Raw genomic sequence first — 217329 nt, forward strand, 5'->3', positions numbered from 1 at the left:
GCCCTTGATGGTCTCCAGCGCAATGGCGGTGGTCATCACCCGGGTCTCGCCTTTGATGTTGCCGCCCACCATCATGGTCATGCCGGTCTCGCCCAGCACCCGGGAGAAACCGGTGATGAAGGCCGCGGCCAGGGCAAAGCGGACCTCCCGCATTATTCCCAGGATCAGGTGCCACCGGCCGGCCCCCAGGGTGATCATGGTCTCCTTCACCCGGTGCCCCAAAGACTGCAGGGCCGAGATGCTCAGGCCAGTCATCAGCGGGATGATCAGCAGGGTCTGGGCGATGATGATGGCCGAGGGCGTATACAGCAGGCGCCAGAAACCCAGCGGCCCCGAGCGGGACAGAAGCAGATAGCAGACCAGCCCTATCACCACCGCGGGGATGGCGATGAAACTGTTGACCGTTCCGATGACGATCCTCTTGCCCCTGAATTCGTTCTGGGTGACGGCCAGGGATAGCGGGACGGCCAAAACTACGGCGATCAGCGAAGAGGCCAGAGAGACCTGCAGGGACAAAAGCACTATCTGCCAGATCTCGGGGTCGAATTTCAGCAGCAGGCCTAGGGCCTGCTGCATGCTTTGGATCAAATTGAACATGATACGATGATACCAAAATTGAATTTAAAAGACAATGAAAATGATAGGAGCGCAGGCCTGCGCTCCTATTGCATCTTCGTTTTAAGGTGTCAGTTAGAATTTGACCTGCAATTGGGCCATCAAAACATTATTCTTCACCGGACGAAGCGCCATATCTTCCAGTTTGACATCATAGTTCAAGGTAACCTTGGTATTGGGATTCAGGAAATAATCGGCGCCCAGATTGCAAATGACGACCCGGCTTTCCTGCTTGCCCCACCAGGCGGTGATCCCGTCGGTAACCAGGTCCCAGGAACAGTTTTCGCGGTACATATCGCCGCGGACATTGACCTTCAGTTTGGACAGGGGCACATAGCCCACCGTCAGATAACCTCCGCGCATCAGGTTCCGGTCCAATCCCGCCTGCTTTACCTTGACCGCGCCGACCATGACGGAATCGGTGGCCAGGACCTTGTCATCCTGCCCTATCATGAGCTCGCCCCGGGCGAACAGCTTACCCATTTCATAATTGGCCTCCAGCCCGGCGTGGCGGTTGTAAAGGCTCTTCCCCACCAGGTTCTGGGTGCCGTATTCCACCGAGCCGCCCACGGTCATGCCCGCCAGCGGCGCATAGACAATGCGAGAAACGACCGTCTTTGACGAATTGGCGTCCTTTTCGTTGTAGGGGGAACCATTGCCCACCGAAAGCGAGTAATTCAGGTCATTCCAGACGCCGAAGCCCATCACGCCAACCTCCCGGTTGCTGGCGTTGAACTTCCCGGTGAGCTGGGCGGCGTTGACGAAATCCATGCTGGTGGCCGCCAGCATCTGTTCATATCCGAAAGGCCGCTTGTACTGGCCCACCCGGAAGGAATAAAGCTTGGAGGGTTTCCAGTCGGCGTAGGCGTCAAACAGCCAGGTGGCATAGACCGTGCTGGTGCTTACCTTGGTGGCCTTGTTTGACTGCAGACAGATCCGGTAGGCTAGGTTGCTCCATGCGTCGCCGCTGACCACGATGGCCGCGTCCTTGGCCTCGAAACCCGAGGGAGGGTTGACCAGGGTGTCGTGATACAGGGTGTCCATGTAGGTAATTTTGAGCCAGCCCGAAACCTTGAAGGTGGGATAGGCCTGTTTGGCGTCGGTCTTGACGTCAAAGGCAAAGGCTGATCCGGCTAAGGCAAAGACCATGGCCAGTAATAATATTCTCTTCATTATCTCTCTCTTTTAGATATTTGGTTGTTTGTTTTTGCATCGGGAATGTACAGGGGCTCGCCGAATTTGTCCATGCCCGAGACCCGGATCATTTCCTGCACTTCGGGCGAGAGCATGAATTTCACAAACTTTACCGCCAGGTCGTAGTTGATATGGGGATACTTGGCCGGCGACCCGGTGATGATCCGGATGTAATTGAGCATCAGCTGGTCGCGCTGGCAGACGATCTTGAGGTTCGGGTAATCCTTGCTGTAGGTCAGCCAGGTGGCCCGGTCGGCCAGGGTGTAGGCTCCGTCCTTGTTGGCCTTGGTTAATACCTTGACCGTGCCCAGCCCGGTCTCGGAATACCATTCGCTGTCGATGGGATCTATCCCGGCGGACTGCCACAGGGCCATCTCCTTCTGGTGGGTGCCGGACATGTCGGACCGGAAATAAAATTTGGACTTGACATCCCGCACTTTGGCCAAAGCGGTCTTGACGTCGGGCAGCGAACTGTCGATACCGGCCGGGTTGTCCAGCGGCCCCGCCAGCACGAAGTCGTTGTACATCAGGTCCCAGGCTTGGGTGCCGAAACCGGCCAGCAGCACCGCGTCCTCGGCCTTGCGGTCGTGAACTATGGCCACGTCAGCCGCCCCGGACTGCAGCAGCCCAAGGGCCTTGCCGGTGGGCAGGGAATACAGCAGTATCCTGCAGTCATTCTGCAGTTCGAATTTGGGCAGCAGGTCGGTGTACAGCCCGGTATCGTAGGGGCTCATGGTGGAGGCCACGATCAGGGTCTGCCCGGCCAGGGCCCAGGAGCTTAATGAAAGGATTATTATACCAATTAATGCGGTCTTTTTCATCTATTTCTTCTCCGCCGCCGGGTAGAACAGGGGCTGGCCGTACTTGTCCACGCCGTACTCGGCGATCAGCTTCTGGCCGCGCTCCGAGGTCAGGAAGTCCGAGAACTTTTTGGCCAGCGAATAATTGACGAACGGGTACTTGGCCGGGGCCACCAGCATGATGTGATAGGGGTTGAACAGTTCCTGGTCGCCCTCGGTCAGGATCGGAAGTTCAAACTCCTTCTGGTGGGCCAGATAGGTGCCGCGGTCGGTCAGGCAGTAAGCCCTTTTCTCGTTGGCTATGCGGAGCACCGCTTCCATCCCGGCTCCGGCCTGGAGATACCATGATCCCTTGGGGCTCAGCCCGGCCACCGCCCACATCCTCTCCTCTTTCTTGTGGGTGCCCGACTGGTCGGCCCGGGAGACGAAGGTTGCCTGCGAAGCCTCTATCTTCTTCAGCGCTTCGGCGGCGGAGGCCAGGCCCTTGATGCCGGCCGGATCCTCGGCCGGGCCCACTATCACGAAATCATTGTACATTAGGTATTTCCGTTCCACGAAAAAGCCTTCCTTGACCACCACTTCTTCGGCCACCGGGTCGTGGACCATCACGATGTCGGCGTTTCCGTCCTTGCCGTAGCGGATGGCGGCCCCGGTGCCCACCGCTATGATCTGCACCTTGCAGCCGTTCTCCTTTTCGAAGATGGGGACCAGGAAATCCAGCAATCCCGAATCCATGGTGCTGGTGGTGGTGGCCAGGACCAGCTTGGGCTTGTCCTTGGCCTGGGCCACGGGGACCAGCAGGGAAAGGACCAGAAGCAGTGACAGGGACAGTGTTGCAAACCTCTTCATTTTTCCTCCAGAACAGTTAATGATTATATGGGTGATATAAAATAATGAAAAGCCCATCCTGTAAGGAACAGGATGGGCTGCAGATTGCTACGGACAAACCCGAAGCAAAGTTAATCGCAACCTCTCCTTTCCAAACACGGGAGGCAAGACCGTTTCCAGTCCTACCCTTGTCCGCCCTTTTCGGGGGAACCGTCCCGTCATCCATGGCATTTAAGCTTTAGAAAAACGGGATCGGAGATTCAATTTGTGATTATATCAGAAATGCAGATTTCTGTCAAATTTTACTGTTTCCGGTTCACCATGGCCGCGGCGGCCTGGTCAGTGGCAGTGATGATCATCTGCTCTATGTTGACATGCGGCGGCCGGGAGCAGGCCCACACCACCGCTTGGGCGATATCCCCGGCCGTCAGCGGTCTCACCCCCTGGTACACTTTTGCGGCCCGCTGGGAGTCCCCATGAAAGCGCACCAGGGAGAATTCCGTCTCCGCCATGCCGGGATCGATGCTGGTTACCCGGATATCGCTGCCAAAGAGGTCCATCCTCATGGCCTTGTTGAGGGCCCTGACCGCATATTTGGTGGCGTTGTAGACGTTCCCTCCGGGGTAGACCTCGTGTCCGGCGATGGAGCCGATGTTGACGATATGCCCGGAGTTCCGCTGGACCATGCCCGGAAGCACCGCCCGGGTAACATAGAGCAGGCCCTTGATATTGGTGTCTATCATCTCCTCCCAGTTCTGGATGACCCCTTCCTGGATCTTCTCCAGCCCCCGGGACAGCCCGGCGTTGTTCAGCAGGATATCGACATTAGCCCATTCCGCCGGCAGGCCTTCTATGGCCTTCTGGACCGCCTTCTGATCCCTGACATCCAGCGATATGGTGAGCACCTCTGCCTTGTGTTCCTTGGACAGTTTGGCGGCCAAAGCATCCAGCCGTTCTTTGCGCCGGGCTGCCAGGATCAGCCTGGCGCCATGCTTGGCGAACTCAACCGCGCAGGCCTGGCCGATGCCGCTGGAGGCCCCGGTGATAAAGATTACTTTGCTTTCTAACAGCGTCATAACACACTTTCTTAAAGATATGTTTTTCTCCGCTTTCTCTTTGAAGAGAAAGCTACAAAGAGAACTATCGCTACACCGCTGCCCGGAAGCTATGTTATCCAGCTGCCTAAATGTCTTGACCACGAAACAGGGCACCCGCAGACAAAACATTCTTAACGGCAGCTTTTTGCCGGACAGCAGCGCTGATGCGATCCAGGGGGGTGATACCGGGGCCCCGCCTTTCAGTGGAGCGGCGCATGCTTCAGCCCCGATAAAGCAGTCATTGCGTTATTTGCATCCTGCTTGTTCTGGTTCAATGAATGCCGGGACGTAGGTCTTACTAACCGCGGAGCTGGGCGGGAAAGACTCCCTTAGTTTGCCGAGCAAGCAGACTACCTCAGGACAAGCCTTTGCTTACTTCCGGCGCCTGCCCTGAAAATAGCAACCCGCCTTGGGTTTGAAAGGTCATAACAAAGTAACATATTGTTTCATATTATTTCTTTGATCAATATGACTTCTTCCGGCTTCGTATTTGAAATATTGATGCATCTTTGAAGCCGATGGGCCGCTTCCCGCCCCTTCTGCTCATCATTGCAAAGCACTTTGACCATGGTGTCCCCTGCTTTGACCTGGTCGCCGATCCTGCGTTCAAAGATGAATCCGGCCGAGGGATCGATCACATCATCCATCTTCAGCCGGCCGCAGCCCAAAAAGACCCCTGTCATGCCCACCTCGCGGTTATCCATGGAGGAGATGTATCCGGATCGCTCCGCTTTTGCCTCGATGACATGCTTGGCCTGGGGCAGCACTTTCTTATAGTCATCGGCCACTTTGGCATCCCCGCCGTGGGCCGCTACCATCTCCCTGAACTTCTCCAGCCCCTGACCGGAAGAGACTATCTGCTCAAGGACCCGTTTGCCCGATTCTGCATCCTGGGCCCGTTCGCCCATCACCAGCATCTCGGCTCCCAGGGCATAGGTCAACTCCATCAGGTCGGCAGGGCCCTTGCCTTTAAGACAGTCCACGCATTCCTCTATCTCCAGAGCATTGCCCACCGCCCGGCCCAACGGCTGGTTCATATCGGTGATCAGGGCCTTCATCTTTTTGCCCATTCCCTGCCCAATGGCCGTCATGGTTTTGGTCAGCGCCAGGGCGTCCTGCTGCTTCTGCATGAAGGCCCCGCTGCCGGTCTTGACGTCCAGCACCAGCCCGTCGGCCCCCTCGGCCAGCTTCTTGGACATGATGGACGCGGCTATCAGCGGAATGCAGTCCACCGTGGCGGTGACGTCGCGCAGGGCGTAGAGTTTCTTGTCGGCCGGAGCCAGGTCCGGGGTCTGCCCCATCATGGCCAGCCCGATCCGGGCCAAAGTATGCCGGAACTCATCGTATGAAAAGTTGGTGCGGAAACCCTGTATGGATTCCAGCTTGTCCAGCGTTCCGCCGGTGTGGCCCAGCCCCCGGCCTGAGACCATCGGCACCGGCACTCCGGCCGCGGCCACCATCGGGGCCAGGATGATGGATACCTTGTCCCCCACCCCGCCGGTGGAATGCTTGTCAATTTTTATGCCGGGAATATCCGACAGGTCGAACACCTTTCCGGAGTTCATCATGGCCATGGCCAGTTCGGTGGTCTCCTGTGCCGTCATGCCTTTCAGGAAGATGGCCATCAGCAGGGCCGAGGTCTGGTAATCGGGAATGGCGCCTGAGGTATAATTGGCGATGAACCATTTGATCTCGTCCGGCGTAAGCTCGCCGCCATTGCGCTTTTTATAGATGATCTCGTAAGGGGTCATAAAGCCTCCGATCTATAATATGGAAAGCCAAATATTCCGGGGATCAAAACTTTAAAATAAATGTCACCAGGAACGGCACCAATATGGTCAGCACCACCCCGCTGAAAACGGATATGATGGCATACTCCTTGCCGGTGAATCTGGTGATCACGGGAAGCGTGGTATCCATGGAGGTTGCCCCTCCGGAAGCTATCGGGGCCAGCTTTCCGAAATACCGGACCAGCAGCGGTGTCCCCAGCAGGGTGATGATCTCCCGGAAGATGTTTGAGATCAGAGCCACCACCCCCAGGGCCTGGCCGCTGATCTGTCCTATGAAGATGCTGGAAAGGCTGTAATACCCGAAGCCCGCGCCGACCGCCAATGATTCCCGCAGGCTGATGTCTTTGAGGAATACTGATGCAAAAGCTGCGCCGGCCAGGGTGCCGGTGATAACGGTCAGCGGGACCAGGATTATCTTCAGCCTGGCGCTTTTAAGCACCGCCCAGGCTTTCTGGTCGGCTCCGATCGAGGCGCCGACCAGGAACATCAGCAGGTACAGGGCGTATGAGCTGAGATCGTTATTCAGCCAGGCTTCGGGAAGCAGGGGATATATTCCGGCCAGGGTCCCCAGCACGAAAAAGCCGACAATAATGAGAGAGTTCTTCATTCTTTTGCGACAAAGAATATCTGGTAGGTAAAATAGGAAAGGCCTACGCTCCCCGCCACCGCCCCTGCGGTCAGCGCTATGGCCGTCAGTCCCAGGGTTCCCAGATTCCTTATTATCGTCTCATTGGCTCCCACTGATATGCCCAGCAAAAAAAGCAACAAATATATGGCTAGATTGATGGCGCTACCGATATATCTTATAATTCTAGTCTTACGGCGGATCAAATATCCCAGGATGATCCCGGCGGTCATTATGATCAGAACTGTGAACATATGGTTTTTCAATATCTTTTATTTACGGTTATAATTTATCCCATCTTCCGCCAAAATACAAGCAAAAAAAAAGCTCCGGGGTGCCCGGAGCTTTCTGTGGCTTATTCGTGCACCGCTTTAAAGGTGCCCTGGTTCCATCCCAGCAAAGTCGTCCAGGTGTTGGCATCCTCCTGTCCATCTATGGTACATTTCTGGATAAAGCCTTCAAAGACCTCGATCCGGCCCGCCCGGCCGTCAATTGACTTCAGATCGACAAAACCTGACCACACCCCGATGGAGAACATATCTATCAGGCTGAAGATGGAGATGATGGACAGATCCCCCTCGAATTTCTTGGCCTTCTTGGCGAACAGCTTGATGGCCTCGTTGGAATATTTCAGTCTGATGTTGACGGCCTTGAGCAGCTCCTCCTTGTTTACCGGCTTGGTAAGATATTTTTGGGCGCCTATGGAGTACCCATAGATCCGGTTATCATGGCCCGTCTTGGCCGTCAAAAAAATGAACGGGATCGCCCGAAGGTTGGGATCTTCCTGCAAATGACGGCAAAACTCATAGCCATCCATATTGGGCATCATTATGTCCGAAACGACCAGGTCTGGCTTCTCGTTTTTAGCCCTTTCCAGCCCCTCCCGGCCATCGTTGGCTATAATGACATCATAGCCCTCTTTTTTCAATTCATAAGCCAATATTCTGGTTATGTTTGGCTCATCATCTACAATTAATAACTTATATGCTCTCATGGAGATAAATATAATATAAAAAAGCTTAAATGTCAATAATTTTTAATGACTTATGTTTTGATCATAAAGATTTGTTTTCTTTCCGATAAAATAAAGAATATGTAACCTTTTTATAAAATTAACGTATTTTAATTGAAAATCGATATTATTATAAACAAAATAAAGATTATTTATAATATTATTAATTATATTAATATTTATATTGACATTTTTAATATTTTATGTTATAATACAAATAATCAAACAGGAACTTATTAAACAACCCTCATACAAAGGAGAAATAAAATGAACCGCATCAACGCAATCATGGTCTATGCCGTGATCATAATCTGGACCGGAATTGTCTTGCTGCACGGCATTCCGAACAACGGCTTGAACGCCGGACCAAGAGGAAAAGGATCTGAAAGCAGGATCGTGAGAACCAAACATGTCTCCCCTGCCCCCGTCCTTGATCATCGGCTCGATTCATTGACCCCCCTCTACTATTGATCGAAAACTCAAATAAGGATGAATATAAAATGATCAAACAGATGCCCAAAGCCTGCCCGTCCTGCGGTGGAAACCTTTATGTATCGGAATTCAAATGCCCTGACTGCGATACCGCCGTCAGGGGTGAGTTCCACCTTTCCCCCCTGGGGAATCTGAGCGAGGATCATTTTGATTTCATACGGACCTTCGTGCTGTCGCGGGGCAACATCAAGGAGGTGGAAAGCCGTATGGGCATCTCCTACCCCACGGTCAGGAACAAGCTGGACGAAGTGATCCGGGCCCTCTCGGAACAGCAGGCCAATAAAATGGCCCCCGCCGAGGTACTGGATGCGCTGGAGGCCGGAAAAATAACCGCCTCCCAGGCGGCTGAAATGCTGAAAAACAACCAACAAGGAGAATAAGATGTCACAGGAAACCGTCAAAATACTTAAGATGCTGGAGGATGGCAAGATCAGTTCAAAAGAGGCTGAATCCCTGCTTTCGGCCATGGGCGGAAGCCGGCATCGCCACGCCTTCAGTGACCTCGGCATCGACCACAGCCAGTTAAAAGAGGAAATGGACGCCCTGCGCGACAATATCCACCACATAAATCCCGGCAGGATCGTGGCCGAGGCCATGGCCGGGGTCAAGGAGGGTTTGAAGGGATTGAAGGATATTCATATCGAAATGGATGACCTGCGCGGCTCCGAGAAGGCCCAGGAGAAAAAGGTGATCACCGTCCCGGCCCAGGGAGTCACCGTCCTGTCGGTCTCCCAGCCCCGCAGCGATTTCGAGATCACCGGGACCGACGGGGACCAGATCAGCATCAGGGCCGACATCCAGGTCTGGGCCGAGGAGCAGGATGAGGCCCAGGAAAAACTGAAGTCCCTGGGCATCACCACCGAGAATGATTCCGGCACTCTTCGCATAAAGGTGGACGGCCCCCCCTGGACCAAAAAACGCCGAACCAAGGTCGACTTCACCATAGAGATGCCCCGCCATATAAAAGCCGAGATCTCCTCGGCCAGCGGACAGATAACCGTCAGCCAGCTTCACAAAGGGACCAGTTTGAACACCGCCTCCGGTGATATTGAGATATCGGGCTGCCAGGGGGAGAACATTCTTTCCTCGGCCTCCGGGGATATCGCGGTCGCCAACTGCAGCCAGGCCTCCTTGAAAATAAACACCGCCAGCGGGGACATCGATGTCAGCGACTGCTCCGGAGACCTGGCCTTTCAGACGGTCGGCGGGGATGTCAGCGCATCGCTTTCGGGCAATGTCCAGGGGCAGACGGTCAGCGGGGATATCGATATAAAAGCCCAGAAGCCGGGCGAGATCAAGATCAACAGTACCAGCGGGGACATACAATTTAACGGCCTTATAAGCGAAGACAACCGGTCGGCCATAGCCACGGTCTCCGGCGATGTGTCCATCGGACTGGCCAGGGTTTCATCGGCAATGATAGAGGCCGGCACCGTCAGCGGGGACATAGACTGCGGCCTGGAGCTGACGGAGTCCCGCAAGAGCGGCCGCACATTATCGGGAAAGATCGGCGACGGCAAGGGGAACCTGACCGTCAAGACGGTCAGCGGCGATATCGGGATAAACTAAAACTGAACAATGAAGGATTGAACAATGAGAAAGACCGCAAAAAAGATCTTCTGGGGACTTTTCTGGGTGGCGGCCGGAGTGGCCGTTCTTCTCTCCAACTACGGCAGCATAAATTGGCATTTCTCCCTGGCTAGGGACTGGCCGGCAGTGTTCATATTGATCGGCCTCTCCGACCTGATAGAATCGTTAACCTAAACCAATATAAACAAGGAGAAAGAAATGTTCTGTTTTTACGAGAACCGGCCCCGCAAACTGTTATGGGGATTGTTCTGGCTGGCCCTGGGAGCCTTCCTGCTGCTCTCCAACTACGGGGTGATCGGCTACCAGTTCTCTTTCAGCCGGGACTGGCCCATACTGCTGATCGCCTGGGGCATCATGAAGATCATCGACACCCTGGCCTGGCGCAAAGGGAAAAAGGACCATATCACCGTTCTGCAAAGCGAAGGCGACAGCCAGTCCCGGGCCCAGATATTAAAGGCGGTGGAGGACGGCCAGATGAGCGCCGAAGAAGCCGCCCGGAGGCTCAAAAACCTGTAAACAATGTCAGGGCAATTCATGAATTGCCCCAACAAGGAGGATGGAACATGTCAGAAGAAAGATTACGGATCCTCAAGATGGTCGAAGATAAGAAGATCACCGCCGAGGAGGCCGCCAAACTGCTGTCAGCCATGGACTCCCCTGCCTCCCAGGGCAAGGCCCACTGGCTCAAGGTCCGGGTGTTCGACAAGGATTCCGAAAAGCCCAAGGTCCGGGTGACCGTGCCGCTGAGCATTTTGAAGATAGCCGGCAAGCTGGGCGGAAAATTTTCGGTGATGATGCCGGAGGAGGCCAAGGCCCAGATGGAGGCCAAGGGCATCAAACTGGACGCCGAAAGTCTGGAGAACATCGAGCAGTTGTTCGATGAGCTGGCGGTGAACGGCCGCTACCAATTGGTCAACGTAGAGGACGACCAGGACGGTCAAAGGGTCGAGGTGTACATAGATTGACCGGCCGGAAAAACAAAGCCCCGCCAAACGGCGGGGCTTTGAGCATACCGTACCCAGGGAATGATCTGCGGGGATCAGTCTTGATCATGAATATCCGCGTTCCATTAACCTCACAGCAGGTCGCTGGCCAGCTCGGCCAGGTGGCTCCGCTCCCCCTTGAGCAGGTTGACGTGGGCAAAGACCTGCTGTCCCTTCATCCGGTCCACCAGGTAGGTCAGCCCGTTGGACTGGCTGTCCAGGTAGGGCGAATCGATCTGATAGATGTCCCCGGTGAAGATTATCTTGGCCCCCTCCCCCGCCCGGGTGATGATGGTCTTGACCTCCAGCGGCGTCAGGTTCTGGGCCTCGTCCACGATGAAGAAGATGTTGGACAGGCTGCGGCCCCGGATGAAGGCCAGGGCCGAGATCACCAGCTTCTCGTTCTGGATCATGTCGTTGATCTTGTTGTGTTCCTTGCTCTCCGGCGAGAAACGGTGCTTGATAACCGCCAGGTTGTCCCACAGCGGCTCCATGTAGGGATCGATCTTGGACTTGATGTCCCCCGGCAGGAAGCCGATGTCCCGGTTGGCCAGGGGCACCACCGGCCGGGCCAGGTAGATCTGGTGGAACTGCCGCCGCTGCTCCAGGGCCGCCGCCAGGGCCAGCAGGGTCTTGCCGGTGCCGGCCTTCCCGGTGATGGCCACCAGCTGGATCTCCGGCTGCATCAGGGCGTCCAGGGTGATGGTCTGCTCGGCATTGCGGGGCTCTATGCCGTAGGCCTGGCGCTTGACCACCCGTTCCATGGCCTTTTTCTCGGCATTGAAGCGGCATAGCACGCTGGAGCTGTTATTCTTGAAGATGAAATACTGGTTGGGGGACGGCGGGGACATTTTGGGCAGGATGTCCAGGGCCACGCTGTAGGGCTCCTCGTAGAATTTGTTGATGATGGACTTCTCCAGGTCCTCCATCACCTGGGCCCCGGCATACAGCTTGTCCACATGCTGGATCTTGCCGGTCTCGTAATCCTCGGCCGGGATGCCCAGGGATTTGGCCTTCATCCGCAGATTGATATCCTTGCTGACGATGATCACCGGGCGGCCCTTTAAGGTCTTGCAGAACTGATCGGCCAGAGCCAGGATCCGATGGTCGGCCTTGTTGGCGGCAAAAGCGTGATATATCAGCTCCGAGTGGGGATCCTCCACCTCCACGTAAAGCCTCCCTTTCCCTTTTCCCAGAGAAACGCCCTTGGTGAATAACTGGTCCCCGGCCAGTTTGTCCAGTTCCCGGATGAACTCCCGGGCCTCGAAATTTATCAGGTCGCTGCCCTTCTTGAACTTGTCCAGCTCCTCCAGCACCACGATGGGGATGACGATGTCATGTTCCTCAAAATGATTGATACAGGTGTGATCGTACAGGATCACGTTGGTGTCCAGCACGAACAGCTTCTTCTTGACTGCTTTCATGATCGTCCTGTTTTGGCGTTAATGGTTTTAGTTTTGAGGACCAATATAAAAGCCGAGATCTTTATGATCTCGGCTTTTTGTTTTTATCTGACCAATGCCATCCTTCTGGTTTCGGTCCGGTTGGGAGCCTGCAGCTGGTAGAAATACAGCCCGGCCGAGACCTGGCGCCCGGCCTGGTCCCTTCCGTCCCAGGCCACGCTGTAGCGCCCGGTCATCTGGTGCTCATCCAAAAGGGTCCTGACCAGCTGCCCGGCCACGTTGTAGACCGACATTTTCACCCTCCCTTCGGCCGCCAGCTGGTAGCTGATAGAGGTCCGGCCGGAGAAGGGATTGGGCAGGTTCTGGCCCAGCACCGTGGCGGTGGGCACCGAGAAGGTCTTGCCCAGCACCTGTTTGGCGTATTCACCGCTGCCGACGATGATCCGGAACTCCCTGGTCTGCTCGCTGGATTCCGGTATAAAACTGTAGACCTTTTCGCCGGCGATGTTCACCGAGACCTGCCGGGTCAGGTCGGCCAGAAAACATTCCATTCCCGCCGGGAACTCGGCCGGCAGGTTTACGGCCAATTTGGTCTGCCCGTTGCACTCCACCGCGAAGTTCCAGACCTGCCCCTCGCCTATCTCGGGTCGGATGTCGGTGCAGAACTGGTCGTCGGCCAGCCGGAAGTAGCCGGAGGTCCCGGTCAGCCCGGAGGGCGGCTCGGGGTAATCATATTGATCGCGTTCAATTGAAGCATCCGCGCTGAGGCCGAAATAATTATGATCCGATCCACCCTGGTTCTCCACCACCACCAAAGCCTGCCAGCCATCGGGAGACTTTACCACCGCCGTCTTGCCGTCCTTCTTTTTGGCCGAGGTGGGATATATCTCCAGATAAGTAGGAGATCCGAGGTCATTCTTGAAACTGAACCCCTGGAAGCTGGCAAAACTCATATTGGCGGTGACCTCGGTCGGCAGCAGCCAGCGAATCCCATCATAATAATAAGGCCCAGCTATACTGCCAGAATACGTGGGAAGAGAGAAACCCTCAAGATATACGTTGTCCCAGTTAATATCGAACATGAACGGCGTCCCCAGGTCGTTCCAGCCGGTATACAGGTCCAAGCTGCAGGGTTTGGACTGGTTGAAATCACCGTAGCTGGAAATTGCCCCCGGGAAGGTGATGTTACTGGGTCCGACCCTGCGATTAAGCCAGTAGGCCCTGCCCAATTCGCTGATCGTGGTGGCGGTGGTTATCTCATGATAGCCGGAGCCGCTCCAGTTGAACAAACGCCATTTGGTGTTGTCATACGGCCCCAGAAGGTTGGATATTTGTCCGAATATGTTCGAGCCGATGGCATAGGCCGGAATGGAGATCATCTGCCACTTGTCATAGGTGAACGGGGTGGCGGGAACCTGGCCGTTCATGTAAACCGAATGGATGTAATAATCGCCCATGTTCGGGTAATAGCTGACGTTGCCGGCTGAATCCATCGCTTCCACCTGGTATTGCACCCCCTCCATGCCTATCTCGTTGCCGTTGATGCTGGTCTGGTACTCCCCTGGGCTGGTCTCGTTCAAGGCCCGGGAGAAGTTATAGCCGTTGTAGCCGGCCGTTCCCCAGTATACCGTGACCGATCCCATTTTTTTGTCATCGTTGGCGAAGACGGTGAACGGAGAATATGGAGATCCGGCGTAAAGCGGATCGGTGCTGCATTTGACGGAAGTTATGGACGGTGGCGTATAATCGTAGTCCTCGGTGCTAAAATTCCAGGCATAGCTGGATACCTGGTTGTTGCCGGCCAGATCCTTGGCATCGGTCACAGTAAAACTGACGGACTGTCCGGCGGCAAAATCGTTGTGGGTCAGTGTAACGGTGTCTCCGGTTATGTTCCACGACTCGAACCAGCCCATGGGATCCGGCGAGCAGGTAAAGGCGAAATTACCAGCTGTGGAGTAGTTTATCGGTTCGGAGAATCCGATCACGATCACGCGGCCGACTGCCACCGATATCTCTCCGTCATAGGGCTCGTTGTAGTTCACCCAGGGGGAAGTCTGGTCGATGGTGAAGGTGGGAATGCTGTAATAACCCGACCAGTTGCCGGCCGCGTCCCTGGCCCGGACCCGCCAATAATAGAAATAATCGCCATAGGCCGACAGGTCTATGTTTACTCCGGCGGTTGAAATGGTGGAATCGTTGATTATCGGGCTGGTAAAGGATCCGTCAATATTGTCTACCTGGAGATTATAAGCCACGGCGCCGTCCACGGCAAACCAGGAGAAATTAACGCTGGTGGTGTTCAGGATGGAAGCATCCGCCGGGGTTGACGGTATGGGAGCATCGGGCGGGGTCATATCCAGGGTCAGCCTTCGCACCGGCGACCAGTTGGAGCTGTCGGATGGTACGTAAACCTTTACCCGCCAGTAGAATTTTCCTTCCGGAGTAAGATAGGGGCTTAACCCCATTGTGGATGTATCGGCCGCATAACTGTTGACCACCGATATGGTGCTGAAAGTGGAATCATCCGTGACCTGTATCATGTAGCCGATGCCAGCCACCGGGTGCCAGTAAAAATCCTGAATCTGATTGTTGACTAAAGCGTCCTGGGGCGGGTTGGCCAGCGGCGGCGGATTGGGGGCAAACGGGTGATAAGCCCAGACGCTGTCGCTTTGCTGGCTGGTATTGGCGTTGAATCCGCCCATTATATATATTACGTTGCCATACCCGGCCGCCCCGGCCCGGCACAACGGCTCGGGCAGTGAATCGCCCAAAGTCCAGACATTGGCTTGGGGGTCATAGATATCCACCCGGCGGGTGACGGTGCCCGACAGGTCCACGATCCCGCCCATCACGAATATCTTGTTGTTGACCACCGCCCCGGCCGCCTGCCAGCGGGCCGGCCCGGGCATGCTGGTCTTAACTGTCCAGGTGCCGGGATAACCGCTGCTATCGTATTCGATCACCGAGTTCAGCAAAGCCCCGGTATGGCTCAGGCCTCCGATCACGTAGATATGGGAATTTCCGTCGCCCCCCGTTGCCCCGGCCACCACCGCGTTCCTGCGGCCCTGGGGCATGGCTTTGACGTAGATCGGCGGACCACCGTAGATGTCGAGACGCTCCACGGTAGAATCGGCCGATGCCCCCAGGCTGCCGCCCACCGCATAGAGGTACTGCCCGTACATCCGCACCAGGCCATGGTTCATCCTGGGGGTCAGGGAATAGCCGGCTAAAGTATCCCAGTCGTAGATATACCGGGCGAACTTCATAAGCCGGTTGCTGATCCGCATCCCGTCGCTATCCCAGCCGCCGTGGCAATATACGGTATCCCCCACGCTGGTCGCCGCGGCGCCGATCAGGCTGAAGGGAAGCAATGACAACCCGGTCCAACTATTGTCCAGGGTATAATGGGAGGCCATATTGGTGGCCCCGCCCGGCATGGTCCCTCCGATCACCGCGATGCCGTCCTTGCTGACCGAGGCATCGCGATAAAAGCTGACGGCGGCGTCATCCACCCCGCCAATGTTTGGCAGATGGTCCACCATCTGGTAATAGCCGGCCATTGCCGGCAGCGCCATGACCGATAAGATCAGTATATATATTATTTTTTTCATCTTCTTCACTCCTTAAGGCCTGGTTGGCGGGGCTGGAATGGTTGTGTCCGTGGTGGGCGGTGGTTCCTCGCCGGTGTCGGAGGAGCCTCCCGCCAGGGCCGCGGCGGTGCCGGCCGCCACTGCGCCGATGCCGCCCCAGAACCACCACTTGGCGTAGATGGGCTTTTTGCCGGAGCCGGAATCGGACTTGAGGGCCTGTTCATTGACCTTCTTGTCCTGTTTCTTGGGGGCGGCGTCGCTCTGGACCGAGGCCGCCAGGGTGTAGGCCACGTTCTTCATCACCGTGGTCAGCAGCCTGTCTATCTCCCCGGTGTAGTCCTCGGTGACGCTGCGCTCGATCCGCCCGGTGCGGACGTCAATCATCCGGATGTTGACGGTATAGGTCTTTCCCACCTTGCCCAGGCTGCCGGAGACCATCTTCTCCACCCCGATCAGCTGGCCCACCTCCATGGCGCAGGCATCGGTGTTGCAGGCCCCGGACTGCTGAAAGCCCTGCTCTTTGAGGATGTCCTGCATCTTTCCCCGCTCCATGGCATCGAAGACCCCGGTGCGGAAAAGCTCGGTGCGCAGGCGGTCGGACAGGGCCGAAACCTCGGTCTCGGGAACCCCCTTGGGCTCCAGGTCCAGAATAGCCACCGTGGTCTTGCGGGCGGTCTGGGCCCGGCACAGCTCGGCGGCCATCGGAGATAAAAGCAACAACAATGTCAGCAAAGTTGACATGATTTTCATCATAGATCCCCCATACGATTAAGGCATTAACTTGTGTATGACCAGTATGATACCCGAATAAATATTGATAGTCAAGCTGAAATTTAACAAAAAAGACAGGATAGTCGATAAAACTACCCTGCCTGAACTTTTCCGGCCCCCAGCACGACAGCGGAAGCATTTTTCGCCTGACCTTCCAGTTGCCCCAAAAGCCTCCCCAGCCATCCCCGGTGAGGTATCCGTAAAATAAAAAAATCCGGGGTTTTATTACCGGGATATTAATGGACCAAACCTATTATGCCGCCGGCTCCGGCGTCAACCGGAGGCCGGAATGGTATCGTCGCCAAAATGTTTTTTAATTGCCAGGATCTCATCCTGGACGGCAAAGAAAGCATCAGCTACATCCGGATCAAAATAGCCACCGCTGCCTTCCCTGATAATTGCCAATGATATCTCCACCGATAGCGGCTCTTTATAGGGTCTTTTGGAGGTAAGGGCGTCAAATACATCCGCCACCGCCACTATCCGGCTGGAGATGGGGATCTCGGTGCCCCTTAGGCTGTTTGGATAACCGCTGCCATCCCACTTTTCATGATGGTGCAGCGCGATGGTCTCTCCCATCTTTATGAATTCGGCATCCGATCCCTTAAGGATGTTGGCTCCTATGACCGTATGCTGCTTCATTATGCCCCATTCTTCCTGGTTGAGCTTGGAGGGTTTTGTCAGTATCCGGTCGGATATGCCTATTTTCCCGACATCATGCATGGGCGCTGCGTAAAGGATGGTTTCAATTTCGCTTTCACTCAGTTTCAAACTTCGGGCGATGGCCGTGGAATAAAGGCTGATGCGCTTGATATGCGCTCCCGTTTCCTGGTCCTTGTACTCCGCCGCTATGGACAGCCGGTAGATCGTCTCCAGCGAGGCATCTTTTATCTTTTTCAGGGCCTGCTTTAGTTCCTCGGTCCTGCCGGCCACCTCGGACTCCAGTTCTTCCCGATAATTGCCCATCAAATCGTTATAGGCCTTGACCTTTAGCAGGGACCGGACCCGGGCTAAAAGCTCCATCTTGTCAAAAGGCTTCGAAACAAAATCGTCACAACCAGCTTCGATCCCCTTTACCCGGTCTTCCGTTTCCCGCAATGCTGTAACCAGAATTATCGGAAGCAGCCTGGTTTTGTCATTCTGCCTGACCCTGCGGGTTACTTCAAAACCATCCATGCCGGGCATCATCACGTCCAGCAGGATCAGATCGATTTGATTGCCGGAAAGTTTTTCCAGCGCCTCTTCCCCGCTGGCCGCCATGATAATTTCATAACCCTGCGGAACAAGATGCGCCTCAATCAGCTCAATGTTTTGGGGTTGGTCATCAACCACCAGGATCACCGGTTTGTTTTTCATCCCCATCTCTTTCGTATTTGCCGGTACAGGCCCCCAGCCGTGGTCAGCCGCAGCGGTTTTTGCCATTATGCCATTTCATTTTAGCCGGAGCATCCCATAGGTTATTTTTACGGTTCTCATTTTTCAACGCCGGCAAGCGGGAGCGTGAAACGGAAAACACTGCCCCCTCCGTTCCGGTCTTCCACCCATATTTTCCCGCCATGAAGCTCCACCGCAAGTTTGCAGAAGGTCAGACCAAGTCCGGTTGAACCCCGAATGCGTTTTTCCTTCGTTTCGACCGTCGCAAATTTATCGAATACCTTCTGTTTGTGTTCGTCGGGAATGCCGCTGCCGCTGTCCGAAACGGAAACCACCGCATATGGTGATTTTTCGTCCCTTCTGCTTTCAACCATAATGATGCCCAGTTTGGGCGTATAACGGATCGCGTTTGACAGCAGGTTCTGGACGATGCGCTCAACCAGGTCCTTTTGAATCTTGACCATGATGCGTTTTTTGGGGTTTTCATGGAACAATTGAATGTCCTTTCCGTTGAGCATCGGGGTCATTACTTTTATGGCCGAGGAAAGCACTTCATTCATTTCGTGATCTTCAGCGTTGATCACCATTTCATTGTTTTCCATCTTTGCCATGTCCAGCAGGTTTGCTATCATGCCGGTCAGCATTATGACGCTTTGGGTTGCCTTTTCCACATATATTGAATCCTGCTTTTCAAGTTTGTTTGACATTGCCAATAAGCCCAAATAACCCATAATACCGGCCAGGGGGCTTCGCAGATCATGGACGATGAACGAGGTCAGGCTGTCCTTCATCTCATCCAGCACTTTGATCTCCCGGTAGTTGTTTTCAACCTTATCGTAAAGGGTTTTGATTTTTATTAAATTACTGACCTTCAGCTTCAATTCGGTTGAATCGAACGGTTTTGACAAAAAGTCGTCGGCTCCGCTCTCTATCCCTTTGAGGCGTGAATCTCTGCTGCCCAGGGCGGTAATCATGATCACCGGTAGATATTCCGCCCTTTTTTTCAATATCCTGCAGACCTCAAATCCGTTCATGCTGGGCATCATCACATCCAGCAGGATCAGATCGATTCGGCTGTTGGAAATTATCTCTAACGCTTCCTGGCCGCTGGCCGCCTTGACGATCTCATAACCATGGGGGACAAGATATGCTTCCAGCAACTCAATGTTAAGGGGCTGGTCATCAACCACCAGGATCACCGGTTTAGCTTTCATTTCATTCTCTTTTATTGGTTGGGCCTTTCGATATGCCGGATGACTCACATGATAAATTGCCGGACCTCCTGGGCAAAGGTGCGGGTGTTGATCGGTATGCTGATAAAACCGCTTTTGGTTATGCTTCTTATCTCTTCCATGCCGTCCTCTATTAAAGAGGCCGCCATGAAAACAATGGGAATGGCGTAGGTCTCTATGTCTTGCCGCAATAGCAGGGCAACTTCGGAGCCGTACATGTCCGGGGGCCGCATAGCCATGATTATGATGTCCGGCTTTTCTTTTTTAGCCAGGATGATCCCGTTTGAAGCATCATCGGCCGCAAACACCTCGAAACCGGCGAACTCCAAAAGGTCTTTTTCCAACGCCACATTGCTTCTATTATCATCTATCAACAAGGCTTTCTTTCGCAGATGCAGACGGACCTCCTTGACAAAGGTGCGGGTGTTTATGGGTTTGCTGATAAACCCGCTGTTGGGTATGTTTCTTATCTCATCCATATCGTCTGCCAGTACAGAAGCGGTGACAAAAACAATGGGAACATTACAGATCTCTTTGTTTCGGCGCAATGCCTTGGCAGCTTCCGTGCCGCGCATATCCGGAAGCCTCACATCCATAATAATGATATCCGGCTTTATCCCCTCGGCTATGGCAACCCCGCTGGAAGCATTCTCGGCTACAAACACTTCAAAACCGGCGCTGGCCAAAAGGTCACTTTCCAGCAGGAGATTATTTTGATTGTCATCAACCACCAATGCTTTTATCCTCATCTCACACCTCCATCCTGGATAAAATAGGCAGGGTGAACCGAACCGAAGTGCCTTGGCCCAATCCCGCCGATGTTACAAAAAACTTCCCCTTATGCAACTCAACCAGTTTTTTAGAAAGCGGCAAGCCCAGCCCGGTTCCCTCGGTAACCCGGGAATACGGGGTATCGACCCGGAAAAACCCTTCAAATATTTTTTCCATATTTTCCTCAGCGATGCCGATTCCCGTATCCCATACTTCTATTTCTATATCGGGGCCGGCTTTCTTTGCCCGCAAGCCCAGTTTGCCGCCCTCGGGGGTGAACTTGATCGCGTTTGAAAACAGATTGTAAATTATCTCTTTTACCTTGAGTTCATCCCCCTCAATATTCGGCAGATCTTCGGCTATTTCCAGCAGCATTTGAAGTTTATTTTTATTGACCAAATCCGTCACCAGCAGCGAGATCTCATGCAACAGGCTTTTCATCGGCAAGTTGGATAACGCCAGCTTCATTTTCCCGGATTCTACTTTTGACATGTCGAGTATCTGATTTATCAGCTGGAGCAGGTGCTTTCCGCTGGTTAAAACATTATTAACATACGTTTTCTGCTTATCATTAAGCGATCCGAAAGTCTCGTCATATAATACCTCGGAGAAGCCGATAATGGAGTTAAGCGGAGTTCTGAGCTCATGCGACATGTTGGCTAAAAATTCAGTTTTTATCCGGGCGACCCGTTTTAGCTCGGTGGCAAATTCATATAGCTCTTCATGGGCTTTTTCCAGGCCGGCTTCTATCTCCTTACGCTGGGTAATGTCCTCAATGGCCAGCAGGATGATCTTTTCCTTGCCCAGGCCTCTTCGGATTTGCCGGGCATTCAAAAGCATTACCCGCCGGCCGATGGTGGAAAAAACGTGCTCCACCTCATAGTTGTCAAAAGCGGCCTTTTGGGGCAGGATGGTTTCCAGCAATTCCCGCAGCTTGGGGATGTCCCACTGCTTGTTGCCCAGGTCATAGATCAGCTGGCCCACGGTCTCTTCGGGCATTACCTTGAAGAAGTCATAGAAGGAGCGGCTGACGGTGACCACCCTGAGGTCTTGATCCAAAGAGATCAGGGGCTCCCGCACCGTGTTGATGACGCTCTCGGCGAATTCGCTGGCTTCGTCGGCGGTTTTTTTGATGACCGCCAGTTCTTTCCGGGTCTTCTCCAGGCCGGCTTCTACCTCCTTACGTTTGGTGATGTCCTCGATGGCCAGCAGGATGATCCGTTCCTTGCCCAACACTCGATCAATCTGCCGGGCGTTCAAGAGCATGGTGCGCCGGCCGATGGTGGCAAAATCGTGTTCCACTTCATAGTTGTCAAAGGCGGTCTTTTGGGGCAGGACATCTTCCAGCAGTTCCCGCAGCTTGGGGATATCCCACTGCTTGTTGCCCAGGTCATAGATAAGCTGGCCTATGGTCTCCTCCGGCTTTACCTTGAAGAAGTCATAGAAGGAGCGGCTGACGGTGACCACCCTTAGATCCTGGTCTAAAACGATCAACGGCTCCCGGACGGTGTTGATGATGCTCTCGGCGTACTCACTGACCAGCAGCATCTGCTTTATCTTCTTATGTTCGGTTATGTCATGCATAATGGCCGACACGCCACAAATTTTTCCCGCCTTGTCCTTGATGGGAGAAAGGGTCAAAGAGACATCTATCACCACCCCGTCTTTCCGGACCCGTTTTGTCTCGTGATTTTCGATAGGTTCTCCGGCCCGCAGCTTTTTAAATTGGTCCAGCATTTCATTTTTGTAGCCGGAAGGGGCTAACAGGGAGATATTCTGACCCTGCATCTCCTTTTGGGCATAACCGTATATTTTTTCCGCCCCGTCATTCCAGCTGACGACATCCCCCTGCAAAGTTTCTCCAATGATGCCGTCAACCGATGTGTTGACAATGGCCGCTAAACTAAGATATGATTCTTCCAGACTCCTGCGCTTGGTGATATCTTCGATGGCCAGGAGAATTACTTTGAGCTTTTCCGGAGGATTGGGGATCCTCCGGGCGTTTAAAAGCATCACCCGCCGGCCAATACCAAGGAAATCGTGTTCCACCTCATAGTCATCAAAGGTTGCTTTTTGGGGAAGGATGGTCTCCAGCAATTCCCGCAGCCTGGGAATATCCCATTGCTTGTTGCCCAGGTCATAGATAAGCTGGCCCACGGTCTCTTCGTGATTAACCTTAAAGACGTCATAAAAGGACCGGCTGGCGGTGATCACCCTTAGATCCTGATCCAGGGTGATCAGGGGTTCCCGCACAGTATTGACGATGCTCTCGGCGTATTCCTGGGATTTTGTGGCAGATTTTTTTTCGAACATTTTCTGTCTCCTTGTATTGGCAATGCCTTGGCCGAGGCATGCGCAACGGCAACTGCATTATTATTTACTTGGCTTGCTGGCTTATGAACATTGTGGTCGAATATACTTTGTGATTCAGGCCCTATGCCGTGCGTTGCGGATCAGGCCCAACTATTCGCCGTCGCTGGCCTTCGTCTGGCAAGAAGGAATATCGTCGTCTGGTTGATCTTTCGCCGCGAGAATCCATCGCAAAGCAGTCTCATAGTCCGTAAACGCATTCACGGCATATCCCCGGTTGTGAGCACAGGTCTCAAAAAAACTGGCCTGGTCAAAGTTGACCCCCGGCATAACCAAAAGCGCCACTTTCCGGTGAAAGGCATCTCCGTGCTGGTAAAGCTCCGCCGCCAGTTGATACACATCCATTACCGATAAATTGTTTTGAGTGTCACGAAAATCAACCAGCAGCTCATAATCCGCCGGTGATTGCTCCGCCTTGGCTATAGCTATCAGAAGTTGCCTGCTGGTATCGATGTTGATTATGCCATCGGGGGTTACCTCCAGAAAATCCCTGGCAGCTATGACCTTGATTTTTGTGGCCATGGAATGCCTCCTTTCATGTTGGCCGCCTGGGCGGCGTCAGAACCTGCCGAACCAATAGGGATCCACCAACCTGACCAGTATCCCCCAGACCGAACCCAGCACCGCGCCGCCGAGGACATCGCGCGGATAGTGGGCTCCTACATACATCCGGGTGAACCCGACCAGCCCGGCGGCGGCGTACAGGGCTGCTGTTCCCCAAATTCCCGGGTGGAACCAGTGGCTGATCAACATCGCCAGAAAAAATGTCTGGGCGGTATGTCCGCTGGGAAAGGACCGGCCCCGTTCCCGCCAGCCGATGACCCTGGCCTTCTCATGGTCCATGAACGGGCGGGCCCGGTCCGTCAGCGCCTTGATGACCTCCACCAGCAGCCACAGGGTAAGCGTGCCCAGAATGATCTCCACCGTCAGGCGGCGGTATTTAATTATGAAGAATATGACCGCCAGGATAACTGCTGTTATCATATTGCCTGCCTGGGTCGCCAGCCACATGGCCCGATCCAGCCACTTTGGATGGCTGCCCCTGAGGTTAAAAAGCAGGAATATTCTAGTATCCAGACTACGCCCGGCCGACCACAACAGGGATACGGTGATCAGCGAGAAAACAACCAGCATGGTGACCATCGTCCGGTTGGCCCGCAGCGCCGTGAACATTGCCGCCCGGGCCCCATTCGGCAGCCAGAGGAAGAACAGGATCAGGCCGGCCGCCAGGCCTGTCAGCAGTATCACCCTCCGCCGGGCGGACCAAAGACGGGCAACGTTCGACTCTGGCGGCAATAGTACCTCTTTGCGGTCACTGGCCATGGGACATCCCCTGGCGATCATCGGCTGCTTTTTCACGTTGCTCCCTGGCCAATCGCTGCCGGGACCGGCGGCGGCGCCACAATGCCTTGGGCCCCGCCATCACCACCAGACGCTGGGGATGCAGCATTATGGTCACAGAGCCGTCGCCGAGTGAGACCCCGTCTGCCATGACCGGCATGGCCGGTTTGGTCCTGATCGTGATCTTTTTTGTCCGAAAGCGCTGGATCCGGTTGTCGGGTGCGGCGTTCGACGGCTGCATCATTTGGCCGATCAGGTCGCGTTTGCTCAGATCGGAATAGACGAACACATCCAGATAGTGGTCGTCGAATATCACGTCCGGAGCAACCTGATAATTCGCCCCCATATACGGCATGTTGGCGACGATCACTACGTGTGCCTGGGCAACAACATATTTTCGACTGCTGCCAACCTGCAATCGGATCTCCGAGGGTTGCGCCTTAACCAGGGTCGAGATGAACCCGGCGATCTTGCCTAGTTCGCCGTGCTGAATGTCGTCGGAAGCCGGATATAGGGCCGAGGGCAGGCCGATGGCGGCCGCTTCCAAAAATGGACGGTTTTTTTTGCGCTGGCGCACCTGGCCCACGTCGATCTTGATCTGACGCCCTTTCCGCAGCAGCGCGGCGGCGGCGGCAAGGTTATCGACCGGGATGCCGAGGCTGCGGGCCAGATTGTTGCGGGTGCCGGTCGGTATGATACCCAGGGTGGTCCGGCTGCCGACCAGTCCCAGCGCTATATTTTCAATCGTGCCGTCGCCGCCGGAAACGATCACCATTTTTACCCCGGCCCGGACAGTACTGCGGGCCAATAACCGTAAATCCTGTTTCGGCTGTACCACAACCACTTCCGCCTGGATCTGCTGTTTCTGCAAAAGACACAGCAAGTCCACCAGTTGCGCTGCGGATTCCTTTGGATTGCCGGAAGCTGGATTGAAAATCAGTTTGGCTTTCACCCTTTCCCCCTATAGCTATGGCAGCCAGCGGCCGTCTTTATTGCGGAATGTTTTATTGGCAGAATGCCCCCGGGTTTTCATCGGGTGATGCTGACGATCAAACAACTTGTGCGCCAGCAGAATTGCGGCCGGGGCAGGCTACGGAGATTGCCTCGGCAGACTCCAACATCCCCATCCGGAATGGCTCTGTTTGTTTTTCAAACGACCAAAGCGCGGCGGGCGGTAGAATATATCCACCCCCTCGCTCATTCCGGGTCTGGCATAGGCGGGATCTTCGGCGCAGTCCAAGTGTTCAACTGATCCCGGTTTCTTTCCACTCAAGGCGGTCAAAGTTTGTTCATAGGCGCTTCCGACAGAGTTCAGGTATCCCCGGACACTGTCCACATCGTATACCGCAACAGTGACCGCTGTCTGGATATCTTCTGTCAGCTTGTCAAATGCTTGCCGGGCGAAGTTTTTGGCCAAAGCAGCCATATCTCCGTCTTGCAATTCCCGGTCCAAATTTTCAAGCCGCTGCAGGTCAAAATAGGAGCGGTGCAGATTTCCGGGAGAAGCGATGATGTAACGGGCATATGGCGCCAGCGCAGCAACGGTGTACGGAGTGCCGTTGTAGCAAGTGGACAGGACGATCAGATCTAATTTAACTGAATCACTCTTGATCTGCTTCAATCCCCCGGCAAAATCGTCTATGGTGAACACCCGGCCCGGGGAGGAGGCATCATATCCGGCCCCCCCGAATTCCGGTATCTGGTGGCCGAAGTATAGCAACAACTTTGCTTCCGGAGGAGATGCCCCCTGATGGTACCGGCTATATAGCTCTACTTCCGGCTGGAAGCGGGTCTTTCCCCGGTTTCGCCAATACGATTCCTTGGCCAGAAGCCGTCCCTCCCGGTAGTGGTAGCAGGTGCCGTCATGGCGGGGGAAAAAGAGCCAGGCATGCCGCCTGGGTTTTTGATGAAAGATAAACACCTCCGCCCGCCTGTTCTGTTCCGCCACCTCTATTGCCCCAGCCAGGGCCGCCTTATCGGCCAGGTGGGCCTGGCCGCCGGCATCGTGATACAGGTAGTCCCCGTCGCCGTGGATAATGAAGATCATCGAGTATCTTATTGGCTGGGGGGTCTCATCTGACATGGTTATTTCCCGCCGGGCGGAAGGGATAGAACTGCAGGAGATAAGGAACAATCCGAACACCACGCAGCCGGCGCACTTGAGCAGCATCTGGAATGGCCGCGTGGCGCTCGTAAAGGTCAGGTTGTATGAATTTTGCATGACTATCCTTGTGAATATCAGCTCGATGCCGGGCCCACTAAAAGAGAAGGACCAAAATGAGAACGATCAAGAGCAGCGTGACCACGCTGATGGTTATCGTTTCGGGGGCTTGCTCCATATCCTGAACCACATAATCGGAGAAGTCGTCCAGTTGGGCATCCGCCACCCGATCATAGCCATTGGTGCCCACTAGCTCGTTTTGTTTCTCCTGCAGGGTTGTTTTGAGCTGATTGATGCCGGCCCGGTCATCTTTTGAGACCAGGGGCAAGCTTTGGACCCGGTCCAATACCATGGTCATGTTTTGCAGTGAATTGTTCAGTATTTCGCGCTTTTGCACCGGGTCGCCGGTTGCTTTCACGTTGCAGGCGGTGTTGTTAAAATACTTGAGAATGCCGTCATTTGCCGCTGCATAACCTGTTTGCCCCAGGACCAACAGGGCGGCGATTGTTCCGAGGATGGTTCTTGTCTTCATGGCAGTTTCTCCTTGATTATTTAATGGTTTTAGCTCGGGGAGGAGCTAGTTAAGGGTTCCGTTCTCGGCGGCGTTCTTTAATTTGTCATTGGCAAATATGGCGACTTCCACCCGCCGGTTTTGTTGACGGCCATATTCCGTATCATTCGACGCGATGGGATTAGACTCACCCATTCCTACCGTAGATATCCTGGAGCCGGGAACAGCCTGACCCATAAGATGGTTGGCAACCGCCTGAGCCCGGCGTTCGGACAATTTCAGGTTATAGTCTTCACTTCCGGTGTTGTCGGTGTCTCCTTCAATGAGAATGTTGGTGTCCGAATATTTATTAAGGATCTTCGCCAAACTCTCGATGTTCGTTTTCGCCTGGGAGCGCAAATACGATTCATCCACATCGAAAAGAAGGCCCGAATCAAAGGTGATCTTGATCCCTTCCCCGACCCGCTCAATCGTTGCTCCCTGCATGTCCCGCTTCATCTCCTCGGCCCTTTTGTCCATCTCATTGCCGATCAAAGCACCGGCCGTGCCTCCGACCGCCGCTCCGATGATGGCCCCCAGGGCCGTATTTCCGTATTGGTTTCCGATAATCCCGCCGGCGACTCCTCCGACCCCGGCTCCTATACCCCCGCCTTTCAGCGCGTTACTGAGTCCGCACCCCGACATCACTGCGAGGGAGACACTGAGAGCCAGAACCATGACAATGTTCGTTTTTATTTTCATACTACCTCTTTTAACTGTTGTTTATGGTTGGGTTTAAGTTATGCGCCTGTTTGTAGGGCTTGCCCCCTTTTGGGTCGTCTCTGCTGAGCCTGGGTGGGACAAATGGTTCCGGGGAAAAGCTGCCCGGTTCCCCTAATGACCGCCGTGATCATGGTTTAAGGATTGGTTTTCACATAGCGTACCCCCCGATATTGTTAATTTGGAATTTATCATGTCCTTCGCTTTATTTTCCGTCGCCGCTGGCCGCTGCCGCCGAACAGCGCAGACGGCTGTATTGGAAAGTGAATTCTGCCCCCAGGATCATTATAAAGGCCGAGCAGTATATCCAGACCAGCAGTATAATAATTGAGGCAATGGAGCCGTAGATCAGCTGGAAATTGGCATATTTCTCCAGATAGAGCACAAACAAAGTTTTGGCAATTTCAAAAAGGACAGTGGCCAAAAGCGCCCCGGGCCAAACATAACGCCAGTATGTCTTGACATTTGGAATGAACTTATAGAGCAGCAAAAATACTGCCAACAACAGCAGGAATGCCGTCAGTCGGCTTCCCGCCTCCACTATTACCAATAACGCTGGCGGCAGGTCAAATACTTCACGCGCTAGTGAGATGAGGGCGCTGGCTCCCAGTGAGAAAAGAAAAAGGACGCTGGTGCCCAATGCCATGCCCATTGCATGTGCTTTCCCGACATAGAAACGACGGCCGCGGCGGTTATCCCAGGCCCGATTGATAGCCTGGTTTATCGCGCCGAACATCCCGCTAGCACCCCAAAACAGAAGAAAGATGCTTACCACCCCCACCGGACCCCGTAGTTTTACCACACTTACAATATTTTGCTTCAAAAAATCGGTGGCACCGGGCAGATTTTTGCCCACAAAATGCAGCAGTTCCTCTTGCAGGTTTAGTGAAGGCAGGAAAAAACCAAATACAGCAATCAGTCCCAGCAGCAGCGGAAAGGTGGATAAAATTGCATAATAGGCCACGCCGGCGGCTCTTTGGGTGGCATCATGGGCGTCTAATCCCTTGGCGGTCAGCAAGATCAAATGCAGGACAGGTATTTTCAGCAGGCGGTCTTTTGTCTTCAGCAGCCTGACGGATAATCTTTTTATTTGATTTACCATTCCCTTGTTCCATTTTCCTTCCGCTCATCACCTTAATCAGTGCCCGTGAAGGCCCCTCGATATATTTGCTGACCATACCGGGGTTTATCGATCCTAACTGATGCTCCCTTCAAGCGTGCTGTCCCTCAAGTATTGGTATATCTTTATGACCGACATGGTAAGCGGCAGGATCATGATGATCCCCAGGATTCCGCCGAAATGTGCTCCTAGAACACAAAGCACCAATACCAACGCCGGATGGATCTCCATTTGCCGGCCCTGGATCCTGGGCACCAGCAGGTTGTTCTCGAACAATTGGATCGCCAAATATCCCAAAGCCACCCAGAACACCTTTTCCGGAGCCGTGGCCAGCGTCACCAGAACGCCCAGGCCGCCGCCCATCCATGGACCAAGCTGGGGCACCATTTCGGTAAGCCCCGCAAAGACGGCCAACGGCAGGGCATAATCTATTCTCAAAATACTCAGCAACGCATAGGCACAAAGGCCCACCGCCAGCCCCAGCAACAACTGCCCGATGATATAGCGTCCCACCACCTTGTTGAGAATGACGATTATGTTTTTGGTATGGATCCGCGCCCACCCCGGCAGCCCCGCATAAAATTTGTCGCGCAGTCTGCTCCAGTCTTTAAGGATGAAGAACAAAAATATTGGCAGGCTGGCAAACCCCATGATCATCCCCAGTGAGGTCTGGAACATTTTCAACCCCCGGGTCAGAAAGTCCTTCAGCAGCTCCGGCAGCGCGTCTCCGGCTTTGGCCATATAAACATCGATGGCCTCCTGGATCAGCGGATCTGACAGCATGGGGATGGATCTAAGCCATTGTTTTATCGTATTCAATCCGTTGGGGATGGTCTGGGAAGCATCATGGGTCAGGGCTCCCAGGGCTTTCCCTCCGATGGTGATGATATAGAATAGTACCAGACCGATGAAAGCCAGGGATAGGATATATGCCACCGTTATAAGAGAAATTCTTTTAAATTGCTGCAACTTCGGTTTCCGGCCAGCGCCGGGGAGACGTTTCTCCACCCACCGGATGACCGGCAAGATCAGGTAGGCCAGAAGGCCGCCTACCATAAATGGCAACAGGACGCTTCGTAAACCCCAGATCAACAGGATAACGAAGATCAGTCCCAGTACGAACACTGTCAGCTGCCAGTGTTTTCTTATCAGCGCGTTAACCGAGTCCAATTTCAATTTCCTCCTGTTATTGTCCTATAATCCATCGCCGTCTTCATATCTGTTCTATCCCGGTGCCGGAACCCAGCATGACGGCCAATCCCCGGGTTTCTTCGTGGCTTTCCAGAAAGATCTTGACCAAGCTGGTCATGGGCACCGAGAGCAGCATGCCCACCGGTCCCAGGATCCATCCCCAGAATACCATCGAAAGGAAGACCACCAGAGTTGATAGGCTCAGGCCTTTACCCAACAGTTTGGGTTGCAGGAAGTTGCCCAGAAGCATGTAGACCACCATAAAGCCCAGGGCTGTCAGCAGGGCAGAACCTAAACCCAACTGGACCAGCGCCAGAAGGATGACCGGTATGGCCGCGAAGATGGAGCCGATATTGGGCACAAAGTTCAGGATAAATGCCAGCGTTCCCCAGAGCAGCGGATACGGGACACCGAGGACCAAAAGCCAAAGACAGATCAGCAGGCCTCCGGCGGCGCTGATCAGGGTTTGAATTACCAGATAGCGCTTGGCACTCTTGATGAATTTTGCAATGACTGACAAAGACGTCTCGGGATTCTTGTAAACCGCCCTCATTTTTTGGGGCAATTCCGATACTTCCAGCAGAATGAACACCACCGTCAGTAGGATCAATATCGCATTGGCGATAATGCGGCTCAGGGTTGAAAACACCTCCCCGGCCAGGCTCATTACCCATCCCGGATTTAAAGCGCCGGCTGCTCCATCCTGGGGTATGTTGACGCCTTTGTCCTGCAGCCAGCTTGAAAATGCGGCACTGTTAGCGGACAATCGTTCCAGGTAGCCTGGAAGGTTGCTCATAAATTGATTAAGCGAGGGACCTATCAGCAATACAAAGAATGCTCCGCCGATCAGTATCACCGCCAGAATGATGGCCAGGGCCAAAACCTTCGGCACGCCCTTGCTGCGGATCCAGTACAACGGCGGCGTGCAAATGACGGCGATGAACAGCGCCAGGAAAAGGGGCACCAACAACGAACTGGCCGCCTTCATTCCCGCCACCACGATCGTAAAACTGGCCAACATCAAAAGCGCTGGAGCCTTGGCCGTGCGTTTCATAAGACTATTCATTTATTAACCAATAACTCTTTAGGGTTTTCCCAGCATTACTATTCAGCACTTATTTTATGAAGCCAACTACATCGTCAGGCAGAAGGCTCATGGTGTTTGCAGTTTTATCGCTTTATGGCCCGGACAGCTGCACGCCCCTTACGGCTGGCTTCGGAGGTTGCCTCCTTGACCGTGTCCACCACACTGCCGGCAGTTTCCTTGACGGTGTCCGCCACCTCATCGACCGCTTCCTTGAGCAGCTGTCTGGTCACTTTGCCCGATTTCGGGGCATAGAGCAAGGCCATTACTCCGCCAATGACCGCCCCGGTCAGCAGGCCGAGGCCAAAACCGGAAACATGATCCCTGTTCATAATTGTTCTCTCCTTTATTAAAGTTACCTTATGCGCTTCGCCGTTTGTGGCCCGCGATCAGGCTGGCCAGGATCACGACTATGAAAATTACCAGCAAAACATGAACTGCCCCTCCCAGTAAATTGCCGATCAGCCAGGCAAAAAGCCACAAAACCAGCAGGATGGTAAAAATGATCCAGATCATGTTCGGCTCCTTTCTCCGCAGGCAGAACGGCAACCACCCTTAAAATATTTCCGTTACACCTTCATCAGCAACTGGCGTATTTCTTCCTTGGTAATTCCCAGCTTCTTCTGGAGTCTCCCCAACAGCTCTTCCTCCTTGCCCTCTATAAAGAGCACGTCATCGTCCGTCAGGTTGGCATATTGCTGTTTGAGCTTGCCCGCCACCTCATTCCAGTTACCCTTGATTTTTAGCTTGTTCATTTGGCATCTCCCTGAAATTAATTGAATCCGTTTGGTTTTGTTCGATAACCCTATTCTGTTTTTGACGATCCGTCATTCATAACCATCCTGTTGTCAAGTGGTTTTAAAGCCTTTTACGCCCTTTATATCATTGGCCGGCTTTCCCGCCAGATCCTTTTCGGCTGCCAACCAATCGTCCAGGTCACGGCCGGGCTGCCGGCCCCTCTGTTCAAACATTTGATGGGCCTTTATCCTGGTCAGGTTTTCCATATCTGCGGGCGCCCCGGCGGAGACGGGAGCGGTTATGGCCGGCTGGACTTTTTGGGCTTTTGTCGTATTCATTTTCAGATTCCTTAAATTGTTATTTATCCGTTTGTTTAATTACGGTTTAAGCTGCGACCATCCTTCGCCACAGACGTTGATATGCCAACTGTATCATGTTTGCCGTGCTGAGTTTTGGGCTTTTCCCCGGGGCAGGACTTAAACGGCAGCCTGGCCGGTGCCTGTTATTTGACCGTTTGCGTTTCATGGTTTTGGCTCCTTTGTCGTTTTCTATTTTTTGAATATTTTGCCGATATTCTTGACCCCCCCCAGCAGGCCCTGGATCAATGCCAATACCGGAAGCAGGGGCCGAAGGCCCTCCTGCACCATGGCCACGGTGTCGCTGACGCTCTCGGATGCCTCCTTGACCGACTGCAGCGCTGACTTGGTTTCGCAACGCAGCTGGTAAAACATTACCGAAGCAAAAATGAGCACCGCCGTGGACACAAATCCCAGGACGGTTAGGCTCAAATCACGGTACCATTCAATACCCATTTGTCGTTACCTCCTTGTTATGTTACAAGGGCCGAGCCTTTAATGACCCGGCCGCTCGTTGTTACCCTTTTTGGGATACCTCCCCGTATTTCAGAGATACAGGGAGGTCATTTGCCAGTTACCCTATGGAGCGGTAACGGTCGCGGCATCCAGGGTCACCGCTGACTGCACCAGCGCCCGTCCGGTAAATATTGAACCGGTTTCCATGCTCATCAGGGTCTGGCACAGCATGATCCCCTTGAGGTTGGCGGTCGTTCCCAGGGTCACTTGGCCGGCCACCTGCCAGAAGATGTTCTTGGCCTGGGCGCCTCCGCTCAGCGTAATGATGGCGCCGCTGCCGATGGTGAGATCCTGGGCTATCTGGAAGATCCAGACATCATTCACCCCGCCGCTGAGCGTGACCCCGGGGGCATTTACCAAAAGGCCGGTGCCCCACTTGTAAAGGCCCGGAACCAGGGTCAGCGAAGTGATATTCCCGGCTCCCAGTTCGGTGGCAGTGGGGTTGGTCCGTCCGGCGGCGTCGGTGTAAGCGGTTTCCAGATCGCTGATGGCTGTGGTCAGGTTGGCGGGAGTGGGCGGGTAGTAGTCGGAAGCGTAGACTTTCCCTCCAGTCACCAGAGTTGAGGTTGAAAATGTGTTCGAAACATCCATGATCAACCCGAACCCGGTGATATAGCTGGCGGCGGCCGGGCTCACGCCCATGTTGCCCACTACCGAGGCGGACCCGGTGGTCGAAATCCCCGTTTTTGACAGTAGCACGAAATTGCCGGCGGTGCCCAGGTCAACCGGCGGCGGTCCGGCCGTCCCCGCAGCGATGGTGGTGAAGCTCCACACTTTGGCAACAGCCATTGCATTGCCGGCCAGATCCTTGACCCCGGTGGTGACTGTGACCGTATAGGTGGTATTGTTGGCCAGGTCGCTGCCGGGATTAAGGGCGGCGGTGGTGGTGCTGGGAGAGGTCACCGCGCCGGATATAAGCGTGGTACCCTGTTTTAAGGTAATGGTGGAAGCGGTGATGGTCAACGGATTCATTGCTTCGCTGAAGGTGACGTAAATGTTGGCGTTGACCGCAACACCGGTGGCGGCATTGGCCGGGATGGTGGAGACCACTGTGGGCCTGGTGGTGTCCGCCGTTGTTCCGGTGGTAAATGTCCAGACATAGGTGCTGGCCATTGCATTGCCGGCCAGATCGGTGACCCCGGTGGTGATGGTGGCGGTATAGACGGTGCTGGCCGCCAGATTGGCTGCCGGGTTGAAGGTGGCGGTCGCGCCCAGGGAGGTCACCGCGCCGGAAATGACCGTGGTCCCCTGTTTTAAGGTAAAGGTGGCGGCGGTGATGGTGGCCGGGTTCATCGCTTCGCTGAAGGTGACGGCGATGTTGCCTCCCAGCGCCACGCCGGTGGCCAGATTCGCCGGAACGGTGGAACTGACGGTGGGCCTGGTGGTGTCCTCCGTTGTGCCGGTGGTAAATGTCCAGACATAGTTACTGGCCAGCGTATTGCCGTCCGGATCCTTGACCCCGGTGGTCAGCGTGGCCGTATAAACGGTGCTGGCGGTCAGGTTGCTGGTAGGATCAAAGGTGGCCGTGGCGCCTGCGGCAGCATAGGATACCGCTCCCGAAATGGCGGTTGCTCCCTGTTTTAAAGTAAAGGTGGCGGCGGTAATGGTAGCCGGGTCCAGGGCCTCGCTAAAGGCGGCTGTGATCTGCCGGTTGAGCAACACACCGGTGGCAAGGTTGGCCGGGTTGGTGGAATTCACCGCCGGCCTTGTGGTGTCGGCCGTTACGGCAACGGGGCTGGTGATCCTCTGCCCGCAGCCGTTGGTCGCCACACCCACGGCCATCGCAATAAGACTAAGCATTATTACGGTAATGACCTGCCGGGTGCCTGTTTTTTTCGACATGGTTTTATCTCCTATTTGGGGCGCAGTTTTAGCCCGGTGGGCTGACGGCTGTGCCTGGTTTCGCTCTTTATGAGCAGTTGGCGGGCCTTTTTTATATTTGATCATTCCCCGAGGTCTAAATCATTGAGGATTTTTATACCACTGGAGATTGTTCCTCTTGGGCAGCCTTTACTTTGGGGGGTTTGATGTGTCTGGCCGGCATTTCCAAATTGCGGGCCTTATATTCCTTTTCGGCCGCTTTCCTGATGATATACGCGTTGTCGTAGATAATGCCATAAAGCAAGTAAAACCCGTTATCGTCAGTATCGTTCACCATGCCTTGATCGGCCACTTGGACCATGTGCTCGACCATGTCAAGCACCACATCCAAATGCTCATTGATTTTAATTTTACCCATATTTAATCCTATCTAAGCCGGTTGTCAGCTTATAACCGGACCTCCCGAATTTCTGTCACAGGAGAGATCCATGATTGTCGTCTCTGGTACATAATGGCACATCACCATTAACAGGACGTACCGTCATTCCTGGTCGTGTCTATTTAATAAGCTACCTCAGCAGCACCAGCCGCCGGGTAAGGCTGTTTTCTTCATAATTCAACTGGTAAAAATAAACTCCGGCTGACAGCTTTCTTCCCTGGCTGTCGCTGCCTCTCCAGATAATGTTATAAGCCCCGCTTTGCTTTTGACCCTGCACCAGGGTGTTTACCTTCCGGCCGCAGATATCGTAAACATTAAGAGAGACATTGCCGGCCCGGGGGAGAACGTAACTGATGATCGCCGACCCCGAAACCGGGTTGGGCCGGCAGGGCATTAATTGCAGTTTATTGAGGGTCAATTCGCCGCTTACCGCCATCACCGGACCGTGCCAGGTTATCTGGCCGCTTAGATCCTTATCCCCCAGACGATAGTAGTAGGTGGAATTGGGAAGCACCAAAGTATCGGTGTAGCTGTATTGGCAGCCGAAGGGGGATCCTTCGGCCGATACAGATGTCAGCTTAAGAAAATCTTCGGCCTGGCCAAATGAACGCTCTATCAGCCATTCGTTATTGTTGATCTCACTGGCGGTCCGCCAGGTTAAAGTTATTCCCTTGCTTCCGCTCTGGCAGGCAAATTCCGACAGCTCTATTGCCAAGGGCACGGTAACTGCGTCCAATGTTACCGCGGTCTGGGCCAGGGCCCTGCCGCTTAAAGTTGCTCCGGTCATTATCACGATGGCCGTGGCATCAAGTATCGTTCCCTTGAATTGAGAGTAAGTTCCCAGGGTGGTCTGGCCGGCCACCTGCCAGAAAACATTGTGTGGTTGGGCGCTGCCTCTTAAATTAACGATGGCATAGCTGCCGACGTTGAGAGTTGTGCCTATCTGGAATATCCAGACATCTTCTGCGCCGCCCTCAAGAATCAGACTGTCGTTTATGATAACCCCGGTGGCCCATTTATAAATACCGGGGACCAGGGTCATTCCGCTGATATTCCCGGCGCCTAGTTCAGTAATATCCGGCGGTGTCCGCCCGGCAGCATTGGTGTATGCGGCTTCCATGGCGCTGACGGCCGCGGTCAGGTTGGCCGGAGTGGGGGCCTTATAATTGGCGGCATAGACATTCCCGGTCACCAAGGATGATGTCGAATAGGTGCTGTCGGCACTCATGGTAAGGGAGAATCCGGTTATGGCGCTGGCTGCTATCGGGCTCACTCCGATGGAACCATTAATAATGGTGGTTCCGGTGGTCGATATTCCGGATTTTGCCAGGATGGCAAAATTGCCGGCCGTTCCCAGGTCTACCGGCTGACTGTAGCCGTTGGTAATGCCCATTGCCAGGGCCGCCAGCCCCATGGTTATTGCGGCTATGATCGGCCGTCTTCCGGTTTTTGTTAACATGGTTTTACACTTCTTTCTTTTTGGGACGCAGTATGCGCTCGGCGGGCGGAGTGCTGTGCCTTGCCCCGCCGCTTATTAAAGCGGCGGGACGTTGTTTGATTATTTCCTTTGGCATATAAGAGATCCACCGGTAGGACGGGTTATTTCGGACACGGCCATGGCTGCCGTAATTCTCACGCCAGCTGAGGTTCTTATCTCAACAGCACCAGCCGCCGGGTAAGACTGGTCCCTTCATAATTCAACTGGTAAAAATAAATTCCGGCTGACAGCTTTCTTCCCTGGCTGTCGCTGCCTCTCCAGATAATGTTATACGCCCCGCTCTGCTTTTGACCCTGCACCAGGGTGCTTACCTTCCGGCCGCAGATATCGTAAACATTAAGCGAGACATTGCCGGCCCGGGGGAGAACGTAGCTGATGATCGCCGACCCCGAAACCGGGTTGGGCCGGCAGGGCATCAGTTGCAGTTTATTGAGGGTCAATTCGCCTCCGGTCGGCTGTTCTACCCCTGTGGTAATGGCCACGGCGTCCAATGTCACCGCGGTCTGGGCCAGGGCGCTGCCGTTCACTGTTGCGCCGGTCTGGATCACGATCGCCGTCATATCCAATATGGTTCCCTTGAAATCGGAGGACGTTCCCAGGGTGGTCTGGCCGGCCACCTGCCAGAAAATGTTTTTGGCCTGAGCGGCGCCGCCTAGGGTAACAATGGCGCTGTTGCCCACTCCCAGAGTTTGTGCTATCTGAAAGATCCAGACGTCATCCGCGCCGCCCGACAAGGTGACGCCGCCGTTTATCAGGACCGCGGAGCTCCAGTAATATGTGCCGGGGTAAATGGTCTGCCCGCTGAGGTCACCGGCGTGCAGTTCGGTGGAATCCGGAGTCAATCCGGCGGTGGTGGTATAGGCGGTTTGCATATCAAGGACAGCCGAGTCCAGGTATGCCGGCGTAGGAACCGTATAATCGGCCGCATATACTTTCCCAGTTACCAGGGGCGAGGTCGCAAAGGTACCCGAACTATCCAAGGTCAGGTCAAATGGTCCGGTTATGGAGCCAGCGGTGTTCGGGCTCACTCCGATATTTCCCATAATTTGGGTGCCGGCGGTGGTCGATATTCCGGTCTTGGCCAGGATCACAAAATTACCGGCCTTTCCCAGATCCACCGGCGTGGCGCCGTATCCATTGGTAATGCCCAGTACCATCGCAATAACCGCCATCGTTATTACGGTCATGGCCTGCCGTCTGACTGGTTTTGTTGACATAACTCTGCCTCTTTCTTTGGGGCACAGCGTTTGGCCGGTGTGGCCTGTGGGCGGTGCCTTGTCCCGCCCCCTTTTTGGGGGCGGGACCTTGTTAAAAGTTTCTTTTGACTGTTGATCCGTGGCTATTTTATTACCGTGACTTCCATCCTGCGGTTAAGGGCCCGGCCGGCCTTGGTGCTATTGGTGGCAACCGGGTAGTCCTCGCCGTAGCCAATATGCGTCAACCGGTCTGCGCTGATGCCATAGTCGGCTATCAGGGCATTGCGAACCACGTTGGCCCGGGCTTCGGATAGCTTCTGGTTATAGGCTTTGGTGCCAGGGCTGGAGGTATGCCCGCCGATCTCCACCCTTACTTCCGGGTTTTCTTTCAGGATCTTGGCAATGGATTCCAGAAGCTGCGCGGAATTGGGGCCGAGCTTGGCATTTCCAATGGTGAAATTAACGTCGGTAAAGACGAACTTGTCGCCGATCTTGACCAGGTATATGGTCTGCTTCGCAAGCGGCGCGCCGCCCATGGGGTGCAGGGTGAGGCTCTTGGGGTAATACCCGTCGGCTCCGGCCTGGACGTAGTACTCGCCCTGGTTCAACATGATGTTGAAGGCGCCCTTGAAGTCGGTCTTGGCGGACTGGAACTTGCCGGTGGAATCCTTGAAGGATATGGTGGCAACCACCGGACTGCCGGTTTTGTAGTCCATTACGTTGCCGGAGATTTCGCTGGGAGGAATGGGTTTGAGGGTCAGGGCGAAGTCCTGGATGGCCGGCACTTTCCTGTTCTTTTTTGTCAACTGGACCGCGGCGCTCCCCGGCAGGTACAGCTTGGCCTCGGCCCTGATCTCCACCGGAGCTTTTCCGATGACGACCCCTTCCAGCCGGTATTCGCCGGTCGGGTTGCTATTGGCGGCGATCCCTCCGGCCGATACGATGGCCAGGATCCCTTTGCCGGTCGACTTGTCAGTCACCTTGCCGGTGATGATCCCGGTGGCCGGAACCTTCGGGCCTATCTCCGCCTTGGGCGCATAGTGCAGGCCCAGGATGGCATGCCAGTGCTCGCCGCCGCGGAAGAATGGCAAAGCCTCACGGACGTCGGTCCGCAGGTTGTACTCGCCGCCCCCCGTGATGTTGAAGCCTGCGACATAGTACCTCAGGCCGAAGACCGCCCAGGTGGGGTTGTTCAATTCGTCGTATTCGATCAGCTCGCCGGTGGTGCTGCCGGGCTTGGGATACTTGGTGGTGTCCATCATGTATTCGGCGCTGAACCCGACATAGGGGGTCAGGTATCCCATGTCGTAGCTTAAACCGATGCCGAACGGCAGCGACATGTTCGGATAGATATTCACCTCCGTGCTGTCGGTGGCCGAGGCATGCATCTTGTCCAGCTTATAATACATGCCGGCGTTGAAGGTGATGCAGCCGCGGCCGTCTTGGCCGAAATGCCGGTCGGCCAGCATCCGGGCGTCGATGCCGCCATTGTAAACGTGGCCCGACGGCGCGATCTTGAAGGTGTCGGCCACGGTGGCGATGTCATAGCCGAAATAGGCGGCCAGCCACATCTTGTCTCCGGCCGGTATCGACATTTTCAAGCCCACCCGGGTGTTGCCCAGACCGCTGGGGTTATAGGTGTACTTGGTCCCGCCTATTTCAACGTAGCTGGAAGGCATCAGGTAGTTCGTGCCCGCTGACAGCTCGAACATGTCGTTGATGCTGAAGTAGCCGGAGGGCCTGATGGCCATGTCCATGGCCCCGTTTTTAAGGCTGGTGGCTGTGGAGTCGTCGTCCCATTTCCAGGCGTACAGATAGGCTCCGATCCCGAAGTTCATCGGGCCGGCGTTCTGGGCGCTGATGGTCCGGAACATCCCGCTGCTGCCCCAGATGGTTGGCGAGGCCGAGGCCATCCCGGCCGCCAGCGCCATCAGCGCTACTAATGCGATTAGACGTTTCATTTGGCTCTTTCCTTTTTTAGGTTGTTGTTTTTAGCCTGCGGGGGTTCTTTGCCCCCGCAGGCGCTGTTGCATTTATTGTTTTGGTGCCGGTTGCCGTTGTTTACCTTACCAGCACTAACCGCCTGGTGAGGCTGGTCCCTTCATAGTTAAGCCGGTAAATGTATACCCCGGACGAAACCTTTCTTCCCTGGCGGTCGTTGCCCCTCCAGGTAATGTTATAAGACCCGGCCGATTTTTGTCCCTGGGCCAGGGTGCTTACCAGCCGGCCGCGGATGTCGTAAATATTAAGCGAGATATTGCCGGACCGGGGAAGGGCATAGCTGATGGTTACCAGGCCCGAGCTTGGGTTGGGCCGGCAGGGCATCAATTGCAGCTTGCCGTAGGTCAGGAGGCCTTCTATCGGCTGTTCTACGCCGGTGGGTATGGTAAGGGTATTGCCTATCAATGTTACCTCGGTCTGGGCCAGCGCCCGGCCGTCCAAAGTTCCTCCGTCCTGCATCACGATCGCTGTATAGTCCAATATGTTACCCTTGAATTGAGTGGTTGATCCCAGGGTGGTCTGGTCGGCCACCTGCCAGAAGATGTTCTTGGCCAGAGCGCCGCCGCTTAAGTAAACAATGGCTCCGCTGCCCACGATAAGGGTTCCATCTATCTGGAATATCCAGACATCATTGGAGTCGCCGGTTAAAGTGACGCCCGGGGCGTTTATCAGGACCCCGGTGCTCCACTTATACAGGCCGCGGACCAGGGTCTTTCCGGTAAGGTTCCCGGCATGCAGTTCGGTAAAGTCCGGCAATGTCCGTCCGGCGGCGTCGGTGAACGCGGTTTCCATGTTGCTGACGGCCGTGCCCACGTAAGTCGGAGTAGGCGCCTTGTAGTCGGCGGCATATATCTTGCCGTCCACCAAGGTTGATGTCGAATATGCGCTATCGGCGGCCATAATTAAGCCAAACCCGGTTATAGCCGTCGCGGCGATTGGACTCACCCCCATATCTCCCACTATTTGGGTGGTTCCGGTGGTTGAAATTCCGGCTTTTGACAGGATCACGAAATTGCCGGCCAATCCCAGATCTACCGGAGTGCGATTGGTCGTCATGCCGGTGGTAAAGCTCCAGACATAGGCGCTATCCAGCGCGTTGCCGCCCAGATCGGTGGCCCCGGTCGTGATCGTGGCCGTGTAAACGGCGTTGGTATCAAGATTGTCGTAGGGCGCGAAAGTTGCCGTTTTAACACTATCAACATATGTCACCACACCCCTGATCGGTGTCAGCCCCTGTTTCACGGTGAATGTCAGGGTGTCAATTGTTAGGGAGTCCATGGACTCGCTGAAGGTGGCGGTGATCTTGGTGTAGATCGACACGTCAATGGTGGAATTCGGCGGATCGGTGGAGATCACCGTGGGCGGGATGCTGTCGTTGATGGTGAATACGCCATCGCTGGTATCCGCCGAGCTGTTGCCGGCGCTGTCGCGGGCGGTCACCTTGACCAGGGCAAAAGTGCTGGGGGTGTTGGGCACCATCCAGTTATAGCTGGTGTCGAGCCCGGTCCAGATCGGGTCCCAGTTGGCCCCGTTGTCGATGGAGTAGCTCACCTCACTCTCCGTCACGCCGACGTTGTCGCTTTGGCTCCAGACGATCAGGCGGCTGGAACCGATGTTCCAGGCCTCGCCGCCGTTGGGCGCAATCACGGTCACGGTCGGCGGTATGGTGTCCTGGGCGGTGGTGTCTACTGTGACTGGGGCGGTAAAGGCCACGGCGTCCAGGGTCACCGCGGTCTGGGCCAAAGCCCGGCCGTTAAAGGCCGCGCCGGTCATGATCACGATGGCAGTGGCGTCCAGTATGATGCCCTTGAAATCGGAGTATGTTCCCAGGGTGGTTTGGCCGGTCACCTGCCAGAAGATATTCTTGGGCTGGGCGCCCCCGGTAAGTTTGATCATGGCGCCGCTGCCCAGGGTTAGGGTTTGCGCTATCTGGAATACCCAGACGGCGTTGGAGTCTCCGTCCAGGGTCAGGGTATCGTTTATCAGTACTGTGGAGCTCCAAAAATAGGTGCCGGGGTAGAGTGTCTGCCCGCTGAGAATTCCAGAGTGCAGTTCGGTGGAATCCGGGGTGCGTCCGGCAGCTACTCCGTACGCGGTTACCATGTTGCCGATCGCCACTCCCAGCTCGGTCGGGGTTGGCTCCTTGTAATTGGCGGCATAGACCTTCTCGGTCACCAAAGATGACGTCGAATATGTGCTGTCGAGGCTCATCACCAGCCCGAATGGTCCGGTGATCGTACCTGCGGCGGCCGGACTTACTCCGATGTTTCCCGCAATTAAGCTGCCGGCAGTGGTTGAAATTCCAGACTCTGCCAGGATGGCGAAATTGCCGGCCGTTCCCAGATCTACCGGTGTGGCGCCGTAACCGTTGGTAACACACATTACCAGAGCCATAAGCGCAATGGACATTGCGGTTATGCCCTTCCTTCTGACTGTTTTGGTAAACATGACTCTGACTCCTCTTTGTATTAGTTTCTTTTTCTGTTGCTTGTTGCTCTGGGGCCTAAACATTTTTTCAAGTTAAATATCGCCTTGGTGATTTTTGTTGATCAGGCATAATATGCTTCCTTTCCTTTCTTCTATTTATAAAATTTATTGCTTAGCAGTCCTTTCGGAGCTTCATCGGCCGGTGATCCCGGCCATTGAATTGCAGCCCCCGTTAATTGCCGTTCTACTCCGGCAGCAGGGTTATTTCTATCCGCCGGTTCTTGCTGCGGCCGGAGGCCGTTTTATTGCTGGCCACCGGCTGGTATTCCGACAGGCCGATGACCTGCATCCGCTCCGGAGCGATGCCGACCTTCTCCTGAAGAAAACGGACCACATTTGCCGCCCGGGCCGTCGAAAGCTCCCAATTAGTGGGATATTGCTTCTGGAGACGGGTGTGTATCGGCACGTTATCGGTATGGCCCTCAACCCGGATGGTCTTGTTGCTGGTGTTTTTCAGGACATTGCCGACCCTTTCCAGCACTTTTATGCCCTCCGGCGTTAATTCGGCTTCACCCGATGGGAACAATATCTTGTCGACCATGCTTACCGACAAACGGTCGGCCAGCTGGGTGATCTTGATCTGGCCCTGCCCGATCTCATTCTTCATGTCCGCGGTCAGCTTTTCGTAAGTGCCTTTCAGCCGGGCGATCTCCTCCTCCTTTTTCAGGGAAATGACGGCTATCTTGGCCTCAAGTTCCCGCTCCAATTCCATCCTTTGCGCTTCCAGGGCATTGATCTGGAAGGTGAGGTCCGTGACTGTGTTGCGCGCAGCCTCAAGCTCGTTTCGGCCGTTAAAGTAAAAATAATACGAACTGCCGGCCAGCAGCATGACCAGAACTATCACCACGGCCAATATTGCTTTCATTTTGATACCTCGTTGATCGATCTTGGCGGTCTACAATGACCAGGATCGCATTTCTCCAATACCGGATATAAAAAGCCGGCGAAAGTTTCCATCGTCCTTATTTCCTCTTGGGGCTGAAGAACAGGCCGAAAAGCCCGGCCAGGGAAGCGACCGATCCGCCTATCAGCATCCAGACCGTTTTGTCGGTGGGCGAGCCGGTGAAAAATCTTGAGACATCAGAGCTGAAGGAATCCCCGGCCCTGACCCCCCAAACGATCAGCAAAATCCCTATGGCCAGCAGGGCAACCGAAAGACCTTTGTACATTTGTAATGCTCCTTAAAATATTACGGCGATCAAAGCGGCTTCGGGCCGCTTTAGGATAGGCAAAAGGCTATGGGTCGAACCGTTCGAAGGGGTATAATTAAACTGGGCCGTTATACTTCCGCCCGGTTTAAAAGAAATACCTGACCCCGATGCCGGCATCTATGCCAAAGCCCGTTGACGGCACCAGTTGGAGCGCGGGAACCAGTTCCAGAAACACGTCTATCGGCGTCCGGCGAGGCAGCCACAGAATGCCCAGCACCCCGCGGACGGCAGCCGAGTTCTTGTACCCGGCCCCGGTATTGATCCGTCCTCCGACCCCGTAATACAGGGGGAATCGTTCGCTTGAGCGAATGGCGTCGAATGAATGCCAGAGATGATCCATGTGGAAGTGGATCCGGCTCTCGCCGGTATAATAGCCGTCATACTTGGAGATCCGGTCCCCGCCCAACGACCATCCCAGGCCGAAATCCAGGGCAGTGCGGTTCGATGTCCACAGTTTGGCACTGAGTCCGGTCGGCTCGCCAATGATTATTCCCAGACCGAAGCGGCGTTCCTGGCTGCTGGCTCCGGTGGCGGTCAGAAACAGGACCAAGGTGATGGCGGCATAAAGAAACGATCTCATGGGGGGTTGCTCCCTTCGATGATGTTGTAGGTTACAGTATTTTGTTGCCGCGGATGATCCTTATCAGGACGGCAATGACGGCTATGACCAGAAGAATGTGGACCAAACCTCCCATGGTATGGGAAGTAACCAGCCCCAGCAACCACAAAACTACCATTATAGTGGCGATGATGAACAGCATGTTAGTTTCCTTTCATATTTTCGGTTTACAAAGTAATCTGAATTTTTGCCGCAATTTGACGGTCACCCAAATGCCCTGATTAACTGCGGTAGAATTGTCCAACATTGTTATATAGCAGCTTATTCCGTGCCACATCATCGGCGGGACAAAAGATACTCGGCTGGTGATATCCTATGCCGTTGAACGGGAGCAAGATAACTGCCTGTAAATTAATAAAATGGATGCCGGAACAGTTCCGGAAAGTGTATCATCTCCCCTAATGTTAATGAGACACTGTTCCCTATCCTTGCCAAATAAAAAAGGGCCCGTCCTGCCTATTTCGGCAAAACAGACCCTTTCCAAGGGGTATCTTTGGTTATTAGGACCCAGTATTGGTCATCGCTTCATATTATCTGTATCATTAACGCTTAATGACACACTTGAGTTAAATGAGACATTCGCCTTCACTTTTGAGTCAGGAACCGGTGGATGGTGGCCCGGCTTACCCCCAGGAGTTTGGCGGCTTTTAATTTATTTCCCTGGGTTTCTTCCAGGGCCGCATCCACTGTTTTGGAGTCAAGTTTTCCTTGGCGGTTCCTGCGTTTCTGGGGACGTTTATCGGTCGGGAAAATATTTATCGGCAGATATTGCGGGGAGATGGCCTTGCCCCGGCATTTGATCAGGGCAAATTGCAGGACGTTCTGCAGCTCCCTGACATTGCCGGGCCAATTATATTCCATCAGGATATCCAACACCTCGGGCGACAGGGAGACCTTTTCCTTATGGGATTCCTTGGATGACCATTCAAGATAGCTCTCGGCCAAAAGGGGGATGTCGTTAAGTCTTTCCCTCAACGGCGGCATGGTGATCGGCACCACGCACAGCCGGTAGAAAAGGTCTTCCCGGAACCTGCCGGCTTTGATCTCTTCGCGCAGGTCCTTGTTGGTGGCGCTGATCACCCGGACATCCACCTTCATCGTCTTTTCGGAGCCCACCGGCTCGAACTGGCCATTCTGCAGCACCCGCAGCAGCTTGACCTGCATGGCCTGGCTCAGATCGCCCACCTCGTCCAGGAAGATGGTGCCCCCGTCGGCCAGTTCAAACCGGCCCTTCTTGTCGCGAATGGCTCCGGTAAAAGATCCTTTGCAATGTCCGAATAATTCGCTTTCCAGCAGGCCGTCCGGCAGAGATCCGCAATTGACCGGAACGAAACGCTTATGGCGCCGCGGGCCTTCGTTATGCAGGGCCGAGGCCACCAGCTCCTTGCCAGTTCCGCTTTCCCCCTGGATCAGCACCTGGGCGCTGGATTCGGCCAGTTCCCGGATGGTGGCGTACAATTCCATCATTTTTTCGTCCTTGCCCACTATGCCGGCAAAGGAATGTTCTATCCGGAGCCGCTGGCGTAAATATGACAATTCGGTGATATCCTCCACCGTCAGCACCGCCATTCTCTTCCGTTCATATTCTATGGGCGCTGCGCTTAGGGAAAACAGCCGTTTATGGATATGGCCGTCTATAAAGAATTCAAAATTAGCCATGACCCGCTGTGTTTCCGCACCCGCTAAAGCCGCCAATACCGTGGTTCTGACCTGACAGTTGCTGCAGACATCAAGGGATCCGCATCCCTCCGGCGTTTCCTCGGCGTGGGTGCACCGCAGCATATCGCCCCAGCGGTGATTGACGATGGCGGTTTCCGGCAGGCCAAAAGTATGCTGGGCTGCCCCGTTGGCGGATCTTACAGTCAACTGGTCGTCCATTATCAGTATGGTGCAGGGAACGGCCTCAAAGATGGTGCGGAGCTTTTTCTCTGAGCTTTTTATCTCCATTTCCGCCTGCTTGCGTTCTATGGCATAGCGGATGCTTTTATCCAGAGGCACTACTTGCAGGCGACCCTTGGCAAAGTAATCCTGCGCTCCCTTAGTAAGCGCATCTATGCCCACTTGCTCATCATCCAGTCCGGTCAGCACAATGACAGCTACATTTGGGGCGGCCTGGGAGATCTTATCTATTATGGTCAATCCCTGGCTGTCAGGCAAGCCCAGATCGGCCAATACGGCGTCGGTTTTATTCTCAGACAACGCTCTGAGCGCATCGGAGAGGGTTTGGCTGCGCCTAATTTCAAATGATGCCAGACGGGATTCCCTAAGGTATTCCTGCACCAGGCGGAAATCCGCGTCGGTATCTTCAATTACCAGCAGTTTGATCGGGTCTGACATATCTTTCCTTTGTTATGGACGAGAGGGCCTCTGTACGAAGGGTGAAGGCCCCCTGCCCTTCGCTGGTCTTTTAGTGACTAGCCCTTGTTTGATGGCAGTTTGACGATGGTCAGCCAGAAATTTTCTATGGATTTCACCACCGTGGAAAACTGATTCAGATCCAGCGGTTTGGTGATATAGCAATTAGCATGCAGGTCGTATACTTTTATTATGTCCGCTTCCGATTTGGAAGTGGTGAGAACCACCACCGGAATGCTTCTCAGATTATCATCGCCTTTTATCTCCTTAAGCACTTCCCGGCCGTCTTTTTTCGGCAGATTTAGGTCCAGCAAAATCAGGTCCGGCCGCACTGCCTTGGAATACTTCCCTTCCTGGCGCAGATATTCCATCGCCTCCACTCCGTCATTCACCACCTGAAGGGTGATGTGAAGCTTTTCCTCTTTTAACGCCTCCTTGGTCAGGCGTACGTCCGCCGGACTGTCCTCGACCAGAAGCACCTCGATCGGGTTTACTATGTGATCGTCATTTTCCATGGGATTTTTCCTTCTTTCGTAAAATATTAAATGGCCCCGGTAAATAACACCGGTACTGTAAAGTAAAACGTTGCTCCCTGGCCGGCCTGGGATTCCACCCAGATCCGCCCCCCGCGATTCTCCACTATCTTCTTGCATATCGCCAGGCCGATGCCGGTACCGGGATATTCGTGCAGGGAATGGAGGCGCTGGAATATCTGGAGTATTCTGTCCTGGTATTGCGGTTCAATGCCGATGCCGTTGTCATGCACTCCGAATTTCCACTCTATATCCTGTTTCTCGGCACTGATGGTGATCCGGGGCGGTTCCTGGCCGTGGAATTTTACGGCGTTGCCGATCAGGTTCTGGAATAACTGCATGAAACTGTTTGCGGGGACATTTACCACCGGCAGGTTCCCATGGGTCACGGTAGCGCCGGCAGATTTTATGGACCCGGACAGGTTTTTAATTGCTTTGTCAACCAGTTCGTTGGAATCAACTTCGGTCAGGGGATTTTCTTTGCGGCCGATACGGGAATATTCCAAAAGGTCGGAGATCAATTTCTGCATGCGGCTGGCCGCGTTCACGATAAAGCCGATAAAATCATCCGCATCCGCATCCAACTTTCCCTTATAGCGCTTTTCCAGCAGCTGGGAATAGTTGGACATCACCCTCAGCGGTTCCTGGAGGTCATGGGACGCCACATAGGCAAACTGCTCCAGACTCTGGTTGGACCTTTCCAACTCATCATCAACCTGCTTACGCTCCGTGATATCGTGGACCATCGCGGTCGTGCGGATTAGCCTGCCGGTTTCATCCCTGATATGTTCGCATTTTTCATGGACATTGCGGACCTCTCCGGTGGATTTTCTTATGATGCGGTGATCTATTTCATAGACGTCTTTTCCCTCGCGCTTTGATCCGGAATGCGCGGCATCCACCTCAGCCCGGTCATCCGGGTGCACTTGGTCCAAAAAGGCCTCATAGGTTGCTGCAAAAGCCTGGGACTTCAGCCCGAAGATCCGATATAACTCATCCGACCAGAACAGACGGTCATTCACCAGATCAAATTCCCAGCTTCCCAGATGCGCTATTTCCTGTGCCCGGTTCAAGCGTTTTTCGCTTTCGCGGACTGACGCTTCCGCCTGCTTGCGCTCGGTGATATCCTCGATGGCCAGCAGGATGATCCGTTCTTTGCCCGAGGACCTTTTGATCTGCCGGGCGTTCAAAAGCATTATCCGGCGGCCGATGGTGGCAAAATTGTGTTCCACCTCATAGTTTTCAAAACTGGCCTTTTGGGGAAGGATGGTTTCCAGCAGTTCCCGCAGCTTGGGAATATCCCACTGCTTGTTGCCCAAGTCATAGATAAGCTGGCCCACGGTCTCGTCGGGCTTCACTTTGAAGACTTCATAGAATGATCGGCTGACGGTGACCACCCTCAGGTTCTGATCCAAAGAGATCAACGATTCCCGCACGGTGTTGATGACGCTCTCGGCGAACTCACTGACTTCATCTGCGGTCTTTTTAATGACCGCCAGTTCTTTCCGGGTCTTTTCCAGGCCGGCTTCTATCTCCTTGCGCTCGGTGATGTCGCGGATATTGCACTGCAGCACGTTCTTACCGCCGACAGAATAGGCATTGCTGACAAACTCAACCTCCTTCCGGCGGCCGTCCTTGGTCTCCAGGGGCAGGTCCTCGTAACGCACATATCCCTTCTTCTGCAGCTCAATGAAGCTGTCCCTGCTGGCCGCGATATCCTTGAACAGGCCGATCTCCCACAGCACCTTGCCCAGCAGCTCCTCGCGGGGATATCCCAGCAGGTCCTTGATGAACGGGTTGGCGTTCTCGATGACCCCGGTATCGGCGTTCAGGATCAGTATCCCGTCCTGGGCTGTTTCAAACAGCCGCCGGTAGCGGGTTTCCGAATCCTTCAACAGCGTTAAAGCCTGTTTGTCCGCCGAATCAACGGCCATCTGTTTTTCCGTTTTACCTTTCATGGAACGTCCCCCTGTTGGGTAATTTACCTCGCGCTGTCAATATCTTGAATTTTGCCTAGAATTACAAGTATTCGCTGTTGGTTGCCAGATCCCGGCCCTATTATGGATTCCACCCCGTGGATCGGTCATATCCTGAATTATTACAGCCGAACCCTTTTTCCCGAATAAATGATACACCCAATGTTTGGTAAAAGTCAACTAAAAAAAGCTTCTTCCGGTATTTTGGAATGAAGCTTTTTCTGTGAATGCTCTTTAAAACGGGGAATTCTGATGCCCCTGCCGCCGCGATACTTTGCTTGCTGGCCGGGCCCACGCATTACTGATGGATGACATCCAGAACTCCGCTTTTCAGGGCATACCACACCACCTGCAGAAAGGTGTCGCTTGGTTTTCTCCGGTAGTTCACCCTGCCCACCTTCATCGGAGCCGATGCCTCGGGAGAGTTGGTGCCCCGGATCTTGAACTGGTTGGCCAGGAACGAGGCAATGCGGTTGTCCAATCCCTTTTCGGAACCGGTTGATTTGTCAAGGACCGCTATCGTCAGGTCACTGAAGTTCGCCTGGACCCTGCCGCGGGCGCGGCCGGAGGCCACGGTGATCCAGAATTCCGCCCCTATGGCCCTGCCGGAGCTGATGTCGTAGTGTTCCACAATACTAAGGAACGGACCCAGCCGGGTCAGGTCCATCGCGCCCAGCGAACCGGAACACTTGAACGAAAGGTCCGGTGAAGCGGCCGGGACCGCCAGCCTCATTTTAAGAAGTCCGGCGTCCATCATTTTTCCCTGGGCCCGGAGGACTATGGAATCAGCCGTTTGGCCCCGGTTGGTGATGCCCTCGGCCCCCAGATTTACCTCCGTGAAGGTCAGCACGCCGGGGGCGGCTCCGGGCGCCACCCGGTCGCGGTAGGCCACCCTGCCGTCGGTAATGCGGAGGCTGTCGACCCGCACCGGCAGCCGGATGGCGGCCAGCGCCTCGTTCACCATCAGCGGGCTCTTGACAAAAGGCCCCGGTGGCTTTTCATGATAGGCAAAAGCATCAAAGGCGGGGCGGATAAAATGAACCGCCCGGGCCTGGCAAGACGCTCCCTTTAGCATTTCGCCAAAATTAAGCCCCGACACCCGGCATTCCGGCACAGATACGCTGTACCTGGTGGTTTGAAAAGGATTCTTGGTGCAGATTTCCTCGTCTCCCGCCAACGGCGAAAGCTCAATCCCTTCGGCGGTCAACTCTGAGCTAGGCGCCATAGCCTGCAGCCTTTTACAGCGTATCCCATAACGAGACCGGGAAAATTCCATATCAAGTTTCGAAGCATCCAGGCCGGCGTTGGCCATGGCATCAACCAAAGCAGACTTTCCCAAAAGAAACTGCAACCAGCGGACGCCAGTCAGCGAGATCCGCCCGGCCTTATAGGTTGAATTGGCCGTGCTCAGGGTAACGGATCGGGCCACCAGGCGGTTGGGACCGACGACGTAATACAGTCTGCCTATCCGCAGTGTGGACCCGGGATGGGCTGCGGCATAGGTATGCTCTAACTTCCTTTTGCCGTAGCCGTTCAATAGCGCCCCGTTGAAGATCAGGATGAGCACCACCCCTGCCAAGACGGCACCGCCAAGACCATAGCCAGCATAGGTCGTCAGCCTGCGCAGCTTATGACCCCGGCTGTTGTCCGCCTCTGGCCGGCGGGGCCGGTCGTCCGGGTGGCCTCTATAACTCACCGGTAATTCCTCCTTTTTTTTTATTGGAAAGGCACCATTTCCGGTTTGCTTAAGATGAAATCGCTGAGACCAAAATCGGTCGTCCGGAAAACATTGAACTTGAAGATATTGTAACCGCTTCCGGGGATCGAGGGATAATACGCAATGGAGAATTGAAAGTTGTTCAAGACCAGATATTCGTTTTTGATCAAAGCCCCTATTCCCAGTTGTGAGGACACCCGGCTGTATTTGAATCCGGACGCAGCATTGCCCAGCATGCCAAGCGACCCGGTCAGATACGGTCCGAACCGGAATCCCACCAGGTTCCAGGGGGCGTAGGATTGGGTCTGGAGAGTCAAGACGATCTTTTGGGTGCCCCGCGAAGAACCGCTGAACCCCCGGATGCCGTTCTCATCGTTGATGGTCAGGCTGTCAGAGGGGAACCGGTGCAATCCCCAGGTCACCTGAGGCTTGACGAACTGCCGGATCCGCCAGTTCCCGAACTCGGCCAAATTGCTGAAATAGGTTGCCCCGGTTGTAAAAACTCCCTGCTCCAAGGCCCGTCCGTGAAGGAATGTCCCGTATTGGAAGTTGGTGCTTAGGTATCCCCAGTCATTGTAATTGCCGTAGGAGATGCGCGAGCCCAGGTATAAGCGGCCGGTATTTCCCTGCATCTGGTAACCGCCGGTCATTCCGTAGACTGTACCGACCGGCACATATTCGACCCCCCCGTAATTATAAATATAATTGTCCCGGAAGTATTTACGTATCGAGATCCCCAGCCCCGCCAGATAAAGGTCCTGGTTGGCATAGTGATGGAACGAATCGGGCATTTCATAGGGTTTCTCAAGATACCGGATCCGTAAATAACGCCCGGCCACGATGGCATTCGTCGTCCTGTCATTTTCGGTCTTCCCCTTGAATATCCTGTTGGCATTCCCGGCCCAGTAATCCTGGATGTTGTATTTTATATCCTGACTTTGGTGTTCCGGCAGGGCATCGGCCAGGGCATCTTTTTGAAATTGCTGGGACAGGTTCAATCCCGCCGCCCACCGGGCAAAGGGAGAATAAAACGGACGTTCCACCGCCAAACTCCTGCCCGAATTCCCGTTTTCGTCGCTGTCATAATGGAGCACTGTGCTGACGTGCGAATTTCGGATATTGGGAATATAATAGTTCGCGGTCAAGGCATTCTTTTTAGTGGAACGGTTCCAGACATGCCTGTTTTGCAATTCATGCCCCAAACCAATAAAGTCCTTTTCCGTGAAGCCGGCGGCGGCGTGCGAGGTGGTAAGCGAGCCGTTCAGATAAATGCTCCATTTGTCCAAGACCCGGATATTGACATCCACCGAATCGGCCGTTTCACCCGCGGGGGCAAAAGAGAAGACGACTTCGCGGACATAGGACTGGCTGAGGATCAACCGCTCGGATTCCTTTGCCAGCAGGGAGTCCAGCGGTTCGTTCCCGCGGATAAGCAGTATGTTTTTGATGGTGCTTTCCTGGGTCTTGACATGCAGCGCATTCCCGGTCCTGAATAAAATGTTCTGCGGCATGACGGACGTGTCCTTGGCCGAAAAGCCAAACGGATCCAGGGTGGTGATGTTTATATTCCTGATGATCTTGCCTTCATAACCGGCGTACGAAAATTGTATGAGTACGGCCGGTTTCTTATGGGCCGGAAGAGAAGCCACCGGCTTGAACACCAGGCCATAGATAAACCTGGTGAATTTGGATTTTTTTGAAAATGTTTCAATATCCCCGTAAACGGTGGATGTATCCGCTTTAAAGGAGGAGGGCTGGGCTACGGCCTGAAGGTCCAGGCCGATCACTAAACATGCCATTAAAAGTATTTCAAATCTCAGACGCCATTTTCTTGTGATTACGGAACAGTTGGTAACCATTGTTTTTTCAGGCCGAGCCAGCTTCAGGCTGTCCTTATGAATATATGCCGATGGGGGGCTGGTGAGGCCTGTCCCGCCCGGCCAGGGCCTGGCCGGCATAGGCATACATTTTCCAGGAACAACTCCAATTGTTCTTTCCATTTGGTTGGTAAAGATTATTATAAAGTAACGGTCAATTAATAATACCTGGACCTTGTTTTGAAGTACCCTCGTTAATTGTGCCATTGAAAATAATACTGATAGGCCTCTCGAGTGAAAGGAAACTATTTTATTGTACAGTTTAATATAATCAAAATCAAGCAAAATCTGATCTGATCCCCTAACGGGTCTAAGTCTTATGTAATGAAGACAATTTTATGTGACCCTTGGCCACCCGCTTCATCTCTATCCTCGTTTCATACCATAAAATCGCGCTTTGGGACACCAACCCGGGGAGCCAGATTGAAATACCAGGTCCCACAGTTATAATGCCTATGGGCCTTTTGTTTTGCATGATCTGTGGTAACAGGGATACAACTTCCCCTTGGTTGCCGATCAAATCCTTCTATTCTCCGGCCTTCCCGTATAAACCACCCGGATCGAGCAAAAGACATTCATCCGAACCTTCGTAAAGAAGATCACGGTTAACGAACCGCAAATCACAATTGATTACACCATCACACCTTATAAAAGCAAAACGGAACCACTAAACATAGCGGTTCCGCGTATTATACGATCTGGCTCCAGCGGTAGGGCTCGAACCTACAACAACCCGGTTAACAGCCGGGAGCTCTACCATTGAGCTACGCTGGAATATCTTCAAGAGAGCTAATTATATTTTATTTTCACGGTTATGTCAAGATTTTTATGTCCGGGAAGACTACCTTAAAACCATGATCTTTTTGGACGACTGGTTCCAGCCGGTGGTCATCAGGGCGATGTACAGGCCGCTGGCAACCGGCTGCCCCCGGTCGTCCTTCAGGTCCCAAAAGGCCGGCTGCTGCGAACCGATACGGTTCTTGATGATGTTTATCTGGCTGGGATACGACCCGGCCAGCCTCTCCCCCAGGTTCAGGCTTCGGATCATCCGGCCGTCCAGGGTATACAATCTTATGATGACGCTGTACGAGTCGCGAATTAGAAAGAACGGGAGGTAAACCCCGCCGTTATTTCCGTTGGCCGGATTGGGATAGGGGTCCAGCAGGCGGTCCTCGTCAGGCAATACATTCTCCGGGGCGGTGTAACCCAGGGCCTTGATCCCGTCCGGTACCCCCCATCCTATGCGATAGACATCATAGAGATCGTAAACAACCCCTCCGCTGGTGTAATATTTGTGGCCGGTGGCGATGTCCGCAAAGCCCGGATTATAGATGGGATAGCTCCCCAGGGTTATATCCAAAGATTCGGGTACTGTAAAAAAAGCTTCCACTGTGCTGCGGTTGCTGCCGCTGTATTTTAAGGCGTTAATGACATCCTGCGGTCCCCAGGATGGATGGGCCTCCAGCAGCAGGGCGCACAGCCCGGCGGTCAGGGCAGTGGCCCCTGAGGTGCCGACGGAACTGGCATAGCGATTGAAATCCCCGTTCCCATCCGGCTCGTTATAGGCATAATAATTCTGCCAGCATGAAGCAATATCGGGCTTTATTCTTCGAATTGCTGCCGAATCGGACCTGCCGGCAGGCAATATCCTCACGCTGTCGGCTGGCGGCCCGGTAACCGCACCGGTGGACCAGCCCCCAGTGCTGGCCCAAGCGCCACCCACAGCGATAATGCTGACGGCATCGGCCGGAGCCACCAAACTGGTATCAGGCCGGGAATTGTTCCTGATGTTCCCCAAAGCATTTAAGATCAGCACCCCCCGGCTTGCTGCACTGTCGGCGGCCCTGGTGCAGCGGGCCTGATCTCCGTCCATCTGGTCATAACCGTAGTTATACTGGGAAGAGTCGGACCAGTATCGGTAGCCCAGCGAACTGGACACGATATCAGTGCCGATGCTGTCGGTAGCCCACTGCAAAGCAGCTATCCACCAGTCTTCCTCCTGTATGAAATCTTCAGTGGGGTATAACATCTCGGTTTTAGCCAGTATAAAATCAGCATTATAGGCGCTACCAATAAGGCTGCCTGGCTTATAGCCTCCGGCGATGGAGAGCATCCCGGTTCCGTGCCCGGTTTGAGCTAAATATAAATCCTGGTAATCCTTTTCAAACGATGTTATACTGTCTATCCCATTATATCCCCATATTGTATCGAGGGACAAAGGAGATATCGTTATTGTGTCAATTTCTATAATCCTCGGTTGAAAATCCCTCTCGGCGATAACCCGGGTCCTAAGCAGCGATTCGTGCCAGCGGTCGAACCCGGTGTCGATGATGGTCAGCCTGACCCCACTCCCGGAATAACCCCTTTGATGCAGGGAGTCGATCTTCATCATCTTTATCTGGTCCAGCGAGGGTCCATACTCCAATAAGGGTGCCTCCTTGCTTTGCCCAGTAGGAAGTTCCACGGTTTTTGAGGGCCGTTGGTAAACCGCCACCTCCTCCAGGCTTTTTACCCCTTTGCTGTCCGCTATGCGCGATAGCTGCCCGGCGGTGGCCCTTACGCTGACCGCATTAAGCCAGGGGCTGATCACCCGGATCTCTGACCCGGTCCCCCGGACTGTTTCAAGGTATTCGCTGCTGACCGGCAGATCGCCGTATGAAAGCTCCCGGCCGATCTTGGCCCGCCGTCTCATTGCGTTTGCATCAAGACCGGGGATATTTTCCGCCCGGCCCTTGTCCCCGAAGAACACCCAGCACAGCAAGGTATCAGATGACTTCCCCCCGGCAATCCTTTTTTTCAGGGATGGCGTCAATTTGCTTTGCCCGGCAGCAGCAAAGGCGGCTGACAGCGTTATCAGGGCGGTGCCTATAACAATTATTTTTTTCATGCTTGCTTCGATAAGATTATTGCAAAACACCGAAGAATTTATCTTCGGTGCTATTTTTTCTTGCCGAAAAGCCCCCCCAGCATGCCTTTTTTCTCTGGCTCCGGGGGCTTGGGCGGTTCCGGCTTGGGCTGGGGTTTGGCGGCCACCGGCGGGGAAGGTTTCACCGGCGGGGGCGGCTCGACCGGCTTGGGTTTGGCCACCTGCTTGAGCAGGCCGGAGGAAACCAGGCCGTAAAGAACCTTGCAGGTCTCAAAGTCCCCCATGTGGCTCTCCCTGATCATCTGCTCGATGTTGCGCGAACCGTCCACCAGCGCCAGCACCCGCCATTCGGCCGGCTCCAGCTTGATGTCCTCGGTCCCGGCCGCCGGGTTCTCCTCGATGGCCAGAACCAGATCCAGGCTGGGAAGCAGCTTCTGGATATCCTGCCACTCGTCTATCTGGCGGGCAGCTTCCAGCACCAGATGCTGGAGCGGGGCCTTGATGCTGTGCTGGTCGGTGGTCACATCGGGCTTGAAGGCAAAAGAGCCATGCCGCCAGCGCAGGATGCGATTGACAGCCTCGTCACCCCGGATATCGGTTGCCAGGGCATGGACTGCGGCGCCCTCATTGAAGAAAATGCTTCCGGCATCTTTGCCCGCTTCAACCTCCAGGGCCCCGGTCTTTTTGCCCATCTGGATCAGTTGCAGAATATCGGATAGATCGAAATCCTGTAGATTGCCTTCCAAACCCATTGTCAAAACCCGCTGCTTTATATTAATCAATTAATTGTAAACAATACAATCCCTGCGGCCGCACCCAGAATATCGGCGGCCAGATCCTTGAAGCTGAAACGATTTCCCTTTTGGGCTCCGTCCTGTAATTCCTTGACTATCCCCAGGGACAGGGAAAAGACCACCGCAGTGTTTCTGGCCCGAACCGGGGGCTCGGCACTTTCAGCCTCCAGCCAATGATTGGCAAGCCCCACGGCCGCTAGGCTTACGGCAAAATGAGACAGCTTGTCACGTCCCAGCCATCTGTCGGAAAGCCCGGTCTTTTCTGATGTTTGGCAATTCAGAACAGCCGCAGAACCACAAAGAACTAAGACCGCAGGCAGGAATAATTTTATCTTCGGTCTCAAAATCCCAGGCCCAGAGAAAACCGATGGGAGGTGCCCAGGTCATAAAGGCTGGGAACAAAGGCATAGTCAAATTCGTAGCTACGCCACCGGCAGCCCATGCCCAGGCTGTAGGTCTCGGTATCGTGGCCGGTCCTATATCCCATCCGGAGGGCCAGCTGGTCCCGCCATAGATACTCGCCGCCCCATCGGGACTGCCATTTTCCGTCGATCGGTTTGGCAACGTCGGCCGCCGCAGTGAACCTGCCGTTATAAGCAAACCAGGGCAGTTTATAGGCTGTTCCCAATTTGAAAGTGGTGGGCTGCTTAAAGAGGTTGCCGGCCATCTGCATCCTGGGTCCGATATTGTCGGCCGTGCCGGCCAGAGAAAGATCCCCCTTAAGGAGGTTGAAATTAAGCCCGGCCTGAAGGCTGTGACCGTACGCCGAGTTCAGGTAGACTTTCTCATACAGCCGCCGGTAGGACACCCCTACGGACAACAGCGATGACGGGACAAAGGCATAAGACAGGCTGCCGAAGAAATCATAGGCCTGGTAGAAATCCAAGGGATCCAGGCTGGGGATGTCCTCCCGGAGGGGAATATCGCCGGACGACAACAGCCGTCCGCCCAGCCCCAGGCGGTGTTTGCCGAATCCGGTGGCGTAATAGATCTCGTCCACCGAGGTCTCAGCTATCCAGACGTTATGCTGGAAATGGAACGAATTTTTCAGGGGCATCTGGGCCAGGCGGGCCGGATTCCAGTAGCAGGCCGTGGCATCGTTCACCAGGGCGATCCCGGCTTCGGCCATTCCGGCGGTCCTGGCCCCGGCACCGATCTTGAGGAACGACATGGCCGTGCTTCCGGCCAGGGGGTACACTTCCGCCAAGGCACTATCGGCAGTTGCAAAAACAAACAGGGCGAAAAACAGACGGCTTAGATATCGTATCATGACAGCCTCGTAAAAGCTTTCCGGTTAAATGGTGATTGCCTACCTTGAATTTCCCGCTACAACACTCCTTTAAAAAATAACCCCAAAGCTTGTTTTCTAAAACCGCCGGTTCAAGGGGTAGGCATTATACGAATAGGGGTCCACCTGGTTATACTGGAACTCTATCAGGAAACTCTTGCTGGGCTGGTATTTCATGCCGAACGACGGCAGGAACATTCCCTGATCATGTTTTCCGCCCTGAAAAGATGACAGGCTGTTGAACTGGTTCGGAGTAAAACGATAGGCCAGATCCAGGTTCAGTTCCAGCTTGTCGGTCAGCCGGTAGCTCATGGAATTGCGGTAGAGATTGCTCACCAGGCTGCCATTATTGGTGCCCAGATAACTCATGGAAAAGCTTTGCTGCATGGAAAGACGGCTCATGTCAATAAGGTTATTGTTGAACAGACTATTATATGACGGAACCGCGATCCCGCTATAGGACTGGGCCGGAACCAGGCTGGCAGCCAGGCAGAGAAGCATTACGATGGAAACGAGCCTTTTCATTTTTTCCCTCCCTCGCTGGTGGTGCTTTTGTTTTCGACTTTTGCCGGGGTGCCGCCGGCTTCGGATTTGGCCTGCCGCCGGTACTCGCTGCTGCGGTTATCAGTGATGTAAAATCCTGATCCCTTGAACAGCAGACCAACCCCCCCGCCCAGTAGGCGCTCCACCTTGCCTCCGCACTTGGGACATTTCTTCAAGGGCTTGTCCTTTATGGATTGGAACTGCTCAAAGCGGTGATTGCACAAATTGCATTCATATTCGTAAGTGGGCATAAAACCCCCGATGTTATCCTCTAAGTATACTAACTAAAATGCCTTGTGTCAATACATAATCATCATCTGATCATCACCATGCGGCGGACCAGCGACCTTCCGGATATCGAAAGGCGGACAAAATATATGCCTCCGGAGAGTCCCCTGCCGTAAAAATCCTTCCCATCCCAGACGGCATTATAACTCCCCGGCTGGAGCAGGCCCGAGGTCAGAATTTTAACCTTCCGGCCCAGCACATTGTAGACCGCCAATTCGACCGGCGATCTCTGTTTCAATTGAAAGGTTATCTCGGTTGACCCGGCAAAGGGGTTGGGCCGGTTCGGCAGCAATCTGTCGGCGAAAAGAAGCACCGGCTGCCCTCCCGTCACCCCGGCCGGAGCCGGACCCGCCAAGACATCGTCGATGAACCACCCCTGCGACCTGATGCCAGGTCCGGCGCTGTCCACATAGGCAATGAACCTCAATTGCAGGGCCTGGCCCGGCTGGTACCGGGACAGATCGTATATTCTCTTTTCCCACTGCCCGGATGATCCGGTCAGGACCCCCAACAGCCTGGTCCCGAACGACCCGGACAATTCTATGAAGCCATAGCCCCACTCGGGAATGAAGTCGTACCACTGCCAGAAACTTAGCTGGTGGCTTTCGCCCACCAGAAATGGTCGGCTAAGCAGGGTATCCACCGCCCGGTAAGGAGCCAGGTTCGCCGACTCGATCCCGAAATACCAGCTGTTGGCCGGAGAATGGTATCTATAAGGGCTGATATGCCAATAACTGGAATCCGACACCAGCCAGCTGCCGCCGCCCGACTCTGTTTGATCGTCAAGCCCTGCCGCCCCCACCGTCAAGATCAACGAATCGGAAAAATATCCCCCGGCAAATAAGCCCTGGATCAGGAGCCTGGGGAAATAATTGGTATCCGGCGCCAGCGAATCTATTTTAAGAATAAATTCAATGGCAGCGCCAGAATCCGGCTCCAGCCAAATCAGGCTGTCAGAAGGCTGCAATATATCCATCAAGCCGTCGGCGGTGCTCAGGCTGAAAGCGCCCTGGCTTAGAGCCGCCTGGCCGGTGTTTTTCAAAGACACCGACAGGGTGACGGTCTCGCCCGGTTCGATTATTTTATTTCCGTTGCCCAACAGGCTGTCATCAGTTATATGATACAAATATTTCAGTGACGGGGCCGAGATATCCTGGCCGATCTGGTAATGCCAGTTGTTCCCGGCGGAATCGATGAGTTCAATTTCGAACCGGGTGATATCCCCCTCCCGGCAGGTCGAGTCGATGGCAATTTTCGGAGAACCGCTGGTCCAGAGGCTGTCGCCCGGCAGCAGCCCTGAGATGTCTGCCAGACTGTCGGTCACTGCCGCATTGCTGTCAGTTGACCTCAATACAGCCCTGGCATTCAATCCGGAGAATAATGTTCCGTTATTTCTGATCAAAATTTCCAGGGTGCCTGATTCGCCGGGTCCGGCCAGTCCGTCGCCGTTGCCCGAGATCTCGGTCCATCTTTGCCCGGCATATGATAGGCTGGGGCCCGGTGTGACTATCTTCACATCCTTCTGCAGCGGGATGCAGTTCGCCGCCCAGGCAGAGAGGCCCGCCTCCTGCGGCAGGGCTGTAAATCCCGACAACAGCGCCTGTCCGGACCGATCGGTGACCGATCTTATGTATGTAGAATCGACGCACAAGGTGAGGACGACATCGCCGGCCGGCTGGTTGTTCCTCGATACACTCACCGAGAGCCCTATGGGCCCGGTATTGATGCTGTCGGAGCAGATCATCTGCAGGCTCTCCGGAGCGGATGTCCATACCGCCAGGGTGGGATCCCCCAGCAGATTCAGATTGTAATTGACCCAGCGGAAATAGCCGTCGGCCTGCGACAAGGGGATCATGTCGGCCTTGGAGAAGCCCACCGCCTGCCCCAGGCTGGGGGCCTGCCGAATCAGCAGCTGATCGAAGAAAGTATTGTCGTAAAGATCGGACGGGCTGTAACCGGGGAATCCGGGGAAGTACCACCCATAGCGCGAATTTCCAATGAAGGCCAGCCCCCCGCCCTGCGGGTTATTCACGAAATGCTCGGCGATGCAGTTGGAATCGAAGCCGGCCGCCTGGCAGCCCTGGGAGTACAGGATACCCCACCGGCCGGAATTGTTGAGGGTGTCCATCAGGGTGGTATCCAGCCAGCCGTTCCCTCCCTGCATCACCTTGAAACCGGAATGGCCATTGTGGTTCATCAGATGGAGTCCATTATTGACCGACTGGATTATGGTGGCCGGACTTTCGTTGCCCGATGACTGGTAAAGCTTCTCCACCGGACGGAAATGATCGGTCATATAATCACGATCCACCATGTCCTTGCCCAATGCGGCGTCGGTGCCGGCGTCCAGATAGGACGCCCAGAAAGATGCCCTGGAAAGATAGCCGTCCGGAGGATTCTTTTCATAGGTCAATACCTTGTCAACGAAGGTCCCAGCTTGTTCTATGCTGCCGGCCGTTGCCCGGCCCACCGAGATCTCGGGATACATATCCACACTGTCAGCCGGCTCCCCGAAGATGCCGTTATTATTGAGGTCCCAGCCGCCGTCCAAATCGCTGTAGTAAAGATCGCAGATCAAGCTATCAACGCCCACTCTGGTGCTGTCCTCGTACCCGCTGTGCATGGCAAAGGCGGTCCGGGCCGGGACCAGGCCGTAATCTCCGCCCAGCAGCAGATGGCTGATCCCGTGATTTGCATATTGCTCGATGACGAAGTTGCGCAGTTTCTCCGGCTGATCACGGCCGGGATATTTCGGATAGATGGTGTCCACCACAGCTATTTTTGTGCTGATGCCCTTTTGGTTCTTCCATTGGGCCAGCCTCTGAAAAACTGTGTCAAACTGGGTTACGGTAACTATCAGAAGGTCGTACTGGGGGCCTTTCGGGGTTGCCTCCCCGGGATAATTGAGAACAGCAGGCTCAAAGTTCGCAGCAGATCTTGAAACCCATGGGGCTCCATGTTGGGACATTCTTGCCTTCTTGGAGTGATCCAGGTCATATTCAACTATGACCTCCATATCCTGAAGCACCCTCAGCTTTCCTTCCAGGGGCTGGAAGCTGAAGGGGCAGACCACCAGGTTTAACAGGTTATAACCGCCGAAATTTCCCTGGTGCCGGCTGAGCACCGGCCCGGCGGGGTAGTAGCCGCCGGAATTGTAGATCAGGCTGTCCTTGATGAAACCCGGCTGGGCATTCTCGGAGGTCGGCTGGTATCTCTGGGCCGGAATGATGTTGTAGCTGCCGGGAAGTTCCCGGTAGGCATCATTGGTCTTTATCGACCGGACCACGGCCTGCGGCGGCAGTAACAGGGTCAGGGTTTTGGCCGGCAGCCAGGGGGCCCCGGGCTTACCGTAATTGACCAGCCCGGAACATTTAATTGCCTGATACTCCCCGGCTTTTTGGAAATCCGGGGAAAGGTCCCGAAATGATATTTTTTGACTGAGGGTGCCCCCGCCGGCTATTGAAGCAAGCGATACCAACGAGATTATGGTCAATTTGATCTTCATATATCTTTAATGCAGTTGTAAGAATATAACATCAATTAACCCGGCAGTCAATAGTTTGCCGTTTTTAGTGAAAAGGGAATATAAAAGGCCGAGCTCATCGCTCGGCCTTTTATATTACAACGCCTGTTTTCTTGACAGGCTGACCTTGCCGGTATCGGAATCTATCTTGATCAGCTTGACCACTATCTGCTGGCCCTCCTGGACCACGTCCTCCACCTTCTCCACCCGTTTTTTATCCAGCTCGGAGATGTGGACCAGACCTTCCTGGCCGGGCATGAACTCCACAAAAGCCCCGAAATTCATGATCTTGACCACCTTGGCCTGGTAGATCTTGCCTATCTCCGGCTCGGCGGTCATCCACTTGATCTTCTCGTAGCAGGCCTCGGCCCCCGCCACCCCGGCCGCTCCCACCGAGGCCACGCAGACCCGCCCGGAATTGTCGTCGTCGATGTCTATCTTGACCCCGAACTCCTCCTGCAGGGCCCGGATGCTCTTGCCGCCGGGGCCGATGACCATGCCGATCTTGTCGGGCGGGATCATCAGGCTGAGGATCCGCGGGGCATAAGGGGAAAGCTCGGTCCGGGGTTGGTCCATGGTCTGGGTCATGATGTCCAGGATGTGCATCCGCCCCTGGTGCGCCTGGGTCAGGGCCTTCTGCAGGATATCCTTGGTGAGGCCCTGGACCTTGATATCCAATTGCAGGGCGGTGATCCCCTCCCTGGTGCCGGCCACTTTAAAGTCCATGTCCCCCAGATGATCCTCCAGGCCCATGATGTCTGAAAGAATGGCCACCTGGTCCTTTTCCATGACCAGCCCCATAGCGATGCCGGCCACCGGAGATTTGATGGGCACTCCGGCGTCCATCAGCGACAGCGAAGCGCCGCACACCGAGGCCATCGAGGAGGAGCCGTTGGATTCCAGGATTTCCGATACCACCCTGACGGTGTAGGGAAACCGGTCCTCGGCCGGGATCATGGGAGCCACCGCCCTCTCGGCCAGCGCTCCGTGACCTATCTCCCGGCGGCCCGGACCGCGGATGGGTTTGACCTCTCCCACCGAGAACGGCGGAAAGTTATAATGCAGCATGTAGCTTTTGGTGTATTCGCCCTCCAGATCCTCTATCCTTTGCCCGTCGGAGGCGGTTCCCAGGGTGGTCACCGCCAGGCTCTGGGTCTCGCCCCGGGTGAACAGGGCCGAGCCGTGGGTCCGGGGCAGCACCCCCACCTCGCAGGTTATGGGACGGATGTCGGTCAGGCCCCGGCCGTCGGCCCGTTTGCCCTCCTTAAGGATCCTCTCCCTCAGGTCCTGGCTCTGTATCTCCTCGATCAGCGCCTTGATGGTCTTGTCGGATTCCGGATAGGATTCTTTCAATGATTCGATGGCCTCGGCGGCCAGCTGCTTGACGGCATCCTGACGGACCTCCTTTTGCGGCAGGATGTTGGCCGCCCGGACCTTGTTCAGGGTCAGCTCCCTGACCTTTTCTATCAGGGCCTGGTCCTTCTCCGCCGGGGTGACGACCCGCTTGGGTTTGCCGCATTTTTTGACCAATTCATCCTGCATCTCCACGATCTGCTTGATATACTGATGGCCGAACTCTATGGCGGCCACGATCTCGTCCTCCGAGACCTCCCGGGCCCCGGCCTCCACCATGGTGATGGAATCGCGGCTGCCGGCTATGACGATATCCAGCCGGCTTTCCTGCAGCTGCTGGAAAGTGGGATTGATCACATACTGGCCGTTTATCATCCCCACCCTGACCGACCCGATGGGTCCCAGGAATGGGACATCGGAGATGGACAGGGCCGCCGAGGCCCCGATCATTCCCAGTATATCGGAATCGTTCTCCTGGTCGGCTGAAAGTATCAGGGCAAAGACCTGCACTTCGTTCCTGAATTCCTGCGGGAACAGCGGACGGATCGGCCGGTCGATCAGCCGGGCCGAAAGGATCTCCTTTTCCCGGGGCCGGCCCTCCCTCTTGAAGAAGCCGCCCGGTATCCTGCCGACGGCATAGGCCTGCTCCCGGTATTCCACGCTCAGGGGGAAGAAGTCTATTCCCTCCCGGGGCTTATCGGCCCCCACCGCCGTCACCAGCACCACGGTGTCGCCGTAGCGCACCGTCACCGAACCGCCGGCCTGTTTGGCCATCCGGCCGGTCTCGATTATCAGTTTGCGTCCCCCCAGTTCCAGTTCCTGTACTTGTACCATTTTTTCCTTCCTGCCCCGCAGCTCTGCGGGACCTTCCCCGCTTTTCGGGGGAAATTGATTGTTGATTGGAGCGTATCACCGCAGGCCTTGCCGTACTTTGTCGGACCGGAATGGTCCGAGTTGTTTCGCGTGTTTCGCGGGCAAGAAAGCCTGCTGATACCTGCTCCGGGGTATTGCTTGCCGTCCGGTTTACGCCCACCGGGGCGATTACGATCGCCCCGGTGGCTTATCAAGCCCGGACAATTACTTTCTGAGTTCCAGCTTTTCCACTATGGCCCGGTAGCGGTCCATATGGCGCTTGGATAGGTAGTTCAGCAGCCGGCGCCGCTGGCCCACCATCTTTAAAAGCCCCCGCCGGCAGGCGTGGTCTTTTTTGTGGATCTTGAGGTGCTCGGTCAAATCGTTGATCCGCTGGGTAAGCAGGGCCACCTGCACCTCGGGGCTGCCGGTATCCCCTTCATGTTTCTGGTGTTTGCCGATCAAATCCTGCTTCTTTTCAATGGTCAGTGGCATGGTGTGATTTCCTCCTGATTTTTCTGATGCCTTCTCCCGCGAAGCGGTGCAGGAGAGGCCGTTAATGATAGGTAATTATAAGCTATAAGTGGCACGAATGTCAACACCATAAGCAAGCAGATATAAGGATACAAAAAAGGCCGGGTTATCTACCGGCCTTTTTTGTTTGGGTAAAAAGTTCGATTGGTTATTTTAATATCACCATTTTCTTGGTTGCTTTAAAACTGCCTGACTCCAGTCGGTAAAAATAAACACCGTTTGCCGCGGCTTTGCCGGTATTATCCCGGCCATCCCAGGTTACATTATACAAACCCGCAGGCTGTTCCTGGGAAACCAAAGTTTTTACCACCTGCCCCAGGGTGTTGTAGATCTTCAGGCTGACTTTGCCCGCCTGGGCCAATTGGTATTTAATGGCTGTTTTCCCGGTGTTGGGATTGGGGTAGTTTTGCATCAATTCGTAGCTATAGGCTGCGGTTGATTTGCTATTGCTTCCGGAAATGTCTTCCGTAGATTTCCCGTCGCAATCCCGGTCGTATTCATAAAGGGCTATTACAGAACAAACCGCATATTCGCCAATAGTTTTGGTTATCGTTACCTCTATCTGCCCGTCTTTTAGGCAACTATTGGGTATCCAATGCTCTTCGGTAACAACCGTTTTGGGTTTAATGGTGGTCTTGGCATTGAAGGTTTTATCCACCGTCAGGGTTTGTTTTATATTAGCATCCGTTTCCTGGTAATAAACCACTTTGATCCGGTATTTTTTGGCCGGGTCAAGATTTTGAATGCTGTATTTCAATTCTGCCTGATGGTAGTCAATGGTATATTCCGGCTGCGGGCCGTAATAATATGTGCCCTTTTTCTGGAGGTTATAACTGTTATACTCCTCTGTTCCCACATCGATGTAATTGCACGGCACCGGGTCAACCGTCATTTTATAGTTTTTAATTAGGGAGATGATGGCTTTGGTACCGCCTTTTACTGTTGGCATTTCCTCGGTCCAAAGCACATACAGCTTGGATTTGGGCCATTCCTGCTTGAAGGCGATGGAAGGATAACGGGAAATGCCGCCCTGGGCGCCGGAAAGGTTCTGGGTGCCCATCAGCCAGCCATTGTCGTATTCGCAATTGTAAATAAGATCATAGTCGCCGTCTTTCACGTTCTTGCTGTAAACGTACTGACCGGCGGCTGCTACCACCGGGAAATCGGCATTTTGCCCATCCGGGCAGGATATAATTTGCTTATCCGACCAGCCGTTAATCCCTTTGGTCTTCTTGACGATTTGATAGATATCCGGCGCTATCTCTTCCTGCCAGACCACGGTGGTTTTATCGCCATAGGTGTCAACAATGGGGTGTATGCCGTTTTCGCCCATCTCGAAAAATTCGCTGTTGTCCTTATAATAAACCTTGCCGGAATGGCTCCAGGCGATCTTCAAGTTTCCGGCTTTATCCAAGGCCAGCGACGGCGATTTGAAAGCATCGGCGCCGCCTTGATCAATGGGGGTTGGAGCCAGATTTGCAGAAGTTGAGGGATTATAGGTAGAGATCAACACCGAAGATCCCGAAGCCCCCTCATCCACCCAGCCCAGGAATGAATTGTTGGTGTTTTGATCCAGAACATAGGCAAGGTAGGATATTTCAGTGCCTTCGGGGCCGGTGTAAATGAGTTGCGGTTCTTCAAATGTGCCGCTTGCCATTTTTGTGCTGTAGAGGCGATTGCCGTTATTCCAGCAAATGGTTGGCAAGTTAACGGACGTTAACTCTATGGCCGGGCGTTTGCCCAAGCCTACGGTTACAGGAGATGTCCAAGTTTCGCCATCGTCTAGCGAGCTTGTATAATAAACATTCTCGCCGGAAGCAAAGACCGCGTGAATTTTGCCATCGCTCCCTACAATGATCTTTTTGCCATTGGAATAGGCGGTGCCTTCGGGGGTATTGCTTTCAGCAACGATGGGATCATCTTCATTTGGTGAATCTATATAGACAATGTTAGACCAAGGCGTAACATACCCGTCGTTATGGATTGCCCTCATCCTTAGATATAATCTAGAAGGAACGCTGCCAAAATCATAAATAGTCCAACCGAGGGCATTGGGGCTGATATCATCCCTTAATGTGTACCAGATTGAAGATGCATCCGTATGCATTTGAACTTCATATCTTTCCAACGTTGGACAACCCCAAGCATAATACCAGCCAAACCAAAGGTCATAATTAGTTCCCGGCACTGCTTTAGAAGCAGTAGCTTCTCTTAATGAGGGGCTGACCATTTGCGGCGGTTGGGGCACACCAAGTGCCGTATAAGCAAATTCAGCAAGTAGTGGGTTAGTAGGCACATATGATCCCGACATGTTTTTGTAAGTGTAGGTTTTTAAATAACACTCCCACACATTGTCACTATTTTTTGTTAAAGTACCATCAACTATTTGACAATCTTTTTTGCTCCCGCTATATGTTGGGTCGTTTGTCCAACCCTTCGATTGAGCCCCTCTGGTCCATATTTGAGGTGCCGTTGTATAATATCTGGGAAGTTGTATTTTTTTTATCGCTTCATAACGTGGGGAAGCCATTAAATAATCTGACGAACCCGGCACAAAACCAGAAAGCACACCAGCATGGCTATAATAATCGCATCCCACATACTTGCCTTTAACCAATTGCCATGGAGCGTTAAGCATGTCCATAGCCTTACGGGCGTTAATTAAGCCATAGCCATACTCATCATTAATTCTCGTACCGTTGCCCGAAGAAGTCAGTTCAATAATTTTTCTAAGATCATCATTATTCAATACTATCCCCTTGCTTTTGGCATACCCTTTAAGCAAAGAGGCAACTCCGGTAACATAAGGTGTTGCAAACGAAGTTCCGCCCCACCATTTGTATGTCGGTGTGTAATGCCAGTCATAGAGCAAATATTTGCTTTCTTTAGGGTCCCCGCCAACGTCAGTCGTATCAATCCTAACATCGCAGGCGGTTGAATAGATATTTATATCCTTATAATCCTTAAAATAATCTGTCGAATAACCACCAGGTGCAACAACACTTATATGACTACCATATTCGGAAAAATCACTTAATCTACCTGTTTTTTGCACTGCACCAACAGCCATAACACCAGGCATAGCTGCCGGGTAATATGGATTGCCCGTCGGCGTGATATTGTTGAACATGCAAGCGACCAATAAAATATCACTGTTATAAGCATTAGCGCAAGCGCCTGCCAAGGCTATGTTCCACCCATTAGGATCGCGCCAACTCATATTAATAATCTCTGCGCCTAGACCTCTGGCCTCATCAATTCCGGCGTAGCTACCGCCTCCCACCTGATTAATTCTGACATCAGCATCAACCCCGGCAATGCCTATGCCATTGTTGGTTTGGGCCCCCAATATGCCTGCTACAAATGTGCCGTGTCCCCCATAAACAGTGTTGCCAACAATAAAAAAATCACGCCAATTGGCTATGTGGGAAGTTTTATTATTTATATCAGGATGACCGCTGGCTGTTTCCCATAAAGGGTCTGGCGTAGGATTAGCCAAAACGCCGTTTTCAGTGATATAAACATTAACGGTCGTGCTGCCCTTAAATAATTCTCAGGCTGATTTGGCGTTAATATCCATACCGGGGTAATCCGTATTGTTCAATCCCCATTGATAACCCTTTTCAAAATCAGAATCGTTGGGATAAGTTTGTGCAAACGCAATGGAGCTCAAAATCAAGACCAAACCGATAAACGATAATTGTCCCTTTCTCATGCTTACCTCCTTTTAAAATGTTAATTGATATTTGCCTGAACCATCGGCGTTCATTATCCAAAGCTTGCCGTTATTACTGCAGCAATTGCTGTAAACTATCTTAGTCCCATCCGGGGACCATCGTGGGTATTCCCCGATATTCTCACAAATGCTGGCGTCGCCCATTAGATTCTTATGGTTCCCGCCGGTTGCATTAATGGTGTATATCTGTGATAAACGCAAATATTTTTGGCATTGAACAGCTATTGTGTTTCCATCGGGGGAATATTGCATATTATAAAGTTTTCCGTAAATAGTATCGACAAAAGCAGAATCATAAGTATCAATATTTATTGTTTTTAAATAAGATATGAAATATTTATAACTACTATCATAATATTCTCTTCTTGCCAATATATTTTTATTATCTGGTGACCAAGTTGGATAATCATAATTAGAACTAATCCTTCTCAGTGCATTTCCATCTTTATCCATAACCCAAATGCCAGCTGAATCTATAGTTTTGGCAAATGCAATATTATTACCATCCATACTCCAAACTGGAAATGACGACCAACCCATATTTGTTAGCCTTGTTAAGCTATCTCCGTTGGCTTTTATTTTATATATATCCAGATTCAACGATGCCACGATCCATTGGCCATCAGGGGACCAATCAGTGCCATAAAATAAAGAAAAGGCGGGATGGTTTGATTTAATAAAAAATGGCTGCATTTCACTGCCGTCAGGTTTTACTGACCAAATACCTAACATGGAGTCAGGCAATTGACTATCAAGATTCCAAAATAATATTTTTGTCCCATCCGGTGACCAATTGGGATAAAAATGGGTGACCCCATGTGGCGGGTTCACTACTGTTGTATCGGGCTTAGGTTGAATCGGTTCTTCCTTGCTGCAGCCCATGCTGGTTGCCAACAAGGCCATGCATAACAATTTTAAATAACTTCCATTATAGTATCCCCTCTTTTTAAGGATTTGTTGGCTATTGTAACAGTGTTGGGCATATTTGTCAAGTAAATTTTCATCGTGGGGGGGGGGGATTATTTAGGGTGTGTAATTATGTAACTGACATTTATTTCCTAAGTGAATTACTACGGCCTTATGGCCGTAGCATCAAGTTCTAAGCCCAGACTTCGTCTGTCCAGCTACGCTGGATGCTCTTCATCTATGCCCTAACGGACATAGTATTTCGGCGGAAGAATAAAAATCCCCGTCGGCTTTTTACAAAGCGAACAGGGCAACATTACGTATTTAATGCCTATTTTTGTCTTCTTAGCTCAGTAAAATATCTTTCTATTTTTCTCTTGTCCCTCTCTATGGCCCTTATCAGCGCCTCAACGGTGCCGTATTTCTTCCCCGGCCTGATATATTTATGGAAAAATATCTCGGCCTTCTTCCCGGAGAGGTCATATTTCCCGCCGAAGGCGTTGAACTCGATGGTCCTGGCGCTCCGGCCGACGGTAAGCCGGCTGCCGATATAGAGCATTCCCTGGTATTCCCTGCGCCCGATCCTGGCCCCGGCGGCATAGACCCCGTCCCGCGGCAGAAGCTTCTGGGGATCCGACAATCTGATGTTGGCGGTGGGAAAGCCCAGTTTACGGCCCAGCCCCAGTCCCTTTACCACCATGCCCCTGACGAAATAGACCCGGCCCAGCATCTTGTTGGCCTGCTCTATTTTTCCGGAAGATATCAGGCTCCGGATGCAAGAACTGCTGACCTTGCTTCCGTTGGTCTTAAGCGATGAAAGCACCGATACCTTGAAGCCCATCTTGGCGCCCAGTTCCCGCAGGGTGTTGATGTTGCCCTTCCGTCCGGCCCCGAAGCCGCAGTCATTCCCGCAGATGACCTCCGATACCGCCAGCTTTTTTACCATCACCGAGCGGATGAATTCCTCCGGAGACAGCGTCGCCACCCGTGGCGAAAATTTTATGACCGCCATCACGCCGACGCCCAGCGATTCCAGGATCTCCTGTTTCTCGGACAGGGCCGTCAAAAGGCAGGGGGTCCTATCCTGGGACAAGACCTGCCGGGGATGGGGATCGAAGGTGATCACCACGCTGTCGTGGCCAATCTTTTTTGCCCTGGCCACCAGCTTTTTGATGATGGCCCGGTGCCCCAGGTGCAGGCCGTCGAAGGAACCCAGGGCGGCCACGGCCCCGGGATGACTGACGCCAAAATTATTGAGTCTTGTTATTACCAGCATTATAATGAATACTGACTTTATAAATTTACTGCCAAATGCTGTTTTCCGTTGTCAACCTTGACTTTACGATCATGGAGGTTCTTCAAGGCTGACTACTTGCAGCCAAAGAACTAAGCCCGGTTCGGAACCCCGCCTTCAGCGGTGCTGTTTGGCTCAGAGGGACGCCCGGAATTTACTGTGTGCTTTGCTTACCGGATCGGCATGTTCAGTAAATTCAGTCCCTCGGTTAGCATTGCATCCGGTCAGCGCTGGGCGGACGGTTCTCTTTGCCACTTTCTCTTCAAAGAGAAAGTGGATGGCAGAATAGTTATACAGTTCCCCATGAACGATCATTTTTGGCATTTATGCCGGCCGGATTCCATATTACATCACGATCTCGGGGTGCAATTGATGGTCGTCTTTGAACTGCCCCAACGCCACCAACTGCCCGTCATATTTGATCCGATAGTGGATGTCCCTTTCCCCTTTTTCATCGACCATGATAGTATTCCCATGTTTGATCCTTTGATAGCTGTCGGGATCTATGATCACCTCGGGCATGAAGTCCAGGGCCCGGTCCATGCTTACGCCGTCCTGCTCCGTGATGCCCTCCAACTCCAGGGACTGCTCCAGGCGGAATTCGCCCACCGCGGTGCGGGTCAGGGCCGCCAGGGTCCCGTAGCTGCCTATGCGTTGACCGATATCTCTGGCCAGCGAACGGACATAGGTGCCTTTGGAACAGCGGACCTTGATGGTTATCTCATCGCCAGCAAAGCCGATAAGATCGATCGCATCCACCCTCACCTGCCGTTCCGGGATCTCCACCGCCACCCCTTTCCGGGCTTTTTTATAGGCCGGCTGGCCGTCGATCTTGATGGCCGAGAAGGCTGGCGGGATCTGCTTTATATCGCCTACAAACTTCGAGAGGACCGATGCGACGGATTCACGATCCAACCCAGGAACTTCGCATTGTCTGATAATCTGCCCCTCCAGGTCGCAGGTATCGGTCTCGATGCCCAGCTTGATAGCTGCCAGGTATTCCTTGGGCCGGCCCATCAGGAACTGGGAGAGCCGGGTGGCCCTGCCGGTAACCACCAGCAGCACCCCGACGGCCATGGGGTCCAGGGTCCCGGCATGCCCGGCCTTCTTGATATTCAAAAGCCGCCGGACCCTTGATACTACGGCAAAGGAGGTCATTCCCGGCGGTTTGTTTATATTGAGGATGGCATCCATATATCGGAGGTCAGCGGACAAAGAATTCACGGGCGGCCTGGATCACTCCGTCCCGGTCCAGCCGGTAGATCTCCAGAAGCTTGTTTCTGGGGCCGGCCTCGATGAACTCATCCGGCAGGCTCAGGATTTTTATCTGGCAGGAAACGCCCCTGGCCTCGGCCAATTCCATCACCGCCGAACCGAAACCGCCGTCCCGCACGTTCTCTTCCAAGGTGAGGATCCTTTTATGGCGCTTTAGAAGCTCGATTATAGTTTCCTGATCCAGCGGTTTGACGAACCTGGCGTTGACCACCTCCAGCTCCAGCCCCTCCTTGGCAAGTTCATCGGCCGCCTGCCGGGCGACAGTGGACATGATGCCGATCCCCAGCAGAGCCCCGTCTTTGCCCGGCCGGGTGATCTTGGCCTTGCCCAAAGCGATCAAATCGGGATTTTTAAGGCTTACCCCGAAACCAGGGCCTCGGGGATAGCGTATGGCCGCCGGCCCTCCGATCTGCAGGGCGGTTCTCAGCATGGAGGCCAGCTCCCATTCGTCCTGGGGGGCCATCACCGTCAGGTTGGGAATGCAGCGCAGGAACGACAGATCGAACGGCCCGTGATGGGTGGGGCCGTCCTCGCCCACCAGGCCGGCCCGGTCTATGGCCATGATCACCGGAAGCTTCTGCAGAGCTATGTCGTGGATGATCTGGTCGTAGCCCCTCTGCAGGAAAGTGGAATAGATGGCCACCACCGGTTTGAATCCCTGGGACGCCAGCCCGGCAGCAAAGGTCAGGGCGTGCTGTTCGGCGATGCCGACATCAAAGAAGCGGTCGGGGAAAACCCTCCGAAAATAGTCCAGCCCGGTCCCCTCCGGCATGGCCGCGGTAATACCCACTATCCGGGGGTCGGTCTTGGCCAGCTCCACCAGAGATTTGCCGAATACCTCGGTATAGGAGCAGATGTTCTTACAGGACAACGGGTCGCCGGTCTCCGGATCGAAAGCGCCCACTCCATGAAATTTTTCGGCATTTTCCTCGGCCGGCTCGTAACCCTTGCCCTTGACCGTCAGCACATGCAGAAAGGTCGGACCCGGCTGGTCCTTGATCCTCCGCAGAACATCCACCAAGGCCGCGATATCGTGCCCGTCTATCGGGCCCTCGTAATGGTATCCCAGTTCTTCAAAGGTCAGCCCCGGCACGATCAGGTTCTTGAAACCCTGGCGCAGACGCCGGAAGGCCACCCTCGACGGGCCCCCGATGTTGGCAGGCAGCCGCCCCAAAAAATCCCACAGGTTCTTTTCAAAATTGGTATAGGCCGGAGTGGTGGTGATCTTGGTCAGATACTGCCCCAGGGCCCCCACCCGCTTGGAGATGGCCATCCGGTTGTCGTTGAGAATGACCAGCATGTTCTTCTTGAGCTGCCCGGCATGGTTCAGCCCCTCGAAGGCCAAGCCTCCGGTCAGAGAACCATCCCCGATGACGGCCACCGTCCGGAAATTTTCACCGTTCAGGTCCCGGGCGCAGGCCATCCCCAGTGCCGCGGAGATGGAGGTCGAGGCGTGGCCGGTGTCGAAATTATCGTAGGGGCTCTCGGCCCTTTTGGGGAAACCGCTCAAACCCTTATAGGTCCGAACGGTATCGAATTGTTCCCGGCGTCCGGTCAGTATCTTGTGGGCGTAAGCCTGGTGGCCCACGTCCCACACCAATTTATCCTGGGGAGTATCCAGCACGTAATGCAAAGCGATGGTCAATTCCACCGTGCCCAGGCTGGGAGCCAGATGTCCCCCGTTGCGGGATACCACCCTGATGATCCTCTCCCTAACCTCCCGGGCCAGGATGTCCAGCTGGTCCAGTTTCAGCTCTTTAAGATCGGCCGGAGTATTTATTTTTTCTAAGTACATAATGTCCAATTAAAATACATAATGAAACAGCAGGCCCCAGATAAGGCCCAGGAAGCCGCCGGCAATAACCTCCACCGGAGTATGTCCCAGCAGCTCCCGAAGCTTCTCGCCCCCGGCCCTCTTTCTAAGGGTCCGGCTCTCCAGCAGGCGGTTGAGCAGGATGGCCTGCTTCCCCACCGCCCGGCGGACCCCGGCGGCATCGTACATCACCACGAAGCTGATGTAAGCGGTCAGGGCGAACAGCAGGCTGTCGAACCCGGCGGCCAGGCCGATCATGGTGGCCATGGTCATCGATGAGGCGGCATGGGAGCTAGGCATGCCCCCGGGCTCCAGGGTGCGCCGCCAGTTGAGGTGCCCCTCCCAGATGATGGAAGCGAAGGCTTTTAGCACCTGGGTGGAGATCCCGCTGGCCACCACCGCCCACAGGATCTGGTTCTTAAAAACGTCCCAAAACAGCATATTAACAAGTAATTGGTATAAAGGTTTATTCGAAAGAAAATCTGTAGTTTTTCTAATCTTACTTTCTTGTGACCGAGAAAGTAAGCAAAGAAGTCTTTACCGCCCAGCTCCGCGGATAGTAAGGCCTGCGCCCCGGCACTCATTGAACCAGAACAAGCAGAATGTAAATAACGCAATGACTGCTTCATCGGGGCTGAAGGTTATCCGCTACACTGAAGGCTGACCCCACCCACACTCCCTCCCCGCAGCGGGGAGGGAAGCCGCCAGGCAGGGAGAGGTTGGGTCGCTTCAGCACTGCTGCCTGGTAAAAGCTGACGTTAAGAATGTTTTGCCTGCTGGTACATTACTCCGTGGTCAAGACATTCAGGCAGCTGATTATTATAACTTCAGAGCAGCGCTGAGCGAAAGTTCTTCCGCCACCGCAGGCAAATCCATATAGGCTGATCTGCCTGTGGCACGAGCGGATCCGCCTTTGGCGTGACTTTGGAGCTTTCTCTTCCCTGCCCGCCGCGATATGCTGTCCGTGTTGGCAGGCGGGAAAGAGAAAGCGGAATAAGAAATATATTAAGACCAGAAAACGGGCTTTTTATTTACTTACAAATACTTACTCATGGTTCAAGGTTTTAAAACTCCCGGTTGATCATGTAATCCGCCCACAGCATCAACAGTTTCTTATATTCGCTGTCGGGCAGGGCCTCCAGGGCGGCCACCGCCTTGCGGACGTATTTCTGGGCCATCTCTGCGGTGTAGGCGATGCTGCCCAGCTCCTGGAACAGCTTGGTCACCTGTTTGACCTGAGTGAGAGCGGCCTTGGGATTGTTTAAGGTCTTCAGGATCAGGCTTCTTTCCTTGCGATTGGCCTCGCCCAGAGCATGATAGACGATCACCGTCCGCTTGCCTTCCCTGATGTCCGAACCCACCGGCTTGCCCAGTTTTTTCTCGTCGGCCAGGATGCCCAGAATGTCGTCCTGCAGCTGGAAGGCGATCCCGCAATTGGAGGTGAACAGCGACAGGGCCTCCACATAGGGATGGCGGCTGTTGGGCTGGTCTATCCCGATCATGGCCCCCGCCTTGCCGGCGAACTGGTAAAGGGCCCCGGTCTTCTTCCACAGCATGGACAGGATCTTTTCCTCGCTTAAAGCTTCTATCGGCATCTTGGAATACTGCAGGTCCAGGGCCTCGCCCTCGATCAGGTTGCACTGGACGTCCACCTCCAGGTCCAGGATCAGCTGCAGCACCAGGATGGGGCTGATGCCCTTTTCCCTGGCCAGCTCGGTCAGCAGGGAGATGGTCCAGCCCTGCTGCAGATCCCCGGCCAGGATGGCCATGGCCTGGCCGTAGTGCGCCGCCTCCTCGCCCTTCAGGCCCAGCTTCTTGATGGCCCGGTCCTTCAGTTCCTCGTGGACGGTGGCCACCCCGCGCCGGGTGCCGTCGCGGTCGATGATATCGTCATGCACCAGGGTCCAGGTATGGTAGACCTCCACCGCCGCCGCCGCCGGGACGGCCTTGTCCTCGTCGCCGCCTACCGCCCCGCAGGCCAGCAGCAGCACCGCCGGCCGGAGCGACTTGCCGCCGGCCTTGAGGTATTTATGCACCCCGCAGTAGATGTCTTCGGGCTGGAATTTTTCCGGCCGGTCCTTCAACTGGAGGTACTGATAGACCTTTTCCTTGCGGCACTTGACCTCCTCCATCAACCGGGCCAGGCCGCTTAAGGGTTTGAGCTTGGCCGGCATTTCTTTTTTGACCGGGGCCTGTTTCCTGACCGCAGTGGTTTTCTTGGCGGTTTTTTTCTTGGCCGCTGTAATTTTCTTGACGGGCTTTTTCTTGATTGCAGCTGTTTTCTTGACGGTCTTTTTCTGAGCCATTTAATTCTCCTCCATATGGTGCTCTTCAACCTTCAGCCTGCCCTGGATGTCCCTGGTTATTTTTTTTATTTTATTTTGGGTTTCTTCCAAAGTGGCCTGGCATCTGGCCATCAGTTCCATGCCCTCCTGGTAGAGCGTCAGGGCCTGGTCCAGCTCGATCTCCCCGGATTCCATCTGGTCAACTATCTGCTCGATACGGGCCAGGGCCTTTTCGAATTTGAAATCGGCATCTGTTTTTGCTTTTTTCATGGTATGGTTTCCTCGACTGTCATTTGAGCTTTGCCGGCATGGAACTCGGCGGTTATCAATTTGCCCTTATCCAGGGTTTTTGAAGATACTACCACCCGCCCGTTCTGATCGCGGCAGATGCTGTATCCCCTCTTGAGGGTATTTTTGGGGTCCAGGGCTTTTAACGCCAGGGCCTGGCCCTGCAGTCTGTTGTCATATGAACTGACCCGGTCGGTGATCTTGTTATTGAGGGCTGTCCCGGCCCAGTCCAGCTGCTGGGATTTCTGGGACAGCATGTCCTGCAGTCGGTTCAGGCCGTAGCTGCGCTGGATCGATGTCAGCCGGGATCCGGCCTCATCCAGCAGGTCGTTCATGGAGGAAGATATCCGGCGGGCCGAATCGACCAGATCGGACCTTACCTCACGGATATCGGGCAACGCCAGCTCGGCCGCCGCCGACGGGGTGGGCGCCCGGAGGTCGGCCACCAGGTCGGAGATGGTGAAGTCCACCTCGTGACCCACCGCCGAGATCACCGGGATACGGGAATTGAAGATGGCCCGGGCCAATATCTCCTCGTTGAAGGCCCACAGGTCCTCGGCTGAGCCGCCTCCCCGGCCCACTATCAAAAGATCGATCTTGCCGTATTGGTTGAGGTCTTCCACCGCCCGGGCGATCTTTTCGGCCGCCCCTACTCCCTGCACCGGCACCGGACACAGGATCAGCTCTATTCCCGGCCACCGGCGACGGGCCACCTTGACCATGTCCCGGAGGGCCGCCCCGGTGGGCGAGGTGACGATCCCGATGGTTCTGGGATAGGCCGGCAGTTCCTGCTTGAATTCCGCATCGAACAGCCCCTCCTCGGCCAGCTTTTTTTTCAGACGCTCGAAGGCCTGGGCCAGCTCGCCGTATCCCGCCACCTGCAGCTGCTGGACACTGAGCTGATACTGCCCGGCTCGGTCGAAGACCGTGACGTCCCCCTGGACCACCACCTGCATGCCGTCCTGGGGCATCAGCATCAGGTCTTTGGCGTAGCTGCGGAACATCACGCAACGCACCTGGCTGCCGGCGTCCTTCAGCGAGAAGTACAGATGCCCGGAACTGTGGACCGTCAGGTTGGATATCTCGCCCTGCACCCACAGCCGGGGGAAGCTGTTCTCCAGCACCCGCTTGATCTCGCCGGTCAGTTGTGTAACGGAAAGTATTATTCTTTTATCGTCAGGCATGGAGTTTAATTGAACACGGATTAGACGGATTTATACGGATTCACGCAGATCATTTCTTGGAGGGTAACAACACTATTTCCTGATCTGTCATCCTGAGGACACACCCAAACGTGGCTGGGCGTTGGATGACAGCTTCACCCATTCAACTTGCAAAGCATGCTGCCAATCTCAGGGTGACAGACTGCCTCGTCATTCTGATTTATGCTAACAATTTAGTTTCACAAAGAATCTATCAAAACATTCGAAAACTGCCAAATCCTTCGATACTCAGGCAAACCGTTATTCTCATGATGACGAAAGTGACGGCAAAGGCTTGCCCCCACGATGCGATGCAAACCTTGTCATCCTGAGGACACACCCAAACGCGGCTGGGCGTGGGATGACGGCTTCACCCATTCAACCTGCGAGGCAAGGTGCATTTCTCAGGGTGACAGTTCCTACCCGGTGAGGTCAGTTCTGCAATCTCGCCGCTATCACGCAGTTCTTCAACAGCATGGCCACGGTCATCAGGCCCACCCCGCCGGGGACCGGCGAGATGTAGGCCGCCACCTGGGAGGCCGATTCAAAATCCACGTCGCCCACCAGGCCGTAGCCCGATCTCTTGGAGGCGTCCGGGATGCGGTTGGTGCCCACATCTATCACCGTACAGTTGCTGTTTAGCATATCGCCGGTGATCAGGCCCGGCACTCCGGCCGCGGCGATGACGATATCGGCCTGCTTGGTGTAATAGGACAGCCCCTTGGTGCCGGTATGGCAGACGGTGACCGTGGCGTTGCCGCGTTCCGATTTTTGGGCCAGCATGTTGGCCAGCGGCCGGCCCACGATGTTGGAGCGTCCCACTATCACCACGTACTGCCCGGATATCTTGATATTGTAGCGCACCAGCAGTTCTATCACCCCGGCCGGGGTGGCCGGCAAAAAGCGCGGCCGGCCCAGCATCAGCAATCCGACGTTCTCCGGATGGAAACAGTCCACGTCCTTTAGCGGATGGATGGACTCGAAGGCCCTCTCCTCGGACAGCCCCTTGGGCACCGGGGATTGCACCAAAATACCGTGGACGTTCTTGTCGTTGTTGAGTTTCTCCACCTGGGCCAGCAGTTGCTCCTGGGTGGTATTCTCCGGCATTTCTATGACGGTGGACTTGATACCGGCCTCTTCGCAGGCCTTGTGCTTGTTGCGGACATACACCTGCGACCCGGGATCGGAACCGACGATGATCACCGCCAAACGCGGCACTGTCCCCTGTCCCCTGAGAACTGTTACCTCGTCAGCTACTTCCTGCCGTATCTCGGCAGATATTATTTTACCGTCTATGATTTGGACCATATTTATTACATCCCCGTTTCATGGTCATTTATGACCATTGATGATATCCAGCGATAGGTTTCAACCTATCGCAAACTATCGCAAACATACCACCAATGTATCATATTCACCCTAATCACAGCGATACCATAAATGATATCGCTGGTTATCATCAAGGTTCTTCCGAACCTTCACAATCTTCGAATTCCTTTAGTAACTCGCCCTTTTTATGGTGCTCTTTCTGCCCGCTGATATAAATTTTGATCCTTGGCACAGCATGTTTGCTCACGGATAAAACGCCATAACCGTTTTGCCAATATAATTGTTTTTTGCCTTGGAAATGTTTATTTACATCGTACGATGAACTGCCTTTTAACGCATGGGCTACATCGGATATCAATTGTGCCGGACGCAAGGATAACAATATATGGACATGATCCTCCGTGCCGTTTATCGCCAATAAATGATAACCTTCTTGTTTGCATTTTTGCCCGATGCATGCGAATAAATAACGCTCTATCTCTTCGTCAATATACGGTTTGTCATCCTTGGTGTGCCAAACAAAATGATAAAACAATTCGTAATGAACCTTCGGCATATTATAATACCGCCACAATCTTTTAACACAAACCCGTTTTCAGGCCGCCCCAGCGGCCTTGTTGACTTGCCAGCGATAGGTTTCAACCTATCGCAAAATAAATGACAATATAAGAAATGAATTTTATCCCCCATTACAGCGATACCATGAATGATATCGCTGGTTTTCACCAAGGCTTGCCCAGGCAAGCCTGCCCGTTTTCAGGCCGCCCCAGCGGCCTTGTTGATTTTCCAGCGATAGGTTTCAACCTATCGCAAAATAAATGACAATATAAGAAATGAATTTTATCCCCCATCACAGCGATACCATAAATGATATCGCTGGTTAGCATCAAGGTTCTTCCGAACCTCCATTTCAGGCCGCACCAGCGGCCTTGTTGACTTTCCAGCGGTAGGTTTCAACCTATCGCTTTATCCATCGCTGCCTACACCCCTGCCGGATCTCGGCAGATATTATTTTACCGTCGATGATTTGTGACATCGTTTTATTACAGGTTTCTTGTATTTTTTTCGTTTTTCAAGTACTACAGTTTGTGATGTTGCTTGGCTATGGTTTTTGTAAGTAGACCAACTTGGATAGTATTTTTCTGTTTGATTGCCAAAAACATCCCAGCCCTCACGTTTACCCCGGGCAAACAATTCCAGATATGGACCAGAGCTGCATTTTTCAATTATTTTATACAATTCATCAGGTTTTCTAGAATGCTCTTGTTTTTGTGTTCTAATTATATTTACTTGAGATCTGCCGGGGCCTAGTGTTCTAACTTTACCTCTTATACCAAACAAAACTACCTCGGTTGTATTTCTGAAATAAAAGCCAACCCCTCTTCCGTCTGGGCCGCCATCTTTTCTTACTTTATGCCATATCATATTTGTTTTATATTCAAAACCCCAAGCCTTCATAACCTCTAAACCTTCAGGCAAAAGAGCATTGGGTACCCATAAATATAAATGGCTTTTTTCAGCCGCTACAATAGGAATGGGCATTTCTTTAATCTGATCTAACGATAAGGTATCATATCTGTTTAATCTTTTATGCTCTGGGGCAACCTTACCTGATCTATTATTAAAGCGCCATGGCGGATCGGCAAGAATAGTGCCGTATTTTTTACTTTTAAAATTATTAACAAATATTTCAGCAATAGTCGGTTCCATTTTCAACAACTCTCTTTATATAATTTTTCAGTTATACCTAAAACTAAAATGGGACACCCGGCCCCACCGCCGCCTTGTATTCTAGGTATCAACTTCGACATATGAGTCGTTGAAGCACCATAGGAACTGCCACGACCCAACTTGTCAAATATTTCTTGAAGTTGATCACATCTTGTAATTATTACCCCAACACTAATTGCTCTCAAATCAAACAATAAACGAAAATTGTTTAAGTCTCTATCAAAAAATGGATCTTTGTTATTCCATTCAATTTCTAAAGCAACACGATTTTTATAACAATCTACTTTATGGGTTGGCGAGTCTGATGTGCGTTCATCTACTTTAACTGATGTTTTGAATTCTTTTTCTACCCAACCCTTTTCGGACAAATATCCATCAATTGCGCTGGCTACTTTCGATTTTCCGCCACCACCTACTGTAATCCAACTTTTACAAAGCTTAAATTGTTTTAGAAGTTCAACAATATCTGTCCATTCATTTGGAAAATCATTTTTTAAAATTGCACAAGCATGCTTCCATTCGTGCACTTCATAGTTGTCTCTTATTTCTTTCGGAAGTAACGTTATTCCCATAATGCCTCTTAAGAATTTTATTGTTTTTAAGATTCTTGAATTCTGGAAATGCTTTGTGCACGTCCTATTTTCTCATCTACCTCTACCACCACCCCGTTGAACCTCACATCCCCCTCGGCCACCTCGAACTTGGTGGGCAGTTGGGTCAAAAACTTCTCGATGATCGGCTCCTTCTCCATGCCTATCACGCTGTCGAACCCGCCGGTCATCCCGGCGTCGGTGATATAGGCCGTGCCCTGGGGCAGCACCCGCTGGTCGGCGGTCATCACGTGGGTGTGGGTACCTATCACGGCGGAAACCCGGCCATCTAAGTACCAGCCCAAAGCGATCTTCTCGGAGGTGGCCTCGGCGTGCATGTCCACGATGATGATGTCGGTCTCTTTCTTCAGCCCGGCGATCACCTGGTCGGCAATTCTGAACGGGCAATCCACCGCCGGCATGAACACCCGGCCCAGCAGGTTGAAGACCCCGACCTTGCGGCCCTGCTTGTCCTCATAGACCCCGAAGCTGGTGCCCGGCACCTCCGGCGGATAATTGGCCGGCCTCAGTAGGCGCGGCTCTTTCTTCAGCCGGGGCAGAATGTCCTTCTTGTCCCATAGATGATTGCCGGAAGTGACCACGTCTATGCCCAGGGCAAAAAGGTTGTCCAGCACCGCCGGGGTCAGGCCGAAGCCGGCCGCGGCGTTCTCCCCGTTGGCTATCACAAAATCTATTTGATGTTCTTCGACCAGCCCAGGCAGAAGCTTCTCCACCGCCATGCGGCCCGGCCGCCCGATGATATCCCCGATAAAAAGAATTTTCATTTTCCCACTAATATTCCATCAAAATGTCACCCTGAGAAATCTTCCTTGCCTGTCAAGTTGAACGGGTGACCTATACTCATCCTTCAACCTGTGTTGCCCGGAAGTACCCATTCAAAGGTTAAAAGAATGCCTGTTTCAGGACAAGCTCTCAGGATGATGCTAAAAAGCGGTCCCCGAATAACTAATAACTATTAACTGATAACTAATTTACTTGGCGTATCCTATCCCCCGCGTTTCGCGGATGACCGTCACCTTGATCTGCCCGGGATACTGCAGCGAGGACTCCACCTTGTGGGCGATCTCGTTGGCCATCTCGGTGGTCCGGCTGTCGCTGACCTCCTCCGGGGTGACGATGATCCGGACCTCGCGCCCGGCCTGGATGGCGTAAGCCTTGCTGACCCCGCTGAACGAATAGGCCACCTCCTCCAGCTTCTCCAAACGCTTGACGTAGGCCTCCAGCGATTCCCGGCGGGCGCCCGGCCTGGCCCCGGAGATGGCGTCGGCCGCCGCGATCAGCACCGAGATGGGCGAGATGAACTCGATATCCTCATGGTGGGCGCCGACGGCGTTGATCACTATGGCCGACTCTCCGTAGCGCTTGGCGATGTCCATGCCGATCTGGCTGTGGGTGCCCTCGATGTTGTGGTCCACCGCCTTGCCGATGTCATGCAGCAGCCCGGCTCGCTTGGCCAGGGCCGAATCCAGCTCCAGCTCACCGGCCATCATGCTGGCCAGAAAAGCCACTTCCTTGGAGTGCTGCAGGACGTTCTGGCCGTAGCTGGTGCGGTATTTGAGCCGTCCCAGCAGCAGCAGCAGTTCGGGATGCAGTCCCGGCACCCCCACCTCCAGGGCCAGTGATTCCCCGGCCTCCTTGATGCTGCGGTCCACATCCTTCTGGGCCTTTTCGATGACCTCCTCGATGCGGGCCGGCTGGATCCGCCCGTCGGACACCAGCTTCTCCATGGCCATCCGGGCCACCTCCCGGCGCACCGGGTCGAAGGCCGAGATCACGATGGCCTCCGGGGTGTCGTCGATCAGCACCTCCACCCCGGTGGCGGCCTCGAAAGCCCGGATATTGCGGCCCTCCCGGCCGATGATCCGGCCCTTCATCTCGTCGCTGGCCAGCGGCACCACCGACACGGTGGTCTCGGCGGTGTGCTCCCCGGCGTAGCGCTGGACCGCCATGGAGATGATCTGGCGGGCCTCCTTCTCGGCGTTCTCCTTGGCCTCGTCGCGGATGACCTTCATCATCTGGGCGGACTCGTGGCGCACCTGGGTCTCCAGGTTCTGCATCAGTATCTTTTTGGCCTCCTCCTGGGTCAGGCCGGCGATCTGCTCCAGTTTGGTGTTCTGTTCGTCGATCAGGGTGGTCAGGCGCTCGTCCTTGGCCCGGATCACCCGCTCCTTGGCCACCAGCTCCCGCTCCCGGACCTCGACGTCCTTCTCCTTGCGGTTGATGATGTCCACCTTGTGGTCGATCTGCTTTTCCTTCTCGGTTATCCGGTGCTCGTAATCCTTGAGCTCCTGGCGCCGGCTCTGGGTCTCCTTTTCAAAATTGGTCTTCAGCCGGTACGATTCCTCCTTGGCCTGCACCGCCGCCGCCTTCTTGTAGGTGGCCGCCTCGCGCTGGGCCTCGGCGATCACCTTCTCGGCCAGCTTCTCGGCCCCGGCCAGTTTGGCCTCGGAGATCTTCTGATGTATCAAATATCCCAAAAAGGACCCCAGTCCGGTGCCGGCCACGGCAATAATTATCCAGATCACTGTCATCATCTGTCTTTCCCTTCCTGTTTATATGTAAAAAGTGTCGCGTTAAAAATGTTTTTCGTTAACCGTACCTGTCACACTGAGAAATTTTCCCGCCCGGCAGGTTGAAGTGCGACAGATAAAATAGTCATCCTTCAATCAGGGTTGCCTCGAAGTGCCCCTTCAAAGGTTAAAAAAATGCCTGTTTCAGGGCAAGCTCTCAGAATGACCTCAGCCGAGTTGACTTTATAAACCAATAAAAATTCCCCGCCTGTGTCGGGCAAACGGCATCTTTGAACCCATTCAAAAGGTGGTACCTCCTCAACCGTTTCAGGCTTCCCCTTGCGGGGCATGCACACCGCGATCGAAGGTTAGGTCCATTAAGAATAGGCGTTGGCTCAAAAAATATCCGCTGGCTTCGAGCACTGCAGGGAAAATGAATGAACTCCGTATAGGCCAAATATACTACCGTTGGACCGGATTTGCAAGCCCTTTTTGAAAAATATTTTCCGGCCCCAAACTTTTTATTCGCCGATCTGCTCCAGCCGGTGGCTGAGCTTCTCCATGGCCTTCTCGCGCTCCTGTCTTTCCCGGAACAGCTCGTCGGCGATGTTGATGGCGGTAAGAATGGCGATCTTGGAAACGGCCCCGGTCACCGATAGCTGGGACAGCTGGCGCATCTTCTCGTCCACGTAGGCGGCCACCCGCTTTACGTATTCGGCGTCCGCCTGCCCTTTGATCCGGTATTCGTTCCCGAAGATCTCAACTTTTATGCCCGGTTTGGATTCGGCCATAGCACTCTATGATTATGGTTTAAAATTTCCCTGCAGTTCGATATACTATTGCTGGAGCTTCTCCAGCTTGCCTATTATGTTTTCCAGCTTGCTCTTAAGCTCTTCCTGCGATCCCTTAAGCTGCCGGTTCTCATCCTGCAGGGACGCCAGGTCCCCGCCCTTATCCTCCATAGACTTGATCTTTTTATTCAGGGTCTCCAGCTGTCCCTTTAGCCGGGCGTTCTCGCCCTCCAGTTGATCCCTGTCCTTCTTTAACTGGGTGATGGTCCCCACCGCCTTGTCGATCCTTTCCTCCAGTGCGTCTAAGCTCATAGATGACCCTCCGAGTTTATATATATAAAATGGCAGGAGCCAGATCAGGACTGTTACCTGATATGGGCCTGCAGTTCCCCCTTCAACCCCTCCACCACCTTTTGATGGATGCCGGAGACCTCGGCGTCGGTCAGGGTCCGGTCGGCCGCCCGGTAGACCAGGGAGAAGGCCATGCTCTTGCGGCCCGGCTCGATCTGCTTTCCCTGGTACAGGTCGAATAATGACACCGACTCCAGTTCGCCGCCGGCCAGCTGTCCGATCAGTTCGATCACCCGCCGGCATTCCGTTTCCACCGGCAGCTCCAGGGCCAGGTCACGCTTTATTGACGGGTATTTCGGCAACTCCCGGTATCTGTTCTGTTTCGCTCCGGACAGCTCCATCAGAAGTGCCAGATCGATCTCCAGATAATATATCCGTTCCTTAAGCCCCATCTTGGCCGAGGTCGCCGGATCCAGCTCGCCGCAGCAGCCCAGTATCTTCTTATCGACCCTGACCACGGCCGAACGGCCGGGATGCAGGGCCGGGATCTTTTCTGCGGCAAATTCGGCCTCGGCCAGGCCCAGGGAATCCAGCAGGAACTGCAAAGCGCCCTTGATGTCGAAGAAATCGGCCGCCTCGGGTTTGGCGTCCCATGCTTGGCCGGATGCCTGGCCGCACAACAGGGCTCCCAGATGAAGGCCTTCGTCCGGAGACGGCTTTTGGGGCCGGAATATTTTACCCATCTCGAAAAGCCTGACGCCGGCGCGGCCGTTGTTCAGGTTCTGTCCGGCGGCCTCCAAAAGCCCCGGCAGCAAAATCGTCCTGAGGGCTGATTGGTCCGAGGAGATGGGATTGACCAGCTCCACCGCCGGTTGGGACGGGAAGGCCGGCGACAGGTCCAAAGTCTCCAGTTTGCCCGGGTCTGTCAGGGTCAGGCCGTAATGCTCGGAGAACCCTTGGCCGGTCATGGCTTTTGAGACCCCGGCCAGGAAGATGTCCTTGGGGCGCTTGACGGCCGGCACCGCCCAGGGTTCGATCCGCTCCCCGGGCAGGTTGTCGTAGCCGTAGATCCGGCCCACCTCTTCTATCAGGTCCACCTCCCGCTCGATATCGCTGCGGAAACTGGGCACTTGAACTTCTATGATGTCTCCAGCCTTTTGAGCTTTTATTTCCAGGGCATTGAGTATTTCGATCATCCGGTCGGCCGGGATATCCACTCCCAAAAGACTGCTGGCCTTCTCGGGACGCAACGACAGCTGGCGGTATTCGGGAAATTCCGCTTTGGCCACATCCAGCACCCCGGTCGCTACCTGGCCTCCGGCCAGTTCGGCTATCAGTTTGGCGGCCCTATCGGCCGCTTTTTTAAGGATCAGCGGATCGGCCCCCCGCTCGAAGCGGTATGAGGCCTCGGTCTGGAGGCCCAACAGCCGGCTGCCCCGGCGTATCAGGTTGGGATCGAAATAGGCGCTCTCCAAAAGGACGTTTTTGGTGTGGTCCGATATCTCCGATTCCAGCCCGCCCATGATGCCGGCCAGGGCCACCGGCCGCTTGGCATCGGCGATCACCAGGTTTTCAGCCGATAATTTGCGCTCCACTCCGTCCAGGGTGGTGAAATTCTCATTGGGCCTGGCCCGCCTTACTATGATGGTGTGGTCGGCCAGTTTATCATGATCAAACGCATGAAGCGGATGGCCCAATTCATACATCACCAGATTGGTCGCATCCGCCACGTTATTGATAGGGCGCAGCCCTATGCTCTCGATCTTGGCTTTAAGCCAGCCGGGGGATTCGGCTACTTTGACCCCGGTGATCACCCGGGCCAGATACCGGGGGCAGCCCGCCCCGTCCTCGATGGTCAATTTGGCCAGCTGGTCGACCGGCTGGCCTTTCTCGGCCACCGTGCAGTCGGGCGGGGTGATATTCCCGCCGGCCAGGGCCCTGATGTCCCGGGCAATGCCCAGCAGGGACAGGCAGTCCGGCCGGTTGGGGGTGATCTCCAGATCCAGCAGGTGGTCGCCGCCGGACAAAGGCTCGACCGCCTCCACCTCGATGCCGGAGAAGGTCAGCTTGTCGGACAGCTCCTTGACCGTCCAGTCGAAATCTATGAATTCCTTGAGCCAGTTATAGGTTATCTTCATTATTAGAACGCTGATTAACGCAGATTTTTCTGATCATTAAAATTCCATACCTATCCGTTTTGATCCGTGTGAATCCGTGTCCACTTTTTAATCATTGCCGCATTAAAATTGCTCCAGAAACCTCAGGTCCCCCTGGTAGAACAGCCGGATGTCGTTGATGCCGTACCGCAGCATGGCCACCCGCTCCAGCCCCAGCCCCCAGGCGAATCCCTGGTAAACCTCCGGATCGTAACCCACATTCTTGAAGACGTTGGGGTCCACCATCCCGGCCCCGGAGATCTCCAGCCAGCCGGACTGTTTGCAGACCCGGCATCCCTGGCCTCCGCAGAACAGGCAGGAGAAATCGTACTCCACGCTGGGCTCGGTGAAGGGGAAGAAATGGGGCCGGAACCTTATCTTGACCTTCTCCCCCAGCAACTGCCGGGCAAAATAATTGAGGATGCCCTTCAGGTCGGCCAGGCTGGCCTTCCTGTCCACGTACAGCCCCTCGCATTGGTGGAACACCGGCATATGCGAAGCATCGATGGCATCCCGCCGGTAGCACCGGCCTGGGGCGATGATCCTGACCGGCGGCGGCTGGGACCTCATGGTCCTTATCTGCACCGGGGAGGTATGGGTCCTCATCAGCAGGCTCTGGTCATCATTGAGGTAGAAGGTATCCTGCATGTCCCGCGAGGGGTGGTTCTGCGGCGTGTTCAGGGCGTCGAAATTATTCCGGGACGATTCCGCGTCCGGGCCCTCGGCCACCGAGAAGCCCATCCCGTGGAAGATGTCCGAGATCTCCTCCAGCAGCTGGGACAGGGGGTGCCGGTGCCCGGCAAAAGGCCGCCGCCCCGGCAGGGTGACGTCCACCGCCTCCTGGCTGTGCCGGAACTCAAGTTCGGTGGTGGACAGCCCGGCCTTCCTGGCATCCAGCAATTCACCGATCCGCACCTTGAGCTGGTTGGTGACGGCCCCGAATGAAGGCCTCTCCTCCGGCGGCAGGGAGGAAACCGACTTTAAAAGCTCGGTCAGCTCCCCCTTGCGCCCCAGATACAGGACCCTCAGGGCCTCCAGCTCGGCCAGGGACCGGCAGCCGGAGATCCTCTCCTCGGCTTCGGCTCCTATTGTTGCCAGTTTATCTTTCATGGGAGTAAATGATTCGGCTCATTACCCTCAGGCGGGGCCGATCTCCGGCGTTCCTTTTGCAACCGGGACTGCCTTGGCGGCAGATTCCTTCCTGGCCGCTTCCACGATCCTGGTAAAGGCCAATGGGTCGTGCACCGCCAGCTCGGCCAGCATCTTGCGATCGATGGCAATGTTGTTCTTCTTGAGCCCGTTGATGAAGGCATTGTAGGAAATGCCGTTCATCCGGCAGGCGGCGTTCACCCGGACGATCCACAGGCTGCGGAACTCACGTTTCTTGTTGTGGCGGTCGCGATAGGCGAACTGCCCGGCCCGCATCACCGCTTCCTTGGCGATGCGGTACAAATTCTTTCGGCCACCCCAAAAGCCTTTGGCTTTTTTGAAGATCTTTTTCTTTCTCTGCCGGGTGGCGACTGCGGTAGTAACTCTGGACATACTGCCTAAATATCCTTTCTATAAGATCAGGTCGTCAGACCATGATGGGTTTACAGGTTGGGTAACAGCCTCTTGATGCGTTTAAGATTGGCCGAGTCCACCAGGGTGTCCTGGCGCAGCACACGTTTTCTCTTGCGGCTCTTGACGGTCAGCTTGTGGCTCTTGCAGGCCCGGGAGCGCTTGATCTTCCCGGTGCCGGTGCCTTTCAGGCGCTTGGCGGCCGCCTTGTTGGTCTTGATCTTGGGCATAACACCTCCTGAGGTTTTATGATGTTTGTTTTATATTGTTTCCGTAAAACACCCTGCGGCCGGGACATGAACAGCCCCGGCAGTATCCGTTGGATGCTCCCGCGATGTTTCAGCCGTAGTTCTAAACTTGTTTGGGGGACACCACCAGATTGATGGTCCGGCCCTCCATCTTGGGCGCATGTTCCACATTGGCCAGCGGGGCGATGTCCTCTATGAAGCGGTCGATCAGCTTCTGGCCCAGGTCCACGTGGGCCATCTCCCGCCCCCGGAAGCGCATTGAGACCTTGACCTTGTCCCTTTTGGTCAGGAATTCCTTGGCTTGGTTCAGCTTCACCTGGTAATCGTGAGCGCCCATCTGCGGTCCCAGGCGGATCTCCTTGACCTTGGTCTGGTGCTGTTTCTTGCGCGATTCCTTAAGTTTCTTCTCCTCGGCGTAGATGAACTTTCCGTAGTCCATTATCTTGCACACCGGGGGTTTGGCATCGGGGGCTATCTCCACCAGGTCCAGCCCCTGCTCTTCGGCCATTCTTAAGGCTTCGCGGGATTCCAGTATCCCCAACTGGTTGCCCTCCGCTCCGATCACCCTGATCTCGGGGATTCTGATCCTTTCGTTGATTCGGTGTTCTTTCAGAATAAGGTTACCCTCCAAAGTGTTTAGGTTGCTGATATTACTCTCACAAAGATACTATGATTTTGTCACCCTGAGAGGATGATAATGCTTGCCAAGTCGAATGGGTGACTCATGCCATCCTACAATCAGTGCAACCTCGAAGTGTACTCAGGATGACAAATTTACGGCAACAAAAAAGGCCGGCGGCAAATAATACATGCCACCCGCCATAACAGTCAGAGACTCCGACTGACTGACCTCGGCTGGCCGCTAATAATCTTGGCCGCCGGGTGAGAAGCTGCTGCCGGAGACCGGCGCGGATGGCTTCTGCTTTTCATTTATGATTTTGGTGCTGAAAAATATGATATTTTTACAACTGGGATATTATAACAAAAAATGCCTTGAAATGCAAGAGGTTAAATAACTATTATCTTTGGCCATATTTTGTCATTTTAAAGTCTAATTGACACACAAATAAAAAGCTGTTATACTTGTCGATTGCCAATACTTTTAACAGGTTGTCATTCCGGGCTTGACCCGGAATCCAGCGTTTTATTGGATTCCCGATTCCTCGGAAATGACAAGATAGCCAAAATGAGTTTGTGAGGTAATCTGACTGGCTGTATTAGATTAAGTCTTTGTATTTATCAATGATTTTGATATTAGAAATTTGATAAGCTTATGCGCGACAAACTGATAATAAAAGGCGCCCGCGAGCACAACTTAAAGGACATCAGCCTGGAGATACCCCGCGACAAGCTGGTGGTGATCACCGGCCTGTCCGGCTCCGGCAAATCCTCCCTGGCCTTCGACACCATCTACGCCGAGGGCCAGCGCCGCTATGTGGAATCCCTCTCGGCCTATGCCCGCCAGTTCCTGGGGCTGATGGAGAAACCCGACGTGGACTTTATAGACGGCCTTTCACCGGCCATCGCCATCGAACAACGCGCGGCCAGCAAAAACCCCCGTTCCACCGTGGGCACGGTCACCGAGATCCACGATTATCTGAGATTATTGTTCGCCCGGATCGGCCAGCCCCACTGCCCCCACTGCGGCCGCCCCATCACCTCCCAGACCGTCCAGCAGATCACCGATGATATACTGACCCGACCCGAAGGGACCAGGGTCCAATTGCTGGCCCCTATGGTACGGGGGCGCAAGGGGGAATACAAGGATATCTTCGACAAGATGCGCCGCGAGGGATTCGTTCGGGTCCGGGTGGACGGCAAACTGCATGAGATCGAAGCGGTCCCGGCCCTGGATAAGAATAAAAAGCACCAGATCGAAGCGGTGGTGGACCGGCTGACAATAGGGCCCAAGTCACAGAAGCGGCTGGCCGATTCCCTGGAGATCGCCCTGAAACTGGCCGACGGCCTGGTCACGGTTATTTTTGACGATTCCCAAGAGCAGATATACAGCGAAAAACTGTCCTGCCCCGACTGCAAATTCTCCTTCGCCGAGATGACCCCCCGAATGTTCTCCTTCAACAGCCCCTTCGGAGCCTGCCCGGCCTGCTCCGGGCTGGGCACCAAGATGGAGATCGACCCCGAAGCCCTGGTGCCCAATCCCGACCTGACCATCAACGAGGGGGCGGTGATGGCTTGGGGCGATCCCATGGGGCATTGGATAGGCACTCAGCTGGAGGCCCTATCCAAGACCTATAAATTCTCCCTGGACCTGCCGTGGAAGGAACTGCCGCCAAAGGCCCGCCAGACGGTGCTGTACGGGACCGAGAAGGAGATCCAGGTGCGCTACGAGTCGGAGAACAACCAGAACATCTACCAGTTCTCCAAGAGATTCGAGGGGGCCATCCCCAACCTGATGCGCCGTTACAAGGAGACCGAATCCGACTACATCCGCTACGAGATCGAGAAATACATGTCCATCCTGCCCTGTCCCGCCTGCAACGGCGCCCGGCTGAAGCCGGAGACCCTGGCGGTAAAGGTGCTGGAACTTAACATCAACGATATCTCCCGGATGTCGGTAAAGCAGGCCAAAAAATTCTTCGGCAACGGGCTGGATCTGTCGGACAAGGACCGGACCATCAGCCGCCAGATACTGAAGGAGCTGAATGCCCGCCTGGGCTTTCTGGTGGACGTGGGCCTGGACTACCTGACCCTGGACCGTTCCTCGGAATCGCTGGCCGGGGGCGAGGCCCAGCGGATACATTTGGCCACCCAGATCGGGGCCTCGCTGACCGGGGTGCTCTACGTGCTGGACGAGCCCTCCATCGGACTGCACCAGCGGGACAACATCCGCCTTTTAAATACCCTGACCAAACTGCGGGACCTGGGCAACACCGTCCTGGTGGTGGAGCACGACAAGGAGACCATGCTGGCGGCCGATCACATCGTGGACCTGGGTCCCGGGGCCGGGACCGCCGGGGGCGAGATCGTCGCCCAGGGCACACCGGCCAGGATCATGCAGACCAAATCATCGCTGACCGGGCAGTACCTGGCCGGAAAGCGGCATATCCCCACCCCGGCCAGACGGCGCAAGGGAAATGGCTTGAGCCTGACCGTGCGCCATGCCTCGGAGAATAATTTAAAGGATATTGACGTGGAGTTCCCCCTGGCCAGGCTGATCTGCGTCACCGGGGTCTCCGGCTCCGGAAAAAGCACCCTGGTCAATGATATCCTCTACCGGGCCCTGGCCCAAAAATTCACCCGCTCCCGCACCCAGCCGGGGAGACACCGCAAGATCGAGGGCCTGCATAACCTGGACAAGGTCATCAACATCGACCAGTCGCCCATCGGACGCACCCCCCGCTCCAACCCGGCCACCTACACCGGGCTGTTCACCTACCTGCGGGAGCTGTTCGCCCTGACCCAGGAATCCAAACTGCGGGGCTACAAGGTGGGCCGCTTCTCCTTCAACGTCAAGGGCGGACGCTGCGAGGCCTGCGAGGGCGACGGGATCGTCAAGATCGAGATGCACTTCCTGCCGGATGTCTACGTGCCCTGTGAGGTCTGCAAGGGCAAGCGCTACAACCGGGAGACCTTGGAGGTGGCCTACAAGGGCAAGAATATCTCGGAGGTGCTGGAGATGACGGTGGACCAGGCCCTGGAGTTCTTCGAGGCCATCCCCAAGATCCACCGCAAGCTGAGGACCCTGGCCGATGTCGGATTGGGTTACATCCATCTGGGACAATCGGCCACCACCCTGTCGGGTGGCGAGGCCCAACGGGTCAAGCTGGCCGGGGAGCTCTCCAAGATAGCCACCGGCAAGACCCTGTACATCCTGGACGAGCCGACCACGGGATTGCATTTCGAAGACGTCAAGATGCTGCTGACCGTGCTGCAGAGGCTGGTGGACAAGGGCAACACCGTGATCGTCATCGAGCACAATCTGGACGTCATCAAATCGGCCGACTGGATCGTCGACCTGGGGCCGGAGGGCGGCGACCAGGGCGGCTCCATCGTGGTCCAGGGCACCCCGGAGAAGGTGGCCGCCCATGCCAGGTCCTATACCGGACAGTACCTGAAGAAAGAAATGTGATCTTTTTCCAAATGACCCGAACCAGCAAAATATTCAAGCATCGGACGATGCTGCCGGTATTTGTTTTTATCCTTCTGGCCGTCCCTTCCCTTGGCCGGGCCCAGGATACCGCCTATTATTTCTACCGTGGCCTGCCCTACGGCAGCCAGGCCAACTATGACCCCCTGAATGTGATCATCAACGGCGGATACGGCGTCCTGCAGATACCCAATTACACTGATCGGCAGGTTTTCGAATATCCTTACCGGTCGTGGTGGAAAAACCTTTGGGAACATATCGGGCACCCGGTCAATACCATCGACCGGTTCGGCTGGAAGCGTTTCCTTTCCACCGAGATCTTCCCCACCAGCCTGAACATCGAAAAACAGCAATTCTTCCCCAATTATTTTTTGCACACTCTGGGTGCCGGCATGCATTACCGGGCCACCATGGAGTGGTACCGGCATCGCCGCTTCCCGCACCCGGCCATAAGTTCGGCCTTGACCATGACCGCCTATCACCTGCTTTCGGAGATGGTGGAGAACCGCAGCAATACAGAGACCACGGTCGATGCCATCGCCGACCTGTATGTGTTCGATCCCCTGGGTATTGCCCTATTTTCAAATGAAAGCGTCTGCCGGTTTTTTTCCCAAAAACTGGAGCTGGCCGAATGGTCCAATCCGCCGGCCTATGATTTTCACAGCCGCAACCTGGAGAACATGGGACAGTTCTACGTGATGAAATACCCTCTGACCAGAGACAAACGCTGGAAGGCTTTTTCCCATTTCGGCCTCAATGCGGTGGCCGGCCTGTCCCGTAAGATCGACCGGGAAAGATCTCTCTCCCTGGGCCTGGGTTTCACGGTCAGGGAACTGACCCCGGCCCAGGAGGACCAGGCAGGAAGTGCGCTGACCGCCAGGCTGGCATTACGGGCCGGAGCATTTTATGACCTCAACAACTCGCTGATGTGCTCGGTGATACTTACCGGGATCCCGGAGAGCCGCTTCCGGATGAATGTCTACCCCGGCCTCCTTAAATATAAGGGGATCACTCCGGGCTTGTTCCTTTCGCAGGAAGCCAGCCGGGGCTGGGTGGCCGGGGTCAAATTGCAGTATCTGCCGCTGGGAGCCGCCTTCTGAGGCATTGAAGATAAAAGCCCCCCGGCAGAAATGCCGGGGGGCTTTGGTTTGCCACTCCATTATTTTTTATTTATGGCTGCCCTGGGCTGCTTCCAGAAATCCCGGCCATCCATCCACCAGATGACGGCTGAATTGTATTCCAGCCTGATCCAGCGGGCGGCGGGAGCCATCTCCTTGAGACAGGCCACCCAGTCGTTCCAACTGTCCTTCTGCATGCCCTCCACAGCCTGGTCCTGCATCTGCTGGGCCTGCTCGCCGGCTCCGGTCTGGGCATATCCCTCCTGCATCTCCTGGGCCAGGGCCATCATGGCGGCCATATCGCCGGATTTCTTCAATTCCTTCATTTTTTTCTTCTTGGCCTCCAGGTCCGCCTTCCGGGCGGAGTCGCCGGCCTTCTCCTTGGGGGGGGCGCCGGGGCCGGCGCCGAACACCTGGTCGTGGTATTTTTTGATGATCAACGAACCATCGGTTCCCGGAGCCCAGTATTGAATGAAGCGCAGCCACTGATATTGGTTGAAAAGCTGATCGTAGTCGGTCTGGGTATGCCCGTAGCGGCCGATCAGCCCTTTCAGCTGGGCCAAAGGCTGGGGTATCATATATTCATAGCCCATGGTCCGCTTTTTAAAGCCGATGGAATCGGTCATGACCACCATCAAACGGGTCAGCTCCGTCAGTTCGTTCTGGGGCTTGCTCTTGTAATGGGCCCGGTAGACCACCGAAAAACCCTTCCGGAAATTCGGCTCATCGGTAAAAGGCTCGATGATATCATAGGGACCCATGGTCTTTTTATAAAAGGCCATTATTTTTTCGGGGTTTTCGTTGGTCACCCGGTTCAAAGGGTTCTCGGATATGGCATCGCTATTGGGATAAATCAGTGAACTCATGGTGGTCTTTTCGTCGGGCGTATCCACCTCACCGCCGTCGGCCAGGCAGAGATTGTGCCCGGCGAGAAGCACTAGCATAATTACCGCAAGATTTTTGCCATTATTTTTCAGGTTCATACCACTCCTTGTATTGAAAATTTCATTTGATGGCATGAATATTAGCATTCAAATCCAAAGAAGTCAATAAGAAACCCCCGGCATTCCGGCCGGGGGCTTTATGATAATATCCTTTTTTATCCCTTGCTTCCCGCCGCTTCCTTGATCAGGAAATCAAGGCGATATCTTATTTTTACTAAGGGTCAATTCTCACGTAATGATTATAGATACTAAATATTATATTTTCTTTAAACTCATTAAATCAAATACTTCTCCACATAAATTTTTATCCTTAAGTTCTTTTTGGTAACTATACACCGAGGAATCATGGGTAATCCCAACTATTTTAGAGCAATACGTAAAAGCAAGAAATATTTGATCAGTTATGTCTGGGATAGGATGCTTTTTTTTGCTAAAAGATAAACGATCTAACAAAGATTTGCTACTTTTCATTTCATACCGAAAATAATTATCAATACTCCTTAATATGTCGGGTGGTGGTTTAAAATCATCATTTATCTCAAACCAGGGGTATCTTTTTAGTTTATCAAATTTTTTAAAAAAGCTATTTTGAATTTGATTTTGTATTAAATATGGCATACCCTCACGTTGCATATCAAGTTTTTTCAATATTGTTGGATTATTTGCAAAATCTTTAACTATACTCTGCGCAACTGTCTCTTCCTCAATTTCTTTTGCACAATACCTTAAAAAAACAATGCCCCCCCTTGAACAGAACCACGTAGTTAATTCTTGTGCCTTTTTTGTTTTATCACCATAGTTTATTTCAACGAAGTTGCCGTTTTTTGATTTTAGTGATGTATTAAGGCAATAAAAAATGACACAATTAGTGTCATATGTTATTTTCTTGCACCCAAGTAATCTATGCATTATAATAAATTATTCTTATTTAAAAAATCAGCAGTAATATCTTCAGAAGTTGGTAAAATATTATTACTTGCACAATAATCTTCAATTAAACTAAAATTATCTTTTAGCGTTTGCAGGTTTAGCTTTTTTAATAATTGGGCGGGGATGCGCCTATATATATTATTAGCACTACTTATATAATCTTTAATTGAATTATTCAAATATTCATTGTTATTTTTGTTTAATTTTAAGGCATATCTACAATAATCAAGTGTACCCAGTAAAAATATCTTATTGCTCGACACAGGGAAACATTCTATACAATCAATATTATCATCAACCATATCTAACAAAAATATATTTGTTACTTTAATAGGATATAAGAATACAGGGTTTGTCTGATACAACGGACTTACATCTTTATCAAAAAAAGGCGCAGTTAAGCTAAAAATTGTTGCTTGTGCTCTTATATCAAACTTATTTGTTCGGGTTAAATCAATTGTGCCCGAAATTGTATTAACATAAGCAGTTAACATGTTATCAACTTTTTAAAAACATTTTCTAAATGTAAAATCTCATTCGCCTGAATTTGTTTAAGACGAACATTGATTTCTTCTATTTTTAATTTAATATCTTCGTGAAAATGTTGTTGTACCAGCAATCCACTCCCATTAAGTTGAAGAGGACTAAATCTCAAATCGTGATGTTGTTCTGGGGTTCCATAAAATATACGCGTAGAATTACCAATGACCTTTTCTGTCAACAACTCCTCCAATTTAGGCTTATCTTTTAGAAAATTATCTGCGATCCACTCTGCAGCATTTTGATTTTGCATATTGCATTGTGCAAATAAATTTAACCCTACTGCTTTTATTGAAAACGTGGAACAACTATCACTTAACGCTTGTATTACATCGGTGGCAAAAGAAACTATATTCCTATCACTAAAAGGCAAGTTTTGAGAATTTGTAATTTCAATTCTATTTGTTTGTATATTTATTTCTGTATTGTTTTTTGAATCCACCAATATAACGCCGGGGGGTATCTTAGCTGCAATATCAAATTGCCTGGCTTTTTGTAAATTATCGATGGAAATATCTTGTATATTTAATGGGTCACAAATAAAAACCACCACGAGCTCTTTTGATGTATATTCCTTTGAACTCATGGTAGCCTCTTAATTTTATAACAAACTGCCATGACGGAATTATAGTGTAATTCAGTTTTCATGTCAAGGATTATTTTACTAATTATTATAGGGGCAACCATTGTAAATTATACCTGCAACAATTGATGACTATTCCCTGCTTCCCGCCGCTTCCTTGATCAGGTTGCTGGCGATGACCCCCCGCTGGATCTGGTTGGTGCCCTCGTAGATCTGGGTGATCTTGGCGTCGCGCATCATCTTCTCCACCGGGTATTCCTTCATGTAGCCGTAGCCACCCAGCACCTGGACCGCATTGGTGGTCACCTCCATGGCCACGTCGGAGGCGAAACACTTGCACATGGCGCTCTCCTTGGCGAACTTCTTCTCCCCGGAATCGATGGTCCGGGCGGTGGCGTAGACCAGGGCCCGGGCGGCCTCCAGCTTCATGGCCATGTCGGCCAGCATGAACTGCACCCCCTGGAAGGCCGAGATCGGCTTGCCGAACTGCACCCGCTCCCGGGAATACTTCACCGCCTCGTCCAGGGCCCCCTGGGCAATCCCCAGGGCCTGGGCGGCCACCCCGGGCCGGGTCCGGTCCAAAGTCCCCATGGCCACCAGAAATCCCATGCCCTCCTTGCCCAGGATCTGGTCCTTGTGCACCCGGCAGTTGTCGAACACCAGCTCGCTGGTGATCGAGGCCCGGATGCCCATCTTGTTCTCCTTCTTGCCGAAGGAGAAGCCGGGGGTGCCCTTCTCCAGGATGAAGGCGGTGGCCCCGCGGCTGCCCTTGGTGCGGTCGGTCATGGCCACCACCGAATATATCTCGGCCTCGCCGCCGTTGGTGATCCACTGCTTGGTGCCGTTCAGCACGAAGTGGTCGCCGTCCTTGGTCGCGGTGGTCTGGATGCCTCCGGCATCCGATCCGGCGTTGGCCTCGGTCAGCCCGAAGGCCGCCAGCTTCTTGCCCTTGGCAATGTCCGGCAGGTATTTCTTCTTCTGCTCCTCGGTACCGAACAGGATGATGGGGAAGGTGCCCAGTCCGGTGGCGGCAAAGGCCAGGGAGATGCCGCCACAGTAGCGCGACAGCTCCTCGGTGGCCACCACCATCTCCATCACTCCACCGCCCAGGCCACCGTAGGCCTCGGGAATGTAGACCCCGCAGATATCGGCGTCGGCCAGCACTTTGACTATATCCCAGGGGAACTCTCCGCTGACGTCATGGTGTTCCCGCACCGGCTTTATCTTCTCCACCCCGATCTTGTGGCAGAGGTCTTTTATCATCTGTTGTTCATCAGTGAAGAAATAATTCATGGCAACTCCTAATATTTTGTCGTTATTTACAGATCTGGTTGCACGTTCATAACGGCCAGACTGGTTATCGCCCGCCGTTCTCGGTCTTAAGTTTCTCGATGGTCTGCTGGGCCGCCGACTGCTCGGCCTCTTTCTTGCTGGCTCCCCAGGCTATTCCATAGCGCTTGCGGCCGATCTTGAGCTCCACCTCGAACATCCGGTTGTGCTTGGGGCCGGATTCGGCCTTAAGGTTGTAGCGCACCGCCTGGGTTATGTTATGCGACTGCAGATATTCCTGGAGCAGCCCCTTGTAATTGCGGTAGGAATCGCTGGATATCAGGTGTTCTATCCGCCAGAAATACCCTTTCTCCAGGAATTTACGCACCGCCCCCAATCCGGAGTCCAGGTAATAGGCGGCGATCAGCGATTCAAATGCATCGCAAAGGATGGAGTCCTTGGACCGCCCGCCGGAGGCCAGCTCCTCGCGGGAGAGCTCCAGCATCTCGCCCACCCCCAGTTCCCGGGCCACCTGGGAGAGGATCCGCTTGCTGACCACCAGCGATTTTATCTCGGTCAGCTTGCCCTCGTCGTCCCGGGGCCGGGTGTGGTAGAGATATTCGCAGACCAGCAGCCCCAGCACCGCATCCCCCAGCAGCTCCATCCGCTCGTTGGATTCCAGATGGGTGGAGGACGCCGACCGGTGCCGCAGCGACTGGAGGAAGAGCTCCTGGTCCCTGATCTTCCAACCCAGCCGGGCCTCTATCCTATTAAGCGCCTCCTTGCGGTGGCCGGGAAGCAGCTTTCTCTTGAGATGGGGGAATATCTTTTTAAACAAATCTTACTGCTCGAATTTTGTTACCGCCAGGCATACATTGTGCCCGCCGAAACCGAAAGAGTTGGACAGGGCCGCCTTGATCTCGGCCGGCCGGGACTTATTGGGCACATAATCCAGGTCGCATTCCGGATCCGGGGTGGTATAATTGATGGTGGGATGAATGGTTTGGTGCATTAGGCACAATGCCGTGGCGATCAGCTCCGCGCCGCCGGCCGCTCCCAGCAGGTGGCCGGTCATCGATTTGGTGGATGAGACCGCCAGCTTTTTGGCATGCTCTCCGAACACCGTCTTGATGGCCGCGGTTTCATATTTATCATTCATGTCAGTAGAAGTGCCATGCGCGTTGATATAGCCGACCTCTTCCGGTTTCAAATCCGCTGTCTTCAGAGCCATTTTCATGGCTCTAACTGCACCTTCGCCGCCTGGAGCCGGAGCGGTGATATGATGGGCGTCGCCGGTGGCACCATAGCCGCAAACCTCGGCATAGATCTTGGCGCCGCGGGCCTGGGCATGTTCTAACTCTTCCAGGATGACTATTCCGGCGCCCTCGCCCATGATGAATCCGTCGCGGTCCTTGTCAAAGGGACGGGAGGCATGTTCCGGGTCATCATTGCGGAGGGACAGGGCCCTTAAGGCGCAGAATCCGGCCAATGCCAGCGGGGTTATCGGGGCCTCGGCCCCCCCGCAGATCATGGCGTCGCTGTCGCCGGTCTGAATGCTTTTCAGTGCCTCGCCGATGGCATGGCCGCCCGAAGCGCAGGCCGAGACCGTGGCATAGTTGGGCCCCTTGGCTCCATGGGCGATGGACACATAACCGGCCGCGATGTCGGAGATCATCATCGGCACGAAGAACGGGGAGACCTTGTCCGGGCCTGATTCCAGCAGTTTCTGGTGCTGGGCCTCCCAGGTCTCGGTGCCGCCGATGCCGGAGGCGATGATCACCCCCACCCGCTCGGCGAACTCGCCCTCGATCTTCAGGCCGGAGTCCTCCACCGCCATCTTGGCGGCCGCCATGGCGTAATGGGTGTAGCGGTCCATCCGGCGGAGCTCCTTGCGGTCCATGTATGCCGCCGGATCGAAATTCTTGACCTCCCCGGCTATCTGGGCGGTATGCCGGGAGGCGTCGAAACGGGTTATTTTGCTTACCCCGCTTTTGCCCTCCTTCAGCCCGGCCCAGAATTCATCGACTGTGTTTCCTATGGGAGAAACCACCCCCATTCCGGTTATTACTACCCTTCTTTTCATATACCTTAAATCTTTCTCAAGATGATTGTTTCTCGGGAACGGAGGCGCCTTTTTTCAGACGCCCCCGTTTTTATTCAGTATGACGGCTTTGCTCTATTTCTCGGCCATCTTCTTTTCGATATACCCGACCGCGCCGCCTACTGTGGTCAGCTTCTCGGCCTCGTCATCCGGGATCTCCATCCCGAACTTCTCCTCCAGGGCCATCACCAGCTCCACTGTGTCCAGTGAATCGGCACCCAGATCCTCGATGAAAGAAGCCTCCATGGTCACCTGCGAAGCCTCAACTCCCAAACGATCGATAACGATCTTTTTGACATCGTCGATTACTGCCATTGTTGTTTCACCTCCTTTTGATTATTAATGTAATAATTGGTTATTGGGTTTTTCTTGAATAATTCTGATTGTCATACTGAGAACGACATCCCGCCAGACAGGTTGAAGTATGACCGCACATCGTCACCCTACGGCCAGCCACGTTCGAAAGTATTCTCAGAGCCTGCACTGAGACAACCACATACTTAATCTTTCGAAGTGGTGACAGATTCCCCTGGGTCTCACATCACCAAACCACCGTCCACGTGCAGCACCTGGCCTGTTATATAAGAGGCCTGCTCCGAGACCAAAAACATCACCGCGTTAGCCACGTCGTCCACGCTGCCCATCCGGCCCAGAGGAATGCCCTTCTTGTAGTTCTCCTTGACCTCCTCTGTCAGTTTGGCGGTCATGGCGGTTTCGATAAAGCCCGGGGCGATGGCGTTGCAGGTGATGTTGCGCGAGGCGAACTCCTTGGCGGTGGATTTGGTGAAGGCGATCAGTCCGCCCTTGCTGGCCGCGTAGTTGGACTGCCCGGCATTGCCCATCACGCCGATGACCGACGACATGTTGACTATCCGGCCCTGGCGCTGTTTCATCATGATCCGGGAGACGGCCTTGGTCAGCAGAAAGGCACCTTTGAGGTTGACATCCAGCACCAGGTCCCAGTCCTTTTCCTCCATCCGCATCATCAGGTTATCCCTGGTAACGCCCGCATTATTGACCAAAATGTCAATAGTGTCAAATGTCTCTTGCGTTTTCTTAACAAGTTCACTGACCTCATTGGCATCGGCCACATTGCACTTGACAGCTAGTGCCTTTCTGCCTAAAGCCTCAATTTCTTTGGCGGTCTTCTCGGCCTCTTCGATGTTGACATCGCTGACCACAATGTTGGCCCCGGCCTTGGCCAGCGCCAGGGCGATGGATTTCCCTATCCCCTGGGCCGATCCGGTTACGATGGCGTTTTTATCTTTTAACTGCATGTTATACATTTGGTATGTTATTAAGTTTATTTGTAATTTTTATCTCTAATATATTTTGATAAAGAAAATGCCAGATCTATATATTCACGAACTTCATTAATTGGAAATTTAATATCGGGGGAATGAACCGCCATGTTTCTTAAATTACGGAGTTTACCAAATATCGCAGCTTTCTTATCATCTAAAATTTCTGACCTTACGAGAAATCCCGACAATTGTAAAGGCGATATATATGTATGTTCATAAAATACTTTATTCACACCTACCAATGACTCTGCTGCTGCACTCTCTACCTCCAGCCATGCTTCTAGTATTGCACTTCGCGGGGATAAATCAATAAGAGCAAGTACCTGATTCTTTTTTTCGTCTTCCCCTTGAGAAGGTATAGGTAATTTTGCATTTGCTGTTTCATTAACCAATTCTTTCATTGATTGTTGAAACTCCAACTCAAAATCCTTATATTTTAATTTTTGAAGATACTGTAATAGATTAGCAATTTTCTCTTTAAAAGTGAAAAATAACAATACAATGGTCACCGGCCAAATGATAGCCTTGATTATTTCAACTATAAAAGTTAAAACGTCCATACCTATCTACTTCTTCAACGCTTCCATCGTCTCCGCCAAAGTCTTGCTATCCTCCACGTTTAGCACGTTGACCTCAGGAGCAATACGTTTGATAAGCCCCTTCAACACCCGGCCGGGGCCGCACTCGATCATGGTGGTCACGCCCAGCTCGGCCATCTTTTTAACTGATTCCTCCCAGCGCACCGGCTTCTTCACCTGCTCGATCAAAAGCTCTTTGATGGTGGCCGGGCTGTGCACCGGCTCGGCCGAGACGTTGGCGATCACCGGGCAGGCCGGCTCTTTTATCGTGATCTGATTGAGCGCCCGTCTCATGCCGTACTGGGCGATGTCCATCAACTCCGAATGAAAGGCCCCGGAGACCTCCAATTGTACCGCCCGCTTGGCCCCCTTGGCCTTGGCCAGCTCCATGGCCTTCTCTATGGCCCTGACCTCGCCGGAGATCACCGTCTGCTCGGCCGAGTTGAAATTGGCGGCCTCCACGATGCCGGCCTCCCGGGCCTGGTGGCAGATATTTTCCACCTCCCTGGGCTCCAGCCCGATGATGGCCGCCATGGTGCCGGGCTGGATGTCGCCAGAGATGGCCATCAGCGAACCGCGGATGCGTACTAATCTGACTGCGTCCTCAAAGGCTACGGCCCCGGCGGCCACCAGGGCGGAATACTCGCCCAGGCTGTGCCCGGCGGTATAATCGAATTTGATGCCCTCCTTCTCCATCAGCCGGAAGGCGGCAATGGAGTGGATCAGGATGGCCGGCTGTGCGTTGTGGGTCATCCGCAATTCGGCCGGGGTGCTCTCGAAGCAGATCTTGGTGATGTCGAACTTTAAGGCCTCGTTGGCCTTCTCGTAGGTCTCCTTGGCCATGGGATGGTTGTCGTAAAGGTCCTTGCCCATGCCCACGTACTGGGCGCCCTGTCCGGGGAATATAAAAGCTAATTTGGACATATTTCCTCTCAAGTTAATGGGACGCAGATTTTCGCAGATTTTTCTTAAGGATAACGCACCGGGACCATTACCCACACTTCAACCGGCCTTTTATCAACAGCTATAGCCGGAGTAAATAGATAGCCATAAAAACAATTCAATGCCGCACTATCCAAGCTGATAGAACCTGACGATTTTGCAATTACCACCTCATCAACCAAACCATTAAAAGTTACTTTACCTTGTAAATACACACAGCCTGTATCTGGGCCGGAATAATCCAATGGCGCTATACGTATAAGTTCCGGAGATATCTCGATTGCTCTAGCTGTATCCGTTGTGCCTATGGCCAAACTGCATGACATAAAAGTGTTCATTAGTTTTGCAGCAGTATCAAGAGAAGCTATAAAATTGCCGTTTGAAACAGGGATTGCTGTACAAAACTTATCTTTCCAATCAAAACCCGTTCTTTCTCTTAACCAAATAACCAAGGTCGAAGTATCGGATACCACACAAGTCGTCAAAACAGCTACATAATCAACCTTATGATTTATAGACCACTCTAAAAATTGTTTATTAGTAGCACAAGGTATGTCATCTATTTTATTTACTAAGCAAGGCAATAATAGTTTCCGGAAATTATAAAATATCTCATCACTTGCCGTGCTGTCTTTTGCCGCAACGTATACGCCTACTTTATATAAATTTGTACTACCATAAATTACAGGATTATCCTTGCTGCAACCGATTGTAAAAATAAACACAGAAGAAAGAAGAAGGCAAAAATTAATAAAATTGCGCATCGTTTATCTCCTACATCAGCATATTTGGATTGCTTCGTCAGTCCCGCACCGATGTCTCCTCGCAATGACCGGCCTTCTGGATTCCAAACTCACTCATTCGACTTGTCGAGCAGGTCGGTCTTCTCAGAGTGACACTTAACTGTCTACCGGATACCGAATACTGTCTACTGTATACCCTATTGAAGCTCCATGCGTAGATTACCACCGTATCAGCACCGCTCCCCAGGTGAATCCGGCCCCGAAGGCCACCAGCATCACCAGGTCGCCCTTTTTGATCCGGCCCTCCCGCACCGCCTCGTCCAATGCGATGGGAATGGAGGCCGCCGAAGTGTTGCCGTATTTCTGAATGTTGACATAGACCGTATCCGCTCCGGCCCCCAGCCGCTCGGCGATGGCCTCGATGATGCGGATATTGGCCTGGTGCGGTATCAGCAGATTCAGCTGATCCTTGGTGATCCCGGCGCTCTCCATGGCTTTCATCGAAGCTTCCAGCATGTTGCGGACGGCATGGGGAAACACCTTGTTGCCGGCCATCTTTACCACGTGCATTTTCTCATCCACCGTTTGGTGGCTGGCCGGATTCAGCGAGCCGCCGCCGGGCATGTAGAGCAAATCTCCCAGGTTGCCGTCGGCCCCCAGGTAGGTTCCCAGGATCCCCCGGTCCTCATCCACCGCACCCAGCACCGCCGCTCCGGCCCCGTCCCCGAACAGTACGCAGGTGCCGCGGTCGGTCCAATCGGTGATCTTGGTCAGTTCCTCGGCCCCGATCACCAGTATCTTTCTTCTGGGGTCGGCCGTTATCAGGGAGCGGGCCAGCTCCAGCCCGTAGATGAACCCGGTGCAGCCGGCCGACAGATCGAAGGCCGCGGCATTCTTGGCGCCCAGGGCGGCCTGGACGATGCAGGCGGTGGAGGGAAACATCATGTCGGGGGTGATGGTCCCGATGATGATAAAATCCAGCTCCTCGGGTTTTATTCCGGCCGCTTCCAGCGCCCGCCGGGCCGCCTCGATGCATAATTTTGAGGTGGGCGTTTTCTCATCCGAGATATGCCGTTCCTTGATGCCGCTGCGCTGGGTTATCCATTCATCGGTGGTTTCGACGATCTTCTCCAGATCGGCGTTGGTCAATATCTTCTCGGGGACGAAATGCCCGGTCCCCAGAATGGCCGCATATTTCATTTTTTAACTTCCTTTGCATAATTGGAAAGTTGGTGCTTGATATGGTCGTTCACCCGGTGGGAGACGCAGCGGTGGGCCACCAGAACGGCGTTCTTGATGGCCTTGGCGGTGGAACGGCCGTGGCAGATGATGCACACCCCGTTGACCCCCAGCAGCGGGGCCCCTCCGTATTCCTCATAATCCAGGTCCTTGGCAAATTTCCTCAGGGCGGGCTTCAACAGCAGGGCCCCGATCTTGCCGAAGATATTGGTATAGACGTACCGTTTGATGGAACCGTAGAACATCCGGACCACGCTCTCGGCAAATTTAAGGATGACGTTGCCCACGAACCCGTCGCAGACCACCACGTCGGCGGTGCCCTTTAGGATGTCCTTGCCCTCGATGTTGCCGATGAAATTCAAACCGCTCTCTGCCAACAGCTGGTGGGATTTGACCGTCAGCTCGTCACCCTTGGTGGACTCCTCGCCCACCGAAAGCAGCCCCACCTTGGGGTCGGGCTTCTCGAAGACGTAATGAGCGAACGAAGAACCCATCATGCCGAACTGCAGCAGATAGTGGGGTTTGCAGTCGGGGTTGGCTCCGGCATCCACCACGATGCAGCCGCCCAGCTCGGTGGGCATGAAGGTGGCGATGGCCGGGCGGGAGACCCCCTCGATCCGCCCCAGTTCAAAAAGCGAGGCACCCATCACCGCTCCGGTGTTCCCGGCCGAGATGAAACCCTCGGCCTCCCCCTTCTTCTGCAGGCGCAGGCCGACCGAGATGGAGGAATCGCGCTTGCTGCGGAGGGCCTCGGTGGGGGTTTCGTGCATACCTATGCTCTGGGAGGCATGCACCAGCTTCACCCCGTATTTCTCCAGATCCTCCTCCTGGTACTCCTGTTCTCCGATGCCAGCGGCCAGCTCGGTCTTGATGGCCACCGTATCGCCTACCAGTATCACCTGAAATTTGCCCCGGCCTATCTTGGCGGCCTCGATGGCCCCCAGGATGTTGGGCACCACCCCGTTGTCGCCGCCCATGGCATCCACCACGATCCTTACCGGACCGGCAGAACCTCCCTCCGGCAGGTTCTCCAGCCCCAGCTTGCCGCCGGTGGTTATCTCCTTGGCCTTTTTGCCGCGGTTCCGTTTGTCAGGGGAATACCCGGGATCCGCCGGCCTGGCCCCGGTATTTTTAGCCTTGGGTACCATTTTATTTTAATAAAAAATTAAACTTCTTTGATGCTGACGATCTCCCGGCCGCCGTAGTATCCGCAGTAGGGGCAGGCCCGGTGCGGCATCCGCGACTGGTGGCAGTGGGAGCACTTCACCAGGTTGGGGGCGGTCAGCTTCCAGTTGGCCCGGCGTTTCCCGGTGCGCGAATTGGAATGTTTTCTCTTGGGGACTGGCATGTTGGTTTCCTCCTAATGTCTTTATGTGATGGTTATTTTTACGGTATGGGATTTCTGCAAAAGTATTTTTAACCGCGGAAACACTGAATTTTCGGAATGATACTAATGGATAAGATGGGGTTTAAGGTTTTTGAATATTTTCGATAGTTCCGTGTTTCAGTGGTATGTTTCGCAAAGGATTTGGTGCCTGTAATTTAGATTTTTGCGCTGTTTAAGATGGTCAGCACCACCTCATCATAGCTGATCCCGGCCACTTTGGCCTCGGCCGGAAGGTCGGACAGGTCGGTCATCCCCGGCAGGGTGTTAACCTCCAAAATGTACGGGGTCCCAGCCCGGTCCACTATGGCATCCACCCGGGACCAGCCGTGACAGCCCAACGTATGATGGGCGGCCAAAGCCGTCTCCTGGGCCCGGCGGTACAGGCTGCCCGGCAGGCGGGCCGGTATGATGAACTCGGTCATCCCCTTGGTGTATTTGGCCTGGAAATCGTAGAATTCGTTTTTGGGAACCAGCTCCAGGATCGGCAGGGCTTTGGCTTTTTGGCCGTTGCCCAGAATGCCGGTGGTGATATTCATGCCGGATATGAACCGCTCGGCTATCAGCCCGCCGTACTTGCGGTGCAGCTTCTTGAAACCCGACACGGCCTCCCGGTGGTTCTTGACGATGGAAACCCCGATAGAAGAGCCCTCCTCCAGCGGCTTTATTATCAGCGGCAGTCCCAGTTCCTCCTGGGCCTGTTGGGCGGACCGGGCCGGGTCATCGCCCCGGTCGATCCATAAAAATTCCGGGGTGGGGATCCCCTGCTCCTTGAATATTTTTTTGCTGTAGCCCTTGTGCATGGCCAGGGCCGAAGCCAGCACCCCCGACCCGGTGTAGGGAATGTCCATCATCTCCAGAAGCCCCTGAATGGTGCCATCCTCGCCGTACCGGCCGTGCAGGATGATGAAGGCCAGCTCTATCTTTTGGGCCGCCAGCTTTTTGGCCACATCGGTTCCCACATCGATGCCCACCGCTTTGAATCCCTGCCGTTTCAGGGCGGCCAGAACATTCCTGCCGGAGCGCAGGGACACCTCCCTCTCCCCGGAACGGCCGCCCATCAGGACCCCGATCTTTTTATCGGCGATTCTTTTCTTGATGCTGCCAGCAGGCATGGCTACCTTTCCAAAAGCGCTTTCATGTCGCGAACCGCCCTATCCAGCCCCACCAGCACCGCTTGGGCGATGATGGCATGCCCGATGTTCAGTTCGGTTATCTGAGGGATTCCAACCACGGGAAGCAGATTAAAATAATTAAGCCCGTGCCCGGCGTGCACTTTCAGACCCAGTTTTTGGGCCAGCTTGGCGGCCTGGGCCACCCGGGCGGTCTCCTTTTGTATCCGATCCCCCCGGGCCTGGGAAAAAGCGTTGGTGTTGATCTCTATTGAATCGGCCCCCAGTTTTCGGGCCAGTTTGACCTGTTTGTCATCCGGCTCGATGAAGCAGGTCACCGATACCCCGGCCGCCTTCAGCTGTCTGGCGGCCCTAGCCACCCGGTCACCGGCCTTTTGCAGGTCCAGCCCGCCCTCGGTGGTTATCTCGTCGGGATTCTCCGGCACCAGGCACACCGCATCGGGCTTGATATTGACCATCATGCCGACCATTTCGTCATCGGCCGCCAATTCCACGTTGAGATGGGTGTTGACCGTCTGGCGAAGCAGCTGGACGTCCCGGTCCTGGATATGGCGGCGGTCGGAGCGCAGATGCACCGTTATGCCGTCGGCCCCGGCCAGGGTGGCCACGGCCGCGGCCCAGACCGGGTCCGGCTGAAGGGACCTTCTGGCCTGCCTCAGGGTGGCCACATGATCGATATTTACGCCCAGTCTTATTCTTTCCATACCCAACAATAAACCACGGTAGGAGCCTTTGCAGATTTTTACTGCATCCGCTAGACCGTGGTCCTAAATTTTATTATATAGAATTATTTCTTTATGATCGCGATCGGGATCACCACGCAGTATCCCAGCACCAGCAGCACCGGGGCCGCGTTCATGGTAAGCCATCCGTTGACCCCGCCCTTAAAGGGATGAACGAACGGGAAACCGCCGCCAAATGTGGGACTGGAAAGGAACAGGAAGCCCAACAGGATCAGCCCGGCAGCGGCGGCGAACAAAACATAATTTACCCTGGTAAAGCCGATGGGGGTCTCCGGGGCGGATCCCTTGCTGATCGCCTCCTGTTTGGCGGCCGGCCTTCTATAAATTTTCTTTGCCATAATGTCCTTTAATTAGATTGGTAAGTATACAAATTTTAAGGCCTTTTGTCAAGAGATAAGGCTTCGGTTTATAGAAGCCGAACCAGGAAGCAAGAAGGCTGTTTACTTGTTGAGGTATCTTTCCGGTGAGTTTAAAATAATATGTAACTTTTAGCCCGGCAATCCGTAATTTAAGGTGAATATCAATAAAAAGGAGACCATCATGAAGGACCTGTCAACGGGCTTGAAAAACATCCTGGGCGTCGGTTTAAAGCCCGGTTCGTATCTTAATATTCTGTACCTTTTGCTGGCCTTTCCCCTGGGGATCTTCTATTTTGCATATCTGATCACCGGATTCTCCATCGGCCTGGGCCTGCTTTACATATTTATCGGCCTGCCTTTCCTGCTGCTGACCATGTTCTCCTGGAGGATCTTCGCCCGGTTTGAGGGGTTTCAGGCCAGATGGCTTTTAAAAGAGGCCGTCCAGGCCGACCGGCCGCTTAGGTGGACCGAAGCCAACGGCTTCTGGAATTGGATCACCTCCCGGCTCTCCAGCAAATATACCTGGAAGGGGTTGGTTTATCTGTTATTGAAGGCGCCGTTAGGCATTGTCTCCTTTATCGTTACCGCCACCCTGGCCAGCGTTTCCGGAGTTCTGATAATCGCTCCATTCATATACAGATTCGTGGATTATGAACTGCCCTGGGGAGCCATCAGCACCATGTCTCAGGCCCTCAGTTTGACAGCCATCGGACTGGGGTTGGGCTTGTTTTCGCTGCATATCTTTAACGGCCTGGCCGCCGTATTCAGATGGCTTTCCAAAAGTCTGTTAAATTCCGGACAAAGACTGGCTGTTGCGGAGTAATGTTCCGCCATATTATCAAAGCCCCGATGATGAACTCGTCGGGGCTTTTCTGTTGTCCGGTTTACAATGTATTAAAAATGAACCGTAAAGCCGCAGCCGAACTGCAGGCCCGAAACTTTCAGATCGATCTCCTGTTGGGATTCGGGAAGGGAGAAATCCTCAAAACTATCTTTGGAGTACATCCAATAGACCCTCAGGGCCTCCCGGTCCGGCTTCAGCCAGAACAAAAAGCCGCCGCCGACCTGAAGGGTCCGGTATACTACCTTATCGTCGATTGTTCTGGTAATAGTGCTGTCGATGGTATAGGCGCTGTCCACCGACGGCCGGGACATATACTGGATCTCATATTCTCCGTCGGCCTTGGCCGAGAAGCTGATGGTCCCATACCTGATCTCGCCGTAGGGTTCCAACCGTCCCCAGGGTACCGCCACCGCCAGATTGATCAGCGGGGTGTGGGAGGTGAAATTTATTTCCAGGTCCTCGGACTGCATCGTGGTCGAATACCAGTCGGACGAGAAGTTCTTTCTTATCGCATTCGGATAGATCCGGAACTGGTACATCAGTCCCAGGGTGACATTGCGGTTGAGGGCAAAGCCCACTCCCGCCCCGCCTCCCAATCCGCTGCCCACGAAATCATCTTCAGTGACAGACATGGTCTGGGTAGTGGCGCTATAAGAGTCGAATGTGGCAACATCCTCGGTACTGGAGACGAGGTTCTTCACAAAATCGAACGAACAAAAGTTAATCTTCCATCGCCGGAGTGGCATTCTGGCTTCTATCTTGGTCTCCCGGCCGGGAGTGGGGGTCAATTTTGCATTATATGTTTTATACCCCCACTTGGTGGCTTTTATTTTATACAGCGAATCCGTCAGGTCATCTATGGTTATGCCTTGTTCAGTAACGATCCCCTGGTATTTCTTGTTCAGGAATAGCTTGGCCCCGGCCGGATCGGTCTTGATCTTAAGTTTGCCGGCCAGGCTCATCAGCGGGGCGTTGATGGTATCCACTTTCCCGATGCTTACCAGCCGGCTGGTGGAGAACAGGCTGTAGCCCTCCTTTATCAGTGAGATCTGGTGCAATCCCTCGGACAGCGGGTATATCAGGTTTGGGGTCAGCCTGGTTTGTTCCTGTCCGTCCACCAGTATCTTGGCCCCATCGGGCTCGGTGACCACAAAAAGCCCGCCCGGTTTGGATGATTGGCCGGCCCCCGGTTTCCAGGAGGAGAATATCTCGGCCGCTTCCTTCATGGCGGTCAGCAGGTCGGCGATCTTTCCGTAATTGCGGGAAAACGACAGGTCTATGCCCCCGGTCTGGATGTCTATCATTCGCAATTCGACCACATAGATAGTGCCCAGTTTGCCGATGGTGCCGCCGATCATCTTCTGGGCCCCCAGCAGTTGTCCGACCTCCACCAGGCAGGAGGCTTCGCTGCAGGCCCCGGTCATCTGGAAGCCCTGTTCTTTTAGTATTTCATCTCTTTTAGATCTTTCCACCACGTCGTAAACCCGGTATTCCACCAGGCTGTTCAGCAGCTTGTCGGTCAGCAGGGACAGCTCCTTCTGCGAAAGTCCCGAAGAGGTATTGAGGTCCATCACCGAAATGGTGGTCTTTTGTGTCCCGCCCATGGCCAAGCCGGTCAATAAAAGACATAGTCCAACGACCAGCAACGCCTTTTTCATTTTACTCCTTTATAGTTAGAGTTCCGCTTTGATCTCGAATCTGCTGGCTTCCGGTTTGGCAACGGAGGTTTCGGCATCCCGGGCCCCGGCCGTCTGCATCAGATCGTTCCAGATCAGTTTTATGACCTTTATATCCCCCTCGTCCCCTGATATTGTTAGACTCTTCAGCGGCGTTTTGACGCTGACCTTGGCCTCGCTCTTGGCCTTGCGGACCACGCTTAAGACCTCCATGGCCGCGCCGAAGGGATCTCCCTCCGCTGACGGAGCAATGTCCTTGAACTCGGTTTCGGACGGCCAGGCCGAAGCGTGGATCGAACTCTGTTTTCCGGATTCCGTCGCGAACATCCAGCTCCAGGCCTCCTCGGTGAAGAAGGGAATGAACGGAGCGAACAGCCTCAGCAATACAGACAGGGTGACTTTCAGGGTGGCCAGGGCCGAGATCTTTCCCGGGGTCATCTCCTCCTGATAGGCCCGGACCTTGACCAGCTCCAGATAATTATCACAGAACTTCTCCCAGAAGAACGATTCGGTGTACTGCAGGGCATCGGCATATTCGAAATTATCGAAATGTCTTCCTGCTTTGCTGACAACCTGCAGCAAGTGATCAAGAAAACTGCGGTCCAGTTCCTCGGTGATCTTATCGGAAGTAAGCAAGGCAAGGTTCTGGTTCAATAAATGTCCGGTTACGAATTTGGAAGCGTTGTACAGCTTGGTGACCAGCCGTTTGCCGTTGGCAAACAAAGCCTCGTCATAAGCGGTATCGACCCCCAGACGGGCCTTGGCCGACCAGTACCGGACGCCATCTGAAGAATATTGTTGAAGCAGGTGCTCCGGCGTGATCACATTGCCTACGCTCTTGGACATTTTCTTTCGATCGGGGTCCAATATCCAGCCGTTTACCAGCACGTTATGCCAGGGTATCTGGTTCTCATGAAGATAGGCCTTGACAATGGTATAGAAGGCCCAGGTCCGGATGATCTCCGGCCCCTGCGGCCGGATGTCCATGGGAAAGACCTTTTGGTGCCTTCCGTCACCAAGCGCCCAGTGGCTGGCGATCTGGGGGGTCATGGAACTGGTGGCCCAAGTGTCCATCACATCGGGGTCGCCGGTGAAGCCGTTGGGCTTGCCCCTCCGGCTTTCATCGAATCCCGGGGCGGGATGCGACTGAGGATCGGTGGGCAGCATTTTTTCATCGGCCAGAATGGGATTCTCGTAATCGGGATTGCCTTCTGGATCCAGCTGGTACCAGACCGGAAACGGCACCCCGAAATACCTCTGGCGGCTGACGCACCAATCCTGATTCAAGCCCTGCACCCAGTTCTGGTAGCGGACCTTCATGAAATCGGGATGCCATTGGATCTTGTTGCCCTGATCTATCAGGGCCTCCTTCTTGTCCATGATCCGGATGTACCACTGGCGGGTGGGAATTATCTCCAGAGGGCGTTCGCCCCTCTCGTACATCTTTACCGGATGCTCGATTGGTTTTGGCTCCTCGGTCAATGGTGCCCCCAGTCCCGGCAAGGCTTCAGCTTCGGAGGTTCTCAACATCTGAACTACTGCTGCCTGCGCCTGTTTGATGTTCTTGCCGGAGATCTGTCCGTAGAATTCATTGGCTTGGTCCGCAGTCAGGCTCTCCCAACCCTGGGTGCCGAACTGAACCGGCATCATCCGGCCGTTGCGGCCTATGGTCTGTCTCAGTGGGAGTTTGTACTGGCGCCACCACTCGACATCCATGACATCGCCGAAGGTACAGACCATCAGGATCCCGGTGCCCTTCTCGGGATCGGCCTTGTCGTTGGCAATGATCGGCACCGGGACACGGAACAGCGGGGTGACCGCTTTTTTGCCGAACAACGCCTTGTACCGTTCATCATCGGGATGGGCGATCACCGCCACGCAGGAGGCCAGCAGTTCCGGCCTGGTGGTGGCGATGACAAATGATGCCGCTTGTGATGAGCCTGCCGGATCACCCTCCACCCCGAACCTAATATTGTGAAAGAAGCCCGGCATGTTCCGATCCTCCACCTCGGCCTGGGATACCGCGGTCTGGAAATCCACATCCCACAGATGCGGTGCGAACATGGAGTAGACATGCCCATCCTTGAAAAGTTTGGCGAAGGATAATTGCGATGTTTTCCGGCAGAGATCGTCGATGGTGGCGTATTCCAGCTGCCAGTCGATGGACAGGCCCAAATGTTGCCACAGCTGTTTGAAGACCTTTTCGTCCTCTTCGGTGACATTGTGGCACAGCTCGATGAAATTATCCCGGTTGATCTCCTCGGGACGCGATTTCTTATCATTTTTTGGTTTGAAGCCGGACTGGTAAGGCAGATGGGTGTTGCATCGGACATTGTAGAAGTTCTGCACCCGGCGCTCGGTGGGAAGGCCGTTGTCATCCCAGCCCATGGGATAGAAAATGTTAAGTCCCTTCATCCTTCTCTGGCGGACGATCACATCCTGCTGAATATATCCGAAGGCCGACCCCACATGCAGAGAACCGCTTACCGTGGGCGGCGGAGTATCCACCACAAAGGTCTCCTGCCTTCCGCGGTTTTCGTCCCAGTGGTATATCTTCTCATCCAGCCAGCGCTGCATCAGCTTTTTTTCTATTTGGTCGAATTGGTATTTTTCAGGTATCTTTCCCATACGATCCCATCTCTGTTTTGATATGTGAACCCCGGTAATGTTACAATACCAGGTTTTTCGGCAAGGCTGAATTTCAGGCCACCCGTCATTTTACCTTAAATAAAATCTTCAAGTCAAGTTAAAAAGGCCGCCTCCGGTCAGGCAATATCTGCTTGATATTATTGTGGGATTATGATACCCTTTGGGGAATACAGTGGATTGGGAGATCATGAGAAAGGCAATTCTGGGGCTGGACCTGGGCGGGACCAACATCAAATCTGTCCTGTTCGACCCTGCCCTCAATAAGATCATCACCCGCAAGCAGATACCGACCCAGGCCGGATCGGGCGTCTCCCGGGTGGTCGACAACATCGTTTCTTCGATCAAAGACGATCTGGATGCCGCCAAAGGATCCCGGCACAAAATAACCGCCCTGGGAATCGGATCGGCCGGGCTGGTGGAGAATGGCGTGGTTCGCAATTCCCCCAATCTTCCCGGCTGGCAGGGATCGGTTCCCCTGCTCAAATTGATCAGAGACCAGATGCCGGGATGCGGCCTGCCGATCCTGATAGAGAATGACGTCAACTGCCTGGTGGCCGCCGAATACGCTATTGGGGCGGCCAAAGGTCATTCGGAGGTGGTGGGGCTGGCCATCGGCACCGGAGTGGGCGGGGGAATAATGATCAACGGCCGGCTGGTGACCGGAGCCCATGGCGGGGCGGGGGAATTGGGGCACATGACTATCAAGATGGACGGTCCTTTATGCAAATGCGGCAATCACGGCTGCCTGGAGGCGATGATCGGCACCGATGCAATATTAGCAAGATATCATAGAATCGACAAAACCACCAAAACCAAAAGCCTCACCGTTGCGCAGATAGCCCTGATGGCTAGAAAAAACCAACCGGCCGCAGTCAAGACCTTGGCCGAAACCGGGAAGATACTGGGTGTCGCCCTGGCCAGTATTGCCAACATCTTCAATCCCCAGGTGATAGTGCTGGGCGGCGGAGTGATCCAGGCTGGAAATCTTTTGATCGACCCGGCCAGGCAGGAGATGAATAAAAGGGCGATGCCTTATAATGCCAAGGGCTTGAAAATAAGAACGGCCAAGCTCGGTCCCGTAGCCGGTGCTGTCGGGGCGGCGATCTTGGCCTATAGATATTTTGCCAAATGACCGTTAACCTACATCTCCCCCGCCCGTTTGACGGCTTTCCTGCCGTATCTCCCCCTTATCTTATCCACCGCCTTGTCCAGTTCCTCATTCTTGATCTTATTTTTGGGATCGTCGAACAAGCCCAGTTGGTCCTCCCCCTGATTCAGATTGGAGGCCGATACGCCTATCAGCCTGATCTTTCGGAAAGTCTGCCAGTTCTTGTCGAAAAGCATTCGGGCTATGGCATTGATCTCGATGGCGTTGTCAACTGAAGCTTCTAGAGTCCGTCCGTAGGTATGGGTCTCGAAGTCTTGATATCTGAGTTTGAGGGTGATGGTCCTTCCTTTTACCCCTTCGGCCCTCAGGGAAGCGGCCACCTGCTCGGAAAGGGACAACAGCGTTCTATGGATATCTTCTTTGCTACCGGTATCCTCGTCGTAAGTGTGCTCCCGCCCCATGGACTTGACCTGATCTCCCTGGCTGACGGGATCGCCGTCAATGCCGTTGGCCCGTTCATGGAGGTAGTCACCCATTCTGCCGAACACAGCCTCCAGCCGCTTGGGATCAAATCCGGCCAGCTGGCCGATGGTTATGACGCCCATCTGTTTCAATCGTTCCGTCGTCTTTGGTCCGACGCCCCATAGTTTCCCCGCCGGCATCGGGGACAAAAAATCCCTCTCTCCGCCTTCGGGCACAATCACCAGCCCGTCCGGTTTCTCAAGGTCGGAGGCGATCTTGGCCACCAATTTATTGGACCCCATGCCGACCGAGGCGGTAAGGGATAATTGACCCTTGATGGCCCCCTTTATCTTCCGGGCGATCTCCAAGGGCCCCCCGAAAAGCCTCTGGCAACCGGTCAGATCCAAAAAGGCTTCATCCACCGAGATCTGCTCGATCTGCGGAGTGAAGCCTTTCAGTATTCCCATGATTTTATCGGATATTTCGGAGTATCGTCCCATCCGTCCCGGCAGAAAGATCCCTTTGGGGCACAGCGCAAAGGCCCGGGAGACCGGCATGGCCGAATGCACCCCGAATTTCCTGGCCTCATATGACGCCGCCGACACCACGCCGCGCCCCTTGCCCCCCTGAGGATCGGCCCCCACTATCACCGGCTGGCCCCTTAAAGCCGGATCATCCAGCACTTCGACCGCCGCATAAAAGCAGTCCATATCCACATGGGCAATCAGCCTTGACATATTCCTCGCTTAGTCTGCCACCGCCGCGCTGTCAAGTTTCTGGGGTTCCAGTTCCCGGTCGTCCCTGCCGTCGCCGTTGACATCCCAGGATATCACAAAATCGTCCATCAAGGCCGATACCGCCAGCTGCCCGCTCCGGCCGACGCCCTGGGGGACATCATAGACGGCGCTCTTCATCGTCTTGTCGTTCCATATTTTCAGGGATATTTTGATGGGGCCGCCGTCGCCGGGCCTTATGCGCAAGGTGATCTCGCCCGCCCCCTTGAATTCCGCCGTCAAGTTGCCGTCGCGGTTCATCTGGTAATAGAGATTCGGTATCATCCGGGTGGTGGCGAACTCGGCGGCGCTTCCGGTGCGGGTTATCTTGGCTTTGATATTCTCCAGCCCGGCCCTCTCCTGTTGGTGCAGGCTGGGTTGCTTCAGAAGAGTCTCCACGGTGGGCAGGTATTCCTCGGGGGTGGCCGGCCCGGTATGCCGGTCATCCTCATCATAGAAATGGAACTCGCCCTGGCCGGTAAATTTTATCTGAAAGCCGTATTTAAGCGAATCGGGTTTCTCCGCCGGTTTGACGGAATCCTTGGCCATTGATGGCATGGAGCTGTCCGCCAGGATGTTTATCACTACCGGTTTCTGGGCCTGAAAATCGGCCCTCTTGGGCTGGGCATTGCAACCCAGGATCAGAATCGAGGCCAACAGGCCCATCAGGCCGACGTTAATGAACACTTTCATGGGGTTTCTCCTTCCAGTTACAGGCCTTGTTCAAACAGCAATCGAGACATTCCGGTTTCCGGGGATGGCAGATCCTTCTGCCATGCTCGATCAGATTGAGATGCAGGGGGTAGACCATCTTGTCCGGGACCAGTTTGCGGAACCGCTCCTGGAAACTTTCCCGGTCCTCTTTCCTTTTCACCCAGCCCAGCCGGCTGGAAACCCGGTAGATATGGGTATCCACCGGATAGACCGGGATCCCGGCCCCGAACAGCAGGGTGCAGGCGGCGGTTTTGGGACCCACCCCCTTGATCGCCAGCAGGTACCGATAGGCCGCCTCCCGCGGCATCTTCTTCAGGAATTCCAGCCCAGCCTTACCCCGTTTCCCAAGGATGAAAGATACCAGATCCTTGATCCTTCGCGATTTGATATTTTCCAGCCCTCCGGACCTGATGGTCCGGGCTATGCTGCCGGTCTGGGCGCCGGCCAGGGCCTCCCATCCGGGGTATTTTTTCTTCAAGGCCAGGAAGGCCCGGTGGCTGTTGCTGTCGCTGGTATTTTGGGACAATATGGTCTCCACCAAGACATCCATCAGCGGGCGGGAAGCGGTCCAAGGTGGGTGTCCGTAACGCCGGCCAAGCATCCCCTCGATTTTGCCGATGGACGGCCTAATTTTTTCCGGCATGGTCCAACAATCTTTCCGCTTCTTTTATGACCCTGTCGGGAGGGATCCCGGCCATACATTTGGGGTCCCGGCAGTCCATCCGGTTGCACCCCAGGCATCCCAGCCGCTTGTCCTGAAGCACCACATGCCCCTGTCCCCATGGCCCCTGGCTCCTGGGAACGGTCGGCCCGTAAAAAGAGATCACCGGGATCTTGAAGGCGGTGGCTATATGCAGAGGGCCGGAATCATTGCCGATTATCAGGTCACAGCCGGCCAGCAATGCCGCCATCTGCCGCAGGCTGGTCTTGGGGATCAGCTTTGATAAGGGGCTGGCCGATAAAATCATTTTGGCATCGGTCTTTTCCGAGGGGGTCCCCCAAAATACCAGAATTTTATTTCTTGGATTGGATGACAGCGTTTTGGCCACAGCGATATAATTATCGATCGGCCAACGTTTGCAGGCCCAACCACCGGTTGGGATCAAGCCGATAACCCGGCCTCCGTCCAAAGCCAAAGACCGGTAAATATCCTGCCGGTAATTCTCCTCCTCCTCCTCCGTCAGGTTGAAAACCAGATCGTTCCGTGATGCCGGGATTCCCAGATATTCCAATACTGCAAGGTTGAACTCCACTTCATGGCCGTAGTTTGCGGCCCTGGCATTTAACAGGTGGTTGTAAAAGTGCCTCCGGTATCCGAAATCGAAGCCGATCCTGTTCCCGGCCCCGGAGATTACTGATTGAATGGCCGTCCTGGGTGTCCCCACCAGGTCGATGGTCAGATCGAACCCGGCCGATCGCAGGTTTCTCAAAAATGAGAACTGCTTAAATAATTTGTCTTTTTTAAATACGATGATCTCGTCAACATCACGATTATTATACAGCACCGGGGCACAGAACTCCCTGACAACATATGAGATATGGGCTGATGGATAGCCAATTCTAAGGTTGGCCAAAAATGGGGTGGTCCACAAAACATCCCCCACGCCGCTCATCCTGAGAACCAAGATATTATCAGCCTTAAGATTCATTGTTCGCCCAGTGCTATTTTATAGGCCCGTTCAAAACCCTGCAACATTTGAGAGTCCGAAAAGTCATTGATCACTTTCTCCCGACCGGCCCGGCCCAGCCGGATCCTCATGGCCTGGTCATCGAACAAAAGGCTTACCTGGCCAGTCAGATCATTGATATTCCTTACTTCTGCCAGCAGGCCGTCTTTCCTGTCGTCTATTATGTCCAGGACGCCGTCCTTGCCGTAGGCCACGCAGGGCAGCCCGCAGGCCATGGCCTCGGTCAGGGTCAGGCCGAAGGATTCGGCATATGATGGAAAGACGAACACATCCAGGGCCTGCAGGTATCTTTCCCGGTCATCTTTGAATCCGGTCATATGGGCCCTGGGGCCCAGTTTATCCCTGATCTCCGTTTCTATTTTATCCCCGTATCGGTCCTCGTTCCGGCTATGACCGCCGATAAACAGGAACTCAACATTCCTACCGGACAGGGCCTGGGCCATTTGGATGAAATCCTCATATCCCTTGCCATAGGATATCCGGCCCATCATGCCGATAAGAATTGCATCGCTGGATATCTCCAGTTCGTCTCGAACCGCCTTTCTCCGAATCAGATCCGGGATGAATCTGGACGTATCAGTGCCCAAATAGACGATATCAACTTTTCCCTCGGGAAGCGGAGTGGTTGCGACAAGGTTGTCCTTGATCAGCCGGGAGATGGCCGTAGCCCGGTCAACCCCCCGGTATATGAACCTATGCCAGGGATCCTTTTTGTTGATATAGGATCCCAAATGCTTGGTAAAAACCATCTTCCCCCCGGTCAACTGTTTGACCGGCACCGCCAGGTTGAGGTCCTTTGAGTAGTGTACATGAATTACATCGGGCTCGGTCTTTTTTACAAACTTTAAAAAACGATACCAGCCGCTCAAGCCAAAAGAGCTATCGGCCAGGATCGGTTGGTTATCAATGCCCAGATCCCTGCACCTTGTGGACAGTGGAGTATCTTTACCAGTAACCACCATTACTGTGTGTCCGTCGTTTTTTTGCAGATATGCTAATCGGCCGACAACCATCTCCATTCCGCCCCAGGAAGCCGAGCTACAGACATGTACGATGTTAATTTTCACTCTTGACCTCCCCCAGGTCCAGTTCCCAAAGTTTGAGGTATTTGACCAGCACGTAATAGGATGAAAGGACGCATAGCATGAATCCCTCCCATCCGTCCCGGAACCCAGCCTTGAATATATACATTTTTAAAAAAGTGGCCAGGGGCGACAGCATTATATGGCGCAGCTTGAATATTTTTCCCCGGCTCTTCAGTTCTTTGGCGGCAATGGTGGTGTAGCTGTTCAGTCTGGATATGTATATCTCTAATGATGGATAGGTGTAATGCAGCATGGGGTGCCTGAAATATTCCGTAGCTCCCTTCAAAACAACTATATCGTGCGGGTTCATCCCGCCAAACCGCCCTTTGCTCTTCAGGAACAATCGTAGATGGTGATCGGGGGACCATCCACAGTGGGTTATCCACCGGCCGATAAAATTGGATCGGCGGGGGAGATAATAACCGTCTATGGCCTGATCACGATCTTTCTTGACAGCCAGGATCTCCTGTCTCAGCTCCGGGGTGATCACCTCATCGGCATCTATGGAAAGGATCCATTCGCCCTGCGCCAGCTCTATGGCATGATTTTTCTGCTGGATATGGCCCGGCCAGGGGTTGCTATAGACCCGCTCCGTATATTTCCTGGCCAGCTCCACTGTTCGATCGGTACTTTCGGCATCCACCACCACTATCTCATCGGCGAAATCCAGCGCCGAGAGGCACCGTTCAATATTGCCTTCCTCATTTTTAGTGATCACCGTCGCCGATATTCTCATTATCTACCCCCCCGGCCCGTCTTCCGTTGATACTCTTCCCAGGTATCGGGCCGGTTCTTCTCCAGCCACCGGCGGTGCCAGGCCTTGGAAAGCCGGAAGAACCAGTAGACCATCATGGAGGTGGCATTCATATATCCGTGAGCCCCGTCCCTGTATCCCTGGTGGACAATGTAGCATTTCCACCACATTCCCAAGGGGGAAAATATTACCCGGGCCAGGCTGGGGTGGTATCCTTTGGGCAGGCGCTCCTCCACGTCCAGTTCGGAATAGCGGTTTATCTTGTTGAAATAATCAAAAGGCGTGTTATAGGCATCGTGCCATAGGGGCTCTTTGATCCTAATTATTCGTTTCTCCCCGCCCTCCACCTCCATCCAAGTGTGGGCAAACCCGGTCCAGCGGCACTGACCATGGCGGGCCAGGCGGGGCTGAGAGCTGGGATTGTAGTTGCCGTATCTTATCTGCCGGCCCCAGAAATGCTCGATACGTCTTATCCACCCGGCATTATATCCCCGATAGATCTCGGGGTTGCGGCAGATGTGCAATAATTTATCCCTCAACTGCTCTGTTATATACTCGTCCTGGTCCAGTATCAATATCCATTCCCCGGAGCAGCGTTGCATGCCGAATTCCCGCTGGGCCAAATAGCCGGGCCAATTATTATAAAAATACTTGTCAGTATGCTTTTTGATAAGCTCGACCGAACCATCGGTGCTGCCGGAATCTATCACCACTATCTCATCGGCCCATTGGGCCGATTCCAAACATTTGGCCAGCTTCTGCCCGCCATTGTAGGTGTTGAGCATAACCGAAATTTTATCCACTTCCGGCCTCCCTGATCTTGGCCATCACCACAAAACGGCCCAAGGCCGACAGGCCGGCTATGGCCAATCCCCGGACCCCCTCGCGCCAACCCTGCAGAACAACATACAGTTTCCAAAACTCCGCCAGGGGCTCCCACAACAATCTAAGGGCTGAAAACCGGCGGCCCTCCCGGTTCTTCTGTTTGGCCTCCAGGGAGGTGTATTCATTGATTTTCTCCAAATACCGGAATAGATTCTGAACCGTATGGTGTTTTATGCAGCCTGCGACCAGCCTCCCCGTCGGACCGTTTATTAACACTCCTTCATGGATATCGACCTCCGGGATGCTGGCCGAGTCTTTTTGGAACAGCCTGAGTTGCCAATCATTGCCCCACCGGGAATGTCTGATCATTTTGCCGAGAAAATAGTTGTTTCTTTTGAGGAAATATCCCCTGACCGGGCCGGCCAGGTCCAGGTTTAACATCTCCCGATTCAGTGGGTCATCCAGCGCCTCATCGGCGTCCAGGAAAAGCACCCAGGAGTTTTTCGCCTTTTGCAAAGACCGCTGCCGTTGCCTGGCATAGCCCGGCCAGTCGGTCTGATATACTGCGGCCCCCATAGAACGCGCCATCTCCACTGTCCGGTCGGTGCTGCCGGAGTCCATGACTATGACCTCCGAGAAGCCGTTAAGGCTGCCGATGGACCGGGCAATGTTCTGTTCTTCGTTCCTGGCGATTATTATGGCGGTGATTTTATTCATCTGTCATCCGTCGTTCGTTATCCATAGGGCCGCCCCCAACAGATCGTCCGCTACGCAGTCGATCCTGTATTTTTGCAGCCAGGGTTCGTTTCCCCTGGACTGGCCGGTAAGCACCAGTATGGTCTTGGCCCCGATATTGTTCCCGAATTCGATATCGGCCCGGCTGTCGCCGATCATGTATGATCCCTGGAGGCTGATCTTCAGCTCTTTTTCCGCCTGCCGGGCCATCCCGATATCAGGCTTGCGGCAGGGGGCCTTTTCGTCAGGATGGTAAGGACAATAATAGATGGCATCCAAGACCGCCCCCTCCCTCTTGAGCAGCTGCCGTAATTTCCGGTGAATGGCGCCCAGTGTTTTAAGGGTCAGGTATCCCCGGGCCACCCCCGACTGGTTGCTGACCACCACAACTTTATATTTTTTCTGATTGAGCAGCTTAACGGCCCGGCCGGAGTTTGGAAGCAAACTTAACTGTTGGGGGGAATTGACATAATTGGTGTCAACATTGATGGTCCCGTCCCGGTCCATGAACACAGTTTTTACGGACATGCGCCCCCTCTGCAATTGCATTTAACAGTATGATAACCTATATTTTAACATCAGGCAAGAAATATTTTCAAAGCAAAGCGAGGTGGAATAATTATCCGCCTCGCTTGCGCAAAATGATAGCAGATCATAGCCGCAGTTACCTCACCTTATAACTTCCTCCCATCCGGTGGGTGTTGCCCAGATCATGGCTGTTATAGGCGTAATCAACATCGAACCGCCAGATCGATACTCCGGCCCCGAAGGTAGTCTGGGATTGCTCCCGTCCGGCCCGAAAAGCCAGTATATTCCTGTATCTAAGTTCTGTTCCCAGTCTTCCCTTTTGATAATCTTCGGTTGATCCCTCCCAGGAGATCGTTACCGCACTTCTTAAGATGTTCACCGGCTGTCGATAGGCCAGGCCCATTTTATATATTGCCGGACGAACGTCGTTGTGCTGCTTGACCGTATTCCAGGCTATGCTGGTGCCTCCGACATCCTGGGCCACGGCGCTCAGGGATAACAATCCCAGATTTGAATTCTCAACCGCTACCGGCAGCATGCCCATCAAAGGCCGGGATTCGGCCCGGCGGATGAACCATTCCGCCAGATTGATGTCTATTAAGACGCCGGCATCCACCCCCAGCCCGGTTGCCTGCCTGTCATCCAATTTGTTATAGATGAACTTGATGCTGCCGCCGGGATAAATTTTCCAAGGCTTGCCAAAGGTGATCTTGTCGAATGAAGCGCCGGCCGAGGAATAGAAGGCGTTTTCGTTATCGCCGAAAGATCCGGTCGAAGGGGTCCCCACGGTGTATGAAAACCTGGGGATATCGTCCACGCCCAGCCTGATCCAGCCGGCTCCGACTGTTATTTTACTGTTCATTGGCCAGACCAGGGCCAGATAGTCATGGCTGGCCAAGTTGGCAAACAACACCGTGTGCGCCAGCATTATCTCGGGAGACTTCAGCCTGCCCAGTCCGGCCGGATTCCAGTATAAGGCGCTGGCGTCATCGGCCACCGGCCCGAAGGCCCCCCCCATGCCCATGGCTTTTGCCCCCACCGGCAGATTGAGGAATTCCCCCCCATAGTTTTCGGCCCGGGAATCCATGCTGCCGGCACCCCATATAAACAGGGCAATTAAAACGATCCTTTTCATTTCAACACCAATTAAAGATTTTTTCATTGGATGCCTACCGGAGAACCGCCATCTTTCCGGTCCTCTCCTTAACCTTTCCCCCCTGGGAAACGGTGACTTTATAAAAATAGACCCCATTGGCGACACCCCTTCCGCTCTCATCACGCAAATCCCATCCAAAAGTACGCACCCCGGAGGTCAATCCCCCCTTGAAGGTTTTTATCAGCCTTCCCGCGACAGTGTATATCTTAAGTTCATATTTGTCGGCCACATCACCCACATAAAAATAAAAGGTCGTGATATCCCCGTTGACCGGATTGGGATAATTTGCGATTTCCTTAAGGGAAAACTCTATCTTCACATCATTGAATATTTTAAGGGAGGATTTGTTGCCCAAATTGTCAGCCGCGCCGGCCTCCAGGCTGTGCCTTCCATTTTTCAGTTTGGCGGAATATACCAGCTGAACACTGTGGCTTTTATCAGGATCGATCGCCAGGCTGTAATCCGACCGGTTCACTATCTGGTTATCCAATTTAAGCCATATTGAATCGGCATTTATTCCATCCCGGTCCTCGATCATGACTGAATATTGGGGATCGGGAACACTGATAATCTGCCCCCAGCCTACCGCCTGCTGGTCCACCTTGGCGGTTATCTGCGGACCGGTGGTGTCCGTGGAGTACATGGCGGCAAATGTCCCGGGCTGGGGAGAAAATCCCGAGATATAGCTGCCGTCAATCTGCGAGGGAATCAGCTGCCATAGTCCGGTAATATCGTCATTTCTGAGAAGTTTAAGGTTGTTCAAGTCCGTGGTGCTGTCTATATTGTCCAGCTTGAGGGACACCCAAAGCGCCCGGTTGTTTTCAAAAGCCCGGGAGGAATCCGTCAGCCCGACAAAATAGGCCTGCCCCAAGCTGTCAAAGGGGATCAAGCCGGACTGGGCGATGCCGTTTATATCGAACAGCTTCCGGCCGATAATGGCTACCGCGCTGTCGTGCAGGCAGGAATCAGGGAAAAAAGCTTTGATCTTGGAATAATAATCAAGGGTATCCTGATTGTTGCCTCTGGCATCCAGTTGATAATAATAGAAATCCTGTGACGGCACCCAATAGGCCGCCGAATTGTCGTTGGTGGTATCCTCCTGGGGATACGGCAACACCAGGGTCAGGAGTGGATCTATCCGGTAATAAAGCTGGGTGAACTCCCCCTCGATCGTCCATGGCAGGCTTAACGTCTTTTCCTTTCCGGCGGTTATGGCGTCAATAAGGCCCAGACCCAACAGGGAATCATCGCCGGAACGATGGAAAGATACTGGGATCGAATCGGCATCGATATCCCCCTGGTTCTTGATTGGGGCGTTGATGGTCAACACCCTCTTGCCGCCCAGGTAAACCGACCCCTGAGCCTGGCTGGAGGGGGTCAGATCGGCCCGGCGCAGTATCTTGTGGTTTTCCCAGCGCCCGGTCGTGATATTGCCCAAAGTATCCTGGGCCGAAACACGGAACACCAGGTAGATCTCGGACTGCGAAGGATAGTTGCCCTCCAACCCGGCCAGGTACAGTTTGCTGTTCAGCCTGGCGGAATCTCCGGACAGGGTCATCAATGACTGATTAAAGACGTTTCCGGTGTCGGTGGTATCGTTGTAGCTTCCCCAGTGCCAGCGGCACCAGACCGAATCGATGCCGTAAAGGCTCTGGACGATCCCGGTGATCTGTATGCTGTCGATATCGGTGGGGGCGGAAGGGATTATCTTGATCCCCGATACGGCCGGCCGGCTTATGCCCAAATACTCCACTGCCACCCAATCGGAATTGTCATCCTTCAGATAAATCTTCAAGTAAGCCTGCCCGGAAAGCGCCGAGTCGGGTATGGTTAGGTACGTTTGGGCCTGCCCCGCCGAGCTGGAGAAGGCATTCTGCAAAATAATTCTCCGGCCTGAGTCATATAATGAAATTACCGCCAGGCCGGGGCCAAAAGGCCCGGTTATTTTTACCTGGGTGGAGTCGCCGGGGAAAACCGCCGTCTGTGATATTTCAACCCTCAATCCGGTATCCGGAAGGGCCAGCCGGACGGCCGGATCGCCCAACAGGTTATAACTGGCCAGCATGTCCAGGGTCTGGCCGGATGGCGGCAGCCCCCCGGCCAAATTATATTTGGAAGACAAGGCAATGTCTCCAAAATACCTGAATCCCCTCCTATCCCAGGCATCCATAAAGGTGTTTTCCATGACGCAACCGGTGATGCTGTCCCCGTAGGAAGCTCCGCTGCTGGTGTAAATCCCGATAGCCCCTCCGCTGTTGAAAATGAAAGATTCGCTGATGGAGGTATATAACGGGCTCTCAAAAGCGCCCGAGGAGCAAGTGAAAGATCCGATCAGGGGCCATCTCCCCCAGTTATCCAGCCGGGGGACATCATAATACCAGAAGAAGCTCCCGTGGGACCACAACTGGGCCCCGCCGTGCCCGAAAAACACCGCTACCGCCACCCCCTGATTAAGCCGGTTTATCAGGTCCTCCTTGTTCTGATAGGCAGAACCGTGATATACCTTGGCTATATCATATGCCGGAGAAACCATGGCCGCCAGTTTATCGCTGGGGCTGTAAAAATTATCCTCGATATTGAGGGGCCATCCGGCGACAAAAAGAATGTCCTTGTGCCACCGGTCCAGGAACAACCTCTGATCATACAACTGCCTTTTGTTTTCCCAAATGGTGAATTCCTGGTTGGAATTCACCGGCAGCCGACCTATCGATATATCCGGCAGAAAATCATCTCCCTTGACCCTTACAAAGTAATCATCATCGGCGATCCCGCCGTAATAATCCGTCCTGGTGAGATGAACCGGTATCTGGTCGCGCTTGCTGTTCCCCATGACATTCCGGGGATCGTAGCTGCCGTCGCCCATCAATAGGACATATTCCGGCTGGATCGACCAGTTGTCAAAAGCGTACTTAAGATAATCCCGGATGGCCCGGTCGGATGGTATTCCATCGTTGAACTCGTCGTAGATGTCCGTTGTCAGCGCATAGATCGCATTGGGGTAGTTTGCCCCCCGGATCTGGACCATCTTCCCTGCCGAGGCGGTCAGTTCATCCGACGTTATGACGACGTATTCGGTGCCGATGAATGCCGGATCCCTTAAATTTGACGCTTTGTTCGGCGCCAGATCACCCGGGGAAAGCTTCCTTTTATTGTCGCTCCGGATAACCAGATATCTTTCATCGCCGTATATCCTGTCCTGAAAGGACAGATCGTAATCCAGGCCGCTGGCCCCCAGGGTCATCGCCGAACCGACGATCTTGCTTATACCCAGCTTGTAAACCTCGGTTGTGTAGGCCGGCAATCCGGTCAAGGTATACTGCACCAGGGAATCGGAAATGTTGGTATCGGTTGCGAATGTCAGGTCCCCGCCGGGGGCAGCGAAACCCCTTTTATAATCGATTTCAAACCAGTTGATCAGTATCTTGTTGCTGGTATTGGAAGTAGTATCATGTTTGACCGTCAGACTGTTGGCCCCGTTAATGACTGCTGCTGCCGGGAATTTGACGCTGAATTCTTTCTCGGTCTGCTCATACCAAGCAAGATCGGCTATCAAATACCCGTTCAGCAGCAACTGGACATGATGCCAGTCTGTGGTGATCCCGTGCAGGCTGCCCTTGAGGATAAAGCTGTCGCCCGAAGAAATATGCGGGGAGGGAATATCTAGTCCGATGACCGCGCTGGCCGGATAATCCAGCCTTTTCCAGAACCACCGGTCATGCTGATCGCTGTTCAAGCTGCTCAGCCGGTAGAACAGGCTGTCCTTTTCAAAATGGAGGGTCTCCGAAAAGTGGCTGGCCGGTGTCATTCCCGATAGAACCGGGGTTCCCTCCTCCTCCGCCATCCGGGCGCCTAAGGATCCGGTCAATGACAGGTAATACACATTGGCGTTGGAAAACTGATGATAATAAGTGGAGTCGCCCCGGCTGGCCTGCCCATAAAACTCAAAATAATCATCGGCATCGAAAACCCCATCCGCCTGTCCTTTAAAATACAGCGCGACCTCCCGGCCCTTATGGGTTATTTTCAAACACCGGGGGTCGGTCAGGTCGGGATTTATTCCCGCGGCCAGAAGTTCGTTATAGCCTACTTTATAGATGCCGTCGCTTTTGATAAACATCTTATATGGCATGGTGTCGCAGGATAATTGGCCGGCCTTGGATAAAGCGCGGTAACCCCATTTTTCAGCCTGTTTGGGATTGGCTACGGCTCCAAGTAAAACCTTGTTCAGCCGGCTTTGGGTCGGCTGAACACCCTGGGGATAGGCCCCGGTTATTTTATATTCTATGGTGACCCTGATCCTCCGGCTGAAGATCACCCGGGAGTTGGCCGGGTCGAAAACAACCGGGAAAACCGTTGCCGTCGATACCTTGGTGTTTCCGGCCCAGCCCGGGTTGCTTAAGATAGCCCCCTGAGCGGGGTACTGGGCCCTTCCGGAATATATTGTCTGGTCGATCACAAAACCGTTGTCCATTTCGGCCGGGGCCGGACTGGGAAGAGGGACTACGGGGATATATTCCTTGTCCAGCATCTCAATCCGGGTGATGATCGCCAAAGCATTGTAAGGGACCGCCAGCATTATACTGTACTGCGGCAAAGACGGTTTCCCGCAGTCAATGGTATTAGCGCAACCGTCCACCGATATCTGGTGGTATATTCTATTGCCGACAAGCCTCGGGGAGGTTTTTATAGTGTCCGCCCCGAATTCAAGGATCATTCCTGACTCATCGGATTTGATAATATCTATACCGGCCAGGGCCGCTGCAGAAAAATAAAGAAGGCCGGCAATGACCGCTGCGTATTTTTTCATTCCTTTACCTCACTACCATTATTTTTGCCACCGAAGTAGCCGTCCCTGCCGTCAATTTGGCAAAATAAATGCCACTGGGCACTTTCTGGCCGGCCCGGTCCCGGCCATTCCATTCTAGGGAGTGTTCCCCTTCGGCTAAATCACCGGTGAACAGCGTAGTGACCAGCTGGCCGGCAACATTATAAACTTCCATCCTGCTATTGTAAGATATCGGGGCTTGGCGCGTCAGGCTGCCGGCAGGGGATGCTATGATATATTTTAGCACCGAACGGTCCGATGTAGGGTTGGGAAAAGTTGTGATGCTGCACCAGGATTTGGCACCACTGTCTGACAGGCCGTCATCCTTCGGGGGCCAGGGATCTATAAATAAACTTTTTATGAATATATCCGGGCTTTTATTGACTGCCGGCTGATCACCGGTCCAGACCAGGTGCATATTTCCCCGGAGATCAGCAGCCACCGAAGGCAATACCGCCGAGGCCCTTTGATCGGTCACCGGCTCCTCCTGCCCCCAGCTGTCGTTGGCGCTCTGCCGGTGATATATCTCGTAGTAGCCGCTGCGGTCATCCGCCCAGAAGATGTCCACCAGGCTATCCCGGCAGACTATGACCGGGCCCTCGGTCCGGGAAGCAGTGGCGCTGAGAACCGTTTCCGGACCCCAATTCCGTGACAGGAGGGAATACTTGCGGTAGCATATCTTGGAGCTGTTAAGCGACCAGTCCTCCCAGACCACATGGATGTTGCCGAAATTATCGGCGGCTATGGCCGGGCTGAATGCCCCCAGCGAGCTATGGCTGATAAGGCTGTCGCCCTCCCAACCGCTGGTGGACATTTTACGGAACCTTACCTGAAAGGTTCCGGAGCTGAAATCCTCCCAGACCACAGCCGGCAGTCCCTGGCACATGGCGACGCTAGGCATCCCGCAATAATCAGCATTCTCTCCCAGGATGCCCTCCGACCCCCAGCTGGATCCGGCATATATCTTATGGTAAACCCGATAAAGGCCGCCCCTTTTATCCTGCCAGAAGGCGAACAGGCGGCCGTCCCCGGCAACTGCGATCGCGGGATTGGTGGACGGACCGGAACTGGCGGTAAGCCTGGTAATTCCCGTCCAGTGATTGTTGCTGTACCTTCGGTAGGCGATCTCGAAGTTCTCGATATCGGTGGTGAACTCGTTGGTTTCCCAGACCAAGTGGAAATTTCCCCCAGCATCCGTAGCGCATGAAGGATACCAGTTGTTGAGCCTGCTGTTGCCGATCAAACCGACCGTGGTGTCGCCGGACCAGACACTCCCATCGTATCGCTTGAACCTGATCTGGCAGCCCATGTTGTTTGGGCTTGAATAGAAATCGTACCAGGCCAGATAGATCCAATTTTCGAAAACCGCCAGGCTGTGGCTGTTATTGCTCGTGGTGTATGATCCGCCGTCGGAGCTGGTCAGGTTGCTGTCGGCCGTCCAACCCTGGGCATAGGACAGAAAGGGGGAAAATCCAGCGACCGCTACGATCATAAAAATAATTTTAAGATGTCTCATGAACCACCGTTATCATTTGCGGTTGATATAATTAATGAAGCCGGTATCATCCGGATACCGGCTTCAAAACGACGATAAATTAAAGCATAGCCAGTATCCATAGCTCACCATTTGAAACAAAGATGACTGTGATACTGACATTTTTCCGGCTATAGGGCACCTCTTATCGTTCAATTTTTATTATGTTATCTTAAAGTACGAAATTTGTCAAGCAAAAAAGCGCCGTATAAAAATATTTTTATACGGCGCATAAATCCTTACCTAAGCAACACCAGCTTCTTGGTGGCCGTTTTGCTTTCCGTTCCGGAATTCATCTGCAGTCTATAGAGATATACGCCATTGGCCACCTTTTGTCCCCGGCTGTCGTCCCCCGCCCATTTCACCGAATGGCTGCCCGCAGAAATTCTGCCCGAAACCAATGTCTTTACCTTTTGTCCCAGGACATTATATACAGCCAGTTCCACTCTTGAATTGGACGGTATTTGATAATTTATATTGCAGGAACCCCTGGCCGGATTGGGATAAGCAGGCTGCAGCGCAAAGGAGGAGACCACTGCGCCAGGTTTGCCGCCGGACACCCCGGTAACGGGACCGATGTCTGTAATCCTGCCCCAGCGCACCACCACATCAGAAATAACGGTATCCATCACCCCGGCCTTATAGATGTGGACATTGTACCGGCCCGGCTCCAGCCCGGCCAAAGTGTAGTAGCCGCTATTATCGGTAGCTTCGGTGTTTTTAACCTTCGAATCGGAGATGGCGCTGACCAAGGCACCGATCACCGGGCCGTCGGTGGTGGTATTGCAAAGACCGGTTATGCCTCCGGCTTTATACCCAAAATAGATATCATCCGAAATGTAGGTGTCGGCTGTTTTACCGCCTAAAATCCAGATGCCAGCCGAATCAACGGCGGCCGAGGAATGGAAGGCCACCGCCTGGGGGAAATCGTCCAGGGTCGTCCAGTTGTTGGCAAAAGTATTGTAGACCCCCAATTTGCTCAAATAGCCGTCGGTGATGTTCTTGCCGCCGATAAAGTACAATGAATCATTCACCGAAACAGCCGAGCTGAAGGCCGCCAGCCAGGGTAGCGAGGTCCGGGTGGTCCAGGCGTTGGTTATGGGGTTGTATTTGACATTGGTCTGCAGAATAGAACCATCCACCTTTTGTCCCCCGATGGAGTAGACCCGCTTGGTCCCCAGGCTGTCCAGGGTGGCAAAGCCGATCCCGGCCCGCCCGAATCCCGGCCCGCCTAGCAGGGCCTTTTTGGTCACCCAGCTGTCCGAACCCGGCAGATACAACTCTACGGTATCCAAACCAGGTATGGCGCTGTTGAAGCCCCCTACCGCATACACGGTATCGGCTATGCTGGCCACTCCTAGAAACGCCCTGGGTGTGGGCATCAGGGCCAGCCCGGAAACCCAGGAATCGGTGTTGGGAACATAGGCTTCTATCACCGATAGAGCGATGCTGTCGCTATCATAACCTCCAACCACATAAATAATGCTGTCACCCACCGCGGCAGCGCCCAACCCGTATCTGGAGGAAGACATCGGAGTTAGAGATGCCCAAGCATCCCCACCGCTGGTATCAGCCGCCGGATCGTAACGGTAGACCGTATTGGTGGCACCCAGATAATCCCTCCCACCGAATACATAGACCTTGCCCTGCACCTGGCAGGTTCCGGCCCCGTACCTCCAGCCCGGCATGGCTGACTTCTTCTTCCAGATCAGGTCGCTGACATTGTTCTCCTGTTTGAGGATCTGGTTGACGATGGTGGTGGAGTCGACCACCACCTCCACTCCGGAGACCGAATCGCCGGCGAACCAAGGGGCCGCAAAACTTACGGCATAACTGCCGGCCGGCAGGCCGCTCAGGCTGTAGCTTCCGTCGCTGCCGGAAACGGCGTTTGAGGTGTCAACCCCGCTGACCGCCTGGATGACGGCCCCGGCAATCGGAGTGATGCCGTCCAGCTTGGTTATCAGGCCGTCTATCCAGCCGGTCAGGGAATGCATGGTATGGTTGAAGACCGCCGCGGAATCCTCGGCCAAAACGATGCCGGGCACAGTGTCGGTCAGGCAGTAAGGAGCAGTGAAGATCAGGGTATCCCCGACGGTGATTTTCAAGTCGGAAAACCGATAATACCCGGAAACATCGGAAAAAGAGGAATCGATATTAGCCCCCCGGATATCGACCCGAGCCATTTTTACCGGAGTGGTCCCATCGGCCCGGACGATGTCGCCCGACAGGTCGGCCCGTGAAGATGCCAGGGTCAGGTTGTTTCCCCCATTATCCTGCTCATTGGTGACGGTTACATTGCTCAAGCTGGCAGGCAGATAATTTACCGCCCAGGCCACCAGCGAATCGTAAAGTCCGCCGGATATATTGCTGATGAAATACCGTCCATTGTCATCCGCATAGGCCGAGTCAATGGGCGCCACACCCTGATAGGCCACCACCTTGGCCCCGGAGACCGGCCCCCTTCCGGCGGTCCTTTCCACCATGCCGGAGATCGATCCGGCCAGGGCCGAAATAGTGACTGATGGATTGTTCCAGATATAAAGGGCAGAATCCGAGGCGGCCTGAAGTTCGGATAATGTATTTCCCGCCACCACGGCAAAGACCGCTCTGGCCGTATCGCCCGGATCCATGGTCCAGGGGCCGACCGAGGTCAGAACATTCTTGACCGAAAGCTCCGGCTTGTAATTTTTTACCCAGACGCTGGGAAGTCCCAGATAGCGGTAGGTTACATAAACATTATGATAACCGTCAGAGGAAAAGGGAATGCCCAGGGTGATGGTGCCACTGGCAGGATCGTAGCTTCCGCCCGTGTACCTATTGGTATCGCCGTCGTCGAAAACCCCTAATATCTCGACTATTTTGGACAGGTCCAGCTCGGATATGTCCAGGGTATCATCCTGCGGAAGCCAGGATGCATCGTGCATGAATGTCGGATACCTTTCAAAAACCAAAGTATCCGGATCTATCGGCGCCGCCAGGCTGATCATCCCGGAGGACTTGTCAAACGACCCTCCGGTATAATAATTGGTGCCGGTGCCGGAGCTGTCCTTGGACCAATAGACCCCTTCCACATTCTGAACCGCATAGGGATCTATCTGCAGAGTGTAGCTGTCCCAGGGCGTGGTGATGACCTTGTTGTAATAATAATTATAGGTTACCGCCACATTGTTTATCCGGTAATAATAATCCACATACAGCTGGGCGCCGCCGTAATAGGGGGTGCCCAGGGTGATCAGGCCGCTGGCCGGATCGAAACTGCCTCCGGGGTAATAGTTGACGCCGGTATCCAGTGGATTGTCGTAAACTCCGGCCACCGAGGCCACCGGGGTCACCGAGACCGTCAGGGTCAGGGTGTCGCTGGGCCAGATCTCCTCACTGTTGATCAGAGCGGTCCGGTCGGCCTTGGGCGTCCCCAGATAGATCATCCCCTTTTCGGCGTCGAACGATCCTCCGGTGTAATAATTCAGGCCCAGATGGTTGGTGTCGTTGACGTCCCACACCCCCTCCACATCGGTGATAACCTGGCCGAAGAAATCAAGGCTGAGGGTATCGAAAGTGGTAACCGGAGCATTGACCTTTTGGATATCGGCCACATCCGATCTGTTCCGGCTCAGGTAAAAATACTTGCTGTAGGGGTTCAGGGGGTCGTCGTCGCTGTATGGTTCCATCCTGAGGCCGAACCAGCTGGAAGCCCCGCTCAGCCCGGACGGGCTGCCAGAGGGATCCATTGCCTGCAACAATCTGATGCCCAGAAACTGGGGGTTGACCCCGTAGCTGTTGGAGCAGGAGACAGAATCGGCCGTGATCCACAGCAGGTTCCGCCCCCCCCCGTTTACCGGATCGGGAGAGCTGTCAAAACCGCAGAAATCGAGGCTGGATGAATTATTGGCCGCATCCCGGAAAACAGTGGGCAGATGGTAAAGCCCGGCATACAGGCTGTCCACCTTTTCGCCCCCGGCATTCTCCAGTTTATAGTTCAGGATGTAAAATTTGTCTATCGGCGAATAACTCCACTGATGCACCGTCAGATCCGCCTTGATGCCCAGCTTAATACCCTGGTTGGCGGCATTGCTGGTGTCCGACCAACCGGCTGAAAGTTCCAGTGGCGAAACAGCCCCCGGAATAGCGGTCGATATCAGGCTGCCGTCGTTGCTCCATTCGCTGCTGATAATGCCGTTTCCATCGATATATCCGGCGCTGACCCCGAAATGTTTTTTATTGTCGATGGACCCTCCCAGCCACAGGCTGCCCAGTTTCAGCAGCGACTTAGCGTCATGATAGGGAAATAACCCGGCCGGAAGGTACTGGGCGGCGGTGGTGTCCCCCATCAGGTTGTTTGACAACAGGTCGGTCCTCAACGCCCCGGCATTGATGGTGGCCCGGTCGGACTGGGCCAGTCCCCAGCCGGCCGCCAGCGATAAAACAAATACCATGGACAAAATTTTTCTCATGGGTCCCTCCGAATTATTGATGGATGTTTTCATAACAGCTTTAAGTATAAGACATAACGCCATTGGATGTCAACAGTTTCCTTGCCTTTCGGGTTCAAACGACCTGCTGATTAAAAGCACGCCTCAATAGATATGATTATCCCCTTGGTTCAGGAAAGGACGGGGGATCATAACGGGACGCTGATAAACGCAGATTATTTTTTCAAATATCAGCGTGAATCGGCAGCCATCAGCGCATATCTGCGTTCCGGTTGGTCTTTGGTCTCGGCTTCCTGAATGAATGGGATGGTCGTTTTAATAGATTACAGCCAAGACGGTGAACAGACTAAGGCCAGGGCATAGCATATGACCTTAACCCAGCCCTTCCTCCTTCGCTATAGCTTTGGCCGGCACTATCATGTCAGCCCTCTTTTAAATGACTAATTTGCCAAAATTTTCAAACTCTCTTTGGCCTGCTTTCTTTTCGTTTTGTGTGTCATACCTGCACTTCATTACATTCAGCATAAACTCCAGCAGGCCTCCAGGTTTTTCTGGATTTCCTCCTACGTTCGCCATCGGCGAACTGCGGCGGACAGGCCCGCCGACGTTTACCCCTGGATTTCCGCTTGGGCGGGAATGACAATTTGAGGACTGGGATAACAGATAATAGACGAAAGTGAAATTTGCCGACAGTTTGGCAATAGCCTAAAACGAATTGACGCCCCTGCCTTCAGGGGCGTCAATTTCAGGTCAAGAATGGCTATTTTATAAGCGTGATCTTCTTGGTGGATTTGTAGCTGCCGGCCTCCAGCGAGTAGAAATAAACACCGTTGGACATGGTCTGGCCCTTATCGTTCTTGCCATTCCATATGGTCGAGTAATAACCCGCCGGTCTGACCTCGTTGACCAGGGTATTGACCAGCTGTCCGGTGATGTTGTAGATCTTCAGGCTGACATTCGATGCCACCGGCAGTTGGAATCTGATCTCGGCCTGGCCGGAGAACGGATTGGGTATGGGAGCGCCCAGGGCAAATGACGCCGGCCCCAGGGTCCTGACCTCTATCGGCCCGTAAACTGTCCGGTTCCCGCTCCGGGATACCTCCACCAGCTGGTAATAGTAAATCTTCTGGGGAGCGACCGAGGCATCAAAGTAGTCGTACTCGGTCGGCTGGTTGGTGGTTCCCTGGGCCTCTTTTTCGGCAATTTTGACATAGGGTCCGGCGGCCGATGCGCTTCTCTCAATTTCCCAAAGCTCTGAATCCAGCTCTGATTGGGTGGCCCATTTGAGGGTCACCCCCTGGGTGGAGACCAGATGGTTGAAGGAGGAGAGCGAGACCGCGCCCGGGGTGCTGATGCCGCTTAGAACGGTCAGGGTTGTAGTGGACCAGGCCCCCCAGTTGTTGACCGATTTGGCCGTCGAATTGTCCTGGGCCCTTAAATATACGGTGTAGATGCCCGGCGTCCACCCATCGGTTGAAATACCGCCGTGAGCCTTCTCGTAGATGCTGCCCCATGATCCATCGGTGGGAGAAAGATTGCCTATATGGGAGCTGGCGCCCACCCGGACCGAGCATCTGACTGCGCCTATGCCGGAAAGCCCGGTGCTGGAATCGGAGGCGTCGCAGGAAACGATGAAGCCGTTGCCGGCCTGGTTGCCCACCGGGTTGCGGGCGAATTTAATGGTCCCGGGAACTATCACCGGCCCGGTGAAGTCGTTGCCCACCCGCTGGATGGTGAAGTTGCCCACCGTATCGAAGCCGCTCATGGCCGGATAAAGTCCCTTGTCCTGGACCCTGACCCTGACCTGATACTTGGTGCCGTTCTCCCGGGTGGTGATGTCCCAGGTGTATGGCGAAGCGACCAGAGAGGTGGTCTTAAGCAGGGTGTTCCAGCTGGCCCCTTCGTTGTTGGAGTATTCCACCCAGGTGGTGTCGATGATGGTCCCGCCCTTGGCATAGGCCCGCCAGGCGATGGGAATGCTGTTGCCGGTATATACCTGTCCGGCCACCGGGGTCTGAATGGTGTCATAGGGATGGTCGTGGCCGATCAGCCAGATGAACATCTTATTGAGGATATCGGTACGGATGGCGCTGTTGGGAATTGCCGCTTCCAACTGGGTGATCTCGAAAGCGTTGAAAACCGTCCTGGTGGGATAGCCGCCCCACACCCCGTTGCCCAGGGATCCAAAATTGTTGGTGGATTGCCACTTTGTTCCGCAGCTATCAGCGGCCAGCGGGAAATCCCAGACGGAACTGCCGGTTCCGGCCGCTCCGGAATAGCCTGGCGTCCATTGAGAGTTGGTAATGCCGTCGCCGCAGGCGCCCTCTCTCCAACTGGTGTGGCTGACCCCTCCGGTGTAGGCCCCTGAGATGGGATCCCCGGTTATACCGTAAACGGTGAGAGCGTCGTTTTCGATTATAATATCGCTCTTGTAGACGAAATGCAGATAGTTGCGGCAGAATATGGTGTCGGACTGCAGGTCGGGCCCTATTGCCTGATTCTCCCAGGTGTCCCAGCCGATGTCGTTGCCGGTGACCGCGAAGCGGGCTCCGGCATTATGATAGGCGATCAGAGTATCGCGCTGGGCCGGAGTAAAGGCCGGATAGGTCCCGCCCGACGAACCGTCCTGGGCCACCTGAACGAACACCGCCTTGTATTTTTTGAGCTGGGCGGTGGTAACCGCGCCCTGCAGTTGGCTGGACCACCAGTCGTAGCCCCAGCCGCCCTTGGTCAGGGCCGAGGTCAGATAATCGGCGTGAATGAACGAGTTGGCAAAGCCGTTATCGTCCCACATCCAGATCAGAACGTCGTTCTGGCCGCTGCCGCCGCCGGTGCTGAACATATAATGGCGGCCGGCATTGTCGTCCCGCAGGGTATTGCCGCCGGCATCCTTGGACTCCACGTCGTAATAGTATATCTGGTTGGCGGCCAGCCCGGTCAGGGTTACTACGTTATTGGTCATCAGGGGGGTATCAACCGAGGCGATGCTGCCCAGAGCGGTGGTGGTGCCATAATAGACCCGGCTGGTGGTGTTCTGCGAAGTGTTCCACATGATCAGCTTCATGCTCCCCGCCGGGGGCTGGGTGTCGCCGGCCCGGACATTGGTGATGGTAAAGGTCCCGCCGTTGATGCTGGCATAGGCGGTATCGGTTGCGCCGGCCGGTATATTATCAACATACACCACCCTGACGGAATCGAGGTAATCCACGCTCAGACGTCCGTCGCCGTTCACCGGATTTCCGTTATACAGGGCGATCTTGCCCCGGAACAGCCCGTCGCCCACCTTGACGCAGGAGACGTTCTCCGGAGTGGTCTCCACCAGTTTGGCGTAAACCGCCACGTTGTTGGAGGCCAGGATATTGTTGGGATCGAGAATCTCTATGCGCAGGGTGTCGCCCACTCCGCCGCCGATGGGGGTGTCGTAGGAATTTTTATCCAGATAAACCTTGCCCATGGCCGGCAGGGCGGTCCGGTAGGTGATCACCAGGGCAAAGGGCTGCGGTCCCATGGCCACGTTCTTGCCGGTGACCCTCACCCTCCAGATCCCAGTCGGCGGAGCAACCACCTTGATGCCCTCCAGGATGTCAATGTCATCGTTGCTGGTGGCGGTGGTGACCGATTGCCGGGGCAGTACGGTGCCGTAGCGGTTGCCGCGGTAGCGGGCAGCCGCGGGATTGTAGGCATCCAGATCCAGGTCGTTCACCAATGCTTTAGCGGCGGTGGTGCTGCCGGGATAGTCGGTCCAGGTCAGTGATATCTTAAGCCCGCTGGCCCCGACCGGGATGTTCACCAGGTATTCCACGGCCTCGCCGGTATTGACCCCGGTCCGGTTGTCGTTGACCAGCAGCTTTACCTGGTTGCCCGACAGGTACAGGGCGGTGTCCAGGTTGACCCTCCCCCAGCCGAACAGGGAGTCCGGCACGAAAGAACCGGCCCAACTGGTGGTGCTGTCGCCGCTGATGGCCAGGGTGGCCTTCATTAAGGCGGCCGAGGGGGTAAAGCCGTTGGCGGCTATCTTGGTTCCGGTGGGATACCAGCCATCGGTAAAATATTGACGAAGCAGGGCGGTGCCCCCGGCCACGATCGGACAGGCCATGGAGGTGCCGCTCATGGTGCGGGTGCCGGCCCCGTCGCCGTCGGCCGATATGATATTAACCCCCGGGGCGCTGACGGTGGGGCTAAGCCTTCCGTCCAACAACCGGCCCCAGCTGGAGAAGGTGGCCTTGGTATTGGCCCCGCCCAGGCCGCCGGCCCCGGCGGTCGCAACGGCGCCCACCGCCACCCCGTTCTTGCAGGTGGCCGGCGAGCCGGCCTTGGACAGCGGCACTGCCTCGGTGCCGGTGTTGCCGTTGGCGAACACCCACAGGTAGTCCTTGTGGCTCCACATGAACTGGTCGGACTCCATGGAGCTGCTGCTGTAGGTTCCGCCGTCATCACTGCCCCAGGAGTTGGACGAAATGCAGGCCCTCTGGTTGATGTATTTGTAGGTGCTGTCCCAGCCCCAGGAGCCCACCAGGTTTATGTCCCAGGTGCCGTAAACCGAGCCGGAATCTCCGCCACCGTCTATGAACACCAGCTTGGCGTGCTTGGCCATTCCTTCATAGGTGCCGGCAAGTATCGAACTGTCGTTGCCGCAGTTGCTGCCGGTGGTATGGGTGCCGTGGTAGGCATTGGCCGATTCGTCACCGAACTTGGACATGGTGCCCGCGGCCCAGCCCAGCTCGATCTCGTCGGCCCGGGCGCCCGGCTGCTGGCCCACCACCTTGCGGTGGGTGTTGTCCCAGTACCAGGTGGACTTGCGGTTGGCGTTATCCCGGAAGTACTCATTGGCCTCGGAGCAGCCGGTGTCTAAGTTCTGGATCAGCTGGCCCTCGCCGCTGATGCCCAAAGCCCAGAAAGGCCGGGCGTTGGCGGTCAGCACGCCGTTCTGCACCGTCACCTCTGTGTTGGCGTTATAGATCTTGAACTCGGGCATGGGCTCCATCCAGGATACCCCCTTGAGGTTGGCCAGGGCGCTCGTCTTGTCCAGGCTGATGTCAACGAAGATCTTCTTGTTGAACTTGCCGGGTTCCCACTCAAAGGTTGATTTGTAGAATATCTTGTGGCCCACGATGGCCTCGATCTGCTTTATCGCTCCGCTGACATCCTCCGGGCTGAACAGGTTGATGGAGGCCCGGATCTTTCCATCCTTGGCTTTGGAGGCCAGCCGGGGGGATATTTTATAGGCCGGCTGATAAAGCCCGGTCCATTTGACCTCGCTTTTTGAGGCCCGGATATTTTTATCGATGGTCTGGTTCATCCGGACCACAAAGGCGTAGTTGGGCAGGTAGAACATCACCTCGGCCCCGGCCTTCTCCAGGCCCTTGCGCCAGGCTTCCTGCACCGGGCCGTTGAATTGAACGATGTAATAGGTGAACTCGTCGCCCTTGGGGGCGTCGTATTTCAGGTCGGTCGGCAGCTTGGGCTCGCCCTCGCTGGTGTTGATCTTGTAGCCGTTGGAGAACTCAATGACGCCGGCATTGGCGTAGGGCTGAACCCCTACCGCAATTTTATTCTCGCCGATGAATTGGGGATTCTCGCTAAGGGCAACAGCCTGGCCGTTGCTGACGGTTTTGGCCGCCGGAACGACAGTGGCCTTGGTCGCCTGCGGTGCGCTCTGAGTAGCATCCAACTTATAGGCTGAAACATCTTTCAGACCCACCAGGGAGATAGTTACCAGAGCTGTCACCAGCACCAAGCCGGTTAACCATACGCTAGTTTTTCTAGCCATGTTTTTCTCCTTTTATTGATTAATTTTTACGATATTACGATATTAAATCTATTATATATGCAATTTATATGCCGTCATTAATTTTATTCTCTATTTTAACTTATTGCTATTTAATGTGTTAAAAATATTTTTCTAAATTAATTCTGACACTTTCAAATATTATATTAAATTTACGCAAAATTTACATAATTTTTATTTTATCAGCGTAAAGCATTTATTATTATAATGTTATGCTAATGCATTAACTGCGTTTAATAATGGCGATATGAAAAAATGGCAGGGCTTGAAGCCCTGCCATTTTGTTGGGTGATCAGGTTATTTGATCTTCACCATTTTCTTGGTCAGGCTTTGGTTGCCTGCGGTCAGGCGGTAGAGATAGACACCGTTGGACACTTTTCTGCCACTGCGGTCCAGGCCGTTCCAGGAAACCTCGTGCATACCGGCAGCCTGCTCCTCGTCGCACAGGGTGGCGATCTCCTGCCCCACAATGTTGTAGACCTTCAAAGCCACCCGGGAGGCAGTGGGCAAGGCATAGGAGATGGAGGTATTGCTGGTGAACGGATTGGGCCTGGCCTGGTTAAGAATGACTGTTTTGCCGTAGACCAACGCCTCGGGCTCGCCATCCACCTTGTAGAAGGCCGTAATGCCGAACCATCTGAGCACCCTGGCGATGAACTCGGTCCGGGACAGCTTACCCGGGGAGTTGGAGGCCACCGCCTCCAAAGGAGTGGAAGAGAATACGGCCTTATAGACTCCGGTGGAACAGCGGATGACGCTGGAGCCGCCGATGGTCTTGAACTGGAACACCGATTCCGCTCCGGGCAGCGGATGCATCTTGTCTATGGATTTGTAGTTCCCGGCCGTCCCGCCGGTCATGATGGCCAGGGTATCCGGGGTGCCGTGGCTTATCGGCAGGGCCACCTGCCCGATGGAGTTGATGTAGGCCGCGGACACGTTGAAAGTGTCCGTGTAGTCCGCTTTAAGATAGCTGTTGTAAAATACCGCCGTGTCGCCGACGTTCTGGCCCAGGTTTTTGGAGGACAATAACAGATTTCCTCCCCGATCCAGGAATGCCGACAGGCTGTCCCGCTCCGTCTGGGTCAGGGTGGTCAGACTGTCATCGCCGGTGAACCATACCAGCACATCGAAGTTGCCCAGCGCCGACAGTACATCGGCCTTGCGGTTGTCCCAGTAGCCGTAGAGCACCCCGGTGGTATCCATGCAGGTGGTGTAATAGTCCCCGTAATCATTGGCCGGCAGGGCGTCGTTGACCAAGAGCATCTTATACTTGTGCTCGCCTACAAAGAAATGCCAGGGGGTCAGCGATCCGCCGGCCGGATAATAGCCGGCATTCCAGATGGGCTGCCCGGCCTGGTCCAGGGCACCGTCACGGCCGCTGACATAATACTGGACCATGGTGCCGGGGTACTGCGGGGGAATGGAGCCCGTATACTCGTTGGGGCTGCCGGTGGGAGACATCGGCAGGTAGTTCCAGCTGGTGTCGCCGGCGGTGAACGGTTTCACCCGGTAATAAAGCCGGACCTGGGATATGCCGGAAGTATCCGTCACTTGGGTGTACACCGGGAACGGTCCGGTATAAGAGGTGTCCATCCAGGTGGTGGTATTGGTTACCTGGGGCGGGACCCAATCGAATATCTTAAAGTTATTGTTGACCCCCGGAGCGGTGACCGGCTGATAGGAGTAATTGCCGGTGGTGCCGTCGGTAGCCTTGATATGCCAGGCCACCGTGATCGGATTGACCACCGGAAGTTCCTGGGCCGGGATCGTATAATAATATATCTGCCCAACTACGCTGTCTCTGGGGAAGGGCGCCCAGGCCGAGGCATCAAAGTCGAATAACCATAGGGAATCATTGGAGATGGGTCCTTCGCTCTTGAAGCTGGTCCATACCGGGAAGGGCCCCAGTTGGTCGGTATCGGCTATCAGCTGGGTGTTGTATGACCAGGGATCGATGATCCGGAAATGATTCATGGTATCCCGTTTGGTGGGATACTGTGCCCAGTTGCCCATGGTGTCGTAGGCCGTCATGAACCAGCTGACCTCCACCGGGGTCAGGGTATTGCCCGCCTGCCGGGGGATGCTGTAGTAGTAGAATCCGTCGGTCCCGACGCTGTCCCGGGGATAACTGGCCCCGCCGGCGATGTCGCTGTAGATCTCGTCGTTGTTCACCGTGTCGCCGTAGGCGGTGGTTAAATTTGTTTTAACTATGAAAGGCCCGGTATAAAAGGTATCCTTCAATGCACTGACGTTGGAGTACTCCGGCGAATAGATGGTGTTGATAAAACTGTAATAATTATTAGAGCCCGGATCCTCAACATAATCACCGGTGGAAGCATTTTCAGCATACAGGGAATAGCATACTTCGACCGGGGTTTCCAACCCTACGGGAATCATTGGGATGTCAAAGTAGAAAGTATCGCCCACCTGGGTGAATTCTTCTATCCAATAATCATTGGGATCGCCCCAGGAATAAGGCCAGGACCACGGCCCAAACCCAGCTGGTGGATTATAATAAAACCCAAGCATGGGGTAGTTAACTCCATCAGGACATTTTATAACCGCCCTGACGGTGTAAGGCCCGGCGTAGGAAGTATCAGGCCAGATGGTGGTCAGAGTAACTGACGGAGGGGCTGCGTTGACGGCAACAACAGCCAAAGCCAGAATGGCAGTTAAAAATATGAATTTACGCATCTTATGCCTCTCCTTATTTAACCAGGTTTAATCGTTTGGTCTGGGCAAACTTCTGCCCGTTGGCTCCGGTAGCCTCCATCCGGTAGAAATAGATGCCGTTGGCCACCGCCCGGCCGCTCTGGTCCGATCCGTTCCAGGTAATATTATGGTAGCCGGGATTCAGGTTGTCATCAACCAATGTTCTTATCTGCTGGCCGGTGATGTTGTAAACGACCAGCCTGACCCGGCTCTGGGCCGGCAGGGCAAATTGAATGTTGGTGGACCGGCTGAAGGGGTTGGGATTGTTCTGCCCCAGGCTGAAGTATCTGGGAGACGATGCCACCGGCTCCCCCTCCACCCCCTTCCATGAAGTTACCTGCAGATAGAACCAGGAGGAGAGGACGCTCTCGTTGGCCGGCAGTTTGTCATCAAAGGCGGTGACCGCGTAGTGATATATAGCGCCGTCGGCAATAGCTTTGTCCACAAAGTTATTCGTGGCGGCGGTGCCGATCTTGACCCATACCGGCAGGCCCACCTGCAGGGAGCGGTATACATTGTAGCCGGCCAGGTCTGGTTCGCTGTTGGCATCCCAGGCGCAGATCACGCTGTCATACTGCTGGGTGGCCGACAATCCGGTGGGAACCGCCGGAGGCATGTATTCCAGAGCGCCGGGCATCAGCCACTGGATGATCCGGGAGGCCAGGGTGTCGCGCTTCTCCGGCAAAGAGACCGCCTCGAACGGGAATGAGGTGTAGACCATCTGGTAGTTGCCGGAGGTGCCGTCCCAGTACCTGATCCCTATGAAGTTTCCGCCGTCGTCGGTAATGAAGCCGGCAGCGTCGCTAAAAGCCGGATCGGGGGTCAGGCCGTAGCCATAACCGGGGGTTGACCAGATCGAGCCGCCGCCATTGATGGGATCGTACAACAAGCTGTCGTATAATCCGTCTCCGATGGGATCGCCGGCCACCCCGGTACCGGTGTAGCAGGTGGAGCTGAACCAGCCGTTGTCCGGAGCCAGATGCAGGTAGTCGCTCCACAGGTTGGAATGAACCGTGGTATCCAGGGCCGGTGCGCTGAAGCCCAGATAGTTCTGCCCGGACATCCACAACTTTCCGCCGTTGTTCAGATATGATTTGATATTTTCCTGATCATAGGGGGTCAGGGCAAAATAGGATGCCCCCGCCCGGCCGTCGTAGTTGGCGCCCAGGTTCCAGATCACCAGCGGGAACTGCTCCAGGTAGCCGGCCGGCATACTCTTGTTATAACCAATAGTGGCTAAGCTATAGCGATATCCCAGATTGGCTAACGAAGCCTCCATATATTTGGTCCAAGACTCGTTCCTAATATCTACCGCGCTACCATCGTTATCAACTAGCAATACTGTATTGGGGCCGGGCAACGGTTCCTGTGTTTTCCCTGTAATTATAAAATTGTCCACATAAACACCCTCACCGCCATCATCTTTTTCATCAGTACACATGGCAATTCTTATTTGAACTGTTTTACCGATATAAGAATTAAGAGATATTGAACCGGTATACTTCAAAGCTTGTTCTAATGCAATCCAAACCTGTTGGGGTGTGGCTACATTATATTGGTCAGCCCAAACCCAAGTTTTTCCGCTATCGGAGGAAATCTCAATATCAAAATAATCCCAATCCCTAGTATATTCACTATAGGGTCCGGGGAAATCTACCCAAAGCGAAAAGCTGGCTATACAGGGCTGAGTTCCCTGCACCTTGCTCAAATCAATATAAGGTGAAATCAACGCATCCGAATAACCCCAAGAATGAAGAAACGTGCCTTCTTCGCCGCTATACCATGATTGGGTGGCACTTGTTGAACGATTTGTTGTTTTATGCCAACTTATCCTTGGTACTTTTACGCCTACTGTCCAACCATTTGTTCCACTTTCAGCATCGTCATAGAAAAAAGCACTTCCTGTGCTACCAGCATTTAAGGTGTCAATCTGTATATTATCAATATACCAGGCGCCGTTATATGGGCCGCCATCCTCATCGCATTCAGCCCAATCACTAACGGTAGAAAATCTGAGCTGCAGATTCTGCCCTTTATATGCAGTCAAATCAAAAACGACCTGTTGCCAGCCGCTATTTGAGCCGCCCCAACCTGCTACATTGTTAGTGCCCGAAGTCAGGCCCATATAATCCCACGCTCGCGAATCTGATAGGTTATATAGCTTATCAGAGGTATTCCTCAGTACATCGGGTGACAAAATAAACCAATTGGCACCACCGTCAATTGTGCCCCACAGGTTAACACAATCCCAATCATCTCCACCGCTGGGGCCCTCGACGCTGTAGTAGTGGTAAAATTTCAATAAAACCGTATCGGAAATTACTGTGGTTAAGTCAAAACTTGGCGAATATAGATATTGCACCCAAGCAATGCCATAACCCGGGGTGGCCAAATAAGCAGGATCGTATTTACCGCACCACCAGAGGTTGCCTGAATAAGCGCCTACAGGGCAATATGAATCAATATGCCAATAGGCTGAATCTTGTACTAAAATGTCTACCACCGACCAGCCCATGGTATCGGTTTCAAAGTTATCGAAAAAAACCGTATCATAGGTTGCTTTAGCAAGTGCATAATCAGTCTTGTTAAATTCCGTTTGTGTTGCCAACGGTTTAGCCCAAACACTTGAATAAATGCTCAATAAAAGCAAGAGGCTAATTGTTAAACATATTTTTTTCATTTCCTTCACTTTCATTAAATTTGTTTTACTTTGCACTTTATATTTATAATTCTCTTTCGAGAAATAACTTCTTATTAATAACCCATGGCACCATATTTCCCGCCCTTATAGTGCCATGGGCCGGTATTATTGGCAAACATACCTCGGATCTGAACAACTTACATTATCGGGGCAACAAGAACTACATGGCAACGCAAACATTGTATCACCTTTTTGACCATAATGCTGGGAACTTGTAAATGCATTTACACCCTTATTAAGCAATTCCATATAAATCACCTCCTCTCAAATTTAGTTAAGGGTATTTATCAATTCGTTAAATTTTATATTTAACCACTGTTCCCAATACCCACAAATTTCATTATTTGGTATACCAAGTCTTTTCCTGCTACTCGGGCAACCACCCATACACATAGGCACGTATTTACAACTCATACATTTTTCATTATTATTAAAAATATTATAGTTGAACCATTGCCAAAAAACCTCATTGGGCTGAAAGTCACCATCAACTATAAAACCAACAGAATCACTGTATCCAAGGGCTTCTGCACATTTGTATATTTTAAGTTTGGGCCCAATTATAAAACATTTATGGCTTTCTGCGCCACAATTAGTGTGTTTTATTTGAATCGGCATTTTATTAACAGTTTTAACTCTTTTATAATAATTATCTATATAACCTTGGATGTTTTGTAATTCAAAGCCATTGAGACAATCATTATCATTTTCTTTGCTAACAATGCCTCCTAAATAATTTTTTAACCTACCAACACTTATAACAATATTATTTTTATTGAAGATATCGCTTTTATTTTTCAATAACCTAACTATACCCTCGTGGTTGCTTTTATTTGTGTTAAACCTTACTGTAACTAACTCGAAATAACGTTGTGCAATAATGATAGAGTTTAATATTTTATCGAATGTGCCTTCACCGTTTTTTAATATTCGTTGTTTATTATGCGCATCCCTGTCACCATCTAATGTAATTTGTATTTTTTTTATACCACAATTAAATAATCTTTTAGCACAATCTTCGTCTAATAAATAACCGTTCGTTACTATAGAGTCACAAGCTCTTTTTATATTGTTGTTTTTACATATAATATCAATTTTATTAGAAATATTTTCTATAGTATCTACTTCAAGCAAGGGTTCGCCACCATACCATGAAATACCGAAATCATTGGGTTGACATATAAAAAGTTGTTTATCAATAAACTTATAAATTTCCTCGTATTCTTTTAAAGTTATATTTTCGTCCCTTTTATCCCTTTCAAAACAATAAGGGCAATTAAGGTTACAATTCAGCGTTGGTACAATTGTAACACGGAAATCTCTACTGTTAAAAACCCCTCTATAATATCTAAATTTAACTTGATCTATTTCATTAATTTTATTATTAATAATGAAACCGTTATTAATTAACAAATTATACTCGTCCGTTTCTAATTCATTTAGATCATTCAATTTTAATGTTATTTTTATTTTCTCAGCTTTTTCTTTTGTTAGTTTAATCAATGCTGTAGTAAAGGTATTATACAGCAGCGTCACACCTGCTTTATCTTCAAAAAATATGTTGTATTGCGAAGATTTATAAACATCCTTTTCCATACATTTCATTTTAGGATATTTGGCCCAAAATGTCAAGGATATATTTCATTAGGGCTTATAAAAATCGCGCCGGGACAAGGGCTAAAACTGTCACCAATCATGAATTCCCCGACAATTTTTCAATATAGCCCCTGTAGGGAGCCGGTGGCTATATAAAAGACTATGAATCAGAGGGCGGCGTCTATTATCAAGCGCCGCCCTCCGTTGCAAAATACAGGGACCTTATCTTAAGATCATCACCTTGCCGGTGGCCGAGAAATCCCCGGAGGTCATCTTATACAGGTAAACCCCATTGGCCGCTTTTTGGCCCTGGGAATCCTTACCGTCCCACGGCAGACTGTAATGCCCGGCCGGCTGGATGCCGTCCGCCAGGGTCCGCACCTCCTGCCCGGCGATGTTGTAAATTTTTAGGCTGACCTGTCCTGATTTTACAATTTGATATTTTATATTTGTCATTTGGCCAAACGGGTTGGGATAGGCCTTCTCCAAACGGTAGCTCAAGGGCAGGTCCCGGCCCCCGTACTCCACCAGCATCGGCCCGTAGTAGGTTTTGGTCCCGCTCAGATCCACCTCGGCCAACCGGTAATAATAAATCCCTGTTTCCAGTTTCCAGTTGTCTGTGTAGCTGTATTCATGCGGCTCGTTGGTGGTCAGATTACCAATAACTTTTCCCACCTCGGCAAAATTCCCGTCTTCGGTGGTTGACCGCTCTATCAGCCAATGATCGCAGTCCTTCTCGCTCTCGGTCCGCCAGCGAACCTCCACTTTATCTTTGACCTGCAGTGCCGTAAATGAGCTTAACTCGACAGCCGAAGGATAGACTAAAACTTTTTTCAGTTGGCTCCAATCCCCCCAGCTTCTTTTGCCATTATATCCGCGCACCCGATAGTAATAAGTCTCCCCTACTGTCCGTTGGCCGACAACATAACTGGGTATGGTTATGGAATTTGAAAGCGAAACAGCCGTCGAGTAAGCCGCTACCGGTTTTACATCATCGATATATATCCCGTCGGTGGCGGTCAGACCGTCGCCCACCAGACGGATGCGGAAGAACACCGACCGGTCGAGATATTTTGCGGGATCGATGGCGAAGGCCCTTCTGGTCCAGCTGAGGACATTGCCGTATAACTTTCCTAAAAGGTCCCACTGCCGGCCGTCGGTGGAGATCTCCACCCAGATGCGGTCGAAGGTGGTCATGGCCTGATAGCTGTAAAAGCTGAACGAATCGCTGGCCGAGCTGACCGGGTATGGGCTGGTGGTGGTGATGCTAGCAATGTTGTACTGGTTGCTGACCGCGCTGTAATAACTGCGGCTGCCGGAATACATCCTGACGGTGGAGGAGACAAAACCATTCAATGAAATATTGGGATTGGCCGAAGCCCCCACCGTGTCGGTGGCGGCATTAAAACCGGTCATTTCCTGCAATTCGTAAACCGAAGGATTCGACGCCGGATTCAGGAGGTTCCAGCTGAGGGCAACGGTATTGGTGGCTTTGCCTTTCAGCGGGAACGAAGGCGGATTGAAGGTCGGCGGCAGGACCGGCGGCGGCGAGGTGGTGCTGACCAGGCTGTCGGTGCGCAGGGCCAGGTACATGAATCCTTTGAGGGTCTGGGGACAGACCGAATCTATATGGCTGGGCGGGGTGTAGAAGGCGGTGTCCGCCTCCACGCAGTAGGGAAAGATCACCCGGCCCAATTGGGTCAGGCCGTAGCCGTAGATCCAGCCGTCGGAATCCCCGGTGGTGGGATACAGGGCCGAGCTCTGCATGGGCGAATAACTCTGGACGCTGCGGTACTTTTTGATCCGGGCCGCCGACTGCTGGCCGAAATAGCGCAATTCCAGGCTGTCCGGAGCCCGCTTGACGGTGGAATCCACATAGCCCAGGGGCCACAGCACCAGCTCGCTGTAAGTATGATAGGAGATGGACAGCACGATGTTATGTTCTTTGACCAGCTTCATCACGGCCTGCTGTTCCGGCTCGCCGCTGGGAGAGAATCCGTAGAAGACATCGTTGGAGGAATCGGGGCTGGTGTAGGGATTTACCGATCCACCCCAGGCCCCCCGGATGTCGCCGTCCACCGAGCCGTCGTAGCCCCGGTTGAGGTCAACCCCGTAGACCGTGGGGCTGTTCTGGCGGCGGTTCTTGCGCCACATCACCCCCGTCCCGTAATTGCCGCCGTTGTCGTAGATAAAACCGTCCGGGTTGACCAGCGGGGCAATGTATATCTCCCGGGTCTTGATCAGGGTGGAGATGGAATCGGTCCCGGCCGGGTTGTAATTGTTGGTCAGGTAATTGGCGAGGTACAGGCAGATCTCCGGCGTCATCCATTCCCGGGCGTGATGATTCCCCATTATCAGGATGCCGTGGCGCGAATTATCACTGACCGCGGGATTGTCCGAGATCTTAAGGCACCATACCTTGCCCCCCTGGGCCGCCACGGTCAGGGTATCCAGCCTGGTGATGGCCGGATGGTCGGCCGCGATCTGCTTCAGCTCGGCCCGGATGCCGTCATAGGTATGATAGGCTGCCTTGCCGCTGTAGGGGGTTACATCCCGGGGAGAGCTCATCAATACCTTGTAAACCAGCCCGGCCCCAGCTATCCGCCACAGTTGGTCGGGCAAAATGACGATGTCGGCGTACTCCCCGGGCCGGTAGGCGGCCACATCCAGGCCATATCCGATATGGGCCAGCCGTTCGGCTGCTGCCGGATCGGAGATGTCCACCCGGATCAGCATCTTGTCGGCGCTGTCCTGACCATAGGCTGTTGCAGACGATATAACCAGAGCAGCCATAAAGATCAAAACGATTTTCATATCTTTGCTTTTAAGCATCCTTTTCCTTAATTTCAATTGACCGGATTATACCATGCACTGGCATAAAATGACAGCCCGACTTGAAAAATCGGACTGTCATTTATAAGTTTTATATTACCTTAAGATCATCACCTTCTGGGTGGCCGAGAAATCCCCGGAGGTCATCTGGTACAGATAAACCCCGTTGGCCGCTTTTTGGCCCCGGGAATCCTTGCCGTCCCAGGGCAGGCTGTAATGACCGGCCGGCTGGATGCCGTCCAGCAGGGTCCGCACTTCCTGCCCCAGCACGTTGTAGACCTTGATCGAGGTCCGGCCGGTATTCTTCAGGGCGTACCTGATGGTCACGCTCGAGGCCGCCGGATTGGGATAGGCCTTCCCCAGCTGATAGCTCAGCGGCAGGTTTTTCCCTCCGAACTCCACCAGCATCGGACCGTAGTAGGTTTTGACCCCGCTCAGATCCACCTCCGCCAACCGGTAGTAATATATCCCCGTCTCCAGATCGGAAGCATCGGTATAGACGTACTGATGAGGCTCGTTGGTAGTCAGGTGCCCGGTTACCTCGCCAAGCTTGGCAAAGTTTCCAGACTCTTCCGTTGACCGCTCTATCAGCCAATGATCGCAGTCCTTCTCGCTCTCGGTCCGCCAGCGGACCTCGACCGTGTTGTTGACGGCCATGGCGCTGAAGGAGGTCATCTCCACGGCATTGGGCGATATGGTAAACCCTGTGGAAGCTGCAATATCGCCGGCCACAGTAAGCACATAGGGCTGCGGGCCGTTGTTGATGGCCCGGGCGTTCACGGTTACCGTATAGGTGACATTGGCCTTGGTGGCCGAAGCCGGCAGCCAGACCACCTCCTCGCAGTTCACAGTATCCTTGGCTCCGCCGGTGATGGAAAAGCCGTTGCTGGCCGGCTGGCCGAAGACGTTGCCATAATAGGTATTCCCGCCGCCGGTGACGGTAAGATCCAGGTCGTTGACGGTGATGTCGGTGGCCCCGGGGGTGCCGGGATAATCGAAATATGACAGGACGAACTTGAGGGTCTGGGTGCCGGAGGTGCCGGTGGTCACGGTAAAGGTCTTGCTCTGTCCGGAAGAGCTGAAACCGACCGTGGCATCCTCCAGGGCCGACTTTCTGGCATCGCCGGCAAAGAACAGGGCATCATCCAGCACCACTCCTCCCCAGCCCTGGCCCTGGGAGGGAAGGTTCTGGGTCCCGGTCTGGCCGACGGCATCGATGCTGTAGGCCCCGTTGAAATTCCTGGTGGCCAGCATCATCATGGCCTTGATCAGCGATCCGGAGGGATTGGCGATGGCGTTGGCCGGCACCTTGGTCCCGGTGGGATACCAGCCCTCGGTCAGGTACTGCCGGACCAGGGCCCCCATCCCGGCCATGGTGGGGGTGGACATGGAGGTTCCGCCCATGGTCATGATGCCGGTATTGTTGGTGGTCAGGCTGCCGTCGGAATCCACCGACCAGATATACCATCCGCCGGCCCCCAGCAGGGTGGGACGACGCAGGCCCTCGTCGGTCGGACCGTGCGAGGAGAATTCGGCCACATCTAAAAGTTCGTTGCGGTCGGCAGTGCCGTTGACCGCCCAGGTGGTAGCCGTTGAACCAAAGCCGGATTCGCTGGCCCCCACGCAGATGATGTTCTTTCCGGTGGCCGGGCTGTTCACCCGGTCGCCCGAAGTGTTGGAGTTTCCGGCCGAGCGGAACATGGCGTAGTTCTTGTGGGTCCAGGCCACCTGGTCCAGCTGCTGACAGTTCAGGGTGTAGGCCGAGGAGCCGCCGGCGCTCTGCCCCCAGGATGAGGAGTGGATCCGGGCCCCGGCGTTGTAGGCCCACAGGTATATTACGGAATAATCGGTGGGCAGCACCAGGGCGTCGCTGGCCCCGCCGATGTCGGTAAAGGCTATCCGGCACTTGGGGGCCATGCCCATGGCCCGGGGCAGCGAAGCCTGGGTGGTCAGCCAGCCCAGGCTGTCGGCTCCGATGGAGCCGCTGGTGTGGCTGCCGTGGCCCGAGGAGGTCAGGTCAAAGGTGTCGGCATGGACGTTGTAGGCCACGATCTTGCGGTGGGCGTTGGTGCTCTCACAGATGGTGTCCTTGTCCTTGTCGTAGACCGGTTTCAACGAGGCATCCCGGAAATAGATGTTGTCCCAATCCATGCCGGTATCATCGTCGCCCACGATCTGCCCCTGGCCGTACAGCCCCCGTTTGTAGATCGGCATTTTCAGGGAATCGTCGGCCGTGTTGATGGTCAGCTTCGATTTCCAGGAATCGGCCGCCGCCCTCATGCCGGTGGAATCCAAAGACTGGTTGATCCAGCGGCTCCAGGCGTTGTGCAGCACCGGCTGGTAATAGCGCTCCACCCAGAACACCTCGGGATAATTGGCGAACTCCTTGGACAGCTCGACCGCCCGGTCCGAGGGAAGGGATATCTGGACGATGTTGCCGCCCTCCTGCAGCCAGCGGACATCCATCATTCCCTTTGCTTTTTGGCCGACCGAAGGCAGATCCTCCTTATCGAACAGTGCGATGTTCAGCATGATCCGGCCGGGCTCGTCCTGGGCATAAAAATTAGGCGCCGACAGCAGATCCGGGCTGATCCGGAAGGCCGGCTGGTAATAGCCCACAAATTGGACGAAGGGCAGCTTTTCGATCTTTGATCTCACCTCGCCGTTCATTTTGACTATCTGACCATAATTGGGGATGTAATCGCTGTGGATCTTCCCCCCGACCCTACTGACCTCGCTTCTCCAGGCATCCTCCACCGGCCCGGTGAACTGGACTATATACCAGTCGGCCTCGGTGGATTTTGGCGCCCGCTCCAACCCCAGTTTGGCGTAGGAGGGCATGCCATTGGCGGTGGAAAAATGCCCGATCTTGAATTTAAGAACGCTGGGATCGGAGGCCAGGGTCAGGGATGCCGCCACCAGCAGCACCGACAAGACCAGAAAAGTTTTCTTATGCATTTATAGCCCCTTAATTAATTTTTAATTTTGGTATATCTTTCTTTTATTTATATACAAGCAATAAATATGCCATAACCGACATATCTTAACTCATTACATCACAAAGAGTTTTTCCTAAAATTAAAATTATGTGAATTTAATGCGATGCATTAATTGCAGAATTAGCAATATTTGCAATTTACTTATAAAATATTATAATATTTATTACTTACCTATTTAAGTTCTTTTTTTGAATTATCGCTAAATATATATCATCAACGCCAGCCATTAAATAAGACCGCCCGCCCCCTTTTATATCAAACATCATCGGCAGGAAGGACAGCAATTTGTCATTCCCTCCCCTGTCATTCCAGCGCAGGCTGGAATCCAGGGCCTGGATGCCCGATTTCCCGGGCATGACAACAAGGACGTTCAAAAAACGAGTATGGATTATTCCCTATTCAATTGCCAAGTTAATAAAAGGGCGGTGTTCATAAAGAACGCCGCCCTTTTAAGATGTTGTTAAATGCTTACCTCAGCAGCATCAACTTTCTGGTGGCGCTGAAATTCCCCGAGATCAATTTATAGAAATAGACCCCCTTGGCCGCTTCCCGGCCGCTGTTATCCCTGCCATTCCAGCTTACGGTATAATTATCGGCAGCCTGCCTGGAATTTACCAGGGTCTTCACTTCGGCGCCCATAATGTTGTATATCGTCAGACTGGTATGTCCCGGATCTTTTAAAGAGTATCTGATGGCCACTTTGCCGGTGGTGGGATTGGGATAGCTCTGCTCCAGCTTATAGTCAATTGCCCGAACCGGCCCGGAATAGCTTACCTGGATCGGCCCGAAGGTGGTTTCCTTGCCGGAGACATCGATCTCCACCAGCTTGAAGTAATATTCCCCTACCGCGGGAATGGAGGCATCGGTGAACTGGTAGTTGCTGGTCTCATAAACGGTGCCATTGCCGTTTACCGTGCCGACCTCGGCGAAGGATCCCTCCGCCTGGGTCGAGCGTTCGATCCTCCAGGACTGGCAGTTGATCTCGCTGGCGGTCTGCCATGACAGCAATATCCCTCCGGAAGATGGCGCGGCGGTAAAGCTGGCCAGGCTGACCGCGCCGGGCAGGCTGACGGTGGAGGCGAAATTGCCCCGGACGAAATTGGACTTGGTGGCCGTCACCGTCAGCTGGCCGGCATTGGCGGGGTTGATGGTGAAGGAAGCGTTGCCGCTGGCATCGCTCAGTTTGGAGGTGCAGATGTCGGTGGCCTTGGTCGATCCGTCCTTGGCCGGAACATTCATGTACAGCCCCACCAGGGCGCCCTGGACGTTGGTGTTGTTCTGCTTCTTGACGTTGACATTGAAGGTCTGGGAACCGGTATTGATGTTGGCATTATAGGTCACGTATTTGAAGGTGTCCGGCACCTGCGAGCAGAAGGTCATGAAGGGATCGCCGAACACGTGGAACAGGTGGCAGGTGAATTCCTTGTAGTCGGCCGGGATGGCCGGGTCGGTATAGGTCTGGGTCATCAAATGCCACTTGCCGGAGACCAGGGCGAAGGCCGGCCGCAAATCCTCGGTGTAGCGGTCGTAGGTCTGGCCGGCCCCGGCGTTGGGCACATCCCAGTTGTTGGTGCTGTTGAAGTTGGGCCACATCCCGTCCATGATCCCCATGATCAGGGCATCGTTGACGAAGGAGTAGGAGACCTCGGTGGCGCACATCACCCCCAGGGCCCCGTAACGGCTGCGGTGGAACAGCTCGGAAAAGGAGGTGGGGGCGGTGGTGACCTGGAAGGCCCCGGTCTGGCAGTTCATGGAGAAGACGAACGGCAGGTTGGTGTTGGTCAGGCTGGGAATGTTGGTGCTGGTGAAGGCCGGCTCGCCCCAGCCGGTGTACATGCCGTGGTCCCGGTGCATGATCATGAAGGTGCCGTTGTTGATGGCCGATACCACCCCGGCCCCGGTGCCGGTGTTCCAGACCATGCCGGAGGGCACGGTATTGGCGATGTAGCCCTCTCCGGCCGTGCCGTAGGCCGCCACCAGGGCGCTGGGGTTGGTGGTGGACCAGGGGTCTCCGCCCACCGGACCCGAAGCGTCCACCAGGGCATACTGCTGCTGGGTGGTCTTGCCTAATTTATTCTTTAGGAAGCCACGGACGATCTCGGAGCACATCCCGAACCAGCGCTCGTCCTGCCAGCCGGCCGCCGACAGCGGCAGGTTGTAGAAGGTGGCGCTGGAGGGCGGGGCGGTCTCATACCGGATGATCTTCCGCACCATGGTGGAGCAGTGGGTGACGGTCTGGGCCGGCATCCGGGCGAACACCATCTCCGGAGCCCCGCCGTTGTCCCAGGTGGAGGCGGTGTTGGTGATATTGATATCGGCGAAGACATTGTCCGAGACATACTGGGGGTACCCGCCGGGGTGCAGCATAAGTTTGGACGAGGTCAGGCCGTAGGCCTTGCCGGAACTGGCTATGTCTGACATCATCAGCACCGCCAGCGGCTTGGTGGTCCAGGTGTTATAGGCATTGTCGATGAAGGCTTCCACCGAATCCGGGGTGGTGCCGGTCTCGGCGGTGGTGAATATGCCGGTCTTGATCCCCTGCTTCTTGCGGAACAGCTTTAAAGTATCGGCCCAGGCGATGAAGATGGGATCGTTCGGCACTATGATGATATATTCAAACTGGCCAGCCTCCTTGGAGGGATCATCGGCGGCCAGCTTCTCGTGGATCTCGGAATATTTGGTGGGTTCCAGCGAGCTGTAGTTGATGATGTTCTGCTGCAGGATCCGCTCGAACATCGGATGTCGGTAAAGGTCGTCGCCGAACCCGCCCTTGCCCCCCTCGAAGGTGACCTCGACCTCCATATCGCGGCGGACGATCAGCTCTTTGGTGACCGGGTTATATCTGAAAGGCGCCAGCGACAGAATGAATACGTCAACTCCCCGCATCTTTTGGACCGGGGACTTGATCACGAAATCGCTGGGGAAGAATTCGTTCTTGGAATAGACCACGGAATTTTTAGACAGTGGCTTGAACACCTTGTCCTGCTCGGTGGGGATCTCCATGCCCGGCGCGATGTCGATATTCTGAAATCTCTCCTCGCGGTAGGACAGGATCTTCACCCTGGGCGTCGCCCCGTTGGGGACCGCCACATAATTGCTGATCACCGGCAGGTCGGGATAGCCGGCGCCGATGGGCAGGATCGAGCCTTCGGTTACCACCGCCTGGGCCTTGGCTCCCTCAACATCCTTTTCCTCGAAATTGAAGCTGTTGACGGAATAGACCAAATTCAAGCTGCCCTTGGTCTGATTCTTAACGCTGATGCCGCGTTTTGACCAAGAGTCCTTATAGGTAATGGTCTGGGTATTGGCAGCCCAGGAAATTCCGCAGATCGAAACCAGCAAACCAGCTATCAACAACTTATATTTCCCCATCGTCCCTCTCCTTGAATAATTTATATTTACAATGATTTTATGTTGCAATTATTATACCATTACTTAATATTTATTTAGTCTATAACTCATTGGTTATCAATAATATAGGAATCAATATTTTTATCATTGCCCCCGCTAATATTAAAATATGCAATATTACATGCTAATCTGCTAATTAACAGCGAGTTATGCGTAGTGCAATAATTGCTTTTCAACTCTTTCTTGACTTTTCTAAACTTTGGATCAAGTACGCATCCGGTCCATATTATCATATATTTTGGGGCTTAATTATTAACGCGGCAATTGAATAGGTTAATAATACCAATTGTCATGCCATTCCCGCATCAAGTGCAGGATAAAATCCGAATGGCATCCCGACCTGGATTCCCTCTGGAAGCCTGCCCTGAGTAAGGCAAGCAAGCCCTGCTGGCTCAGGGTTTATGCTGAATGCAATGAAGTGCTGGAATGACAGGGGCGGGAATGACAAGTTGCCGGGTTTAATCGCCGGTGTAATAATATCCTGGCAAACGTAATAGAATCTTGCATAGGCGGGGTCGGCCTACAGGGCCAGAGTATATGCCGAAAATGATCTGCCGCAGTCCCCTTTCGTCCCCCAGATCAGGCCGCGGTAAAATATGCGGCAAACGGATCAGTTTATTTTATATAAAGTCTTTAGCTTTCTCAAATTTTCGGCGGCCTCCGAATTTGGATCTATGGCAGCCCCTTTTGACAGATACCTGACGGCCTCCCGGGGCCTCCCCCGGGTGATCAGCATCATGCCCATCCGGTTATAGGCCCAAGTGTTCAGCGGGTCTATGGACTTCAAAATCTTGGCGTAATATTTTTCGGCCGCTTCGTAATTTCCTTCCCTTTCGCGGATATATCCGATATTGCAGTAGGCCTCGGTGATGTTCTTGTCCAGGGCGATGGCCTTTGAATATTCCTCCACCGCCTGGCTGTTTTGCCCCTTGGTCAGGTGGATATTCCCCAGATTGTTGTGCAGGCTGGCATCCTGGCCGTCAATGGCCAACCCCTGCCGGACGTAACTCTCCGCCAGGACCAGATCCCTCTGGTAATAATAATTGAAGGCCGCCAGATAGGGGGTTACCATGCGGGGATTTTGTTCCATGGCCCGGGATAATTCCTGCTGAAATTTATCCGCCGGCGCCGCTGGATCGGTGAAGATCGGGTTGATATATTTATATTGGTATTTCAGGATAGGGTCGCCATGCTTGCCGATCCTTTTGGCGAACACCAGGCAGATATCATCCCAATATACCAGGGCCCACCGGCTGCTGCCGGATAGATATTCATGCAGTCGGCTGCTGAGGGATTTCCCGCTGCGGGGATAGCGCAGCAGAGCCAGGTCCACGCCATATCCATTCATCAGGGCGGTGTCCCCCTTGATGATGGATACATAATCCTCCAAAACATGCCTGAAGGGCGACATCCGGCCGTCGATGAAGACCGGGACATGGTTCCAGATCAGATAACCGCCGTCCATAAGGTCGTTAAGGATCTTGGGATCGGGAAAATTCTCCTTTACGAATCTCGTCCCCTCCACCGGAAAGGCCCGGCCATCCAGTCCCAAGGGATGCGTCCCGGCAGGCTTTTCGGTGAATCCCGGGCCTAACAGGACCCCGGCCAGTGCGACGCCCAGGCAGGCCGCCCAGAAAAGCGGTTTGGCCGATAGGTTGGAATATTTCCGGAATAATTTAACGGAAAAACCGGTGAGTATCTGGCTCCAGTTTGCCGCCGTGAACCCCAGGGTGGCAAAGACGAAAAGCGGGACGAACCTGACGGCATAAAAGGCCAGGTAGAAAAATGCCAGCCATAACAGCAGGCTGGACAACCGGAAATTCCGCCAGTTTAAGATGATCCCCAGGGCGGAGAAGGCCATCCAGCCCAGGCCCCATCTTACCGCGGCATCGCCCATGATGGAAGGAGAAAAGATGGAGGTATATTCATGGATGGTGCCGTAGATCAGCCGGTCAAACTCGATCAGCCGGGGGTCGAAATAGAATTTAAAGAAGGGCTTGACCAGGGAGATCCCGTAGGGGTTGATCAAGGTAGCCAGACAGGCGATCAAAAACCCCAGGATCAGTATCCGGAAGGGTGACCAGCGGCCCTGGCGAAAACCGGTCAGCAGGGAATCCAGTAGGTATATGAATAGAACCACCAGGCCGGACATCAGGCCCAGATGGGAATTGGCCCACAGCATGAAACCGGCGGCGGCGATGATAAGGAAGGCTCTGGCCGATATACCGTCCCGCTCCAGCAGATCCAGCAGAAAGATCTCGGCCGTCAGGGCCAGAAAGGTTACCAGCTGAACCCGCTCGCTGAAGCCTATCCGGCCGGCCATCACCGCCAAAGCCATGACCAATAGGGTTATCAGCGGGTTCAATCCCCGTCTCCGGGACGCGATTATTCCTATAAAAAAGATCAGGTTAAGCAATAGGATCTTTAATATCACTATCCCCGGGAAGCCGGCGAACTTGTGCAGGCCGTGAAGGATGACCGACGGCAGCCATTCGTGCATCACCCAGGGCTGGCCGTTAGCGGTATGGCTCCAGAGATCGGTATGAGGTATCTGGCCGCTTTCGGCGATATGGCGGCCGGTGGTCAGCATGATCCACAGATCGGGATCGGACACCGGGGTCAATGAGAGCCCGGTGATCAGCACCAGCAAGGAGCCGCCGGCCAGCAGCCATTTCCAGTTATTTCTCATCAACAGTCAGAACGATACGGTTTGGAATCAAATAAAAAGGCTTTCTCCATTACGGAGAAGGCCTTAAAACAGATGGCGCCCTTTTGGCGGCCATCAATCGTGGCCCTGGACAGATAAGGCCCTTTTTACTTCCTCTTCCTGTATATAGCCCAGTTCCACCAGGCACTCTCCGATCCGTTTCCCGGCGCCCTGCATCTGGTGCCGACGGGCTTCATTAATGTGCTCTATGGAAACGTAGCCCAGGGAGACCATGATCTCCCCGATCATCTTATGCGATCCCATCATTGTAAATATTCCATCCAATTAGATTTATTTTCAAGCCCTGGTTAAACTAACCGCCGCCGATAGACCAGCTTGACGGGGAAACTGGTGTAAACCACTGAAACACGGAACTACTGAAAATAAAACCCCTCCCCGCTAAAAACGCGAATACTCGCGAAAATTATTAAACTCGATCTTTCGCACTGGTTATTATTCCAATAATTCAGTGTTTCCATACCTGCCTGACGTTGGCCGAATGGCCGGTGGTTTCGATACGCTTTTTATGCTACTCAATCACCGGCTGTATCGAGACCAGGAAGGCCGGCATACACAAGCGTGGTTAAACTTGTCCTGTCTGTGTGCCGAACTTTGGTTCGCCTGATTTAAAGAAGGGCGGCGTCCATGTCGGAACGCCGCCCCGGGGTGGGATGGTTTATCTCAAGACCATCATCTTCTTGGTGGCATTGAACTCTCCGGAGTTCAGCTTGTAGAAGTACACTCCGTTGGAGACCGTCTGCCCCTGGTTGTCCCTGCCGTCCCAGTGGATCGTGTAGAAGTTGGCATCCTGTTTGGCGTTCACCAGGGTCTTGACCTCTTCGCCCAGCAGGTTGTAGATCTTCAGGCTGGTCTGGCCGGGATTCTTAAGCGAGTACTTGATGGTGGTCGGCCGGTTCCCGATGGGGTTGGGATAATTCTGGGCCAGGGCGTATACCGAGCCCACCACCACCGAGATCGGTCCGTGATAGGTCTTCTCTCCGGTCTTGGAGACGTCGACCAGGCGGTAGTAGTACACGCCAACCGACGGAACTTTGTCGGTGTAGGAGTACTTGTCACCGTAGGGATTGGTCCCGTCCACGTCGATGGACCAGACATTGGTGAAGCTCTCGTTGTCGACCGAGCGCTCCAGCTCCCACTTGTAGTTGTCCATCTCGGAGGCGGTCTGCCAGTTGATGGTCACCGCATTGCCGCCGGACAGGACGCAGGCGAACTCTGTCAGCTCCACCGCGGTGGGGATCAGGGGAGCGCTTACCGAGGCGCCCCAGGTTCCCTCGCCGTAGTAGTTGAGGGTCTTGATGGTGTAGACATAGGCGATCTTGGCTCCGGCGCCCACGTCGGTCCAGGTATGAGTGGCCGGTCCGCCGTAAACATTCTGGACCCTGATCCGCTCATCGGCCGAGCTGGGCGGGGTGGTGGTTCCCGGGGCCTGGCGGTAGATGATATACTGGGCCACCTTCTGGGCGTCGTCATTGGACTTCCACCAGTCCAACCGGTTGTCGGCGCCGGTGTCGGTCACCTTGACGCTGTCCGGAGGAGTGGGCAGCACGAAGTCGGTCATGTCAACCTTGTAGATCTTGCCCTCGTCCATGGAGGCGCAATACAGGTAGAACCTGGTGCCGGCGGCGCCGGGGACGAAGGCGGCCGATCCCACCGGGGCGTAGGGCACGCCGGCGGCGTTGGTGGCCTCGATGGCCGAGCCGTAGGTGCCGTAGGAGCCGTAGCTGGACGGTCCGGGCATGATATCTTGAGTGGTGGCGTTGACGGCACTGCGGCGGAACAGATAGTTCATCCATACCGAGGAGGTCCAGATGCTGGAGCCGTCGTATTCCAGGGCCCGGCCGTTCCACCATTCTCCCTTGCCGTTGATGGTGTTCGCCGAAGCTCCGTCATCGTCCCAGCTGTAGCCGTAGCGTTTGACCGCGGTGCCGGAGGCCGGTTTGCTGTAGACCATCAGGGATTCGGAATACATCTCGTAATTTTGCCAGTAGGCCCACAATGAATCGCCGGCGATCAGGTTCGGACCAAAGGTGTCTATAACCGCAGGACCCATGGCTATGCCGCGGATGCGCTTCATCGGGGTGCCGCCCCAGGAACAGTTGGGGGCCAGGAAGCCCGATACATGGGTGGTGGCGCGGTTGGTCTGGATGATGGAATCCTGCAGGGATATCCACAGGTTCTTGGCATTGTCGATATCGATGCCGCCGCCATAATGCGCGGCCGAATGCCACGGACCATGGTTGTTGGCCGAGCGGATGGTGTCGCCGCCCACGCCGCCCACCAACGGGCTATTGGTGGTATTCTTCTTGACCGCATAGATCCTGGTCTGGAAGGTGGCGTTGTCCAGGTTGGCGTTGCATAAGAACAGGGTATCGGCCAGTATGGCCACCGAGGAGGGCTGGATCCGGTATCCCCAGGTGGTTCCGCCCACCCGGATATCGGTGAAGTCGTAGCTCTTGACCACCTGCAGGCCGCTGACCCTCAGGCCGAAGTTGCTGGTGGTGCTGTAGGCCGGGGTGGTGCTGCGGAAGATGACCCCGAACACTATGTCGGTGAACTTGGGGACGTCCTTTTTGATCTTGACCACGAACGGGCCGCTCTGGGCCTCGGCATTGGTGGCCAGGGCCCCGCTGCCCACCGTTACCGTGGTAAGGGGGCTGATGCTCTCCACATAGGCTCCGCCGCTGACCACATACAGCGAACAACGGGCCCCGGCGGTGATGGCGGTGCCGGTGTTGCGGAAGGTCACCTTAAGGGTGTCGGTCTCCCAGGGATCCAGCATGGCATTATTGTTGTTGGCGGTGTTCACCACGATGGGATCCTTGACCACTACCGATACGTATCCCACCGAGGGGGCGGTAACCAAGCCGGTGCGGGCCACCCGGAAGGTCATGGTGGGGCCCTCGGCCGAAACGTCGTAGATCCAGGGGCCGTTGCCGTTGCCGTTGCCGGCGCCACGGTTGGTCTTGCAGTTGGGGCTGGACAGCGAATCTATGGCGTTCTCGGTGTAGCCGCCGGCCGAGAAGTCGTTGGCCGAATAGCAGGCGTTGCTGGGATTGCGGGGGAAGTTGGAATCGCCGGCCGCATAGTTGATGTTGGGATTGAAGCCGGGCTGTTCCACCCAGGAGTAATAATACTTTTCGCAGGGCGGGCCGTCGTTGAAGCGGGTCTGGAGCCCCATCCGGGTGTCGATATGGGTGATGATCAGGCCGCTCTCGGAGGTGCCTATCTCATAGGGTGGGGTCCGGCTGCGCAGCTCCACGAAGAACACCTGGCCGGAATCCCGGAAGGCCATGTTGCGGACCCGCCACAGGCGGATGCCGCTGGTGGGATTGCCCCGGCGGGCCTCTCCGGAGGAATCCAGGGCGGCGATGGTGTACTGACCGTCGCCGCGGTAGGCGCTGGAGATGGAGTCGGTGTTGCCCACCGCGCCGCTGGTCAGCCAGCCGTCAATCGAGCCGATGGCGCCGTCAACGTCATAGACCAGGTGGCCGCCGGGGAACGAAGGCTGGTCGCCGCCCTCGATGCCGTTCCAGGAGCCGTTGTCCATCAAGGACCATTCGCCCCAGGGGGTGCCGGAGTAGCCGTAGTCGTACAGGTCGGGTCCGCCGATCTGGTGGAACATCTCGTGAGCGAAGACTCCCAGCTGGCCGTTCTGGGGGCAGACGATAAGCTTGCTTATGGTGACGCCGTCCCTGGTGCCAAAAGAGCCGGTCATGGACATCGACCAGATATCCCTGGTGTCGCCGGATTCCTCCTGGCCGGGGCCGGGGTGGACCAGGATCAGGCCGTCGGCCACACCGTTATTGTCCTGGTCGTAATCCACCGAGGCATCGGCTCCATTCAGCGCCGGAGTGTAGTAGGTGGATGATGGAGCGCCGCCGGAGGCCACTGCGTTCGCTCTGGTAATGCCGGTGGCCACGATAGCGGAAACGCTGCCATACCACCAGCACTTTTTATAGGTGAAATCGTAGTAGTAGTTGCTCATCCCGCCCACCCCGGTGGAATCCGGGACATAGGGGGAGATGGAGTCGCCGAAGGCCAGGAACCAGAAGAACTTGGTGTTGGCCAGGGCGTGGTTGTTGGTCGCGGTGGCATCGTAGGGGAAGCGGCCGTAGGGATTCTGGCCGGCCTTCTCGGTGCCGGAATACCAGGCAAAGGTGCTGTCGGAGAAGTCGCCCAGCACCATGTTCATGTAATTACGTCCGGAGGCCGCCTTGGTGGGATTCTCCTTGGTGCCGCCCACCCCGTAAAGCATATCGGTTGACCACTTGTGGCGGGTATCCAAGGGAACATTGATGATCCGGTTGGCATTATAGGGAATGGCCGCCACGGCCGCGGCGCTGGGCCGCAAATGCCTGGTATAAGGACAAGCGGTTTTGTTGGCCCTGAGATTGGTGGCCACCAGCAGACCGTTCTCCTGCTTGGCATAGGTCCACCAGCCGTCCTTGTCCTGGATGATGGAATAGCCATCGGCATCCTCGGCAAAGTGGAAGTGTTCATCGCCCTTGAGGACGCCCACAAAGGACGATCCGTCGGGCTGATTCAGCCTTACCGGCCGGGGTTTAGCCGGAATGGCAAAGCTGGTGCCGGCTATGGCCACGATCATGATGATCGCTAAAACCATAGTCAGAAATCTGAACCTTGACTGCATCTTTTGCTCCTTTAAAATTAATTTTTGTTTAAAAATTCTTAGATAATTGCTATTAAATATATGCATTAATTATGCCATACATATAATTAATATTAATTAATGTCTAATCTTTTGAAAATCAATATGTTGCTTTATTTATTACCCGTCTCATATTTTCGATCAACTGGATGATTTTGTGCAAATATTACCTTTATATATGTATATATTATTATCTCTTTGTTATTCAATTAATTAGAATATGCGCATAAATTGCATTATGTCATTTTTTGTACTGAAGGATATCTCTAAGATTTTTAGCTGACTCGGAGTTCGGGTCAATTTTTGCGCCTTTTTGCCAATATTTCATGGCTCCCGCCCTGTTGCCGGACTTCATCTCGATCATCCCCAGGCGGTTATAAGGCCAGGCATCTCCCGGGGTAACCTTGGTGGCAATGGTATAAAGCCTGATCGCTTCCTTGGTATCCCCCTTGGCCTCCATCAAATACCCCCAATTGGTGTAGGCCAGCCCCAGGTTCACGTCAATTTTGACCGCCTTTTTATAAGATTCGACGGCCTCGCCCACCCTTCCTTGTCTTAAATAAGCATTGCCCAGATTATTATACATCATCGCATTATATGGATCGATCTTTATGACCTTTTGGAACTCCCGCTCGGCCATCTTGGCATCGTTGTGATAGAAGAAATAATTTCCCGCCAGGGTGTGCGGCATCAACAGGGTTGTATCTTCGGCAATTCTCCTGGTCAGTTCCCCCAGAAACAATTTCGGCTCCAGGCTGAAATCCGGGACTGCCGGATTGACATATTGGTAACTGTATCGGTCGATCATGTTTTTATACTTTTCGGCTCTGCGGACATACACCAGGCAGGCATCATCCCAAAACACCAGGGCCCATCCCCCGGTGGAGATGATCTTTTTATTGAAGCGGTCAAAATCCTCGGTCTGGCTGGTCTTGGCATAGGGCAGGAACAGCCAGTCGATGCCGTATTTATCCAGCAGGCCCAGATCGCCCCCCAGGATCCTGAAATGATCCTGCAGGACCCGGATGCCGAAATAGGGCCCGATCCGGCCGTCCACGAACACCGGGATCTCCTTCCATAACAGGTATCCGCCGATGTCAAAATCGTTGAAGACCTTTCCGCCCTCCCGGTGCTGTTTGATAAAATCCGCCGCCTTATCGGAATACATCCGGGGCTTCCACCCCAGCTCCACCCTCTGCCAGATATGCTTTCCGGTCCGCTGGTACAGCCCGGCCCCGGTCAGAACCAACAGAACCAACCCAGCAAACAATACGTTTTGCGGAATCCTGAATTTTGAATTCGTAATTTTAAATTTTGAATTTAATGCACTGAACGCCCCCTGCCAGTGCCAGCCCACCCCTATCAGGGTGATGAAGACCTGCAGCCATAGAAAGCGGGCATAGCCGATGGCCCAGTAGGTGAATAATATCCAAAGAAGCAGAAAAGAGAATTTCAGTCTTCTCCAGCCTATCAATATCCCGATAGCCGAAAATACGATCCATATCATTCCGTATATCACCAGGGGCTCCCGGGAGAAGCCGGGAGACAGCAGCGGCTGATATTCCAAAAGGCTGGAGGTTATCTGGGCATCTGCCTTTTGCAGCTCCGGCCGGAAGTAATAGCTCAGCGTCAGCCAGACATTGTCAAACCCATAGGGGTTCAGGCCGGTAACGGCAAAGCCAGCCACAAAGGAAACGACCGGTTTTTTGACAAGACCCCAAGCTTTCTTTCGGAAGGCGAAGATGATTTCATCAAAAAGATACAATCCGATGATGAAGATCCCGAAGACATAGGTCAGGTGAACATTGGCCCACAGGATCATCAGCCCCATAATGCCCGACAAAAACGCCGGATACTTTATTTTGCCGGCCCGGTTGATCTCCAGCCAGAAAATGAGCAGCACCAGGAAGAAGAACGAAAATATCTGGATCCGTTCGCCAAAACCGTAACTGGATGCCAGCAGGGCCAGGACTGCCGTGATAAAAGCAATATGGGGCGAGACCCTTTTCAGCTTCATGGTGTACAAAGCCAGCCCGAAAGTCATGACCAGCAAAGCAGCTTTGAAAAGTATTATGCCGTTGATGCCCCACAGCGAAAATAACCCGTAAAATATCAGGCTGGAGAACCATTCATGCATCAGCCATGGCTGGCCATAAGCCGTGTGGCTCCACAGGTCTGCCGTGGGGGCCTGGCCGGTCTGGGCCACGTACCGGCCGGTGGCCAGCATGATGTACAGGTCGGGGTCGGAGGCCGGGTAGATGGCGGCCGCCAGGGCCAGGCCCGCCACCAATACCAAAGCGACAACCCAGTGCCAGTTGCAACTTGCTTCGGGAGTTTCTATCCCGGTTTTATTTTTTTTCATCGTTTTTAAATACATGCGGAGTTGGATATTTTTTTCGATAACTGAAAATATCGGTTTTTTTAATTATTTGATTTATCAGACAATTAGTATGTCTGACCAGAAGGAACCTTTCGCGCGGATAGCCCCCAATCCTCATTTTGCTCAACTCTGCGGTCTGTCCCAAGTTTACTTTATCAAATTTATTTTCGATGGCAAACCTTATTATCGCCAGTAAAAGATTGTTGTATATGCTTAACTCTTCATTCAATCGATCGTTAAAACCTCCAAAAAGGAAATACAGATACCTCCCCTGCGGCACCAAGAAAGCCCAGGCCAAGACGGCGGCATCCAGTTCCAGGCCTAAAATATAACTTTTAGTGGGAAATTTTGTAAAAAATTCACGGGGTAAAACAATCGAGTGATATCTCCGGGCAACATCTACATACAAAGAATATGTTTTCTCATCAAGACTGTCGGGCGGAATAGTTAAAGATCGCAACTTGCATCCTATCCGTAATGCATCAGTCACTCTGGATTTATAATCTGAACGGATGGCCCCAAGATATTCAGCGAAAGAACCCCACCTGACATCAAAATCAACGGTAGGATAATGCCTTCGCCACGACCAGCCATCTATCTCCGGCTCAGGCTCACTAAACCCGCTTATTAACTGGAACCCCCCGCCAAAACTGTCCATCACTTCCGCCACGTCTTCAACCCGTCCAATATCCGAGAACGCCGGATCGGTGCTGAACGGCATTGACAGGGAACATACGGTTGCCGGTTGGTGGACAGTGATCGGCCCCGCGGTAAAGGGAAGTTCGGGACGGCACACCGGGCCGGCCAGGGGTTTCCCGCCGGGTCTCCTCAGCCAAAAATATTTTTGCTCCAGGGGGCTGTATAAAAACAGATGCTGGAGAATGGATGTTTTGTTTAAAATATCATCCTCCCGATATAACATATCCCACTCTTCGGGCAGTTCATCCGGACGGTCGAATACTTTTATTTCAGCTTTATTTTTTAAATGCTTTGACATAGATCATAACCGAATTTGAGATGTGCGGGATCATTGTTATCGGACCGTCATAACTGAACTGAATTTTATGAAAGCCCGATTTATCCAGCCAGCCCTTCAGTCTTTTTTGCTTATATCTTTTCAACGGATGATATTTTTCATCCTCCTCTCGAGGGAGCAAGATGTCCCTTGATCTTATCAGTGCGGACTCCCTGGTTTTGACACCCGGGAAATAATCCCGGGCCGATAAAATGTGCACCGGCCAGAACGGCAATTCCCAAGGGCTGTGTTGGCGCAACGTTGTCAGCAACAGCATTCCTCCGGGCTTCATTGCCCTTGATACACTCCGAATATATTCGCATGGATCATCGGCTGTCTGCAGAACCCCGAACAGCAAAATAACATCAAATATGCCTGGTTTAAAAGGCAAATTAGACACATCTCCGCCGACCAGGCCCCAAATTTGCCGGTTATCGCTATGAGGGTTTACTTTAAGTGCTTTCAGCGAAAAGTCGAGGCCCACCATATTGCAGCCAGGTTTCGATAACCGGTCAAAGTATAATCCCGGACCGCAGCCCAGGTCGGCGATCAGTAGATTTTTCAGGCCGCGGGGATAATGCCGCCTTAAGTTCTGCTCCAGGTATTTTCGCTGATTATCTACGATATAGGCATACCACCAACTTGAGCGCTGCCAATCGGGGATGTCCATAATAGCCAGTTGGTCGAATTTCCGGTGCCAGTATTTTTCCGATTCCTCCAAAATTTCCTCCCGTGATTTCAATCTGCCGGGCAAAGGCAATTAATTTCGTATGATCCTTTTCAATTTCAGGTCCGCTATATTCTTCATATGCCGAATCTCCGGTCGGCAGTCACCTATGTCGAATATTCTGGCGGTATTATTGCTATTCCGCAGCTGGCGTAGGAACGGATTTCGCCAGGGCATGAACCGCTCCTTGGCCCATTCGTCAAAATAGACCCAATAAAAACCAGAACGGGCGATCCTGGGTTCCCCGAGGTGGGCGCCCATGGCCAGTTGAACGGCGGTTTCGGCCAAACTAACTCCCGCCATTTGGGAAACCCTCTGTCCCAGACCGTAGCGGGGATTGAACTCGATGAACTGAAACTCTCCGGTATCCCAGTTGCGCATGAACTCGATGTCGCAGATGCCGGAATAATTTATCTGCCTTAAAAATCTCATCCCGGCGTCGTATAACTCCTGATGATATATGGTCCGGATCATCACCCCGCTGCCGTAGGGTTGGGGATCGGCCTTGAGCTTCTGGGCCATGCAGACGGCAAAGGGCATCCCGTCCTTGACCGACGCTCCGAATAAAAACTGATTATAGTCAACTCCGGGGATCACTTTTTGTATCATTGGTTTGAAACCCAAGCCGATTATTCTATTGCAAGCCTTCCTCAATTCTTGGTCGGTATTGACCACAATGACCTTTTCTCCCAGCGCGTCCCGGAAGGGCATTGATTTTGGGGAAAATCTGGCCTTGACCACCGCCGGAAACCTGACATTATTTGCCGGCGCATTATTCTCATCCAATATCGAGCTTTGGGGTATGGCGATCCCCGCCGATACCGCCATTTGCAGCTGGTTCCATTTGTCCAGCAGGGCGTCCATCACCTCCAGGGGGCAGGCCAGCATTTTGAATTGCCGGGACAGTTCCTCCCGGTTATGCGAGACCCATCGGCGATACCCGTCGCTGGCACCAATGAGTACCCTGTCTCCCGGGATATCCCCTGCCAGACCAACCAGGCCGGCCAGCAACGACTGCGAATCCTGCTGCGGCAACGGCAATATGCGGCCGGTCACGCCTTTAGCCCGGATCGCTATATCGTTTTTCGAATAGCCGATCACCACCACCGGATAGCCGGCATCACGCAGTTCCCGGGCCATCTCCAACCCCAGAAAATTACCTTCCAATATGAATACTGTCGGTTTCATCATCATTTTTCATTGTTATTAATGGAGTCAATAAATAAGTAACATTTTTTATTAGGAATCCATGAAGCCCTGAGTACTAAACTGTGGGAACCCTGATTGATTCCTGCTTTCCGCTCCTACGCTTTGCTTCGGCGCACAAGCTGGCTTCCTTATAAAATAAATTCGTTTCCCTTAGAGTGCTATGCTTCAAATTAAGTGACCTGGTTAATAACAATTAATTTCGGCCGGGCGAAAGAGAACTCGGTCTCCATGGGAACGAAATAGGCCCCGGCGCCTTCTATGCAGATCATATCTCCAATTTCCAGTTCCGGCAACTTGGCCCCGGCAAACAGCCGGTCCCAGGGCATGCAGGTGGGGCCAATGATATCGTAGACTTTATATTGGCACTTCCCCTTGTTCCCCAAGACGGATAATTTTCTGGTCTCCCCCACCAATGGCCCGGCGGCGCCCACCCGGCCGCCGTCGACAATGGCATAATTTTTCCTGCCGGACTGGCGCAAGCCCACCACTTTTACCGCCAGGACCTGGGCGTTCCCGGTGATCAGTCGTCCCGGCTCGGCCCACATTTCCAGATCATTCAAGCCATATTGGGCCAGAGCTTGGTGAAAATATCCGGCGGCTTCCCCCATTATCTTAAATCCATCATCGGGGCCGGCCACCGGGGCCGGCCAGGGCCGGCCAAAGAACCTCAGCCAAGCCTGCTCCCACAGCGTCAGCAAGCGCATGTCCTTGCCGGGAAAGCCGCCGCCGATGTCCAGGGCCCTGATATCGGTTCCCAGTTTTCGGTTTATGGTTCCGATGAAGGCCAGACATTCATCTACCGCCCGACGATAGGCTGAGAGATTGCTGCTGCCCAGATGGAAATGGATGGTCTTGAGATCAAGTTTTTTATTAGCGCATATTTTTTCGGCCATGGCACAGGCCGAACCGTCTTTGATGATATGTCCGAACTGGCCCTGCCAGCCCACCGATGGCCGCACCCGCAGCCCCAGTCCGATCTTGTATTCGACATCCTTTGACAGCTGATTGACGATATCCAGCTCCTGCGGGGCATCTATGTTTATGCATTTGATCTTTTTCTGCACTGCCGTCTGCAGGGCCGCCGGAGATTTGTAGATCCCGTTGAAGACGATCCTGTCCGGAGACACCCCCAGAGAAAGAGCCAGGTTCAGTTCCCGCTCCGAGATCACCTCGGCCCCGGCCCCGTTCTGGTGCAGAACCTTCAGAGCCTGCGGTACCGGATTGGTCTTGTAGGAATAGAAGATATTATCCTGCCAGCCATGCCGGGCCAATATTTCCCGGGCCCGGCCCATGTTGCCGGCCAGCATCTGTGTGGAGGCAATCTCCAGCGGAGTGCCGTGTTCTTCGACAGCCTCTTTTATCATCTCCTCAGTGAACATATCTGTCCTCATGGCCGCCGTCCTGTTTGCTAGGTTGATTGCACTTCTTTAAGACCATCATCCACCCTCCGGCAATATAATACGGCAACACATCAGCTATTTTGTAATCTAATTTCAGCAGGCCGGGGCCAATATCAAACCAAGGGAACAAAGTGCCCCATAAAGTAGCCCAGGCGTCCTGGTTTTGATAATCAATCATTCGGAACCCACAACAACTAAAAATATTCAACAAGGTCGGCATTTTGAAAAAACGTTTGTGATAATCATCAGTATAAACATCCCAAGCGGTGAGGTTCCCCTGCGAAGCTTCAGAAGCCATTCTGCGAAAAAACCTGATACACGATCTGCCGGCCACACTTTCTCTGACCGGAAGCAATATCTGCTCCAAACATTCCCGGAGGCCCTGTTTATTTGGTATAGTAAGGAGAACAAACCCTTTATCCTTCAATAATCTATGACAATGCATCATCACCAAATCGGGTGCTGAAACATGCTCCAATACTTCACTTATGATTATCACGTCAAATATCTTTTCACCGGACATTTCATCTACCGGAATGTTCATGTATGCAGCCCTGTCCGGGAACCTGTTGGTCTGCGAGGCATATTTAATTACATTCCTGTCGGTATCAATTCCAACTGCAGATGCACCCAGGGAGCATACTGACTGGGTAAGGAATCCATAACCGCACCCTAAATCCAACGCTCTTATCTTCTGTTTTGGGCCAAATGACTGCAATTTGCTTATGATAAAATTTAAATTGACATTCCATGACGCCACTTGCCCTGCTTCTATTCGAGCCCCTCTCCCGGTATTAGCGCACCTTTCATTAACAAGGGTAGCGTATAGTTCATGGGCGGCATTGACTGCAATATTGCTTTTTGCCTGCCGCTTCATTTTATTCCCTCCACTGCCACCCACCAGCCGGTAAATAACTTCATCCTGGTATCCAGCCGGCCCCATTTGCGGCAGGCGCCGATCATCAGGCCATTGATCCGGTCGGCAACCGGATTATCGATCCGGTCAAAAAATTCGATCAGGGTGGTGAGCCCGATGGGAACATGCATGATGGCCGTTGACCGCCCGACGGCAAACCCGGCCTGCTCCAGCAATCTTGCTGTCTGTCTCAGGGAATAGAAATAATCGGTCTGGTATTCATGTTTTTTGAACCTCTCGGCCAGCCTGACCCCCGGCTTGAAAAACGGATTGTCGGCGGAGTTCAGGGCCAGCACCAGTTTCCCCCCGGGCTTTAAGATCCTATGGCACTCGGACAGGGCCCGGTCTATTTCCGGGAAGTGGTCAAAGGTCGAGGGGGAGATTATGACATCCACGATATCATTTGACAGAGGGATCATTGCGGCATCGCCCGATATGATCCCGATATCAAGGTCCTGCCGTTTGAAATGCTCCCCGGCCCTGAAACAAAATTTGGCGGATATGTCCATTCCCCAGACCTCATTGGCTGGGCCGCTAAGATAGCCATAGATGCCGGTATTGCCGAAGGCGGCTTCGTAGAGGTCGGTGATCAGAACACTTTTATCATCCCCGATCCCCCATTCTTCCAGCAGGCCGGTGTATTCCTGGCTTTTATACTCGGCCAATATGGGAATAAGATAATAGCCGCCGACCTGGTCTGCCACACCATCCCAATAGGCCCGGCCGGGGCCCTTTCTTAAACCGGCCTTCACCGCAGCTGACCCCATTTTTCGCTTTTGGCCAGGTACCGCAGGATGGGGATCATCATGAACCCTTCGTACATGATCCTGAAATTGAAGCTGGAATTGCCCCGCTGCCGGTCGATGAACACTATCGGCACTTCCTTGATTTTGAATCCTGACAGGATGCTGCTGTAAAGGATCTCCTGCACTATGGCCGGGCCGCGGGAGATCAGGGAATCGACGTCGATGGCCTCCAGCACCTCCCGCTTGAAGACCCGGTAGCCGGAGGTACAGTCCCTTATCTTTATCCTGAGCACCAGCCTGATATACCAATTGGCAAAAACGGTGACGGCATGCCGCAGCCAACCCCGGCCCACATCCGCCCCGCCCTGGACGAATCTGGAGCCCAGAACCACATCGGCCTGGTTCAACCCTTCCAACAATGAGGGAAGGTATTTGGGGTCGTGGGAAAAATCGGCATCCATCTCCACCACCGCCTCCGCCCCCCAGTTCAAGGCATATCGAAGCCCGGCTATGCCGGCCAGCCCCCTTCCCCTCAGCTTCTTTCTATGCAGAATATGGACCCGCGGGTTCTCGGCTGATAGTTTATCAATTATCCGCCCGGTGCCGTCCGGGGAATTGTCGTCCACCACCAGGATATCGACCTGGGAGACATGGTCGAATATCTGTCCTATCAGCCGTTCAATGTTTTCGGCTTCACAGTAAGTCGGGATCATCACCATGGTCCTCATGTCGACCGCCCCTTAAAAAGCATTCCGGCCGCTTCCCGGAGGTTGATCATTAATTCGGTCAAGGACCTCACAGACAGCGCTCTTTTGATGAGATATCCCGGCCTGAGATAAAATTTCCGGATAGCCTCTTTCTGCCACTGTTTCATCATCTCCCGGGAAATCTCACTGGACACTACCCCGGCCTCGGTTGACTGGTCTCCCTGGCTGGAGATATCCCAGCCCTCCTTTTCGGCCATGGATTTTAGGGGGGTCCGCGGCTTGGCCACCGGCAGATTGAATGAGGAGAAATCGGGGCCAAGCTCCAGGGCCAGGGACATGGTCCGTTCGAAAGTTTCCCGGGTCTCCCCGGGCAGGCCGATGATGAAGGTGGCCAGGGTCCGGATGCCCTCCCGGCGGCAGTCCCTGAAGGCCCGTCTGATGACCTCAAGCTTGACCCCCTTGTGATGCCGGTCCAGGATCTCCTGGCTGCCGGATTCCACCCCGATCATGATCAGGTCGCAGCCGGAATTTTTCAGTAACCTCAGCCTTTCCGGATCCAGCAGATCGGCCCGGCAGAAACAGCCCCAGGGCAGGCCGATCCTTCTTTTATTCATCCCTTCCAGCAGGATCTCGGTCCTTTTCCGGTCAACCCCGAAGGTCTGGTCGCCGAAGGAAAAATATCTGGCGCCCAGTTTCTTGATATATTCCAGTTCATCCAACACTTCCTCCACCGGCCTCATTTTATAGGGCAACTGGCCGACCAGGCAGAAATCGCATTTAAAGGGGCAGCCAAAGTCTGTGACCACGCCGGCATAGGGAAGTTTTCTGGCAAACGGCATCCGGTATTTTTGGTAGGGGAACAGGTCATGCCTGGGGATGCCTGCGGAATACTCCTCTGTCCGGGGGCTGCGCCGGCAGCAATATATCCCTTCGGATAAAAAGGCAATATCCACCGCATTTTTCTCATCGCCAACCAGGTAGGGAAGCCACCCGCTTGAGGCATAGTCCAGCAGAACAGCACCGATGAAATGATTTTCCCTCAGGAGTTTTTCGGTTTCGGCAAATCCGGCGTCGCCGCTGACAATGAGTTTGACGCCTGGCAAAGCCTTATTGATCAGTTTAAAAAATCTGACATCGTTGGCAAAGGAAGCCAGTCCCAAGAGCGAGATGATGAAATCCGGACGGCGGTCCACTATTTTATCCAAGGCAGAATCAAATGACAGCCTTTCGGCCATGGCGTCCAGCGCAAAAATTTCGTGCCGATCGCCCAGATAGCCGCTGATCAGCAGCAGATCGATGGGCGGAGTCAGGTAGGCCGCCTTGGAGACCTTGCTGCAATAGCTGTCCCTTAGATAGATCCGATCTCCCGGGGGATTCAAGAGCATTACTTTGACCATGGCAATACAATCATTTCTTAAGTTTGGCAAAGGCCTCCGCCAGCATCTCGGGCGAGGGGGGGCAGCCATCCACCCATATCACGTCGGGCAGGTCCTTGAGGTGTTTGGTGCACTCGCCCACCGCTATCACCTTCCGGCTGTTTTTGGGGATCTCGGCGTTTTTTCCGTAGACGAAATCCACCCGGCCGAAAACCATTTGGCGCAGTACCGGCATCAGACTGGCGGCCCACTTCCTGGGGTCTCTGGCCGATGATAGCAGTCCTTCTCTGGCCGAACCGCCGCAAAGGCTGCAGGCCAGGGGCGTCCGTTGATTGTGCAGGCCCAGCATTTTCAGCATCTCCATCTGCGGGCGCTTGAATCTGCGGGCGCAGGCATCAAGCCGATCCCCGATGATGGTTGCCTCCAAGCTTCCCAACCTCATTTGACTGGCCAGCGATAAATGGTCCACTTCAAGGGGGTCGATGCTCATCAGCCGGCAGCCGGCGGCATCAACTGCCAGGGGGTCGGCCCCGGCGATCAGAACCTTGAATCCGACCTTCTTTCCGGCGAACAGCGGCCCATCGCCTTCGATGGCGGTGAAACCGTCCAGGATGGTGAAATCGGGACGGATTATCTTATAGAGTTCGGCCACCGGACGATGCAGCCCGTTCTTGTGAAACCTCTTCTTATCGGCGTATGACAACAAACCCTTCTGGTTCTTCAGGCCCAACGTGACCAGGGTATTGATATGGGTCTTCATTTTGGGCAGGTTGATGTAATAAGCGTCTTTGAATATCACGGGCAGATCAAGTTGGCCGTCGTACCATTTCACCGGGTATCTGGGGGCCTGGTTCAGGTCCAGCAGCGGGACCTGGTATCTTCGGGCCAGTTCGCTGAATCCTGTTCTTTCAAAGGCCTCCCAGGCATCAACCCCCAGCCCCGGCCCTTCGGCGATGGTAATATCCCTGACGCCGATTTCTCTCAAGTACTCGACCAGCATTCCTACCAGGCGGGCATCACTGACCACCCCGCTGGTCCCCGGAGCGGGGAAAACCAAGTTGGGCTTCAGCACCACCGGCCGGTCCAGGGGGATCGCCAGAGGCAGTTCCTTAAGCCAGCCGGAGAACTGCGAAAGGTGTTTGATTTTTTTTAGATATATGTCGGGCATTTTATCTGTACGGATCATTTATGATACATTGATCACAAATGGTTTGGCTTTTGAACCAGCCCCTGGTCCTCAATGTTTTTCGGGCCCGTTGATATTTTTTATTATTCCATACGGCCATGATGTCGCTATTGGAAAGGGATCCGAAATCATCATTCTTATGATAGCTCCCGCAGCAGGGAGCAATTCCCCCGTCGGTCCGAACCGCTATCTGGCTCCACAAAAAGGGACATTGAAGAAATTTTCGGGCCGCTGCTTTATTGGATTTATACAAGTGATACCGGTGGTCTTGGGGCAGATAATCCTCCACTTCCTCCCGTTTCTTATCGGCGGCATTATAAGCCAGGGTCTCCATTTTGGCGAAGGATGCGATGAATTTGATCTCATCGATCCCCAGCTGTTTGGCCATAGCAATGGCCCGGTTGATCTCGGATTCATTGTGCCGAAACACGATGAACTGCCAGATCAGGCGGGGTAATTTGACCCGTCGCTTTATCTTCTGGGCGGCGATGGCCTTTAAGTTTCCCATGACCTTTTCGAAATCCCCGCCGCGGCGGTATTTAGAATAGGTATCGCCCGAAGCCCCGTCCAGGGATACTATCAGGGTGTCCAGTTTCGAGTCCATCAGAGGGTCCATCATCCGGCTTTCAAAAAGCGTCAGGTTGGTGGAGACCACCGTCCGGATGCGCCGGGCCGAGCAGTACCTCACCATGTCGAACAATTCGGGGTTGAGCAGGGGCTCCCCCCAATTGTACAGAAACACTTCATAAAGGTATGGCGCCAAAGGATCGACTGCTTTTTTGAAGGTGCTAAAACTTAGCTCCCGCTGCTGGCGGCCGGCCATCCCCCGGCCGGTGGGACACAGCGGACAATTGAGGTTGCACCGGTCGGAAGGCTCTATGATCATCTTTACCGGCCGGGCAAAGGCCCGGCCGGGGAGCAGGAAATTATGGGCCAGCCCCAGCAGGAGGTTATAGAACTTGCGCCAGCTGAAATATGATGTAAATACGAAGCGCTTCAGCAGGGATAGGTTATAATTATTTTCCCAGGGATAGGAAACCTTGGTTTGGGGCATAATATCTACGTTCCGTCAGTTGCTTTTCCGACGACATATATATGATGGGCGTTGAGGTTCTTGAACCAGGACGGCAGATTGGCCTCCAGCCAACAAAAGCAATCTAATAGACCGGATTTATTTTCAACCTTATTATTCAATCCCCATTCCCATCTTTTGCCGAACAGCCTGACCACCCTGTCTATATCGTCCTTCAGGGGCATATCCTGGGTGTCCATCGAGGGGGGAACATCGACCGCGCCGGCCTCCAGCACCTGCAGCCCGGCCTCGGTAAAGGCCTTTATTATCCCGGCCTTTTGGGTCATAGCAATGTTCCCGTGGTCCCAGGGGGCTTTTCTTATCGCGTGATACCACCGATGCCAGGCATTTCCCATGTTGTTATTATTGATGGTCACCATCAGGACGATATTGGAGCTCACCCGGGACAGCTCTTTAAGGTACAGGACCGGGTCTTTCATCTTTTCCAGCATGCAGAAGCTCCAGCACAGCTGGCGGCTTCTGTCGGGAAAGGGCAACGCCGCCACCCCACACTGAGACAGGCGGACCTTGTGGCCCAGGCCCCTGCCCCGCCAAGTGGCCCGGGCCTCTGTCAATAAAAGCCGGGAAGGGTTGGTCAGATCCATGGGCCGGGACAGGCCATCCGCCAGCGCCAGGCTGTTGGCCCCCGGGATCCCGGTTATGCCGTCGGCCGGAGACTCTAGGGCCGATTTTATTCCATATTGACTGGCCAGCCGGCACAGCAGGCCGTCAACCATCATCCTTTCGTATTTGGTGCCCAAACCCTCGTCCCCCTGGCGGGGCGCCATGTACTTAAGGTTGTTCTCCACAAAAAGCCTGATCCGGGCATCGGATTCTTCGGGGACCGGCTCTGCAATGGCCGGTTTTCTGCCCGACAGGACCTGCCTTATAAAAACAAACAGAACGAAGATATTAAGTGGAATATTCAGCAACATCCACAGAACGATGGCGGCCGATTGTCTCAGCATTGATGATAAGAAACGTATCATTTTCGGATCCTAAGGACGTTGACAAGCAGGTCACTCAGGACCCTCAGGGAAGTCCGGACATCGAAGGTCATATTGGTGTATGAAGCGTTGGCCAGGGGGCAGGCGCACTTCCTGGATTTTATCTGCCGCCTGATCTGGCGGGCCTGGCCCGAACGCCACAGCTTTTTGAAATCGTAGTCGTGATCAGACAGCCGGCCCATTTCATCGCCCCGGATGCAGCAGCCCCAGACCGCCCCGTCCGGCATTATCTGAACCGAGGCATAACCGGAATAACAGGGCAGGCCGCCCTGGCCCTTGAGCACCTGATAGACATATTGGTAATACTGCCGGCGGAATGACTGGGCGATGGCGGCCCAGCCCCGCTTCCTGTTAAAATCGATCTCCTTGATCAGATGATCGGCTATCGGCTTATATTCTTCCGGGGACGGGGTGATGTCCATATCCCGGTTCAATAACTCCGCCCGGTTTTCGGCCACCTCGGCCACCATGGAGCCGGCCCCCAGCTGGGCCAGATCTTTTCGCCGTTCCAGAAACCCATCCAGATTGCTTTTGGAGATGACCGTGCCGATGCCGATCAGCAAATTGGCCGGCTGGGCCTTCTTCAGGGCCTCGATGGTAGAGACGGCATTCCGCCAGGCATCCCCGCTGCCTCGGATGCTGTTCTGTTCCTCCCCGGCGGAATCCAGCGAAACATTGACGATGAAATTTATCCCGGGGTATCGGTTGGCCAGGGCCCTGACCACCGCTGAGGTTCTATCGGGCATGCTTCCGTTGGTGGGGATGTTTACTAATCTGGGACGACAGCTGCCGCAGCACAGGTCAACGATATCTTTGAAATCATCCCTTAGGAAAGGCTCTCCGCCGGAGAAGGTGACCCAATAAGCCGATCTGCCCAGGGACAAAAATATTTTCCGGTAATCCTCAATCCCCATCTCCGGAAGATTTGACTGGTATATCCGGCAGGTGGCGCAGCGGTAATTACACCGGGTGGTGACGCTGATGGTGTAGTTCAGCGGCATTGCCACCGGCCATCCCCAGGCCCGGAACATCCGGTATGGTATCTGTCCGGCGATGGGGTTCACGTTCTATCCTCCGGATCTTTGGTGGAGGCAGCCATATCCCAGACGAAGGGATTTCTTTTGGCCAGATGGAAGTCATACCAGGCCAAAAGCCTGGCCCCAAGTTCCAAAAGCAGGGACCCTGTAAGAAGCACCACATTTTTCATGCTGGCCGGCATTTCATCCTTCAATAATCCCAGGACCATGAGGTTGTTCATGGTGTCGGGCAGCTTCCAATCCGGCCGCAATTTAAGCAGATGGTGGTAACCGACCAGATGCCGCCGCCGGACCTTGAGGAAATCGCGGATATTGTCCGGCCCCCTGTTCCTGAAAACAGCTTGAGGTATGTATTGGGGGAAATATCCCCTCTCCTGCACCAACTGAACTATCCAGGTCTCATCGGTGGCGGTGTCGTTCGGAATGGCATCAAACACCCGGCGGAAAGCCACTACTTCGCCGGCCTTGAAACTCTTCAGCGCTATGCGGTGATGCAGCGACCAGAAAAGGTTCACATAGAAACCCATGAAGCTGGCCCGGTCATTCTGGGGAATGATCCTGCCGGCAGTAACCCCTACAAGGTCATCGGCAAAAGGCCCGACCAACAGTTCTAAGGCCCCTTCGTCCGGCAGGATGTCGGCGCTCATCAACACCAACAGATCGTTGGAAGAATTCCCGATGAAAAGGTTGACCGCCGAGGCCTTCCCCCTTCGCCGGGGTTCTGTTATCAGCCGGACCCGATGGTCTTTGGCGGCATAGGACCTGACGATGGGCTCAGTCTGATCGGTGCAGCCGGAGGCCACCACCAATATCTCGGACAGTCCGGAATCGCCCCGCTGATATATCAAGAGGCGGTCCAGTAATCTGCCGATATTGGCCGCCTCGTTATATGCCGCAATGCCTACGCTGAATTCCCTGGTCATAGATTTCTCTTTACAGCCGCCAGCACCTCCCCCGGAGTGATGCCGGCCAGGCATTTGAGGTCCGGGCAGAACTGGCGGTAACAGGGGGAACAGGCTGTTCCGGCCGAAAGCTTTTCCCCCCTGCCGTACAGTTCGATCTCCTGCTGGCAGGTGGGGCCGAACAGGGCGATCACCTTTTTCTCCAGGGCGATCCCCAGGTGCATGGCCAGGCTGTCGGCGCTGACAATGACATCCAGGCACGAGATCAGGGCCGCAAATTGCCGGATGTCAAGGTCGCAGGCCGTGGCTGCGGTTCCGGGGGCCAACCGGACTATCTTTTTGATCAACGGCACCTCGTCCGGCCCGCCCAGCAGCACCGGATGGCCGATCCCCTCCTTTTTGACGGCCTTGGCCAGCCGGGCATAGTTGTCAGCCGGCCAGGCCTTGGTGGGGAAAGCCCGCCCCACCCCGGTATTCAGGCCGATCAAAGGAAGCCGGCCCTTGTTCTTTAGCAGTTTTGCCAGGTATTCGGTTGCCCGACCTGTCTCCTTTTCGCTGGGGAGGTACTGGTATTTTTGATTGGCATATTCCAGCCCGGCTGATTCGATGACCAGCTGCTGGTAGCTTTTTCGGTTGCTGTGGAACTTCAGCTGGTCCGATAATCCCAGGTCATAAAGATATCGGGACCTTTTATCTAACGGGACCAGGTAGCCCTTGGGATCCCAGCCGAAACCGGTCTTTTTATCAGCTTCCAGTATCGAAGCCAGGGCCGCAGCCCGGGGCTCCTTGTCCAGGCATATTATCCGGCTGAAATGCTGGACCGACAGCTGGGTCAGGGATGCCGCATCAAAACACAGCAGTTCATCGATGGCCGGGTTGTTGTACAGCAGCGGAGCGGCATCGTGGTCGGTCAGCCAGGTGATCTTCATATTCGGGCGGTGCTGCTTCAGGGCCGAGGACAGCGGGGTGGTCCTCAGCACGTCCCCCTTGGCGGCCAGTTTTATTATCAGGCAGCTTTCCTTCCAGGGGCGGTAGGTATTGCAGCCGACGCATTGGCTGGAATGTTTGCAGGGCCTGGCCCCGGCGAAATGGCGGCAGTCACTTTTCCAGTGCATGGCCGTCCTGTTTCAGCTCTTTCAATTTATACTGCAGGGTCCGCAGGCTTATTCCCAGTTGGTTGGCGGTCCTCTTGCGATCCCCCTGGCAGGCCCTCAAAGTTGACAGAATATAGTCCAGCTCCATCTGATGCATGGTTTTTCCGGTGATCACCGGCTGGGCCTCGGGCTTTTGGGACAGCACCGAACCCGGCAGGTCCTCCACCCCGATGATGCTGCCCTTGGTCATCACAATGGCATAGGATATCACGTTCTCCAATTCCCGGATGTTTCCCGGCCAGTAATAGCCGGCCATGGCCTCTTTGGCCTCTCTGGTGATATCCGAGATCTTCTTGGCCGCAGCCTGCTGGGAGTTCTCCAGGAAATAATGGATCAGCAGGGGGATGTCGTCCCGTCTTTCGCGCAGGGGCGGCAATTCTATGGTGACCACATTCAGCCGGTAGTAGAGATCCTCCCGGAACCGGCCCTCGGCCACCTCCTGTTTAAGGTTCCGGTTGGTGGCCGAAATGATCCGGACATCCACTCGGATGCTCTTGTTCTCCCCGATCCTTCGCATCTCGCCGTCCTGCAACACCCGCAGCAGTTTGGCCTGAATGGTGGGGGAGATATCGCCGATCTCGTCCAGGAAGAAGGTGCCCCCGTCGGCCTCCTCGAAAAGCCCCATCTTGTTGGCGGTGGCCCCGGTGAAAGAGCCTTTTTTATAGCCGAAAAGCTCCGATTCCAGCAAGGTCTCCGGCAGCGCCCCGCAGTACTGGGCCAGGAACATGGCTTCGCGGCGCGGCCCGTTGTAGTGGATGGCCCTGGCGATCAGCTCCTTGCCGGTCCCGGATTCCCCCTGGATCAGCACCGGCACCGAACTATCCAGCACCCTCTCCACCAGGGAAAGGGCCGCCAGAAATTTGGCCGACTTGCCGACGATATTATCGAACTGGTAATGGTGCCGGATCTCCTTTTTAAGTATCAGGTTCTCCTGGCGCAGCCGGGCCTGCAGCCTGGCGTTCTCTATGGATATGGCCGCCATGTTGGCAAAGGCCGCCAGGAAATCCTTATCATCCTCGGTAAAGACATTGGAGGTGGTGCGGCTGTCGATGTAGATCAGCCCGATTATCTCGCTTTGCTTTTTGAGGGGGGTGCACAGCACCGAGCGGATATTATACAGCATCACGCTTTCGGAGCCGGTAAAACGCGGGTCGGTCTTAGCATCCGAGGTCAGCAATGGTTCCCCGGTTTCCATCACCTGGTTCAGGGTGGTCTGGGATATCTCCCCGGGCTTCTCGATATCCTTCTGCTCCAGGTTCCGGGCCACCTTGACCGACATCTCCTCCCCCGGGGCGTCCCGCAGCATTATGAAGCCCCGCTCGGCCCGGGTGGTGGATATCACCAGGTCCATCACCTTGCTGAGCAGCTCCTCAAAATCGGGGATGGAGTTTATGACCTGGCTGATATCGTAAAGGGCCAGTATCTCTTTTCTATCGGTCATGATATAGTGATTCCCTTTCAAGGAGTGCTGAATTTAGCTTCGGTTCGGGCCATGTTGCCCGCGGCATCAACATTGATCACTTTCCATAGGTATTCCTGACCGCCCTCCAGGGCCGCGTCGCAATAAAGTTTTTCGGCATATGAGAGATCACGATGCCAGACTAACGTGGCGCCCTTCCATATCTCGATCCTGATATCCTCTAATACATTGTTATTCAACCAGGACAGGGTATCCGGAGGATTGAATACAGAATTGTTACCGGGGCTGATAATGGAGGGCCAGTTCAGTTCTGTGGGGACAAGAGCCACCGCGGTTTGCATCACAACTCCAGCGCTATCTAATGTTAAAGTTACGGTATCGCCTTTTTCCACGTTCGGGTCGACAACGCACCAAAAATAATTCATAGATTCCTGATCCACCGCCAGGGTTTCCTGGGGAATATAGGTCGACCCCTCAATTCTGCATCTGAAGTTATAATACGCAGACAAGACATCCCGTCCATCTGTTAGCCTTCCTGTGCACTGGGGCAGTATATATATCGGCAACTGGCCGTCCCACATAGTATAAACGGCGCAAGTCAACACCTTGGCATTATCGATCCGGGGAACGCCCTTAAGAATAAAATTATGCTTCAGACGGCCGTCGGAGGGGACCGTGATGGTGTCCGTGCGGGCATGATAATAAGAATGCTCCACGGTAAGAAAATAGGTTCTCCCGCCCTCCAGATCGATGTTGTACTGGCCGCTGCTGTTGGTGCGCACCGAGAGGTTGGCCGGCACGGCGCTTACCACCGCATTGCCGACCGCGCCTCCGCCCCAGGCCGACACCGTGCCGCTGACGCCGCTGCCGTTCACCGGGTCCAGCGGATTGTCCCGCTTGGCATCCGGCCCGCAGCCCAGGGTTGAAACCGCCAGCAGGCAAAGGGCTATGATAAAGCTGTTGTGCATTTTCATTTTGAGATGATGATATCCGCCAGGTTGTATACCCAAAATGATACTGCCAGATTGACGGTAAAATTCCGGGTCTTATACCAGCTGTTATATGTTTTATACTTGGCTTCGATGTCTCCGGGATCGGTGGCGTCCAGGTATCGCTGGTGGCTGACATAGGTCCCCAGCGCCGCCAGCCCTGTCCCGGCGGCAACCCCGGCCGCCCCCCATTTGAGGATCCTCCCTTTCCGGGGATCCCCTCGCACCGACTGGCCCCAGCCCGGCCAGAGGGATGATCGCCAGAGCCCCTGAAATTTGCCGGGCCGGCCCTTTTCGAACAGCAGGTTTGACCTGGGGTCACCAGTGGAGACGGCCCGAAAGAACTCTGCCTGGGCCCTTTTGAACACCTCTATGATCTTGGGAGAGACGAACTCCGGATTTAGCTCCAGCTTTGGTTTTACGGCCAGGATCTGCTTGAACCTTTCAATGGCGGCCGGCTCCTGACCCATGGCCACCAGGGAGAAGGCCAGATAGGTCCGGAAGTAGATGATGTCCTCCTGGGTAAACCCCGCCGTATCCTCCAGGGATCTTTCGGCGATTGCGATCACCTCCTGGAAATAACCATGCTCATAGGCTCTGATGACGGCGTTCATGGGGTTTTCCCGCTGGCCAAAGGCCCTGGCGGAAAGCAACGTGATCAAGGCCCCGATATATATGATATTTTTATTCATCATTGCAGAACGATCTGTTTTTCGGTGACCATGTCCTCGGCGATCCGGATGGTCTCTTTCCATTCCCTCCCCTCCGGGCCCACCAGCCTGAGTTCATGCTCCCCGATGGAGATCTTTATCGGCTGGCCCAGGGGGGTGGTGCCGTGTTCGGCTCCATCGATCAATACTTTGGCCCAGGGCAGGACGCTGAGTTTAAGATAGCCGAATGCTTCGGGCAGGTCCAGCGCCACCAGGGCGGTGTCTCCCGGGGTTATCTGGACATCCTGGCGGTGTTCCCGGCGGTTGGGATGGCGCAATATCAGGGCATGGCGGCCGGCATCCAGTTTTAACGGGGCCTTGATGGGCGTCCGGTCGATATAATTGCCGTCCACATACACTTCGGCCCAGGGCTTGACGGAAAACCTGAGATAGCCCGGAGACAGAACCACCGGCAGAAGATCTACCGTAATTGAAAACTTCTGGCTTTTTGCCAATGTAAATTCCGAGGTCTGGTCCTGATAGCCGGTTTGTTTCACCCTAAGCCGGTGCCGGCCGGTATCCAGGGTGTTGATGGCCAGGGGAATTTTGCCCTGATAGCGGTCGTCGATATAAACCCTGGCCCCGGTGGTGCCGGAAATATTCATCAATTGCCCCGCCTCTGGCGCCGCTATCGGTGTCGTGGCTGAGGTATCGGCCGGCACAGCGGCTGCCGGCAGGGTCCTTTTAAGGTACCGGCTTAGATATTTTATCCCGTAAAAAGCCGCGCTGAGAGCCAGGGCCGTGGCCGCAAAATATATGATCAGGCGCTTAATGAAGTAATCCCATCGTTCCTGCCGGGCCAGCTTAACGATCATTTCCTGATCGTCCTGCCGCGGCTGATAACTATCAGGATCAGCCATATACCGCGACAGGGCCTCGTTCCTGATCAGGGAATACGGCTCCAGGTCGGAGGATACCTGGGCCGATCGGGAATAGCGGCGATGCTTGTCCTTCTCCAACAGTTTAAAAACCAGGTGATCGATGCCGATCGGTATCTCCGGATCAATTTTGGCCAGCCTCCGGGGCGACAGCCTTAAGGTTCTGTCGATGCTCTGGGAATGGGTCTCCCCGGCAAAGGGGTTATCGCCGGTCAGCATCTGGTACAGCATCACGCCGGCCGCATAAAGGTCTGAGGCCTCATCGCCCTTCTGCCCCTTTATCTGCTCCGGGGCCAGATAGGCCAGGGTTCCCACAAAAGTTCCGGGATCGGTGATGGTCAGGGCCTCCTTGGCATAGGCCAGGCCGAAGTCGGTTATCTTGACCACCCCGGATTTGGTGATCATTATGTTGGCCGGTTTGATGTCCCGGTGGACAATGCCTTTTTCGTGGGCATATCCCAGCCCGCTTATCACCTGCCTGATTATGAATACCGCCACCGTCAGGGGTGCTGTTTTTACCCTGTCCAGCAGTTGTTTCAAAGAGCCGCCGTCTATGTACTCCAGCACTATGTAATATGATCCCTCAAAGACGAAATAATCGATGATATCGACAATGTTCTGATGATGCAGGCCGCCCAGGATGTTGGCCTCCCGCTCGAACCGCCTGACGAATTCGGAGTCCTGGGACAGGTGGGGATGCAGCTGCTTGATCACCACCTGCCGGCCCATCTCCCGGTGGGTTCCCAGATAGATGGTGGCCATGCCCCCGGTGGAAAGCAGTTCAACGGCCTGATATTTCCCGATGGCCTTGTTCACCCGGCGGTCCCCAGGGATTCTATCTGTGACAGGTCCAGCAGCAGGTACATCTGCGAGTCGGTCATGCCCAGGGCGTAGAACTGGGAGATCTCCTTCAGGATGGCCGGCCACACCCCCAGGGTCTGATCGTCCAGATCCACCAACCCCACGATCCGGTTCACCAGCAGCCGGATATCCCTGCCGTTCCAGGCACAGTTGATCACCCGGTCGGCCGGTCCGTCCTTGACGCCGAAAGCCTTTGGCAGGTCATACTCCTCTACCCCGGCGCGTTCGGCCCCTGGCGGGGCAGCCTCCCTCCGGCCCACCGAGTTTATATACTCGGCCGGCAGGCCCAGGTAGTGCGGCCCTATGGTAAAAGCCAGAATCCTCATTTTGCTAATCGAACTCCGAAACCAGGGTGTTCAGTTTATCGGCCGACTGCGACAGGGTTTGGGCCACGGCGGTAAGCTCCTCCATCGAGGCCGTCAGCTGCTGCACCGCAGCGGCCACCTCCTGGGTGGAGGCGGCGGTGTCGATGGCCACGGTGGAGACATCCGAAGCCAGCTTGACCACTTCGGTGGCGCTCTTGCTCTGGTTCCGGGTGGCCTCGGCTATCTGCTTGACCATGGTCCCGGCCACCGCCACGGTGCTGTTGATCACTTTAAGCGACTGCTCGGTCTGGTCCACCGTGACCTTGCTGGCGTCGATAGTGCTCCGGCTTTCGTCGATGACCTCCACGGTCCGGGCAATCTCCTTCTCCACCTCGCCGATCAGGGTGGCCACCTTCAGGGCCGAGTTGCCGGCCTCCACCGCCAGCACCCGGATCTCATCGGCCACCACCGAAAAACCCTTGCCGGCCTCGCCGGCCCGGGCCGCCTCGATGGCCGCATTCAGGGCCAGAAAATCGGTCTGCTGGGAAAGGTTGGAGATCAGGCTGACCACCACCCCGATCTCGGCCGATTTTTTCTGCAGGTCCTGCACCTTCTGGTTGGTCAGAGCCGCCGAGGTGTATATCTCGGCCATCTTGGAGACCGCCTCGAAGGTCTTCTCGGCTCCCGATTGGGAGGCATCGATGGCCTTCTGGGAGGAGACCATGGTCATCCGGCCCTGGGATTCTATCAGCTTGATGGAGGTGGAAAGCTTCTCCACCTCCTTGGCCATCTGGGTCAGCCGCTCCGACTGAACGGTGGTGCCCCGGGATATCTGCTGAACGGTGGAGGAGATCTCCTGACTGGAGGCGCTCATCTCCTGGGAGGAGGCCGCCAATTGCTGGGAGCTGGCCGCCAGGCCCGAGGCCACATTGGTGATCTCCCTGACCATCAGGCGGATCTGCCCCACAAAACTGTTATAAGCCTGGCAGAGGTCTCCCAATTCGTTGTTGCCCAGCACCGGAAGCTTCCGGGACAGGCCGCCCTTGCCCTCCGAAATATTCTGCAGTATGGAGGTCAGCAGGGACACGGTGCGGTTTATCCCTTTGGCCGTAAGAAAGGCTATGGCCAGGGTGGCCGCGATGCCCAGGATTGCCACATACCAGATGCCGGGGTATTTGGCGATGATCGACCCGAAAGTGAACGCCAGTATCATTATCACCATGAACAGGATTATCAGCCTCCAAAGTATGCTCAGGCGGTAGGAACGGCGGTATACTTTTGCGCCATCAGCGGTCCCGGCCGCCAGGGAGGAGACATAGGAGGACAGCAGGGCTTCTTCGATCAGGAATATCAGCGAGCCGGCAACCAGGCCGGTCAGAAAACCGGGCAGGATCACCTCCGCGGTGTGGACCGGGGTGACCCCGGTGCCCATCAGCATCATCAAAAAGGCGCAGGCCGGAACCCCGATGGTGAAATGTCCCAGCATATGCAGCGAGGTGGCCAGGGGGAAATTCAGAGCCCTGGTGAAGGCCTGGTCGCTATCAATTTTGTCTGATGGGCTCTGGTTGAAATAGCTTATCACCGGCTGCAGCCTTTTCCGGTTGATGATCTGTAATTCCGCGGCCAGGACCAGGGCCCAGGCCGGCCCGAAGAAGATCAGAAATTTCAGCGCGGTCGGCGGCAGGTCCACCGAATGGCCCACGAATACCAGCAATAATGGAACCCCCAGGAAAATGGCGATCACATCCGGAACGGCCAGGATCAGATTGAATTTGTTAGCTTTCATTTTCCTCCCCCTTTATCTGGAAGCTGTCCACCTGACGCTTGAGCTCCTCGGCCAGATGGGCCAGCTCTTGGGCCGAGGCGGTCATCTCCTGCATGGAAGCCATCTGCTCCTGCTGGGCGGCAGCGGTCTGCTCCATGCCCGAGGCCGCCTCCTCGGCCACCACCGCCACCTGTTCGATGGCCTTGGCGATCTTCTTTACCCCCTCCACCTGGTTGCCGGTGGCCTGGGATATCTGGGAGGCCCGGTCGGCCGATAGCTTTACCGCCTGGATGATCTGGGAAAAGGCCTGGTTGCCCTTGGCGGCAAAATCCTTGCCCTCGGCCACCTGCGCGTCGACCTGATTCATGGCCAGCACCGTCTGTTCGGTCTCGCCCTGGATCTCCTTGATCAGATCCTCGATCTCCTTGGTGGCGCCGGCCGTCCTCTCGGCCAGTTTTTTGACCTCCCCGGCCACCACCGCAAACCCCTTGCCGGCATCGCCGGCCCGGGCGGCCTCGATGGCCGCGTTAAGGGCCAGCAGGTTGGTGCGCCGGGCCACCGATGAGATCAGTTCTGTTATCCGGCCGATCTCCCCGGTGCGCTTCTCCAGATCGCTGACCACATTGGTCAGATGGGACATGGTCTGGTCTATCTTGCCCATCTGCTGTACTATGCTCATCATGGCGGCTCCCCCCTGGGAGGCCATCTCCACCGCCTGGCTGGCCGATTGGGCCGAATCCTGGGCGTTGTTGCTTACCTGCTCCACCGATGTTGAGATGTCATCGATGGCCTCCTTGGTGACCCGGACCGATGCCACCTGGGTCCCTATGCCTTGCGATATCCTCTGGACGGTGGCCGATATCTCCTGCTGGGAGGCGTTCATCTCCTGGGTGGAGGCCGCCAGTTCCTCGGAGGTGGTGGCCACCCCGTTGGCGGTATTGATGATGGTCTTGACCAGGTTCCCCAGCTTCTCCACGAAAGTGTTGAAATGCTTGGTCAGTATCCCGATATCGTCGTTGGAATGCTGTTCTATCTTGGAGGTCAGGTCGGCCGAGCCGCTGGCCATGTCTCCGATCATCCGGCTGATCATTCCCACCGGTTTGACCACCATCCGCCGGATTATGTAGCGGACCAGCAGCAGCGCCACGACGAATGTCACCAGCAGGACCAGCACCACATTGCTCAACAGCCTCTGGAACAGCTGGGTTATCACCACGGGGTCCAGGTTAAGCCGGGCCGCCTGTTTGGTCATCACCTCTAGAATGATCACCAGGATCGCCCCCATGGACAGGGTCAGGGCCGAGAACAGGACGATCACGAAGCCGCTGGTGATCTTGGACTCCAGGCTCACCTCCCGGTCTTTCTCCATGGCCTTGAACAAGGTGACCAGGGCCCAGCCGATGATGCAGGCCGGCACCAGCATGGTCAGCAGCCCGATGGTCCCCAGCTTGGAGAACAGGTAGACCCCGATGATGGAGACCGGGGCCAATACCAGATTCAGTTTCAGGTCCGACCAGGTCAGGCCGAAAACGTCCCGGGCGGTGAAAGTTCCCTCGATCAGGTGATAGGAACTGACCAGCAGATCGTTCACCAGAACATAGATCAGCAGGGCGGCCAGCAATTTCGGCAGGTTGGCCCAGCTTAAAATGCCGATCCCGCTCTGCCCGCCCAAAATGCCAAACACCCAGGCCATCGCCAGGACTGCGAATACGAACTGGCCGGGGATAAAGAACACCCTGGGCCAGGGCTTCTTCCTTTTGATCTGGTGGAAGAAAGAGGGCAGGTATATGGCCAGGATCGCCGGAACCGGGCCGAACACCAGAAAGGTAAAATAGACCACCACCAGATCCAGGGAGACGAACACCCCGCCGGGCAGGGCCACGGTGAACCACTGGCAGAGGGTCACGGTCAGCAACAGCAGCAGCATTACCCACCATTGGATGTTCAGTTCGCCCAAGTGAAGGATCAGGAGGGCCGCCCCGGCCGCCGCCACCGTCCAGGCAAACAGATTGCGCAAATTTATTCTGCTCAGCACTTTTTTATCTCCATATAAAATATATTTTCGGCCTCGATTAAGTTTGCCCTAGTTACTGCTTAAGCGATCACCTGGTATAATTCCTGGCAATTCAGGGCAAATATGATCTCATCGTTATATTCAAAGGCCCCGTCGACCGACCTGATGGTTGATGCCAGTTGGGCGTCGATCTCCATTTTGGCGCCCGCCTGCCGGGGAATGATCTCCCCCACCTCATCTGCCAGCAGCCCGATGGCCGCAGGCCCGTCCTGCAGAACGATCACCGGCCTTTGCCCCGGGGTTTCCCCTACGGCCGGCCGCCCTGGGCCGCCGTCGCCGGCAATATCCACCACCGTTATCTGGCGGCCCAGCCAGTCCATCATCCCGGCCACCGATCTGCCCAGGGCCGGCAGGCTGGTCAGCGCCGGCTGATAGACTATCTCCTTAACCCGGGACAGGTCCAGGCCGTACCAGACATCGCCCAGCCGGCACAACAGCCATTTGCCGTCCTGGTCCATTTACACCTCGTCGCTCTTCAGCAGTTCTATCTGCTCGGCGGCCTTCTTGGCCCACCAGTTGTGGGGCGAGAGCTTCAAGCATTTCTGCCATTCCTTGAGGGCCGCCCCGTACATTTTCTTTTGATAATAGACCTGCCCCAGGTGGTAGTAGGCTTCGATCAAATTGGGCCCCAGCACCGTGGCCTTGGAGAAGAAGAACATGGCATCATCCAGCATCTGCCGCTCCAAATAGACCAGGCCCAGATAATAATGGGCGTAAAGCACCGCCGGACGGTCCTTGCCGGATTTGATCACCCGGCTCAAATGCTCGATGGCCTCGCCGAAGATGCCCTTTTTGAAGGAGATGAAGCCCAGGTTATTGCGCACCGCGTCGTTGTTGGGCTCCAGCTGCAGCACCTTCAGGCATACCGCCAGCCCGTCATCGTACCTCCCCTGGTAACTGTAGGCCCAGCCCAGCAGACCCAGGGCCCGGGTGTCGTTGGGGTTCAGCTTGACGGCGTTGGACAGCGAGCCGATGGCCTTTTCAAACTCCCCGGAGCATATCTGGTTCCAGCCCTCCGCCACATAGGTGGAGCTGCCCAGGGAATCGGTGCGCATGGTCTCCACAAAGGACCTGATCATCACCTTGGACTCGTCGTCGCTGACCGCGGCCGACTTATACTGGTCGATCAGGGATTTCACCGAATCGTGCAGGGCATTCAGGTGCTTGATGCCCACCGCTATCTCCTTGTACAGCGAACGGATCTCCTGTTCCAGCCTGGCCGACTGGGCCTTGGCATCGGGGCTTTTAAGCGCCTGCTGGATGGATGCTATCTTGTCCTGAAAGTCATTCACCAGCTCCGACAATGTGGCCATAATGCACCGCCTCGTTTTTATATTACCGACAGATCTGTTTTCAATGATTTTAGCGGCAGGCCCTGACGATGGCCCCCGGGATCTGGTCCAGCGGCAGCACCTCGTCCACCGCCCCGGTCTCCACCGCCGCCTTGGGCATGCCGTAGACCACGCAGGTGGAGCGGTCCTCGGCAATGATGTGCCCGCCCCTCTTCTTCATTCCGGCCACTCCGTTGGCCCCGTCGTGCCCCATCCCGGTCAGGATCACGCCCACCGTCTCCGCCGGCGAATAAAGCGCCACCGACTCCATCATCACGTCCACCGATGGCCGGACCCCGAACCTGGGAGGGTCCTGATTTAATGTTATCCGGTCCCCGGAGGGGGACAGCTCCATGTGATATCCGGCCGGGGCCAGCAGGGCCAGCCCCCTTTCCAGGACATCGCCCTCCTGGGCCTCCCGGATCCTGATCTTGCTGCGGTTGTCCAGCCGCTCGGCCAGGGATTTGGTAAAGCCCACCGGCATGTGCTGCACCAGCAACAGGGCGGCGTTTATCTCCCGGGGCAGCTTGGGCAGTATCTCGGCCAGGGCCCGGGTGCCGCCGGTGGACGAGCCGATGGCCAGGGTCCTCATGATCCCGGTCGAGATCTTTCCCTCGAGCGCCGCCTGAGGCGGGCGCTGATTGCTTCCGGGCCTCAGCTTGGCCAGATCGACCCCGGCCGCCATCCGGATCTTCTCCACCAGCTCCTCCCGGACCTTGTCGATGTCCAGGGAGATCGAGCCGGACGGTTTGGTCACGAAGTCCACCGCCCCCAGCTCCAGAGCCAGCAGGGTGGACTCGGCCCCTTCCTTGGCGTGGGCCGAGAGCATCACCGTGGCCACCGGGGAATCGGTCATCAGCCGGGCCAGAGCCTGCAGGCCGTCCATCTTGGGCATCTCGATGTCCATGGTCACCACGTCGGGGGACAATTGGCGGACCTGCTCGATGGCCTCCAGGCCGTTCTTGGCGGAGCCCACCAGCTTGAGCCCCGGGGTGGCCTTGACGATGTCGCCCACCATGTTGCGCATCAGGGCGGAGTCGTCGACCACCAGAACTGTTATGGTGCGTAGGTCAGTCATCTTATTTTGAATATTTCTTTTTACTTTTAACAATTTTTACTGGCGAACCAACGTAAAAATGACTGTAGCCTGGGTTACCTACGCCGTATATAAAACCCTTTATTTTCCCGGATATATTTCCAACCCCATTTGGCGAATATAATGGCCCAGCATAAGGCTCTACTAATATCTGAAATTGATAATATTGTGCAATGGAAGAAGAATAATAACTTAATGGTATTTTAAATATGGTATCTACAAGAAAAGTATCAATAAAGTTTGTGCTACCATAATAATATCCCAAAGTATCAATAACATTATAATAAACATTCAACTTATACCAATCTGCCCTTTGTGCTTTTGTCCATGTGCAGTTAATGTTTTCTACGGGGATGGTATCATATTCAGCTGGGGTTAGTAAACTTGTGCCGCTTGGCACTTGTATGCACCCAGAACCAGTGTCAGAATCAGCTATTATTGTAACAGTTACTGTTGTATCATCAAAATAATGAACACAACCAGAATAGAAATACATCTGTCCATTACTTAAATAAGAAAACAACGTTTGACTTTGGGTGCCCCAACTCATCGTAACTGAAGTACTAGATGGATCCACAATTGGATCAGAGTATAATATACCATTTTGGGTTGGTGCTTTTAACCAACAATAAAAAACTTTTGGATTGTTAACATAAAAAGTATCAATAATACTAACTGGATTTTTTTCTTTACTACAGCCAATAAATAAAAACACTACCGATAAAATCAAAGCATATTTCTTCATACGACAAACTATCCGTTTTACTTGAAATCTTTATTACTCTACTGCTATTATAGATGCAGACAGTTTGAAATCCATTCTCACAGTTCTTTCATCCCGGCCTTGAAGGAGTGCACCACCACCGTGCCCGATGAGGTTAAAAACTCCACCGACCGGCCGTAGTCGGCCCCGGTATCCTCGGCCACGACGGGGATACCGTAATTGTTCAGCTCCTGCTTGGCCTGCAGGGTGTTCCTCTGCCCGATGTTGCTGTAGCTGGTCTTCCCCGAATTGAGCAGTTTGGAGAACATATTGGCCCCGCCCACCAGCTTGCTGACCATCCGTATCCTTGAGCAGCCCATCCCCTCCAGAGACTGGATCAGCTCCTTGAGGGCGGTGGTGACGAACTTGGCCGGATTGCTCTGGTTGCGGGCCAGATCGGGTTCGGGCAGCATCACATGGGCCAATCCGCCGGTCTTCATCTGGGGGTCGTAGATGATGATGGCCAGACAGGAGCCCAGTCCGTGGGTGGTTATTATAGCCGGACTCCGGGCTGTCTTATAATCGGCTATTTTCACTATCAGCTGGTCGGACAAGCTTCACCCCTTTTCATATTGCTCGGAGCACATATTAGTGAACATTTCTTTTAATTACCGTATTACATTGGTTCATGATGCCATACCTGCGAAGCTTGTCCTCGCGGAGGCGGGGAGCAGGCATCCAGTGGTTGTCTGTGGATTCCCGCCGGAGTTTATCCCGCACATGATGCGGGGCGGGAATGACACAAACACTCTATCAAACATTTATCGCTGATAATGGTGTGCCTGCTATCATCCGCACCTATAAATAAGCCAGGAAATTATTTTACGGCCCGGTAGATCCTTTCTTTGACGTCGAACGAGGCGAAGGTGTCCTTCATCTGTCCGAACATATTCTCCACCTTGCCCAGCACCAGAAAACCGCCGGCCCGCAGGGCCTGGGCGAACTTGTAGAAGATATCCTCCTGGGTCTGCCGGGAAAAATATATCAGCACGTTGCGGCAGAATATCAGGTCCAATTCGCTGTGGGGATACCGGGAGAAAAGGTCCAGTTTGTCAAATTTCACCATATCCTTTATCTGGGGGGAGATATGATACTTGTCGTTCCGGACCTCGAAATATTTTCCCGCCAGATTCTGGGGGATCTCATCCATGCTGGATCGGGGATAGATGCCGGCCTGGGCCTTCTCCAATATCCGGAGGTCGATGTCCGTGGCGTAGATGTTGCAGTCCATGGCCAGACCCCGGGCCTGGGAGAATTCGCGCCACATGATGGCCAGCGAATAGGGCTCCTCCCCGGAGGAGCATCCCGCGCTCCAGATACGGACCGGGCTGCTTTTGCTCTCCTCCAGGATTATCGGCAGGACCCTGTCAAAGACCGCCAGGTAGGTCTCGGCGTTGCGATAGAATTTGGTTACGTTGATGGTCAGGGCGTCCAGAAGTTTGATGTATTCCCCGGGGTCATCCTTCAGCTTCTGCCGGTATTCCTCATAACTGCTCACCTGGCAGGACCTCATCCTGACCGCCAGCCTTCTTTTAAGGGGACGCTCCTTGTACTGCCGGATATCAAAACCGCTGTCAGCCAGAATCTTACTGGCCAGCGCCACCAACTCCGGATCATTTATATTACTTGGCGAAAGCATTCTTATCCATCAGGGCCAGGTTTCGCTTCACCATCTGGTTCTCGGGGTCGGCCGCCAGAGCCTTCTGCCACCACTTCACCGCCAGGTCCTTCTGGCCCTGCTTAAGATACAGGTTGCCCAGCCGGGCCATATCCTGGGGTTCCAGGATGTCAAGCTCGGCCATCCGGTTGAGGGTTTCGATGGATTGCGCTATCATGGCGTTCTTGTAATACAGCTCCAGCAGATTGCGCAGTGCGATCCGGTCATCAGGCCGGGCCTTCAGCGCCGCGCTGTAGTACCTCTCGGCCTCCTCATCCTGCCCCTTGGCCTGCATCAGAGCGCCCAGGTTGTTCTGCAGGACGTGATTGGGTTTATTGCTGTTTTCTATGGAGCTCCACAGCTTGTATGCCTGCTCGGGGTCGTTGCCCTTCAGGGCTATCAACCCCGCCAGGAAAGCGGCCAGCAGGGGCTTGTCGGTCGCCGGGTCGATCCGGTCCAGCTGTTCCCGGGCGGAATCATTTTCATCATCCCCGCAAAAAAGATAGGCCAGGTTGACCCGGGGCATCGCCTTCTCGGGCGCCAGTTCGACGGCCCTGCGGTACTGCCTGGCGGCGTCCTCCCGCTCCCCCATCAATTCCAGGCTCAGGCCCAGGTTATTATAGGCCGCGGATTTTTTGGACTCCACCGCTATGGCCTCCAAAAATTCGGTGGCCGCTTCGGCGTACTCCGCCTTCCGGAAATGGATCAGCCCCAGATAGAACCGGGCTTCGTAATGGTCCGGCCTGATCTCGATGATCCGGCGGTATTCCCTGGTGGCCTCGTCGTACATCTGGGTGCGGTAGAAGGCCATCCCCAGGTTTCCGTGGTCGTCGATGATGTTAAGGTTCCAGGAGGCGGCCTGTTTGCTTTTCTCGGATCCCCGCTTGGCCAGCCCGGCCAGCAGCAGCCCGTAGACTATCTTGGAGGTCAGGAACTCGCCCAGGGCTGATGTTTCCATGATCTCGGCCAGCGAGCGGTACCCGTCGATCAACGACAGCACCTGCTTCTCCTCGCTGTTGAGATTCAGCTCCTCCTGTTTGGCCAGGTCCATCATCACCCGCTCCAGCACCGTCTGGGGGGTGGGCAGTTTCTTCTCCAGGGTCCGCCATTCGTCGACCCGCCTGGCCTCCTCCAGCAGCAGATTCATGGCATCCAGAGAGACCAGGATGGTCTCGCCCTCGGGCAGCGAATCCGGCTCGAAGAAGAACTCTCCTTCGTTCCATCGCAGCAGGAAGAAGATGGTGTCCTCGATCTGGCCCGAGACATCGGCCTCGATATCCGGCTGTTTGATCAGGCCCATCTCCAGCAGGATCCCCCCCAGCCGCCTGGTTCCCCCCTCCTGCTGCTGCAGGGCCAGGGCATCCTGCAGATTCTGGGAGGTTATCAGGCCCCGGGAGAACAGCCTGTCGCCCAGGCGGTCCGGCCGGTTCAGCAGGTTGGCAAAACAGATCTTGCCCTGGCTGAAAAAAATGCTGCCGAAATTACTGCCATCGGTGACCTTCAGGCAACCGGTCTTGCGCCCCACTGCCAACAGCTGCAGAACATCGGGCAGGCTCACTTCTTTGAATGATCCTTTTATGGCCATAGCTTACGGCACTTTTTATAGAATTCAGTTTTCATTTGCTAAGCATCTTCCATCAGCCGCTCCACCAAGAACGGCCAGGTCTCTTCGATGATCCCCAGATGGGCCGGGGCCGGCTCGGACTTCCCCTTCCCATCCTCAACCTCCTGGCTGAGAGAGGCGACCTTGTTAAGGGCCGGCTTCTCCCCGGCCGGCGAAGCCGGCAGGGGCCGGGGCGGGATGGCTTCGGGGGGCGGCTCCGGTTTTTTGACCGAGGGGGCGGCCTCCGGAGCGGTCTTTGGAGAGCTTAATTTCTGGGCCAGCGATCTTATCGCCACCTCCAGATCCTCGGCCTTGTCGGGGTCGAACATCAGGTTCTCGATCTTCTCCATCTGCTCCGGGGTGGCCCTGGCTGACAGCGGGCCGAATTCCTGCTGCAGGTTGATCAGTTTTTCTATGTTGCGGGTATACTCCTCGTAAGCTTCGGTGACGATGGATATGTCCTGCTCCAGGATCTTCTCTATGTTGAAGGTATTGAAGCCTTTCATTTTCCAGATGAACAGCTTCTCCTTGTATCCCTGGCGCAGCTGGTCGGCATCCTGCTGCTCGTCGATCAGGGCGGTGACCTTGTGATCCAGTCCGGAGATGAAATCTCCGAACTCCCCGACCGGACTGTCGCCGGCCGGCGGCTGGGACAGAACCAAGGGATCCGGTTCCGCCTGGGCCTGAGGGGTCTGCAACGGGGGCAGGGCCTCGTCCACCACCGCCTTGGTCAGCGGCCCTTCGGTCAGCGAGGCGTACAGCAGCACCTTGTTGAGGGCCCCCTCCAGCTCCCTGATGTTGGAGGGAACCCGGGAGGCTATGATCAGCGCGGTCTCGTCCGATAGGGCCACCCCCCGGTCACGGCTCTTGCGGGAGATGATCAGGCTCTTCTCGTTGACGTCCACTTCCTTCAGCCCGATGATCAGGCCGCCCAGCAGGCGGGAGAGCAGCTTCTGGTCTATGCTCTCGATCTTCTGGGGCGTGATATCGGTGGTGACTATTATCTGGCGGCCAGAGCCCACCATCCGGTCGAACAGGGGAAGCAGGCGGATCTGCATCTTACTGTCCGCCAGCCCCAGGTGAAGGTCGTCAAAAAGCAGCAGGTCCGATTTCTCGGCGGCGACCAGATCCTCCAGCGACATCTGGCTGCCGTTGAGGAAGACCAGGTTCCAGCCGGGCTGGGCCAGGGCCACCGCATTGCCGATGGCCTGCATCAGATGGGTCTTGCCCAGCCCCACCCCGCCGTGGATCAGCAGGGGGTTGTATACGTTGCCTGGGTTCTCGGCCACCTTGCGGGCGGCGGCAAAGGCCAGCCGGTTGCTGGGCCCGGTAACGAAATTATCGAACTGATAAACGCTCTTTAATATGTGGGGCTTTCCTTCGGTCATTGGGCTTCCTTGAGTTTATCTTCGGTATTTGGCGCTGAGCGACTGCAGCACCAGGGCGGAGACGGCCTTGAGGGTGTCGAACACCCCGGCTCCGGTGGTGGCCACCGCTTCGTAATGGGGAACCTTTCTTGAATTCAGGGCGTGGTCCATTTCGGCCACCGGGACTATGTTCGGCATGTCCCTTTTGTTGTATTGCATCACCATGGGCACTTTGTTGATGTCCATTCCCAGTATGCCCAGATTGTCCCGCAGATTGGCCAGGCTCTCCAGGTTCTCCTGCCACAGATCCACCTGGGAGTCGGCCACGAATACTATCCCGTCGGCCCCCTGCAGCACCAGCTTCCGGGTGGAGTTGTAGAACACCTGGCCGGGAACGGTGTACAGCTGGACCCGGGTCTTGTACCCGGCAATGTCCCCCAGCTCCAGAGGCAGGAAGTCGAAGAACAGCGTCCGGTCCTTCTCGGTGGCCAGGCTGACCATGGAGCTGCGTTTGATATCCGGGATCTTGCTGTAGATGTACTGCAGATTGGTGGTCTTGCCGCAGCGGCCCGGACCGTAATAGACGATCTTGCAGGTGATCTCTTTTGATGAATAGTTAATTAAAGACATTTAAGGTAAATATTATCGATTTCTGATTTATTTTCTCTGCGTCTCCGCAGTTATTAATGAGGGCTCTATCTAAGTTTCGTTTTTATTAGGAATCCATGAAATCATGAATACTATAAACCAGGGAAACCCCGATTGATTCCTGCAATTCCTGGTTTCCTTATAGAATAAATTCGTTTTTCATCGACCGTTATGCAATTAATTAAGTGCTCAGGTTAATAACAATCTCGAGCTAGGAGAACAGTTTGGACAGGGCATCCTCCACCGCCTGGTTGAAATCGGGCAGGGCCTCCTCCTGGGCCCCCGGCTGGCCCGGGGCGTCTGAAGGCTGCCGGTCCATTTTTTCCGAAAGATCCCGGGCCGCCTGGTCGGTATCGGACACGATGGCCCTGGCCAGCACCGGGGACAGCTCCCGCTCAGCCTCCCCGGCGGCGTGCCGGATCATGCCCACCACGGTGGATTTGTCGAAGATGGTGGCCAGGATGAACTGGTCGGCTATCAGGCAGAAATACACGTTCCAGGTCTTGCCCTCCTGGAACATCACCTTGAACTTCTCCTCGGCCACCACCTTGGCCAGGGCCTGGGTGGAGGTGAAGATCCCGCCGATCAGGGCGGCGATGGACTGGACGTTGAAATTGGCGGTGAACCCGGCCAGGCTTATCAGGTGCCCGCTCTTGGCCAGCAACAGGGCGCAGCTGGCCCGGCTGTCCTTGAGGTAGCGGCCCATGGAGGCCTCCACCGCCTGGTTGATCTCCTCCGAAAGGACGTACTGAATGTTGGTCATAGCATATCCATCAAGTGTTCCAGGCTGGCCTTCATTTTTATGGACACCAGGCCGATATTGGCCCCGGCCTCGGTGATCACGATCAGGATGCAGTGCTGGGCGCACAGGAAGATGATGTTGCCCTCGCTGGCCAGCAGCTGCACCCCGTAGATCTGCTCTTCCTCCCCCCGGGCCAGCGATTTGACCACCTGGTTGAAGATGGAGGCCACCATGGCGCTGATGGTCCGCTCCTCCAGGCCGGACATGATGTTGGAGGCGATCACCAGCCCTTCCTTGTCTATCACCAGGCTGCCCCTGACCCCGGGGATGTCGTTTATCTGGTTCAATATGTTCTTCATTTTATGCTCAAACCCTGTTCAAGTTATTTTAAGATGACAGGTTCTTTATCCGCTCGATGGCCCGCTTGATGTTAACCGCCACCAGGCCGGTCTTGGCCGAGCTCTCGGCGGTCACCATCAGCACCTGGCCGCCCACCCGGTTGAGGAAGATCTTTTCGTTCCTGGTGTCTATCACCGCCCGTTCCAGCTGGCCCAGCTTGATCTTATGCATGGCCTGTGAGGCGGTGGAGAACACCAGCGATGACAGGGCCCCGGAGGATTCCTCGTCGACCCCGGCGGCCTGCGGAGCGAAGGCGCTGGCCACCGGAAAGCCGGACTCATCCACCAGCAGGCTGGCAAAGACCTGGGGGGTCTGGATGATCTCGTTGAGGATCCGGCCGAAGGCTGTCATGGTTTTGGGGTCGGCCTCCTCCCGAGGTTTAGAATTTTTCTCCGGAGTCGGGTCAGAGATGATCTCCGCCGGACCGGACTCGCTGACAGGTTCCGGTGGCACGAATTCCATCTTGGGTTTTTCGGCCGCCTGGGCGGCCAGAGCCATCATGGCCTGGGCTCCCTGGTGGAAATCGGCCGGATCGACCAATGCCGGCTCCCCAGGGATGGCCGCCTGCGAAATGTCTTCCGGAGCCCTCGGCTCCTCTATCACCGGCATTTCTATTTCGATCTTTTCGGGTGGGTTCGGATCTTCCCCGGCCGGAATAGCGGCGATCTCGGGAGATCTCGGTTCGGGCTGGCCGGGTCTGTCCAGCTCGGCCAGGACCTTTTTGGCCAGGGAATTCTCCGGCCGGACCGAAAGGATCTTGGTCAGCTCGGCCCGGGCCTTCTCGGTATCGTTGATCCCCTTGTAGCACTGGGCCAGCACCAGCCGGCCCTCGATGTTGTCGGGATGCGATTCCAACCCGCTCAGGCAGATGTTGATGGCCTCCTGATACAGGCCGTTCTCGCGGTAGAAGTCGGCCAGGGAGCCGAACAGCAGCGAGGAGGGATCATCGACCACCTGATCCGGGAAATCTTTAGGGCTGTCCGAAGACATATCTGATGACATAGTGCACCGAAATTATTTTTAATGCTTTGTATTTTGGCGGATCTTGGTTGATGCCCGCCGGCGACCCCCTATTCCCCCATTATCGGCAATCTTCGCTCTTTAAGTTTTTTCATCCTCTCCAGCCAGGCTTTCACCTCGGGGCTCAGCTCCGGGGCGGGCTCCGCCGGTTTATCGAAGCCGGCCATGGTCTGCCGTCCGTCGGCCACGGCGGCCTTCTCCTCCAATCCCTCGGCCCATCTCACCGCCAGGTCCACCAGCTCCCGGATCTTCCCGGCCCTTTTATCATCGTGTGAAAATGACAGGAACCGCTCCCATCTCTCCACCGCCAGCTCCAGCCGCCCGATCTTGGCGTAGGCAAAGCCCAGGCAGTAGTTGATCTCGGGGTTGTCGTCCCGGCCCTGGCTGGCCAGTTTGTATTCCATGATGGCCTCGTCGAAGGACTCGGTCTTGAAATAAGCCTCGGCCAGATAGAGATGGGCCAGCGGAGAATCCGGCTCCTTGATCAGGATCTCGGAGAAGGTCTCGATGGCCTTCTCCAGCTGGTCTTTCTTGATCAGCTCCAGGCCCGTTTTTATCGGATCCATCACCGGCTCCTGAATATCCAGCGACAACGGGCCTTTCAGGGCGGTGGCCTTTACCAGGCCGGTGGCGCACAGGCCATAGATGACCTTGGCGGTCTCGAACTCCCGCCCCCCCACCGAGGCTATCACCTGACGGGCTGTTTTCTGGCCGTCGATATTGGCCAGGATCAGCCACTCCTCCGGCCTCAGGTCCAGCCGGGCCGAGGTCAGGTCGCTGCCCGGGGCCAGGGTCAGCACCATATCCAGGTCCGGCAGTTTGGACTGGATCTTGGACCACTCGTCCAGCCGGCGGGAGACCTCCATGATCACGTTCTCGGTGATCTGGACGAAGGCCAGGTCGGGGTCGGGGACCAGCTCCATGTCCTCGAACCGGAAATAGCCCTCCTGCCAGCTCATGATGGTGGAGACCGTCTCCTCCACCTGGGTCTTCAGCATGGCCCCCACCGCGTTCTTGGTGGCAAAGCCGCGCACCACCGCCAAAGCGCCGATCTTCTTTTTTTGCTTGGCGCTGGCCTGCTCCTTGAGCAGGATGTCCAGCTGGTCCTTGCTGAGCTTGCCGGAGGACAGCATCATCTGCCCCAGCTTCTCCTGCCCCTGTTGCAGGGTGCTGCGGATGATGTTCCCGGAGACGAAGAACACCTGGCCCACGTTCCGGGTGCAGTCCAGGGTCAGAACCCCGGATTTGCGGGACATGGCCAGCAGCTGGAACAGGTCCATCAGGCTGAGTTCTTTTATGGGGCCTTCGATCGCCATGTTTTAAAATAAAATATTAAAAGTTAAAAATAAAATATTTGCCGACTGTTGGTATGACCAGGTTCATTCGAAGAGATTTCCCCTGGTTCTGGTTTTTATATTCTTATTTGTCAGGGCACTGGCCTTCTGGCAACGACCCAAATTCCAAATTCATAATTCTAAATTCTGAATTCCCGGCTTACCTTCCCCCCGCCACCTGCTCCCATTGCATGGCGGTTTCGATGGCCTTTCCGGCCAGGGCCTTCAGGGCCTCATCTTTTGTAAAAGAGATGGCCTTCTGCCAGGCCTCCACCGCGTCCCGGGTCTTGCCCCGCTGGGCCAGCAGCCTGCCCCACAGCATGTACAGCTCGGGCTGGTCTCCGTGGCTCTGCATCAATTCCTGGCATAGCTGGTAGGCCTTGTCGGGCTGGCCGGCCTTGACCGCCAGCTGGGCCAGCCCCAGTTTGGCGTTAAACGAATCGGGGGAGATCTTGGCCGACAGGGCATACTCCACCGCGGCCTTGTCCAGCTGGCCCAGCTTGACGTAGGTTTCGCCCAGCGCCAGATGCGAGTCCAGATGGGCCGGGCTGTTGATCACCGCTTTCTTGAACTCCTCCACCGCCTGCTCCAGCTTGTCCTGGGAGATGTACAGTTGGGCCAGTTGGTAATAGCCCTGGGGCAGTTTGGGGTTCAACTTTATCACCTGGCGGTAGGCCATGATGGCCTCCTCCGGCTCGTTCTGCACCGCGAAGATCTCCCCCAGCCCCAGGAACAGCGAGATGTCGGAGGGATTGATCTTCAGGGCGTTCTCGTAGCAGACCCTGGCATCCTGGTAGTCACAGCGTTCCAGATATATCCGGCCCAGCTGGGACATCAGCTCCACATCCTCCGGCCGGGCGGCGATCTCCTCGCGCAGGATGGCGATGGCCTGGTCGCTGTCGCCCTGCATCAAGTGGGCCCGGGCCAGACCGATCTTGAAATCCTTCTGCTCCGGGTTCAGCTTGGCCAGCACCCCGTATCTGACTATGGCCTCGGCCCCCTGCTTCTCGTCCATCGCCAGCTGGGCCAGGCTCTCCAGGGCCAGCTGGTTCTGGGGCTGCTGTTCCAGGATGGCCTTGGCCTTCTTCTTCAGCTCGCCGCTTTTGCCCTCGGCCCGGAGTTTTTTCAGGCTCTCGATGTCCGACTCCAGGGTAGCCTCGTCCCATTTGCTGGCCTTGGTCCGGATGGAGGCCTCCTCCAGCACCCCGCCGAAGATATCCTGGGCCACGGTGGTGCCCTGCTCCTGGCCGGAGCCCTGCCAGCCGTCCAGGATCAGCAGCTCCGGGTCGTCCACGTAGAAGTCGATGCCCAGCTTGAAGGAGCCGCCGGTGTAGTATGATTTGAGTTCCATGGCCCGTTTGGTGGCGGCCAGAGATTCCTGATATTTCTCCTGGGCCGCCAGGGCGAATCCCAGGTTGTAATAGGCCTCGGCAAAATCCGAATCCAGCTTGATGCAATGCTCGAATTGGGCCAGGGCCTCGGTGTACGATTTCTGTTTGAGATAAAGCAGGCCGATGTTGTTGTGGGCCAGGGCCGAATCCTGGTTCAGCTTGAGCACCTCCTGGTATTCGGACATGGCCAGCTCGTCCTTGCCCTGCTTGGCGTACAGCAGGCCCAGGTTGAAGTGGGCGTCGCCGTACTGCGGCATCCTGGCCACCGCCTTCCGGAATGTCTCCTCGGCCAGCTGCTGCTGCTCCTGGTAGACATAAGCGATCCCCAGATTGTTCAAGCTGACCACATAGCCGGGATCGGAATCCAGGGCCCGCTGGTACCACTTGACCGCTTCGGCCGAGGCCCCCATCCGGTGATAGGCCAGGCCGGTGTCGTTGTAAAGTTTGGCGTTGTCGGGATCGAACTCCAGGGCCTTTTTATAGGCCTCGATGGCCTTCTGGTTCTGGCCCATGAACAGGTAGATCTCGCCCACCTCCTTATGGACGATCCGGTTCTCCCCCTCCAGGGACAGCGCCAGCTCGAACTCCTTGAGGGCCTGCTTGAAAAGCCCCTTGCGCCGGAAGCCCACCCCCAGATTGTAGTGGGTCATGAATCCGTCCGGGGACACCTGCACCTGATCCTCCGAATGGCGCTTGATCTCGGTCAGCAGGTCCTGGCTGTAGTAATCGATCCCCAGGTTGACCTGGGCCTTGGAATAGTTGGGATTGAGGGCGATGGCCTGGCGGGATTCCTCGATGGCCTTTTCCAGCAGGCCCTTCTCGCCGTAAGTGAAGCCCAGCAGGAAGTGGGCCTCCGAGCCCCCGGGGTTGATCTTGATGGCGGTCTCCAGCTGGTTGATGGACTGGTCCAGCAGGCCCAGGTTGTAATAGATCTCCCCCAGCCCGGTGTGAATGACGTATGAATCGGGATCCAGCTTCAGGGCCTGCTGGTATATCTCCACCGCCTCGTTGAACTGCCCCTGCTGTTTCAGGGTCAGCCCCAGGTAGAGGTAGGCCAGCATGTCGCCGGGCTTGAGCTCCACCGCCTTCTGGTAGTTGGCGATGGCCGACTTGTACTGCCCGGTGTTGCGCAACGCCTCGGCCAGCCGGAAGTAGGCGTTGGCATCGGGGCTTTTCTTCAAAGCCTCCTCGGCCTGCTGGATCTCATCCCGGTAATAGCCGCTCTTGCGGTAGACCACCTCCAGATTGCTTCTGGCCAGAACGTTCTGGGGGTCGATCTCCAAGGCCATCTGCAGCACTTCCACCGCCTCGGCATACATGCCCTTGTTGAAATAGACCACCCCCAGGTTGTTATGGGCCGAAGCGTCGCCGGCGTCTATCCGGCTTCGGAAGCCCCGCAGTATCTTCTGCTCCTCTGGGCTGACCGGGGGGATGTTTTTTTCTTCAGCGTGTTCCATTTTATAAAATCCGGATCCTCATGAATATTTTTGTTTACCCCAGATGGATGGCCTTCAGTATCACCCCCAGCGAGTCGGGATCCGGCAGCAGCAGGAAATATCCGTGCAGCACGGCGTTCTTTTCCACAAAACGGAATTCGGTCTCGATGCACACCACCAGGTCCTTGTCGTTGCCGAAATCCAGCGACACCGCGTCCAGCACCGCCGAGGCCATGTCCACCGTCATGCTGGGCACCGAGGGGACCATCACCAGGCCCAGCAGGTCGCCCAGGGCGTTCATGTAGGCGCAGGTCAGGACGTTGGACACCTCCTTGAGGGCCGATTCCTCCAGCTCCCCGATCCCGGTGGTGCTGCCCACCGGCTTTCTCAGCAGGCAGTCGGTCAGGTGCCAGGCCGCCTCCTGGGGGAACATCAGCAGGGTTCGGCCGGTCATGTCGCCCAGGAAATAGATCAGCACCCCGGCCACCACCTCGTTGGGCTTGGCGGCCATATTGAAGATCTCCTCGATGGGGTTGATCCTGATCACCGGAACATTGACCAGCACCTTCTCGTTGGTCAGCTCCGACAGGGCGGTGGCCGCATGGCAGGCCCCGATATTGGCCACCTCCTTCAGGGCGTCCAGTTGTATCGCTCCCAGTTCGTTAAGTTCCATCTTTCTACCCTCTCTATATCGCCGATGTATTGATTGTCTTTTTTATCAGACCGCTATATTGTTGAGATCCAGGATCAGCATGGGGCGGCCCTCCCGTCCGATGGTGGCCCCGCTGAAGGTTTTGATCCCTTTGACGAAACGGGACAGCGGCTTGACCACGATCTCCTGCTGGCCGATCATGGAGTCGAACAGCAGCGCCAGCTCCGCCCCCTGGCGATCCACGATCAGGGCCGGCCCTTCGCCGATGCCGGTCTCCGGAGAAAGCCCGATGACGCTGGCCAGCCGCACCACCGGGATCACCCGGTTCCGGAACTGCAGCAGCCTCTTGCCATGCAGTGTTTTCAGGGCCTTCTGCTTGATATTGGTGATCTCCTTGACCTGGGTTATGGGGACCGCGTAGGTCTGGTCATCGGCCGAGATCAGCAGGGTCCGGATGATGGCCAGGCTCAACGGGACCGTGATGGTAAAAACCGATCCCTGGCCGGGCCGGCTGTCCATGGCGAAGCTGCCGCCCATCTCCTCGATCCGGCGCTTGACCACATCCAGCCCCACCCCTCGCCCCGACAGCTCGCTGACCTTGTCGGCGGTGGAAAATCCCGGCAGCAACAGGTATTCATACAACTGCTGGTCGGCCAATTCCGCGGCTTGGATCGCCGTCAGGTGCCCGTTGTCTATCACCTTGCGGCGGATCCGTTCCAGATCAAAGCCCTGGCCGTCGTCGACCACCTTGATCAGGACCTGGTCCTTCTGTTTCAGGGCGGTCAGGGTTATCGAGCCCAGCTGCGACTTGCCGGCCTGCTTCCGCTGGTGCGGCAGCTCGATGCCGTGGTCCACCGCGTTTCTCAGCAGGTGGATCACCGGCTCGGAAAGCATCTGCAGGATGGCGCGGTCCATCTCCAGCTCCCGGCCCTGCACCGTGAAATCGATCTCCTTGCCCAGCCCCTTGGCGGCATCCCGCACCACCCGGGGAAAACGGTCCAGCACCTCGGACATCGGCACCAATCGGGCGGTCAGCACCTCCTGCTGAAGGTCGGAGGCTATCTGGGCGATCTTGTCCACCCCGTCCTGAATGGCCGGATCTCCGTTCTGAACGGCCAGCTGTTTCAACCTCTCGCGCCACACCACCAGCTCGCCCACCAGGTTCATCAGGCTGTCGAGCCGGGCCACGCTGACCTTGACGTCCTTGGCCTTCTCCTGGGCCAGCTGGACGAAAGCTCCGATGGTTTTTCTCTCCAGCGCTTCCTCGGCGCTCTCCTCCCGCACTTCCTCGATCTGGATGTCCTCGACATCGGCGCAGGTGACATCGTTCTTCAACTCCTCCTGGTCCTCCTGGTCGGTAACCAGGAAGATGGTGAAGCCCCGGTCGAATTTCTCCGATTCCAGGTCATGCCTCTCCGGCACGGTATAGGCCACCCGGCCGATCCTCTCCAGGGTATGCAGTATCAAAAAGGCCCGGGCCGATTTGAGGGAGACATCCTGCTCCAGCAATATCCGGATCTTGAAGACATGGGAATTGTCGGTTTTAAGGGGATTGATCCTCTTAAAATCGCTGCCCCCGTTGGAGGCTACCTTGGCCGGGGCCGCCTCAGGGGTCACGGCGGTCAAACCCACAATCTGACCCACCAGCTCCCGGCATCGCTGGGTGAGGCTCTGGTCCGGCTGTTTCCCGGCCGCCACCAATCCCACCGCTTCCTCCAGAAAATCCAATACCGAAAAGATCAGATCTATCTCCTCGGAAGCGGCCGCCGTCTGACGGCGGCGCATCTTGTCCAGCAGATCCTCGCCCTTGTGGGTAAGATCGGCGATGAAATCCAGTCCGATGGAGGCCGCCATGCCCTTGATGGTGTGCATGGAACGGAAGATCTCGTCCAGCTGGGAGCTCTCGTCGGGCTTCTTCTCCAGGGACAATAGCGCCTGGTTCAGGCTGACCAGGTGCTCCCTGGTCTCCGCCACGAACAGATTTATGTATTTTGCGGTATCCATGGAATACCCCTATTCCCGGTCCTTCGCTAGCAACGAAACCTCCGGGATATCAGGTTATCCTGATGCTCGAAGCGGTTATTTCAGCGCCCGCTGGGCCGCTTCCAGTACCCGCGAGGGCTGGAAGGGTTTGACCACGAAATCCCTGGCCCCGGCCTGGATGGCTTCCACCACCAAAGCCTGCTGGCCCATGGCGCTGCACATCAGGATCCGGGCGTTGGGATCTATCTGCATGATGGCCTTGACCGCCTCGATGCCGCCCATGTCGGGCATGATGATATCCATGATCACCAGGTCTGGCTTCAGCTTCTGGTATTGATCCACCGCCTCGGCGCCGGTGGCGCCTTCGCCGCAGACCTCGAACTCTCCCTTTTTCAGGATGTCCGAGATCATGGTCCTCATGAAGATGGCATCGTCCACCACTAATACCTTGCGACTCATTTAACCTCCTCCAAAGATAATATTTTATCCAAGTTAAGTATTATTATTTTTTCCCGGTTGATCTCTATCACCTTGTCGTAGAATCGCCCGTTGGCGGCTTTTTTGATGCTGTCGGGAACATCCTTCGGCACAGCCTTGATGGTCTCCACGCTGTCCACCCGATCCACTATCAGCCCGGCCGTCTCCTGGTTATAATCCACGATGATTATAACCACATCGGGTCCGAGCCGGCTGTTTTCCACCAGATGCAGCCTTCTCCGCAGGTCGACAATGGTGGTTATCTCGCCCCTCAGATTGATAAGCCCGGCGAGATACTCCGGAGCCAGGGGCACCGGGACAATATCCTGCATTTCCTCGATGCTTTTAACCTGATCGGTGTAAAGTGCAAACTTTTCTTTACCCAGGTTGAATATTACAATTTCCCGGGATGCAATTTTTTCCGTCATAGAACGGTTATCCTATTAAATATATAATACTTAACAGTTTATAACTTTTTTTACCATAAGTCAATAAAAAAATACCGGAAATTTCATCTTTAAGCCAAATAGCAAAAGGGACGGCAAATATGCCGTCCCTTAACAGAAAAAATTTGATTATTCAATCACTACTCTCTTCTTGGTAGCCTTGAAATCACCGGTTTCAAAACGTTAGATATAAATTCCGCTTAGTGCATTTAATAACCCAGACCTTAAGGTCTGGGTTATTAATATTGTCTCACTCGTATCTTAATGCCTCTATCGGATCCAACTCGGCCGCCCGTTGGGCCGGATACCAGCCGAAGAATATGCCCACCGCAGCCGAGAAGCCGAAGCCCAGCAGCACCGACCACCAGCTGACCGAAGCCGGCAGTTTTATCACCAGAGAGACCAACCAGGCCAGAATGAATCCCAGGATCATCCCGGTCACTCCGCCTACCAGCGACAGAGTCACCGCTTCGATGATGAACTGCTGCATGATGTCCTTCTTGCGGGCCCCGATGGCCTTGCGGATTCCGATCTCCTTGATCCGCTCGTTGACCGACACCAGCATGATGTTCATGATCCCGATGCCGCCCACCAGCAGCGACAACAGCGTGACGCCGATCATCAGGCCGAACACACCGGCGGTGATCTTCTTGAAGATCCCCATTATCTGGTCGGCGGTGACAATGCCGAAATCATCCGGTTTGGAGGGCGGCACCTTGCGCCGGCGGCGCAGCAGCTCGGTGACCTCATCCTTGGCCTGTTCGATATGAGCCACGTCAAGCGGCTGGACAGCTATAGTGACCGACCCGCCCCGGCCCCGGTTGCGGATCTGTCCGGTGAATATCTTCTGGTAGGTGGAGATGGGAATGATCAGCATATTATCCTGATCATTGCCCAGGAATGATCCCTTTTTCCCCAGCAGGGCTATCACCTCGAACCGGTTGCCGTTGATGATAATCTCCTTGCCCAGAGGGTCCTGCTGGCCGAAAAGCTTTTCCACCACTGTCGATCCCAGCATGGCCACCTTGCGGCTGTGGGTCATGTCCACGTTGGACATGGCCCGGCCGTCGATGATCTCATAATCGGCGATGAACTGGAATTCCGGCGTGGTGCCGTGCACCTCGGTGCCCAGCACCTCCTGCTTGCCGTATTTGACGCTGGCCATGTTGTCCAGCATGGGAGCCACCCGTAGCACCGAGGGACAATTGTCCCTGACGGCGTAGGCGTCATCGATGGTCAGGTTCTTGCGGCCCCTGGTATTCAGCCAGTCGTCATGGCTCATCACCAGACCCTGCTTTTGAACGTATAACGTAGTGGTGCCCAGGGAGGAAAGCTGCTTGGCGATCATCTTATTGAAGCCGTCGATCAAAGCCAGCATACCGATCACCGTCAGCACTCCGATCATGATGCCTAAGGTGGTCAGCCCGGAGCGGAGCTTGTGGGCCCAGATGGCGTCAAAAGCCAGCCTGACCGCTTCCCAAATATTCATGGCCTTACCCTTTCCTTATGATTTGATCGGAGACGATCTCTCCATCCAGTATCCGAACCGCCCGGTGGGCATGTTCTCCCACTTTTTGGTCGTGGGTCACCAGGATCACCGTCTTGCCTTCTTTATGCAGCCGGTCGAACAGAGCCATGATCTCCACCCCGGTCTTGCTGTCCAGATTTCCGGTGGGTTCATCGGCCAACAGGATCGAGGGATCATTGACCAGGGCCCGGGCGATGGAAACCCTCTGTCTCTCGCCACCCGACATCTCGGTAGGCTTGTGATGAACCCGGTGGGCCAGCCCCACCGATTCCAGCGAAGCCATGGCTTTAGCCCTTCTGATCCCGGAATCGACCCCGGCATACTGCATGGGCAATTCCACATTATGCAGGGCCGAAGAGCGAGGCAGCAGATTGAAGGTCTGGAAGACGAACCCTATCTTCTTGTTTCTCACCGCCGCCAGCTGGTCGTCATCCATCTCCGATACCAATAATCCGTCCAGATGATAGCTTCCGGTGGTGGGGGTATCCAGGCATCCCACCAGGTTCATCAAGGTGGATTTGCCGGAGCCCGAGGGACCCATGATGGATACGTACTCTCCAGCCGCGACGTTCAACGAAACTTTTTTTAAGGCCTCCACCTTGACGCCATCCATCTTATATACCTTGGAAAGATTTTCCATTTTTATCATGGCTTACAACCTACTTTCCCCGGCTGCCCTGTTTCCCGGCAGCCTGATCTTTGGTCACTTTGACCTTATCGTGGTGCTTCAGGTTCCGCAGCACGCTGAACGGCCCCTTGATCACCTCCTGGCCGTCCGATAATCCGGAAAGCACTTCAATGTTTTCCTGGTCGGAGATACCGGTGGTGACCGGAATGATCACCGCCTTCCCTTTCTCCACGACATAGACCACCTCCTGCTCCTTCTCCTTGGCCTTCTTGCCGTCGCTTGTCTTTTCCCCGGCCAGGGCTCCGCCCTTCTCTTTGCCTTTCTTGCGTTCAGCCGCTTTTCGCTCGGAATCAACCTTGCGCATAACCACCGACTGGATGGGGATCAGAATAATATCCTTTTTATTGGACGTGGTGATATCAACGTTGGCAGACATTCCGGATTTCAGGTCATCCGATCTATCGATGAATCTTACTTTCACAGTGTAATTCACCGAAGCATTGCTGGAGCTTGAGATGACCGAGCTGATGGCGGCATTCCCCACCTCGGAGACCTCTCCCTTGAATGTTTTGCCGATGATGGCGTCCACCTCGATCTCGGCCGGCTGGCCTATTTTGATATCCTTTACATCGCTCTCGTCCACCTGGGATTCCACCTCCATCTGGGACATGTCGGCCACTACCATGATCACCGATCCGGCGTTGTTCATGGTCCCGGTGACCACCACTTCGCCCACCTCCACATTCAGCTGGACCACCGTGCCGTTGATGGGCGAGGTGATGGTGGTCTTGCTGTAGGTGTCCTGGGCCTGCTCCAGCGAGGCTTCGGCTTGGGTCAGGCGGGCCCGGTCCAGATTGAATTGGGTGGTAGTGGCCTCATTTTCCTCCTGGGATATCAGTCCGGCGGCAAACAGCTCCTGCTTGCGTTTATAGATAAGTTCGGTCTGGGCCAGGTTGGCTTTGGCCAGCTCCAGGCTGGCCCGGGCCTGCTTGACCTGGGCGGCATAGCTGGTGGGGTCTATCTGCACCAGGATCTGGCCCTTTTTCACCAGGTCTCCCTCCTTCACCGGAAGGCGGCTGATCTTGCCCATCACGTAGGCCGATATCTGGACCTCGGTCTCGGCCTTGACGTTTCCCGGAGCCGAGACGATGGAGACTATCTCGCCCTTCTTGACCTGGGCGGATTGGACGGCCAGTTTCTTGGTGCCCTTTACTATATTGGAAACCACCAGGATCACCACCAACAGCGATGCCGCGGTTATTATCCATAATTTCTTGCTTTTGAAGTTGATCATCGGGCTTTCTCCATTTGTATGTTCTGATTTTCGATTTTATATTTCCGTAAGCAGGATAGATCACCACTTGCCCAGGGCTTTGGCGGTTCTGGCCTCCGCCAGATAATATTCGCACAGGGCATTGGTGGCCTGCTGTTGGGACTGGTTGTAGGTAAGCTGGCTGGTCAACAGGTCCAGCACCGAAGCCGAGCCCAGTTTGTATTTTTCGTTGGTCAGTCGGTAATCCTCGCTGGCCTGCTGCAACAGGTCCCCCACCAGCGCTACCGCCTCCTTGGCGGTCTTCAGGCCGATCTGCGCCTGTTTAAGTTCGGAATAGACCGATTGCCGGGCCGATATCATGTCGGCCTCGGCCGCCCTGGCTTGGGCCCTGGCCTGCCTGATCCTGGCCATCGAGGCTGTGCCGTCAAAAATATTCCAACTGAGGGCCAGACTGGCGCTCCAGTAATCATGGGCGTTCCAGCTGTCGTTGCTGGCAAATTGCATACTATCGGAATATCCGTAGCTATATGAAAAAGACAGGTATGGAAGCTTGCTAAGATATGCCGACCAGGCAGAGGATTTCTTGGCTTGGTGGTTTTTCTGGGCCGACAGATAGCCGGGGTTGCTTTCGATGGTCTTGTCATCCAGGGATTCTATGGTGTATGCCTGCTGGGCAGTGTCCGGGAATGCCACTTCCGAGCCAACCCGCACTTCTCCGGCCAGGCCCAGAATGTTGGCTATTGCCTGCCGGCCTGTCAGCTGGGCGCTCTGGGCATTCAGCAAATCTATCTTGCTCTGCATCAGGCGCACCTGTATCTTCAGCATGTCGGCCTGGCTTATGGATCCCAACTGGTACATCAGTTTGGCCTGCTTGGACTGCTCCTCGCTCTGCTTGACCGAGGCCTGGGCCACCTCCATGGCCTTCTGCAGTTTCACCAGATTGTAGTAGGCCGCTTTGACATTATAGACCAGCGAGGCCACCGATTGCTGATATCCGGATTTGGCAGCCTGCCGAGACCGGTACGATCCCAGGATATCCGCCCACTGGGAGAGATTCACCACGCTCTGGCTGGCGGACAATGAGGTCCGGTAACTTTCGTTTTTTCCCCCTTCTACGACATTATAGAAGGCATCGTAAGTTGTGGCCGGGCCGCTCTGCCCGTAGCTGGAGGAGGCGTTTATGTGCGGCAGGATGCCCGACACCGAGGTCTGCAGCCCGGCCCCGGCAATGGTCAGGTTGCTTTGGGCCCGCACCATATCCGGGCTCTGTTTAAGGGCCATCTCCACGCATTGTTCGACAGTCAATAGTTGATCGGCCGGTTGGGCGGTTATCATCGATGCCGGCACCCAGGAAAGCATCAATATCAGGAACAGGTTTTTCATACATCTGCCTTTGATCTTTATTGGTTTGATTATTGCTAAAAACTACGTTTTATTGAAAAATAAAGTTTCCTAACTTTTGGCTATGCCGTAGAAGAAAAGATCAGTTATGTTCTTGATGGTCTTGCTTTTGGAAATTTCGGGATGTGAATGAAATGCCCCCCGGCTGGCCATGGCCATCATGCCGGCCCACAGGGCATAATCGCCCTGCTTGAACTTGCCCGCCCTGGCGCCGTTCTCCAGTTCATCGGCCAGGACCTTTATCACCTTATGGTTATGGGCCTTGATCTTTTTGACCCTCTTCATTATCTCCTTGCCCTCTATCTCGTGCATCAGGTTGAGCAGGGCGCGGTTTTCGGTCACAAAATCCGCCAGGGCCTCCAACATGCCTGCCACCTTATTTTCCGGGCTGTTCCGCTTTTTCCTGGCGGCAATCATCCGGCCGTGCATCTCATCCATGGCATTTTCCAATATGCTGAAGAACAGGTCCTCCTTGTGGGAAAAATAGCGATAGATGGTGCCCTTGCCGATCTTGGCCTCCCGGGCCACATCGTCCATCAATGTTTTATGGAAACCTTTCCGGGGGAACACCTTCCCGGCGGCCCTCAGGATGTCCAGCTTCTTGTTATCGTTCAGGGTTCGCATTTGTACTCCGATTTATAATAGAACTGACCGGTCAGTTCTATTATAAACAAAAAACAGGACATTGTCAAGATGCCCGGTATCTATTGTTTGGCACTCCGAACCGGACTCTATTTAGAACGGCCTTTCGCCGTTTATGCCAGTTCTGGAGGAAGCTGGCTGTCCGGCTAGGGCCGTTCTTTGGGTTATGAAGACTCTATGCAGGATTAGACAACGTATACTTGATAAGGTTTAATAGCATTTGACATTTTTTCCACAATTTCCTTTATCCTCACCATGTTCATCACGTCCTCCTGGTTATAGGCCAGCAAAGTGTTCAATGAGCCAATGCTGCCGTATTCGATATAATTATGCCACAGATACAAGGCATCGCGGCCGTCCATATCCGGCAGATCCCTCCCGATCCCCAGCATCTTCTCGATGGCCTTCTGCCCGCCGGCCAGCCCTTGTTTTTTGCAGAGGTATCGCAGGTCTATGGAATCATACTTTTCCCTCAGGTCCAGCCCCAGCCGTTTCCGTATGACCGGGAGGTCGAAACAATGCCCGTTGAAGGTGTACAATCCCCTCAGGTTCGGGCCCGCTGCCTCTCCGGGATCTTTTATGATCGGCTTCGGCAAAAGTCTGGATATTCGGGCCTTGGTTATATCCCTTCCTACTATCTGCTGGAATCCGGTGGATTCCGAATAAAATCCGAGGACGGTGATGTTTTGATGGAAATCGGTTTCGATATCCAAAAATAACGACATAATATCATCTCTTGTTCCTTGAATAATATCAGTTTTGGCTGGTCTCTGTCAATGTAAAAAGGGGCGGTTCCAGACCGCCCCTGAATGATTGATAATTTGATCGTCAGTGGCCCCCAAAGATCCCTTTCAGCTTATCTGCAGCCTTTTTCTTGAGTTCCTCGGCCTCCTTCCTGGCCTTGTCCTCGGCGGCTTTCTTGGCTTTGTCGGCTTCGGCCTGGGCCTGGGCTTTGGCCTTGTCCAGTTCCTCCTGAGCCTTGCCTTTGAGCCTGGCCTGGGCCATCTGGGTGTCCCAGCCGATGGAAGGCTTCTGGGCCGGGCCCTTCACCAAAAGGTCCAGCACCATCCTGCCGTCCTTGTCGGAGAACAGGCTGGTGGCCGAAGATCTGGCCCGCAGCTTGTCGGATTCCTCCTTGGTCAGTTTGATGGACACCCGGTAATCCAAAGTGCCGTCGAACCCGGAACTGCCGGTAAGGTTGGCATCGCCGAAACGGCTGTCCAGCTTCAGGTCATCCAGATACAACCTCTCATTCAAAATCCGGAATCCCGTGGACAGGCTCTTGAAGGTCAGGTCCTTGTCGCCGGTCAGTTTGGTGTATTCGAAGACCTTGGCCAGCAGGTCCCAGTTGATTATCTTCCCCTCGCCGGTCCTGGCGCTGCCGGAGCCTTTCAGGGTCTTTTTGATCAGGATGGTGTCCGGGGCCAGCCCCGAGAACTCGCCGTTAATATCCAGCTTGGTGAACATCCGGTCCTTGAACGGGGTCAGGGCGCTTAAAAAATCGTTGGCCTCCAGCTGGCTGGCCTGGGCTTTCAGCTGGTACTCGATCTTGGTGAGATCGTTCAGATCGGACCACAAACTGCCCAGCACCTTCCCGCTGTAAATCCCCACCTGGCCGTCCAGATTGAGTTTCCGGTCATTGATGGACAGGTTTCCGGCCAGGTTATCGTAATCTATCTTTAGGAATTTGATCTTGGCTATCCGTACCTTGCCGTCCATCAAAAAGTCCGGCAAAGGCGGCAGCACCGGAGGCGTCTGAACGGGGGCTTTCTTATCCGCCGTAGCCTTGGCGGAGGCGGAGGGAAGCGGCGGCAGCATCTCATCCAGGTCCAGCAGCGGCGAATTCAGGGCAAAGGTGATGACCGCCTTGCCCTGCTTGGGCAGGGCGATGGCCGGCTGGCCGGGCTTGGCGGCCGGCATTTCCGGAGCCAGGCTCAAAAAGTTCTTGACCTGGGCGGTTAACGACAGCGAGCTGCGGCCGATCTGGCAGGAGATGTCCGGAAGGTTGATAAGATTCTTGGTCAGCTGGATGGTGCCGTTCAGGTCGGTCACCGGCTTCATCAGGGCCTTGGTGGCCAGGGAGATCTTTTCGATGTCCACCCGGCCGTCCATGTTAAATGTATTGATATCATTGACTTTCCCGTCCACCTTGAAGTCGGCCTTGATCTTCCCTGCCAGGGTCAGGCCCTCTTCCAAAGGAACATATTCCTTGACCTCGCCCAGGTCGAAGTTGCCCTTGAAAGCCGCCTTGATGTAAGGATCCTCGAAATTCCTGACCAGGCAGGACATCTCGAAACCGGCCGTCCCCAGCTTGGCCGAGATCTTTTTGATGTCCAGGTCGTTCTCGGTGAAGGTGATTTCCCCGTTGACGTCGGATATGGATTTGGGCAGCATGGCGTATTTTATCCCGATGTTGCGCAGGCCCACCATGCCGTCCACCTTGGGCTTGGACTTGGGATCCTGGGGGTCTATCTGCCCGGTGATCTTAAGACCCAACTCCACCTTGCCGGTGGCATGGACATCCTTGGCCTGGGCCTTGAACTCCGGCGGGATGGCGGCGAAGATCTGCTTCATGTCGATGGCTGTGGTCTGCAGGGCCAGGTCCAGCACCGGCAGGCTGTCGAAGTCGGACACCGTGCCGGCCAGGGTCAGGGCAATGCCCTGGGGAGCCACGGTCAGGCGGTTGATGGTGACCACCGCTTTGGGCAGGTTGAGGCTGATGTCGTGGTCCACGTTGAGGTAGATGCGGCTGAGGCTGATGCCCGGCATGGTGGTCCTGATCTCCTTGACCTTGATCCAACCGGTGGTATGGATGTTCTCCAGCTTGGCATCGGCATCCAGCCGTAACTGCTCGTTTATGCCCAAAGCTTCGACCCGCATTTTAAGCTGTTTGTCTTCGAATATGAAACTGCCATCGTTGATCCTGAAGGATTGAACGGCGATGGACACCGGGCTGGAGCCCGGCGGCGGGGCCTTCTGGGAGGAATCGACCGGCACCGCCTTTATAAGGTCATCGAAATTGAAGGCGCCTTTGGTGCTTTTTTCTATCAGAATTGTAGGTTTATCGATGGTCAGGCTGGTGACCGCCAGCTGGCGTTTGAGCAGAGCCAGTAGATTTATTTTGAGGGTCACTGATTCGATAGAGACCATCGGCTGCTGGCCGAAATCCTGGGCATTGGCCAGTTCAATGCCCTTGAGCTGGACGCCCAGTCCGGTCCATACCTTAAGGGAGAAGCTTTCCACCTTGACCGGCCGCCCCACCGCCTGTTCGATCCTGGGCATCAGCAGGGCCCTCAGCTTGGCCGGGGGGAACATGATTTTTAAAGTGATCCCCGCAGCGATAAAGATGAAAACAAAGACCGCCAGGACGATCAATGATATCTTGAGAAATTTGTTCATTTTTTATACCTCGGATTTATATTTTGTTGACAAAGAAAAGATACCATAAACGTTGTTAAAAAACAAGCGGAAATTAAAACCGCCTCCGGAAAAACGGAAGCTGGTAATTTTACACGGTAGAATCCAAAGCCGGTCATTTTGTTCGGGCCAAAATGATCGGCCGGGGTATGGCCTGTCCGCCAATACCTGCACCATGCTAATGGCGGGGGGGCGGTCTGCGGCATCAGACATCGGATAAAAGAAATACGATTAATAACCGATCCTGGTATTTCGTATTCACGTTGATAAGCATTAGCTAGAGCGCCCCCAGGACTTCTCTTTGTTACTTTCTCTTGGTCACAAGAGAAAGTAAGACTAAGCCTGGATTCCTGTTTTCACAGGAATGACAATAAAAAAGCCCCGGTATAAAGCAGGGACTTATCCGGCGGATATTTAATCCCTCCCAACGGCTCCGAAACCGGGCAGGCTATACCGATAGACCTTGCATAAACGGCATTTCCCGAACATGATTTTTTCTTTTTCTTCGACCAGGATGTAGCCCGCCTTCTCCAGCACTCTGCAGGACCCGGTGTTCTTAACGGCCACGATCCCCAAAACCACAGGAAGCCCCAATTCCCCGACCGCCCAGCCACTCATGGCCCGAACCGCTTCCGTGGCATAGCCTTTTCCCTGAAGCTTTCCCTCTATGGCATATCCGATCTCCACGCTGTTCTCTGCCGGGCTTAATCCGACATGGCCGATCAGCTCCCCGGTTTGTTTCAACTCGACGCCTAGCACCAAGGGTTTTCTTTGGGGCGCCGGTTCGCCCGGGTATTGCTCGATCAGGAATTTTATCACCCTGGCCGATTCTGCTTCATCCTTATATACCTGGTCCGGGATCCAGAGTCGCAGGCCTTCCTCCCGACTCATTTGCAGCACCTTGCCGG

General features: G+C 54.5%; 172 protein-coding genes, 1 tRNA gene, 1 other RNA gene and 1 other annotated feature (2 of these 175 running past the window's edge). Of the genes, 10 read left to right on the forward strand and 164 right to left on the reverse strand.

All coding sequences use genetic code 11. From position 1 onward, the window contains the following. The 9 genes from A2273_00240 to A2273_00280 form a co-directional block, all read right to left on the reverse strand. On the reverse strand, positions 1-597 hold the 5' portion of the coding sequence (locus A2273_00240) for an ABC transporter permease (GenBank protein OGF06679.1). 99 nt of this gene lie to the left of the window's left edge; 597 of the gene's 696 nt are visible here — the first part of the coding sequence; its start codon is at positions 595-597; the stop codon falls past the left edge of the window. A 93-nt stretch (positions 598-690) separates the two neighbouring features. Beyond that, positions 691-1788 (reverse strand): hypothetical protein, encoded by a 1098-nt coding sequence (locus A2273_00245; protein ID OGF06680.1) that lies wholly within the window; start codon positions 1786-1788, stop codon positions 691-693. Next, entirely contained in the window at positions 1788-2630 is an 843-nt protein-coding gene (locus tag A2273_00250; GenBank protein ID OGF06681.1) for a hypothetical protein, read from the reverse strand. Before A2273_00250 ends, A2273_00245 begins: the two co-directional genes overlap by 1 nt. Then, positions 2631-3458 carry a tungsten ABC transporter substrate-binding protein gene (locus A2273_00255; GenBank protein ID OGF06682.1) on the reverse strand — a complete coding sequence of 276 codons (828 nt, stop codon included), beginning with the start codon at positions 3456-3458 and terminating at the stop codon, positions 2631-2633. A gap of 107 nt (positions 3459-3565) precedes the next feature. Then, positions 3566-3704, reverse strand: a binding site (molybdenum cofactor riboswitch). A 35-nt stretch (positions 3705-3739) separates the two neighbouring features. Continuing rightward, positions 3740-4513: an NAD(P)-dependent oxidoreductase gene (locus A2273_00260; GenBank protein ID OGF06683.1), complete on the reverse strand. Its 774-nt coding sequence runs from the start codon at positions 4511-4513 to the stop codon at positions 3740-3742. A 467-nt stretch (positions 4514-4980) separates the two neighbouring features. Then, the gene (locus tag A2273_00265; protein ID OGF06684.1) at positions 4981-6285 is read right to left on the reverse strand and encodes a hypothetical protein; all 1305 of its coding nucleotides are present in this window, start codon (positions 6283-6285) and stop codon (positions 4981-4983) included. Positions 6286-6328: 43 nt separating this feature from the next. After that, positions 6329-6931, reverse strand: a complete 603-nt coding sequence (locus A2273_00270) for a hypothetical protein (GenBank protein OGF06685.1) — start codon at positions 6929-6931, stop codon at positions 6329-6331. Next, positions 6928-7203 carry a hypothetical protein gene (locus A2273_00275; protein ID OGF06946.1) on the reverse strand — a complete coding sequence of 92 codons (276 nt, stop codon included), beginning with the start codon at positions 7201-7203 and terminating at the stop codon, positions 6928-6930. Before A2273_00275 ends, A2273_00270 begins: the two co-directional genes overlap by 4 nt. Before the next feature lie 101 nt (positions 7204-7304). Beyond that, positions 7305-7877: a hypothetical protein gene (locus A2273_00280; GenBank protein OGF06686.1), complete on the reverse strand. Its 573-nt coding sequence runs from the start codon at positions 7875-7877 to the stop codon at positions 7305-7307. A gap of 351 nt (positions 7878-8228) precedes the next feature. Between A2273_00280 and A2273_00285 the strand changes: the two genes are divergently transcribed. The 5 genes from A2273_00285 to A2273_00305 all read left to right on the forward strand — a co-directional run bounded on the left by A2273_00285 (position 8229) and on the right by A2273_00305 (position 11008). Continuing rightward, positions 8229-8432 (forward strand): hypothetical protein, encoded by a 204-nt coding sequence (locus A2273_00285; GenBank protein OGF06687.1) that lies wholly within the window; start codon positions 8229-8231, stop codon positions 8430-8432. 29 nt (positions 8433-8461) lie between these two features. Continuing rightward, the gene (locus tag A2273_00290) at positions 8462-8833 is read left to right on the forward strand and encodes a hypothetical protein (protein ID OGF06688.1); all 372 of its coding nucleotides are present in this window, start codon (positions 8462-8464) and stop codon (positions 8831-8833) included. Position 8834: 1 nt separating this feature from the next. Next, positions 8835-10022, forward strand: a complete 1188-nt coding sequence (locus A2273_00295) for a hypothetical protein (GenBank protein OGF06689.1) — start codon at positions 8835-8837, stop codon at positions 10020-10022. A gap of 219 nt (positions 10023-10241) precedes the next feature. Next, positions 10242-10559, forward strand: a complete 318-nt coding sequence (locus tag A2273_00300) for a hypothetical protein (protein ID OGF06690.1) — start codon at positions 10242-10244, stop codon at positions 10557-10559. A gap of 47 nt (positions 10560-10606) precedes the next feature. Continuing rightward, on the forward strand, positions 10607-11008 hold the full coding sequence (locus tag A2273_00305; protein OGF06691.1) for a hypothetical protein: 402 nt from the start codon (positions 10607-10609) through the stop codon (positions 11006-11008). A 110-nt stretch (positions 11009-11118) separates the two neighbouring features. Here the strand turns inward: A2273_00305 and A2273_00310 are convergent, their stop codons facing one another. The 66 genes from A2273_00310 to A2273_00635 all read right to left on the reverse strand — a co-directional run bounded on the left by A2273_00310 (position 11119) and on the right by A2273_00635 (position 88727). Then, the gene (locus A2273_00310) at positions 11119-12450 is read right to left on the reverse strand and encodes a phosphate starvation-inducible protein PhoH (GenBank protein OGF06692.1); all 1332 of its coding nucleotides are present in this window, start codon (positions 12448-12450) and stop codon (positions 11119-11121) included. Positions 12451-12533: 83 nt separating this feature from the next. Beyond that, positions 12534-16040 (reverse strand): hypothetical protein, encoded by a 3507-nt coding sequence (locus A2273_00315; GenBank protein OGF06693.1) that lies wholly within the window; start codon positions 16038-16040, stop codon positions 12534-12536. Between the two features lie 12 nt (positions 16041-16052). Further along, positions 16053-16772, reverse strand: a complete 720-nt coding sequence (locus A2273_00320) for a hypothetical protein (protein OGF06694.1) — start codon at positions 16770-16772, stop codon at positions 16053-16055. Between the two features lie 291 nt (positions 16773-17063). Beyond that, complete coding sequence (locus tag A2273_00325) at positions 17064-18146, reverse strand: two-component system response regulator (GenBank protein ID OGF06695.1); 1083 nt, start codon at positions 18144-18146, stop codon at positions 17064-17066. Positions 18147-18262: 116 nt separating this feature from the next. Then, positions 18263-19378 carry a hypothetical protein gene (locus tag A2273_00330; GenBank protein ID OGF06696.1) on the reverse strand — a complete coding sequence of 372 codons (1116 nt, stop codon included), beginning with the start codon at positions 19376-19378 and terminating at the stop codon, positions 18263-18265. Between the two features lie 44 nt (positions 19379-19422). Further along, a complete protein-coding gene (locus tag A2273_00335; protein OGF06947.1) occupies positions 19423-19725 on the reverse strand; it encodes a hypothetical protein in 303 nt (100 codons plus the stop codon). A gap of 421 nt (positions 19726-20146) precedes the next feature. Then, on the reverse strand, positions 20147-21301 hold the full coding sequence (locus A2273_00340) for a two-component sensor histidine kinase (GenBank protein ID OGF06948.1): 1155 nt from the start codon (positions 21299-21301) through the stop codon (positions 20147-20149). Between the two features lie 1329 nt (positions 21302-22630). Continuing rightward, complete coding sequence (locus tag A2273_00345) at positions 22631-23059, reverse strand: hypothetical protein (protein OGF06697.1); 429 nt, start codon at positions 23057-23059, stop codon at positions 22631-22633. 36 nt (positions 23060-23095) lie between these two features. After that, positions 23096-23785 (reverse strand): hypothetical protein, encoded by a 690-nt coding sequence (locus A2273_00350; protein ID OGF06698.1) that lies wholly within the window; start codon positions 23783-23785, stop codon positions 23096-23098. Between the two features lie 64 nt (positions 23786-23849). After that, complete coding sequence (locus A2273_00355; protein OGF06699.1) at positions 23850-24830, reverse strand: hypothetical protein; 981 nt, start codon at positions 24828-24830, stop codon at positions 23850-23852. Between the two features lie 138 nt (positions 24831-24968). Continuing rightward, positions 24969-26099 carry a hypothetical protein gene (locus tag A2273_00360; GenBank protein OGF06700.1) on the reverse strand — a complete coding sequence of 377 codons (1131 nt, stop codon included), beginning with the start codon at positions 26097-26099 and terminating at the stop codon, positions 24969-24971. A 37-nt stretch (positions 26100-26136) separates the two neighbouring features. Beyond that, complete coding sequence (locus tag A2273_00365; GenBank protein OGF06701.1) at positions 26137-26571, reverse strand: hypothetical protein; 435 nt, start codon at positions 26569-26571, stop codon at positions 26137-26139. 45 nt (positions 26572-26616) lie between these two features. After that, complete coding sequence (locus A2273_00370) at positions 26617-27291, reverse strand: hypothetical protein (GenBank protein OGF06702.1); 675 nt, start codon at positions 27289-27291, stop codon at positions 26617-26619. A 223-nt stretch (positions 27292-27514) separates the two neighbouring features. Further along, entirely contained in the window at positions 27515-28411 is an 897-nt protein-coding gene (locus A2273_00375; protein OGF06703.1) for a hypothetical protein, read from the reverse strand. Between the two features lie 93 nt (positions 28412-28504). Next, positions 28505-29605 (reverse strand): hypothetical protein, encoded by a 1101-nt coding sequence (locus A2273_00380; protein OGF06704.1) that lies wholly within the window; start codon positions 29603-29605, stop codon positions 28505-28507. A gap of 37 nt (positions 29606-29642) precedes the next feature. Then, a complete protein-coding gene (locus tag A2273_00385; protein ID OGF06705.1) occupies positions 29643-30686 on the reverse strand; it encodes a hypothetical protein in 1044 nt (347 codons plus the stop codon). A gap of 104 nt (positions 30687-30790) precedes the next feature. Beyond that, positions 30791-31036 carry a hypothetical protein gene (locus A2273_00390; GenBank protein OGF06706.1) on the reverse strand — a complete coding sequence of 82 codons (246 nt, stop codon included), beginning with the start codon at positions 31034-31036 and terminating at the stop codon, positions 30791-30793. A gap of 237 nt (positions 31037-31273) precedes the next feature. Next, the gene (locus tag A2273_00395; GenBank protein OGF06707.1) at positions 31274-31459 is read right to left on the reverse strand and encodes a general stress protein CsbD; all 186 of its coding nucleotides are present in this window, start codon (positions 31457-31459) and stop codon (positions 31274-31276) included. 93 nt (positions 31460-31552) lie between these two features. After that, entirely contained in the window at positions 31553-31780 is a 228-nt protein-coding gene (locus A2273_00400; protein ID OGF06708.1) for a hypothetical protein, read from the reverse strand. A 210-nt stretch (positions 31781-31990) separates the two neighbouring features. Further along, complete coding sequence (locus A2273_00405) at positions 31991-32230, reverse strand: hypothetical protein (protein OGF06709.1); 240 nt, start codon at positions 32228-32230, stop codon at positions 31991-31993. Positions 32231-32377: 147 nt separating this feature from the next. Continuing rightward, positions 32378-34096 carry a hypothetical protein gene (locus A2273_00410; protein ID OGF06710.1) on the reverse strand — a complete coding sequence of 573 codons (1719 nt, stop codon included), beginning with the start codon at positions 34094-34096 and terminating at the stop codon, positions 32378-32380. A gap of 193 nt (positions 34097-34289) precedes the next feature. Next, a complete protein-coding gene (locus A2273_00415) occupies positions 34290-34553 on the reverse strand; it encodes a hypothetical protein (GenBank protein ID OGF06711.1) in 264 nt (87 codons plus the stop codon). A 151-nt stretch (positions 34554-34704) separates the two neighbouring features. Continuing rightward, positions 34705-35988, reverse strand: coding sequence for a hypothetical protein (locus A2273_00420; protein OGF06712.1), 1284 nt, complete (start codon positions 35986-35988; stop codon positions 34705-34707). Between the two features lie 236 nt (positions 35989-36224). Next, positions 36225-37229 carry a hypothetical protein gene (locus A2273_00425; GenBank protein ID OGF06713.1) on the reverse strand — a complete coding sequence of 335 codons (1005 nt, stop codon included), beginning with the start codon at positions 37227-37229 and terminating at the stop codon, positions 36225-36227. A 182-nt stretch (positions 37230-37411) separates the two neighbouring features. Next, entirely contained in the window at positions 37412-39199 is a 1788-nt protein-coding gene (locus A2273_00430) for a hypothetical protein (GenBank protein ID OGF06714.1), read from the reverse strand. Between the two features lie 130 nt (positions 39200-39329). Further along, positions 39330-41717: a hypothetical protein gene (locus A2273_00435; protein ID OGF06715.1), complete on the reverse strand. Its 2388-nt coding sequence runs from the start codon at positions 41715-41717 to the stop codon at positions 39330-39332. A 223-nt stretch (positions 41718-41940) separates the two neighbouring features. After that, a complete protein-coding gene (locus A2273_00440; GenBank protein OGF06716.1) occupies positions 41941-42621 on the reverse strand; it encodes a hypothetical protein in 681 nt (226 codons plus the stop codon). Between the two features lie 97 nt (positions 42622-42718). Next, a complete protein-coding gene (locus A2273_00445) occupies positions 42719-42925 on the reverse strand; it encodes a hypothetical protein (protein OGF06717.1) in 207 nt (68 codons plus the stop codon). A gap of 127 nt (positions 42926-43052) precedes the next feature. Beyond that, positions 43053-43547 (reverse strand): hypothetical protein, encoded by a 495-nt coding sequence (locus tag A2273_00450; GenBank protein OGF06718.1) that lies wholly within the window; start codon positions 43545-43547, stop codon positions 43053-43055. 624 nt (positions 43548-44171) lie between these two features. Then, a complete protein-coding gene (locus tag A2273_00455) occupies positions 44172-45533 on the reverse strand; it encodes a sigma-54-dependent Fis family transcriptional regulator (GenBank protein ID OGF06949.1) in 1362 nt (453 codons plus the stop codon). A gap of 467 nt (positions 45534-46000) precedes the next feature. After that, complete coding sequence (locus tag A2273_00460; protein OGF06719.1) at positions 46001-46456, reverse strand: response regulator; 456 nt, start codon at positions 46454-46456, stop codon at positions 46001-46003. A gap of 26 nt (positions 46457-46482) precedes the next feature. Then, positions 46483-48432 (reverse strand): hypothetical protein, encoded by a 1950-nt coding sequence (locus tag A2273_00465; protein ID OGF06720.1) that lies wholly within the window; start codon positions 48430-48432, stop codon positions 46483-46485. A gap of 316 nt (positions 48433-48748) precedes the next feature. Next, positions 48749-50146 carry a hypothetical protein gene (locus tag A2273_00470; protein ID OGF06721.1) on the reverse strand — a complete coding sequence of 466 codons (1398 nt, stop codon included), beginning with the start codon at positions 50144-50146 and terminating at the stop codon, positions 48749-48751. Between the two features lie 20 nt (positions 50147-50166). Further along, on the reverse strand, positions 50167-51717 hold the full coding sequence (locus A2273_00475; GenBank protein OGF06950.1) for a hypothetical protein: 1551 nt from the start codon (positions 51715-51717) through the stop codon (positions 50167-50169). Between the two features lie 637 nt (positions 51718-52354). Beyond that, positions 52355-52564, reverse strand: a complete 210-nt coding sequence (locus A2273_00480; GenBank protein OGF06722.1) for a hypothetical protein — start codon at positions 52562-52564, stop codon at positions 52355-52357. A gap of 179 nt (positions 52565-52743) precedes the next feature. Then, positions 52744-52818: transfer RNA gene (locus A2273_00485), tRNA-Asn, on the reverse strand. Positions 52819-52885: 67 nt separating this feature from the next. After that, complete coding sequence (locus tag A2273_00490) at positions 52886-54931, reverse strand: hypothetical protein (protein ID OGF06723.1); 2046 nt, start codon at positions 54929-54931, stop codon at positions 52886-52888. Positions 54932-54981: 50 nt separating this feature from the next. Then, positions 54982-55662, reverse strand: coding sequence for a hypothetical protein (locus A2273_00495; GenBank protein OGF06724.1), 681 nt, complete (start codon positions 55660-55662; stop codon positions 54982-54984). Between the two features lie 26 nt (positions 55663-55688). Continuing rightward, positions 55689-55985: a hypothetical protein gene (locus tag A2273_00500; protein OGF06951.1), complete on the reverse strand. Its 297-nt coding sequence runs from the start codon at positions 55983-55985 to the stop codon at positions 55689-55691. Positions 55986-56044: 59 nt separating this feature from the next. Next, positions 56045-56974, reverse strand: a complete 930-nt coding sequence (locus A2273_00505; GenBank protein ID OGF06725.1) for a hypothetical protein — start codon at positions 56972-56974, stop codon at positions 56045-56047. Between the two features lie 96 nt (positions 56975-57070). Further along, positions 57071-57517: a hypothetical protein gene (locus A2273_00510; GenBank protein OGF06726.1), complete on the reverse strand. Its 447-nt coding sequence runs from the start codon at positions 57515-57517 to the stop codon at positions 57071-57073. Then, the gene (locus tag A2273_00515) at positions 57514-57786 is read right to left on the reverse strand and encodes a hypothetical protein (protein OGF06727.1); all 273 of its coding nucleotides are present in this window, start codon (positions 57784-57786) and stop codon (positions 57514-57516) included. The genes A2273_00510 and A2273_00515 overlap by 4 nt, the downstream gene beginning before the upstream one ends. A 62-nt stretch (positions 57787-57848) precedes the next feature. Further along, positions 57849-61328, reverse strand: a complete 3480-nt coding sequence (locus tag A2273_00520; GenBank protein ID OGF06728.1) for a hypothetical protein — start codon at positions 61326-61328, stop codon at positions 57849-57851. Between the two features lie 114 nt (positions 61329-61442). Then, positions 61443-63533 (reverse strand): polyribonucleotide nucleotidyltransferase, encoded by a 2091-nt coding sequence (locus A2273_00525; protein OGF06729.1) that lies wholly within the window; start codon positions 63531-63533, stop codon positions 61443-61445. A 243-nt stretch (positions 63534-63776) separates the two neighbouring features. Beyond that, entirely contained in the window at positions 63777-64046 is a 270-nt protein-coding gene (locus A2273_00530) for a 30S ribosomal protein S15 (GenBank protein OGF06730.1), read from the reverse strand. Positions 64047-64233: 187 nt separating this feature from the next. Continuing rightward, positions 64234-65742, reverse strand: a complete 1509-nt coding sequence (locus A2273_00535; GenBank protein ID OGF06731.1) for a hypothetical protein — start codon at positions 65740-65742, stop codon at positions 64234-64236. Positions 65743-67812: 2070 nt separating this feature from the next. Continuing rightward, the gene (locus A2273_00540; protein OGF06732.1) at positions 67813-68724 is read right to left on the reverse strand and encodes a hypothetical protein; all 912 of its coding nucleotides are present in this window, start codon (positions 68722-68724) and stop codon (positions 67813-67815) included. Between the two features lie 334 nt (positions 68725-69058). After that, complete coding sequence (locus A2273_00545) at positions 69059-70003, reverse strand: riboflavin biosynthesis protein RibF (protein OGF06733.1); 945 nt, start codon at positions 70001-70003, stop codon at positions 69059-69061. Positions 70004-70366: 363 nt separating this feature from the next. Next, positions 70367-71215 carry a tRNA pseudouridine(55) synthase TruB gene (locus A2273_00550; GenBank protein ID OGF06734.1) on the reverse strand — a complete coding sequence of 283 codons (849 nt, stop codon included), beginning with the start codon at positions 71213-71215 and terminating at the stop codon, positions 70367-70369. Positions 71216-71225: 10 nt separating this feature from the next. Then, a complete protein-coding gene (locus A2273_00555; protein OGF06735.1) occupies positions 71226-73091 on the reverse strand; it encodes a 1-deoxy-D-xylulose-5-phosphate synthase in 1866 nt (621 codons plus the stop codon). Positions 73092-73100: 9 nt separating this feature from the next. Next, on the reverse strand, positions 73101-73550 hold the full coding sequence (locus A2273_00560; GenBank protein ID OGF06736.1) for a hypothetical protein: 450 nt from the start codon (positions 73548-73550) through the stop codon (positions 73101-73103). Positions 73551-74173: 623 nt separating this feature from the next. Then, entirely contained in the window at positions 74174-75415 is a 1242-nt protein-coding gene (locus A2273_00565) for a hypothetical protein (GenBank protein ID OGF06737.1), read from the reverse strand. Continuing rightward, entirely contained in the window at positions 75416-75664 is a 249-nt protein-coding gene (locus A2273_00570) for an exodeoxyribonuclease VII small subunit (protein ID OGF06738.1), read from the reverse strand. After that, positions 75661-76866 (reverse strand): exodeoxyribonuclease VII large subunit, encoded by a 1206-nt coding sequence (locus tag A2273_00575; protein OGF06739.1) that lies wholly within the window; start codon positions 76864-76866, stop codon positions 75661-75663. The genes A2273_00570 and A2273_00575 overlap by 4 nt, the downstream gene beginning before the upstream one ends. A 450-nt stretch (positions 76867-77316) precedes the next feature. Next, positions 77317-78192 (reverse strand): bifunctional 5,10-methylene-tetrahydrofolate dehydrogenase/5,10-methylene-tetrahydrofolate cyclohydrolase, encoded by an 876-nt coding sequence (locus A2273_00580; protein OGF06740.1) that lies wholly within the window; start codon positions 78190-78192, stop codon positions 77317-77319. A 151-nt stretch (positions 78193-78343) separates the two neighbouring features. Continuing rightward, positions 78344-78769, reverse strand: coding sequence for a hypothetical protein (locus tag A2273_00585; GenBank protein ID OGF06741.1), 426 nt, complete (start codon positions 78767-78769; stop codon positions 78344-78346). A 1773-nt stretch (positions 78770-80542) separates the two neighbouring features. Next, a complete protein-coding gene (locus A2273_00590; GenBank protein ID OGF06742.1) occupies positions 80543-81319 on the reverse strand; it encodes a metallophosphoesterase in 777 nt (258 codons plus the stop codon). Between the two features lie 207 nt (positions 81320-81526). Further along, complete coding sequence (locus tag A2273_00595) at positions 81527-83089, reverse strand: ribonuclease Y (protein ID OGF06743.1); 1563 nt, start codon at positions 83087-83089, stop codon at positions 81527-81529. A 233-nt stretch (positions 83090-83322) separates the two neighbouring features. Further along, a non-coding RNA gene (gene ssrS / locus A2273_00600) (6S RNA) lies at positions 83323-83499 on the reverse strand. 87 nt (positions 83500-83586) lie between these two features. Beyond that, positions 83587-83856 carry a hypothetical protein gene (locus A2273_00605; GenBank protein ID OGF06744.1) on the reverse strand — a complete coding sequence of 90 codons (270 nt, stop codon included), beginning with the start codon at positions 83854-83856 and terminating at the stop codon, positions 83587-83589. 45 nt (positions 83857-83901) lie between these two features. Continuing rightward, positions 83902-84168 carry a hypothetical protein gene (locus A2273_00610; protein ID OGF06745.1) on the reverse strand — a complete coding sequence of 89 codons (267 nt, stop codon included), beginning with the start codon at positions 84166-84168 and terminating at the stop codon, positions 83902-83904. A 53-nt stretch (positions 84169-84221) separates the two neighbouring features. After that, a complete protein-coding gene (locus A2273_00615) occupies positions 84222-86285 on the reverse strand; it encodes a phenylalanine--tRNA ligase subunit beta (GenBank protein ID OGF06746.1) in 2064 nt (687 codons plus the stop codon). Positions 86286-86387: 102 nt separating this feature from the next. Continuing rightward, positions 86388-87413 carry a phenylalanine--tRNA ligase subunit alpha gene (locus A2273_00620; protein ID OGF06747.1) on the reverse strand — a complete coding sequence of 342 codons (1026 nt, stop codon included), beginning with the start codon at positions 87411-87413 and terminating at the stop codon, positions 86388-86390. Positions 87414-87440: 27 nt separating this feature from the next. Next, on the reverse strand, positions 87441-87845 hold the full coding sequence (locus A2273_00625) for a 50S ribosomal protein L20 (GenBank protein ID OGF06748.1): 405 nt from the start codon (positions 87843-87845) through the stop codon (positions 87441-87443). Positions 87846-87895: 50 nt separating this feature from the next. Beyond that, positions 87896-88093, reverse strand: a complete 198-nt coding sequence (locus tag A2273_00630; protein ID OGF06749.1) for a 50S ribosomal protein L35 — start codon at positions 88091-88093, stop codon at positions 87896-87898. A 121-nt stretch (positions 88094-88214) separates the two neighbouring features. After that, positions 88215-88727, reverse strand: coding sequence for a translation initiation factor IF-3 (locus tag A2273_00635; GenBank protein ID OGF06952.1), 513 nt, complete (start codon positions 88725-88727; stop codon positions 88215-88217). 657 nt (positions 88728-89384) lie between these two features. Between A2273_00635 and A2273_00640 the strand changes: the two genes are divergently transcribed. Both A2273_00640 and A2273_00645 read left to right on the forward strand, forming a co-directional pair. Next, positions 89385-92201: an excinuclease ABC subunit A gene (locus A2273_00640; protein OGF06750.1), complete on the forward strand. Its 2817-nt coding sequence runs from the start codon at positions 89385-89387 to the stop codon at positions 92199-92201. Beyond that, entirely contained in the window at positions 92198-93319 is a 1122-nt protein-coding gene (locus tag A2273_00645) for a hypothetical protein (GenBank protein OGF06751.1), read from the forward strand. Before A2273_00640 ends, A2273_00645 begins: the two co-directional genes overlap by 4 nt. A 59-nt stretch (positions 93320-93378) precedes the next feature. Here the strand turns inward: A2273_00645 and A2273_00650 are convergent, their stop codons facing one another. From A2273_00650 to A2273_00695, 10 genes are all read right to left on the reverse strand, one after another. After that, positions 93379-94320, reverse strand: coding sequence for a hypothetical protein (locus A2273_00650; GenBank protein ID OGF06752.1), 942 nt, complete (start codon positions 94318-94320; stop codon positions 93379-93381). A 216-nt stretch (positions 94321-94536) separates the two neighbouring features. Then, entirely contained in the window at positions 94537-95190 is a 654-nt protein-coding gene (locus A2273_00655; GenBank protein ID OGF06753.1) for a hypothetical protein, read from the reverse strand. Between the two features lie 508 nt (positions 95191-95698). Then, positions 95699-96337 carry a hypothetical protein gene (locus A2273_00660; GenBank protein ID OGF06754.1) on the reverse strand — a complete coding sequence of 213 codons (639 nt, stop codon included), beginning with the start codon at positions 96335-96337 and terminating at the stop codon, positions 95699-95701. Between the two features lie 129 nt (positions 96338-96466). After that, a complete protein-coding gene (locus A2273_00665; GenBank protein OGF06755.1) occupies positions 96467-97627 on the reverse strand; it encodes an acyl-CoA dehydrogenase in 1161 nt (386 codons plus the stop codon). 64 nt (positions 97628-97691) lie between these two features. Continuing rightward, positions 97692-98405, reverse strand: coding sequence for a ribonuclease III (locus A2273_00670; GenBank protein ID OGF06953.1), 714 nt, complete (start codon positions 98403-98405; stop codon positions 97692-97694). Positions 98406-98444: 39 nt separating this feature from the next. Then, a complete protein-coding gene (locus tag A2273_00675; GenBank protein ID OGF06756.1) occupies positions 98445-99686 on the reverse strand; it encodes a beta-ketoacyl-[acyl-carrier-protein] synthase II in 1242 nt (413 codons plus the stop codon). A gap of 93 nt (positions 99687-99779) precedes the next feature. Further along, complete coding sequence (locus A2273_00680) at positions 99780-100019, reverse strand: acyl carrier protein (GenBank protein OGF06757.1); 240 nt, start codon at positions 100017-100019, stop codon at positions 99780-99782. Between the two features lie 221 nt (positions 100020-100240). Continuing rightward, positions 100241-100981, reverse strand: coding sequence for a 3-oxoacyl-[acyl-carrier-protein] reductase (locus A2273_00685; GenBank protein OGF06954.1), 741 nt, complete (start codon positions 100979-100981; stop codon positions 100241-100243). Positions 100982-101007: 26 nt separating this feature from the next. Further along, positions 101008-101568, reverse strand: a complete 561-nt coding sequence (locus tag A2273_00690) for a hypothetical protein (protein OGF06758.1) — start codon at positions 101566-101568, stop codon at positions 101008-101010. 6 nt (positions 101569-101574) lie between these two features. After that, complete coding sequence (locus A2273_00695; protein ID OGF06759.1) at positions 101575-102510, reverse strand: [acyl-carrier-protein] S-malonyltransferase; 936 nt, start codon at positions 102508-102510, stop codon at positions 101575-101577. Between the two features lie 324 nt (positions 102511-102834). Here A2273_00695 and A2273_00700 point away from each other — a divergent pair, with 324 nt between their 5' ends. Further along, positions 102835-103026: a hypothetical protein gene (locus A2273_00700; protein ID OGF06760.1), complete on the forward strand. Its 192-nt coding sequence runs from the start codon at positions 102835-102837 to the stop codon at positions 103024-103026. A 464-nt stretch (positions 103027-103490) separates the two neighbouring features. Here the strand turns inward: A2273_00700 and A2273_00705 are convergent, their stop codons facing one another. The 6 genes from A2273_00705 to A2273_00730 form a co-directional block, all read right to left on the reverse strand. Then, entirely contained in the window at positions 103491-104471 is a 981-nt protein-coding gene (locus A2273_00705; protein ID OGF06761.1) for a 3-oxoacyl-ACP synthase, read from the reverse strand. After that, positions 104468-105487 carry a hypothetical protein gene (locus A2273_00710; protein ID OGF06955.1) on the reverse strand — a complete coding sequence of 340 codons (1020 nt, stop codon included), beginning with the start codon at positions 105485-105487 and terminating at the stop codon, positions 104468-104470. Before A2273_00710 ends, A2273_00705 begins: the two co-directional genes overlap by 4 nt. 188 nt (positions 105488-105675) lie before the next feature. After that, on the reverse strand, positions 105676-105858 hold the full coding sequence (locus A2273_00715) for a 50S ribosomal protein L32 (protein ID OGF06762.1): 183 nt from the start codon (positions 105856-105858) through the stop codon (positions 105676-105678). 194 nt (positions 105859-106052) lie between these two features. Beyond that, on the reverse strand, positions 106053-107009 hold the full coding sequence (locus A2273_00720) for a hypothetical protein (protein OGF06763.1): 957 nt from the start codon (positions 107007-107009) through the stop codon (positions 106053-106055). A 2-nt stretch (positions 107010-107011) separates the two neighbouring features. Continuing rightward, a complete protein-coding gene (locus tag A2273_00725) occupies positions 107012-107731 on the reverse strand; it encodes a pyridoxine 5'-phosphate synthase (GenBank protein OGF06764.1) in 720 nt (239 codons plus the stop codon). Positions 107732-107814: 83 nt separating this feature from the next. After that, positions 107815-108108 carry a hypothetical protein gene (locus tag A2273_00730; GenBank protein ID OGF06765.1) on the reverse strand — a complete coding sequence of 98 codons (294 nt, stop codon included), beginning with the start codon at positions 108106-108108 and terminating at the stop codon, positions 107815-107817. Positions 108109-108310: 202 nt separating this feature from the next. On the opposite strand from A2273_00730, the gene A2273_00735 reads away from it, so the two are divergent. Next, positions 108311-108952, forward strand: coding sequence for a hypothetical protein (locus A2273_00735; GenBank protein ID OGF06766.1), 642 nt, complete (start codon positions 108311-108313; stop codon positions 108950-108952). A gap of 71 nt (positions 108953-109023) precedes the next feature. Here A2273_00735 and A2273_00740 read toward each other — a convergent pair whose 3' ends face one another. Together A2273_00740 and valS are read right to left on the reverse strand one after the other, a co-directional pair. Then, the gene (locus A2273_00740) at positions 109024-110631 is read right to left on the reverse strand and encodes a hypothetical protein (GenBank protein OGF06767.1); all 1608 of its coding nucleotides are present in this window, start codon (positions 110629-110631) and stop codon (positions 109024-109026) included. A gap of 15 nt (positions 110632-110646) precedes the next feature. Continuing rightward, entirely contained in the window at positions 110647-113277 is a 2631-nt protein-coding gene (gene valS, locus A2273_00745) for a valine--tRNA ligase (GenBank protein OGF06768.1), read from the reverse strand. 208 nt (positions 113278-113485) lie between these two features. Here valS and A2273_00750 point away from each other — a divergent pair, with 208 nt between their 5' ends. Next, complete coding sequence (locus A2273_00750) at positions 113486-114430, forward strand: hypothetical protein (protein OGF06769.1); 945 nt, start codon at positions 113486-113488, stop codon at positions 114428-114430. Positions 114431-114438: 8 nt separating this feature from the next. Here A2273_00750 and A2273_00755 read toward each other — a convergent pair whose 3' ends face one another. The 71 genes from A2273_00755 to A2273_01105 all read right to left on the reverse strand — a co-directional run. Then, a complete protein-coding gene (locus tag A2273_00755; GenBank protein OGF06770.1) occupies positions 114439-115605 on the reverse strand; it encodes a hypothetical protein in 1167 nt (388 codons plus the stop codon). Between the two features lie 9 nt (positions 115606-115614). Then, positions 115615-116334, reverse strand: coding sequence for a hypothetical protein (locus A2273_00760; protein OGF06771.1), 720 nt, complete (start codon positions 116332-116334; stop codon positions 115615-115617). Next, entirely contained in the window at positions 116318-116998 is a 681-nt protein-coding gene (locus A2273_00765) for a hypothetical protein (protein OGF06772.1), read from the reverse strand. The genes A2273_00760 and A2273_00765 overlap by 17 nt, the downstream gene beginning before the upstream one ends. Further along, positions 116982-118004, reverse strand: a complete 1023-nt coding sequence (locus A2273_00770; protein ID OGF06773.1) for a hypothetical protein — start codon at positions 118002-118004, stop codon at positions 116982-116984. Before A2273_00770 ends, A2273_00765 begins: the two co-directional genes overlap by 17 nt. Then, on the reverse strand, positions 118001-118912 hold the full coding sequence (locus tag A2273_00775) for a hypothetical protein (protein OGF06774.1): 912 nt from the start codon (positions 118910-118912) through the stop codon (positions 118001-118003). The genes A2273_00770 and A2273_00775 overlap by 4 nt, the downstream gene beginning before the upstream one ends. A gap of 187 nt (positions 118913-119099) precedes the next feature. Then, the gene (locus tag A2273_00780; protein OGF06775.1) at positions 119100-119864 is read right to left on the reverse strand and encodes a hypothetical protein; all 765 of its coding nucleotides are present in this window, start codon (positions 119862-119864) and stop codon (positions 119100-119102) included. Further along, positions 119864-120667 (reverse strand): hypothetical protein, encoded by an 804-nt coding sequence (locus A2273_00785; protein ID OGF06776.1) that lies wholly within the window; start codon positions 120665-120667, stop codon positions 119864-119866. Before A2273_00785 ends, A2273_00780 begins: the two co-directional genes overlap by 1 nt. Positions 120668-120677: 10 nt before the next feature. After that, entirely contained in the window at positions 120678-121424 is a 747-nt protein-coding gene (locus tag A2273_00790; GenBank protein OGF06777.1) for a hypothetical protein, read from the reverse strand. 3 nt (positions 121425-121427) lie between these two features. Continuing rightward, the gene (locus A2273_00795; GenBank protein ID OGF06778.1) at positions 121428-121970 is read right to left on the reverse strand and encodes a hypothetical protein; all 543 of its coding nucleotides are present in this window, start codon (positions 121968-121970) and stop codon (positions 121428-121430) included. Between the two features lie 136 nt (positions 121971-122106). Beyond that, the gene (locus A2273_00800; GenBank protein ID OGF06779.1) at positions 122107-123105 is read right to left on the reverse strand and encodes a hypothetical protein; all 999 of its coding nucleotides are present in this window, start codon (positions 123103-123105) and stop codon (positions 122107-122109) included. Between the two features lie 34 nt (positions 123106-123139). After that, a complete protein-coding gene (locus tag A2273_00805) occupies positions 123140-127933 on the reverse strand; it encodes a hypothetical protein (protein ID OGF06780.1) in 4794 nt (1597 codons plus the stop codon). Positions 127934-127937: 4 nt separating this feature from the next. Further along, positions 127938-129443, reverse strand: a complete 1506-nt coding sequence (locus tag A2273_00810) for a hypothetical protein (GenBank protein OGF06781.1) — start codon at positions 129441-129443, stop codon at positions 127938-127940. 281 nt (positions 129444-129724) lie between these two features. After that, on the reverse strand, positions 129725-133936 hold the full coding sequence (locus A2273_00815; GenBank protein OGF06782.1) for a hypothetical protein: 4212 nt from the start codon (positions 133934-133936) through the stop codon (positions 129725-129727). Positions 133937-134675: 739 nt separating this feature from the next. Continuing rightward, positions 134676-139652 (reverse strand): hypothetical protein, encoded by a 4977-nt coding sequence (locus A2273_00820; GenBank protein OGF06783.1) that lies wholly within the window; start codon positions 139650-139652, stop codon positions 134676-134678. A gap of 348 nt (positions 139653-140000) precedes the next feature. Next, the gene (locus A2273_00825) at positions 140001-142100 is read right to left on the reverse strand and encodes a hypothetical protein (protein OGF06784.1); all 2100 of its coding nucleotides are present in this window, start codon (positions 142098-142100) and stop codon (positions 140001-140003) included. A 310-nt stretch (positions 142101-142410) separates the two neighbouring features. Then, positions 142411-143628, reverse strand: coding sequence for a hypothetical protein (locus A2273_00830; GenBank protein OGF06785.1), 1218 nt, complete (start codon positions 143626-143628; stop codon positions 142411-142413). A 1758-nt stretch (positions 143629-145386) separates the two neighbouring features. Next, positions 145387-146712 carry a hypothetical protein gene (locus A2273_00835; protein ID OGF06786.1) on the reverse strand — a complete coding sequence of 442 codons (1326 nt, stop codon included), beginning with the start codon at positions 146710-146712 and terminating at the stop codon, positions 145387-145389. Positions 146713-146934: 222 nt separating this feature from the next. Continuing rightward, positions 146935-149544 carry a hypothetical protein gene (locus tag A2273_00840; protein ID OGF06787.1) on the reverse strand — a complete coding sequence of 870 codons (2610 nt, stop codon included), beginning with the start codon at positions 149542-149544 and terminating at the stop codon, positions 146935-146937. A gap of 96 nt (positions 149545-149640) precedes the next feature. Continuing rightward, a complete protein-coding gene (locus tag A2273_00845) occupies positions 149641-152502 on the reverse strand; it encodes a hypothetical protein (GenBank protein OGF06788.1) in 2862 nt (953 codons plus the stop codon). A 208-nt stretch (positions 152503-152710) separates the two neighbouring features. Continuing rightward, positions 152711-152899 (reverse strand): hypothetical protein, encoded by a 189-nt coding sequence (locus A2273_00850; GenBank protein OGF06789.1) that lies wholly within the window; start codon positions 152897-152899, stop codon positions 152711-152713. A 112-nt stretch (positions 152900-153011) separates the two neighbouring features. After that, positions 153012-155915: a hypothetical protein gene (locus tag A2273_00855; GenBank protein OGF06790.1), complete on the reverse strand. Its 2904-nt coding sequence runs from the start codon at positions 155913-155915 to the stop codon at positions 153012-153014. Between the two features lie 649 nt (positions 155916-156564). Then, positions 156565-158643 carry a hypothetical protein gene (locus tag A2273_00860; protein ID OGF06791.1) on the reverse strand — a complete coding sequence of 693 codons (2079 nt, stop codon included), beginning with the start codon at positions 158641-158643 and terminating at the stop codon, positions 156565-156567. A 93-nt stretch (positions 158644-158736) separates the two neighbouring features. Beyond that, a complete protein-coding gene (locus A2273_00865; GenBank protein OGF06792.1) occupies positions 158737-158928 on the reverse strand; it encodes a hypothetical protein in 192 nt (63 codons plus the stop codon). A 409-nt stretch (positions 158929-159337) separates the two neighbouring features. Continuing rightward, a complete protein-coding gene (locus A2273_00870) occupies positions 159338-163306 on the reverse strand; it encodes a hypothetical protein (GenBank protein OGF06793.1) in 3969 nt (1322 codons plus the stop codon). A 286-nt stretch (positions 163307-163592) separates the two neighbouring features. Then, a complete protein-coding gene (locus A2273_00875; GenBank protein ID OGF06794.1) occupies positions 163593-165713 on the reverse strand; it encodes a hypothetical protein in 2121 nt (706 codons plus the stop codon). Next, positions 165700-166728 (reverse strand): hypothetical protein, encoded by a 1029-nt coding sequence (locus tag A2273_00880; protein OGF06795.1) that lies wholly within the window; start codon positions 166726-166728, stop codon positions 165700-165702. Before A2273_00880 ends, A2273_00875 begins: the two co-directional genes overlap by 14 nt. Further along, positions 166706-167467 carry a hypothetical protein gene (locus A2273_00885; protein OGF06796.1) on the reverse strand — a complete coding sequence of 254 codons (762 nt, stop codon included), beginning with the start codon at positions 167465-167467 and terminating at the stop codon, positions 166706-166708. Before A2273_00885 ends, A2273_00880 begins: the two co-directional genes overlap by 23 nt. 39 nt (positions 167468-167506) lie before the next feature. Beyond that, complete coding sequence (locus tag A2273_00890) at positions 167507-168664, reverse strand: hypothetical protein (protein OGF06797.1); 1158 nt, start codon at positions 168662-168664, stop codon at positions 167507-167509. 188 nt (positions 168665-168852) lie between these two features. After that, positions 168853-170061, reverse strand: coding sequence for a hypothetical protein (locus A2273_00895; protein ID OGF06798.1), 1209 nt, complete (start codon positions 170059-170061; stop codon positions 168853-168855). Then, positions 170051-170959 (reverse strand): hypothetical protein, encoded by a 909-nt coding sequence (locus A2273_00900; protein ID OGF06799.1) that lies wholly within the window; start codon positions 170957-170959, stop codon positions 170051-170053. The genes A2273_00895 and A2273_00900 overlap by 11 nt, the downstream gene beginning before the upstream one ends. Further along, a complete protein-coding gene (locus A2273_00905; GenBank protein ID OGF06800.1) occupies positions 170956-171765 on the reverse strand; it encodes a hypothetical protein in 810 nt (269 codons plus the stop codon). Before A2273_00905 ends, A2273_00900 begins: the two co-directional genes overlap by 4 nt. Continuing rightward, on the reverse strand, positions 171747-172472 hold the full coding sequence (locus tag A2273_00910) for a hypothetical protein (GenBank protein OGF06801.1): 726 nt from the start codon (positions 172470-172472) through the stop codon (positions 171747-171749). Before A2273_00910 ends, A2273_00905 begins: the two co-directional genes overlap by 19 nt. After that, the gene (locus A2273_00915) at positions 172469-173848 is read right to left on the reverse strand and encodes a hypothetical protein (GenBank protein ID OGF06802.1); all 1380 of its coding nucleotides are present in this window, start codon (positions 173846-173848) and stop codon (positions 172469-172471) included. Before A2273_00915 ends, A2273_00910 begins: the two co-directional genes overlap by 4 nt. 10 nt (positions 173849-173858) lie before the next feature. Beyond that, entirely contained in the window at positions 173859-174995 is a 1137-nt protein-coding gene (locus A2273_00920; GenBank protein OGF06803.1) for a hypothetical protein, read from the reverse strand. Position 174996: 1 nt separating this feature from the next. Beyond that, complete coding sequence (locus tag A2273_00925; GenBank protein ID OGF06804.1) at positions 174997-176067, reverse strand: hypothetical protein; 1071 nt, start codon at positions 176065-176067, stop codon at positions 174997-174999. A 5-nt stretch (positions 176068-176072) separates the two neighbouring features. Further along, positions 176073-177053, reverse strand: coding sequence for a hypothetical protein (locus A2273_00930; GenBank protein OGF06805.1), 981 nt, complete (start codon positions 177051-177053; stop codon positions 176073-176075). 17 nt (positions 177054-177070) lie between these two features. Further along, positions 177071-178123, reverse strand: a complete 1053-nt coding sequence (locus A2273_00935) for a hypothetical protein (protein ID OGF06956.1) — start codon at positions 178121-178123, stop codon at positions 177071-177073. A gap of 29 nt (positions 178124-178152) precedes the next feature. Beyond that, positions 178153-179052: a hypothetical protein gene (locus tag A2273_00940; protein OGF06806.1), complete on the reverse strand. Its 900-nt coding sequence runs from the start codon at positions 179050-179052 to the stop codon at positions 178153-178155. Then, positions 179049-180146: a hypothetical protein gene (locus A2273_00945; GenBank protein OGF06807.1), complete on the reverse strand. Its 1098-nt coding sequence runs from the start codon at positions 180144-180146 to the stop codon at positions 179049-179051. The genes A2273_00940 and A2273_00945 overlap by 4 nt, the downstream gene beginning before the upstream one ends. Beyond that, positions 180130-181626 carry a hypothetical protein gene (locus A2273_00950; GenBank protein ID OGF06808.1) on the reverse strand — a complete coding sequence of 499 codons (1497 nt, stop codon included), beginning with the start codon at positions 181624-181626 and terminating at the stop codon, positions 180130-180132. The genes A2273_00945 and A2273_00950 overlap by 17 nt, the downstream gene beginning before the upstream one ends. Positions 181627-181643: 17 nt before the next feature. After that, positions 181644-182579, reverse strand: a complete 936-nt coding sequence (locus A2273_00955; protein OGF06809.1) for a hypothetical protein — start codon at positions 182577-182579, stop codon at positions 181644-181646. Then, entirely contained in the window at positions 182576-183289 is a 714-nt protein-coding gene (locus tag A2273_00960) for a hypothetical protein (protein ID OGF06810.1), read from the reverse strand. Before A2273_00960 ends, A2273_00955 begins: the two co-directional genes overlap by 4 nt. Further along, complete coding sequence (locus tag A2273_00965; GenBank protein OGF06811.1) at positions 183286-184998, reverse strand: hypothetical protein; 1713 nt, start codon at positions 184996-184998, stop codon at positions 183286-183288. The genes A2273_00960 and A2273_00965 overlap by 4 nt, the downstream gene beginning before the upstream one ends. Beyond that, positions 184995-185369, reverse strand: coding sequence for a hypothetical protein (locus A2273_00970; GenBank protein ID OGF06812.1), 375 nt, complete (start codon positions 185367-185369; stop codon positions 184995-184997). Before A2273_00970 ends, A2273_00965 begins: the two co-directional genes overlap by 4 nt. 4 nt (positions 185370-185373) lie before the next feature. Then, complete coding sequence (locus A2273_00975; protein ID OGF06813.1) at positions 185374-187134, reverse strand: hypothetical protein; 1761 nt, start codon at positions 187132-187134, stop codon at positions 185374-185376. Next, the gene (locus A2273_00980) at positions 187124-189148 is read right to left on the reverse strand and encodes a hypothetical protein (GenBank protein ID OGF06814.1); all 2025 of its coding nucleotides are present in this window, start codon (positions 189146-189148) and stop codon (positions 187124-187126) included. The genes A2273_00975 and A2273_00980 overlap by 11 nt, the downstream gene beginning before the upstream one ends. 59 nt (positions 189149-189207) lie before the next feature. Further along, entirely contained in the window at positions 189208-189645 is a 438-nt protein-coding gene (locus A2273_00985; protein ID OGF06815.1) for a hypothetical protein, read from the reverse strand. After that, a complete protein-coding gene (locus A2273_00990; GenBank protein ID OGF06816.1) occupies positions 189646-190500 on the reverse strand; it encodes a hypothetical protein in 855 nt (284 codons plus the stop codon). Between the two features lie 49 nt (positions 190501-190549). Then, the gene (locus tag A2273_00995) at positions 190550-191596 is read right to left on the reverse strand and encodes a hypothetical protein (GenBank protein ID OGF06957.1); all 1047 of its coding nucleotides are present in this window, start codon (positions 191594-191596) and stop codon (positions 190550-190552) included. An 840-nt stretch (positions 191597-192436) separates the two neighbouring features. Beyond that, positions 192437-192931: a hypothetical protein gene (locus A2273_01000; GenBank protein OGF06817.1), complete on the reverse strand. Its 495-nt coding sequence runs from the start codon at positions 192929-192931 to the stop codon at positions 192437-192439. A gap of 263 nt (positions 192932-193194) precedes the next feature. Beyond that, positions 193195-193998 (reverse strand): hypothetical protein, encoded by an 804-nt coding sequence (locus tag A2273_01005; GenBank protein ID OGF06958.1) that lies wholly within the window; start codon positions 193996-193998, stop codon positions 193195-193197. A gap of 1 nt (position 193999) precedes the next feature. After that, complete coding sequence (locus A2273_01010) at positions 194000-195619, reverse strand: hypothetical protein (protein ID OGF06818.1); 1620 nt, start codon at positions 195617-195619, stop codon at positions 194000-194002. 38 nt (positions 195620-195657) lie between these two features. After that, complete coding sequence (locus A2273_01015) at positions 195658-197025, reverse strand: hypothetical protein (protein ID OGF06819.1); 1368 nt, start codon at positions 197023-197025, stop codon at positions 195658-195660. Positions 197026-197040: 15 nt separating this feature from the next. Next, positions 197041-197634: a gliding-motility protein MglA gene (locus A2273_01020; protein ID OGF06820.1), complete on the reverse strand. Its 594-nt coding sequence runs from the start codon at positions 197632-197634 to the stop codon at positions 197041-197043. A 229-nt stretch (positions 197635-197863) separates the two neighbouring features. Beyond that, on the reverse strand, positions 197864-198415 hold the full coding sequence (locus A2273_01025; GenBank protein ID OGF06821.1) for a hypothetical protein: 552 nt from the start codon (positions 198413-198415) through the stop codon (positions 197864-197866). Further along, positions 198412-198753, reverse strand: coding sequence for a hypothetical protein (locus tag A2273_01030; GenBank protein ID OGF06822.1), 342 nt, complete (start codon positions 198751-198753; stop codon positions 198412-198414). Before A2273_01030 ends, A2273_01025 begins: the two co-directional genes overlap by 4 nt. Before the next feature lie 28 nt (positions 198754-198781). Next, positions 198782-199783, reverse strand: coding sequence for a hypothetical protein (locus tag A2273_01035; GenBank protein ID OGF06823.1), 1002 nt, complete (start codon positions 199781-199783; stop codon positions 198782-198784). An 80-nt stretch (positions 199784-199863) separates the two neighbouring features. Next, a complete protein-coding gene (locus A2273_01040) occupies positions 199864-201093 on the reverse strand; it encodes a hypothetical protein (GenBank protein OGF06824.1) in 1230 nt (409 codons plus the stop codon). Positions 201094-201307: 214 nt separating this feature from the next. Beyond that, positions 201308-203995 (reverse strand): hypothetical protein, encoded by a 2688-nt coding sequence (locus A2273_01045; protein OGF06825.1) that lies wholly within the window; start codon positions 203993-203995, stop codon positions 201308-201310. A 34-nt stretch (positions 203996-204029) separates the two neighbouring features. Further along, entirely contained in the window at positions 204030-204647 is a 618-nt protein-coding gene (locus A2273_01050; protein OGF06826.1) for a hypothetical protein, read from the reverse strand. Between the two features lie 45 nt (positions 204648-204692). Then, positions 204693-206630: a hypothetical protein gene (locus A2273_01055; GenBank protein ID OGF06827.1), complete on the reverse strand. Its 1938-nt coding sequence runs from the start codon at positions 206628-206630 to the stop codon at positions 204693-204695. Positions 206631-206705: 75 nt separating this feature from the next. Beyond that, positions 206706-207068, reverse strand: a complete 363-nt coding sequence (locus A2273_01060) for a two-component system response regulator (protein ID OGF06828.1) — start codon at positions 207066-207068, stop codon at positions 206706-206708. After that, the gene (locus tag A2273_01065) at positions 207065-207514 is read right to left on the reverse strand and encodes a hypothetical protein (GenBank protein ID OGF06829.1); all 450 of its coding nucleotides are present in this window, start codon (positions 207512-207514) and stop codon (positions 207065-207067) included. The genes A2273_01060 and A2273_01065 overlap by 4 nt, the downstream gene beginning before the upstream one ends. A 268-nt stretch (positions 207515-207782) precedes the next feature. Continuing rightward, positions 207783-209021, reverse strand: coding sequence for a hypothetical protein (locus A2273_01070; GenBank protein OGF06830.1), 1239 nt, complete (start codon positions 209019-209021; stop codon positions 207783-207785). Positions 209022-209025: 4 nt separating this feature from the next. Next, on the reverse strand, positions 209026-209709 hold the full coding sequence (locus A2273_01075; protein ID OGF06831.1) for a macrolide ABC transporter ATP-binding protein: 684 nt from the start codon (positions 209707-209709) through the stop codon (positions 209026-209028). Positions 209710-209719: 10 nt separating this feature from the next. After that, a complete protein-coding gene (locus A2273_01080) occupies positions 209720-210982 on the reverse strand; it encodes a hypothetical protein (protein OGF06832.1) in 1263 nt (420 codons plus the stop codon). A gap of 60 nt (positions 210983-211042) precedes the next feature. Beyond that, positions 211043-212344, reverse strand: coding sequence for a hypothetical protein (locus tag A2273_01085; GenBank protein ID OGF06833.1), 1302 nt, complete (start codon positions 212342-212344; stop codon positions 211043-211045). A gap of 69 nt (positions 212345-212413) precedes the next feature. Beyond that, complete coding sequence (locus A2273_01090; GenBank protein ID OGF06834.1) at positions 212414-212986, reverse strand: hypothetical protein; 573 nt, start codon at positions 212984-212986, stop codon at positions 212414-212416. Between the two features lie 203 nt (positions 212987-213189). After that, complete coding sequence (locus tag A2273_01095; protein ID OGF06835.1) at positions 213190-213729, reverse strand: hypothetical protein; 540 nt, start codon at positions 213727-213729, stop codon at positions 213190-213192. 103 nt (positions 213730-213832) lie between these two features. Further along, complete coding sequence (locus tag A2273_01100; GenBank protein ID OGF06836.1) at positions 213833-216403, reverse strand: hypothetical protein; 2571 nt, start codon at positions 216401-216403, stop codon at positions 213833-213835. Between the two features lie 432 nt (positions 216404-216835). After that, on the reverse strand, positions 216836-217329 hold the 3' portion of the coding sequence (locus tag A2273_01105; GenBank protein OGF06837.1) for a hypothetical protein. Its footprint extends 91 nt past the window's final position; 494 of the gene's 585 nt are visible here — the last part of the coding sequence; its start codon lies off the right edge, out of view; it ends in the stop codon at positions 216836-216838.

The organism is Candidatus Edwardsbacteria bacterium RifOxyA12_full_54_48, from assembly GCA_001777915.1.
In the GTDB taxonomy this organism is placed as follows: domain Bacteria; phylum Edwardsbacteria; class AC1; order AC1; family EtOH8; genus UBA2226.

Coding starts and splice junctions, on each gene's coding strand:
- A2273_00245 (OGF06680.1), bottom strand. CDS start 1,788: ATGAAGAGAATATTATTACTGGCCATGGTCTTTGCCTTAGCCGGATCA.
- A2273_00250 (OGF06681.1), bottom strand. CDS start 2,630: ATGAAAAAGACCGCATTAATTGGTATAATAATCCTTTCATTAAGCTCC.
- A2273_00255 (OGF06682.1), bottom strand. CDS start 3,458: ATGAAGAGGTTTGCAACACTGTCCCTGTCACTGCTTCTGGTCCTTTCC.
- A2273_00260 (OGF06683.1), bottom strand. CDS start 4,513: ATGACGCTGTTAGAAAGCAAAGTAATCTTTATCACCGGGGCCTCCAGC.
- A2273_00265 (OGF06684.1), bottom strand. CDS start 6,285: ATGACCCCTTACGAGATCATCTATAAAAAGCGCAATGGCGGCGAGCTT.
- A2273_00270 (OGF06685.1), bottom strand. CDS start 6,931: ATGAAGAACTCTCTCATTATTGTCGGCTTTTTCGTGCTGGGGACCCTG.
- A2273_00275 (OGF06946.1), bottom strand. CDS start 7,203: ATGTTCACAGTTCTGATCATAATGACCGCCGGGATCATCCTGGGATAT.
- A2273_00285 (OGF06687.1), top strand. CDS start 8,229: ATGAACCGCATCAACGCAATCATGGTCTATGCCGTGATCATAATCTGG.
- A2273_00290 (OGF06688.1), top strand. CDS start 8,462: ATGATCAAACAGATGCCCAAAGCCTGCCCGTCCTGCGGTGGAAACCTT.
- A2273_00295 (OGF06689.1), top strand. CDS start 8,835: ATGTCACAGGAAACCGTCAAAATACTTAAGATGCTGGAGGATGGCAAG.
- A2273_00300 (OGF06690.1), top strand. CDS start 10,242: ATGTTCTGTTTTTACGAGAACCGGCCCCGCAAACTGTTATGGGGATTG.
- A2273_00305 (OGF06691.1), top strand. CDS start 10,607: ATGTCAGAAGAAAGATTACGGATCCTCAAGATGGTCGAAGATAAGAAG.
- A2273_00310 (OGF06692.1), bottom strand. CDS start 12,450: ATGAAAGCAGTCAAGAAGAAGCTGTTCGTGCTGGACACCAACGTGATC.
- A2273_00315 (OGF06693.1), bottom strand. CDS start 16,040: ATGAAAAAAATAATATATATACTGATCTTATCGGTCATGGCGCTGCCG.
- A2273_00320 (OGF06694.1), bottom strand. CDS start 16,772: ATGATGAAAATCATGTCAACTTTGCTGACATTGTTGTTGCTTTTATCT.
- A2273_00325 (OGF06695.1), bottom strand. CDS start 18,146: ATGAAAAACAAACCGGTGATCCTGGTGGTTGATGACCAACCCCAAAAC.
- A2273_00330 (OGF06696.1), bottom strand. CDS start 19,378: ATGAAAGCTAAACCGGTGATCCTGGTGGTTGATGACCAGCCCCTTAAC.
- A2273_00345 (OGF06697.1), bottom strand. CDS start 23,059: ATGGCCACAAAAATCAAGGTCATAGCTGCCAGGGATTTTCTGGAGGTA.
- A2273_00360 (OGF06700.1), bottom strand. CDS start 26,099: ATGCAAAATTCATACAACCTGACCTTTACGAGCGCCACGCGGCCATTC.
- A2273_00365 (OGF06701.1), bottom strand. CDS start 26,571: ATGAAGACAAGAACCATCCTCGGAACAATCGCCGCCCTGTTGGTCCTG.
- A2273_00370 (OGF06702.1), bottom strand. CDS start 27,291: ATGAAAATAAAAACGAACATTGTCATGGTTCTGGCTCTCAGTGTCTCC.
- A2273_00375 (OGF06703.1), bottom strand. CDS start 28,411: ATGGTAAATCAAATAAAAAGATTATCCGTCAGGCTGCTGAAGACAAAA.
- A2273_00385 (OGF06705.1), bottom strand. CDS start 30,686: ATGAATAGTCTTATGAAACGCACGGCCAAGGCTCCAGCGCTTTTGATG.
- A2273_00390 (OGF06706.1), bottom strand. CDS start 31,036: ATGAACAGGGATCATGTTTCCGGTTTTGGCCTCGGCCTGCTGACCGGG.
- A2273_00395 (OGF06707.1), bottom strand. CDS start 31,459: ATGAACAAGCTAAAAATCAAGGGTAACTGGAATGAGGTGGCGGGCAAG.
- A2273_00400 (OGF06708.1), bottom strand. CDS start 31,780: ATGAATACGACAAAAGCCCAAAAAGTCCAGCCGGCCATAACCGCTCCC.
- A2273_00410 (OGF06710.1), bottom strand. CDS start 34,096: ATGGCCGTGGGTGTGGCGACCAACGGCTGCGGGCAGAGGATCACCAGC.
- A2273_00415 (OGF06711.1), bottom strand. CDS start 34,553: ATGGGTAAAATTAAAATCAATGAGCATTTGGATGTGGTGCTTGACATG.
- A2273_00420 (OGF06712.1), bottom strand. CDS start 35,988: ATGGGGCTGGCGGCCCTGGCAATGGGCATTACCAACGGCTACAGTCAG.
- A2273_00425 (OGF06713.1), bottom strand. CDS start 37,229: ATGGTACTGGGCATTACCAATGGATACGGCGCCACGCCGGTGGATCTG.
- A2273_00430 (OGF06714.1), bottom strand. CDS start 39,199: ATGGCGCTGGCGGCCGGGATGGCCTCGGCCTCGCCAACCATCTGGGGC.
- A2273_00435 (OGF06715.1), bottom strand. CDS start 41,717: ATGTTTACCAAAACAGTCAGAAGGAAGGGCATAACCGCAATGTCCATT.
- A2273_00440 (OGF06716.1), bottom strand. CDS start 42,621: ATGAAAGCAATATTGGCCGTGGTGATAGTTCTGGTCATGCTGCTGGCC.
- A2273_00445 (OGF06717.1), bottom strand. CDS start 42,925: ATGTACAAAGGTCTTTCGGTTGCCCTGCTGGCCATAGGGATTTTGCTG.
- A2273_00450 (OGF06718.1), bottom strand. CDS start 43,547: ATGAGATCGTTTCTTTATGCCGCCATCACCTTGGTCCTGTTTCTGACC.
- A2273_00455 (OGF06949.1), bottom strand. CDS start 45,533: ATGGAGATAAAAAGCTCAGAGAAAAAGCTCCGCACCATCTTTGAGGCC.
- A2273_00460 (OGF06719.1), bottom strand. CDS start 46,456: ATGGAAAATGACGATCACATAGTAAACCCGATCGAGGTGCTTCTGGTC.
- A2273_00465 (OGF06720.1), bottom strand. CDS start 48,432: ATGAAAGGTAAAACGGAAAAACAGATGGCCGTTGATTCGGCGGACAAA.
- A2273_00490 (OGF06723.1), bottom strand. CDS start 54,931: ATGAAAAAAATAATTGTTATAGGCACCGCCCTGATAACGCTGTCAGCC.
- A2273_00495 (OGF06724.1), bottom strand. CDS start 55,662: ATGGGTTTGGAAGGCAATCTACAGGATTTCGATCTATCCGATATTCTG.
- A2273_00505 (OGF06725.1), bottom strand. CDS start 56,974: ATGATACGATATCTAAGCCGTCTGTTTTTCGCCCTGTTTGTTTTTGCA.
- A2273_00510 (OGF06726.1), bottom strand. CDS start 57,517: ATGAAAAGGCTCGTTTCCATCGTAATGCTTCTCTGCCTGGCTGCCAGC.
- A2273_00515 (OGF06727.1), bottom strand. CDS start 57,786: ATGCCCACTTACGAATATGAATGCAATTTGTGCAATCACCGCTTTGAG.
- A2273_00520 (OGF06728.1), bottom strand. CDS start 61,328: ATGAAGATCAAATTGACCATAATCTCGTTGGTATCGCTTGCTTCAATA.
- A2273_00525 (OGF06729.1), bottom strand. CDS start 63,533: ATGGTACAAGTACAGGAACTGGAACTGGGGGGACGCAAACTGATAATC.
- A2273_00530 (OGF06730.1), bottom strand. CDS start 64,046: ATGCCACTGACCATTGAAAAGAAGCAGGATTTGATCGGCAAACACCAG.
- A2273_00535 (OGF06731.1), bottom strand. CDS start 65,742: ATGGCAAGCGGCACATTTGAAGAACCGCAACTCATTTACACCGGCCCC.
- A2273_00540 (OGF06732.1), bottom strand. CDS start 68,724: ATGGCCTTGTTGGCAACCAGCATGGGCTGCAGCAAGGAAGAACCGATT.
- A2273_00545 (OGF06733.1), bottom strand. CDS start 70,003: ATGCTGGTAATAACAAGACTCAATAATTTTGGCGTCAGTCATCCCGGG.
- A2273_00550 (OGF06734.1), bottom strand. CDS start 71,215: ATGGATGCCATCCTCAATATAAACAAACCGCCGGGAATGACCTCCTTT.
- A2273_00555 (OGF06735.1), bottom strand. CDS start 73,091: ATGTACTTAGAAAAAATAAATACTCCGGCCGATCTTAAAGAGCTGAAA.
- A2273_00560 (OGF06736.1), bottom strand. CDS start 73,550: ATGCTGTTTTGGGACGTTTTTAAGAACCAGATCCTGTGGGCGGTGGTG.
- A2273_00565 (OGF06737.1), bottom strand. CDS start 75,415: ATGGCTCAGAAAAAGACCGTCAAGAAAACAGCTGCAATCAAGAAAAAG.
- A2273_00570 (OGF06738.1), bottom strand. CDS start 75,664: ATGAAAAAAGCAAAAACAGATGCCGATTTCAAATTCGAAAAGGCCCTG.
- A2273_00575 (OGF06739.1), bottom strand. CDS start 76,866: ATGCCTGACGATAAAAGAATAATACTTTCCGTTACACAACTGACCGGC.
- A2273_00580 (OGF06740.1), bottom strand. CDS start 78,192: ATGGTCCAAATCATAGACGGTAAAATAATATCTGCCGAGATACGGCAG.
- A2273_00585 (OGF06741.1), bottom strand. CDS start 78,769: ATGCCGAAGGTTCATTACGAATTGTTTTATCATTTTGTTTGGCACACC.
- A2273_00590 (OGF06742.1), bottom strand. CDS start 81,319: ATGAAAATTCTTTTTATCGGGGATATCATCGGGCGGCCGGGCCGCATG.
- A2273_00595 (OGF06743.1), bottom strand. CDS start 83,089: ATGATGACAGTGATCTGGATAATTATTGCCGTGGCCGGCACCGGACTG.
- A2273_00605 (OGF06744.1), bottom strand. CDS start 83,856: ATGGCCGAATCCAAACCGGGCATAAAAGTTGAGATCTTCGGGAACGAA.
- A2273_00610 (OGF06745.1), bottom strand. CDS start 84,168: ATGAGCTTAGACGCACTGGAGGAAAGGATCGACAAGGCGGTGGGGACC.
- A2273_00615 (OGF06746.1), bottom strand. CDS start 86,285: ATGAAGATAACCTATAACTGGCTCAAGGAATTCATAGATTTCGACTGG.
- A2273_00620 (OGF06747.1), bottom strand. CDS start 87,413: ATGAAAGATAAACTGGCAACAATAGGAGCCGAAGCCGAGGAGAGGATC.
- A2273_00625 (OGF06748.1), bottom strand. CDS start 87,845: ATGTCCAGAGTTACTACCGCAGTCGCCACCCGGCAGAGAAAGAAAAAG.
- A2273_00630 (OGF06749.1), bottom strand. CDS start 88,093: ATGCCCAAGATCAAGACCAACAAGGCGGCCGCCAAGCGCCTGAAAGGC.
- A2273_00640 (OGF06750.1), top strand. CDS start 89,385: ATGCGCGACAAACTGATAATAAAAGGCGCCCGCGAGCACAACTTAAAG.
- A2273_00650 (OGF06752.1), bottom strand. CDS start 94,320: ATGAACCTGAAAAATAATGGCAAAAATCTTGCGGTAATTATGCTAGTG.
- A2273_00655 (OGF06753.1), bottom strand. CDS start 95,190: ATGCATAGATTACTTGGGTGCAAGAAAATAACATATGACACTAATTGT.
- A2273_00660 (OGF06754.1), bottom strand. CDS start 96,337: ATGAGTTCAAAGGAATATACATCAAAAGAGCTCGTGGTGGTTTTTATT.
- A2273_00665 (OGF06755.1), bottom strand. CDS start 97,627: ATGAATTATTTCTTCACTGATGAACAACAGATGATAAAAGACCTCTGC.
- A2273_00675 (OGF06756.1), bottom strand. CDS start 99,686: ATGAAAAGAAGGGTAGTAATAACCGGAATGGGGGTGGTTTCTCCCATA.
- A2273_00680 (OGF06757.1), bottom strand. CDS start 100,019: ATGGCAGTAATCGACGATGTCAAAAAGATCGTTATCGATCGTTTGGGA.
- A2273_00685 (OGF06954.1), bottom strand. CDS start 100,981: ATGCAGTTAAAAGATAAAAACGCCATCGTAACCGGATCGGCCCAGGGG.
- A2273_00690 (OGF06758.1), bottom strand. CDS start 101,568: ATGGACGTTTTAACTTTTATAGTTGAAATAATCAAGGCTATCATTTGG.
- A2273_00695 (OGF06759.1), bottom strand. CDS start 102,510: ATGTCCAAATTAGCTTTTATATTCCCCGGACAGGGCGCCCAGTACGTG.
- A2273_00700 (OGF06760.1), top strand. CDS start 102,835: ATGGCCAAACTGCATGACATAAAAGTGTTCATTAGTTTTGCAGCAGTA.
- A2273_00705 (OGF06761.1), bottom strand. CDS start 104,471: ATGAAATATGCGGCCATTCTGGGGACCGGGCATTTCGTCCCCGAGAAG.
- A2273_00710 (OGF06955.1), bottom strand. CDS start 105,487: ATGGGCGGCGACAACGGGGTGGTGCCCAACATCCTGGGGGCCATCGAG.
- A2273_00715 (OGF06762.1), bottom strand. CDS start 105,858: ATGCCAGTCCCCAAGAGAAAACATTCCAATTCGCGCACCGGGAAACGC.
- A2273_00720 (OGF06763.1), bottom strand. CDS start 107,009: ATGCCTGCTGGCAGCATCAAGAAAAGAATCGCCGATAAAAAGATCGGG.
- A2273_00725 (OGF06764.1), bottom strand. CDS start 107,731: ATGGAAAGAATAAGACTGGGCGTAAATATCGATCATGTGGCCACCCTG.
- A2273_00730 (OGF06765.1), bottom strand. CDS start 108,108: ATGGCAAAGAAAATTTATAGAAGGCCGGCCGCCAAACAGGAGGCGATC.
- A2273_00735 (OGF06766.1), top strand. CDS start 108,311: ATGAAGGACCTGTCAACGGGCTTGAAAAACATCCTGGGCGTCGGTTTA.
- A2273_00740 (OGF06767.1), bottom strand. CDS start 110,631: ATGAAAAAGGCGTTGCTGGTCGTTGGACTATGTCTTTTATTGACCGGC.
- valS (OGF06768.1), bottom strand. CDS start 113,277: ATGGGAAAGATACCTGAAAAATACCAATTCGACCAAATAGAAAAAAAG.
- A2273_00750 (OGF06769.1), top strand. CDS start 113,486: ATGAGAAAGGCAATTCTGGGGCTGGACCTGGGCGGGACCAACATCAAA.
- A2273_00755 (OGF06770.1), bottom strand. CDS start 115,605: ATGTCAAGGCTGATTGCCCATGTGGATATGGACTGCTTTTATGCGGCG.
- A2273_00760 (OGF06771.1), bottom strand. CDS start 116,334: ATGAAAGTGTTCATTAACGTCGGCCTGATGGGCCTGTTGGCCTCGATT.
- A2273_00765 (OGF06772.1), bottom strand. CDS start 116,998: ATGCCGGAAAAAATTAGGCCGTCCATCGGCAAAATCGAGGGGATGCTT.
- A2273_00770 (OGF06773.1), bottom strand. CDS start 118,004: ATGAATCTTAAGGCTGATAATATCTTGGTTCTCAGGATGAGCGGCGTG.
- A2273_00780 (OGF06775.1), bottom strand. CDS start 119,864: ATGAGAATATCGGCGACGGTGATCACTAAAAATGAGGAAGGCAATATT.
- A2273_00785 (OGF06776.1), bottom strand. CDS start 120,667: ATGCTCAACACCTACAATGGCGGGCAGAAGCTGGCCAAATGTTTGGAA.
- A2273_00790 (OGF06777.1), bottom strand. CDS start 121,424: ATGAATAAAATCACCGCCATAATAATCGCCAGGAACGAAGAACAGAAC.
- A2273_00795 (OGF06778.1), bottom strand. CDS start 121,970: ATGTCCGTAAAAACTGTGTTCATGGACCGGGACGGGACCATCAATGTT.
- A2273_00800 (OGF06779.1), bottom strand. CDS start 123,105: ATGAAAAGGATCGTTTTAATTGCCCTGTTTATATGGGGTGCCGGCAGC.
- A2273_00805 (OGF06780.1), bottom strand. CDS start 127,933: ATGAAAAAATACGCAGCGGTCATTGCCGGCCTTCTTTATTTTTCTGCA.
- A2273_00810 (OGF06781.1), bottom strand. CDS start 129,443: ATGATCGTAGCGGTCGCTGGATTTTCCCCCTTTCTGTCCTATGCCCAG.
- A2273_00815 (OGF06782.1), bottom strand. CDS start 133,936: ATGAGAAAAATTTTGTCCATGGTATTTGTTTTATCGCTGGCGGCCGGC.
- A2273_00825 (OGF06784.1), bottom strand. CDS start 142,100: ATGATTCCCGTAGGGTTGGAAACCCCGGTCGAAGTATGCTATTCCCTG.
- A2273_00830 (OGF06785.1), bottom strand. CDS start 143,628: ATGCCGGCCGGCTACCTGGAGCAGTTCCCGCTGGTGATCTGGAACCTG.
- A2273_00835 (OGF06786.1), bottom strand. CDS start 146,712: ATGGAAAAGGATGTTTATAAATCTTCGCAATACAACATATTTTTTGAA.
- A2273_00840 (OGF06787.1), bottom strand. CDS start 149,544: ATGCTTAAAAGCAAAGATATGAAAATCGTTTTGATCTTTATGGCTGCT.
- A2273_00845 (OGF06788.1), bottom strand. CDS start 152,502: ATGCATAAGAAAACTTTTCTGGTCTTGTCGGTGCTGCTGGTGGCGGCA.
- A2273_00850 (OGF06789.1), bottom strand. CDS start 152,899: ATGCCCGGGAAATCGGGCATCCAGGCCCTGGATTCCAGCCTGCGCTGG.
- A2273_00855 (OGF06790.1), bottom strand. CDS start 155,915: ATGGGGAAATATAAGTTGTTGATAGCTGGTTTGCTGGTTTCGATCTGC.
- A2273_00860 (OGF06791.1), bottom strand. CDS start 158,643: ATGAGAAATAACTGGAAATGGCTGCTGGCCGGCGGCTCCTTGCTGGTG.
- A2273_00865 (OGF06792.1), bottom strand. CDS start 158,928: ATGATGGGATCGCATAAGATGATCGGGGAGATCATGGTCTCCCTGGGC.
- A2273_00870 (OGF06793.1), bottom strand. CDS start 163,306: ATGGTTTTAGCGATCATCATGATCGTGGCCATAGCCGGCACCAGCTTT.
- A2273_00875 (OGF06794.1), bottom strand. CDS start 165,713: ATGAAAAAAAATAAAACCGGGATAGAAACTCCCGAAGCAAGTTGCAAC.
- A2273_00880 (OGF06795.1), bottom strand. CDS start 166,728: ATGTCAAAGCATTTAAAAAATAAAGCTGAAATAAAAGTATTCGACCGT.
- A2273_00890 (OGF06797.1), bottom strand. CDS start 168,664: ATGATGAAACCGACAGTATTCATATTGGAAGGTAATTTTCTGGGGTTG.
- A2273_00895 (OGF06798.1), bottom strand. CDS start 170,061: ATGTTCACTGAGGAGATGATAAAAGAGGCTGTCGAAGAACACGGCACT.
- A2273_00900 (OGF06799.1), bottom strand. CDS start 170,959: ATGAAGCGGCAGGCAAAAAGCAATATTGCAGTCAATGCCGCCCATGAA.
- A2273_00905 (OGF06800.1), bottom strand. CDS start 171,765: ATGGGGTCAGCTGCGGTGAAGGCCGGTTTAAGAAAGGGCCCCGGCCGG.
- A2273_00910 (OGF06801.1), bottom strand. CDS start 172,472: ATGAGGACCATGGTGATGATCCCGACTTACTGTGAAGCCGAAAACATT.
- A2273_00915 (OGF06802.1), bottom strand. CDS start 173,848: ATGGTCAAAGTAATGCTCTTGAATCCCCCGGGAGATCGGATCTATCTA.
- A2273_00920 (OGF06803.1), bottom strand. CDS start 174,995: ATGCCCGACATATATCTAAAAAAAATCAAACACCTTTCGCAGTTCTCC.
- A2273_00925 (OGF06804.1), bottom strand. CDS start 176,067: ATGCCCCAAACCAAGGTTTCCTATCCCTGGGAAAATAATTATAACCTA.
- A2273_00930 (OGF06805.1), bottom strand. CDS start 177,053: ATGCTGAGACAATCGGCCGCCATCGTTCTGTGGATGTTGCTGAATATT.
- A2273_00935 (OGF06956.1), bottom strand. CDS start 178,123: ATGTTCCGGGCCTGGGGATGGCCGGTGGCAATGCCGCTGAACTACACC.
- A2273_00940 (OGF06806.1), bottom strand. CDS start 179,052: ATGACCAGGGAATTCAGCGTAGGCATTGCGGCATATAACGAGGCGGCC.
- A2273_00945 (OGF06807.1), bottom strand. CDS start 180,146: ATGCACTGGAAAAGTGACTGCCGCCATTTCGCCGGGGCCAGGCCCTGC.
- A2273_00950 (OGF06808.1), bottom strand. CDS start 181,626: ATGACCGATAGAAAAGAGATACTGGCCCTTTACGATATCAGCCAGGTC.
- A2273_00955 (OGF06809.1), bottom strand. CDS start 182,579: ATGAAAATGCACAACAGCTTTATCATAGCCCTTTGCCTGCTGGCGGTT.
- A2273_00960 (OGF06810.1), bottom strand. CDS start 183,289: ATGATGAATAAAAATATCATATATATCGGGGCCTTGATCACGTTGCTT.
- A2273_00970 (OGF06812.1), bottom strand. CDS start 185,369: ATGAGGATTCTGGCTTTTACCATAGGGCCGCACTACCTGGGCCTGCCG.
- A2273_00975 (OGF06813.1), bottom strand. CDS start 187,134: ATGAAAGCTAACAAATTCAATCTGATCCTGGCCGTTCCGGATGTGATC.
- A2273_00985 (OGF06815.1), bottom strand. CDS start 189,645: ATGGACCAGGACGGCAAATGGCTGTTGTGCCGGCTGGGCGATGTCTGG.
- A2273_00990 (OGF06816.1), bottom strand. CDS start 190,500: ATGGCCACATTGTCGGAGCTGGTGAATGACTTTCAGGACAAGATAGCA.
- A2273_00995 (OGF06957.1), bottom strand. CDS start 191,596: ATGACTGACCTACGCACCATAACAGTTCTGGTGGTCGACGACTCCGCC.
- A2273_01010 (OGF06818.1), bottom strand. CDS start 195,619: ATGGCCATAAAAGGATCATTCAAAGAAGTGAGCCTGCCCGATGTTCTG.
- A2273_01015 (OGF06819.1), bottom strand. CDS start 197,025: ATGACCGAAGGAAAGCCCCACATATTAAAGAGCGTTTATCAGTTCGAT.
- A2273_01020 (OGF06820.1), bottom strand. CDS start 197,634: ATGTCTTTAATTAACTATTCATCAAAAGAGATCACCTGCAAGATCGTC.
- A2273_01025 (OGF06821.1), bottom strand. CDS start 198,415: ATGACCAACATTCAGTACGTCCTTTCGGAGGAGATCAACCAGGCGGTG.
- A2273_01030 (OGF06822.1), bottom strand. CDS start 198,753: ATGAAGAACATATTGAACCAGATAAACGACATCCCCGGGGTCAGGGGC.
- A2273_01035 (OGF06823.1), bottom strand. CDS start 199,783: ATGTCTTCGGACAGCCCTAAAGATTTCCCGGATCAGGTGGTCGATGAT.
- A2273_01040 (OGF06824.1), bottom strand. CDS start 201,093: ATGGACCTGTTCCAGCTGCTGGCCATGTCCCGCAAATCCGGGGTTCTG.
- A2273_01045 (OGF06825.1), bottom strand. CDS start 203,995: ATGGAACACGCTGAAGAAAAAAACATCCCCCCGGTCAGCCCAGAGGAG.
- A2273_01050 (OGF06826.1), bottom strand. CDS start 204,647: ATGGAACTTAACGAACTGGGAGCGATACAACTGGACGCCCTGAAGGAG.
- A2273_01055 (OGF06827.1), bottom strand. CDS start 206,630: ATGGATACCGCAAAATACATAAATCTGTTCGTGGCGGAGACCAGGGAG.
- A2273_01060 (OGF06828.1), bottom strand. CDS start 207,068: ATGAGTCGCAAGGTATTAGTGGTGGACGATGCCATCTTCATGAGGACC.
- A2273_01065 (OGF06829.1), bottom strand. CDS start 207,514: ATGACGGAAAAAATTGCATCCCGGGAAATTGTAATATTCAACCTGGGT.
- A2273_01070 (OGF06830.1), bottom strand. CDS start 209,021: ATGAATATTTGGGAAGCGGTCAGGCTGGCTTTTGACGCCATCTGGGCC.
- A2273_01075 (OGF06831.1), bottom strand. CDS start 209,709: ATGATAAAAATGGAAAATCTTTCCAAGGTATATAAGATGGATGGCGTC.
- A2273_01080 (OGF06832.1), bottom strand. CDS start 210,982: ATGATCAACTTCAAAAGCAAGAAATTATGGATAATAACCGCGGCATCG.
- A2273_01085 (OGF06833.1), bottom strand. CDS start 212,344: ATGAAAAACCTGTTCCTGATATTGATGCTTTCCTGGGTGCCGGCATCG.
- A2273_01090 (OGF06834.1), bottom strand. CDS start 212,986: ATGCGAACCCTGAACGATAACAAGAAGCTGGACATCCTGAGGGCCGCC.
- A2273_01095 (OGF06835.1), bottom strand. CDS start 213,729: ATGTCGTTATTTTTGGATATCGAAACCGATTTCCATCAAAACATCACC.
- A2273_01100 (OGF06836.1), bottom strand. CDS start 216,403: ATGAACAAATTTCTCAAGATATCATTGATCGTCCTGGCGGTCTTTGTT.